We start from the raw sequence: 230,686 nt of genomic DNA on the forward strand, positions 1-230,686 counted from the left end.
CGCTAAATAACAAAAGCTCTCGGTTATATCAGTTGCTCTAGATGAATTAGAATGCACTCCTCTTTTGGTAGCATCAAACTCGAAAAGTCCGTTAATGCCACGTTGACATTTTTGGGCGTCGATGCGGCATTTACCCAGTAGTATTCTTGCCTTGGTTATCATTTCTTCCCGTAAATATTTCCTACCAATAGCAAAAGGCGAGAAGCCTACTTTCTCTGCTACCTCATTAGCTTGTTGTAATCTTGTATCCAAAGTTGGCATTTGTCTGCGACTCATATCATGGGGCAATACGTTACGTCCATATTGATACGGTCTAGTCCTTAAATGGGTCAAGTAAAACTCTAAATCTTTACCTCGATTCATGTAAAAGTCGATAATATCTATATAGTCTTGTTTCTCTTGGACAAACCAAATTACCGTATAATCAACAATCCCTATATCCCAGTAAGTATGAACCTGATAGGCTGGGTCATATGGCACATAGCCTATACGTCCTTCTTCTTCAGCTAGCCGTAACTGTTCAACAAAAGTACCACCTTGATCAGCTCTCTTATAACGATAGGCTTCAAAGTCACAATAAAACTCTCGACGAATTTCCTCTTTAGTCATATCGACAGAACCAAGCTTGTCTTTGTCAACTAAAGGCTTCCCGTCATTGTCGGTAGTATCTTCGATAGTTTTTATTTGGCAAAATACTTCCGGACTATCTTGGTATTTCCGGTATAATTCTTCACCATGTACAAGTTTTGGATTATCAGAAGGGGTATACAAATAAAGCAACCAGCCATTATTACGAATTACCATCGGCTCTATAACGCAACTCATAGCTCGTGGATCATGATAAGAATACTCTGAGATAACTGCTCCTTTAATACCACTACCCCTGATAGTGGCATAACGATCGCTACCAACAAACTGAATCACTGAACCATTTTTAAATAATATCCGTTGCTTATATTGCTGACTACGAGCAATAATCCCTTTAGGAATAAATGACATATAAGGACGCCCCGATAATGTCATACCATCCCATATGCTCATTTTAGCTTGATTATAGGTAGGATAGACATACCAATAAATGCCAACTTCTCGAATAGCACTAGCAGTGATCCAGTTAATACCCATAATATCCTTACCAGCTCTTCTATGCCAAATGGCTATAGCTTTCTTACCACCCGAGTATAAATATCTCCACAAAGGCAACTGAAATGGATAGGGTGACCAATCCACCGGAAATTTAAGACTTTTAGAAGCAGAGCTAGAAACCTCTTTGCTGGCTTTAGCTTTACTAATAGTTTTCATCACTTTGGTCTTACTGTCCTTTGGCAAGTGCATATTCTGCTTCATACGATTCTATTTCAAAATTAGTTACATCTATCATCTTTGCTATTTCTCAGGCTTTTGCTGCCTGTTCAGCTTCATCACTATTTTTCCTATGGTAACTAGCATCATGCTTCCTTGTTTGATATTTCTCCGAATTAGCTTTAAGATATTCCAGCAACGACTTAGAACAATATTTTTTCTTAGTAGCAATTGCCTGATTATCCTTGTTATAAGTCACTTCCTCATAACCGTTAATTGCCCTATCATATAACACCCCTTCTGCTCTATCTACCGCAATGGCTAAAGCTAAATTGACGCATTTTGTTAAATATTTATCGCTATTAATAACTCGGTGCAACCTAAGTGGTGAAATACAACCAGCCTTCTTAGCTGCAATAACGATGTTACCATGTTCACAAAGATATAATAGGAAATTAGAGATATCATCTATTGAGCCAAACTTACTAATGGTACTAGATGATATCTTTGCTAAATATTTTTCAAACAAACCATAATTTTTGTTCATGTACATCTCTTTAAAAATTCCTTATAATTCCCTTTATTATAGCTGATTTTCAGGTTTTTTGCCAATTAATTAATTGAAAATATCCCCCTTATATTTTGCAGTGTATCTCAACTAAAGATTACTGTCAACACTTTATTTTCTATTTTTTTGTCAATTTTTTTAAAGATATAAAAAATTGACAAAAGTGAAAATTTTTAATAACAAGTGATTAATTACCTCAAAAAAATTTTTCGCGTGACGCCCCCTATACCCCATTTTGCATAGCTACCACCCCCCGGGTGATTCCGCGAACAATTTTTGCCAAAAAATGTAAAAAAGTGACAAAATTTGCTAAAAATCTTGGCAAAATAGCTATAGATGGTGAATTTAGTATAACCCCACCTTCTTCATAGGAAGATAGTGATGTATCCACAAGGTGCATTACTCTCATCTTCTCTAAGTTCAAATAACCTTCTGTAGTGTTTTTATAGTGTTTTCAACCCTAATTAAATAATTCTTGATTATTATTAACTTATTTGTAATCATTTTTTTCTCGCTTAATACAATTAGTTTCATCAACTTAACTACCAATTCAAACTTTCGTTTGTTATTGCAATAATACCTTAAAATTTCACAAATACAGACTCGTATAATAGCGTTATTTGTTTTTAACATCTTTCTTTAGCTAAAAATTAAAATCCTCTTATAAACATATTTAAAATAGCTTTAAGTGCTATTTGCCATAGCTTACAGCCCAGCCATTCTATCGACTTTCATAAACTCAAAAGTATAATTCAGTTTACTGCAAGCATATTCCAAATCTTTGCTGTACTTATTCTTAATCCAATCCCCAATAAAGGCAGTAGCTGGTTTGAGAATAAGCTTATTGCAAGTCGTATCTTCTTCAATTGCTTCTAACTTGCTAAACCAAGCTTTGTCCAAGTGTTCACCGTATAATTTTAACAAATATTTCCTTACTTTGTACCACACGGACTCTGGATTTAGTCCACTTAGCTCTAAATCATAATCCGATACCTCTCTTTTGTTGGTAATACGCAATTGCTGAACATCTTTGCCATATACCTCTGCTACTATCTTGAGCAATGTGCATTTGTCAGTTTCTGACAAAGAGATATCCGCTAGATCAATCTTGTATTCATCGTCACATACTCCAAAAAAACTGCACCTCTTCAGCAATTGATAAGCAGTGCTAGGCTGATGCTCAAAAGCTTCAACAATCTTACGTTGCAACTGATTCAGTGGTTTAACGCCCTTACTATCTTTTATTTTTTGCAAATAAGCTTTTCTTGTCTTAGTCTTAGTAGCATTGTTCAGATCGAAGTTAAAGTTTGGGTTATTTGCTACAGATGGTGGACGCCTTTCATGAATCAAAGTTATCTTCATGTAATTCAGTACTGCTTACTTGCAGGCAAAGAGATTATTAGGAGAGTCCACGCTATGTTTAATCAACAGCTTGTTGACAAAACTCAATTCGTAATTACGGCCTGTTGTCCTTCTAACAAACTGTTCTAATAGTTTGTTTATGTTTTTACATAATACGTAGCATTTTGTTTGCTGCTCTTAACCAAGCAGCATCTTCTTCGGTCAATGGGTAAAACATCTCTAGCTTCCTAGGTGAATACCAGCCTTTAGCCTGTTTGGTAATATCACTGAACCACCTAGGCAATTTCCCACTAGCTTCTTGCTCAGACCTGCTACCTCCTGAATAGCCATCTGTTGAATCGGAATCTGAATCGCAGTCTGACTCGTCATCAGTTGGAGTTGCCTCAGAGGAATTGCAGTTTGTGGAATTGCAGGGTAACGTTTCATTTACTGAGTTTACCGTTGTCTCCATAGGTAAATTAAAACTTTTTTCTTCAGTTGACTCAAGCTTTGGTAAACTTTTTTCACCTGAACTTACCGTTATCTCCGGCGATGAATCAAAGCTTTGCTCCGTAGTTGACTCAACTTCTGACAGATTTTGTTCACCTCTTTTTGTCGTTACCTCAAGTGGTAAATTAACGTTTTGTTCCTCAGTTGATTCAGGCTCTGACACATTTTGTCCACAGACTTGTCCACAATTTTCTTGATTTTTTCCATATCTAGATATTATAGATATATATATAGATGCGTTTTTTTGAAAATTTTTTCCAGTTGAGTGGTAATTTTTTTCCGGTTGACCGGAAATTTTTTGCTGGTTAAGTAGAATATTTTGCCATAAGCTGTAATTTATTTCAGGTTGCTTTGAAGATTTTTGTTGGTTAGAGTCGTCACTAGTTTTACGGAAACTGACAAAATTTTTAAGAAGTTTGATACATTGAATATGAGGACATCTCATATTATGTATAATCAGAGTGGTTGAATAAAAATCAATCAAACCACTGTCTTTCAGTTCTAACAGACATTGTTTTACCCGTTTTTGACCAACTCCTAGCTCTTGTTGGAAGAAAAGAAAGCCTTCCCGTAATTCTTCTACTGGTCTATCCCTCTTGTTATCAAATTGTAGACGAGAAACTATTAACGACAAAAGTTGACGAGCGGTTATACTTAATCGCTTACCACAATTATTGGTAAGATTTCGCCACTCAGGCGGGACAAAATCACCGACTATGTTATAAAAGATAATATCTTGATTCTCAACTACAGGTAGAGAAAAAGTTAGCGATTCTGTCATATTTCCTCCCCGTGAAAAACGGTTAAAAATAGACTATTTTGTAGGTCAAATTTGGGGAATTTTGCTAAAAAAACACTACAAAAACAGTATAGAATTTTTTTAATGAAATTATCAAATAGTTGGAACGGTAATATATATACTGGTTGGAAGGAAATTTTTAAAACACACCCTACGTTCCTGGCTAGAATATCAGAAAAATGCATTCTTGAAGCGGCTGGTACGAATGCATTTTAATCTATTATCGCTAATAATCTTAGCTAATGAAAATGGCAACTCATCGCAGCTACCTTAACACTGGTCTAGATAATGCTTTAAATATTGTCCAGTATAACTCTCACTACAAGCAGCGATATCCTTTGGAGTGCCGGTAGCTACTATTCTACCGCCTTTATCTCCACCTTCAGGACCAACATCTATAATATAATCCGCTGTTTTGATAACATCTAGGTTATGCTCAATAACTATAACAGTATTACCCATATCAACTAACTTATGCAGCACTTTAAGCAATTTATTAATATCATCTATGTGCAACCCTGTTGTTGGTTCATCAAGTATATATAAAGTTTTACCGGTTGAGCGTTTTGATAACTCTTTAGCTAACTTTATTCTTTGTGCTTCGCCTCCAGACAAAGTGGTAGCAGATTGTCCAATTTTTATATAACCAAGTCCTACCTCATTTAAAGTAACAAGTTTTTCGTAAATTAGTGGTACTTTAGCAAAGAAACTCATTGCATCCTCAACTGTCATCCTAAGAACGTCAGCTATAGATTTATCCTTATATTTAACTTCAAGGGTTTCTCTATTATATCTGTCTCCATTACAAACATCACATTTTACATAAATATCAGGTAAAAAATGCATTTCTATTTTAATCAGACCATCACCTTGACATAATTCACATCTTCCACCTTTAACATTGAATGAAAACCTACCAACTTTATAACCCCGTGCTTTTGCAGTTGGTAGTTCAGCAAACCAGTCTCTAATATGGGTAAACGCACCAGTATAAGTTGCTGGATTTGATCTTGGTGTGCGACCTATTGGTGATTGGTTTATATCAATAACCTTATCAATATATTCAAGACCTTTAATTGACTTATATTCTCCTGGAAAATTTTTTGAAGAGGGTTCTAAAAATTTTAAAGCTGCTTTATATAAAGTGTGAATTATTAAACTTGATTTACCGCTACCTGATACCCCCGTTATTGCTGTAAAACTGCTCAGAGGAATTGTAATATTAACATCCTGTAAATTATTAGAAATAGCCCCAGTTAATGCTATTACCTTACCCGCAGGTGATACTCTAGTATTTGTTGGCACTTCAATAGATTGTTTACCGCTTAAATAGCTACCCGTTATACTATTGGGACATTGTTTAATTTCCTCAATTGTTCCTTGTGCTATTATATGCCCACCGTGAATACCGGCGCCTAGTCCGACATCTATAATGTGATCCGATTCGTACATTGTCTCTTCATCATGCTCAACAACAAGCACTGTATTACCAAGGTCTCGAAGACTCTTGAGAGTTTCTATTAATCTAGCATTATCACGTTGATGTAAACCAATTGAGGGTTCATCAAGTACATACAACACACCACTAAGCCCTGAACCAATTTGTGATGCCAAGCGAATACGCTGACTTTCTCCACCAGACAGAGTTCCTGATTCTCTAGACAAAGCAAGATAATCAAGACCAACATTCATAAGAAATTGTAATCTTTCCTTGATTTCCTTTAATATGCGTTCGGCGATAGTCATTTGTCTTTTATTGAGCTGTTTGTCTAATTGATTAAACCATTTCTGTAGTTGCAAAATACTCATGGTAGATACTTGTCCAATATGCATATCAGCGATTTTAATACAAAGAGACTCCATTTTTAGTCTATAACCTTCACAAGATGTGCATTTGTACTCTGCTTTGTATTTTAATAATTCTTCTTTTACTAAAGAAGAATCAGCCTTACGCTCCTTTTCTTGTAAGCTAGGTATTATTCCAGCAAAAGGTTGCTGTACCACCTGAGATTTAGAACCATCATGATACTGAAATTTTATAACATCGTCACCTGATCCATGGAATAATACTTGCTGTACAGTATTTGGTAGTTCTATAAAAGGAGTGTCTAATGAAAACTCGTAATGACTTGCTAAAGCTTTTAATGTTTCTAAAAAAAACTTTGAGGATATTTTTCCCCAAGGTGCTATAGCTCCATCTTTAATACTAATTCTGCTATTTGGAACAATTAATTCTTTATCAAGACACAATTCTGTGCCGATACCCTCACATTTAGGACAAGCACCAAATGGGCTATTAAAGGAAAAAATTCTTGGTTCTATTTCAGTAATTTGAAAACCAGAAACTGGACAAGAATATTTTTCTGAGAAAATGATTTTCGAGCCTTTAGTAAGGTTGGTTTCTAATCCGTTTGGTAGGTCAACAATTTCAACATATACTATACCATCTGCTAACTTAAGAGAGATTTCTAAACTATCTGCAAGCCTGTTACCTAAATCATCTTCTAGAGAAATCCTATCAACAATTACTTCAATATTATGTTTTTTATTCTTATCAAATTTTGGAAGATTATCTATCTCATAAATTTCATTGTTAATGAATAATCGCCCAAAACCCTGTTTTTTAAGATCAAGCATTTCACGTCTGAATTCACCTTTTTGTCCTCTGATAATTGGAGCTAATATGTATAATTTAGTACCCTTAGGAAAATTATGAATGGCATCTATCATCTCTGATATGGTCTGATTCTTGATTGGTAGACCTGTTGCTGGAGAGTAAGGTACTCCTACCCTTGCATATAATAATCTTAAATAATCATAAATTTCAGTTATAGTACCCACTGTAGAACGAGGATTTTTAGATGTGGTTTTTTGATCAATAGCTATTGCAGGTGACAAACCAGAGACCGATTCAACATTAGGCTTATCCTGAAGGTGTAAGAATTGCCTAGCATATGAAGATAAACTTTCAACATATCTACGTTGTCCTTCTGCATAAATAGTATCAAAAGCTAGTGAAGATTTTCCAGAACCACTAAGCCCTGTAATTACTACAAACTTATTTCTTGGAATATCAACATTTACATTTTTTAAATTATGCTCCTTAGCACCACGAACTTTAATATATTCTTGTATCATAATTTGTTATAAATTTTTAAGGAACTTATCAAAAAACTTGTAGCATTATAGGTTGTTTTGAATTACTATTGCAATAGTAATTTTTAAATAGGTAATGATCTGTGGCTGGTAGTTTAAATAAGGCAGTATTAATAGGTAATTTAGGGCGTGATCCAGAAATTAGGCACACGGCTGATGGTAAAGAGATAGCAAATTTCAGTATCGCTACTTCTGAAACTTGGAAAGACCGTGTTACTGGAGAGAAGAAAGAAAAAACTGAATGGCATAGAATAGTAGTATTTAACGAAGGTTTGGTGTCTGTTGTAAAGAATTATGCCAAGAAAGGCACTAAAGTTTATTTAGAAGGTAATTTACAAACTAGAAAATGGGTGGATAACCTTGGTCAAGAAAAATATACAACAGAAATAGTACTACAAAATTTTAACTCACAATTTATATTATTAGATTCTAAAGGTAGTGGGACTAACTCCCTAGATTCTATTGTACCAAAAAGCACAGTTGGTAATAGTAACTTTGACCATAGTGATCTAGATGATGAGATACCTTTTTAAAATTGTTCTACTTTCTATATCCCTGTTATTTTCTGCGTGTGTTTCATCTATAGATACTAGGATTAAGGAGGCAGATAAGGTAGCCTCAATAAACAACTTTGAGAAAAAACTAGTTAAGGCTGGCGATTTTGTTATTACAACTTACCAACGTGTTTCAGATAAAGATAGCCCTTACGTATTTTATATTGAAGGTGATGGTAGCATTAGTATAGGGCGTTACGCAATTTCTAGCAATCCAACCCCTTCCAAGGTTATGTTGCTTAAGCTTGCAGCTCTTGATACTAGACCTAATATAGTTTATATAGCTCGTCCGTGCCAATATACGCCAGTAGAACTTAACCCCAATTGCAGTCAAATCTATTGGACAGACAAAAGACTTGCCAAGGAGGTTATAGAATCAACAAATATAGTAATAAATAGTATAAGTAATGGTAAACCAGCTAGTTTGGTTGGTTTTTCCGGAGGTGGTGGAGTTGCTGTCTTGGTTGCAGCAAGAAATAAGCATATTAAAGATATAATAACTATAGCTGGTAATCTTGATATTGAGAATTTCAGTAAACATCATGGGATATATGCGTTAAAGGAGTCATTAAATCCCATAGATTATGCCATAAAAATTAGCAATATTCCGCAATTACATCTTTCGGGAGCTAAGGATGCAATAGTACCAAGTAAAATTATGCAGGGCTATATAAAAGCTAGTTCTTCAGATTGTATACAGCAAAAGATTTTCCCTAATATTACTCATACCAAAGGTTGGGATAAGGTGTGGCAGGATGTGCTAAAAATTAATCTTACCTGTGGTATAACAAACCCCAATTCGGGATAATAATTAACTAATTCTTATCCCGAATTAGCTTTAATATAAGGAAAAATGCATTCTTAAAGCGGTTTTGCGAATGCATTTTAAACCTTTCTAAAGCTAAAAACATGATTTTAATCTTTTAAAATCATGTTTTTAGCAAAATGGATTGCCACGCTCACGTACGTTCGCTCGCAATGACATATACGCCTATAAAACGTCATTGCGAGGAGACCATAGGTCGACGAAGCAATCTATAATTTCACCGAATTTGGGATAAGAATTGACAAATTCTTATATCGAATTAATGGTTAATCATGGGAGATTTTTATGCAGAAGGCAGTAGCTTTAGTTAGTGGCGGTGCAGATTCAGCCACAGTACTAGCAATGATAGAAAAAATGAATTACGAAATTCATGCCATAAGTTTTAACTATTCTCAACATAATAATATTGAACTTGAGAAAGTTAAAGAGTTAGTTAAGAACTATAATATCAAACAACATAAAATTGTAAATATTGATTTACGTAGCTTTGGCGGATCAGCTCTTACTGATGATGCTATAGAAGTACCAAAATATAAAGATCATAGTGATTTAGGGGATAATATACCAATCACTTATGTACCAGCACGTAATACTATATTTTTAAGTTATGCTTTGGGATTTAGTGAAATAATAGGAGCCTTTGATATTTTTATGGGGGTACACGCAACTGATTATGCTAATTACCCAGATTGCCGTCCAGAGTACCTAGACGCTTTTGAAAAGCTTGCTAATCTTGCAACTGCGGTAGGAGTATTGGGTACACGAATTACCATTCATGCTCCCTTAATAAATATGACAAAAGGGCAAATTATCAAAACCGGTCTAGAATTAGGAGTAGATTACTCCAAAACAATTTCTTGTTATGACCCATTTAATGGGTTATCTTGTGGGACATGTCATTCCTGCTTACTTAGACTTAGGGCCTTTGAAGAAAATAATACAATTGACCCAATTAATTATAAAATCGCTTCTACACATGCTTAATCATTCTATATATCACCAATTTCCTATGTTAGACCTAGACAACATAGTGCTGAGAGAATTAACTAGTGATGATTCAGAAGACTATTTTGGTTATATGAGTAAATTAGAGATGCGTCCTTTCTTGACAGATAACAACATTCCATCAACTATCCCACAAGCTGCTGATGAACTAAAATATTGGTCTAGCTTATTTCATCACCAAAGAGGATTTTACTGGGGTATTTCCCTTAAAGATAATAATAAACTTATAGGTACGGCTGGGTTTAATACTGTTTCTACAATGCACCTCAAAGCAGAAATAAGCTACGATCTTGATCCTACATTTTGGGGTAAAGGAATTATGCTAAAATCTATCAAAGCTATTTTAAGATTTATAGAATATGCTGGTATTGTTCGAACCCAAGCTACTGTAATAAATGACAATATACGTTCAATTAATGTTTTAGAACGATGTAATTTTGTCAAAGAGGGTTTGCTTAAGAAATATGAAATTGTTCAAGGAGTACATAGGGATTATTATATTTACGCTAGAGTGCTTTAGGTTTCTGTAAAAATTTTCAACCTAAAACAAATCAGTTTGATGTAAGACATCGGTTTAATAGCCTATGGTGTCGTCCTTGCAGGCGTTATGTCATTCCTGCGTAGGGAGGAATCTAGAAAAATGACCAAGATAGCTTGTGTTGAGTTATTTTAGCCCCCTGCCTACGTAGGGGTAACATCACCCCTAATGGCGATGATTACTTGAGTCTACTATTAATTTATTATATCAATATTTGAGGTTATAAATCAATATCAAAACGAAGTAAAGATAGGGAAATATCGACTATAAGCATAGAAATGAGGATTTTGGAAGTTCTTCTTTTGATAAACTAATTCATTTCCATCTATATCCACAATATTTCCACCACTAGCTTTAATTAACGCATGTCCCGCTGCAATATCCCATTCCATAGTTGGACCAAACTTGGGATAAATATCCGCCTTCCCTTCTGCTACCAAACATAATTTAATTGAACTTGGTATAGTAACTATTTCAGTAATTAGATGTTTCTTTAGGAATTTCTTGATATCTGAATTTGACGAACGTGAGCTAACAACAGCCCTATAATGAGTTTTAGGTAGGGCATCAAAGCTCGTTTCTACGCCATTTTGTTCAATTCTTAAAGCATTATTAGCATCTGTATAATGTAATTTTTGCACGGATGGTTGATAGATAAAACCAATAATAGGCATACCATTTTTTATCAATGCAATATTTACTGTATACGTATCCTCACCTTTGATATAACTTTTTGTACCATCAATCGGATCAATCAACCAAAATTGATTGCTATTCAAAGCAATTATATCTCTTTCTTCACAAACTACAGGAATATTAGGTGCTAGGTCCTTTAAACCATCATATATAAAGCTACTAATTTCCTTATCAGCATTTGTCACGGGAGAATTATCATCTTTATAAGAAACTATTAACCCTAAATCTCTTCTAATTAGAGCAATCCCACCAGCTTCAGTAATTAAACTTTTTAAAGACTTAATTAAATTAAGCATCATTTATTATTCATTATTTGCTATTTGTTATAAATTGTTTAGCCTCATCATCTTCTAACCACTTTCCTGTTTTTAATAATATTTCCTGTTGAAATTTCACTATATCCTCCTGTGGAGTACCTTGTAATTCTGTAACGGCTAAATATTCTACCCCATAACAATCTAGATCAATTGTTCTTAAAAAATTATCTATGTTATCTAATTCACTTTTTTTATTCTCAAAGAGAATAATGTTATTAGGTAAAATATTTGTGATACTCATAAACTCACGTAATGCCTGAGCTTTATTTAGATAGTCGGTAAATATTATACCCTTATGAAAAATTGGTGATCTTTTATCAGTTTCATCAAATTTTAATATTTCTTTATTATTAACTTTATCAGTAAATTTAATACCGAGTCTAGTTAGCTGCTCATATTGCCATTCCTCATAATTTTTAATTAGTCTACATGCTGGGTTAATTTTAGTAAACCCAAAAACCAAAGCCCCTGAACTTTTTAGTTTATCGATAAATTTTGGCCAACTAGCTTCTACTAACATAACTTGTCTTTGCAATAGCAACTTAGCAATTATCTCATCCATATTAGGATGATATTTTGCCAAACTTGCCAGCTCTTCAACAAACCCTCTATAAGGATTAGCATAACGAAACATCTTAGACTTAGGCGTAACTATTGTATCATCAATATTGATTAGCACTAAGCTAGATGCATCAATTTTTTCAAGTAAATTTTTTACCGTAACAGAATCTATAGAATAAGTGGGAATAATTATTGCATAACTTGTATATGGTAACATGATAAAAATTAACAATAATTTTAATAAAAAGTTATTTTTTATTATCATATGGATTTACACTCTCTTGATTCTTAACTTTGATTTTGTCATTGCTTCTCTTTACTGCATTTACCTTATTAACCAATTCATTAAGTGATTTTTTTAAATCACGAGAATTGAATATTGATTCTTTTTGGTCAGATAATTTATAATTATAGCCAATAAACATCACATTATCGTCATAATTTCTTAGTTGACTTTCCATTGCAGTCAACTCACTGGAATTCCCATCGACCATTATTAAAACTTTTGGCATAAACTTCACTTCTATTAAAAAATTTAATATCAACTGAAATGAGGCATTATTATTACTACTCAATATACCCTGATAAAATGTTGGATAAGTATTATCAAAAGGCTTCATATTATTAAAAATAAGATAATTATGTTGTGGGAAACTATTGGACAAATCAATATTAAATTTCTTTAAATACTCAGCTTCCCATATTTCTAGTTTCTTTATATTGTTAAAGTTACCAGTTAAACCATGATCACTCACAATTACTGGACTACCTTTATCCATTATATTTTTTATAAAATTAGGCAAATTGACATCTAATAACTCATTTTTGTATTCTGTAAGCAGTATTGTATCAAAATAAGTATCCTTTGAGGGTTTAACTGATTTGAATATTTCCTGTAGCTTAGATAATTCATTTTTATTCAATTGGATAATTGGGGGGAAGAATGATTTGAATATAACTTTTTCTCTACCCAAAACCATTAAGATATCTTTAGGGGAATAATTATTGCATAATTCTTCATAGTCCTTATTTATTTGGTCTAAACTATTAGTATCAACAATCTTGCTATTTGCTATTAAAGGTAATAGTAATATTATGTAAGAGATGAGTTTATATGTTTTAAATGTAATTCTTCTAATTAGCATAGAAATTGCTCTTATTTTTTGTTTATAACAAAAGTAGTTGTCCTACATCTTTTATGTCATACGCAGGTCATCTAACTCAATGTCATTCCCGCGTAGGTAGAGGAATCCATATTATCTAACGACCTTTGCAGGTTATTTTTTGGATTGTATCTTGAATATTAGCTCTTTATGGAGTTAATATGGTCAGGAAGGAGTGACACCGTTTAAATTAGATAGGTCTTTAAAGACCGAAGGGATATTGATGGCCTCCTCCCTTGAATCACAAAATATGATATACTCTTCTACTTTGAAGAATTGGTTTCGCAAATACTTGCGGGGTATTCGCGTACTCACGTACTTCATGTACGCCTAGTCCGCTCACCCCTTGTTTGTTGTCCCCATTCTCCAAATCATTTGAGTATACGAACGGTAGCAGAATCCTTTAGAGATCGAATTTATAATCATGTATCAAAACTTTGCAAAACAACCACTAATTATAGGTAAAGCAAATGACTGAAAAAAGCAAGATATTTATGGGAATAGATGTTTCAAAAAATACGCTTGATATATCTATGAATAATAGATATCTTTGGCAAACTTGCTTATGCTGAGGAATTTAAAGAAACCACAAAACCTCGACCCGCAGCGGACTATGATGTACGTGAGAAGCAGAGTACCGGTAGCACGAATAAATTACCAGCAGAAGTAGAATTTCGAAAGATATCTATTGAATATATTTGTAATATTGTGGTTAATTGCATTATAATGAGGTTTATGTATAATAACTTTACTTTTATTGACTTATTCGCTGGAATTGGTGGTGTAAGAAGATCATTTGAGTCTGTTGGTGGTAACTGCGTTTACACTAGCGAGATTGATACATCGGCATTAAAAACATATAGAGCTAATTTTAGCTGTGATCATAAAATTGATGGTGATATAACACAAGTACACGAACAAAATGTACCCCCTCACGATATTTTATGTGCAGGATTCCCGTGTCAACCATTTAGTATAGCTGGGGTTTCAAAGCGTTGCTCTTTAGGAATTCCACACGGGTTTTTATGCAATACTCAGGGAACTCTCTTCTTTGATGTTACAAGAATTATCAGCTACCATAAACCAAAAATCGTCTTTTTAGAGAATGTAAAAAATTTATTATCACACGATAAAGGTAAGACATTTGCAATTATTAAAAAAACACTCAGAGATTTAGGTTATACTGTTTCTGAAAGGGTTATTGATGCACGATATTACGTACCACAGCACAGGGAAAGGCTTTTTATAGTAGCAAATAGGATAGATGCAAAAATAAATTTACATAAAATAGATTTGCCCAATACAAAACATATAATTAAAACAATATTTCATTGCCAAAATAATTCAAATAAAGATGACATTACTAATGGCTATGTCGAAAAAAATGGTAAAATTAATAAGAAATATACCCTTACGGACAAACTGTGGCAATATCTACAAGATTACGCAAAGAAACACCGTGCAAAGGGCAATGGTTTTGGTTTTAGTCTTTGCATGGATGATGACATTAGCAGAACTCTGTCAGCAAGATATTATAAAGATGGGGCTGAAATATTAATACATCAAGAAAACTCAAATCCTAGAAGATTAACTCCTAGGGAATGTGCAAGATTGATGGGGTTTCCGGATGATTTTAAAATTGTTGTTAGTGACACGCAAGCATACAAACAGTTTGGTAATTCTGTGGTAATTCCAGTTGTTAAGGAAGTTGCAGAATATATAACAAAATTTCTATAATTCATGAGAACTAACGTGCTATATTCTGGATTATTATCAGACTATTTTGAAATAGTAGCATTTAAAACATTAAGTAAAGTTGATACGATACTCGGTTCTAATCAACATGAATTTAATGGTGACCATGCATTAAAAGAACTGTTTCGTTTGTGCAATAATAATACACTCGAAAAGAAGCAAATATACTCTATTTTTATTTACTTAAACGAAGATGAATCACAAAATATCTTGCAAGATGCTTTCCTGACTTGGTACGATGCTAGAGCAAAGAGTCATGATAAAACTGGGAGGAGTGAGTATCGACTATATTACCAAACAAATGATGCTACAAAACGAATGAAGAAAGGTGATTTCTTGGCTATTGCAAGAAAAAATGATGTATTTCATGTAATTATAGCACAGCATAACAGCACTGCAGAAAAACAAATTATGTGGCTCTTTGGAGTTGAAAAAATAGAAGATAATAATAAATTTCAGATTAAGAAAATTCAAAATACAAATAATAAAGTTACCTTTGCATCACGATTTATTTTGGATATTTTAGGCATAAAAGTCCAAGAATTGAATGAAAATTACTTAGAGATAATGCAGAAAAGATTTGACAATAAAATACCAAGTACGAGTGAACTTTCGCAATTCACACTAGAGTTAATGCAAAAAGAAATTGACCCAATTGAAGAGCCGGATGTTGCAATTGTGAGATTATTTGAAAAGGAAGAGGTTCTATACAAAACTCTTGAGAGGATCAAGATAGTTCATAAATTACAAAATGGCTTTATTGAAAATAACAATGTTGATGTTGACAGCTTCTTACAATTTTCATTATCTATACAAAATGCAAGAAAATCTCGTGCTGGTAAAGCTCTTGAGAATCATTTATCTTTTATTTTTAATGCAAACAAGGTGATGTATACACACAGCGGAATAACAGAAAATAAGTCAAAACCAGATTTTATTTTTCCAAATATTGCCAAATATCATGATATACATTTTGCAGATACTGGTTTATCAATGCTGGCAAGTAAAACAACTTGTAAAGATAGATGGAGGCAAATCTTGTCTGAAGCAAAACGAATCAAGAAGAAGCATTTATTTACTTTAGAGCCAAGTATTTCAGAAAATCAAACTCAAGAAATGAAGTCAAATGATTTAACGTTAGTTTTACCGAATGAAATAAAGGCAACTTATACGATAAATCAACAACAAGATATTATAAATTTAAAAGATTTCCTACTACTTGTTAAAACAAGACAAAATAAATATATTAATCTCAAGTATCGATGTAATAAATTAATAGTAGGCTCAAGTAATCATCGCCATTAAGGGTGATGTCAACCCCTTAACTGTTGAAAGTTAAAAAATCGCCTATTAGCGAAATGCCGTTAGGTGCTGTGGCAATCTTCATGATAGTCAAGACCTCCTTCACAAAATTACCATAACTCTTCTATTAATGCTATAGTATTAGCCCTTAGATCTAGGTCATAATCTATGGTGTTATTTATTATTCGCTTGATATTTGCAAATTTTGTTATCAAATAATCAGGGGAATTAGAACGCAATTGATTAAATATTTTATTCTCTAATTCATTGAATTCAATATTGATATTGAGAGATTTTTTAGTAATTCTATTAACTAGATATAGCATGCTACAAGCAAAATCTCCCCATAATTCCTTGTTTTTACTGGTAAACTCTTCGATAAGATCTAACCTCACTTTAGGATTTGCATAGTTAGCAATATACGTCGTAATTTTAACATATATATCACTTCCCACTAAGCGATTTTGTGATTTTATGTTAATTTTAGCACATCTAGATCTTATAGTACTTATTATTCCGGCAGCCCTTGAGGTAATCAAGAAAATAAAACTATCCTTTGGCGTATCTTCTAAAAGTTTAAGACAGGAATTTGCTGCATTGAGATTCATTAGATCTGCTTGATAAATAACAGCTACTCTATATTTAGAGATTGATGATGTTCTATAAAAAAATTGCTGTAAATCTCTAATTTGGTCAATAGATATGTCTTTGACACTGCTCGTCACAGAATTATCCCTAGCTACTAACCGATAATCCGGATGATTTGTTAATTGAATTTTATCTACAATCAAACTGCTTTCTATAAATATAAGCAAATCTTCTAAAGCTTTTGCGGTATCATCAACATCAATCAGCCAACTATTATAAAGCCTAGCCTGTTTGAATCTACATTCAAGATATTCTTTGATCATTCTACTAATGGCATAATAAAAAATAGGTTTCTAGGCTTTGCCAACATACGCGAACTCGGGATAAGAATTAACTAACTCTTATCCCTAACATGGGTTAGAAATGCCAACGTAAGTAATGATACTTGTATGGCAAAAGCAATGTCAACCCCTACGTAGGCAGGGATGACACTAGTTTTGTTGTATTGAACTCAGGTTACTTATTATTACAGGCTTCCTTCATTTTCTTACCGGCTCTAAAGACTGGTTGTTTATAGGCAGCAATATGCATTTTCTCACCAGTTTTTGGATTACGACCTTCACGTGCAGCTCTACTTTGTATATGGAAAGAACCAAACCCCACTAGGTTAACGTCCTCACCACGACTAAGTGCTTTAAGTACACTATCTACAACCCAAGTAAGGGCTTTTTCTGCATCACTTTTTGAATGACCTGCTTCAGCCATTAATGCTACTAATTCTCCTTTATTCATATGATCAACTCTCCAAATAAATTGTTAACATTTCAGACATTAATGTATTTAGTATACTCAAATGATTTAGAGAATGGGATTTAAAAATGAAGAACAAGCGGGGCGTACATAAGGTACGTTGTTACGTTTGTCCTTGATATTTTAAAAAACAATTCTTCAAAGCATTCGAGTATATACTAACATACCAGCAAGATTTGTTATATCTCGTTGGCTAGATTATAGCAAACACTAAATTGACTGCAACTGAGACTTCTTTAGAACTTTTGAATATATTATTTTATAATCTAATTTCAATAAAATTGTATCTATTTTACATCAAGTTAGTTTCTTATCCTGTAGTTAGGAGGATAGTATATTATTTTTGCTTAAATGAAATAATTAGTTAAAAATCATGATAATTTATATATTATAATTTTCTTATTTAATATATAAAAAGGTAACTTTTATGATCACTAGACTATTCTACATATTATTTATTTCAATTTTTAGTTTAAATACTAGTGCTAATCCAGCTCCATTGGGTTTTGAATTAAATAAAGCAAGTATAGCAGATGTAGAGCAAGTATATCAGATTACCAAAAAAGAGAGGAATCATTGGGATGGATATAATTATTATGTTAATGTTAGAGATGTCAAATTAGAAGGGCTGACTGAGTTATTAGTAATATGTAATGATGATAATATTATCCAAGCAATCATCTTAATGATAAATAACGATAAATTTACAGAGTTTTATGAGTTACTTTCAGAAAAATACAAACTCACCCATAGCCAAAACCCTAATTTAGGTAATAAGGAGATTAGATTTGCCGATGGTAGTTGTACTATTATATTAGATGCTCCATTCCTTAGCTTTAGTATGAGTCTTATATACATAACAGATGAGTTTCTAACAAAATTTAAAGGTAAGCAAAAAGAAGAAGAAAAAGTAAAAAAAGCAAAAGGTAAAGAATTGCTATAATTCAATTATGGGAGGTTTTGAAGTATAAGCCCAACAAACATAAGCCACTGCAAGGGCATCTGCTTCATCAAAGTTACTGATTGCAATTGCTCCTGGTAGTAAAAGTTTAATCATTTGCAGAACCTGATTTTTTTCAGCATGACCATAACCCACTACAGATTTTTTGATAACATTAGGTTTAAATTCTTGAAAAGCAATATCATATCCTCCTATAAGTGACATGACTGCTCCTCTAGCATATCCCAATTTTAAAGATGAAACATTATTTATATTAACAAATGTCTCCTCCATAGCAACAATAGCAGGTTTATATTGTACTATTATCTTTTGCAAGGACGAGCTAATGAAAGCTAACCTTTTATGCATTGCTTCGCTTGATTTAGTCTTTATGACCCCACTATCTAAATATTTCAGAGGCTTGGTATCAATTACCCCCCATCCCATACCAGCTAAAGATGGGTCAATTCCTAGTATAATCAAAATTATTCCCCCACTAATAGATTTTTGTAAAAAATTATCTAATTCTTCAATTCATTTATTTGAATATATTCCCTTTTAAAACTTTGATATAAAACTGGAATAACGAATATAGTGAAAAGAGTTCCTATACTCATTCCACCAACTATTACCAAACCAATAGAATTTTGAGCGGCTGCTCCTGCTCCAGAACTAATCACTAATGACATTGCCCCAAAAATAGTTGCTAGAGTAGTCATTAGAATAGGTCTAAGTCTTAAGCTAGAGGCCCTAGTTACAGCTTCTCTAACAGTTAGTCCTTGGTCTCTTAAGTTATTAGCAAATTCTACTATCATAATAGAATTTTTTGTTATCAAACCAATTAAAGTGATCAAACCAATATTACTATACATATTAAGCGTATTACCACATATTAAGAGCATTAATACCCCTCCAGTAATTGAGAATGGTACAGCAATAAGTATTAATATAGGATCAGTAAAACTTTCAAATTGAGCCGAAAGCACTAAATAAATAAACAACAAAGCAAATAAGAAAGTAACAATAAGATTACTTTGTGATTCTGTCATTCTTTTAATCTCTCCAATATATTCTAATGTAGTTGTGCTACTATCCAATAATTCATCAGCTATAGTATTTATCGAATTTATGGCATCGGTAATTTTTTGCTTTGGAGCTAAACCTGACGAAATCGTTACAGATCTAGAATTATTATAGTGGTTATAAGACTCAATAGACACTTTCTCAACCATATTAGCAACTACACTTAATGGCAGCAAATTATTAGTTGGTTTATTGGTTGGTATCAGTATCTTACTAAAATGATCGGTACTATTACGGTATTTTAGGTTATATTGCATAGTTATATCATACAGATTATTGCCCATTCTGAAATCACCAATTTTTCTTCCTGCCAGCAAATATTGCAATGTTATTCCTATATTTTCTAAACTCACACCAAGCAGATAAGCTTTATCTCGGTTAACAATTACGTCAATTGTCGGCATAGAAGAATTTAAATCACTACCCACATTGATAAAAACTGGATATTTCTTCATTCTATTAACAAATTTCTGTGATATTTGATCTAACTCGTCATATTCAAGTGAGGTCTGTAAAGTAAATTCGACAGCATTTCTAGCATCACCACTAACCAACGAACGTGGATTTTGAGCAAAAATCGACATTCCCGCTATTTGTTGAAATTGCTTATTAAGCATATTTTTTATAGCTTCTTGTGACATTAACCTTTCCTTCCAATCTTTAAGAGATACGAAGGCAAAAGCACTGTTACTATGTCCTCCACCACCAACTACGGTCAAATAACCTGCTATATCTTTATGAGGACTAAGTATTTTCTCAGCTTCCACCACTGTTTTTTCTGATTGTTTAATACTAGAACCTTGAGGACCAGAGAAGAAAACTTCTAAGAAACCATCATCTTCCTGAGGAATAAAAACTTTTTTGACAAAAATAAAACTAACAACTAGTACAACTAAAGATAGTGCAATAATAAGTGAGAATTTCTTTTTATGATCAAGAGCAATATCTAAATAGTACAAATACTTGCTTTGTACTAATTTAATGAACTGATCAAATTTAACTAAAAACCTTAAAGGAGGTTGAACATTTTTGTTAATCATTCGACTTGCCATCATTGGCGTTAAAGTAATCGCCACAAAACCGGAAAATAAAACGCAGAATGCTAAGGTCCAAGCAAATTCAATGAATATCTTACCAATAAATCCATCTATAAAACCTATTGGTAAGAATACTGAAACAAGTGTTATAGTCATCGCTACAATGGCAAAACCAATTTCCTTAGATGCAAGAAAGGCAGCTTCTATAGGAGAATGCCCCATTTCATTGTACCTAAAAATGTTTTCTAACATTACTATTGCATCATCTACTACCAAACCAATAGCTAATATCATTGCTAAAAGGGTAAATATATTGATAGAAAATCCTAAATAATACATAACAATAAACGTACCAATTAATGATATCGGAACAGTTACAAATGGTATGAGGGTGATTTTTACTGATGCCAAGAACAGGTATATTACTACCATAACCAAAACTAGTGCTTCCATGATAGTGAAGAATACTGATCTGATTGAAGCCCTAACTGGAATTGATGAATCATGGGCTATATCAATTGTTATAACTTTAGGTAGATTTTTTTTTATTTTATCTAGTGAAGATCTAACCTCTTTGGATAAATCAAGTATGTTTGCCTTCGATTGTTTTATAAGACCAAGTGCTATCGAGTTTTTTCCGTTATATCTAAAAATTACCTCAGTATCTGGAGGGGCTAAATATATTTTAGCAATATCTCGTAACTTTAATATATTAGCATCTTTCACTTTTAGTATAATTTTTTCAAACTCTTCCGGTTTACTTAAAGAGCCATCTAATCTTACAGTAAAATCACGTGCAGCTGTTTTAATAGTTCCTGCTGGATAATAGATATTTTGTTTTTTTACAGCACTCTCAATTTCTAACACTGACATTTTATGCTGATATAATTTTACCGGGTCTGGTTCTATACGCATAGAGTAATCTTTCGCACCATATATCTCAACCTGACCTATTGTTTCAAGTTTTTCTAAAATGGTTTTTACGCTATCTTGAACAATTTGGGTTAATTGTAAATCATCATATACATCACTACTGATACTTAAATACAAACTAGGGAAATTATCTGCATCCATCTTAGCAACATAAGGCATACTCATACCTTGGGGAAATATGTAACTTATATCAGAGATTTTAGACCGAACATCGTTTAAGGCTGTTTCTATATCAACCGATGATAGAAATCTTAAAACTATATAACTGCTACTTGTAGTACTTTGTGAAGTGATAGTATCAAGGTTCTTGACAGTTTTTAGTGCTTTCTCAATACGAGTTGTTATCTCTTTCTCCATATAAAGAGCATCTGCCCCAGGGTAATTTGCATATACTGTTATTACAGGAAAAGAAATATCGGGAATACCCCTAATTTGTAGTTTAGTAAAAAATACCGCCCCTAAAATAACAACCACTAGACTCAACACTGTTGCAAATACCGGACGTTTTATACATATTTCACTTAAGTACATATTATCAATAAATCCTACTCAGCTCCAATTACTAGTCTTTTCTCAATAATTTTAGCTAATTTACTGATAATTATTACCATAACATAGTAACAAAGTCCTGCTATTAACATAGGGGTAAAATAAGTATAACTTTCAAGCGATACTAATTGAGCTCTACGCATTAAATCCATTTCACCGATCATTGATATAATCGATGATTCTTTGATTAAATTAATAAGCTCATTAACCAGTGAAGGTAAGATATTTCTTATGGCTTGAGGCAAGATAATATCTTTCATCATTAATCTCTCGGGTATAGCTAATGCTTTAGCTGCCTCAATCTGTCCTTTATCAACACTATTAATTCCAGCTCTAATTATTTCCGAAACATATGCCCCGGAGTTTAATGAGAAAGCTATGCTACCAGCAACGAAGACACCAAGCTTAATATCAATTACACTAGGTAAACCAAAATAAATTATGCTAAGTTGTATAAGTAACGGAGTACCACGAAAAATAGATGTATAGAAATTAGCAAACAGTCTTAACGCACAACTTTTACTTACCTTACAAATTGCTAGTAAGATACCAATAATCAACCCTAATAACACTGAAACTATACTGTATTTCAGTGTTACTACCATCCCTTGCATAATAAAATATATAGAAGAAAAATCAAGTAATTGCTCAAACATCTAACACTCTTAAATAACCTCAATTTTGGAATTGTGCCAAACTTACTACCTATTCAAATTTTCGTATATTACGAGCAACCTCAATGGAAGAATTCATCATATTAGTACAATATATTTCAAACATTTTCCGCTGTAACAAAGCTAAATCTAGTAACCCATTACATTTCAACAAATCTTTAGTAAGTACAACATTATCCTGCATTCCTTTACTCATCGATGATAAGAGTTGACTAAATATATCTTCGGTTATTCTAATACGATTATTAACAACTGCTAAGTTTTTAGAAATTGCAGAATTTACTATATCAGTATACTCTTTTGATAATCTCGATAATTGACTAACCAAATTGTCTATTGTTTCAGATTTCATTTCAGAACTATCTGAATTGTCCTTTAATTGAACACCCGGAGGTAGTTTCTTATTCGAGTTTAACTTATTTTTGCCCATATTTTCTCCACTTTAACTCGATAATCAAGCTTTTCCTTAACCGTCCTTGCGAGCGAACGTATGTGAGCGTGGCAATCCATGAAGCTTGTCATATGGATTACTTCGTCGACCTACGGTCTCCTCGCAATGACGTATTTTTTAATAATTCTAAAAAACTTGATTATCGAGTTTAATATAAATATACTCTAAATTGATACTACCACTAAGCATTATTATTGACGAATATGTCTTATATTACTAAGTTTTGTAACCTCTAGGTTGCAATTGGAGCGTATAGGGTTAATATCTATGCCACCACGTCTTGTATATCTCGCATAAACAGTTAATTGATCGGGAGTACAAAACTTATTAATATCACAAAAAATACGCTCAACGCATTGTTCATGAAACTCATTATGATTACGAAATGATACCAAATATTTTAACAAAGAACTATGGTCAATTTTTTTGCCTCTATAACTAATTTGCACTGATGCCCAATCTGGCTGGTTAGTAACTAAACAATTCGATTTTAGCAAGTTAGAATATAGTACTTCATTTACTACTTGCATATCGTCTTCAGACAATTTTGGCAAATTTTGACTAGTCTCAAAACCAGTAATTGTCACCTCCAGCCTATCCAAATTTATGCCTGAAAAGGACTGCAGCTTTGTTCCCTCATATGATTCTAAATCTTTTATAAAAACAGTTACAGGTGCTTGAAATATCAAACTTAAGTCCTTGACAATTAATTCCTTTACTTGATCCCCACTGTCAAACTTAGTATTATTAAAAGAATTTAAATAAAGCTTTAGTGATTTTGATTCTATAATATTAGGCGAATCACAACTTACCATGAACTCCAATATTTTTACTTCAGGTTTACCACTTTGGCTTAGCCAAGAAACTTCATAACAATTCCAAATGTCAAATCCATAGAAAGGCAAACAGCCTACTATCTGTAGTTGACTTCTTGCAAATTCACGACTGATTGGGTACAGTAAACTATTGTCATACAAATCTGCATATTTAGTTTGCTTTCCAAGTACGGTTTCAATAAACATTATTTTATCCAGTAAGTCATATAGTTTGGGTGTTCTGTATCATTCAACAAATATTTGAGGCCTATAGCGATTCTTAATATAAACCAAACGAACAAGCATGCGTATAACACCGGACCAATTAGTATTATAGTGGTTATCATAGATATTATAATACCAATAAATCCTATGCAAAAAGTACGTAATATAAAAGTGTAATGGCTAGCTAAAAACCTATCTTTAATATCCTTATTAATATATGCAAAAACTGCTCCAATAATAGGTAATAATGGTGCAACTACTCCGCACAGAAATAATATATAAATTACTATAAGGTTTGTTTTCCCTGCATTTATGTATTTCTTAATCTCCTTATCCATGTTCATCTCTTTAAAATTAGCGTGTCTAAGGTCATTGCGAGACCACGCAGTGGTCGTGGCAATCCATTTCTAATCACTTTTATGGATTGCTTTGTCGCCACTAAAGTGACTCCTCGCAATGACAACTAGGTAAGTCTATTAAAATTCTTAACCACTAAGTGCATTATACTACCATGTTTTATATAATCTATCTCATTATCTGTAAAAACTTGTAATATTACTTTGATAGTCTCAACTATACCACTTTTTCTCTTTATGATACAATTAAGTTGCTCATAAGGCATTATTTCATTACTCAAGCCGGTAATGGTGACATACTCAGAACCATCAAGTTTTAAGTCATTTACAGTAGAAGAAGCAAGAGCAAGCGGTAAAACACCCATACCCACTAAGTTTGACCTATGAATTCTTTCAAAACTTTCAGCAATTACTGCTTTTACTCCGAGTAAACTAGTACCTTTTGCTGCCCAGTCTCTTGATGAACCAGAGCCATATTCTTTACCTGCAAAAATTACTAAAGGCACAGAATGAGCTTTATAATCCATTGCAGCATCATAGATACTCTCTTGATTACCTAGTTGGTTTATAGTTACCCCTCCTTCAATTCCGGGACACATGGCGTTTTTTATCCTATTATTGGCAAAAGTGCCTCGCATCATTACTTCATGATTGCCACGCCGTGATCCATAAGAGTTAAAATCGAGAGGTAGAATGCCATGCTCAGTTAAATACTTAGCGGCAGGACTTGTTTTACTAATATTACCGGCTGGAGATATATGATCAGTCGTAATAGAATTGCCAAAAATAGCTAATATTCTAGCAGATTCTATATCGTGCAAGCTACTAGATATATGTTCAATACCTTCAAAATAAGGAGGATTGTTGATATAAGTACTATCTTTACTCCAATTATAAGTATCGGTTTTAGTTACCTTAATATCTTGCCACTCTTTATCACCTAAAAATACTTCACTATATTTGTCTTTGAACATTTTAGAGTTAATAGATTGATCTATTAATTCCTTTATCTCTTGGTGGGTTGACCAAATATCCTTAAGATATATATCCTTACCATTATGACCTTTACCTATCACGTCAGTTTCAAGATCAATGTTCATAGTACCTGCTAGGGCATAAGCAACGACTAAGGGAGGAGAAGCCAAATAACTAGCTATTGTCAAAGGGTGTATCCTTCCCTCAAAATTCCTGTTACCAGATAACACCGAAGCAACAACAAGATTGTTCCCGGCAATAGTCTCTTCTATTTCCTGCATAAGCGGACCAGAATTACCTATACAAGTAGTACAACCATAGCCGACAAGATTAAAACCTAAATGATTTAGGTACTGGTCAAGTCCACTTTTTTTCAGATATTCTGTTACTACTTTTGAACCAGGGGCTAACGAAGTTTTAACCCATGGTTTTTTAATAAGTCCAAGTTCTACTGCTTTCTTAGCAAGCAAGCCTGCCCCGATCATCACAGTAGGATTCGAAGTATTGGTACAGCTTGTGATTGCAGCTATTACTACATCACCATGCCCTATACTATATTGCTCATCAACAGGGTACTTTTTATCAATATCAACATCACCTCTAGTTAGAGAAGGTAGTTCAGTTTTAAAATTACTAGCAGCATTTTTTAGGTTAACCCTATCTTGTGGACGTCTTGGACCAGCTAGGGAAGATTGTAAAGTAGATAAATCCAACTCTAATATATCAGTATATTCTGGAGTAATTATTGGATCAAACCATAATGACTGTAGCTTGGCATATTGCTCTACTAGCTTTATTCTATTTTGATCTCTAGCTGTAAAATCAAGGTATTTTATAGTCTCATTATCAATTGGGAAGAACCCACAAGTAGCACCATACTCAGGAGCCATATTTGATATAGTCGCCCTATCTGCCAAGCTAAGTGATTCTAACCCATCTCCATAAAATTCAACAAATTTGCCTACTACATTGCTTTTTCTGAGCATTTGGGTAACTGTTAGCACCAAATCTGTAGCAGTAATCATACCATTTAAAGAACCACTTAACTTAAAGCCAATTACCTCTGGTAAAATCATTGATAAAGGTTGACCGAGCATGGCTGCCTCAGCTTCAATTCCCCCAACTCCCCAACCAAGAACTGCTAAACCATTAATCATCGTAGTATGACTATCTGTGCCAACTAATGTATCAGGATAAGCGAAAGTTACACCATTTTGTTGTTTGCTCCACACAACATTGGCTAAATATTCCAAATTAACTTGATGACAGATTCCTGTTCCTGGAGGTACTACTCTAAAATTATCAAATGCTTCTTGCCCCCATTTCAAAAATTCATAACGCTCTAGATTGCGTGCTACTTCCATTTTGACATTCTTAGCAAACGCATCACTTGTTCCATAATAATCAACTTGTACAGAATGATCTATGACAAGGTCAACTGGGATCAGAGGATTAATCTTTAATGGATTACCCCCTAGTTTTTTTATAGCATCACGCATAGCAGCCAAATCAACAATAGCAGGAACTCCGGTAAAATCCTGCATTAGCACCCTAGCCGGCATAAACGGTATTTCAGCGTTGGATTTTCTAGCCTTAAGCCATTCTTTAAATAGTAACAAGTTTTCTTTACTACCAGTTAGACGAAGGACATTTTCAAATAATATCCTTAAACTATAAGGTAGACGCTTTAACTCAAACCCAATATCATCTGCCGCTTTATTTATATCAAAAATTTTATAAAGAGTATCTCCTACAGATATTTCTTTAAGATAATCAGGATTCATTGCCATTTCTCCAATTTTTTAAAATTCAAGTATACACTAAAAATACCTACCACTAAGACCTTCATTTAACTTAACTTGAAAAAATAAATATTTGAAGTAAATTATATAAAAACTTTCTTAGAATCGTATAAATGCTGTCATTTGAACAACTAACTCTTATTATAGATGAAAAAACTATCTTCACTAATATTAGCATGACTTTTTTACCATCTTCTATAGTTTATTTACAGGGAGCAAATGGTTGCGGGAAGACCTCACTACTTAGAATTGTAGCTAATATACAAAATCCAACAAGTGGCAATGTTTTGTATAGATCATTGAACTGTAAATATTTAAAGAAACCTTATTGTAATTATATTGGACATAATCTTGGATTAAAATCCCAAATAACTGTATTAGAGCATCTAAAATTTTGGTCTACAATTTATGATTCCCTTGAAGCTTTAGAATCTTCGATATACTATTTCAAGTTATATAATATTTTGCATGAGAAATGTTACAAGCTGTCTGCTGGTAACCAAAAGAAAGTTGCCTTAGCAAAACTCATTGCTTGCCAATCAAATTTATGGCTATTAGATGAAGTAGAAGCAAACCTAGATCAAGAAAACAAAGAATTACTATATAACTTGATTATTTCGAAAGCAAATAACGGTGGAGTTATTGTGGCTACCTCCCACTCTAATATAGATATTAAGACAGCACAAATAATCAATTTTAAGGATTATAATTCTTAGACCTTAGTAAGTTTTTGTAATATCGATTTAAGACTTTTACAACCAAAATCCAAACTACACAAACAATAAGAAAAACAGCCATAAGAAAACCAGCAAGATCATTATGTACAGCATTTGGGAAAATACTGAAAGAGACAAATTGAATAATTGCTCCAGAAGATTTTCCTACTTTGTATCCAAGTACATCTACTGCTGCCTTTCCCTTAGTTTTCATTTCATTATCAAGAGGTATATATACCATTTCTTTAGTAGAATCAAACAATGAATATTTTACGCTTTTCCCTAAAACATGCCACAAACCACCTACAAAAACAATGATCATTAATGGAGAAAGATAACTAAGACCGGTCATAATTGCCAGCAAAGGTTTTTCTAGTACAACAAAGGTAAAAAACATCATACCTGATAACAGTGTTACGATAGGGGTGATCACTGCTCCCCAAAACCAACCACAGCTTCTAACTAAACTACTACCTAGAAAAGCACAAATTAAAGTAAGTACTCCCGTCCAAAAAAACACCTCACCAGTGTAAGATATAAATGCTTGGGTACTAGGGTATAATTGCTTGGTTTTAGACATCCATAATCCTTCAATTAGGTTGATTGTCATGGAATATGAAATCATTAATACACAAATAATTCCTAAATATTTAGATGTAAAAATTATTTTGCTGCTTTCAAGTAACCCTAGTTTTAGTATATCGGTTCTTTTATTTTTGAATCTAATATTTTTAGTAGTTTCTATAATTTTCAATTCAACAAATCTATGCAAGATTAAACAAATTAGACCGGAAATTATAATGATTAGCATAAACGATTTAAGGAGAATTTCTGTTTTGTCGTTAAGATGGGAAAATAGAGGTAACAAAAAATGTTCACCTTTGGCAAAATATATAATTATACTGCCAGATATTAGTAAGTTAGTTTGACCAAATAAGGAAAAAAACGTATAAAATCTTGGAGCTTCTTCAATACTGGTAATCTTATTAGCAAGTTGCCAGTATAATAGTGTAAATACAATTACTGGCCACAACTCCCCCATTATATAAAATAACACAATACTCCATTTTCCCCAAATGATGATAAACCATTTTAAATGTGGAAGTACGGTAACATAATATTCTATTACTTCAGGATCTGGATGAAAATATTCCCGGTATGGAAACAACACAAAAGCAAATAATATGAAAAATCCCAAGAAAAAAGATACTACTATCCTAAACACTTGCTCAGTTGTCATAATATTACAAAGTTTGGAGTAAAGAATGACAAATAAGACACCCATAGGCATCTCACCCCAAAGTTTTATAAAGCTTAAAACTTCTGTGCTAATTAATGTCACTACCAAGCTATCTTTGATACTACGTACTAGATTTTGGTTAAGGAGAATACAAAACATTAGTAAAGCCATAGGTATAAACTTTACTAACTCATTAGATCTAATAGGCCAAACAACGTGTCTAAATTTACTATTTCTAGCCCTATTCCACATATTGAAAGAAGAATTTACTGCATCCATTTAGTACTCATGCTCATTTCCAAGCAACCTAAACTATAAGAAAAACCATGTCAAGTGGTTTTATAATTTAATACTCGATAATCAAGTTTTTTTTAGATACCTGCCTTCGCAGGGATGACACCCACAACTGTTGAAAGTTTACAAATATCTATACCACAGCGTCTATTAGCGAGCGTAAGCAAAGCAATCTAGGAAATAATCTATAGATAAATGATGTTACTGGATCAACTATGTTCGCAATAAAAATTTAAATAAATTTGGTTTAAATTTTTATTGCTTGTGCAGAGCTAGTTAAATCACGTAACTTAGCGTTTGCAATCACAATGATTTTACGCATTAATGCTACCATCGCCACCATTTTCTTTTTTCCTCTATTGATCAATTTTTCATAAAATACCTTCAGTTCAGAGTTAGAATTTCTAGCAGCCATAGCAGCTACAAACAACATAGGTCTAACAAAATTTCGACCATGACCTGTATGTCTATATCCGCTATATCTACCGCTATCATTAGATATTGGTGCAACACCTACTAATGATGCTATTTGTTTGCGGTTCAATGTACCAAGTTCAGGTAACAAAGCTATAAGCTCATTAGATACTACTGCACCTATACCACTAATAGTTTGCAGAGTCTCTTTCTTAGCTTGCAAGAGCTTATCTTTTGCTATTAAGTCATCTATTTCTTTAGTAATAGATGCAATTTGTTCTTCTAGTACTTCGATCATTTTAACACAACTAGACTTGATTAAATCAGCTCTCGGGGACTGAAACCTATTTTTTTCTGCAATCAACATTTGTTTAAGATCGTTCCTACGTCCTACTAATTCATACAAGTTTAAAGCTTGCTTAGATTGTACTTTAAATAGCTCTAATCTTTCTGATCGTTCAAAACCATAAAGTGCTAGAGCTTTAGCGTCAAGACTGTCAGTTTTAGCTGCATTACCAAAAGACCTAATAAAGTTTTTAACTTTACGAGTATTGGCTCTATGTACAGCAAAACCCTGATTGCAAAGCGTTAGTAATAGTTCCATTTCATATCCACCAGTAGTTTCTAAAACACACAATGCAGAACTAATCTCTTTTTTGTAATCCTTGATAAAATCAGCTATTCCATTAGAGTTGTTATTATATTCTTTAGTTTCTTTTTTTCCATGAATAGCAACAACAAAATTGAATTTTCCTATATCAAGACCGATAAAATTATTATATAATAGCATAATACCTCGAAGACTTTTAATGTTGTTTACGATTGTAAGCGGGCGTGCAAAGGCATCCCAATCAACTATTCAAACGTCTCGGGGATTTGGGCTAGAGTACCAATATCCATTCGGTCTTAAAACCAATTGCTTCACGGTCGCTCACGCCTGCACAGCGATAGTCATTTATATTATTAATGACTATCGCTGTAATACCCCCTTATAAGTCAGTATAAATCATTATTTACATTGACTTCAATATCTATTATATCATACTTTTAACTTACAATTGCTTCGTCGACCTACGGTCTCCTCGCAATGACGATTTAGGGCTTACAAAGCTCATCGCGAGACGATTTTTAACTTTCAACAGTTGTGGAATGACACCCTAGGCTATTAAACCGATGTCTTACATCGATACTTGAGATTATATTACGCTTCCAGTAATTGTTGTTTGTTTAGACTTGGGAGATGGCAAATGTTTTATATCGCTGTTAGATGTCCCATTTGGCACAACATGTTTAGATACACTATTCTTTATATCATTAATGGCCATTTTACCATTCTTGCTTTTAGTACTCTTTGCCACATAACTGGTTGCTTCTTTACCTATTTTTCTAGCCTCACTTTGAACATCTTTTTTATGTTCAGGTAATTTCGTTTTCTCGTCAAAACTAACCTGATCAAACGTAGCTTTACTAATTGCCTTGCTCTTAGACTTAGAGTCTTCTGAAGTAAATTGTGCCTCAGTCAAATCCGTGCCTTTCATAGAAATATCTTTAAATGTTAGCCCACTTATATCGCCAACAATTTTAACATTATCTAAAGTTATTTTATTATTTGCATGATTTTTATTATATTTATTAATTGCAGGCAGAAGAGTTTTTAAAGATTTTGCATCAATAGTTGCCCCTTCAAAACTAATTTTATCTTTAAAAATAGCTCCTTTAAAAGAGCAATTGCTAATTTCACTATTTTGAAAAGAACGTTCTTTAAATATCGCCTTATCAAAATTAAACCCATTAATTATAACATTTTCAGTAGGTATCGGATTTTCTTTGTCAAAAACCAAACCTCTGAAATCTTTACTTATTAGAGAATATTCTACAGTTTTTGAGATTGTACCAATATTGGTGGCATCAGCTTGTTGTTGCAGTAACTCACTTAAATCAACTTTCCCTTCATCTATTTGCTGAGAACTTTGCTGTACACTCTGCTGAGAATCTTTATCAGAAAAACTAAAACGAACTTTGCCTAAAGATTCACTCCATTTTTGTCTACGTGTTCTCAGTGAGGTAAAACTTCTTTGTATTAGGAATCTAGCCCCTTCAACTAATGTTTCTGATACTATCCCTATTAATTTCTTGTCAGATAACAATTTGAATATCCCGAACATAACCATGTTATAATTACCAGTCTTAAATTGTTCGGCTATCTTTGTTAAATCTGGTATCTTTTTGCTGGCTAATTCAATAATTTCCTGACCTTTTACTTTTAAATTTCTACCTACAACTGTTGTATTGAGAAATTCATCAACTACAGCACCAAATCGTTCAGCATTCTCGCCAAGAAACTTTGGAATATCTTTATCAATTATTTTCCTCACATCTGCATTTTTTGGTTTATTTATAAAATCTAAAATAGAATCTGCTACTGTAACAGCTTGAGCAATTTTCTCTTGTTCAGGACTATTTACTAGGTCTTGAATTTTAGTAATAATAGTTGTTACCCCCTCTTTATCTTTTAAAGTAGCATTAACCAAATCAGTTGCTATTGGTAATATTTGTGGGACAATATCAATAGCTAACTCAGCCATCTTTAACACTAGATCAGGTTTAACTCCAGCGGTATCTAGGCTAGCTTTAACCTCTTTTTGCTCAGTTACATTCTTTGTAACTGCTAAAATAGTACCTTGATTTTGTTGTAAATAAGCAGGGATGCTCTTAGTTAATAGAGGAGTAATATTTTGAGCAATCCTACCTACATCATCAATTATATTAGACAAAATTCCTGGCTTAGCTTCATTACTAGCTTCATTTTGGTACTTAGCTAAATTACTATTAATTCTAACTAGCTCTGACACTGTACTAAGACCATCTGACACTATATCAACAATTAATGGTACTGTAGCATCTATCAATTCTTGTGGTACACCATATCTTGCAATTTGGGGATTATTATTGCTAATATTATTAACTATAGCCTTGATAGTTTCTGTATTTGCTCTAAGTAAATTTGGCAAATCTTCCTTTATATTTTGCTGGACATCTGCATTTTCAAGTAATCCTATAAATTGTTTAATTACTCTTTCTGTAGCTTGATCTTTTAACTCAATATCACCAGTTTCCTGAGTTATTGTTTGTATATCTTGATAGAGTTCCTTTATTTGCTCTAGACTTAGTGCTTTCATGGTATTTTGTAGCACATCAATAGCTATAGGAATTACCTTCCCATAAAATTCAGGGTTCACATTAGCTAGCATTGGAACAATAGGTGATACTACTACTTTATAAATATCCTCCTTTTTTAAATTTTCAGTATTGCTTTGAGCTAAAGATTCAGCATTATTCTTTAGTGTTTCAAGCAATTTTGGCAAAACTTGAACAGCAATATTGGCAATCTCTGTTTTATTTTTTGCTAAAACATCCGGCAATCTCTCTTTTAGTGTTGTTAAGGTTGCATCTTGTAACAAAATATTAGGTAACTGTTTAACAATAGCAAGTTTTTTAGCTCCAGCTTGTTTATCTAGATGACTTACTTCCGAAATAGTTTTAGCCTCTCGTATTTTATCATCAGTATCATCCAATATAACTGGCTTTAAAGCTTCATATATATTACTAACCCCTTCATGGTTTGCTAAAACGTTACCAATAAGTTCTGAAAGTACAGGTACTACTTTTGGTAATAATTCTTTTTCCATTCCCAAGCTACTAAGCGTTCCCTGCAGTTCTGTATTTGATCCAATGATTATTTGCAATGCTTTGGCTATATTTTCTCCATCATTAATTAAGAATTTAGATAGTATATCATTTTTTATAAGTACACTAAGATCTATTTTATCTAATATTGTACCAAGTAAATCTTTTTTTACTTGAGGGTCGTCAGATAAAGCTCTATCAGCAGTTAGCTGCACAATTTCTATAATATTTTCAGGATTTTTAAGTATCTCAACAACAGTATTTTTAACAATAGGTAACAATTGACTGTTTATATATTTTTCATCAAAACCAGCTTTCTTTAATTCTTGTAATAAAATAGCCCTATCATACTTGGCTTGTAGAGACTTTAAAGAATCAATTTGTTCTTCTAATTCTTTAATTTTAGATTCTTTTCTTGTTGTAGACGATTTTAGCTCTTGTAATTCTTTGTCTAGTTCCGGTAATTTCTGTATATCATCTTTTTTAGAGTTAAAATCTTTTTGTATCTCATCTATTTTCCCCAACTCTTTTAATGCAATCTTGGTAAGAATTGGAGCAAGATTTTCCACTAATCCATTAATTATTTCAACATTTTGAGCAAGAAATGTTTTTGTATCAGGATCTTGCAATAATTTTATAAAGAAAGGAGCGTTAGATGGATCATATTTTTCTTCACCATTTAATATTTTCTGTAATTTCTCTATTTCTTTAGCATAAAACCCTCCTGAAGTTATAACACCAACAGTTGTTTTAGCATGACTTACTGCAAATTGTATACCCTCTATGGCAGCTTTAAATGCCTGACCTTTACCAATACCTTTTTCTTTTGTTCTTGCCTCTGCTAAAGGAGATAATATTTTCTCTAAACGAGTTTGATCTTTTAAAATATCGCTACATATTTTAAAAAATTTTTCTTTTTCTTCTTGATAGGAAAGTTCTCGCTTTTGCTGTTGCTTTATCTCCTTTTTTTCTTGCTTTTCCTGTTGTTCTTGTTGCTTTTGCTGTTGTTTTATCTCCTTTCCTGCTTGCTGTTTGTCATGTGAGTTAACTAACTTGTTATAATCCTCTATCTCTTTGTTGCATGCATTAAGTTTTGCTTCCCATGACTTCAGTTGTTCTTTTGTCTTTTTTTCTTGAGGTTTTTGCTGAGGTTCTTGCCTTGCTAATGCAATTAACTCTTTATAGTTAGTAATTTCTGCTAATAAATCCGCTTGCCTTTGCTCAACTAATTTTTTATATTCCTCTATTTTTGCTGATTGTTTGGCAATTTTTTCTTTATCTTGAAGGTTATTTATATCTAATATTGCTTTTTCTTTTTTATAAATATTTTCTTGTAGATTTTTCAAAGTATGATTAGACGATTTAAAAGCTTGCTTGACGACTTTAGTCAAAATTGACACCTTATCATTTGTTTTACTCATATCTAATTCTCCTTTATTATATTATAGTTAACCTAAGAAGGTTTTAGCCGTATACTCGATGAAAATCAAGAATTGCGTCGTCGTCTTCATGGCATAACTGTTGAAAGTTAAAAAATCGTCTATTAGCGAAACGCTGTTGTAAGGCTTAAACCGTCATTGCGAGCGAACGTACGTGAGCGTGGCAATCCATGAAGCTTGTCATATAGACAATTGCTTCGTCGACCTACGGTCTCCTCGCTAATAGACAGTTTTTTAACTTTCAACAGTTATGGGATAACACCCTAGGCTATTAAACCGATGTCTTACATCAATAGTTGAGGTTAGCTAAAAGAATCAATTCGCAATACTCCCATTATCCGAACGAAAAGTTAAGTTTGGAATATTATAGTAGTGAACTAAAAACCTACTGACAAAAGCACCTGCAATTACCGTAATAATAGAGTATTTTATTATACTATAATTAGGATTATAAGCATAAGAATCTAATAATATACTAAATATCCCACCCCATAATATGAATATTTCAAAATTAACTTCTCTAGGTATATACTCCATATTCTTGTCATGCTTACAAATTAAATTCCGCAGTATTATACCAGCACTAGAAGTCAAACACGCAAAACATGGCCCCCAAAACTCTAACGGTTCAATTCTTTGTACAATTACAGTTACAACACCAATTATCATAAAGGATGCTTGCCCTAAAGAATCACAAATAACAAGAGTATTACTCCATATTTTTTGGATAAAACTATCCTCATATAACTGCTTATTATAATAAGCTAGGAGTTTAACGGTAAAGAAGCCAACAAGTACCGTTATAAAAACACGGAAAGTATAATATGGAGTCAAAACAAGATTTATATTATCACCATGGTGTACTATTATAATATCGAGTAAAATACATCCTAATATAGATGGTAACATTGCTAATACAAAAGTACCAAACAACGTAGCATTTGTTTTAGAGGATATAGTGATAGCAGAAATCGCGAATGCTATACTCCCTATAACTCCAATAATATAACACCATTCTGAATCAATAGATTTTGGCAATACAATATGATATATATAGCTTTTAACGATTTTTTTATATTCATCGCTATTGACAAAGTATTTAATTGAATCGTTAAACCGTGCGACTACGTTAAGAGATACAGTTTTCTTACTGAACATTAAATGTACAGGGGTTTTAATACCAGTAGGGATTTCTTCTATTTGATCTTTTTTAATACCGTTTAATGAAAGAGCTACCCCTGAAATTCTGTCAGCAAGAAACCCATCAATTTCATTACGTAGCAGCCCATTAAATAACTCTAGATTACTTCCATATTTAATGATAATATCATTATTATTCACCTGATTTAGGTAATCAGTCGTTCTTGCATCACCATAAACAGCTTTTTTAATTATACCAAGACGGAAATTTAGTAAACGTATCTGAGCTAAAAATTCATTTATATTACTAAAACTCAATTGTTTTTTTGCTGAACGTAAAGTAAATAAGGAAATTTCTTCAAATCGATATGGAAGAGAAAAATTGGCAAAGACTGCTCTCTCAGCAGTATAAGTAGCTCCCGCCACCATATCACTGTCACCATGCTCTATATTTGATATTGCTCGCTCCCACACAGAATCAGCATATTGTATGCCAACGCTAATTTTGCTACTAATACTATTGATTAATTCAATATCTAAGCCAGTAACACAATAGTGACCATTTTTAGCTATATGACTAAATTGGTAGGGTTCTAGTGGATACCAATCAACAAGCAGATTATCTTTATCAGACATTTCTTCAGTACATTGAGTAAAATATTTGTCCTGAATACTAGATAGTTGATTACTACTATCCTCAGGATTAGCAAAGGTAAAAAAGTTTTGCACAATAATAATAATCGGGATGATACTTTTAAGTACTTGCATTTTGCATTAGTTCTCCTAAATTAAGGTCTATTCCAAGTTTTTGCAGCATACATTAATATCACCGTCAAAGAACTTAATATTAAATTCTTGTTTTTTGCTTGCAACAACTTTTGATGTTATAAATTCTCCATTTTCTGATTTAATTACCGCAAAGCCACGTTTTAGTACAGTTTTATAATCTAGACTTGTAAGTAGCAAATTATTTAAATTTAATTGATGCTCATAATTTTTTAACTTAGTGCTAATAGATTTTAGCATATAATTAGATTGATGCACTAATTCTAACGACTGATAATTAACTATTTTTAGAGGATTTAATATTTCTATATTAAGTGAGTCAAGTTTTGCCACTTTAAATCTGAGTAAGTTAGGCAAAGAATCTGTTAATCTAAAACTGAGTTCATCAAGAAGTTGTTGATTATAGTCTATATAAGTAGTTATACTCCTAAAAATGTCAGTATTAGAGTTAACTGCTTGCTGTTCATATTTAACTAGCTGATTAATACGACTGCATAATGCATCATAATACGAACTGATTGTATAATGTAAATTAGAAAGCACAGGTACAGCAAATTCAGCTGCAGCAGTTGGTGTGGGGGCTCGCTTGTCAGCTACTAAATCGATTAAAGTATTATCTACTTCATGTCCAACTGCAGAAATAATAGGAATAGCTGAATTAAATACGCTCCGTACTACTACCTCTTCATTGAAAGCCCACAGATCTTCTATAGACCCCCCTCCCCTTGCAACAATTATAACATCAGGTTTTATATCTTTATCTAATTCATTAAATCCTGAAATAGCACTAGCAATTTCACTTGCAGCATTTTCGCCTTGAACAGCAACTGGCCATATTAGTATATGAGATGGACAGCGGTCATTAATACGGTGTATAATGTCCTTAATTACTGCCCCAGTCATTGATGTAACCACCCCAATCTTATTAGGCAGAAAAGGTAGTGGCTTTTTTTGTTTATTGAATATACCTTCTTTTTCTAATCTCTCTTGCCGCTCCTTGAGAATTTGCATAATAGCACCAAGACCTGCGGGTTCGAGGACTTCTACCGATAGCTGATATCGTGAATTTCCTGCATACCCAGAAAGCTTACCTCTAGCTACCACTTCCATACCATCAATTGGTACAAACTTAATTTTTGCAAGTACAGGACGCCAACAAGTACAGGCTAGAATAGCTGTATTTTCTTTAAGATTAAAGTAACCATGACCAGAAGTTGCTATCTTAAGACCAGAAATTTCCCCCTTTACTCTAATATAACCAAAATTATTCTCTAGCAACTCCTTGATCTTACTAGAAATTTCAGTAACTGAAAATTCCTGATCTACTAGATTAGTAATAAAACTATCTTCTTCTAACATAATGACACTGCTTTAGATAGTGGATTTTGAAAATGATTTTATATAAGCATTTTAAACTAATAAATTCAAGAACAAATAGACAATTAGTAGTATTACCAAGTTTAGTAGTATCACCAGGTGTTAGTAGTATTACCAAGTGTGCAAGTTTAAGTAGGTATAATAGTCCTCAATATTTTAAGGGTGATGTCCACAACTGTTGAAAGTTAAAAAATCGTCATCACGATGAGCTTTGTAAGCCCTAAACCGTCTATTAGCGAGCGAACGTACGTGAGCGTGGCAATCCATGAAGCTCTTGTCAATTGCTTCGTCGACCTACGGTCTCCTCGCAATGACGCCGGGCTATTTTCTTCATAAATCTCTCCTTGCCAAATGTGCATAGTCGTCATACTTTAGTAAATCAATATCATATGGAAAGTTTTTATTCGTTACATAATATTCTAGTACTCGCATCATCCCCTGTTTATGACGATCTAAGTCTTCTTTCGTTAAGTCTATTTCCAAAGTTTGGATTATTGGTTTCGAGCTAGAAATTTTTACATAAGTAACCTGTTTAACGCTATGAACTTTTATAGCAAAACCACCTTCCTGTAACATTAAACCTCCAATGATTAGCTGCGGAGATAATCCGGCTTCTACATCTTTTTTACTCGGTAAACTACCAGTCTTATAATCGATAATGACAGCTGCCCCAAGCTCATCCACCTCAATTCTATCAGCAACTCCAATTATTGTTAATTCTTGCCCTCCAATATTTAACGAAATTGCTCCTCTGCATTCTGAGTAAATATATTGAAAATCACTTCTGCGTTTTTCATCAAACTCAATAAAAGACTCAGCAATAGGAATAAATTTTATTTGCCAAATTTTTTGTGTATAGGTCGGCAGAATAGTATTCTGTAAAATATTATTACTAATTTCCAATATTAATCCAACTTTGTTATTTTCTAACTTATCATAATTTTTAGAATATTGTTCTAAGACCTTATGAACAAAACTACCAAATTCAGATATTTTAGGCTCCTGCCCTATCATATCCTTGCTTCTTAAATTCAAAATCTTCTTAGCATAGAAACTATAAGGATTCCGTACCAACATTTCTATATCAGTAACTGAGATTATCTCAGGAAAAATTGGACTATATACATAACCACTATGATTATGGCTAACCCAATTAGTATTTTTGACGTCATTGCAAGGAGGAGCAAAACCATAATTGTTGAAAGTTAAAAAACCGTCATTGCTAAGCACTGTTGTAAGGCTTAAATCGTCATTGCGAGCGAACGTACGTGAGCGTGGCAATCCATGAAGCTTGTCATATGGATTGCTTCGTCGATCTACGGTCTCCTCGCTAATAGACGATTTTTTAATTTTCAACAGTTGTGGATCGAAGCCTGAACAAAGCAATTCATTTCTATTCACTTCCTTGGATTGCTTTGTCGCTACTAAAGTAGCTCCTCGCAATGACGAACTAATGTTAGTCGGATTAGCTATAACCATATTAACATTATTTGGTACATCCACTAAGTCACTTTCTGATAAATATGTTAAATAATTTTCTGAAATCAAACTTTTCTGTAAAATAAATTGCAATTTTAGTAATAAATTTGATGGTAATAAACCTGATTTACCATTTTGTCTTTTTGCTCTAGTAATTATCACTTGAGCATTATGCAGAAATAAATAGAAATAATATTGATGTATGGTATATCCAGTAGCAATATGTAATTTTTTAAGTGTCTGCTCATTAATCCACTGATTCACAGCTGATGACGAAGCTAAGCTCCCTTGATTAAAGTCGGCTAAAATTACTAGGTCAAATTTAAGTAACATTAAATCTTCAGCTTTACCAATAATTATATTTTTAGAATAATTATCATGTGCAAAATACTTACAACTAAACATTAAAGATTTAAGTAACTCTGGAAACCATTTTTTATTATTTAATGTTAGATTACAATTATTTTTTATTAAGCTAGATAAAAAAGTTGATAGTTTAGAAGCCGGCTGTTCATACCAAATATTTGGATAAAGTTTTTCAGCAATCTTAATCGAGGATTTTAATATTTTAACAAAACTACTGCCACCAAAACTACTACTATTTGTATAAAGTAAGTCTATTAGTTTTTTACACCACTTTATTAATGCATCATCATTGGTTTTTTCTACTAAAGACAGCATCTGACTAGATTGCCGTATAAAACGGTTTTTGCTGCTCATTAATAGCTCTAATTTTGGGACTAATTTACAATTAATAAAAGGATTCTTTAATAGTAAGAATAACTTTTTTATATCAAAATCATTACATAATATTTCACTAACAGAAATTATTAGAGAACTAACTAGCGTTTTTGTTAAATGATCACCCAGTAAATCTTGAAATTCTAAGGAATATTTGGTCAAAGAATTACAGTAAAAACTCTTGGTTGTTTGATTATTAACAATAATAGCTATCTTCTTATCACTATACTGTTTGCAGATCAGGCTTATTTGTTCTGCTTCTTGAAAAATATCCTCAAGCTCAAAATATTTTATGCAATCTATAGACTCGCTAGTTTTTAAATCTTTATAGTCAATTGATGAGAATTTTGTAACGTCGTCTTCGATCACTCGCCTATTATCTATAGGCTTCGCTCCATCGTACCTGCTATCTAATTCTCCTGAATTGACTATATCCTCAAAAATTATCTGATCTAGAATAGAATGATGTTGTTGCTCATTACCTAAAGGCTGAAAATCTGATAAATCTTTATTTAGAGTTGTCAGTAATTTTTTTAGGCTATATAAATAATCTTCTTCAGGCTTATCATATTCTAATAGAGACCTATTACTAATAGGCGGTAAAATTATAAAACCACACGGTGAATTAGCAACATTCTTTAAGAAATTCCATGATATAAGATTGTGACCTATGATGCCCGCTACTATTAAATTGGTATCAGCTCTTTTCAACCTTGCTATCTCTGCTTCCATCATAGTTATTTGATAATTTACACGATCTAGCAATCCTAACAATTCTATCTGTTTTTTCCATTGATGATGGGTATATTTAAGAAATTCATAAATAACATTCCAATGTTTTGATGGATTCATTTTTTCTATTTCATTTACAGAATCTATCGATAAATTATTACAAGCTAGCTGATAAAATAACTCAGCTATTGTTGAACAAAACTGTAAAGATTGTGTTATACTGAATTGTAGCTTAGGGTAATTATGGATGATTTCTGCTAATATAATTCTCTCTTGCAAGAACGTTATAGGTTCTAGAGTTATAGGTTCTAGATTTTCTGATGTAATACCAAATATTTCCTCACCTTCAGCCATAATATTGGAAAAAGGGATAATATTCGGTAAAATCGCAATATTTTGCTTCTTAATCAAAATATTTTGTAAATTTAAACAAGCAAAGCCACTCGGTAATATAATTTTAAGATTGCTAATAGATTCTTTACCAAAATTATCTAGAATAAAATCAGCTACTATATCCAAAAACGATGAAGACGGGTTGACTCTATAAAGGTTCATTAAATTCTCTAATTATATCATACAAATATAATAACATAACTTGACAGCACCACTAATAGCTAAAACTCTTAAAAATTTTGTTTTAGTAAAACCGGCAATTAAAGGAATAAATTTGCCCCATAACGGTATTATCATAAACCAAAGTATAAATATGTTATATTTTAAAAAAAATTGGGAAAATGATTGGTGGTTAGTATGAACCTGTTCATTTTTAGAATAATAAAAAATTTTCAATAAGATCAAACCAAAGAAATAATTTATACTAGTAGCAAATAATGAAGCAATGGTGGCAACAGTAACTATTATTAAATTATTATAAACACCAAATATCCTCATAGAGTGAACGATTAATTCACTATCTAAACTTATAACTAAATTACCTACTAAACTATCAATAAATAATAACGAATATGCCTCAAACTGGTCCATAATTCAAACTGGTTTATAAAAATAATAGGTTTGACAAAATATACCCAATACTATAATTTGCTACCTATAAAATACAATATATTATAATTTAAATTTTCCTGTGAACAAAGCTTTATCTTTAAAAAAACCACTTTTACTATGGTCTCTTGCCACCCTGTTTTTTGCTTTTCAATTTATATTAAGACTCTCAACTGGAATTCTTAGAGAAGAAATTATACAAAAATTTGCCATTGATACCATAGCATTTGGTACGTTTGCTGGATATTATTATCTAGGTTATGCAGGAATGCAATTACCAATCGGCATAATGCTAGATAAATTTAATTTTAGGATTGTCACATTCTTATCTATCTTAGTTACCTCTCTTGGTACTCTAACTTTTGTTGCTAGCACTGATTTTAATTACTTACTCATTGGTAGATTTATGATTGGAGCTGGTTCTGCTGTAGGTTTTTTATCAGTAGCTAAGATTACTAGAAGCTCTTTCCCGGCTAAATACCATTCCTTAATGCTTGGATTCTCCTTTACCTTTGGCTTACTTGGAGCAGTATTTGGCATTACTCCAATGAAGCTATTATTTACACATTTTGGTTATGACGTAACTTTTAATAGTCTAGCTCTAGTTGGATTTATTATTGGACTAATGATTTTATTAGTAAAAACCGATGATATAAGAAGTAATTCTAATACTAGCGACTCCAAATCTTCAATATTGAAGCTCTTATTAAATCCTACTATTTTATTTATTGGAGTTTGTGGTGGTCTAATGGTAGGAGCATTAGAAGGTTTTGCTGATGTATGGGCTATTCCATTCTTCAAACAAGTTTATCAAATGAATGATATGGAAAGTAACTTGGTTACCTCATTCGTTTATATAGGCATGTGTTTTGGTGGTCCAATACTTGCACTTATTGCTAATTTATCAAAATCATCTAATTTTATAATAATAATGACTGGATTGCTAACGGTAGCAATTTTTACTATTCTATTATATTGTCCTTCATTAAATTTCTTTACTAGTAGTTCTTTAATGTTTTTATTAGGAATTTTTTGTTGTTATCAAGTTCTAATTTTTACTGTTGTAGGTAACCTTGTTACAGATAAATCTGCTGGACTTGCTATTGCGATAGTCAATTGCATTAATATGTCATTCGGACATTTTTTCCATAAAATTATGAGTAATTTAATATCTTACAACTGGGATGGTCTACTAAGTGAATCAGCTGTACCTATTTATAGTCGCTTTGATTTTATTATAGCAATTTCTATAGTTCCAATTTGTTGCCTTATTGGAATCACCGGCTTTTACTGCTTGTCCAAAAAGTCAAAAACTCAAATATCAATCAATAGGCTTGTGGAAAAGACTGTTTCAGCTTAAATAGTAATATTTTATAAAATATTACTAATAAAGCTTAGTGCAAATTATAATTGTTGTATACTACATAAACATAACCATTTGTCCTAATAACAAAATGACCAACGAAACAATTAACAAAAATACTTTATTAATAATTGATGGTTATGGATTTGTCTTTAGAGCATACCATGTTCAACCACCATTAACTTCTCCGAGTGGCTTAGCTGTTGGAGCATTGTATGGTTTTACCTCCATGTTGTTAAAACTATTGAACGATTTTAAGCCAGAGCATGCTGTCATTATTTTTGATTCTGGTGGTAAGAATTTTCGTCACCAAATTTATGAGCAATATAAAGCAAATAGACCGCCTACACCAAAGGATTTGAATGATCAATTACCACTTATTCGTCTAGCAGCAAGTAGCCTAAATTTTCCAATAATTGAGAAAGCTGGTTGTGAGGCAGACGATATAATTGCCACTCTAGCCAATAAAGCAACTGCATTACAAGAAAATACTATCATTATTTCTTCTGATAAAGATTTAATGCAATTAATTAATTCGCATACTAAAATGTATGACCCAATAAAAGCAAAATACATATCTGAAGATGACGTGATAGAGAAATTTGGTGTAGAACCAAGTAAGCTCCGGGAAGTAATGGCTTTGATCGGTGATAAGTCAGATAATATACCAGGTGTTCCAAGCATTGGTCCTAAAACTGCTGCAACACTTATAAAACAGTTTGGTTCGTTAGCAGAACTTTTAAACTCTCTCGATCAAATCAGTAATGATCGTCAAAGGGAAATCATTAGCTCCTCAAAGGATCTAGCATTAATTTCCTGGCAGCTAGTTGGTTTAGATTATAATGTTAATATAGACTTGGATTTTAGTTTATTGCAATATAGCCCCCCTGATAGTAGACAAATCTCTGACTTTCTAGCAGAATATGGTTTTAAATCTCTAAACAAACGCGTGGAAAATTTATTCCAAATACAAATTACCAATGAATCTTTGCCTATTAAGCAAGTCATAGTTCAGGAGATATCTTCTAAACAACAGCTTGATTCTGTGATGATTAAAGCTGAAGAGCATGGGGTCGTCAGTATTTATCTATCAGATCATCTAGGACAAAATCCTTCTATAATTTTATCGATTGATGATAAGTGCCACAACATTAAGTTTATAGCTAGAACCCCTAGCAATATGTCTGATTTACTGTCTGATGATTTTCGCCAAAATTATCTGCATCAATGGTTTATACCTGATATTCTCAAATTGCTAAAAAATAAGTCTATTAAGAAAATCACTTATAAACTAAAATCATTATTAAAATTCTTTGTCGATAGTGAAATATACTCATGCGAAGATCTAGAACTAATGCAATATCTGATATCTGCTGGTAAACCTCAAAGAAACCCGTTTGATTCGGTGAAAAAGGATAATTTAGAAGCCATGGCAGAAATAATTACTAGCTTTAGCACTGACTATCAAAAACTATTGTTAGAGTTAAAGGATCATCATGCCTTAGCACTATACAAAGAAACTGATTTACCTTTATGTTATATAATAGATAAAATGGAGAAAGCTGGGATTAAAATCGATTCACAGTATCTTAAACAGCTATCAAGTGAATTTGGTAATGAAATTACTAAATTAGAGCAGGAAATTTTTACCATTACTGGTACAAAGTTTAACATTGCCTCGCCAAAGCAACTGGGAGAAATTTTGTTTGAGAAAATGCAACTACCCTTTGGTAAATTATCATCAAAAGCTAAGTCTTATTCTACTAGTGCAGAAATACTTGAAAAAATTAGCGAGAGTGGTTTTGCTATTGCCGATTTATTATTAAAATGGCGTCATTTAACTAAATTAAAAAATACTTATACGGATAGCTTACCCCTGCAAGTAAATCCAATAACTAATAGGGTACATACCACATTTTTACAAACTTCAACTAGCACTGGTAGGCTTAGTTCTCAAGATCCGAACTTACAGAATGTGCCAATTCGCTCGAAAGAAGGCAACAGAATCAGAGCAGCTTTTATTGCAGAATATGGGCATAAATTAATTTCAGCTGACTATTCACAAATTGAACTCCGAATCTTAAGTAGCATGGCAGATATACCCTCCTTAAAGCAAGCTTTTGTTAATGGTGAGGATATACATAGTAAAACAGCTTGTAATATATTTAAAATTACCGAAAAAGATTTAACACTAGAACATAGGCGTAAAGCAAAAGCTATAAATTTTGGTATTATTTATGGTATCAGTAGCTTTGGACTAGCAAAACAGTTAAATATTAGCTCTTCACAAGCAGCAGAATACATAAAAAAATATTTTGAAGAATACCCGGAAATTCAAAAATATATGGAATATATAAAAAACTATGCCAAGGAACATGGTTATGTCCTAAACCTATTCGGACGGAAATGTTTTATTCCCTTAATCCATGATAAAAAACACTCCCTACAGCAATTTGCCGAAAGGGCAGCAATCAACGCTCCAATTCAAGGAACTAGTGCAGACATCATAAAAGTGGCAATGATTGATCTTGACCGTAAGATACGGAAATTAAAATTAAGAACCAAACTAATTCTACAAATCCATGACGAGTTACTTTTTGAGTCTCCTATTGATGAAATAGAAGTAGCCAGTCAGCTAATCAAAACCACTATGGAGAACTCACCCAAATTAGCTATTCCACTTATTGTTGAAACCAAGGTAGGAGATGATTGGCTAAATACACATATTCTCAACTAACTGCACAAATTGTTAAAACAACTTTTGAGTTTGAAGGAAACTAAGGAAACACAAGAAGTACGGACGGTCAAGTAGCCTAGGATGAATCCTAGACTACTCTTTTTTGTCCTATTTCTTCCTGACTTCCGCAGATTTTTTGATATTAGTTGTTATAAGTGGCATTAGTAAGGAGGTGAAGTGGTACTCTCGTTCTGTTGTGCCTAGTAGATATTTTATTATTGACTTTAACTGCGATGTTGTTTATTATTTAATTAATTGAATATAGCCCCATATTTTATAGCCCTAATATGTACATACGTCGTAAAAAAACTCCTAATAGTCCAAGGCAATCTATTCAAATAGTGGAAGGTTATCGTGATAGTAAAGGTAACGTCAAACAGCGTATAGTACGTCATTTAGGAGTCTTCATAGATGAAGTAGAAGAAGCTAAATTAGTTGCCCTAGCACAAGATTTGATTGCCAAGATTAAAGCTGAGAGAGAAGCTGCAATTGGGCAGAGGAATTTGTTTACTGATGATACTAACGAGGTTAAAAGAGGTCGTCCAACTAACAAGTTGTTAAAAGATATTCTACCTGTTAACGAAGTAAAACTAAATGAGGTTGTAGAAGTCAAGCGAGTTGTTGAAGGAGTGCATCAAATAGGGGGGCATGTTTATGATCAAATGCATTTTAACCAGTTACTAGCAAGGAAACGTGACGCTGGGATGCTGAAGGATTTAGTGTTAGCCCGTATGGTAAGACCAAATAGTAAAAAAGGGATAGTTGAGTATTTAAGCGATCAATTTGACAGGCATCATGATCTAGATGCTACTTATCGGATGATGGACAAATTACATGAGCAAATACCTAAAATTAAAGAATTATGCTTTAAAAACACCCTAACCCTGATTCCTAATAAAGAGATTAGCCTAGTATTTTTTGATGTCACTACACTATACTTTGAATCAGTAGAAATAGATGAGCTAAGAGCCTTTGGCTATAGTAAAGATCATCGCTTTAATACTACCCAACTAGTTCTTGCCCTAGCAACTAATGAGGATGGATTACCACTTGGCTATGAGCTGTTTAGTGGTAATACCGCAGAAGTTAGCACCTTAATTAAATCAATTAACAGCTGGCAAGCGTATCTTAAAGTTAAAGATGTCTGTTTTATTGCTGATCGTGCAATGTTTAGTAAAGCTAACTTGCAAGCTCTCGATGAAGGTGGTTATCGTTATATTGTGGCAGCAAAGCTTAAAACACTCAAGAAAGAAAAGAAAGAAGAAATATTATCAGAGGAAAACTATAAGCCTACTGTTATAGGCAATGATCTTACTTGGATTGCCGATCTAGAGCATGATGGTAAACGTCTAATTACCAGTTATAAATCTAAAAGGGCTATTAATGATGCACAGGAGCGACAAAAAATTTTAGATAAAATTAATAAGACTATTGGTGAGTCTGGTAGTACTAAAAAACTTATATCTAATAGTGGAGTAAAAAAATATACTTCTAGTGAAAATGGCAAGAGCTATATTGACGCAGAGAAGATAGAGCAGGATGCGTTGTGGGATGGCATACATGGGGTAATCACCAATGACCAAACTATAACTCCACATGAAGCAATAGCAAAATATGCTAGATTATGGGTAATTGAAGAGCAATTTAGAATCAATAAACATAATTTACAAATGCGTCCAATTTTTCACTGGACTAAACAAAGGATAGAAGCACACATAGCTGTGTGTTATATGAGTTTTGCAGTGCTTAAAACTATAGAATACAAGGTTGCTCTGACCCAAAAGATCAGTGTAACTAACATCGTTGAATTATTAATATCAGTACAGGCTTCAATCTTAAGACATACAAAGACTGGTGATCTTTATAGACTACCAAGTGCAATAAAAAACGAAGCTAGAAAAATCTATAAAACCTTTAACATCAAGCGTTCAGACCATGCTGAAATATATTTAAAATAACAAAATAATGTTGTGCCTAAATTTTAAAAATCCTAGCACTATGAGCCTTCTAAGCTTATGCCTTATTAAAAAATGCGGAAGTCGGGGGCAACACAAGAAGTACGGACGGTCAAGTAGCCTAGGATGAATCCTAGACTACTCTTTTTTGTCCTATTTCTTCTTTTTCTTAGCAGTCTCACACTCACAGGCGATGTTAAAAGCAACAGAATTCATATGTGATTTAACATCTTGAGAACCAGCGATTACCCCTCCTAATGCCCAACTCATTTTATTAGCATCTATGCTACCTAACAATTTTTTTGTCTCGTTATCTTTTATATTAATTTTTGCGTTAAAGTAAGAGCTACCAGCACCAAAACCAATTAGTGTACGCATAACAGCATTACCCTCAGAATACTTAGTTATTTTTCCATCAATAAGTATAGCCCTATCTGTAGAGTCAACATTCCGTTGAACTTTGTCGAATAATTTTTTAGATTTAATTGAACTTGCTATCATATCGGCAAATCTCTTACCTTCTGATATAACATGTGGATCATTAGAAGATTTGCTAGTACCATCCTTAAAATCATTAATAATTATGTAATCATAATTACTAAAATCCACCCGACTCTCTGATGTTTGTGCGTTACGTATACTTGATGTACTACCACAAGATGATAGCATTATTGTTAAAATTAAAAAGATAATATTTTTCATAACTCCTCAATGTAACTTAATATATAAAGTGTATATTGACAAGAGATATTTAACAAAGAAAAATATTATCAGTTGGAATATGGTTTAGATAATTGATATTACTGCAGAAGAAATATTATACCCCCCCCCTTTTTTCAACTGGCTCTATTCCATATAGTGATACCATTCGCTCAAGGACTCTTCCAACAGTAGGAGCTGCAGTCCAGCCAGCAGTAGCAAAGCCAAAAGATTCTTTTGTTCCTTTTGGTTCATCAAACATTATAAAAATAATATATTGGGGATCAATGGCTGGTAATAAACCTAAAAATGATGACATTCTGCTATTCTTAAGATATTTTTTCTTGCCATGCCCATCTGAAGTTAATTTTTCAGCAGTACCAGTTTTACCACCGACAAGATATCCTTTAACATCGGCTCTACGTCCTGTCCCTTCTTTTACCACCAAACGAAATAACTCACTCATTTGTTTAGAGGTTTTTTCACTAAAAACACGCGTGCCAACAAGACGATCATCGTGCCTTTTGATTAGAGTCAGATCATATAATATCCCTCCATTTACTATTGGCAATACTGCTTGCATAAAGTGTAAAGGGCTAATTGAAATGCCATAACCATAGGCCATGACAGCAGTAGTAAGATCACTCCACCTCTTGTCAGATGGAAACAAAGGAGTACCTCTCTCTGGTAACTCAATTTTAAGCTGATCTAGTAAACCTAATTTCTTTAAATAGTTTTTAAAATCATTCTTCCCAACTTCAAGCATAATTTGGCTAACACCAATATTTGATGAATGCAAGAAAATTTCTGGAACACTGTGCCACCCTTGCCTTGGATGATAATCTTTGATATTAAACCCCCCTACCTTCATATAACTAATATCATAAGCATCGTTCATTGCTATAGAATCAGTATCAAAAGCTACGGCCATAGTCAAAGTTTTAAATACAGACCCCATCTCATAGATACCAAGACTTGCCATATTAAACAGTTCTTCTGGCTTTGCTCTACTAGGATAATGTGGATTAAAATCCGGCTTACTAACAATAGCTAAAATCTCACCATTATTAGGATTGACAATTATTCCCACCGCTCCTATTGCACTAAACTCCTTTAATGTCCTATCTATTTCTTCACTTAGGATATTTTGTAATCTTACGTCTATAGATAGTTCAAGAGGTTTTTTAAGTTGATCCGGCTGTATAAAGTCAGAATTAGTTAGAAACTTATCATAGGTTCTTTCTAATCCAGCAAGACCAACCAAATCCCTACCCACATATCCTATAATATGTGACAATAAATTGGAAAAAGTATAGATTCTTTTTTGTTCTTGTTCAAAACTAAAACCTGGCATTCCCAAATTTGATATCGCCTCTTGCTCTTTTGGCAATAAATCCCTTTTGATCCATACGAAACTTTTATTACTTTGTAGCTCTGCAAGTAACTTCATTTTATCAATCTCAGGCAATATCTTGGATAATCTTTCTAAACATTGCGAAGGATTAATTACTTTCTGTGGATTGACAAACAATGAGGAGGAAGGTAAATTTACTGCTAATAAGTTACCATTACGATCTACTATCTCTTTCCTAAAGTCACTATTTTTTACTTGATATTCTGGCTTAACATAGCCATTGGTCGCAACAATTATTAAGCGATATGATAAACCACAAAAAAACATAGCAAAACAACAGCTAACTATTAATAATCTGATTTTGGTATTGTTAGCACCTACATCCCATAAAATAATACTACCAAAATTTTTCTTCATCTTAGTTAGAGTATTTTTTAGAAATACCAATAAAAATATATCGTTACCCATCTACATACTGCTGCTAATGGCTTATTAGTATGTTATTCTGCGAAAGTAGCGTATCTATAATAGACCTCTTGTGCAATTCTACTTCTGCTGGTAATTTGGACGTCGATCCGATACTCGAATCCTCACGTACATTTGAGTACGCTGCGGTTCTGCGTTCCGTGTCTCCTACAAATTCCCTAGCACAAGCGAATTTCACAAGAGGTCTAATACTGAATAGTCTTTCAAGGTGTTTTTTTAGATTCCGCACCGAAACAGGATAACATCTTTTTTTCCATGTAAGTACCATACTAATGTTGATTTTCATCGAATATATTCTGTTTTTTTAGTTGAAACAGTTTGTATGTATTTATTATTAGCAATTGTTTTATAACGCCATTTAGTGTTGGTTTTACTAGAATACGAGCCACTTACTTCATTAGCCTTTGCATATTTTTTACTCTCATTAAGTGCTAAAGGGTCACTAATCATTTGCTTAACCTTAATAGTATCTAATTGTAAATAAAGTGATGATAATTTTCTTAGTCTAGCTGGAGAAATAAGGTATGATTGTTCGACTTTTAACACGTGAATCATGTTTTTCTCATCAGTTAGTTGTTTTGAAACTTCCCCAAGCTGATAATGCAAACTAATGACCTTATCTTTGACTCTAAATAAGCCATAAATAGAAAGAATTATAGTACCTACAACTATATAACTAAATACTCTAACTACCATATATATTACCTATTTTCTGTCCAGCCCTCAACTTTGCAGACCTTGCTCTTGGATTAAGTGCAACTTCTTTAGGCGATGGACATAATGGTTTTTTTGTAAGAATTTTAAGCCATTCTTTAGAACTTTCTTCAGGCGAAATCTTTACACTGTATTTAGACCTAGCAACTACCTTAGCAGAATTTGCTTTTAAAAAATTCTTAACAATTCGATCTTCTAATGAATGAAATGAAACAATTACTAGCCGACCATTTGGTGCTAAAATATTCTTGCAATTATCTAAAAATCTTGCTAATTGACCTAGTTCATCATTGATATGAATACGAATTGCTTGAAAAGTCTTAGTAGCAGAATCAATTTTACCTTTTCTAAAACCTATACTACTACGAACAATATGGGCAAATTTTGCTGTATTGGTAATAGGCTCTAATAACCTGTGTTCTATAATCTTTTTAGCGATTCTTCGAGAATAAGATTCATCACCATATTTATAAATTACATCTGCTATTTCTTGTTCATCAGCCTCATTTATAAAATCTGCAGCACTATATCCCGTATTGCTCATCCTCATATCAAGTGGACCATCATGGGTAAATGAAAAACCCCTATCTCTAGAATCAAGTTGCATAGAAGAAACCCCTAAATCCATAACTATCCCATCAAATTTCAACGAACCTAATTTTGAAAAACTTTCAGCGAAACCTGTCTGAATAAAGTTCACTCTGCTAGGATAATCGTTTACCAATTGATTAGCATAAGTTCTAACATTTGGATCACAATCAATTGCTACTAACTGACAATTACAAGAATCTAATATCATCCTGCTATAACCACCAAAACCAAAAGTGCAATCTAAATAACTTCCTCCATCTTTAGGACATAAGACTTCTTTAACTTCATTCAACATAACCGGCGTATGAGATGATGCGAACTCTTGTATCATACTACTATATCCTTAATGTTTTTCAGTGTTAAACGGTTACTTTGAGCAATTTGCCGAGCTGAAGAAAGATACGTTTCAAAATTTTGTGGCTGCCAAATTTCAAAGACCAATCCCTTCCCTACAAAGCAAGCTTGATCTGATATACCAGCGTGATCTATTAAAGATTTAGGTAGAATCACCCTCCCCTCACTATCAAAGCTAAGCTGGATAGCTTCACCAAGAATGATTGTTTCAAAAGCATCTCGCTCCTCAGAATAGGGATCTAAGGTTTGGATTATTTGACTTAGCTCCTCAAGCCTCTTCAAACTACAACCTTCAATGCACTTATTTCTAAAAGAAGGATAGGCAATAATCCCATTAAACGACTGACTAGACAAAGCTAATCTATAGCTGGCAGGTATCGAAACCCGACCTTTCTTATCAATATTGTTTATATATTTTGATAAAAAAATATTCATTTACCCTTTACCTTTCAATAATTACCACATGGGGTATCAGATCCCAGCCTACGCTGGGATGACAGCAAAATTGCTTAAATATTATCCCATAATTAAGTTATAACTAATTTTTGGTTATAATTGGGATAATTTGGGATTATATGGAATTTTCAGGATATTGTACTATAATTATAGAGTCAAGAAGGTTTTAAACAGTTGATAAACAAATTATAAATTTTTATCTATTGTGACTTATTTGACGTATATATGTGATTCAAAGAATTAATAAAAAAATATTAAAAAAAAGTGGATGACGAGTATTAGTGCAAAGAAAAACTTTGCTATAATTATATTATACTAAAACTTAATGAGCATTTTATGATTACACTACTTGCTTCAATAACGGGCTTTATTAGCTCAATTATTCCGGAGATTTTAAAAATTCTAAAGGATCAAAATGATAAAAAACATGCACTTAATCTTTTAGATCGACAAATTGAAATCAATAAACTAGGACATACAAAGCTACTGACAGAGCTTGATGCTTCAAAAGACATTGCTGAAAATAATACTTTATATTCAACATATAAATCAGGCGTTAATTGGGTTGACGCGTTGAATGGGTCAGTTCGCCCTGTCCTTGCCTATAGTTTTTTTATTATGTATGCCTACATCAAATATGTACAATATAGAACCATACAGAGTACGGCGATCCTTGTAGAATATCTTGATGTTTTATGGAATATAGACGATCAGGCTATTTTTGCCGGTATTATTAGTTTCTATTTCGGACAACGGATGTTTAACAAATTATGGAAACGTAAAATGTAATATTGCAATATGTTGCAATATGTTATATTGTAACTATGGAGTTAAGAACATTTAATTTATTTAAAGATTAGATATATGCTAAAAAGAATTTCGTGGCTTACTTTTTTTGTGCTTATCATATACCCAATTTTACTTGCATTTTTGGTTATAAAATATCACATTAACCACAAGATAGGTATATTCGAAATAGGTTTGCTGATAGCCGGTTATTATGGTTCTAATATTACTGTTGGTGTTGGTTTACATAGGCTTTGGTCACATCATGCCTTTAAAACAAATACAGCGGTGGAGTTTATTCTTGTTATAATGTCAGCTGCTACTTTACAAGGACCAGCCTTGTCTTGGGCCTCAAATCATTACACACACCATACTTATACTGACAAAGACCAAGATCCTCATAGCCCACTAAAGTTTGACAATAAAATCTTGGGATTCATATGGTCACATATTGGATGGATGATAATTGATGGAAGTTATAAATCAATTGACCGGGTTACTATGGTTAAACTTGGTAAAAATAAATTGCTAAGATGGCAATTAAAATATTATTGGCAAATTGCTGCGTTTATGAATATTGTATTTCCAGCATTAATAGGTTACTTAATAGGTGGTACTATCAATTCTGCATATGCTGGTTTCCTGTTTATTGGTATGGGGAGAGCATTGCAACAACAGGCAACTTTTTGCGTCAATTCTCTATGCCATTTCGTTGGTAGTAAACAATATTATAAAGGTACTGCAGGAGATATTTGGTGGATGGCTTTATTCTTATTAGGTGAAAACTGGCATAATTTCCACCATGCCTTCCCATCAGATTATCGTAATGGTGCTAAGTGGTATCATTTTGATGTCCATAAATGGATAATATACGTAATGAGCAAACTTGGATTAGCCTGGAATTTAGAAGTTACTTCCAAAATCAGAATACAAGCCAAGATAAATGAGACTAGTAAATACCTAATAGAGGGACGCAAACAACAATTAAATTTACTGCAAGATAAAATTAATCAACTAGTAGAACATGTGTATGTAAAGCTTAATGAGCTTGAAAATTCTTCTGTATCTATTAAATCTCAATTAAAAAAATCTTTTATGGAAATTCAGGAATCACTGAAGAAGCTTGCTGAACAACTACATTCATCAATTCAGTTAACTGAAAAGTCATCAGAAAGATTACTAAAAATTGCTAGTAAAAAGATTAAAGATCGAGAAATGGCAATTTATAGATTATATAACAAACTAGATAGAAAGTATATTAGGAACTAATATATATACTCAAATGATTCGGAGAATGGGGACAATAAACAAGAGGTGAGCAGGAGTACCACTAGAATCTTGGATAATGACGACGCAATTCTTGATTTTCTATTCTAGAGTATATAAAAAATTATAGCAATTTTGGGTATCCAGCCTTCAACTGTTGAAAGTTAAAATCGTCTATTAGCGAAGTGCTGTTGTAAGGCTTAAACCATCTATTAGCGAGCGAACGTATGTGAGCGTGGCAATCCCCATGAAGCTTGTCATATAGATTGCTTCGTCGACCTACGGTCTCCTCGCTAATAAACGATTTTTTAACTTTCAACAGTTGTGGCATCCAGCCTTTAACATATGGATTAAAATTTACAGACGAAGCAGCCATTCATTTTGGAAATACGATAAAAATACTTAAGGGTACTTATGCTGCACAATTAGGCAAGGCTGAGGACATACTTCACAGCATAAGTAAATTTGAAGGAGGTAAATTATTATGCTAGACTTAAAATCTATTGAAAATATGAGCTTTGAAGCTGCCTTAGCTGAACTAAAAGAAATTGTAAAAAAAATTGATACGGGTGAGGAAAGTTTAGATTCATCAATTAATAGTTTTGAAAGAGGAGTCTTACTAAAAGATCACTGTGAAAAGAAACTACAAGCCGCTCGCTTAAAGATTGAAAAAATCACTAAGCTGCCAAATTCAACCATCGCTATAGAAAAGGTAGAGTCCTAATTTAAAAACAAATTAATAATTTTATGTCTTTTGCATTACTAAATTTCGATGAATTGGAATCAGCTCTAGTATCTAATTCTCCTTATACTTATATGGTTGCTAAAAATGTAATTAATATAGATAAAAAAGATATCATTTCTATCGATTATCCCCAAATAAAAAGTGCTGGTTTTTTTCCTCTTGAAAGTATAAAGTATGAGGGAGTTTTTAAAAATTTAATCCAAGAATTGCAAGCTCCTAAACTTGCTGATATCTTGACTAAAAAACTAAAGATTGAGCTTAAAGATAAGCCTTTTATGATAACTATAAGGAGGTGGTCAACAAAATCTGATGGCAGAATCCATAATGACAGTAAATCTAAAATTGTTACGGCTTTATTATATTTAAATGACAATTGGTTACAAGGTAAGGATGGAGGGAGTTTTCGGGTATTAAAGGATAAAAAAACTTTTGAAAGTGCAGCAGCTATTATTCCTCCGGAATTTGGTTCTTTTGTAGTATTTGTTCGCTCTGAGAATTCGTGGCATGGTCATATGCCGTTTGAAGGGGAGAGGCGAGTCATTCAAATAACTTGGCTTAATAGTATAGAAGATCTTGAGCGTAAGAATAAAAGAGGAGAATTAACATTGTTTTTAAAAAATATATTTAGTCGTTCTGTAAATGTTGGTATCACTAACTGATAAGGTTTATTGGACATTAAATGCTACAGGGCAATTTAAAAATTACAGCCATTAGTTGTTATAGATGTAAGTTTAACCACCACCGATGTTATCCTTGCGAAGGCAGGAACATCACCACAACTGTTGAAAGTTAAAAACCCGTCATTGCGATGAGCTTTGCAAGCCCTAAACCGTCTATTAGCGAGCGAACGTATGTGAGCGTGGCAATCCATGAAGCTTGTCATATGGATTGCTTCGTCGACCTACGGCCTCCTCGCAATGACGTTTGTTGAACTTTCGACAGTTGTGCTACGGTCTCCTCGCTAATAGACGATTTTTTAACTTTCAACAGTTGTGCTACGATCCCTGAAGACGACAACGCAATTCTTGATTTTCATCGAGTATATTAAAGCCAGTTCGATATAAGAATTATTAATTCTTATCCTGAATTGGGGTAGTTATCAATAAAGGTACAGTCTCTAATATCTTTACCTTATCTTCTAGTTCTACTAATCCACCTATTACTTCACCCAATTTTGCATCAAACTCATCTATTTCATCTTGTAAAAATTTAATGTGTTTTTCTATACTATCTTTATCTATACCATCAATGCTATGATGCAATCTCTCTTTTTCATTGTTAAGTATTAGTACTAAATCTTCTAGCCTTTGTTGATATCTCTTCAAAGTCTCTGATTCAGTTTGATATAGATAATTTGCTGTAATATGCATCTTAATATAATTGCCTTCATCTTATTTGTGCAAGACTGTTTTTACTGTTTCTTCCAGTATCTTCTGTAATGCATTATTCTCTTTGGGTGTGCTAATTCTCCTAAACTCATCAAGTAACATTTTTACGCCCATTTCTACTTCATCTAAATGAATGGTCATGTGCAAAATATGCTGTTCTTTCTTGGTAGTTAGAGTGGTTATCTCTTTTAATTCTTTATGTAACAAAATTACTTCTTCTTTGGCTGTAATGAAACTATTCGAGAAATCCTGACTCATAAGCCAAATATTGGTACATGCCAGCCTAATACTATATAACCACTTAATACAAATTACTATCAATAGCATTTCAATAATGATTAAAATACTTGAAGAAATTGCTAATAGTTGAATCATTTCATTCCTCCTTTTATTGCCTTCTACGAGATAAGCTATACATTCGAATGCTCGATTGGTATACTCAAATGCTTTGGAGAATGAAGACACAAACAAGGGATGAACAAACGCAAGCAGTACGTGAGTACGCGAATTACCCGATAGTATTTGCAAGAACCAATTCTTCAAAGCAGAAGAGCATATTCAAGTATACTTTTTTGATTGTTTATTACTTAGTAATGCCACTTTTACCTCTAATGTCTTTATACTTTCTCTTTGCTGTAATAAAATTTTTATCTTTTTTATTATTGTTATTTTATCCTACTATTCTTGGATATAACATTTTCTTGGTCTAATTTTATGGGTACATAGGAATTCTCTTTAATTTTAGAGCTGTATATTTTTATATGATACAATAGATATTATGATGTGTAAAGTGCTTTTAATAAAAAAATTTGTGAGAATATTAAGTTTATTGAGAATTTTGCTAGTTCGCCACCATAGTACCCTTGTATCTTAAATATTGTCTTTAGTGAATAACTATAAGATACAAGGGTACTATGCATCTTCTAGCAGAGATAATTTTTGGAATTCATTGGAAGATATAGTATTGTATAGTAAACTTTGTTCTAAAAACCAAAAATCTTTTTAGGGTTTTTAGCAAGTTCTAAAAATATCTCTCGTTCAAATTGCAATAATTTTTGCTCATCAATTTGTTGCATGGAAATGATATCTTGAAACTTTGACAATAGCCATCCTTGAAGATTATCATACTCAGCTATACTCTTCTGCTTTGAAAAATTGGTTTCTGCAAATTCTTCAGCTAAAGTAACTTTAGATAAAATAACTTGCTTGCTTACTTTCTTTATTTTTTCTGGCAAATCCAAGGCAAAAGCCTCTTGCAGTATTAAATGTTTATTCATATTTACTTGCACGTTAGTAATATCATAATCAGCTATAAAATAATCAGCAGAACTTGATTTATTTGGTAATAGGATATTTCTTAAATTTTTTACTAGCTTACTTTTATCATTACTTGCACGATAAAACATTTCCTTAATGCCTCCCCAACTTGGAACTAAGCCAACCGATACCTCAACAAGACCAGCATTTAACTCCTGATTAGCTACAATAAAATCAGAATGTAACAATATTTCACAGCCCCCACCTAACGCAGCACCTAAAGCACAGCTAACAATATTAATATGCGAGTATTTTAACCTTATCATGGTTTTTTGACCAAGTTTTAAGAAATCTTCTAATTTAGCAAAATCTTGATTTTTTATACAGGAAGCAATGAATTTTAAGTCAGCACCAGCTGAAAAATTATTGGTTAATGGCATAATATATAATGTTTGCTTCTCATTTTCTGCAAAATCAACAGATTCTAACAAAAGTTTAAAAACATTTTCATTGAGGCAATTCATTTTAGTATTAATAGTAAAAACTAACCTATTTTTATACAGAACTAGTTGAGCCGAATCATTCTTCAATAAAATCTTACTTTCTTCTAATCTGACTTTAGGCAAATGAAACCGACTCAGTTCAATAGTTTCATAGGAACTATTAGCGATATATTCCGGTAATGTTAAATTCATTAGCATTGCTTGTTTTTTAATCCACTCAAATCCTCCTCCTATGTGATTAATTAACAACTCAAAAGGACCAATCTTCCAACTATAACCAAGCCTCATAGCTGTATCTATATCGTAAATATTATCAGTAACCGATGGAATTAAAGATGTTATATATAAGTAAAACTTCACTAGTATCTCATGAAAAAATTTACCATAGCTAGAGTTGCTATTTAACAACTGATCAATAGAACTATATTCAATCTTGGTATCTTCAAATGCTGCATAAGTTAAAGTTGTAAAATCTATGACTTCTTTAGTTTTTATGCCATTTATCTTTGATATACGGTAAAAACCTCCTAAAGCTTTACGACCAATCAAGTTATTCTCTATCATCTTATCAAGGATAGAAGATGCTGAGTAAACTTGGTGATAATCATCATTATTCGGTAGGGAATTAACTAGTGATGTAGAAATTAATCTTATTACGTCGTGACCTATCAAATCATATAAGCCAAAGATTCCTGTACTTGGTAATTTAAATAAATCAGTAAAAATTTTATCGATAATTACTGGACTTAAATTTTCATCTATGCTACTACGAACAACCAGCTCAAGTAGATAACAACCAACTCGATTTGCTATAAAACCTGGAGTATCGTGACATTTAATAATAGTTTTCCCTAAATCTCGTATTAGAAAATCTGATATCCTCTCTATAACCCCTGAGCTAACCTCTGAATCTACAATAAGTTCAAGCAATTCCATATATCTTGGAGGATTAAAAAAATGACTAATGACAAATCTAGACCTGATGGTAGATTTTATAGAATCAGGCATTTGCTCCTTTAATTTCCTTAAAGGTAAGGTTGAAGTATTAGAAGCTAGAATAGCATCTTCTTTTAGATATGGTAGAATCTTCTCATACAGAAGATGTTTTATTGCAATTTTTTCAATAATAACTTCAATGATTAAATCACATTCTGTAATCAGCTTTAGATCATCTTCTAAATTACCAATGGTAATAAACGCTAATTTACTTGGATGTGATAAAGGAGGTGGTCGTTGTTTCTCTATATTTTCTAGAGCCTTGGTAAGTATGGCATTCCTATCATTAGGGTCGTTGCTTACTACATCTAGTAAAACAACTCGGTTAGAGGAATTGGCTACCAAGGCTGTTATTGCTAGACCCATTACTCCAGAACCAATAACACATATTTTTTCTATTTTATTTTCCATCTTATTCACCAAACCTTTGTAACGAGCATCGCAACTATTATATCATGAATTTCTTGTACACTAAGAGTTGAAGCATTTATTTTTACTATTCTATTTGGAAATTTGGCTGATATATATTGAAATCCGTCATAGACTTTTTGATGAAATTCAATATTTTTGCTTTCAAATTTGTTATTATTCCCTCGCACTAATGCCCTTGGTAAGGCAATATTTGGTTCTATATCAATAAAAAATGTAATATCAGGCATCACATCAGATATTAAAGACTTATGAAGATCATAAACTAAATCACGACCTATATCTTGCCCCTGATAACAAGCAGTAGAATCTACAAACCTATCACAAATAACTGAGATACCACAATCTAGTTTAGGAATAATCCTTTTATGAACATGTTCGTAACGTGCCGCCATGATTTGCAGCAATTCTGACATAGGTAGTAAATCTTGATTAACTAAAATGTCACGCATCTTCTCCGCAGAAATAGTTCCCCCTACTTCACGTGTTAAATCTACGGGAATATTCTGTGATAGTAAATACTGGTATAACATATTACTTTGGGTGGATTTACCGCACCCTTCCCCACCCTCAAACGTAATAAATTTACCCTTTTTAATTGCCATAGCTATCACTATTCATCTCATACAATCTTGAAATAGTTCTGTTAAATTCACCTTTGCGAAAACCATTCTGATATATTTTTATAGGTTCATCTTGTAGTGTCATGAATAATACAACCTTATAAAAATAAGCATTATCAACAAAATTAATAAACCTAACCGCTAAATCTGTGTTATCAGAATCTATTATACGAATATTTTCTACTATTATGATAGAAAATTTTTGGCAAATATTTACATAATCAATATAACCTAATTCTCTTACAAATAGCTCTTCAAAATCTGTTACTAATACTTTTTCACTAGCCATTTTAAAAGATATTTTACGTCCAAAAACTAGGATATCCTTAGAAACTAATCGGTTATTACTATTTAACTTGCTAATAAGGTTCTGTATCTCAAGCTTATTATCTTCATTAATGGGGTATATTATGCGTCTATTAGTCATGTGTATAATTTTATCTAATCGATAATCATGATCACTATCTAAATGCATAACTTCAAACTTTTGATAAATCTCTTTAATTATTGGCAAAAAGGAATTCCTTTGTAAACCATCTTTATACAAATCTTTTGGCTCGATATTACTAGTAATGAAGATAAACACCTTATGTCTTATGAGTTCAAGGAGCAGCTGCCCTATTATCATAGCATCAGTTATGTCTTTAATTTCAAACTCATCTATGCATATTACTTCCGCCTGCTTTGCATAATTTGCAGCAATTATTTTGATAATATTATTTTTAGATTGTGATTTATCTTGCAACTGATAAATATCTTTATGTACCGATTGCATAAAGCTTTGATAATGTACCATTAATTTCTTAATTTGCAATATTTGGAAAAAATATTGCATTAATACAGTTTTGCCATTACCTACATTACCATATAAATATATAGCTTTTTTTGCTAATAAGCTGCTATTAAAGAATCTAAAAAACGATTTATCTTCAATTTGTTTAGCAAACTCTTTAATTCTGCTGAGTAAAAGCAACTGCTTTTCGTCAAATTTTAATTCAGGCAATATATTACATTCTCATTTTAGATTTAGTATAACCTAGTTTGATATAAGAATAATTATTCCCCATGCAAAAGTGATGTCATTCCTAACTAAAAGCAGGAATCCATGATACTTAATAGCCTTCCAGGCTATTTTTAGTCCCAGCCGTAGCAACACCGAGGCTATTAAACTGATCTCCTATATCGAACTCAGGTGTATAGGTAAAATTAGAAAATAAACTAAAAATACTCTGAAATAAATAATAAATATATAACAATTTACACCAAGGCAACCTCATTAAAATATTATTCTAGTTTTTTCTAGCAAGAGTTCTATAACAATATAAATTTTACTGGTACTTTTTTGTCTAGTCATTTACAGTTTACACAACGATTTATAGGATATGTGAATATAAAGGAAGTAGCTGTCTATTTATACAACAACAAAATGCATATTCCAACAAAATACAAAAATATTCATCTTTTGTAAAAATAGATAAAAAATCCTTGGTAATAATTTATATTTTAGTTTAATCTATAAATTGAATATAAAAATATTTAGGGTTTTTTATGAAAGAAGAAGATATTAATTATCGGGACAATTCAAAGTATGCACCTTGTCAATATGCTACTAGGTTACTGGACAAACTCTGTAAGATGAATGAGGAAGTAAATAGACCAATAGATATTAACGAAGTCAAAAAAGCAATATATTACGCCAAGAAATATCATGGTAGCCAAATGCGGCAGTCAGGCGAGCCTTATTACTCCCATCCACTAGAGGTGGCGTATATGATTTCTGATTATCTTTTTCGCACTGACATTATTGTTACCAGCATACTGCATGATACCATTGAGGATACAAAACTTACTAAAAAGATGATTGCTTATATTTTTGGGGAGCAGGTTGCTAGTCAAGTAGAAGACTTAAGCAGGAACAAGCCTCACGGAAAGATTAGCTCGGCGGAAACATTAGATATATTACTTCAACAAGAAAAATATGATGTGGCATTGATTAAATTATTTGATCGAACTCATAATATACAAACTCTAGAAACTAAATCACCGGAGAAAGCAAAAAAAATTATAATAGAAACCCTTAGTAGGTTTATGAGCCTTAGTATGTATTTTAATACACCAACAATTGAGCAAAATTTTGCAGAATTATGTTCTAAATTAATACATACTTATTATAAAACTAATAACTATTAGTTACAGTTATATTCTCCAACTTTGCAAAGTAAAATATCCCAAATCCATAACTTATTACTATAGGCAACATAATACATAGTATTCCTATCTGCCCCATATATTTTGTACAATATATAAAACCAAAAGATGTAACAATAGAAATTGTGGCATGTGCTAAGGCGTATACAATACTACTATAAGTAAAGCGTTTAAAAATAGGGAAATATTTATAAAAAATTGCACTAGCTGGAGCTGAATCAGGTGCAAATAACACAATCAATAGTTGCATTATAAATAAATGTATAGGAGTGCTGACCCTATAAAGAAAATAAGGGCAAAATATTATAAAAGTAGAGAAAATTACCCACCTAACTTTAATAATCTTTAAAGGGTATATTCTATAACTTAAATACGCTAATAATAGCGTAGTGAATAGCTGTATTATCGAAATAAGAAAGTTATGATAAATAATATCTCCAATGCCATAACCAAAAGAATTCCTGAGTATATTACCACAATAAAAATACACAAAATATGTTGGTACTGGACCAGCACATTGAATTAAAAAATAATAGAATACTGTTTTTTTCTGCACTTTTTCTTCTAAAATCGGATCACCTTTTAATATTTTTCTATCAATAAAGTGGTTATCAAAAAATGTTTTTAATCGCAATTTTGCATTAGCAAATTCTTGTGCTTCTCTTAAGTTAGTTCTAGCAACTGTACCTATAGTGGCAATTATCATTCCAAACCAAAAAAGATAACGCCAATTAAATCCATAGTTAGTAATCAAAAAACCAAAACCTAATGCAACCATTGACCCCAAGGAGGCACAAACCGTAATCAACGTTACAACTGGATATTGTATTGGTGGTTTTATTATTTCCATTAAATATAACTCTGCTCCCACCCTCTCACCTAAGGAAGATATACCTTGTACTGCACGACATATACTAATAATCCATGAAGCCGTAATTCCAATTTGTTCATAAGTTGGTAAGGTAGCCATAACAAAACACGAGGCTGCCATCATAAAGGTTGTAACAATGATAGTTATTTTTCGACCAATAGTGTCTCCTATCCAACCAAACAGCAATGCTCCAAATGGTCTAAAAACAAAAGTAATACTATATGCAATTGCAGTAAAAAAAGCGGCAGAGTCTAGATCATTTTGGGGAAAAAACAGACTATTAAGTAAAACTGCCATATGAACATAAAGCATCAGATCAAAATACTCAAGGAATGTTCCTATTGACAGTAACCCGACGGCTTCTTTTTGTTCTCTCGTTAGATTAGTTTGGGGATGGATAACCCTACCATCGGCTTGTACAAATTTACTCATAGTTGTTTAAATCTTACTTATATATTATCTAGAATTATAATTATATATAACTGTTTTAAAAACCCCCCATGTCAATTTGACATATGGGACTATAATTTTAGGGTTTGATGCTACATAATTTCACAACACATATGGAGTTTCCAGCTAGTGCTATATCTTCTTCCGAGTCAGATGTATCAAGACAAGTGTCGTACGAAGCATTAGACTTCTTTCGAAACTCGCTTATGCTGAGGGATTTGAAGGAGACGCGGAACGCAGAACCGCAGCGTACTCTAATGTACGTGAGGATTCGAGTACCGCATCGACGTACAAATCACCAGCAGAAGTAGAGTTTCGAAAGAAGTCTATTATGCTGGGAAGAAGATGCCCTCTGATATGAGAGGAATTGTTGACAACGCGATTCTAATTGTCTATCAGCCTAAACTGCAGCAGACACAGAAATTTCTACATCCTTATTAGGATATTTTGTACTGATTACCTTAATAGCCTCAACCCCTTACCCTGCCTCTAAAAAAACATCAGTATAGACTCGTGTAGCATCCTTCTTAAATATTCCTAAACTGCTTAAACAGATCGAGACTTACCTTGTCTTTTTCCTTCCCGTTACCTTTATCCCTATCATCAAAATCATCAGCCATTTTATATTTTGCCATGCTATTTAGGTTGATTTATGTTGCCATATTTTAATTAGAATCAATTCTAAAATAATAGTCAACTTATTTTAATAAAAAAATTAATTATTTTTCATAATATAAACAATATCTAATATTCTACTCGTATGCGATACGATTTTGATAATCAACATCTCTTTGATCTCAGGCTATATTTTTACCAAATATCTCTTTTCCCCCTTCTAATTCTAATTTGTTTATAGAACCGTGATATTGTTACAACCAAGATTTATTATTTCAATTTTCGATATTATAATTTTCTTGCTATCGTTCAACCAAATCTTCAATATTTATAAACACTATAATAAATATAAGGTTACTAAATGATAGGATATCAGCAGGAACAAAGAAGCCTAAAGAATAAATCTCCTACATTAATTAAACCGAGCTAATGTAAAGTTGGAGTATTGAATGCAAAAATTAATCTCTTAAACAAGGTCTCTTATATATTATAAACACATAATGCCATCAATGATTTTACCAACAGCTGCCGAGTAGAAATCATAGAACCTTAATGCTTAATTGTTCTTGCCCCACAAATCCATGTTATATTGTTTGCAATATTCAAACATATCAACTGTATTAGGGTGGTGTATGCCAAACTCCTTAATTTGTGGCTTGCCAAAGAATTTGTAATTATATAAATCTTTGCTTTTACAAGAGGCTCTTGCTCCATGATTATACAGATCACTTATTCGGGCAACATTTTTACTTCTATCTCCATATAAATAATGATATATAACAAACGCTTTTTTATAGGATTCTATAGCTTGCTTAAAGTTATCTTGAGCAAACAAAACATCACCTTGTACTCTATAACTATCTGCTAAATCAACATTTTTAGAATAATTTGCGCTTTCAGAATCGTTGTTTTCATCTGCTAAAAATATGGAAATAGTTTTATTAATGTATTCAGAAGCTTTATCTATTTTACCTAAACCTAATTCACTTTTTGCCATTTCTGTATAAATATCTGCAAATATTTTATTAGGCTTATGTTTAAGGGGTTTATATACGTCATATATCTGTTGAACTTGAGTATAAGCTTCTTGATATCTACCAAGAGAATTTAATATACTTGCTCTATATAATCGGTGTTCACTAAGGGCTAGGGCATTAATATCAAATCCATTTTTTATAAATATTTCAGTAGCTTTATCTACATACTCTAAACTTTCCTTATATTTGCCTTGTATCTCACATAATGTACTTTTTAAATGATACATTGTAGATATATCAATTTCTTGTATTACTCCTTGTTTTGCTAGTTCTTCTATCTTTTTAAGCAATTCTTCAGCAAGTGTTATATTACCTAAAAATATCTGAGATTCAGATATATTTGACATAATACTAAATTTAAGAGAATAATTGGCTTCATCATCATCAAACTTATCTACAATATTTAATGATTTATTCAGATAAGAACTCGCTGTGTCAAAATTCCTTAATATCATTTCATGATACACTCCTATTGCTCCTAAGTACCTAGCATAATAAAATTTTTGAGATTCAGACATTTGCCACAATTTAAATTCCTTATTTTTATCTTTTTGATTAAACCAATCAAACATTTGTTTGGCTTTGTCGTTATAAATGTTTAGATATAGAGAGAATAACTCAGACCTTAAGGTAAGTATTGCGTATAAATTAATATTATATTTTTCAGAGTTTTTTAGAAGAATCTCTAAATTTTCTGGTATAGTTTTGGCACTTCTCCACAAATATGCTGAATAAATTCCTTTTGGTTTAGGTAATTTGCTAATCATATTTTCTAAATATATTTTATTATTATTGCCATTTAGTTCTATTATTTTATTGCTGATTATATCATGCATTTCAAAAATAGGGTTCTCCTCGCTAGCATTAATATTACTGATTAGCACAAATTTAGATAATTGATATATATCATCCTCTAAAGTATCTTTATTATCAGTAATGATGGTAAGAAGCTGTTTTGAAAAGCTTTGGTTTTAATAAAGCTATTTTATTAAGTAACTTTACTGCATTAGGGTTTAGTTGTTGAATAGCCATACTAATATTTGTTGCTATTTTATTAGTCGATTGATAGATTTTCTTTTTATATTCCTCTTTATCTAAACCTTTAATTTTGTTAAGTAATTGTGCCCCTTGCACGATAAGTATTGGATAACCACTAAAAGATTGCACTAAAAATTCGATACTATTATTATCCTTATTGTTCAATAAGTTATTAGCTAAAGCTACAATAGTAGGGTGATCGAGTAGCGGCATGGCTATAATGTTATGTAACTTTTCATTATCTTGCGAGCAAAACACTACATGACCATTATGTTCCCAATCAATTAAATCTTGTACTTTTTTATTTTCATTAACTTTTAAATTATCAAACACCAATAACCATTTAGTAGTAGTAGTTAAATATGACATTACTTCTTTTTTGGATAGAGTTATTGCTTCAGATATATTAGCTTGTTTAACCATATTGAGTTGTTGGGCTAATTTAACAAATTGTTCATTAAGGTCTAGGTTACAATCAAAAAACCAAATTAGATCATAATTATTTTTATTCTCATAACTATACATCCTAATCAGTTGAGTTTTACCTATACCACTAGTACCAACTATACTTGCTTGTCTATATTTATTTAAATGCTCATCAAGGATTTTAAGTTGTTGCTCATGATTGACAAAATAACTAACTGGAGTGATTAAATTAGATACTTGTTCTTGAGCAAAAGTATTACTATAAATAATTAGTAATATGAATAATGTTAGAAATTTTTTCATATAATGAAACTGTTGAAAAATAAATTATGCCTTAACGGTACGTATAAAACATATTATTACGAACAATTATAAAGAATAAGCAAAAATAACTCAACTTAAGTTTGAATATTAATAATAAAAATCATTAAAAAAAAATAGGAAAGTTTGTTTGCTAATTCTGAACCTAAATTTCACTAACCTAGTATCAGTAGGGCATCTTTACAATCTCAAAGTTCGTATAATCCCTTATGGTGATTTTTGACATGTATAACGCCGATAGACCTCTAAATTATAACCTTATCCCAACGTAACTAGTGATTAGCAGTATTATTTATCAGGAGTGTAAATGACATCGTCAAACTCCTCACTTAACGAAGGCATTCTGATTTGCAAACTTGCTGTACAATTTATCACATTGAAATTGATGGAATATATTTACAACATATATGATACAATTAATAGCTCTTTAACCAACTCGGCTAACTGCAACTTTAACACAGGATAGCCGTAAATACTATACAATGAGGTTGATAGCTCACCAACAACAGTTTGTTTATGTTATTACATTATGCACTGCATTTTGTTTGGTGCTTACATCGAACTTAGCTTAATTATAGGTCTAGTTAATTTATAATATCTCCAAATCAATAATCAACTCTTCAAATTGCTGATTATTAGAATATTCTAGAGTTACCTTGTCCTTTATTTGGTTTTTGAACCAAGTAATTTGCCTTTTTGCATATTGCCTAGTCTTAATTTGTGCTAGATTTATGGCATTTTGCAAAGTAATTTCATTATTTAAATAGCATAATATTTCCCGTAGACCAATGGTTTTTATTGCAGAAGAATATATATCAGGAAAATCTTTTTTAATTTGAGCTACTTCTTCAATTGCTCCTTCATTAAATAATTTTTCTAACCTAGTATTACATGTTTGATAAAGAAATTCCCTCTTTGGATGTAGAAAAATTACCTTAAAATCAAATGCTGGAAGAATAGATTTATTTTGTAAGCTTTGGAAAGCAAATATAGATTGCCCGGTTTCCATAAATACTTCATAGGCTCTTATAACCCTTTGAGTGTCGTGTTCATTTAACTTCTGAACAGCTAGGTTATCTAGCTCTTTTAGTTTATAAAAAAACTGGGTCGAACCAATCTTAGAGTGTAGCTCTCTAACATATTGCCTAATTTTAGGAGATATTGATGGTATTTCATTATAACCAAAAAGTAATGAATTAATATATAACCCCGTACCGCCAACAATTATTGGTAACTTGCCTCTACTACGAATGTTTGTAATTTTTTCAAGAGCATAATTTATATATTGTATTACCGAAAATTCTTGTTCTATAGATAAAAAATTATAAAGATGATAAGGAATCTCATTACGGTATATTTGTGATGGCGAGGCAGTAATAATGGGAATCTGCCTATATATCTGCATAGAATCACAGTTAACTATCTCAGCATTATATATTTTAGCTAAATAATGTGCCAAATAAGACTTGCCACTAGCGGTAGGTCCACATATAACTAACATCGAGTCAATAATTTTTTTTGTGTAAGTTAGCTTGATTTTTATATATATTACATTGATCAACTCAAGCTTTTATCAAAGCATTATATTGCAAATCTGTATTCTATATTTCATTTTCAGACGAAACTCTCATATATCCAACCAACATTCGTAAAACCAATGACAAAAGTTGACGAGAGGTTTTACTTAATTGCTTACCACAATTATTGGTAAGATTCCGCCACTCAGGTGGGACAAAATTACCGACTATATTATAAAAGATGGTATCAGGATTATCTACAAGACTGTTAGGAGAAGTTAATATTTGTGTCATATTCCCTCCCCCTGAAAATTAATTAGAGAGAAAATTTGTCTAATATTTTTGCGACTATAAATTGGTTGCAAAGTTGCATAAAATCGCCTGACTATAATTAGAACCCCCCTGAACCCCTGATAAGTCTTTGGTGGAGACAGGGGGAATCGAACCCCCGACCTTTTGAATGCCATTCAAACGCTCTACCAACTGAGCTATGACCCCTAGAAATACTTTATATCATTAGTTCAGCTTTATACTATAGTTACAGAGCTGAATCCATAAATTTTTTGAATATTTCATTATTTTCTAATATCTCGAACTCTTCGATGCACCAAGGGGAAAATTTTGTTGGGTATTTTTCCATATATAACTTAAAGTCTACCCATTTAAGTAATTTTACTTCTGCTATTTCTTGTTCATTTATTTTTATGATATCATCTGATAAAGCCAAATATATCGGGCATATTTCATTTTCTACAATATTATTTATAGCAAATTTATATCGATAATTAGCAATAATATCTACTTTCTGTAGGTTTACTAAACCTAATTCAAACTTTGCATGCCTATAAATTGCTTGTTCATAAGTTTCGTTAATTTGTGGATGTCCACAAAAACTATTTGACCAAAATCCACCCCAAGTTTTTTTGAGTAAACTTCTTTTTTGTATCAAAAATTCTTTTTTGCTATTGAAAAGAAATACAGAAAATCCCCGATGCAATGGAGTATTAGAATTATGAGCTTTTAACTTATCCTCTATTCCAAGGATATTATCTTGTTCATCAACTAATACCACATGTTCTGAGTATAACATAACATTAATTTCCCACTAAGTGTTTTTCTATAATATTTAAATAATTACCTAAAATTTGTTGGTTTTTATTGACAAATTCCAAAGCATTAGCCTGATAAACTTTAGCTTCCTGAGTACCAGCCTCAGATAAAAGATACTCAATTTTATTCAGTAAATCGTTTTCATCACGAATTTGAGTAGCAGCTTTATTAGTAAGCATTTCATTAGCAATATTAGCAGAATTACTCATATCTGGCCCAAATATAATATAATTAGCAAAATATGCTGGTTCAAGTACGTTATGTCCTCCTTGTTTAAATGAACCGCCAACAAATGAGATATAGGCTATGCTAAAAAACAATCCAAGTTCGCCAAATTTATCAACAATGTAAAGATCATCAGTTAGAATAGGTATATTTTGTTTGGACTTGATACTATAAGTTAAATTTAATTGAGTACACGCTTTTCCTATATCATTCTTACGCTCAGGATGACGTGGAATTAGAATAAAATAGCAATCTGGGTATCGTTGTTTTATTGGTTTTATAATATTAAGTACTACTACCTCATCGTCTAAGTGGGTGCTAGCAAATACAATAACTCTTTTACCACTCATATGTTGTGTTAAAATTGTTAACTCTTGTGCATTTACAGGTAATTTTTTGTTGGCAAATTTAATGTTACCTAAATTAACTATATTGGTCACACCAAGTTGCGTAAATTTTTGGAAATCACGGTTACTTTGCACAATAATCTCACTAAAGTTAGCGGTAACTAATCTAAAAAATGAACTTATTTTTTTCCATGATTCAAATGATTTATCAGAAATACGTGCATTCAATAATAATAGTTCACAATGTTTTGCCCCTTCGCTAATGAGACATGGCCATAACTCTGATTCAACAAGAATTCCTAGGTTTGGTTGCCAATTTCTAAAAAACTTTTTAACAAAAATAATATTGTCTATAGGAATGAATTGATGAATGGCATTTTGCGGTAGTTTTTGTTGTAATATTTTTCCAGAAGATCTAGTTCCCGAAGTAACCAAAAACTTTAAGGAGGTTTTTGGCATAGTTCTTTTTAACCAAAGATTATTGATATTTTCAACTAAGGTAAAAGCTATAAGAGATTCCCCTACACTGGCTGCATGTATCCAAACTAAAGTTTCATTTCGTTTAGCATGTGCATGGGAAATAGCAAAACGTTCCTTAATACGTTTTACATCTTCTTTGCCAATAATAACTCTTAATACTAATAAAAAGAAATACACTGGAAGAAGTAGAAAACTTAAGACATAGTATAAATAGATCATAGATAGATTTACTTCAACCCCGTTAATGCTTGTGCTAAATTAATATTGTCTTGGTTTTCATTTCCTACAAAAGCTAGTGGTAAGCCTATAAAAGCTGTTATTTTACCAAAAGGTAGAGGCATAATCAGTTTATCCCAACTTTTGAGTAAAAAATATCTAGAAGCACTACAAGAAACTGGTATCAATTTTATATTATATTTTTGAGCAACTTTGTTAATATTACTATTTATTTTATAAATAGGTCCACGTGGACCATCTGGTGTAATCACTATATTACTACCATTATGTAACTTTTGGATAATTATTTTTAAAGCTGATACAGGATTCTTATTACTAGAACCATTTATTACCCCAAAGCCAAATTTACCTACTATATCACTAATTATTCTGCCGTCTCGATGAGGGGAAATAAGAGCATAAATATCTTTATGACCAGCAAATATTCCTGGACCTAAAGCCAATCTGTTATGCCAAAAAGCAAAAATCACCCCTTTTTGTGCTAAAAATTCCTGTTTATTGTAATTATCTGAAAAGACAAATTGCCAGCGACAGGTAAAATAAACCACTCTCAAATAAGTATACAGCATCTTAGTAACTACACTAAGTACAAAATTGTTTTTCTTAATGTTTTTTTTTATCACGTTAATTGATTACAAGCATTCTTTATACGCGAGCATGCTTGCTCCAAATTGTTTATCGAAGTTGCGTATGAAATTCTAAAATAACCTTCTAGACCAAATGCAATACCAGGAATAACCGCAACGTTACATTCTTCAAGCAGATATTCTCCAAAATCGTTACTATCTTTGATAATTTTACTAGTGGGAGTTTTCAAACCAAATAATTCATTGCATTTAGGAAATAGATAAAATGCCCCTGCTGGTTTATCGCAACTAATACCCTTAGTATCACTTAGAATTGATAAGGTTAGATCACGTTTTTCTTGAAAGTTTTTTGCATTAGGTTTAATAAAATCTTGAGTGCCAGTTAAAGCTTCAATAGCTGCCATTTGGCTTATAGAGCAAGGGTTAGAAGTACTTTGTGACTGAATAATAGTCATTGCCTTAATTAATGATTTAGAACCAGCCCCATATCCTATACGCCATCCTGTCATAGAATAAGCTTTTGATACACCATTAACAGTAAATATTCGATCTTTTAAATCCGGTGCTACTTGGGCAAAAGTATAAAATTTAAAATCATCAAAAATAATATGCTCGTAAATATCATCTGACATAATATTTACATTGGGATATTTGCGTAGTAATTCAGCAATATCTGCTAGCTCTTGGTAAGAGTATGCAGCTCCTGTTGGATTACTTGGTGAGTTAATAATTAACCATTTAGTTTTTTGGGTAATTACTTGCTCTAGAGCTTCAGCTGTAAGCTTAAAATTGCTATCAATGCTACAGTTAACAAATACTGGAATCCCTTCAGCTAACATTACCATATCTGGATATGAGACCCAGTAAGGACTGGGAATAATTACTTCGTCCCCTTGGTTAAGGGAAGCCATAAATAAATTATAGATTACTTGTTTACCGCCGCTTGATACTATTATCTCATCTAACTCATAATCTAAATTATTTTCATACTTGAATTTAGTCTGTACTGCTTGTTTCAGATCCAAAATGCCATCAACATTAGTATATTTTGTGAAACCATCTCGCAGTGCTTTAATTGCAGCCTCTTTGATATTATTGGGTGTGTCAAAGTCAGGTTCACCAGCCCCAAGAGAGATTATATCTCTACCCAGCTTTTTTAGTTCAAATGTTTTTTTAACTAAAGCTAAAGTTGGAGATGGTTTTATTAGATCTAAGCGTTTAGCAATAAGTGACATGATTCTGTAGAACCTTATAATTATTTTCGTATTACGCGAATTCTAGATAATAATTAACTAATTCTTATCCCAAATGGGGGGTATTATACTATATTGTTAAAAAAAAACAATTCTTGAAAGCAGAATTTAGTACAAATAATTTAGTACAATATGATTTATTTTCAGGGTAATTTAAAAGTCGGGCTGCAAGCCTAATAGATAAAGGAGAAAGTGCTTAATATGCACTCGATGTCATTCTCAGCAACGGCGGGAATCTAAAAAAATAAGTCTGAAAGACTATTAAGTAATATAGATCCCGCACCGAAGCAGGGATGACATCGGTAGTAGTTAAGCTTGCATCTATAGCAACTAATGATTGTGACTTTTAAATTACCCTGTTTATTTTATATAATTTATTACTATTAAGTATTAGTGTCATTTGATATATATGTTATCATATGATGAATATATGTTTACAAAATCAAATTTATAGCAATTTATGTTCGGCAACAAAATTATTCGTAACAGTTACGGTTCAATAAAAGACAAAATAAAATTATACTATAATTGTATTAAGAATTTTCCATCTTGGTATAGGGAGAAAATATTTACGTGTATCAATTATTTTGTCGATGTAAAATATAAGGTAACACACTTAAAAGAAACTAATTTTAATCTTGGTATAGAACATTTGTATAAAAATAACTTAAATGACGCTATACTAAGGCTTAAATTGGTTGATAAAATTCTTTCTCCTAATGACCATCAAGCTAATTATTGGCTTGGTTGGACATATTTCTTAAAAAATAATTATGAAAAAGCTTTGTATCATCTACAAAAAGCTTTTGAAGCTGATCAAGTAAGGTTAGGATCTTTTCTACAAAATTATAATAATTTGTCAGAGATTCCACCGCAAATTTGGCATCAGCTACGAAATCTTACCGCTGAATATTATGGCAATAAATTTCGTAGTAATAATAAACTATACCTACCTTACAGTTTTGTAAGCATAACTATGAATAACATAACAGACTTACCTGATAATTACCATATTTTGGAGCTAGGTAGTAATATAGGCTTAGTGGGTTATGAAGTAAAAAAGCGTTTTCCTGATGGCTTTACTTTTACCGGTATTGAAAATTCAGAAATTATGAATAAGCTTGTTATTATATATGGTAATATTTATGATCAGTTATTAGAAATTTCAATATCGGATTTTATTAAACACGACTCTAATAAATATGATGTAGTACTGAGTTTTAACTCTCTTTCTTTTACTAAAAACCTATTAGATTACTTTAATTCTATTTATTCTATAGTCAATGCATTAGGGTATTTTGCATTTTGTTTACCAATAGATAACGTCACAAACCTTTCATTAAAGAAAAAAGGATTTGTTTTTACTATAGCAGATATTAAGAAAGCTTTAGGTCAAACTAAGTTTACCATATTAAATAGTGAAGAATTATCTCTAGAAAAAAATGATAAATACTATATGGTGATTTGTAAGAAAAACCATTAATGAAGCCATGAAGCAATTTATATTACTGTTGTTAGTTAATTTTTCTAGTATAACTGCAATAGCGAGTACTCAAAATACTCAAGATGATGAAGATTTTAGGTATGTTTATAATGAAGGTAAGGGATGTACTCAAGTCTATGACCCTTATGAGAAACTAAATCGTAAAATTTTTGCCTTTAATTCTGTTTTAGACTATCTGTTCTTACGCCCTATTACTATAGGCTATAAACGAATTAGTAATAATTATACTAGGGCTAGAGTGAGCAGTTTTCTAGATAACATTAGTGTGCCTTTGACTGCCGTCAATTATGGTCTACAGATGAATTATGACCAAACTATGAAAAGTCTATGGAGATTTTTAATCAATGCCACGTTTGGTATAGGTGGGTTATTTGATGTGGCAGATAAAATTGGATTGAGAGTTACCAAACAAACTTTGGGTAGTACTTTCGCCCACTATGGAGTTGGTCCTGGACCATATTTAGTCATGCCATTTTTTGGTGGTACTAATGCAAGAGATAGTACAGATGCTATATTTACAAATAGTTACTTAAATCCTATAATGTACGCGGTACATAGAGATTTTGAAATCATAGTTTCTGGTGTACAAGTTATAAATACTAGATTAGGATTATTACCGTTTACTGACTATATAGGATGTAGTTCTACTGATCCTTACATAGCTGTAAGATCAGCTACACATCAAAATCGTGAATCAGTAATTGTCTATCCTAATCAATTTAAATGCCCTAAACCTAATTAAGAGTAGTTACTTATGAAAAAAATTATTGTTTGCTTAATTTTAAGTTGTCTGTCTTTGTCAGCCTATTCTGCTACTGATGACAAAATGGTGGTTGATAATTATGTTAATCAGCTAATAAGAGATGGGCTAGATGTATGTAATGATGAGAGTTTAGATCAAGATGCCAAAATAGCTAAAACTAAAAAGCTAATTTTAGCTAACTTAGATCTGAATTGGATGGCTAAATTCACCCTTGGTGTTTACAGAAAAACTCTAACTCCTGAACAAATTAAACAATTCACAGAAGTTTACAGTAATTATGTAAGCAAGGCCTATGCTGATTTAGTAAAGAATTACCATGGTCAAGAACCTAAAGTTCAACAAGTGCGTGTTCTTGATGAAGGAGAGTTTATGGTAGAAATGTTAATAGGAACTGCTAAAGTAAATTACTTAGTACGTCAAGTAAAGGGTACAAGCGATAAAACTAATTTAAAAGTCTCAGATGTTATTACAGAAGGTGTTAGTCTTATCAATTCTCAACAGTCAGAGTTCATGAATATTCTCAGTAATAGTGGTTTTGATAAGTTAATAGATGAATTGGGAAAGAGGTCGTGATTTTTTAAAAGGCGTATACTTAATATGTCATTGCGAGCGAACGTATGTGAGCGTGGCGATCCATAAAGCTTGTCAATAGATTGCTTCGCTTACGCTTGCAATGACGCTGTGGTATAGGTATTTGTAAACTTTCAACAGTTGTGCTACGGTCTCCTCGCTAATAGACGGTTTGGGAGCTTTACTTTGTCGCAGCAATGCCACTACTCGTTAATAGACGACAACTTGAATAAAAATAATAAAAATATTTTTCATAAAACACTTAGTGCAAATTATAATTATTGTATACTACAGAAACTTAAACCAATTATTATAATTAGCATGAAAATTCTTACAGGTCTTAGTCATAAAAAATTAGCTAGATATTTAGCTGAGGAACTAAATTGTAAATATGTCGAAACTTATATTACAACTTTCGATGATGCTGAAACAAGGGTGGAAATCCTTGAAGATATGTATAGGTGTGATGTTGTTATAGTACAATCTACTTCTAGACCAGCCAATAACCACTTGATGGAACTTTTATTATTAGTTGATACGGTAAAAAGAGCGGGAGCTTCACAACTAACTGCGGTTATACCGTATTTTGGTTATAGCCGCCAAGATCGTAGATCTTGTAGTTTTACTCCAGTATCGAGCCGTCTTGTAGCGAATATGTTGGAAGTTGCTGGTGTTGATCATGTAATAACTGTCGATTTGCATTCACAACAATTAGAGGGCTTTTTTAAAATTCCAGTACAAAATCTTGATCCAATAAGTTTATTTGCTCCGATTATTGAAACTTATAATAATTCTATTATTGTATCTCCAGATGTTGGTGGTTTTGTACGTGTACGTGATGTAAATAGGCTCTTTAACATGAATATAGCTGTTATTAATAAAAGTAGAGAGGTCAAAAGGTCTAATGATAAATGCCAAATGTCAGAAATAATAGGTAACGTTTCCGGCAAGCATTGTATACTAATTGATGATATTGTTGATAGTGGCGAAACCCTTTGTAAGGGAGCTAAGCTATTAATGGAAGTAGGAGCTTTATCTGTCAATGCTTTTATAACTCACCCAGTGCTTTCTAGAATGTCTAAAGAAAATATTCAGAATTCTGATATAATGAACGTATATATAACTGATACAATAGAAACTACTGATTTACCATCTAAGTTCCATGTAATATCAGTTGCTCCAATTATTATAGCAGCATTACAAAAATCTGCAAAATTATGAGAATTTAAAACTTTATGCATACTGATAAATGTACACTTGAAATAGACTTAGCAAAAATTCGTGCTAATTATCGTATTATTTCTAAAATTTGTAAAACTTCAGAGATTGCTTCCGTGGTAAAGGCTAACAGCTATGGACTTGGTGCTAATGCTATCGCACCAGCCTTACAGATGGAGAATTGTCAGAGTTTTTTTGTAACCTCAGTTGATGAAGGAATATCATTGCGTAAAGTATTGGGGCAGAAATCTAATAAAAAACCTAATATTTTTGTGTTTAATGGTGTATTTAGCAATGATGTTGAGGAATTTAGAAATAGTAATTTAATTCCCGTGCTTAATAGTTTAGAGCAAGTTGAAATTTGGCAAAAGTTTGCCTCTCTTAAAAAAGAAGTATTACCTTGTACAATCCATGTTGATACTGGTATGAATCGCTTAGGAATGCTCGATACAGCAATGCAACATATAATAGACAAACCTGATCTATTAGTTGGTCTTGAATTGCAGTATATTGTAAGTCATTTATCTGCATCTGAAGTAGTTGATAATCCTTATAATTTACAACAATTAAAAAAGTTTAAGCATTATTTAAAATATTTCCCAAAAGTCAAAGCTAGTCTAGCTAACTCTAGTAGTATATTTCTAGGGAAAGAATATCATTTTGACTTAATACGCCCTGGTGCTGCATTGTATGGTATTAATCCTTTGGGTAATACATTTAAAAATCCAATGCATAATCCGATAAGACTGACTGCTCCAATAGTACAATTGCAAGAATTACCACCGGAAAGTTACATTGGTTACAATATGACCTTTAAAACAAATAGTAATAGGCTAATTGCTACCTTGCCTCTTGGTTATGCTGATGGCTATCCCCGGGCTTTTAGTAATTGTGGGGTAGTAGTTATTGATTCGCATTCAGCTCCTGTAGTTGGTAGGGTGTCAATGGATTCAATTACTATTGATGTTACTGAACTACCATCAGATAAAATTTTTCTAGGACAACAAGCTGAAATTATAGGGAATGATTGTACTTTAGATAAAATAGCGAATATAATAAATACCATTGGTTATGAAATTCTCACTCTACTAGGCAGCAGATATAAGAGAGTATACAAAAATGATGCTTGATACCGTTAATTTATTAGGTAAACATACTATTGGTTTTGCAAGGACTATAGGGGCTTTTTCGCTATTTACTATTGCGGGAGTCACTAGTATTTTTAAGAGACCTTTATACTACAGCTTAGTGTTAAAGCAGTTATTGTCTATAGGTTTTTATTCCCTACCAGTTGTAGCTATGACTACCTTTTTTTCCGGTGCTGTGCTGGCATTACAAAGTTATACAGGTTTTTCTCGTTTCTCGGCTGAAAGTTCAATAGCTACGGTGGTAGTCCTTTCAATAACTAGAGAGCTTGGACCAGTTCTTGCTGGTCTTATGGTTGCTGGTAGAGTTGGTGCATCAATTGCTGCTGAAATAGCTACTATGAGAGTGACTGAACAAATAGATGCACTTTATACTTTGTCAACTGATCCCATAAAATATTTAGTTTTTCCAAGAGTACTAGCCGCAGTTATTACGTTACCATGTTTAGTATTAATAGGTGATATATTAGGAGTAATGGGTGGTTATTTGGTAAGTGTTTATAAGCTTGATTTTAATAGCTTTAATTATATAACGAATAGCTTTAAGTTTTTAGAACCAATAGATGTCATTTCTGGTTTGGTAAAAGCAGCAGTGTTTGGTTTTATTATCTCAATAGTAAGTTGTTATAGTGGTTACTATTCAGGTACAGGAGCAAAAGGAGTTGGCACTGCCACAACTTCCGCGGTAGTAAATTCTTCAGTTCTTATTTTAATCAGTAATTACTTGATAACAGAGTTGTTTTTTAAAGTATAAGACTCGATGACGTGTATATTAGAATAGATTATGGATGAATCAAAAATAAAAATACGCTCATTATATAAATCTTTTGGCGATCATAAGGTACTTGATGGTATAGACTTAGATATAAAGCGGAATAGTTCAATAGTAATTCTTGGGGGATCAGGAACTGGTAAATCAGTGTTAATAAAGACTATAGTTGGTTTAATGCAGGCTGATGAAGGTAGTATAGTTATTGATGAAGTGGAGACTGTAAATATTTCAAGTAAAGATAGATTTAAAATGATGGAAACCATGGGGTTTCTATTTCAGGGGGGAGCTCTTTTTGATTCTTTAACTGTTCAAGATAATATTACATTCTTTACTGAAAAACTGTATAAACTATCTCCAAAAAATAAAAAGGAGTTAGCTGCATCTAAACTTAATTCTGTAGGTTTGTCTACAAAAATACTGGGTCTTTATCCATCTGAGCTTTCCGGAGGTATGCAAAAGCGAGTATCTTTAGCTAGGGCTATTTGTGGCAATCCGCTGATTCTTTTCCTTGATGAACCAACTACCGGTCTTGACCCTATAATGGCTAATGTTATCAATGAATTAATAATTAAAGTTCAAGAGGAGCTAAAGGCTACTACCATCACCATAACTCATGATATGAATAGTGCTTATATGATAGCTAAAGAGGTTGCTATGATTTATAAAGGGAAGATTTTATGGTTTGGTAAAAAAGATGAGATAAAAAATAGTGATAATCCTTACTTGCAACAATTTGTTAATGGTTTAACTACTGGACCAATTGAGATTTAGTATGGTGTATTCAATAATAAAAAGTCAACTAAATCTACAAAATTAAATAACAACCTCCATAGAACCTCATGTGTACTAGTTACGACTTAATCTGACAATAAGTAATAATCAGGCAGCTTGATAAGTAATAGCCAAGTTGTCTGATATTCTCTCTATATTACTAATATTTTTGTCTTTAGCAATATAAAGTGAATCTCTAAAAGTTTGCATTAGACTTCTTTCGAAACTCTACTTCTGCTGGTGATTTGTACGTCGATGCGGTACTCGAATCCTCACGTACATTAGAGTACGCTGCGGTTCTGCGTTCCGCGTCTCCTTCAAATCCCTCAGTATAAGCGAGTTTCGAAAGAAGTCTAATAAAACATTACCTATTTCAAGTAACCAAATAGTAGGAACAATTGCACCTTCTTTCACAGTTTTTTTTAATAAATCTAAAGAGGCTGTCTCGTTAGGCATAAACCACGAAAGGGTAGTTGAAGAATCTAAAACAAAAGATGTCATAGTTACTTTTTTCCTACATCTCTATATTTTTTCCATTCTTCTAAGTCAGATGGTTGTAAATTAATTTCTTTAGCAAGTTTTCTAAGTCTTACAGCTGCCATTTCTGCAATTTCAATATCTTGTATAGTATTAACTGGAACAATTTTTGCAGCAGCTTTTCCTCTTCTTGTAACCAATATTTCTTCACCCTTGCTAGCTCGGTCTAATATTTTAGAAAAATGAGTTTTAGCATCAAAAGCTGTAATTGAATTTTGCATAAAAGGAATTACCTAGTTTATTGTCTAGTTTTATTATAATTAGTACTTTAAAAAAATGCTATAATACATGTACGAAATTAGAGAATATTATTTTTATAGTCAGCAAAGTACATCAATATGAAAAGCTGCTATATCATTTTCACTTAGCTTAGTATTAATAATATCGGCTATTTTACGTAAATCGTTAGTATCTTGAGATTGCATATTTGCTATTTTAGTTCAGTTGTAATGGATTTGTTTTTTAAACAATATTATGGTAGTCTTTAATGCTAACAAATAAAAATAAGCTTGTCAATTGCTAGTAAATCATATATTGAATAAGTAATAGGCAATTATACCTACTGAGAGTAAACATATACAACCTAATTTGTTTGGTACTCAAACATAGCAAACAAAAAAACTAATAATAAATTATCATAATGGTCACAAAGAAGTCCAAAAAATCAAAGAAGCCGAAGCATGATGAAATTGTTAAAGTAGCAATAGAAAATCCTAGAGTAGCTTATGATTTTCTTAAAACTCATTTGCCTAAGGATGTGCTAGCTATAATTGATACTTCTTCTTTAAAAGTAGAAAACGCAAGCTTTATTGAACCAAAGCTTACTCGCAATGACGGTTTTTTGGCTGAAACCTTTCCAGTTTAGCTATATGACAAGCTTCATGGATTGCCACGCTCACGTACGTTCGCTCGCAATGACGTGTAGATTAAGGTGTATTTACTAATATTAAAGCCAATTAGGGATAAGAATTAACTAATTCTTATCCCTAACTCGGTGAAATTCAGGTTAATTTTAAAAGTTACCGTATATTAAACCTATCATAAGTAATCTTATTCTCTACCGATTCAATCAATGTATCAGAGAATTCTTGCACGAAATCTTGCCTTACCATACCCAATCTCTTCTTAAGCCACGATTGTTTAGCAGATATATATTTAATAGTTACATCACCATATTTCTGTTTTATGAAACTATACATATCATCTATACCATCAATTAAACCAAAATCAATAGCAGTTTCCCCGGACCAAAATGCTCCATTAAATAAAATATCATCTTCTTGTGTTAACTTACCAATACGACGCTCTTTAACATAATCTATAAAATGCCCGTGAATCTGTTTTTGTATATGCTTAATAATTTTAATATCCTCCTCTTGCACTGGTTGAAATGGATCGAGAATAGATTTATTTTTACCTTCTGCATAAACCCTCCTTTCTACTCCAAGCTTATTGATAGCAACAGGAAAACCAAAACCAGCCGAAACTACCCCTATACTACCAATAATTGAACTCTTAGATGCATATATTTGGTCACCAATGCAAGCAAGCCAATATCCACCAGATGCTGCTACATCTTCTACAAAACTATAAATTGGTATTTTCTTTTCCCCAGCTAATGACCTTATACGTTTGCTAATCAGTTCAGATTGTACAGGTGAACCACCTGGAGAATTAATAGTTAAACACAAAGCTTTAAGATTTTTGATCTCAAAAGCTTTGTCAATTAACTCATGTAGCGATTCTATGCTAAGCCCTGATTTTACTGAGCTTACTTTACCTATAACCCCACTAAGACGAAGAACAGCAATTACCGGCTTTGATGCCTTAGAACCTACTCCAGGTAGCAATGAAAGTAATTGCTCTAACTTACCTATTTGACGTTTAGCAATTACCTGATCAAATTTTGCCTCAGCAATTGAATTTTTATTATGTTCTATGTGCATTAGTTACTCCTTATTATCGTTTTTAGAAGCATTATTAGAAACATTATTTGCCTCATTATTCTGTTGTATTTTTGGTTTTTCATCTTTGTTTTCCTGCTCTTCAGGCTTTAACTGTTTATTAACCGGTTGATTAAGCGTTTGTTCCCGGTAACTATTTTTAGGTTCTGGGTGGTTTCCAGGAATATTTGACAAAATAATATTGCGAATTTCTTCATCATACCAATTAATAGTACCAACAAAACTTACTAACATTTTTCCATCTGGATTAATTAGAATAGCAGTTGGTAAACCAACTATTGAAAAAGCTTTAAATAGTTGATTCTTAAAATCATGGTAAATTGGCAGATATCTTATATCATAATCTTTATAATATTTTTGTATAATTTCTATTCCTTGGTAGTCTTGTGATACAGGAATTATCGCAAATGGCAGCTTTCTAAAATCTTTTTGCAATACATCTAAATCCGGCATTTCTTTAATACAAGATGCACACCATGTCGCCCAAAATACCAATAATATCGTTTTTCCTTCAAAATTATCAAGAGAATATTTTTCTCCTTTATCATCAAAGAAAACTACCGTATCAGGAACACTAGATAAATCAAGCATTTTAACACCTGATTTGATCTGATCTAATGCAAAACTATTAGTGCTGATCAACAAGTATGTTACAATCAAAAAAAATCGTTTACTATATTTTTTAATATGCATATAAATAACAAATATATTTCCAATTAATTTATTGATCATCATGAAAAACAATATTTTTTTATCTCTAATATTACTAAGCTGCTTAATCTTAACTTCTTGTGGATTAAAAAAACCATTAGAAAACCCACCTTCAGGAAATCCAGTTGCAGAAGATTGTTGCGGAGGGTGTGAAAACTCAAAACATTAATATCTTTTGAAAGTTCGTCCCGACATTACTACGTCAAATTCATACGTTTTAATGCCATCTAGTGCAGTGGACAAAGCATGACTAACTTCTCCGCAATTTTCTAAATTAACCCTTGAATTAGATAAATATAGCTTTGTTTGTAGCTGTCCAAGATATAGGTGGTCAACTCTAATGTTTACATTAGGCGTTTCACGCGAAACTCTACTAGGATATATAGTAATAAAATAAAATTCTCCTTTATTATTAGTAGTAGCGATGCCAGATCCGGTAAAACTTGATTTACTTACAAGGTTTAGCATTTTTTTATTGATACGAGTACGAAGTGGTATGTATGGATATTTTCCGTCACTTCCAACCTGCCATAAATATATTTTTGCATCTGCTACTGGAACGCAATCTTGGTCTAATAATCTACCCTTTACTATAATTTTTGTACCACGATAGACTGCTTGTTGTCCTGTCTTTCTAAGTAAGTTATTGGATAATTGGAATTCTTCCGGTTCGTAATCATTCATTGCACTCTTACTGATCTTACAACAATTAAGCTTATTAGGGTAAAACTTAGATTCACTGGCTATAGCAATAGTGGAATACAAACAGATTAAAAATAACAAATTTTTCATTTTTTACCATTTTATGTTTAATAACTTCTATTAGAAGATGGATATTCCACATTTTCTTATAGAGATTTAAATTATCGTATCCTTTATTCTTTTACAACTATATTATATTTATTTTATTAATTAAAGAACGGGGCTATCCTTTACATCACGTGGTTCTTATGGTACACTAAAGCTAAACTACTTGAAATAGTAAAAAAATAAAATCATTTATGAAAACACACTTAAAAAAAACTATTATTGGCACAATGTTAGCTTTATTTCTTTTTCCAACTTCCACAATTGCAAGGAATGGAGACTATCCCAAAACTGTGCAAGAAAAAAAGATGGATGAAATGGGGTCGATAGTTGGAGGAGAAGGTTTGGTGTTTAGACCAAGTAGAATCAAAAATGAATCTACCAAAACTGTAGGCTGTAACGTTAATAAATATTTATGGCAAGCTTCTATAGAAACTTTAAGTTTTGTACCTCTTGCTTCAACCGATTCAGTCGGTGGAGTCATTATTACTGAATGGTATAGTCCAAAAGGACAAACAAATTTTCGATTTAAAATAAATATTTTTATTAAAGATAACGTTATTAGCCCGGATGCAATCCAAGTAAAAATATTTGAACAAACACTTAAAAATGGTAATTGGCTAGACAATCATACTACTTCGGACCTAGCTAATAGCATAGAAGATAAAATTTTAAGAAAATCTAGAGAATTATATATTAGTGCTGAAAGAAAAGAATGATATACTTGCTACAATAAGGATAGTTTACGATACAAATTATGAGAGATATTGAAAAGAAATGGCAAAAAATTTGGCTTGAAGAAAAAGCTTTTGCTGCAACAAACGATAGCGACAAGCCTAAATATTACGTACTTGAAATGTTACCCTACCCTTCTGGGAAAATTCATGTCGGACATTTACGTAACTATTCTATCGGAGATTGCATAGCCCGTTTTATGAAATCACAGGGCTATAACGTATTACACCCTATGGGTTGGGATGCTTTCGGCTTGCCAGCAGAGAATGCTGCCATCAATAATAACTCTAACCCTAAGGACTGGACTTACTCAAATATCACAACTATGCGAGATCAGCTAAAATTAATTGGTTTTTCATATGATTGGTCGAGAGAAATAACAACTTGTGATCCGGATTATTATAAGCATGAACAGAAATTTTTTTTAGAACTTTATGAGAGAGGTTTAGTATATCAAAAAGAATCTTTAGTCAATTGGGATCCTGTAGATAACACTGTTTTAGCTAACGAACAAGTAGTAGATGGTCGTGGATGGCGTTCGGGTGCTTTAATCGAAAAACGACAGCTAAAACAATGGTTTTTAAAAATCACTAATTATGCTGAAGAATTGTTAAATGAAATTGCAAAACTAGGCTCTTGGCCTGATTCTGTTAAATCTATGCAGGAAGAATGGATAGGCAAATCGGAAGGAGTAAATTTTAGTTTTAAAATACAGGATCATGATGCCAATATTGAAGTGTTTTCTACTAGACCAGAAACTATCTTTGGAGCAAACTTTGTTGCGATAGCCTATAACCACCCAATAATTGAGCAATTAGTAGATAAAAATGACGCTATAATATCTTTCATTGAGAAATGTTCGCAATTAGACAGTAATGTTGTAGTAGATAAAGCTGAAAAAGAAGGGGTATGTACTAACCTTTTGGCCATTCATCCATTTGATCCTAGCATTATTATCCCTGTTATAATAACAAATTTCGTACTAATGGATTACGGTACTGGAGCGGTCTTTGGATGCCCAGCACATGATGAAAGAGATCATGAATTAGCCAAACAAATGGCATTACCAATAAAGCAGGTAGTAATTAATGAGGATGTTCAGGTGAACGTATATTTAGAACCTTATACAGGTGATGGTATCATGATCAATTCAGACTTTCTGAATGGTCTTGCTGTCCAAGATGCTAAGCAAAAATCTATAAAAGAACTTGAGAAACGTGGTTTAGGCAAACGTACCATTAACTACCGACTAAAAGACTGGGGAGTGTCTAGGCAAAGATTTTGGGGCTGTCCTATTCCAATAATCTATTGTTTGACTTGTGGAATTACACCAGTACCTAAAGAACAATTGCCGATAATCCTACCAAACGATGTTACATTTGATGGGCATGGCAATCCTCTTGATTCACACCCTACTTGGAAACATACTAATTGCCCAAAATGTCAGAAACCAGCTATTCGTGAAACTGACACGTTAGATACATTTTTTGAGTCTTCTTGGTATTTCACCCGCTATTGTAATGTAGATGCAAAAGATATGACTGACAAACAAGCCTGTGATTATTGGTTACCTGTTGATCAGTATATTGGTGGAATTGAACATGCAGTAATGCATCTTCTTTATGCAAGGTTTTTCACTAAAGTAATGAACGAACAAGGCTATCTTAGTATTCGTGAACCCTTTACTAGTTTGCTGACTCAAGGTATGGTATTACATGCTACCTATAAAGATACCAATAATAATTGGTTGTACCCAAATGAGATAACAAAACAATCTAATAAGTGGGTTCATAAAAATACAGGGGAAGAAGTATTTCAAGGACGAATAGAAAAAATGAGTAAATCCAAAAAGAATGTCGTGGATTTAGAATCAATATTAGCAAACCATGGTGCAGATGCTATCCGGCTATTTGTACTCTCTGATAGCCCACCGGAGAAAGATTGTGAATGGTCGGCAAATGGTCTTGAAGGGTGCAGCCGTTTTATTAGTAAGTTAGAAAATATGGCTGAGATACTAATTAATAGTAGACCTCTTTTGAAAATCGCTTATGCGCAAGGGTGTGAAGGAGACGCGGAAACTCGACCCGCAGCGTACTCTAATGTACGTGAGGATTCGAGTACCGCATCGACGTACAAATCACCAGCAGAAGTAGAGTTTCAAAAGAGGTCTAGTGAAATAACAGAGACTCCTAGAAATAGACTAACAAAGCTTACTCATCAAACTATTAAGCATGTTACCAATGAGATAAGGGAATTTAAGCTAAATAAAGCCATAGCAAGGATGCGGGAACTATTTAATGCGTTGTCAGATGAAATATCTAAGGGCAAGGAAGGTGATATTGATAGCATTAAAGAGGGTTTCAGCATCTTGATTATATTACTTAACCCATTTATTCCACATATTACAGAGGAAATTTGGCAAAAATTAGGTAAAAAGCAAAGATTATATCAAACCCCTTGGCCTTCTTTCAACGAATCATTCTTAGAACTAGAATCTTATACTATGGCCATCCAAGTTAATGGTAGGCTGAGAGCTACGCATGAATTTGCTGTTGTGGCTAGCAATATTGAAATTCAGAACACAGTAATGCAATTACCCGAGGTGCAAAAATACCTAAGTGGCAAAGAACCCAAAAGAATTATCATAATACCCTCAAAAATAGTAAATATTGTGGTATGAATAAGGATGGAAGACAATGTCAATAAAAATGCTACAGTTAAAACAGCAAAACAAAAAGAATCTGCCTCAAACATTACTCTTATTTCATTATTTGCCGGTGCAGGTGGTATGGATATTGGTTTTGAACAAGCTGGATTCAAGACAATTTGGGCAAACGAGTATGATAAAACAATTGCCCCTTCTTATCAAAACTACTTTCCTGAATCAAAGTTTGATGGGCGTTCTATTTTGGATATTCCAAATGAAGATATTCCACTTGGTGCAACAGGTGTTATTGACCGCCATGTCAATCATGGTCAGAAGCTGGTGCTAGGCGTGGACTTGATGACTTAAGAGGTCAATTATTCCACGAATATATCAGGGTTATTAGGCATGTACAGCCAAAGTTTTGTGTTGCAGAAAATGTTCATGGAATAATCCATTCAAGAAATATTGAATCCTTTATGAATATCATAGATATGTTCAAAAAAGAAGACTATGAGGTTAGTTGGAAGTTGTTAAAAGCAAGTGACTACGGTGTAGCCCAAGATCGCGAGCGAGTTTTTATAATTGGTTATCACAAATCTTTGAACAAAAAATTTGAATTTCCTAAACCTTTGAGAACCAAAATCACTTTAAAACAAGTGATAGGTGACCTAGCTAATCTAAAAGTTGGAACAACTAGAAAAGTTAAAAATCATGAGCTAATTGATTCAGGCTATTCCCCAATTTTTATGTCGAGAAATCGAGTGCGAGGTTGGGATGAACAATCATTTACTATTTTGGCAACAGATAGACATATTCCATTTCATCCACAAGCTCCTAAAATGATAAAAGTTGATGGACAAGAGTTAAGAAAATTCGCTCCTGGTCATGAAAACAAATATCGAAGATTAACAGTCCGAGAATGTGCAAGAATTCAGACGTTTCCAGATGATTATGAGTTCATTTATACCAATATCAGAAACGGCTATAAAATGATTGGTAATGCTGTACCAGTAAATTTGGCGTACTGGGTAGCCAAATCAATTAGAAAGGACTTGGGGGTATAAATGGCTACGCAAACAAATAATGGCAGAGCTTTTGAGTGGGCGGTAGGCTTAGCACTTAAACTACAAACAAATATGTCAATTGAAGAAAATGCTTATTCAGAAATTAATGAGAAAGCATTTTTTGAAATAGCAGATAGGGACAAATCTGATTTCCTGAATGCAGCTACTATCGCCATCGAACATATTATGTTGAAAGAAAAGGTCTTCTTTGAATCAGGTAACAATGGATTAATTTCATTTAATAGTGATACTGCAGGTAAGCAGGGTGATGTACGAGATGTGTTGATAACAATAAATGGCAAAACATTCGGCATATCTTGTAAAAATAATCACAAAGCCTTAAAACACCCAAGGTTATCAAGAACAGCTAACTTTATTAAAGAATGGAATATTGATGACTCTGGCTGTAGTGATGAATATTGGCTCATTGTCACAACAATCTTTGATGAGTTAACTAAAATTAAAAACGATTCTAATGGAACTGCATTATGGAGGGATGTTATTGATAAACCATCTCGCTTTTATTAACCGATATTGGATGCGTGGCGCAATGAAATAAGTAGAGTGTGTGCCATCAGCGAGATAAAAGAGATTGAACTTTGCAAGACAATTATATCTTTTATCGTTGGACGTTTTGATTTTTACAAAATCATTAGAGAAGGAAAAAACCGGGTTATTGTACAAGGGTTTAATTTAAATAATACCTTATCTATCAAACGTACAAAGCACCCAACATGTATTAATGCAATAAACAATAAGAATGGTGGTCAATATTCAAAAACCATCATATTTAACCGTGGTTATAGCATCAACTTTAGAATCCACAATGCAGAAAGCAAAGTAACTCCATCTCTTAAATTTGATATAACTGCTATAGGTTTACCAGCAAATGAAATTTACCAGCAAACCTTTGATTTATAATTATATTACAGGAGAACTTTGGCAAAAAGGAAAGATTATCATAATACCCTCAAAAATAGTAAATATTGTAGTATAATGCTTAGTGCAGGTAAAATTTATGTTATAGTTAGAGCTTATATAAGAGAGGGAGATTATGTATTAGTAGCAAATAGTGGTAGCCATCTCTTTCTCCTAGGAGGACATGTTAGATATCAGGAAACGGTTTATCAAGCATTACTACGGGAAATAGCAGAAGAGATTGGCACAATTGATCCTATAATTAATGATTTTATAGGAGTGGTAGAAAATCTTTGGGATAATAATGGGAAACCATTTCATGAACAGTCTTTTGTATTTAAAGTACATTCACATAGCCTATCTAAAAATAAAGAAGTAATATCAAAGGAACAACATTTAACTTTCCATTGGGAGAAATTTAGCAACCTAGCACATAAAAATTTTCTGCCAATCGGTATGTATGATTTCTTAAAGGAATACGAGGAACAAAAACAACCAAAGTTTTTTTCCCTTATAAAGGATCAATTTACTACCAAATTATTAAGCAATTTGTAATTGAGACTATTTTGTAACAAAAAAAGCTCTCCTTAACGTTTTCTACTAATATTCCTCCCAAAAACTTGAAAAATAACTTAGTGATCTCAGGTTTTAGTAATACACTAAGAATGGACTGTGTAATAAAGTTATGTAAGAAGTTTAATACAGAAACTTGGAAAGCGATTAGAGAGATGAGTGAAAAAGTTCAAGAAATTGTAAATGCTGCTTTCCAGTATATCTTATTTTTCATATTTGAAGTGTGGCAAGTAGTCAAATATTTTATACGACGACTATATATTTGGCATATATTTTCCGTACGCAATAGGTGGTATCTTAGTAGAAATGGAAATTACTATAACCCAATACTAGAAGCTACCGTTTATCCATGGTCACTAGGATGGAATATAGCAAGATTTGGTATCCACTACCAAGGATATACCTCTAAAATACATGCTCAAGAATCTGCATTTAAAATGTGGATGAAAGAACGATTTCATAAAAACAACTCAACAAACTTCTTAGAACATTAAATTGCTAATAAAATGAAAAAATTAACTACGCAAGAAGCATGTAACGTATTATCCGCTTGGACTGTCTTGGAAATATTAACGCCCCAAACATTTAAAAAACCAGAGGATTTAGTAGGAGGAAATCAAAAGTTAATCGCTTCTTTGGATTCCACTCTACCCTGGGAAAATGGTGGAGAAAAGGTTTCATCTGATTTTACACTATTTTACCAAATAGTATTAGGTTCAATTAATGTAACAAATGCCTTTTCTGCTTTAAATACAAAATATACTGATAGTGGTGTAGAGGCAAAAGTTACATCAGGAGAAGCTATAATTGCTATAATTATTGTCGACCAAAAGGGGTGTGTTATTAGTGGATATAATCCAATTAATCTTGCAAGTTTTGCTTGGGGTACTCCAAAAGCTTTAAAGGGCAATATTAAGGAGTTAAATAGATGGTCAATAACTGAAAGTACTGTTAAGATAGAACTTGGAGCAATTATCCGTAAAATAAATAACAACGGTGAGATTCTTCCTTTAAACAAACTAACAATACAGGAAGCTTATAATTACCTTGTTAATGCATTTGATATACCAACTGAAATGCTTATAAACAAACAATTTGCTATTCGAAGTTATGAACCACATAAAGAAGGCTCTCCTGCTAACTTTCCTAGTAAAATTCCGCTGCTCAATAGTTTTTATTTAAAGGATATAGAGAAAGCCATTAAGGTAATTAAAGGCTCAAAGGATAACACTAATTTATTACAATATCTAGGTGTAAATGTTCCATCAAATCGTTATGATATTTTAGATGATACGGTTTTAGCTGATACCCTTGCTCCCAAAAATATTCCTGCAGCAAGATGGCCTGGATCAGGAAGACATCCTCTAGTATTATTACAACAAGCAGCAGTTAATTTAGCTATGACGAAACTAAACGATGGTGGAATCTTGGCAATTAATGGTCCCCCAGGTACTGGTAAAACTACTTTGTTACGTGACATTGTTGCTGAATTAGTCTCAAAACGAGCTGAAGCATTATTGAAGTTTGATGACCCTGAAAAAGCCTTTACTAATTCAGGCAATACAGTAAAATCTAGCTCTAGTCAGTTTGATATTTATACATTAGATGAGAGTATAAAGGGTTTTGAAATACTAATTGCTTCATCTAATAATAAGGCTGTAGAAAATATTAGTGCTGAATTACCTAATTTAAAAGCCATAGCAAGTGATGCAGATGACTTACGCTATTTTACACCCCTATCCGATGCTTTATTGGGATATAGTAGTTGGGGGTTGATTTCAGCAATGCTTGGCAATAGCAGTAATCGTATTAATTTTAGTAAAAAATTTTGGCGAAATCAAGATTTTGGAATTGATACATATTTAGCAGAAGTAAATGGTTCTCCACAAACATTTGACGAAAAAGATACAGTTACTAAAAAAATTACTAAAACTCGGAAACCACAAATTATTCAAGACAGTAATCCACCATGTAATCGCAGCGAAGCCTTAATACGCTGGCGACAAGTGTGCAACCATTTTAAACATGTATTACAAGCAAGCCGAACTAGACTTGCTGAATTACAGGAAATAAAGAATTTGTTGCAATATTTAGCAGATATAGCAATTCAATTAGAGCCAGGAGAGGGGTTAAATGATCTTTTATCCAAACATAATAAGCATAAACCTTGTATTATTTCCTCTATTCTAAAAACTTCTGCATTTCGTAGTTGGCAAAAGAAAAATCAAAAGCTTACTAATTTTCAGTATACACAAAAAAATATTTATGAGTTATTTAGTCAGCTTGCTCCTCATATTGTTGATAAGAATTTGTTTTTAAAATCTCCTAAAGAAAAGTATGTAGTTTCCCCATGGTGTGATGCACAAACACACTCCTTACGTGATGAAGTATTTATTGCTGCTATAAAAATACATAAAGCTTTCATAAATGCAGCAGCTAAACCTTTACTTCATAATCTCGGAGCTTGGATGGAAAATTTTACTAATTCTATTACTGTTATGGAGTGTTTAGCAGATTTATGGTCATCTTTCTTTCTAGTAGTTCCTACTATATCAACAACTTTTGCTTCCGTAGAGAGAATGTTACAGGGTCTTCCATTAAACTATCTTGGATGGTTGCTCATTGATGAAGCTGGCCAAGCCTTACCTCAAGCAGCTGTTGGAGCTATAATGAGAACAAAACGAATTATAATTACTGGCGACCCTATACAAATAGAACCAATTGTTACCTTACCTGATAGTTTAACAAAAAATATATGCAAACAATTTGAGGTAAATCCTGATAATTTTAATGCCCCAGAAGCGTCAGTTCAAACCTTAGCAAATGCTGTAAGTCCATATATTACTAAATTTACTACTAAATATGGGAATCGGGAAACTGGAGTACCTTTACTAGTACATAGGCGTTGTGCAGATCCTATGTTTAGTATTTCCAATATTATTGCTTATGAAAATTTAATGATACAAATAAAGAAAGATAATAGCGATTCATTAATACGCAACTGTCTTGGTTCTTCTAAATGGTTTGATGTTAAAGGTGATATTATGGACAAATGGTGCTTAGAAGAAGGAAAAGAGGTAATTAGACTATTAAATCAATTAAAAACTGCTAGAATATTTCCAGACCTATATATTATAAGCCCGTTTAAGCTCGTTGCCTATAATTTACGTAAGTTGATTAAAGAGCATAAAGTTTTAGATTCTTGGATAGAAACCGATACGCAACTTTGGCTTAATGAGAGAATTGGCACAGTACATACTGTACAAGGACGAGAAGCTGAAGCAGTAATCTTAGTGTTAGGAGCTCAGGGGTCCACTCAAGGTCATAGTCGACAATGGGCAGGTAAATCTCCTAACATCTTAAATGTGGCAGTTACTAGGGCTAAAGAAGTTATTTATGTTATAGGACATAAAGACTCATGGGAAAATATTGGGGTATTCAGAGAACTATACTCTAGACTAGAAGATGATTTCAGCATAGATTGATGTGTTCAGCCCATCAGCTCCAACTTGTTGCTAATTGATAGTTGTTTTTAACGTTTGACTTTAGATTTTTAGATTTAAATGTTGTATAATGAACTTTGTGCAAAATCCGTTTCAAACGGATTTATATTAATTTATAATAACCTCAAGTATCTATGTAATAAATTAATAGTAGGCTCAAGTAATCATCACCATTAGGGGTGATGTCACCACAACTGTCGAAAGTTAGAAGAGGAAGCGGTTTTAGAACTCATTATGGCAGTTTAAAAGTTGTAGAAAAATAACCAAGGTCATTGCGAGAAGGCATAAGCCGACGAAGCAATCCATTTTTGGTTACTTTTATTGCTTCGCTTACGCTCGCTAATAGACACTGTGGTATAGGTATTTGTAAACTTTCAACAGTTGTGGGGTAACATCGAAGATGCAGAAAGTCTAATAAAGAATTTATTAATTCATTTCCTAATTAACAGTTGATATTATTTGTATAATGTGTATAATGTGCTTCTTAAAAATTAATAAAGGACAATTATATATGATGAATCCCCCGTACAACGAGAATTTGAATTACCCCGATATTAAGAATAATAATTTTAATCTTAACAATTACACTACTAATGATAGCAAAAGTATACAGCTTACTACCACTGATAATGCCTTACAGTTTTGTGTATCATCTAAAACTGATAATACCTTACAGCCTTCCTTAACGTCTAATTCAAATGCTACCTTACGGTTCACTGATGAGCAGGATGATCGAGCAATATTAGGAGACAACAACGAAGGCTCTCAAGAATAAAGCACAAACCTACCATTTCAAAAGCTGTTTTTACAGCTTTTGAAGTTAGCTATAAATGTCAAATTAGTTAAAAAAGTTTTACTGATTTGTCATGAAGCAACATAATTCCCGTAGTGAAAAACGGAGCAAATATGTTCTTTACTTCCAATAACAAGGTTTCATTACTAATTTCTTGTTGTAAATCTTCTCTGATTAAATCAAAGATTTCCTGTAAACTTTTACCACCATCTATCATTTGTTTAAAAACATATTTGGTATAATTAGAAATTGGTATAGTAATATTGATATCCTTTAATAATGAATTATTTAATGTAAAGTTAACAATATTGCCAGCTACTAAAGCATTAGTTTCTATATGATCATAAATTTGTTTAGAAATAGCCCCAGTAATACCATAAAAATATGCTATATTATCCAAATTATCAAGACTAGCAATAGTATCTTTTTGATTAGAAACAAAAAAACTGTGTTTAATAATATTTCCAACAATTAATTCACAAATTGCTTGCTGTGTTATGATATCCATCCTCTTAATTTTCTGTAGAAGAGAAAAATCACTAATATAATTTTCGATCCTTAGAGCTAATTTTTCGCTAACATCAGAAAATTCCACAAAATTTAAAGCTGCATTATGAATAAATTCGTATAATTCGGGAATAGAATAAGCCCTATCCTGTTTATGCAAAAACATGTCATATAAACCTACATCACCGAAAACAACATGGTCACCTAGCAGTTCTTGCCCACGTATATACCAATTAGTTGCAGGGAAACCAGCCATAACAGACTTGGTATTCATTATTTCTTCTACCCTATTGCTAACACCTTGGTTTACCATTTTCATGATATCTTGTACCTGATACAATCCAGTACGACCATATTTAGCATAAACCATTATGTTAATTGCTCCCTGATCAGAGAGAGAATCCTTTAATATCTTTAAACCATCTGGAGGGCTTTTCAAATGGTGTAATACTCCTATACAATTAATATAATCAAACTTACCTAAATTAAGCTTTGGAATATTTAAAATAGAATCATATACCCATTTAATATTGGTAAGACCACGTTTTTCAGCACGTTTTTGGGCAATTTCCATGCTTGGCTTGCTAAAATCTAAATACACCACTTCAGCATTTTTATCTTTTAGTTGCTCTGCCATATATATAGTAGAATCACCAGTACCACCACCGGCAATTAGCACCCGAAAACCTGAATTAAAATCTTCTTTACCTCTATATAAATAATGATTTAACTCACCCAAAAATTCACCGCTAATTACCAGTAATCTTTTTGTTTCATCTTCAGGATCTCTATAAGGATAGGGGTAATCTTGATAATGCTCTTGCACTACAGCCAAATCACCAGTTCCCTCAATGGGAACATGGCTATTTGTTTTAACTTGTTTAGATTTTGACATAGGAAATTTACATTATACTTGGAGTTGATAAAAAATTTATAATCATAGCAAAATAGCTAACAAATATCATATTATCAAGTCCTTTATTTGTAATTGTATAGTATGACGTTCTTGCCAACTATTCACTTTTAATGAACCAATTACAGAAATATTATGTGACTTAATATTAAGTAAAATATTTTCTATAGGACTAGATACACTATTAAACGCAATAGCATGAAGCGGTTTAGAACCAAAAGCTTCCTTAGAAGGAGCAAGCAAACATCTTATATGTTTACCACCGACTATGTCAGCTTTTAACACAAAAAGATTAGAGAATTTAAATATTGGCTCATAATTGCCTTGGCCAAATGGTTCGAGTTTACTCAGCTCATCCATTAGCGGCAAATTTACACTACTTGTAGTAAGTTCCGCATCATATTCTTCATAGGCAATGTCATTTTGATTACTAATATCAATCTTAAAGGCGTGATTTAAGAATTCTTGTAACTCTTGTAATTTCTCTTCCAATACTGTAAATCCAGCTGCCATTGCATGTCCCCCGCCAGCTATGATTAAATCTTTAGCCTTGGCATTGATAATTTTACTACCAAAATCAACATTTTTGACAGAACGGCAAGAAGCCTTACCGATTGCATCATTTAAAGCTATAACTGCAACTGGTTTATTAAATTTTTCCTTTAATCTGCCAGCGACAATGCCGATAACACCAGGATGCCACCCTTTACCAACTATAAATAATGAACTATCATTTTCTTGAGTTAAAGCTATTTTAGTAGCTTCCTCTATCATTATCAGTTCTATTACTTTTCGCTCATTATTATGTTTCTCCAACTCTTGTGCAAGTAGATTTGCTTCTATTGCACACTCGGTAGATAAAAGACTAGCCCCCAAGGATGATTTACCAACTCTTCCACCGGCATTGATCCTAGAACCCAACACAAATCCCAAATGATAACAGTTTGGTTTTTCATTTAAACCAGCAACATCACATAAAGTCTTCATACCTAAATTTTTTCTTTGACCAAGGATTTTTAATCCTTGAGCAACAAAAGCACGATTTAAGTGAATAAGTTTCATTACATCGCATACTGTTCCAAGTGCGACTAAGTCTAAATATTGCATTAAATTTGGTAGAGTCCGTAGCAAACTGGCGTCATTGCGAGGAGATTCTTCAGCAGCGACGAAGCAATCCAAATGCTTTCTTTTATCACCATTTTTCTTGATTGCTTCGTCGCAGCGAAGCTGCTCCTCGCAATGACGATCGGCAAAGAAATTTTGTTTTTTTAAGTCGGATAATAAGGCGGTAGCAAATAAAAATGATACTCCTACAGCCGCTAGGTACTTATATCTACTGGTCTCATCGATACGATTCGGGTTAACAACAGCAACAGCGTCAGGCAATATATCACTACTAATGTGATGATCGATAACTATTACATCAAGCTTTACTTGTGATGCATATTTTAGAGCCTCATGTGCCATTGCTCCACAATCAACAGTAATCAGTAGCTCAGTAGCATTATCCTTAATTTTCTGCATAGCAGCTGGAGTTGGTCCATACCCTTCAGCAATTCGGTCTGGAACATAAATATCAGCTTTTTGCCCCAAATCTCTAAATAGATTCTTAAGTAGTGATGAAGATGTAGCACCGTCAACGTCATAATCAGCAAATATACAGATTTTCTGTTTATTTATAATAGCTTCTATAGTCCTATCTACTGCTTTTTGCATATCAAGTAAATGAAAAGGATCTGGCAGTAAATTCTTGAGCTTAGGTGATAAAAAATCTATAGCTTGTGACAAGTTCTCTAAGCGAGGAAATAGAACCCGTGCTAGAAAATCACTGATTCCTACAGAACGACAAAGTTCTGAAACATCATCCTCGTTTACTGATCGCTGTTGCCAAATTTTTCCATTTACTGAACGTTTGGGTTCTAGTGGTATTATCATGTAAGGCAACCCTATTTAAAAAATTAGTTCCTTTAACTTATAAATCAACTCTAAGGCTTGTTTAGGGGAGAGCTGATCAGGATCAATTTTAATAAGTTCTTCTTCTAACTTATTAAATTTTATTTCTTTTTTACTTTCTACTGGCAGACTAAATAAACTTAAGTTGTTTGATTCAGTGTTTAATATATTTTTGCTTTTGTACGTTGCGGTTTTTTCTAATTTTGTTAAAATGTCATTCGCCCTAATTATAACAGATTTTGGTAGGCCCGCTAAGTAGGCTACATGAATTCCATAAGATTTATCAGCTATACCTGCTATAATATTATGCAAAAATAATATTTCTTTCCCTAATTCCTCAATAGCCACCGTATAATTTTGCAAGGCTGGCAAAAAATTACTCATGCTGGTTAATTCGTGATAATGCGATGCAAATAAACATCGACATTTGAGATTATCATGAATATATTCCAGCACCGCAAAAGCAATTGATACACCATCATAGGTAGAAGTTCCGCGACCAACCTCATCTAATATGACTAAAGAATTTTTAGTAGATTGTGCTAAAATAGCTGATGTTTCAAGCATTTCCACCATAAAAGTCGATTGTCCTGCTTGTAAATCGTCCCCTGCCCCTATCCTACTAAATATCTTGTCTACAATACCTATTTTGGCACTTTTAGCCGGCACAAAACTACCAATTTGAGCTAATATGGCTATTAGGGCATTTTGCCGTAAAAAAGTACTTTTACCTGACATATTAGGTCCAGTAATTAACCAAATTCTATGAGCTTCCGATAAAGTACAGTTATTGTGAATAAAGCTTTTTTTATCATTTGATAAACTTTGCTCAACGACGGGGTGACGCCCTTCAATAATCTCAAAACTCAAATCATTGCTTAAGCTAGGCTTGACATAATGATATTCATCAGCAATATAAGCAAAATTACAAAATACATCAAGCTGACTCAAGGAACAGCTAAGTAATCGTAAGAATATAGCTTTATCAATAACCTGCTGGCATATTTTATTATATAATTCTAGTTCAAGACTAACCGCTAAACTCCTGCTATTAACCATATCGCTTTCTAACTTTTGTAATTCAATAGTAGTATAGCGACTGGCATTAGAAGTTGTTTGTCGGTGAATAAATTTTGAGGCGTACATTTTATCACTATGTCTTAGGGTAACTTCAATAAATAACCCAAGTACATTATTATGAGATATTTTTAGGGTGTCGATGCCAGTATCAAGGCGATATACATTTTTTAATTTTTCTACATGGGCTTTGCCATTGTTAATTAAGTCATATAATTCTTGTATTTTAGGATGATAATGATGATTTATTATCCCACCTTCATTGATAGTATTAGGTGCATCCTCTCTAATTGCTTGATCTATTAAGGAATATAACTGTTCATCTCCGGATAGCGGTTTAATTAAGTTCTCTATATAATCTAGCAAATTTAGCCCATAATGGGAAATAAACTCTCCTTTTATTTCCAGTGCAGCATTTAACGTATATTTAATATTTAGCAGATCTCGCCCGCAGCCACGATTCATGGTAATTCTAGCCAAGCAACGTTCTAAATCCCCAGTTTTCTTGAGTAACTTTTTAATATTCCCTACTAGTTCAATATTTGAATAAAAAAATTCTGTGATATTTTGTCGATAATTTATTTCATCAATATCTATTAGTGGTGTAGATAAAAAGTGATATAGTAAACGACTACCAGCCTTAGTAACTGTATGATCAATAGTAGCCAGTAAACTACCCTTGGTTTTTCCTAATAAATTATTAGTAATTTCCAAATTCCGCCGAGTCGCAGAATCAATAATCATAAAATTATGGTAATTGACCAACAAGGGCAAAGGTAGCGAGGGTATATTTTGCTTTTGCGTTAGCGATAAATATTCTAAGATACTACCAATACTACTTGTTTGACATTCAGATATTTCCCCTATGGCTTTTAGATCATTGATTTTGTAAAAATCTAAAATAATTTTATGGCATTTTTTAGGAGCAAAAAAACTATCAACTTGATACGAGACACGGAAATGTAATTGCTGTTGAATACTACTAGCTAATTGCTCTCCCTGCAAATTTTCGCTAAGTAAAATCTCTTTAGGCTTAAGACGTGATAGTTCATTTAGAATCTCATCCTGCGGAATCTCTATAACTGAAATTTCTGAAGTGGAAAGATCAACATAACAAATTGACGCCCTGTTTTTTAGCAAAACTAAGCTTGCCAGATAATTAGGTTCGCATGACGAAATTAAAGATTCCTCGATAATAGTACCTGGGGTGATAATACGCGTTACATCCCTATTTACTACAGCTTTATAGCCACCACGTTTCTTTGCCTCTTCCGGTGTTTCTAGTTGATCACAAATAGCAACTTTGTAATTTTCTTCAATTAATTTATTTAAATATGTCTCAAGAGCATGATGGGGTACGCCGCACATAGCAATCTCAGAGTCTCCATTAGATCCTCTTTTGGTAAGAGCAATACCTAAAACTTGGCTGGCAAGAATTGCATCATCAAAAAACATTTCATAAAAATCGCCCATCCTAAATAATAGAAGACAATCAAGATTGGCAAATTTGATGTCTAAATATTGTTGCATCATCTTTGTTGATTGATCATAATTATATTTATGGCGAAATTCTTCTAAAGTCATGGATATATTTAGTTGTTTGAATTAGATTTGAGTATATACTCAGGTAGAGCTTCAAGAATTAAGGTCATTGTATACTCTTCTGCTCCTACGAATTGTTGTTTGAAAATATCATGGATTCGCAGGCTCATGTACTATATGTACACCTAGCATGCTCACCATTCATTTTCAAATCCAATTCTTCAAATCATTTGAGTATACCATAAAGATCACAACTGTTGAAAGTTAAAAAATCGTCTATTAGCGAAGTGCTGTTGTAAGGTTTAAGCCGTCTATTAGCGAGCGAACGTATGTGAGCGTGGCAATCCATGAAGCTTGTCATATGGATCAACTATGTTCGCAATAAAAATTTAAATAAATTTGGTTTAAATTTTTATTGCTTGTGCAGAGCTAGTTAAATCACGTAACTTAGCGTTTGCAATCACAATGATTTTACGCATTAATGCTACCATCGCCACCATTTTCTTTTTTCCTCTATTGATCAATTTCTCATAAAATACCTTCAGTTCAGAGTTAGAATTTCTAGCAGCCATAGCAGCTACAAACAACATAGGTCTAACAAAATTTCGACCATGACCTGTATGTCTATATCCACTATATCTACCGCTATCATTAGATATTGGTGCAACACCTACTAATGATGCTATTTGTTTGCGGTTCAATGTACCAAGTTCAGGTAACAAAGCTATAAGCTCATTAGATACTACTGTGCCTATACCACTAATAGTTTGCAGAGTCTCTTTCTTAGCTTGCAAGAGCTTATCTTTTGCTATTAAGTCATCTATTTCTTTAGTAATAGATGCAATTTGCTCTTCTAGTACTTCGATCATTTTAACGCAACTAGACTTGATTAAATCAGCTCTCGGGGACTGAAACCTATTTTTTTCTGCAATCAACATTTGTTTAAGATCGTTCCTACGTCCTACTAATTCATACAAGTTTAAAGCTTGCTTAGATTGTACTTTAAATAGCTCTAATCTTTCTGATCGTTCAAAAGCATAAAGTGCCAAAGCTTTAGCGTCAAGACTGTCAGTTTTAGCTGCATTACCAAAAGACCTAATAAAGTTTTTAACTTTACGAGTATTGGCTCTATGTACAGCAAAACCCTGATTGCAAAGCGTTAGTAATAGTTCCATTTCATATCCACCAGTAGTTTCTAAAACACACAATGCAGAACTAATCTCTTTTTTGTAATCCTTGATAAAATCAGCTATTCCATTAGAGTTGTTATTATATTCTTTAGTTTCTTTTTTTCCATGAATAGCAACAACAAAATTGAATTTTCCTATATCAAGACCGATAAAATTATTATATAATAGCATAATACCTCGAAGACTTTTAATGTTGTTTACGATTGTAAGCGGGCGTGCAAAGGCATCCCAATCAACTATTCAAACGTCTCGGGGATTTGGGCTAGAGTACCAATATCCATTCGGTCTTAAAACCAATTGCTTCACGGTCGCTCACGCCTGCACAGCGATAGTCATTTAGTATTATTAATGACTATCGCTGTAATACCCCCTTATAAGTCAGTATAAATCATTATTTACATTGACTTCAATATCTATTATATCATACTTTTAACTTACAATTGCTTCGTCGACCTATGGTCTCCACAACTGTCGAAAGTTTACAAATACCTATACCACAGCGTCTATTAGCGAGCGTAAGCGAAGCAATCTAGGAAACAATCTATAGATAAATGATGTTACTGGATTGCTTCGTCGGCTTTACAGCCTCCTCGCAATGACGTGTAGGGAAGCTGTATTTACTAACTTTCGACAGTTATGCTATGGTCTCCTCGCTAATAGACGATTTTGGCTAAAATTTTTTCAATTTAGCTATAATTGGGTTGATTCGGTTTTTCTCTCACTATTTCAAATAAGTTATGCATAATATTTACCTACAAAAATTAAAATTACTAAATTATCGTAATTTTCAGAATTTAGATATTAGTGCTGGTAATAATCCTGTTATACTAATAGGGGGGAATGGTAGTGGAAAAACTAACATTTTAGAATCAATATCACTATTTTCACCTGGTAAAGGCTTGAGATCAGCCAAATTAGATGATATTTGTCAAAGGGGAGCAGATCATTGCTTAGCTTATACATTATTACACAGTAAACTTGGCTTAGTTGAAATTTCAACGAATTTAAAGCGTGAATCTAATAGACGTTTTACGGAATTTAATGGTGTTAAAATACAAAATAATGAACTAAGTAAGTTCACTGCTATGATTTGGCTTACACCCCAAATGGAAGGTATTTTTTCTTCCAGTATTAGCGATAGGCGTAAATTCTTTGACAGGATTGTTTATAACTTTAATCCATCGCATGCAGGAATAGTTAGTAAATACGAATATTACATGTATGAACGTAGCAAAATACTAGCACAAGACCAAGTGGATACAAATTGGCTAAGAGTGGTTGAAGAAAAAATGGCGGAATTATCAATTGAGATCGCTATTAATAGGCTAAAAATTTTAGAACATATGCAAAAAGCTATCTCAGATTTGGATAATGATTTTCCTAAAGCTATTTTATCAATTAATGGGGTTATAGAAGATATAATATTAAGAAATTCTGAAATAGATATTGATTTTATAAAAAATGAGTTAGTGGTGTCTCGTGTTCATGATAAGATATCTAATAGAACTAATTTTGGAGTGCATAAAAGTGATTTTGTAGTTATTCATAAAGAAAGAAACGCCTTAGTTAAACACTGTTCCACCGGTGAACAGAAGGCTATGCTCATTGCCATAATACTTGCCCAAGTTAATTATTCTATTAAAGAAAACATTGCTATGCCTATTTTACTGTTAGATGAGGTTTTTGTACATCTTGATAACAAAAGGAGGCAGTACTTAATTGATTTTTTCCTAGAATTAGGATTACAGCTATGGGTGACTGCAACTGACTTAAATGGCATAGAATCTTTAACAAAAAAAGCAGAATTAATAAAATTATAGGATGAAATTTCTCTTATTTAATTTTAAGGCAATACCTTAAAACTTGATCACGGCGTTCTAATATAGAATTAAGGTAAGAATTATTTAAAAAATCAGAACCTTTTGCTGCTATAAAAATCTTTCTAAGAAGAGGTAAGTCTAATTTTTTTATAGCTTTTATAGTGTCGTCATAACATTGTGTTGGATAAGATATTATAAAACTCTTATCAAATGCATGATACTGAATCCATAGGCTATTTTGATAAATAACAAACCGAAAAGGGTGGTTATAAGACTGAAAATTTTTGTAAAAGGTAGGAGGTATTTGTTTTTTAAATCTTTGTTTTAGCTTTTCTTCATTAGGGAGATCAATAACCTCTGCTTTATCAAAAGGAAATGGTTTATCCCAATCATTGGTATTTAATTTATCACTATACAGTACTCTAACAAAAGGAAGTTCACCAAGCTTAACATATTGGCGATTACGAATGCCTGAATTATCTATTGCAATAAAATATGTTTTATTAATATCTTTAAATATTAATAAATTATGTGATCCAGAGTCCCACTGCCCAAAAATAAAGTAAAAAGTTCGTAGGTTCATTTGATCTTTTATGGAAACCTCTTGAAGAGCTTTTTCATACTCTTCAGGTACTAAAGGATCAATTTTAGTATCAATGTAGAGTTGCAATGTTCCTGTCATTCCATTAATTTTACGCATTACTGTTGGAGGAATATGAGGGAAACCTAGAATTAGAGAAGCTTGATATGCTGCTACTTCAGCTTGTGCATCTCCTAAATCATCTGCAGGTAATTTTTTAAAGACAGCTTTTACCTGATCATCTAAAGTAACTAAAAAAACTTCTCCATTGAATTCCGCTTTTTTACCTTTTTCCGCAAGAAACTTTCTCATAGGTTCTATATGGTGTATTGTAGATGTTTTAAGCAATTTTGAGATCTCAACTTTTTTCCATGTTTCTGGATGGTTAAATGGGCTGGCATATGCAAAATGTATAGTTAATAAGGATGGTAGAATTATATAGAAGGAGACTAAGAATATTCTAGAAACTTGCATATAATTTTATTATTAGTTGATATTTTTTAATTCAAAATCTTTTTCTACTTTGTAGAGCTTCTTTGGCTATATCGAAGTCGCTAAATGGTAGTTTTTTATTACCGATTATTTGATAATTCTCGTGACCTTTGCCGGCAATCAGCAAAATATCATCTTCTTGTAAATTATTTATTGTTTCAGTAATTGCAATTTTTCTATTATTTATTTCTATATATCTATTAGTGATAGATATAATACCTTGTATAATTTGCTGCCGTATGAATTTTGGGTCTTCATTCCTCGGATTATCGTCAGTGATAATAACTCTATCTGCAATTTTTGCAGCAACTTGCCCCATTAATGCTCTTTTACCACTATCTCTATTCCCCCCACAGCCAAAAATTACTTTTAATGATCCCCTATTTGAGTATATTTCTGATTTTATTTTTTTTAGTTCTAGCAAGCTTTTTTCTAAGGCATCTGGAGTGTGAGCGTAGTCAATAAAAATATTGCTATTAGCTACTCTCTCTAAACGTCCTTTAACTGCTTTAATTTGTGGTAATTTCGATATGACTTGTTCAAAAGGAAAGCCAGTCAAATGCACCATCATAACGGCAATTAGTAAATTGGTTGCTTGAAAACTACCAACTATATCGGTAGTAAAATTATATTTCTGCCCGTTATAAGTACAAATTGTGCTGTCGATAATTTTCAGATCACCATTCATACCAACGGTTAAAAATTTTATATTACGATCCTGTAAATAACTTTTGATATAATCTAATTGTTCTATTTCCGAGTTTAATACAGCAACTCCTGCCTGCGATAAATTATCTGTAAATACTTTTAGCTTAGCTAAAAGATAATTATCCATATTTTTATGATAGTCAAGATGATCTTGACTAAAACTAGTAAAGCAGGCAGCATCTACTTTTAGACCATGTAATCTTTCTTGATCTAGACCATGGCTGGAAGCCTCAAAAGCTACATATCTTATATTATTCTCAGCTAGATTATGTAAAATATGTCTGAAAGTTACAGGATCAAGGGTAGTGAGAGCAGGAAACTTATCTGAAATCTCTTGGATGGTTGTTAAATCCAAATTCTCAGGACATTCTATACCGATAGTACCAATAGAACAGCTGGGTACTCCTAGCAATGTGTATAGCTGTCTGCAATAGGATACTACCGAGGTTTTACCGTTAGTACCAGTAGCAGCTACCATATATTGTGGTAATAAAGGGTAAAGAATATTAGCAGCTTGGCTCAGTGCCACCCGTGCATCACTCACAAGCGTTATATGTACACCATTAGCGATAATGTTAGGGTTTTTCAAACTTGCAGCATCATCGGTAACAATGAATTTCACTCCTTTGTTTATTACATCATCAATAAACTTATTACCATCCGAACTTGCTCCTTTAATGGCGAAGAATAGACTAGTTGATTTAACTAGTCTAGAGTCGCAACATAAAATTTTAGGTTCAATCTGAGAGGTAATTTTTAAATAGTCAAATAATTTTTGCAATTTAAATATAGCCTAATTAGTTTTTATGTGTATGTTTACCCATAGTACATTTTTTGTGTAATCATCATCGCGATGCACCTACAGACACCACAATCGTCATTGCGAGGAGCTGCGACGTGGCAATCTTTTGAAGTAATACTTGTCCCTACTTCACAAGATTGCCGCGTCGGCGATTCCATCGCCTCCTCGCAATGACGGTTAAGAAAAAACTTGATTATCGAGTACCAACTCTTGAAATCATAGTAGTATAAAGTAGTAGCCCATGTAAAGCTAGTAGATAGTTTGTTAACAAGAAATTTAGGGGGTCTTATGCAAAAAAAAGATATATCAATTCTAATAGGTAATGCTCTAGATCATTTTGATACGGCTATTTATAGTTTTCTTGCTCCAGTTTTATCAATGATCTTTTTTCCCAAAGATGATCCTATAGTTGCTTTAATCTTAACCTATAGTGTGCTAACAACTTCAATCGTTACTAGACCAGTTGGCTCGATAATTTTCAGTATAATTGTCAAAAAACGAGGCCCAACTCTGGCTCTATCCTATTCATTAATAGGTGTTGCTATTACTACTATGTCAATAGGATTTATACCAACTTATCAAATGATTGGCTGGTTTTCACCATTGATGTTGCTCATTATTCGAATGATGTTAGCAATTTTTGGCGAAGGAGAACACTGTATTGCCAAATTATATATTGTAGAAAATAAGACGCAGATTCAAGGAGTGAAAGCATCTTATCTATACGAGTTATCAACAATGTTTGGCATTATTATTGCCTCTTTTATAAGTAACATTCTAATTAGTTCTAATCACCATGAATATTGGCGTTTATGTTTTATATTAGGAGGGAGTACAGGGATTGTCGGGATTTATCTTAGACGTTATTCTAATACGTCTCAAAGAGCAATAGAACAGAAATCCTCTACATCAAATGTGATATTGAATAATAAGTGCAATATTCTACGTGTATCTATAGTTAGTGGTTTTTCCTATATGACATATGTCATACCTTTTGTCGTGATGAATAGTTTTGTCCCTCTTATCACTTCTATATCTTTGGAGGCGATGATGAGTGTTAATACTATTTTATTAATCATAGATGTAGCAATGATTCCATTAGTAGGGCATTTTATTAAAAAATATCGCCCTGTGGATGTAATGATCGTAAGCACTAGCATTCTATTTATTAGCATAGTACCATTATGGTTATATATTACTGATGCTTCTGTATGGTATATTAATTTTGTTCGTTTATGGATTATTACCTTAGGGGTAACTTTTGCATGTCCACTAAATTATTGGCTTAATAGCTTATTCCGTAGTTCAGATAAATATATGCTAGTTAGTATTGGTGATGCTTTAGGTACTTCAATATTTGGACGATCTACCCCTACAGTGTGCATAGCTATTTGGCATTTTACTGGCTCTTCTATAGCCATAGGAGTTTATATTGCAATGATTACTTTAGTTACCATATGGGCGGTGAAGAGTATACCATGAAAAACATAATAGATATAGATGTATGACAAGACCGGCATTCCTAATTGCTTTTTTTACGACAATCGTGCGTTATTATGATTATGCTCTTTTTGGTCTCTCGGCAGCAGCTCTATCCAAGAATTTTTTACCTCTAGGATCAAATGATAGGCAGATATTATTATTTTTTGCTATATTCAGCATAGCTGTAATAGCTCGTCCCATAGGCTCGATCATTTTTGGTTTTATCAGTGATAAATATGGTAGAGTTGTATCAGTTAAAATCTCAGTATTTTTGGCTACTATCTCTACAATTCTTATAGGATTAACCCCTAATTTTGATAAAATTGGTATGTATGCTACAATAATTTTAATATTTTGTCGTATGACATTTTTAATGAGTTTGGCAGGGGAGAGCGATGCAATAAAAATTTATGTTGTAGAAAAGGTGGGTATGAGGCACAAAAATTATACTTATGGTATCGTGTCATTTTGTACTCAGGTTGGGGCATTGCTTGCTGCAACAATTTATCATTTTTCGACAAAGTTTGAACAAATGTCTCATTTATGGCGGGTCAATTTTATTATTGGTGGAATTTTTGGTTTATTTATCATAAGTCTAAGGCACTATTTTCGTGAAAGTGAAGAGTTTTTAAAGTCTAAAAAGGATCATAAATCTATATATTACAACTTTTTTGATTTAGGAAAGATTATAAAAAATTCATTTGGCAGATTTATCATAGCAATATTAATAAGTGGTTGCATAGGAGGTATTTACCATTTTTTAATTATTTTTTGGGGAGTCTTTGCAGCAAAAAGTGCGTTACTTATGAATAGCAATCAAGCTCAAATTATCAATATAGTCTTAATAACCATTTACGCTATTATGTCAGTGTTTTCTGGTTTTTTAGCCGATAGGATTTATCCTAAAAAACAAATTATTACATCGTTATCATTAAGTTTGTTAGTTATAATTATTGTACAGTTTCTATTATATAAAGAAATCTTTGTGATTTACTTCCCCATCATTCTTATAGCCCTTGCTCCATTTTATGTAGTACCATTACAAGTTATTGTCCAATCTCTATTCATTACTAATATTAGAGCTAGAATGTGTAGCATATCGCATTCACTTGGTGGCATGATATTTTCGTCAACAACACCATTTTTTTGTATGTTATTGTGGCAATATTTTAATTCAATATTCTTAGTGCTAGGATTTTTTCTGATATTGTTATTAATATTGTTCAGTACAGTAATTTATCTGTATAGTACAAACGTTATAACAAATTATAGCTAACCCGAATAGTATTACTCCGTCATTGCGAGGAGGCGATGAAATCGCCGACGTAGCAATCTCATGAAATAATATCTGCCTTTGTTAGGCGGCTTCGAGATAATTTAAGCTCTTCTTCACAAGATTGCCACGTCGGCACTTTGTGCCTCCTCGCTAATAGACGGTTTTAACTTTCAACAGTTGTGTACCTCGACCCTTCGACTCCTGCTACTATCATAATTTTGATTCTATCAACTCTTCATTTACTAGTGTTATATTTATACTCTTCATTTATGCTCTTCTGTTTCTAGATTCTTCCAAATTCTATTTTTAGAGATATAGAAGAAAATTATAAAAATTACTAAGAACATCATCACTTTTAAACCCATGGATTTACGGTTTTCCATTTCAGGTTCAGCAGCCCATTGTAAAAATATCGTAACATCCATAGCCATTTGTTCGACTGATGAGTTTGTTCCGTCTATATACTTTACTTGTCCATCTGACAAGGGAGCTGGCATGGCAATCTGACTATGTGGAAAATATGGGTTGTAATTTAATCCTGGCATTAGTTTAAAATTCTCAGGAGGATCACTATAACCAGTAAGTATAGAATATAAATAATTTGCTCCATCAGGTCTTGCTTTGATAATCAACGATAAATCAGGCGGGTCTGCTCCATTATTGGCAGCTCTTGCTGCTTGTTCATTAGGATAGGGACGAACAAATGGATCAGAGGGTAGAGCCGGTCTTTCAAACATTTCTCCTGCATCATTTGGACCATCTTGTACAGTATAATTTTTGGCTATTTCTTTAATTTCTTCATCTGAAAATCCTAGATCTTTAAGATTACGATAATATAAATTATAAAGACCATGACAGCTACTGCATACTTCTTTATATACTTGGAAGCCACGTTGTGCAGCTTTCCTATCAACAGTTGCAAAAACTCCATCAAATGGCCAAGCAATCTTTTTTGTAGGTAGTGCTTCGTTTGCGATAGAGATGTTTGATAGTAATAATATGAATAGACAAATAATAGAGTTTCTCCATGACAGAAAAAACGTCATCCAAGCTACAGCGGGAATCCAAGAAAGATATCCTGAAAGACCATTAAATATTGGTTTAAATATCATATGCCCCTGTATAAAATACCTTTGTATAACTTTGTTGTCTTTCATATAGAATCCGGTAATGGCAGAGTTTTTTCATATTTGCTAATTAGGGGTACTGCAATTAAAAAATGAAAGAAATAATAAGTAGCAGCAAACCGGCTTAAGGTAATGTAAGGTTCTTCTGCTGGTTGTCCTCCAAGATACCCAAGTGTCAAGCAGTCAAATATGAACAGCCAAAAAGCTATGCGGAACATTGGTCTATAATTGCTACTCCTAACTTTTGAACTGTCAAGCCAAGGTAAAACAAATAATAACAAAATACTAGAGAACATTAATATTACGCCACCTAGCTTTGACGGTACTGCACGTAAAATGGCATAAAATGGCAGAAAATACCATTCGGGAACTATATGAGCTGGAGTAACCAAAGGATTAGCTGGTATGTAATTGTCAGGATGCCCTAGATAATTTGGTTGGTAAAAGACAAAAAAGGCAAATATTAAAAAGTAAACACCGAATCCAACAAAGTCTTTTACCGTATAATACGGGTGAAAAGGGATGGTATCTTTAGATGACTTAACATCGATCCCTTTAGGGTTATTTGATCCATGAATATGTAGTGCTACTAAATGGAGTAGTACTAAAGCTACTATAATAAACGGCAATAAATAATGTAAAGCAAAAAATCTGTTAAGTGTAGGGTTATCAACTGAAAATCCTCCCCAAAGCCAAGTAACTATCGATTTGCCAATAATAGGTATAGCTGAAAATAAATTGGTGATTACAGTTGCTCCCCAGTAACTCATTTGTCCCCAAGGTAGTACATATCCCATGAAAGCAGTAGCCATCATAGTAAGAAAAATTATTATGCCTATATGCCACAACAACTCTCTAGGTTTTTTGTATGAGCCATAATATAATCCTCTACAGATATGTAGATAAACTGCAGCAAAAAACATTGATGCTCCAACTGAGTGTATATAACGTATTAACCAGCCGTAATTGACATTACGCATAATTTTTTCAACACTCTCAAAGGCGTAATCAACATGAGGAGTGTAATGCATAGCTAAAATAATGCCAGTGATTATCTGAATTACTAAAGCGATACCAGCTATTGACCCTAAGTTCCATAGGTAACTTAAATTTTTGGGTGTTTGGTATTCTCCCAAATGTTTAAGGAACGAGAAAACAGGTAGTCTATAGTCTATCCATTCTATAACGGGGTTTGATTTTTTAGGATCATTAGTTTCATTCATAAATAACTATCCGATTTTAATTTTTGTATCGGAAATAAACTCATATGGTGGGACAGCCAAATTTAAAGGAGCTGGTCCTTTACGAACGCGACCAGATGAGTCGTATTGAGAGCCGTGGCATGGACAAAACCAACCATCATAATCTCCTTGGTTTGCAAGTGGTACACAACCTAAATGTGTACAAATGCCGATAGTTACTAACCATTTATCATGTCCATCTTTAACTCGTACTTGATCAAGTTCGGGATCTATTAGCTCGGAAAGGTTTACATTTCTTGCTTCAGCAATTTTTTCGGGAGTCCTGTTAGTAATAAAAACCGGTTTACCTTGCCATTTAACAGTAAGAGTTTGACCTGGTTGTATGTGAGATAAATCTACTTCTATTGAAGATAGGGCAAGAACATCCGCTGAAGGGTTGAATGAATCAACAAGAGGGTAGGTAGCACATGCAGCTCCAACCACAACCATACTGTTGGCAGTTAAGGTTATAAAATCCCTACGAGTTGCCTTATCATAATCATTAGTATTTGACATAAACTGACTAGTATACCTCTCCTACTTCAATAGTTGTTTTCACAACTCTTGAAGTAGGGAATTATTTTACAATGAGTGCAACTATAGAACCTAGGTTCTATAGTAGTGGCTTTCACTTTTTGCACAAACTTGATATTTATTATTATATTTAATATAATAGACTACTGGAAAAGTAACAAAAAATCAAGGGTAGCTTCAGCAATTCAACAATTAACAGTGAAGTATTACCCTAATTTTGCTTATAAGGAAAAATGCATTCTTAAAGCGGCTAACGCGAATGCATTTTAAACCTTTCTAAAGCTAAAAACATGATTTTAAAGGATTAAAATCATGTTTTTAGTAAAATATTAATTTAACAATCACTCGATAATCAAGTTTTTTAGAATTATTAAAAAATACGTCATTGCAAGGAGCCGTGAAAAAGCGGCAACGCGGCAATCTAGGATACACGAAGTGTTACTCTAAAAAAACAGCTTCGCTGTTTACCTAGATCGCCACGGCATCTAAAGATGCCTCGCGATGACGATTATAAAGAAATGTACTATCTGTATACTAGCTTTCTTACTTAAGTTTTCTTAAGTATCTTATAGTTATTCACTAAAAACAATATTTAAGATACAAGGGTACTATGCTTAAACCTTCTCGGATTAGCTTTATCTATATAGGATTTTACTATAATTATCTTTTATCAAAAGGAATAAATTCTCTTTGTACATACCCAGTATATAATTGCCGAGGTCTGCTAATTTTTTGTTCGGGATCTTCATGCATCTCTTTCCATTGTCCCATCCAACCAACAGTTCTTGCTATAGCAAAAAGCACTGTAAACATCTGTGATGGTATCCCCATAGCTTGATAAATAATACCAGAATAAAAATCAACGTTTGGATAAAGCTTACGATCTATAAAATATTGATCATTGAGAGCAATTTTTTCAAGCTCAGTAGCAATTTGTAGTAATGGGTTATTATTTTCTCCTAATTCATCTAATACTTCTTTGCAGGTCTCTCTAAGTACAACTGCTCTTGGATCATAACTTTTATAGATTCGGTGACCAAAACCCATTAAGCGGAAAGAATCATTTTTATCTTTTGCTCTTGCAATATATTGTGGAATACGGTCTATTGTCCCAATCTCTTTCAGCATATTAATTACTGCCTCATTTGCTCCGCCATGTGCTGGTCCCCATAAAGACGCTATGCCAGTACTGATACAGGCAAACGGGTTAGCACCGGATGATCCGGCCAAACGTACTGTTGAAGTGGAGGCATTTTGCTCATGGTCAGCATGGAGAATAAATATTTTATCTAAGGCATTCTTTACTACTTGGTTTACCTTATATTTTTCACAAGGCGTCGCAAACATCATATGGAGAAAATTTTCAGTAAAATCTAAACTATTATCAGGATATATAAAAGGCTGACCTATTGAATATTTATATGCCATTGCTGCAATAGTTGGCATTTTTGCAATCATTCTAATAGCAGCTAACTCGCGTTCATTTTCTTCTACATTTAAAAAATTTGGATAAAATGCAGATAAAGATCCTACCACAGCCAACATAATTGCCATAGGATGAGCTGAGTGACGGAAAGCCATAAATAAACTTCTAAGCTGCTCATTAACCAACGAGTGATTAGTAATTTTCTGAGAAAAAGATTTATACTGATTAGTGGTTGGTAATTCACCATTTAACAGTAAATAGGCGACTTCTAAGAAATTACTTTTTTCTGCTAACGTTTTAATATCATATCCCCGATGTCTTAATATCCCTTGATCCCCATCTATGTACGTCATTGCAGATTTACAAGCTGCTGTAGACATAAAGCCAGGGTCATAAGTGAAATAGCCTGTTAATGAATATATACCGCTAACATCAATAACATCTTGACCAATCGATGCTTTTTTTATTGGTAAATTAAAAGACTTATCACCTATTTTTAATTCAATATTTTCCAAAGTTTTAATTCCATTATTTGTCATATGTTCTCTTTTATCATATTTTATGTTGCCCACTAATACAAAAAATGTATTTTTTTATTAATTTTTAGCATCTTTTGATAAGCTAATATTTAGCATTACTCCTCTAATATCTTACTTAAAAATTCTTCTGTTTTCTTTTGTGTCAACATACCATTTTTCTTAGCTTGCTCAGCTTGTATACTCGATGAACTTCAAGAATTGGCGTCGTCGTGTCTAAAGATCTCCGCTGCTCACGTACTAATGTACGCTCCGCTGCTCACGTACTAATGTACGCTCCGCTGCTCGACTTTGACACTCCTAGCTCTTCTTGAAGTTGACCTTCGTCTACCAACTCTTCATTTACGAACAGTATACTACCCAGTAAAAATCTTCTAATTTACTAAGATACTCATATGCTTCATAAGACATCAATATCGAAAATAGCTTACCATGTTAATAACTACTGGAGCTTTTATTGCACTATTCATCAAATTACCAAAATTATTCTGTGCTTCTTTCACATTAATAACTTTCATATAAACCTCATAACTAACTTAAATCAATATCTATATCTAATGCTTGAGATATTTTTTTATATAAATCTATATTACCCTCGCGTTTTCTATTTTCGACCTGCGACAAGTATGCTGCACTTATATTTAACTTTTCAGCAAGTTGAGTTAGAGTATGTGTGCGGTACTCTCTAAATATTTTAATTTTTGATTCTTTACCTACAATTAATCTTTCTGCAATAGTAATAGGAAAATTTTCTTGTATATTACTTTTAACCTGCTGGTAAGCATTGATATCTTCTAATTCATCTAATCTTTCTTTAATTTCTTCATAAGCTTTTATAGACAAAATCACTGCCTTCTTACCATGTGAATCTTCAATAAAACTTATATTATCCAAATTAACCATATACATTGCCTCTACTTTGAATTTTAATTAATTACCTAAACTGAATTATATATTTCTTTGTTTAAAGTACCTTCACTGTTATCAATAATCAAGGTAATTGTTGCATCACCTGTAATATTAATGGTGGTACGTAACATATCTAATATCCTATCAATTCCAGCAATTATAGCAACACCTTCAATCGGTAAATGGATTGAAGATAGAACCATAGGTAGCATTATTAAAGAGGCTCCTGGAATACCAGCACCACCTATAGATCCAAGAGTTGAGGTAATAATAATGACTAAATAATCATGCACCGCTAAATCTATACCCATCATTTGAGCAAAGAATATGGTGGTAAGAGCCAAATTTATAGCAAACCCATCCATGTTTATCGATGCCCCAAGTGGCAATATGAAAGAAGTACTAGATTCAGAGATGCCTAGCCGTTCACGACAAACTTGCATAGTTGTAGCAAGCGTTGCTTTACTACTAGAAGTAGAAAAGGCAAGTATTTGGTATTCCAAACTCTTTTTATAAAAAGGTAATGGTGACATTCGACAAAATACATAAATTAGCATGCCAAAAATACCATATTGACATATCATGGCAATCACTACGGCAGCAACTAATTTTGATAAACTAATCATTACATCAAAGCCTTGCGTACCGACTACCCAAGCCGTTAAAGCAAATGCACCATATGGAGAAAGTTGAATGATCATTGAGATCATTTTTAACACCATTTTTGATAATCTATGAAATAAATCTTTAACAGGTGCAGCACTAGTTCCCATTTTATTTAGTATAAGTCCAGAAAATATTGCAAAGAATACAATTTGTAAAACATTAGAATTGGCAAAAGCCCCTATGACATTATCAGGCACAATATTCACAAAAAAATCAATCATATTAAAGGATTTCTCTTGTGAAATATTTGAGGCAACATCAAAGTTAATATGAACACCATGACCTGGCTTTAATACAAGAGCAACTGTAAGACCAAAAACTACGGCAAAAAAAGTAGTTCCTAAAAAAGCAGCAACAGCCTTTATTCCTACTCTGCCAAGAGAAGTAGGGTCACTCATACTAGTTATGCCTGCTACTAAACTAAAAAATATTAAAGGAGCAATAATCATTTTGATCAAACGCAAAAAAATATCTCCTACCGGTTTTATATAAGATACATATTCAGGAAAATATATACCAAACATTATACCTAGGATTAATCCCAAGGTAACTTTTTTCCATAATTTCATTGTTTTCCTTAATTAATTTAAAGAGTGTTTTGATCCGACGTCATCCTGAAATAAATTCAAGATAATGTCCACTTGTGTTCAGGATGACACCAACTTTGGAATTCTAGATATACTCAAATGATTTGAAGAATTGGATTTGAAAATGAATGGTGAGAAGGCGTAGCGTACATATAGTATAGTTACGCATGCGAATCCATGATATTTTCAAAAAACAATTCTTCAAAGCAGAAGAGTATAACATCGCTGACTTAAACTCAGGAAGCAGTGGATTATATAGTTTGGGTAAATCTTAGTTCTAATAAACACTCTCTTAAATTAGATACTTTGAGTTACCCAATTTAAATAGCTAGACAGCCCTTCTTGAATGTCGAGCTTTATTATTTGCGGAAGATCATAATTATGTATATCAGTAATCACCTTTTCTATTGTATTGTAGTTATCAGATTTAGCCTTTATCACAATACGATATTCTAGCACAGAAGATATCTTGCCTTCCCATTTAAAATAGCTGACTATATTATCTACTTGTATGCAAGCAGCTAGATTTTCTTCCAATAAGCTAGTTGTTATTTTGTCTACCACCTGCTGGTCATTGGTTGTAGTTAAAATCATACAACATCTTTGTACCACTTATACCTCCACAAAGCAATTAGGTGTTTCAAATAATTTGACTTTTGTAATAATAAAAGAACTATTAGCAAACAATTTTGGTAAAATATTCAATTTTAAGTATAATACTATATTTTCTGCAGTTGGATTTTGTTGCATATAATATATTTTTTGACCAGTCCAGTCACATATTCTATCTCCCATTTCTCTATCATTTTGGTGTAATATAAGATTATGATCAAAATTATCATTTATCCACTTTTGTATTATTGACTTCATGTGACCAAAATCTACAATCATACCAAGATTATCGGTAACACTTGATCCCGCTGTAACTTCAAGGACATAACGATGACCATGTAGAAATTGACACTTATTCTCATGTCCAACAACTCTATGACCTGCATCAAATTCAATTCTACGAGTACACTTTATCATAATTAACCTCAAGTATCGATGTAAGACATCGGTTTAATAGCCTAGGATATCATCCATGCACTTTTGATGTCATCTCAGGCGTAGGCGGCTGGTATCTAAGAAAATAGCCTAGAAGGATGTTATATCTATAGTATCTACATTTTTTATATAACCACTATTAAAATGGCTGCTGATCGTCTATTAGCGAGGAGTCGCGAAAAAGCGGCAACGCAGCAATCTAGGATACGCGAAGCGTACTAGAAAAAAAAACAGCTTCGCTGTTTACCTAGATCGCCACGGCATCTAAAGATGCCTCGCGATGACGATTATAGAAAAATGTGTACTATGATGTTATATACTCTTCTGCTTTGAAAAATTGTTTAATTCTTTAAATATGAGCTAGCAAAGATTCATATCTAGCAATATCCAATTTAATAATATCAATTTTTGTATCATCAATTTCTTCGTCTATTTCTTTTGTTAAAGAGTCTATTTTCCTAATTATCTCATATAGTTGCAAACTACTAGTATCAACAGCAAATTCTGTTACTATATTTACATTTGTCCACGTGACCTCAGCTAACCCTGAGTAGATAAAATACTTAAATACAGAATTATCTACTGTAATTTTTGTCAATCCATCTTTTAAATTTGCAATTAATAACTCATGACCTGGTAAAACCTCAAATTCTCCTAATTCTCCCGGCATTGTTACCATCTGAGCTTCCATGTCAAACACAACATTCGCTGGCGTTACAATTTTAACCCTAATTGTTTTATTCATTATGCCACTTTTTCTTTAAGTGTTTCGCCTTTCTCTACTGCTTCATCAATGCTACCAACCATATAAAAAGCAGCCTCTGGTAAATAGTCATATTTGCCGGAAACCAACCCATGAAACCCTTCAATAGTATCAGCTAAACTGACAAATTTTCCAGCTATACCTGTAAATACTTCGGCAACATGGAAAGGTTGAGATAAAAAGCGTTGAATTTTCCTTGCCCTAGTAACGGTTAATTTATCTGATTCCGACAACTCATCCATTCCTAGAATGGCAATTATATCTTGCAGAGACTTATATGTCTGTAAAACTTTTTGTACCTCACGAGCAACCGAGTAATGTTTCTCTCCAATAATTGCCGGATTTAGTAATTGTGAACTACTATCAAGTGGATCTACTGCCGGGTAAATACCAAGCTCAGCAATTTGTCGACTAAGTACGGTAGTCGCATCCAAATGAGTAAAAGAAGCAGCAGGAGCAGGATCAGTTAGGTCATCTGCTGGCACATAAATAGCCTGCACAGAGGTAATTGATCCAAGCTTTGTTGAAGTAATACGCTCTTGCAGCTCTCCCATATCTGTTGCCAATGTTGGTTGATAACCAACTGCTGAAGGTATTCTACCTAATAGGGCTGATACCTCAGAACCAGCTTGAGTAAAGCGAAAAATATTATCGACAAAAAACAAGACATCCTGTCCTCCATCTAAATCCCTGAAACTTTCGGCTATAGTAAGACCAGTTAAAGCAACTCTAGCTCTTGCACCGGGTGGTTCGTTCATTTGTCCATAAACAAGAGCTACTTTAGATTTTTTGGGATTTTTTAAATCAATTACCCCAGAGTCAATCATTTCGTGATAAAGGTCGTTACCTTCTCTAGTCCTTTCCCCAACCCCTGCAAAAACTGTATATCCTCCATGTGCTTTTGCTATATTATTAATAAGTTCCATAATTAACACTGTCTTTCCTACCCCAGCACCACCAAATAACCCAATTTTTCCTCCTTTTGAATAAGGGGCTAAAAGATCAATGACTTTAATCCCTGTAACCAAAATGTTTCTTTCAGTTGATTGATCAACAAAATTTGGAGCTGGTTTGTAAATTGAAGCAAAGTCAGTTGAATCAATCTTACCTCTTTCATCAATTGGTACACCAACCACATTTATTATGCGTCCGAGTGTGCCAATACCGACAGGTATCTTAATAGTCTCACCTGTATCTATTACTTCTTGCCCTCTTACTAACCCTTCTGTTGGACCCATAGATATACATCTAGCAATATCGTCTCCTATATGCTGTGATACTTCTAGTATCACTTTCTCTCCATTATTATCGCACTCAAGTGCATTGAGAATTTTTGGCAATTTACCATCACTACTAAACTGCACATCGACTACAGCTGAAATAATCTGCACAATCTTGCCAATAGTTTTTGTCATATTTTACCTTAATTTATTTTTTATACGGCTTCTGCCCCTGCAATAATCTCTATCAAGTCCTTAGTAATCATATCTTGTCTAGATCTATTAAGTTTTAGTGTTAACTTATTAATAAGCTCCTTAGCATTTTTGGTTGCATTATCCATTGCTGTCATTCTAGCTCCTTCTTCGCTAGCTCTATTTTGTAGTAGAGCATAATTAATTTGAGCCGATACATAAAGATTAATCATATGCAAAATAAGCCCTTCACCTTCATAGCTCAAATATTTCTCATTTGAACATAGCTGTTTTTCAATTGGCAATATTTGCTTTTTAGTTGGAATCTGTATCATAGCATTTTTACAATTGTTAAAATATATTTGACAATTGCTAATTCTAGAATCCTCTACCATCTCCATCAGTTTTTTTTTGATTTGAAATGACAAATTATTATTATGAGCTTTTGGAAACTCATAATAATCATCAATATAATGGGAATATTGTCCCTTAAATGCATCATAACCCTTTTTGCCAATAATAATAAGCCTTACTTGTTTACCAGCATTTTCCAAATTTGCAATATCAGATTTTACCTGCTTGGACAGTAAAAAATTAAAAGCTCCGCATAAACCTCGTTCGGAGGTGACTACTATTAGTAAATGTGACTTATTTATATTCAAGTCACCTTGGTCTAATAATCCTTCCGAGAAAAATTTTTTCTGCTCGATAGGCATATCCTGTAAATTATTGCTAGATGCCACGCTAGACATTATACCCTGCAGAATCCCCATATAATCCTCTGAGTCCTTAACTTGGTTTTTGGCTTTTGTAAACTTAGTAGCCGAAACTATCTGCATAGCCTTAGTGATTTTTTGCGTTGTTGTAATGCTCTTAATACGAGATCTTAACTGTTTTAAACCTGACATAGCTACCTAATTAATCTTAATCTGAAGTCGATTTAACTTACTGAACACTCGATAATCAAGTTTTTTAGAATTATTAAAAAATACGTCTATTAGCGAGAAGTCGCGAAAAAGCGACTACGCGGCAATCTAGGATACGCGAAGCGTTACTCTAAAAAAACAGCTTCGCTGTTTACTTGGATCGCCACGGCATCTAAAGAGCCTTGCTATGACGGTTAAGGAAAAACTTGATTATCGAGTGAACAAGCATTAAAGTTTTGCACAAAATGTTCTAAGAAAATTTTTAACTTTTGTTCCATTTCTTCAGTAATTCGTCCTTGCTCTCTAATAGATACTAAAATATCGTTTTCACTCAGTTTTATTTCTTGTAGCATTCTATGCTCAAATTCTTTTATTCGTTCAATAGGAATACTATCAAGATAATTTTTTACCCCAGCATAAAGACTAACCACTTGTTCTTCAACAGGGAAAGGGCTATATTGATCCTGCTTCAATATTTCGCTAAGCTTTGTACCATGTGAAATAAGTTGTTTAGTTGCAACGTCTAAGTCTGAACTAAACTGAGAAAAAGCTGCTAATTCCCTAAATTGTGCTAACTCAAGTTTCACACTTCCTGCCACTTGCTTCATAGATTTTACTTGTGCTGCTGACCCTACCCTACTCACTGATATACCAATATTTACTGCCGGTCTGATACCTTTATAGAACAGCTCATTTTCTAAAAAAATCTGTCCATCAGTAATTGATATAATATTGGTTGGAATATATGCGGAAACATCACCTGCTTGAGTTTCAATAATTGGCAAAGCTGTAAGAGATCCACCACCAGCTTTATCTGACATTTTTGCGGCTCGTTCAAGTAACCTAGAATGTAGATAAAATACATCTCCTGGATAAGCTTCACGTCCCGGCGGTCTTCTAAGTAATAGTGAGATTTGTCTATAAGCAACAGCATGTTTACTTAAATCATCGTAAATAACTAGTGCATGCATACCATTATCACGAAAATACTCACCAATACTACAACCAGTGTAAGGGGCAACATATTGTAACGCAACAGGATCAGAGGCAGTAGCTGCTACAACTGTGGTATATTCCATTGCCCCTGAGTCTTCTAATCTTTTTACTACCTGTGCAACAGTTGATCTTTTTTGACCAATAGCTACATAAATACAATAAATTTTATTTTTTTCATCGCCGTCAAGATGAGCTTGTTTTTGGTTAATAATAGTATCGATAACAATAGCGGTTTTACCTATTTGCCTGTCACCAATAATTAACTCCCTCTGACCTCTACCAATAGGAATTAGGGCATCAATCACTTTGATACCCGTTTGCACCGGCTCTTTAACACTTTTTCTAACAATTATCCCCGGAGCTTTTTCCTCTATATTCCTATATGTATCAGTTATAATCTCGCCTTTACCATCAATAGGATTTGCCATACCATCAACGACCCTACCAAGCAATGACTTACCAACTGGTACTTGTAAAATCTTTCCAGTTCTTTTTACCGCATCACCTTGTTTGACTTCTCGATCACTACCAATTAATACAATACTTACAGAGTCTGTTTCAAGATTAAGAGCAAGACCTTTCACTCCTGACGCAAACTCAACGACCTCGCCAGCTTCCACATTATCGATACCATATACCCTAGCTATACCATCACCAACCGTTACAACCTGCCCTACTTCTCGTAAATCGCTAAGCTGATCAATGTTAGCAATTTCTTTTTTTAATATTTCAGCAAGTTCGACAGCCTTTAATTGTTGGGTAGACCCCATAGTTATTCCTCATATAAAATTTATTTAACCTATCTTTGTACCTCAATTCGATATAAGAATTGTTAATTCTTATCCCGAATTCGCGTTATATATATCCCGGAAGTTCAATGTAACAAGTTACATCGAACTTCCGGTTATCTTTGTAGCTTTCAAGGTTTTCGTTATTTTTTCTAACATTCCAGCAATAGAATAGTCCCTAACTATGCTATCATATTGTACCACAATACCACCAATAATTGACTGACTTTGGCGAAAATTTATAGCAACCTTCTGCTGAAAGTCATCTGCTAAATATTTTGTTAACCATTCTTTCTCTCTAGTCTGCAAAGATTTAGAAGAAGTTACTTTTACCATTTTAATATTTCTGCTGTTATTAAGTAGTTGTTGGTATAATACTATTATGTTTGATAAAATAGGCATACGTGAATGCCTTAGTAATATTAACAAAAACCGCTTAACTATAGATTCGATATTAAAGGTTTTTGTAATTAACTCAATTATTTTACATTTGTCAATATCCTTTACTATAGGAGAAAATATAACAGCCTTGATTTGCGGATTATCCTCGATAAATTGATTAATAATGGTAATCTGCTGTAATATTTTATCTTCCAAGCTACTTGCCAATGCATTATCAAATAAAGCAGAAGTATAGTTACGTACTAATTTATTGTTAATCATTATGTTTTTATATCCATTAAAATTCTATAACTATTACTATGGCTTAAACTCGATAATCAAGTTTTTCCTTAACCGTCTATTAGCGAGAAGCCGCGAAAAGCGTCATCGTAGCAATTTTTTGAAGTAATACTTGTCCCTACTTCACAAGATTGCCGCGTCACCGCTTCCAGCGACTCCTCGCTAATAGACGTATCTTTTAATAATTCTAAAAAACTTGATTATCGAGTTATAGAATATATTAAACACATAACCGATGCAACGCAAAGTCCAACGCCAATTTCAATGATAAAGATACCAATATGTTGAGCTAATAATTTATCATTTGCAAGAGAATAGTAGTTTAAATAATTATCGTCAAATAATATTGATACCATACCGGTCATGGCATAGATAAGTACCCCGATAGTAGCCATACCAACTAGTAAATCAGTAGAAAAATATTGTTTTAATTTGAACTGACCATGAACTAAATCAAAACCAATTATCATAGAAGCAAATATAGCTCCAGCTTGGAATCCCCCTCCTGGTGATGCATCACCATTAATTTGAATATATAGACCATATAAAAATATATAAGGTAAGATAAAAAGAGTAGAATGTTTTATAATGATAAAATCTTTAAGCATGTTCATTACTTTTTTGTGAAAATAGCAATAATACCGATATTCCAGCAATTAAAATGACTGCCGTTTCTCCAAGAGTATCATAACCTCTGTAGCTAGCTAGTAGTGCTGCTACAAAAGAGGGAATACCAATATCATTTTTAGTATTTTCAATATAATATTTGGTTAGGTGACTTTGTATAGGAGAATCTATAGATCCATATTCTAGTAAATCAAGTCCTGCAAAGCTAAATGTTACTATGAACATTAAACATATAATTGATGAACTTATTACTCGTGTTGGTTTAAGATCACATTTCTGTATGTCTTGCAATTTAGTGAGAAAGCTTAGGAAGACACAACTAGACAAACAGCTACCTAGAGCCACCTCAGTCATTGCCACGTCTGGAGCGTCCATAAGAAGATAAGATAAACCAATAAGTAAGCTAAAAATAGAATTTATTACTACTGTTTCTAATAAAGAATTACAAAATATAATCTTAATTGATACGATGGCAAGCATTATAAGGATTACCATAAGCAACCAGCTAGCTAGTTGGAAATTTATTATTTCTGGTATCATAAATAAACGATCAATCATTTTAGGTTAGTTTTTCCTAATAAAGCAGCCTTGCCAATTGCATGAGTAGATATCGGGTTTAATATTAAAATCAATATAGAGGCAAAAACTAATTTAAAAGAGCTGGTAAAATCATGTTGTAAAAATGCAAGACCAACAAGTGATAAAGGTACACCGCAACATTCAATTACACTAGCAGCATGAATTTTTGTATAGAAATCAGGAAATTTAAAGAGTCCAACAATCCCGGAAAATATTGCTATAATTCCAAGTAAGATTAATCCATAACCGATAACAAAAAACATAAATATTCTATTCTCCTTGAGCAAGCGAATATCCAGTTTTCCTATCAAATTCAAATAGATTTTCAATTTTAATAAAGTCTACTTTTGCCTCGCTTAGAGCTTCAAGTAAATGGGCTATAGATAAATGCGTTACTCTTTCCCCATCTTTCTTTGCCATAAAGCGGCAGCACCAATGATCAGACAGTAGTTCAAATCTCTCATCTCTTGGCCATAATTTAAGTCCCATTGAAGCTATGGTTTTTAATTCTAAGTCACCTAAATTGATAGTTTGAATTTTTGCTGCTACATCATGGGCAGTCAAAGCCTCCATCTGTATGAATATATCACTACCTACCAATTCTTTAGCTTCTTTAGTATTAATCGAATATATCTTGTCAATAGTTTCTTGGGCAGTTGACGATGAATATGCAGCTGCTGCGAGCTTAGAAGGTTTGGAACCTAGTCTTTTCACTACTTCATCAGCAAATTCCTTAGTTCCAACTTTTTTGCTAGATATTTTCTCATCATAGATATCCCCAGTATGAACTCCATCCTCAATGGTTTTTTTCCAAGCATTTTCTATTAATGCAGCAATATCCTTTTGCTTGATATGAACTAGCATCATAATTGCTGCGTTAAGTAAACCAGAAGGATTCGCCAAGTTACGATCTGCAATATCCGGGGCAGAGCCATGTACAGCTTCAAATAAAGCATAATTTTGACCTATATTGGCAGAACCGCTAAGTCCTACTGATCCAGAGATTTCTGCCACTACGTCAGATATAATATCCCCATACAGATTTGAGGTTACAACGACGTCAAATAATCCTGGCTGTGTTGCCAGTCTTGCAGTGCCTATGTCTATTATATAATAGTCACTTTGAATCTGCTTATATTCACCAGCAATTTCATCAAAAACTTTATGAAAAATTCCGTCAGAAAGTTTCATAATATTATCTTTACTAAAACATGTGACTTTTTTACGGTTATTTTTTATCGCATATTCAAAGGCATATCTAATAATTCTTTCACTACCAACTCTGCTGATTAGTTTAAGAGATTCATAAACATTGTGAGTCTGGCGATATTCGATTCCTGCATATAAATCTTCAACATTTTCCCGTACTATAACCACGTTTAGATTTGGATGGAGTGTTTTAACAAAAGGGGCATAAGAGACAGAAGGGCGAACATTGGCATAAAGAGATAGGGCTTTTCTAAGAGTTACATTTAAACTTTTATACCCACCACCTAAAGGAGTGGTAATAGGGGCTTTTAGAAGAATCTTAGTTCTTGCCAATGATTCCCAAGTATCTTGTGCTATCCCTGAAGTATAATGCTTTTGGTATAATTTCTCTCCTACTTCCACCATTTCTATACGTATTCTTGCTTCAGCTTCTTTTAAAATATACAGTACTGCTTGCATTATTTCTGGACCTATACCATCACCATAAGCTACTGTAATGGGAGTAAATTCTGTCATTGATAAACCTCTATAACAAATTATTCGTATTTAATTGTAACATGTTTTAATTTATTATTTAGTTCTGCTATCACTTCTTGCGTAATATTCAGACTATTTTTAGCAAATAAAATTTGAGTACTAGGTATAACTAGATCAAGATTATACTTTTCTGCTAAAGCACTTATAATCTTTGTGATCACTTCTTGTACTTTCCCTATACCCTCAGCATGGGCTTGTTCAAGACGTACTTTCCTATCTCGTATTTCTTTTTGGGCTATATTTATTTTATTTTCAAAAACACTAAATTCTTGTTCAAAAGCTGATTCGCTTAAAGAATTACGTTTTTCCATTAATAGATTCTCTATTTCTTTTAGCTCTCCATCCTTCTTTGATAGATCTTGTCGAATTTTTTCGCTTATTTGGTCTACAGATTTTCTTATAGACTGGATTGCTACAGAATATTCTAGAATAGAGTGTATATCTACAATAGCAATTCTTGTCGCAAATCTATTTTCAATATTTGTATTAGAAGCATAAATAGTTGAATAGCTGTTAATTATTAAACAAAATATTATTGTTAACCAGCTATGACATCGTTTTGACCACATAACTATCATACTAATGTTAGTGTTTTTGATCCACATAGAATTTTCTCTTCTAAATTCTTCAATTTTTTGCAGTATATACCAAAAATTTCTTCCACTAATATGTTTTTACAAAAATAATATCTTTTTTAACTTTCAACAGTTATGAACAACGGTCGTTCTATTTTTCCAATACAGCAATTCAATACCCTTCCTATTTAATTTTCGTCAAGTACAGTAGTTGTGTCTTCAGCCAAATTCTCACGTAGCACTTCTATTTCTTCTATGGATAGTTCTATTATTCTACTTATAGTTTCTATAGAAAAATTTTCTTTTAGCATTTTTTTTGCCATTGCTATTTTTTCTTCAGCTCTACCTTCAGTTCTAGCTGCAACTATATAATCACGTTCTTTTAGCGATTCATTGACATAATTCTGATAGTGCTGACGTTCTTCTGGAGTCATTTTTAGAACACTCAGACATTCTGCTACTTTCTTCATATAAGGCGACTTAAAATCATCTTTAACCTCAGAATGTTTGGCAAAATATAACCACTCATCCAACTCATCTTTTATAATACCATCAAAAAGTGGTACGGAAATAACAAAATATTCAGGAAATACATTGTGAACATCAAAAAACCTACAACCCATATCAGCAAGATGTAAGTCTACTGGATGTTCCCTGTCCATTTTTCTAAATATAGTCTGACCGTGATATAATGGAGAGCTTATATCGCTCAACACAAAATATATTAAGTTGATATGAAATATTTTTTTGATATCACTATAATCCTGATCTGAGCTGATATTATCAACAATCAACCGACAACTATTAAAGCAAGCTTTGTGGAGAAAAGTGTGGGTAGTTGAACGATCTATTTCCACAATATATTTATGACCTTGCTGGTCTTCAACGATAACGTCAGCTACGCTTTTCTTTAAGTCTTTACGTTCTTTATTACTCTCACTCTCTAGTAAAGCGGTGATTTTTACTGGTAAGTAACCAGCATCTTTAAGGATAGCCGAAATAAAGCCTTCGATTATTTCATAATCACCTTTATCTTTGAGTAGATATTTAATCGCATAATCTAACGATACCAGTGTTTTACTATTCGTACTCATAAGCTATCCTCATTATAAATTTCCTTCAATATTATCCACTCCATCATCTTTTGACGCTTGCGAGCATATGTACAAAAACAAAGCTCGCATGCTTTCATTGAAAGCGGTGTAGTTGCTTTCTTGCCGCATGAAATTGCTGCGATACACACCACTTATGTAGGCTAAATCTTCTAAGACTATTCTAGCATTTTCTCCACTGAAAAGCTGCAAATAAATTGATTTTAATTGCTCTTTTGAGAGTAAAGTAGGTGGAGATTGGGTTGCTGAAGAATTACTTTAATCCTAATTTAATGCTTGTCTTCTAACAAACTGTTCTAATAGTTTGTTTATGTTTTTACATAATACGTAGCATTTTGTTTGCTGCTCTTAAAACAGTATCAAAACCATCATTGGAGTATACCTAGTTTCCTACAAATTTTATTCCACGTTATTCTAAAACCATCTACACGTAGTGATCTTACGATCATCAAAATTAATTGTACTATTATATTAGGTTTGTAACTCTTAAATAATACAGTAGGTACGTCATTAAATTTTATTAATTTACTTGATGAAAAGCTAGGTATCTTTGTTGCGGATAATAGTAAAGGTTTAACTTGCTTATCAAATTGACTTAAATATTCATCATTCATAACAAATAAGGAAATATTAATTAACCTTATTGTCATTTTTTTATTATTGAAACAATTACTAATTCCATAATTAACTCTAACACATGATAAGGCCAAATCAATTGCTTCTATATCATGTTTGCTTGCTATAGATATCCACAAGCATATATCTTCACCAATCTTTATATTTTCAGGGAATTTGTTTGACATAAAAAGGGAGGTTTTTCCCATTACACTAGACATTGCTATTGGACATTTAGTAATAATATTTGGAAAAACTTGCTTGCTAAAAGTACCAGAGCTTATATATTTTATCAAATTTCCAACCCAATCTATTCTATGGTAAGAAGTATGCGAGAATAACAAACTATTATCCTCCATAAACTTCAATTGAACCTCAAGTTTATTGTCATAAAACAAATCATCAGAATCAATGAACGCTATGTACTGCCCAGATGCATGTTTAATACCTAGATTACGTGCCGCTGCTGGTCCTGCATTTTCCTTACGAATATATTTAATTCTACTATCTTTATTGCACTCCTCAATCAACCTAGATACATCATCTTCAGAACCATCATCTACTATAATCAATTCAAAACACTTATGAGTTTGTGCAATAACACTCTTTATAGACTCAATTGCCAAATCAATTCTATTATAAATTGGCATAATTACACTAATCTTAATATCGGTTAAGATATCCTTAGCCATTGAATCAGCTAGTTCAGATGCTTGATAACAAGAAGCATTTGCAAGAAAAACACTAGTACGATGCAGGAATAAATAAGGCGATCCTTCCATTATAGTCATTTCTTCTAAAGTTAACCTTCTGAGAAACCCAGACCATAATTCACTACATTCATTCATATGGCTAGTAATTTTATGTGTTCCTTGGTCTAGATGAGTACGACTTTTAATTAAAATACGATCATCAAAATGAATAGGTGCTATCCGTAGAAACTCAAACCAAAGTGCATAATCCTGGGTAGTTAATAATGTTTCATTAAAAGTACCAATTTCACGGAAATATTTTATGGGTATTAAAAGAGTACATCCATGAATTAATCCTCGCATAAGAGGGAATAATGGGATATTACATTTTTCCACTGATAATATTTTATCTGGTCTTGTAAAAGACAGTGATTTGGATTTATGATCTATAACTTCATATCCACCGTAAATAATCGTATTACGATTGGGAAGAGTATTAAGTATATTAATTTGATGTTCAATTTTATTTGGATTGTAAACATCATCATGACTAAGCCACGAAAAATACTCTCCTGTCATTTCCTTAATTGCCAAATTTAAGGCTGAAGCTACCCCACCGTTTGGTTTGGAAAAATAACGAATCTTGTTACCATAAGATAAAGCTATACGTTCCGTTTCACCATTATCATTTGATCCATCATTAACAACTAAAATTTCTAAATTTTTATAAGTCTGAACAACTGTACTATCTATTGCTTTACGCATATAATTAGCACCGTTGTAAACGGGAATAACGATTGAAACTTTTGGATAAAAGAGGCTATTGCTCATTGAAATACCTCACATAACTTGTCTAAATGATAATGAGATATCCTTTAATAACCAAAGTCCTAAGCTTTTATCAGAATATAACCCCCCATCTTCTGTACAACCCTCATTCACTAATAAAATTGGTTTTGGAAAATTAAACGGTGGTTGTTGCAAGTTTAAAACACGCCAAAAAGTTTCTTTAAGCTCCTCATTTAACCCTCTATTTACAAATGTTGTTGTTAATAGATAAGTAGCACCTGATTTTTTAAAATTAGCTATTACTTTAAATGCATCTTCAAAATTTAGGTGTACTAGTAAATCTCGTGAAAAAATAAGATCAGTTATTGGTAAAGTGTCTTTAGTTAGATTCAAAACTTTAAATATTCTTGTAGTATTACCAAATTCTTCTTTATTTTTTTCTATCAAAGCATCTACAATATCAACTCCAATATATTGTTCTATTTCAAGCTCTGTCTTTTGCATCCAATACCAATCACCACATGGAGCATCAAGAAAGGTTTTAATTTTAAATTCTCTAATAATCTTTGGTATCTCGTTTCTAACAATTTCCGTCTGTAATAGATCAGACCCTTCGCCAGAACGTGATACAGAGCCTCCAAAAATATTCTTATCATATACTTCAGAGAATTTATTCTTTAAGTTATTTTTTGATGCACTATCTAATCCTAAAAACTCAAAAAATGTTTTTTGCATATGCTCTAAAGTAAAGTCCATTAAAAAACAAGCAGTAGCATTTTTTGTCACTATTGCATATGAAGTTATATTTAGGATAGCATGTTCTAGTTTTTGCAAAACAACTAGAGAATCCATAGATGTACACAAAATCCCTGCATTATGCTTGGCTATATATCTAGTAGGTGATGCATAATATGGTGCATGACAAAAAACAGGACGACCAGCGGCAAAATAGGAGACCAATTTTCCAGGAAAACTATTGGTAGCCTCAAGACGATACTCTTCTGAAAACCAGTACGGCATGTACAGGAGATCTGAATCTTCTAAGAAATTGATGGTTTCTTCTTGTGACTGCCATCCTAGATATTCGAAATTAGTTGGCGTCTGAGTATATACCTGAAAGTGAGCCCCAAGGACTCTAAGACGAATTCGCCTTCCTGCTATAGACCAATTAACTTGATTTAGAGTATTAATAAGGCATTGCCATGCATCTTGTGCATATAATTGTCCTGCTATAGCAATGATAAATTCATTTCTATTCTCATGTGCTCTTGTTGCAGGTATCTTGGCAAATTTATTAGGTAAACTAGCAATTACAGGTATACTACGCACACCGTATTTATGCGAATAAGTCTTTGACATTGCCCATGAAGCAGATGCACATGACTTACTATGTTTTATGACCTCATCGAACTCTGCTAGAAGTCGTCGCCTAGTATATACATCAATATTATTCTCACGCAACCACCACTCGAAAGGATCCCATACTTGAGTAAATAATGGTAATGCTAACTTACAAGAAAGAGGTCTAGCTAAACGTACAATAGTTTGACCTTCCAACACCACCCATAATGCATCAACTTGCTGTTGTTTTGCAAAATTAACAATTTGCGGTAATATTGAGTATTTTACCCGCATTGCTTGAATTAACTCAAAGACAAGTGCTAGTAATCTACCTGCTTTGCCCCATAATCTCCTCGGAGCCATTTCCCGAGGTTTTATCAATTTAAGGTGAGGAATTATCTCTAATTCTTTAGGTATGATTGGTTTAAGGTGGGGGTGTACAATTGAGCAAATTGCAATTTGTTCAATTGGTAAAAACCGTATTAAACGGTCTAGCACTAATCCTGCAGTAAAATTATGACAAGGAGGCATATCTGTTAAAAGTAAAATTTTCATCTAGCAACAACCCTATTATAAATATCAGCTAACTTTTTAGCTTGGGCTTCATCTCCATAATGCAATTCAGCCATCATTCTACCTTTTTGTCCTCGCCGTTTACATTCATCCGGATTATCAATTAAGTGTTGTAGTGCTAAGTACAAAGCTTCTCCATCACGCATAGGTACTGCCAAACCAATATCTGGAGCAAAAGTAACGTCAGGCAATGAAGTACCTTCAAAAACAATTACAGGTTTACCGCAGGCCATTGCTTCAATTGCCATCATGCCAAATGCTTCTGCAACTGATGGCATTAAAAAAATATCTGCAGCTACCAATGCCTCCCGCACTAATTCTTCATCATTAGTCCAACCAAGATTTACTATCTGGAATCGGTCGGCAAATTGCTGTAATAATGCTCCTCCACTACTCAAAGTCAATAAGCAAATTGGCTGCTTTGACTTAATACGTTCGAGTGCCTGAATAATATAAGGTACTCCTTTAAACTCATTTTGCTCTACCCGAAAGCATATTACCAAAGCATTTTCAGGAATATCAAATAGCTTTCGTGCATTTGGACAAGCAGCAGCAGAAAAGAAGTTTAAATCTAACCCAAATGGCACTAAATGAACTAGTTTATTCTCAAACATTGGTGAATTATTAACCATATCTTGCATCCATTTTGAGGCTACAATGATATCGAAATCAGATCTCTTGTAAGCTGCACGCTTATAATTAAATAAAAATCTAGTATTATCCTTAGCAAGTGGTATATGGCTAGTCAGGTCAGGACAATTACCACAACCAGTCATCCAACGTTTACAATCAAACGGATGAATACAATGTCCTGTCATAGCCCAAGGATCATGTAAAGTCCAAACCGTTGGCTTTAGCTTGGTAATCTTTGATAAATCTGATATAGAAAAATATCCTGAACTTATAATATGAAGGTGAATAAGATCAGCTTCTTTAAAGGCCGGCATTTTGATCATTCGCGAAGCGTTCAAATGCAGTACTGACTGTAAAGAAGTAATTCGTTCTATTTTATTAATTACCCGATTAATTTTTCGAGCTATTGCTCCTTCAAAAGTTAGTATTTCTGGATTTTGAGTATCCTTCTCCCAAATTAAATGACGAGATTCAATACCATATTTTTTGAGAAGTGGTGTTATAGATAATCCACTAAATCTACGACCTGGTGATTCGTATCCATTCACTTGCAGTATCTTCATTAAACTACTACTCATAAAATCTCAGCTATATTCTCTAATAATATTACCATCCTTATCAGTAAAATTACGTTTTTTCCACAGAGCTCTATGAGGTTTGTCAATAATATTATTAATAGATTCCCGAGGGGCTTTTGTATAGTAATATAAAATGATCGATTTACGATATTCACCTTCTGGAAATTTACATGGATCTGGTAAACCATGATAGCTTTTATCGTGCGTATCAAATGCAACAAGACGATTAAATAATGGAGCAAGCTTTTTTAAACAATTCTCGCCATTATTATTATAGATTCCAAATTCTCCTCCCCATCCTTCTTGCCATTTTGGGTTCAAATATATAATAACATTCATACGACGATTAAGTCCCGTTGCATCATGATAATTACCATCAACATGTACATCTAATAAACCATTTGGCATTGTGACATTAAGCCCTCCACCAGTAAAATATGGATCAGGCACAAGTTTTCTAATATTAAAAGTCTCTGATAAGGCTAAAAGAAATATAGACGAATTGAGCAAACGAATAGTATCAACAATAGCTTCCGGTATATCAAATTCTGATTTCCATATAGTCCTTTGTTTTATCTCAATATTTTCATCATAGCTTCTATCCCATATATCTTCATTAGGGGAAGGAAAATTATCTAAACAACTTTGAGCTAAATCAGCATGTAAAAAATTATCGATTACTAGGTGTTTAAATGGCTCAAGATAATACATACCATTATTTTTTGCATCAATAATCTTATTGCTTGCAAGTAGTGCAAACTCTTTCATTTGAGATTGAGAGAACCGACAAGGCAAATTAGCCTGAGATATTCTAGTCATACAAACCTTTATGTACATTTAGGTGGTACTAATTCACTTAAACCACACAACTCTATTAATATAATCCACGTAGCTCAAAACGATACGGAGTATTTTTTGAGATACTAAGCCAGCATTATAATCTGAAACGATTGTTTGTAAATGACTATATTTACTATGTTGTTTGGTTACAATACGCACAGCATCTAGAACCTTTTCTACTTTAAGACCACTCATTATCAAAACACCTTCATCCATCCCCTCAGGTCTTTCGTGAGTATTACGAATGGTAATTGCTGGTAATTTAAGAAGAGAAGCTTCCTCAGTAATTGTACCACTATCAGATAAAATACAAAAAGCCTCCATTTGCAATTTTATGTAATCTAGAAAACCGAATGGTTTTAAAAACCGAATTTGTTTATCCAAACCTTTAATACCTAATTTTTCTAACAGCTGACGTGTACGAGGATGTGTTGATACAATCACGGGCATATCATATTCTTTAACCAACATCTGTAAAGTATTAAGTAAGTCCTGTAAATTGGCTGACACATCTACATTCTCTTCACGATGAATACTGACTAAAAAATATTGATGAGCTTGAAGTTCTAGCCTATCTAGCACATTTGATAGATGCACTTTAGGCATAAAATAACCTAACACTTCTTGCATATGCGAACCAGACTTGATAATTCGCTCTGGCGATACACCTTCGGCAATAAGGTAACGACGGGCATGTTCAGTTAGAACTATATTGATGTCGCTTAAATGGTCAACTACTTTACGATTTAGCTCTTCTGGTACTCTTTGATCAAAACAACGGTTGCCAGCTTCCATGTGAAAAACTGGTATCTTTTGCCTTTTGGCTGCGATAACTGAAAGGCAGGAGTTCGTATCACCATAAAGCAACAATGCATTTGGTTGTTCTTTTCCTAAAACCTCATCAGTTTTCTCAATAATGCGTGCAATGGTTTGTGTTGCATTACCACTAACAGCAGCTTCTAAAAAATAATCTGGTTTACGAATGTTAAGATCGTCAAAGAAAACCTGATTTAGTTCATAATCAAAATTTTGCCCTGTATGAACCAAAATATGATTAGTATACTCATCAAACTCAGAAATTACTCTAGACATTTTAATAAGTTCTGGGCGAGTACCAATAATGGTCATTACTTTAAGCATTAAGTTGCTCTTTAATGAAGTCAAGTGTTAGTAAAAGTTTTTTAACTTGTTCTATATTCAATCTTTCTGTATTAGATGATGTATAGTCAGTTAGAGAAGCAACGTTTAGATCTCCTTCTACAAAAAACTTTGAATAATTGAGATCACGATTATCAGCAGGAATCTTGTAATAATTTCCTAAATCTTCAGCTTTAACCATCTCCTCACAAGAAATCAAAGATTCATAGATCTTTTCTCCATGACGCACACCAATTAAACGAATCTCATTATTAGCATTAAATAATCCTTTTATAGCATGAGCTAATACTTCAATCGTTGAAGCTGGAGATTTCTGCACAAAAATATCACCTTGTTGACCATGTTCAAAAGCATATAACACTAAATTTACAGAATCTTCAAGTGACATTAAGAAACGTGTCATATTTGGGTCGGTAATAGTTAGCGGTTTCCCCTCTTTAATTTGATTAACAAAAAGAGGTATTACTGAACCCCGGGAAGCCATTACATTACCATAACGAGTACAACACAGGATAGTATCTCCTTTAGAACTCATTCGAGCTTTAGCTATCAACAATTTTTCCATCATTGCTTTTGATAAACCCATGGCATTGATAGGATATACTGCCTTATCAGTACTGAGTACCACAACCCGCTCAACACCATTGGCAATAGCTGCATTCATCATATTTTCAGCTCCCAGTACATTAGTTCGTACTGCTTCCATCGGATAAAATTCACATGATGGAACTTGCTTCAAGGCTGCAGCATGAAACACATAATTAACATTTTTCATAGCATAGTAAATACTATCATAATTTCTTACGTCCCCAATATAAAACTTAAGCTTTGGATTATTGAAAGCAATCCTCATATCTTCTTGTTTTTTTTCATCCCGACTGAATATGCGAATTTCTTTAATATCACTTTCTAGTAATCGTTTCATCACTGTGTTACCAAATGACCCCGTACCTCCAGTAATCATTAAAATTTTATTAACAAACATTCTTACCTTTTATTTAAATTTATACATACGTTGAATTAACTCTGACCACTCAGGCGGTGCATATCCCGTTGCCTTATTAAAAAGCTCGGCATTAAGTGAGCGATCAATGACCAGTTCATTAGATGGAATTATTTCGATTGTTTTTTTATAAGTACTAGCCACAAGTTTTAACAAATCATATTTATTGATCGGTTTTGCTGCGACATGATAAAGTCCACACATATCGGGTCGCGGTATAACGATGTCACGAACTATTCTTGCTAATTCAATAGTTGGAAGTCCAGAGAACACGGCTTGGACAAACCCTCTAACTTGTTTTTTTTGTGCAAGAAACCAGCCAATGAGACTCTTACCTCCCGATAACTCATGTCCGATAATTGAAGTACGAAGTGTTATAGTGTTAGGATAACTTACTTCCCCTAAAAACTTTGAACGACCATAGAGATCATTAGCATCCGCAAAATCACTCTCTGTATAGTTACCCTTAGACCCAGAAAATACACAATCTGTACTAACATGTATAAAACGAGAGCCTATAGCTTGACATATTATACTAAGTCTATGAGGAAGCAAAGCATTAATTGATAGTGCTTGTAGGTAATCATTTGCATCCTCTAGTTGTTTAATTAGCCCAATACAATTTACTACCACATCAGGTCGAATTGTTGCAAATAATTTAATAAGAGAATCATGATTTTCTATATTTACTGGGGCAATGAGTTGTTTAGATGACTCTTCAGAAAAATAACGGCAAGCACCATTATTCCTAGCTGTCCCGTAAACGTTAAGGTTATGATCTTCAGCCATAAACCTAAACATGGCATTACCAAGCATGCCTGTTATACCAAGGATTAATATTTTCATAGATTATTCTTCAAGCTTTTATTCAGTTTTTGCTAGGATTCATGAGGTTACGTTATTATATCACCAAACTCATTCTTTAAAATAGATAACTTTTCCAAATCTTGTCATATTGTCGCCATCCGGTAATTTTAATTGTCACTATACAAGCCATTGGAACAGTTGGAGAATGGATGAAGCAACGGTTATTGAGTAGTTATACTGATTATCTTTCAAAATAGAATTAACATGGTATCATGGTATAATTTAGTATTAGGTCTATCATTAGTTGGAATTAAATTATTAATTCTATTTTGAAAGATAATCAGTATGAGGACAAAACCTTCTTCCTTAATCTCAAAAGTTGCAGCTTGCTTACCAAAATCCTTGGCAATTGCCACATGGCTAAACGCTAAACAAATAATCAATAACAAATCATTTTTTCTCTGCATTGATCTTCTCTTCTAACAATTTAGCCTTACATAACTTCCTTTTCTCAGCCCATCTCCTCAAACTATTTAATTCATAAATCCTAATATCATAAAATTCTACAATCTGTTTGTCGCTCATACTCTCTACATCATAGCGCAACGAATGATTCATAAACACATCTCCAGCACCAATACTGCTAATTTCATGATCATCAAAACCAGCAAGTATCATGCGAATCACTATTTGTTTCATCTTATCAGCTTTATTATCTCTCCTATCTAGCTGCTTGATATCCAAAACTTCATTATTTATTCTAGCAGGAGGCATGACTCTTGGAATAACTACACTAAAAATAATTGCTACAAATATTAGTATTATGACAGTTTGGAATATATATGCCTTCTTCACCTCTCCCCAAGCTTTGCTCTTATCAAATCTATCCATTATTTTTACCTCTTTTTGCTTTTAAATTTTCTTCAACCTTGTCATCTCCATAATCAATTTAATTACTTTTTGCTCATTAATTATCAGCATAATAACTCCACATGCGTAAGATTTTTATTCTGCTACCTACTTCATCCACTTCATAAAATAATCTATGCTTTAAGTTAATACGCTTTGGAACGATTAATTTGACTTTACAAGAAGTATATACTATAATTCAATAGTATATAAATGTATTAAAAGTATACCTATGCATACAATCACATCAAAGCTACCAAATGATCTTTATAATAGACTAGACCAACTTGAAAAAATTATAGAGAGAAAGAAAAGTTATCTTATCAGAAAAGCAGTAGAGGGCTTTTTGGAAGAAAGGGAAGATTATTTTATAGCTTTAAACAGGTTAGAGCAAAAAAATCCTAGAATATCTTTAGAGCAGTTGGAAGATAATAATGACTTGGAAAGTCGAATTTGATCTCAAGGCTGTTAAAGAATTTAGAAAGCTAGATAAAACATCGCAAGGGTTAATCAGTAATTATTTTAAAAATAAGGTACTAAGATGTAGCCATCCTAAAGATTTAGGCAAGTCAATGCAATATGATTATATTGGATTATGGAGATATAGAATAGGAAAGTTATAGAGTGATTTGTAGCATAGAAGAAGAGCTATCAATAGTGCTTGTTTTAAGAGTAGCGATAAGGGATGAGGTTTATACTCAATGACCACAAGGAATATTTATAAAAAACCAAAACTGCAATCAGAAAAAAAGAAAAGAGAACCAGGATTATCAAAACTTTCCGATATTTTTGAAAGTCAGCTTTCTTTTGATAATATGTACTAGTTACGACTTAATCTGACAATAAGTAATAATCAGGCAGCTTGATAAGTAATAGCCAAGTTGTCTGATATTCTCTCTATATTACTAATATTTTTATCTTTAGCAATATAAAGTGAATCTCTAAAAGTTTGCATTGGTGTTTTACCAAAACAATGTTTACCATTTTAGACCTTGATCTGCATACAATTCAATCCAAGTTAACTGACTTATTTTTTTTAACACCTTAATTAATGCTAATTGGTCATTTTTCTCAAGAGCAAATAAGTCATTTTGAAACTCTAGGTTATTCATGTCTATTTTTATTTTAGACATGTTCAATTTTCTCAATAATTTCTTTAAAATTATCTTTTGGTTTATTTCTTTCTGTCCACGACAATGCTTTGTCTAACTTAACTAAAGTATCTCCTCCCGACTTCCGCATTTTTTAATAAGGCATAAGCTTAGAAGGCTCATAGTGCTAGGATTTTTAAAATTTAGGCACAACATTATTTTGTTATTTTAAATATATTTCAGCATGGTCTGAACGCTTGATGTTAAAGGTTTTATAGATTTTTCTAGCTTCGTTTTTTATTGCACTTGGTAGTCTATAAAGATCACCAGTCTTTGTATGTCTTAAGATTGAAGCCTGTACTGATATTAATAATTCAACGATGTTAGTTACACTGATCTTTTGGGTCAGAGCAACCTTGTATTCTATAGTTTTAAGCACTGCAAAACTCATATAACACACAGCTATGTGTGCTTCTATCCTCCTGACTTCCGCAGATTTTTTGATATTAGTTGTTATAAGTGGCATTAGTAAGGAGGTGAAGTGGTACTCTCGTTCTGTTGTGCCTAGTAGATATTTTATTATTGACTTTAACTGCGATGTTGTTTATTATTTAATTAATTGAATATAGCCCCATATTTTATAGCCCTAATATGTACATACGTCGTAAAAAAACTCCTAATAGTCCAAGGCAATCTATTCAAATAGTGGAAGGTTATCGTGATAGTAAAGGTAACGTCAAACAGCGTATAGTACGTCATTTAGGAGTCTTCATAGATGAAGTAGAAGAAGCTAAATTAGTTGCCCTAGCACAAGATTTGATTGCCAAGATTAAAGCTGAGAGAGAAGCTGCAATTGGGCAGAGGAATTTGTTTACTGATGATACTAACGAGGTTAAAAGAGGTCGTCCAACTAACAAGTTGTTAAAAGATATTCTACCTGTTAACGAAGTAAAACTAAATGAGGTTGTAGAAGTCAAGCGAGTTGTTGAAGGAGTGCATCAAATAGGGGGGCATGTTTATGATCAAATGCATTTTAACCAGTTACTAGCAAGGAAACGTGACGCTGGGATGCTGAAGGATTTAGTGTTAGCCCGTATGGTAAGACCAAATAGTAAAAAAGGGATAGTTGAGTATTTAAGCGATCAATTTGACAGGCATCATGATCTAGATGCTACTTATCGGATGATGGACAAATTACATGAGCAAATACCTAAAATTAAAGAATTATGCTTTAAAAACACCCTAACCCTGATTCCTAATAAAGAGATTAGCCTAGTATTTTTTGATGTCACTACACTATACTTTGAATCAGTAGAAATAGATGAGCTAAGAGCCTTTGGCTATAGTAAAGATCATCGCTTTAATACTACCCAACTAGTTCTTGCCCTAGCAACTAATGAGGATGGATTACCACTTGGCTATGAGCTGTTTAGTGGTAATACCGCAGAAGTTAGCACCTTAATTAAATCAATTAACAGCTGGCAAGCGTATCTTAAAGTTAAAGATGTCTGTTTTATTGCTGATCGTGCAATGTTTAGTAAAGCTAACTTGCAAGCTCTCGATGAAGGTGGTTATCGTTATATTGTGGCAGCAAAGCTTAAAACACTCAAGAAAGAAAAGAAAGAAGAAATATTATCAGAGGAAAACTATAAGCCTACTGTTATAGGCAATGATCTTACTTGGATTGCCGATCTAGAGCATGATGGTAAACGTCTAATTACCAGTTATAAATCTAAAAGGGCTATTAATGATGCACAGGAGCGACAAAAAATTTTAGATAAAATTAATAAGACTATTGGTGAGTCTGGTAGTACTAAAAAACTTATATCTAATAGTGGAGTAAAAAAATATACTTCTAGTGAAAATGGCAAGAGCTATATTGACGCAGAGAAGATAGAGCAGGATGCGTTGTGGGATGGCATACATGGGGTAATCACCAATGACCAAACTATAACTCCACATGAAGCAATAGCAAAATATGCTAGATTATGGGTAATTGAAGAGCAATTTAGAATCAATAAACATAATTTACAAATGCGTCCAATTTTTCACTGGACTAAACAAAGGATAGAAGCACACATAGCTGTGTGTTATATGAGTTTTGCAGTGCTTAAAACTATAGAATACAAGGTTGCTCTGACCCAAAAGATCAGTGTAACTAACATCGTTGAATTATTAATATCAGTACAGGCTTCAATCTTAAGACATACAAAGACTGGTGATCTTTATAGACTACCAAGTGCAATAAAAAACGAAGCTAGAAAAATCTATAAAACCTTTAACATCAAGCGTTCAGACCATGCTGAAATATATTTAAAATAACAAAATAATGTTGTGCCTAAATTTTAAAAATCCTAGCACTATGAGCCTTCTAAGCTTATGCCTTATTAAAAAATGCGGAAGTCGGGTGTGCTTCTATCCTTTGTTTAGTCCAGTGAAAAATTGGACGCATTTGTAAATTATGTTTATTGATTCTAAATTGCTCTTCAATTACCCATAATCTAGCATATTTTGCTATTGCTTCATGTGGAGTTATAGTTTGGTCATTGGTGATTACCCCATGTATGCCATCCCACAACGCATCCTGCTCTATCTTCTCTGCGTCAATATAGCTCTTGCCATTTTCACTAGAAGTATATTTTTTTACTCCACTATTAGATATAAGTTTTTTAGTACTACCAGACTCACCAATAGTCTTATTAATTTTATCTAAAATTTTTTGTCGCTCCTGTGCATCATTAATAGCCCTTTTAGATTTATAACTGGTAATTAGACGTTTACCATCATGCTCTAGATCGGCAATCCAAGTAAGATCATTGCCTATAACAGTAGGCTTATAGTTTTCCTCTGATAATATTTCTTCTTTCTTTTCTTTCTTGAGTGTTTTAAGCTTTGCTGCCACAATATAACGATAACCACCTTCATCGAGAGCTTGCAAGTTAGCTTTACTAAACATTGCACGATCAGCAATAAAACAGACATCTTTAACTTTAAGATACGCTTGCCAGCTGTTAATTGATTTAATTAAGGTGCTAACTTCTGCGGTATTACCACTAAACAGCTCATAGCCAAGTGGTAATCCATCCTCATTAGTTGCTAGGGCAAGAACTAGTTGGGTAGTATTAAAGCGATGATCTTTACTATAGCCAAAGGCTCTTAGCTCATCTATTTCTACTGATTCAAAGTATAGTGTAGTGACATCAAAAAATACTAGGCTAATCTCTTTATTAGGAATCAGGGTTAGGGTGTTTTTAAAGCATAATTCTTTAATTTTAGGTATTTGCTCATGTAATTTGTCCATCATCCGATAAGTAGCATCTAGATCATGATGCCTGTCAAATTGATCGCTTAAATACTCAACTATCCCTTTTTTACTATTTGGTCTTACCATACGGGCTAACACTAAATCCTTCAGCATCCCAGCGTCACGTTTCCTTGCTAGTAACTGGTTAAAATGCATTTGATCATAAACATGCCCCCCTATTTGATGCACTCCTTCAACAACTCGCTTGACTTCTACAACCTCATTTAGTTTTACTTCGTTAACAGGTAGAATATCTTTTAACAACTTGTTAGTTGGACGACCTCTTTTAACCTCGTTAGTATCATCAGTAAACAAATTCCTCTGCCCAATTGCAGCTTCTCTCTCAGCTTTAATCTTGGCAATCAAATCTTGTGCTAGGGCAACTAATTTAGCTTCTTCTACTTCATCTATGAAGACTCCTAAATGACGTACTATACGCTGTTTGACGTTACCTTTACTATCACGATAACCTTCCACTATTTGAATAGATTGCCTTGGACTATTAGGAGTTTTTTTACGACGTATGTACATATTAGGGCTATAAAATATGGGGCTATATTCAATTAATTAAATAATAAACAACATCGCAGTTAAAGTCAATAATAAAATATCTACTAGGCACAACAGAACGAGAGTACCACTTCACCTCCTTACTAATGCCACTTATAACAACTAATATCAAAAAATCTGCGGAAGTCAGGGGATAGAATAATAGACTTCTTTCGAAACTCTACTTCTGCTGGTGATTTGTACGTCGATGCGGTACTCGAATCCTCACGTACATTAGAGTCACACTACTGGACAAAAGAGATGGGGTGGTTGCAAGAGCTAGTAAATAGAGTATTTTAGATTGAACACAAAAAAATCTGTGGTACTCTATGTTACTAGCCGAATTACTATATAATCATTTTGAGATGAAAGATACAAGACTAAACACGTTCAAGGGCATAATAAAATCATTAATGTTGTGCCTAAATTTTAAAAATCCTAGCACTATGAGCCTTCTAAGCTTATGCCTTATTAAAAAATGCGGAAGTCGGGAGATAAAAATATTAGTAATATAGAGAGAATATCAGACAACTTGGCTATTACTTATCAAGCTGCCTGATTATTACTTATTGTCAGATTAAGTCGTAACTAGTATACCCGGGACTAAACATCTAATATCTTTCTCTTACTTTCCATCATTAACATCTCTGATTTTATACTCCTATTATTTATTCTAAAAATAATAGAAGTATATGTTGATAATAATGGATTAATAACGTACTATTCTTTCCACTTCTTAGGTGGGGCATTTTTCAACGCACATTAACCCATTTACGGGTCATTATTGCATGCTTTTTAACAAAAGTAGAAGAGTATACTATTCGGGTTAGCTATAGACTATCTCCGACAAGAACAACAGTAAAAATATCAGGATTAGAAAAATCAACTGGTCTAGGAGGTGGAAGGTAATCATAAATACCACTATCGCTGCCCTCTACAGTAGGACTACCCCCTATTTCTACAATGCTACTATTTTCCTCTTGGACAGTATAATTATTCCCCTCTTTTACAGTATTACTACTTCCATCCTGCACACTTTTAGGACGATACCCACCTAAATATTGGATAGTATTATGAAAATAGTCTGATAAAAATTCACTAAGCGGTCTACATTCCTTTGAAGATACCATTACACATACTTTCTTAGCGTTATCTCCATCTATGATGACGGGTTTACCCATAAATTCAATTAAATTAGATTCAGGATTTTGATAATTATAATAAGAGCTATCATTACTTGTTGCTTCATTCTTGTGTTGCTTTTTATTTAATAAATAACATGCTACCCCACCCCCAAAAGTAATAACACTAGCTACCCCAGCAGCAAGATAATAATACAGAGAAGTTAATGCATTATTGTCTTGGTTTTGGGAATCTTTAACAAATGTTTTATTATAGGTATCTATACTATCTGCTATACTATCTGCAACCATAGTAGACTCTATATCTGACTCTTCTGGATATTTATCAGTAGCACTATCAACATGCTCTTGTTTTATAGTGTTGTCTTTACCATGCTCATCTTGTTCATTGATATTAGCACCTTTCTCAATAGGCAATTTAATAGTATCGTTTTGTTTGAACCAAGCTGCATTGTGTACTTGAGCAGTAAGCAATTCAGCACTATCAGTATGGTTTTCACTTATTGCAATGTCTAAAGGAGTATTACCATAATTATCCTGCACATTGATATTAGCGCCTTCCTCTATAAGCAATTTAATAATATCGTTTTGCCCAAACCTAGCTGCATCGTGTAAAGGAGTATTGCCATAACTATCCTGCATATTGATATCAGCCCCCAATTGAATAAGCAACTTAGCACTATCATCATGTCCTTTTCTTATTGCAATGTGTAAGGGAGTATTACCATAATTATCCTGTGCATTGATATTAGCACCTTTCTCTATAAGCAATTTAACATTATTAGCATATTCTTGTGCATAATGTAAAGGAGTACTACCATGCTTATCCTGTGCATTGATATTAGCACCTTCCTTAACAAGGAATTCAACATTATCAGCATGTTTTTGTCTTGTTGCATAATGTAAAGGAGTAGTACCATACTTATCCTGTGCATTGATATCAGCACCTTCCTTAACAAGGAATTTTATAGTACTTACTGCTACATTTCGCTGAGCCGCAATATGTAAAACGGAAAGACCTTCCTTATTTTTTATTGTTACATCAGCACCTTTCTCAACAAGAAATTTCATAACCTTTAAATTACCTGTCAGTGCTGCTATAAGTAAAGGAGTATCACCGTTATCACTTTTAACATCTATATCAATACCTTGTTCAAGAAGAAATTCCATAATATCAAGGTAACCATAATAAGCTGCTGCATGCAAAGGATTATAGGAGTTAGGTATATTGTCTATTAATTGATGGATTATCTTCTGAGTTTCGTAGCCACGATAAGGTAGGGAGTTAATGTACCCGCTTAAAGTTAGAGGCTCTGTAATCGTATTATCCTTATAATTGTTTTTTTCCTCAAATTGCTTAATATTAGCATTAAATACATTAGTTGCTATATTTATATCATTATTAGAATTTATATTATCATAAGCCTTGGGAACACTTAACGTATTTATTACATTACTATTATAAGCACCAACGCTATTAATGCTTAATCCGGTATTAGTCATATCTCCTCCCATGAGATTAATTAAAAAAAATCTATCTATTTTTTAAGGTTATCTGATACATCCCAAGTGTAAATACCCACTTAATTAAGGTGGGCATTATTGGTAATGTAAAATGTATATGCTCAAATGATTTGAAGAATTGGATTTGAAAACAAAGGGCAAGCTAGCACAGTGTACATGAGGTACATGAATTTCAAAAAACAATCCTCCAAATCACTTGGGTATATAACAAGAACATTAAGTTCTGTTAATGAATACCTTAAAGCGGGAGAACATATAGAAAATTTTTATATAATGCAAGAACTTATTATATAATTCGACTAGGGTAATTTAAAAGTCAGTGTGCCAAGAATCAATAACTTCATCGTAGTAAGTTATTGAATGCTAAGTAATAGATGGTGGTATGTCCACCGATATCGGCTAGCACGAGCAGATATCAAACGACCCCACGGTGCTATTTCTGTCAAGGAGATGGTATTGATGTAAATTGTAATCATCTTTTGACCCCCTATTGTAATAAACTATTGACCCCTCTAACCACATAAAAAAATTAGTTAATTTTGGTTAAAATTCAGATAGAATTTTCTAAAATCATTGTAATTTTTAATTCATACCATAGTCTATTATTTTAATCTTTAATCTACATCTTTGCCTCCTCTAAAACTTTTATTACCAGTTTCTATGATTTGACAATGATGCGTTATCCTATCAATAATTGCCTTTGTTGCCTTAGGATTACCAAATATATCCCCCCATTCTTCAAACCTTAAATGGGTCGTTACAATGAACGAAGATTGTTCATATAATTTAGCAAACAGCTCAAATAATAAGAATCTAGCCTCGGCTTTTATTGGTACATAGCTCAGTTCATCTATCACAATAACATTTACAAGATTCAACAAATAAGGTTTTGTCGTATGTTGTAAATGGTAAAAGAATTAGGTATAATAAAATAAAAAATATAGCTATTAGAAATAGACCTATTAATTAACGTACTTATTTTTATATGATGAAAATTAACCAAATAATACCATTAATTAAAAACTTAGAAGAAGATTACACATTACTATTTCATGACGTTATTGGCAGTTTTATTAGCGAGATAACCGATCCGGATAATTTTGATGAAAACTCAGCAGAAGTTAATCTTCTAGAGTTAAGCAGTAAATTAGGCGAGAATATCACTAATTATATGATTTATGGTGCAACAGAGTTTTTTCTGAGTAACGAATATCCACATAGGATTACTAGAATACATTGGAATTGTATTGATCACTTGTTAAAAACTCAAGGGGATTCTTTTACTGATATGGACAAAAAGTATTTGCTGGGGTTACGAGATTCTTACATGTGTATTTATAAAGTGGCAGATGTATACAGAGGAAAGAATCTGACTTTGACTAATATGATTGAGAGCAAGCACAAACCAATTACCATAAAAGGCATAGACAGTAACCAAGATATAGAGATAGGAGATATTATAGGGTGTCGTGTAGTGAAGGTAAATCAGGAATATTTACTATCATCAGTTTGTTTAGTATTAACTTCTAAAGCAGCGAGCAACGCTATCAAGATGATAAAACAAATATCTAAGATGGCGTTAACCAAAAAAAGCCTTAAATTATACATGAAAATTTATAAAGACCCTGAATTAATGTTTAAAAAGATATGGGCTAAAGAAATCATGGAACAATGGTTCTTATATGCTAGAGAACCTTACACATTAAATTGATTAATACCATAAAGGTTTCGTTATAAAAACTAAACCTTCATACAACCAAGTAAATTATCAAATAATAAAAAAAATATGACCTTTAACCCTTTGAGCAATACAACAACTGAAAGCATTAGTAAGATTTTATATGAGCATAAACTACCTAGCATGAGGGTAGGTACTGATGACTTTAAAACGTTATTGTTAAATAGTGATGTATTTGTTGATAAAAGCTTAATGATCAAAGAATTACTAGAAGACAGTGGAGAAGTAATTCTAATTACCCGACCAAGACGTTGGGGTAAAAGCCTTAATATGGATATGATTAGGAGATTCTTTGAAATAGAAATAGATGAGCATGGCAATCCCTCATCATTAGAGCATCAGAACAATATCAAATTATTTACAGGTGGAGAAATAGATTTAGGACTTGCAACTGGTAGAAAAAAATTACTTCAAAAGCTCAAAGTAGCTGAGTATCCACATATTATTTTGGAATATCAAGGTCAATTCCCCATAATATTCATCACATTTAAAAGCGTGGAAGGTTCAAGCTATCACGATATTGAACAAGGAGTAAAAAGCCAGTTACGGAAATTATTTCAGTCACATAGATATTTAGCTAATAGTGATAAGCTTGCATCAGATGAACGAGCAGATTTCAACCAATATTTATTTGGCGAGGTAACTCTAGACAATATCAAAAATAGTTTGGCTATTTTAAGCCATTTGCTTTACAAACATTATAATAGAAAACCTTGGGTGTTGATTGATGAATATGATACGCCCATTAATAGTGCTTACAGGTGGTTTGGTACTAATGAGACAGAATTTCAGAAAGTGTTAGAAATTTTTCGTGGAATCATGAAATCTACCTTTAAAAAGGAAACTGGCGATCAAGAATTACCAGTCGAACGAGGAGTTATTACAGGAATTTTGCGGATTGCTAAAGCTGAATTATTTTCCGGTTTGAATAATGTTAAAGAATATAGTTTATTAGATAAAAAATTTGCGAGTGTTTATGGATTTACTCAAACAGAAGTGAATGAGTTATTAACTAAAGTACCACTTACTACTAGCTCAGAAGAAATTAAAGATTGGTATAATGGCTATAATTTTGGGGAAGAACTCATCTATAATCCTTGGTCAATTATGATGTGTTTATCAAGTGAAGGTAAGCTTGATCATTACTGGCTTGATAGTGGTGGGACAGGTTTGATAGATAAAGTATTATTATCAGATGAAATGCAGGAAGATTTACAGAGCTTAGCTGCTGGCAAGAGTATCACTTCACCTATTACCAAACAAATTAGTTTTGCTGACATCAATAAGCCAATAGGACTGTTTAGTTTGTTATTATTTAGTGGATATTTAAACCCTACAGTTCAAAATTCAGAAGAAAATATATATGAATTGTCAGCACCTAATAGAGAAGTACGGTACATATATAAAGTAAGAATGCTCCAATGGGTAACTGATCAATTAAAAATTGATAGTTCTAGATATTACTCGTTTGTTAGCTTGTTACCAGTAGGTAAAATAGAAGAATTTAAAGCACGGTTACAAGAATTGCTACAAAATTCTACCAGTTTTTATCAAACAGGAAATAAAAAAGCTGAATTATTTTATAGTGGCTTTATGCTAGGGATTGTTAATATGCTAGCACCTAGCTATACAACATCAAGTGAGCAAGAATCAGGCGATGGACGAGCTGATTTAATCATGATCCCTAAAGCTAGTAAAGGTGATAAAGCCATGATTATCGAGTATAAAATCGCTAAACCTTCTGAAGATTTAGCCTTGGTAGCCCAAATGGGATTAAAGCAAATTATAGATAAGCAATATGATGTAAAGGTTAAAGAACATTCTCACGTCAAAAAAATCATTAAACTTTCAATAGCTTTTTGTGGTAAAAATATGGATTTACAATATCAGGTTACAGAGCTTTAGTAAGAGACTGTAAGCGTTTGAATAATCAGTAATTTTATGTGTAAAAGTAAAGACTTGATCTGACAGTTTGGAGTTGTTGGGTACGAAAATATGGAATAAAATCGTACCCAGCAAATTTTAACAACCTCTTATTAAGGAGACTGTTAGATGACAACATATCAAGAAAAAATCATAAAACCAAGAATTGGTTTATTACAATTAGCAGAACAACTAGGAAACGTATCGCAAGCTTGTAAAGTAATGGGCTATAGCAGAGATACATTTTACCGCTATAAGGAACTGCATGAGCAAGGTGGAGCAGAATCTTTGTTTGAGATGACTAGAAAGAAGCCATGTTTGAAGAATCGTGTTCCATCTAATATCGAGGATGCAGTAGTTAATATAGCTGTTGAATTTCCTGCTTATGGTCAGGAACGTACTGCTAATGAATTACGTAGGAGAGGTATCGTTATCTCTGGAGGTGGAGTAAGGTCTGTTTGGCTACGTCATGATCTAGAGAATTTCAAAAAACGTCTAAAAGCATTGGATGCTAAAGTTGCAAATGATGGTATTATTTTGAGTGATGCACAACTTGCTGCACTTGAGAAAATCAAGAATAAACGTGAAGCAACTGGTGAGATTGAAACCATGCATCCTAGTTACCTTGGCTCTCAAGATACCTATTATGTTGGAAACATTAAAGGCATAGGACGTATCTACCAACAAACCTTTGTAGACACTTATTCTAGGGTAGCTATTTGTAAGCTTTATACCGAGAAAACAGCTATTACTACAGCAGACCATTTGAATGATAGGGTTATTCCATTTTTTGAAAAGTATAATATCCCTTTGCTTCGAATACTTACAGATAGAGGCACGGAATATTGTGGTAAACCTGAGAATCATGCTTATCAACTATATCTTGGTATTGAGAATATAGATCATTAGACTTCTTTCGAAACTCTACTTCTGCTGGTGATTTGTACGTCGATGCGGTACTCGAATCCTCACGTACATTAGAGTACGCTGCGGTTCTGCGTTCCGCGTCTCCTTCAAATCCCTCAGCATAAGCGAGTTTCGAAAGAAGTCTATTCTAGAACTAAAGCATATAGTCCTCAAACTAATGGTATATGTGAGCGTTTTCACAAAACTATGCAGGAAGAGTGCTATCACATTCTATTTCGTAAAAAGCTCTATAATACATTAGATGAGTTACAAGCTGATATAGATACTTGGCTTACAAATTATAATAACGAAAGGTCTCATTCAGGTAAACATTGTTTTGGTAAAACACCAATGCAAACTTTTAGAGATTCACTTTATATTGCTAAAGATAAAAATATTAGTAATATAGAGAGAATATCAGACAACTTGGTCTAATAAAAATGATCAAGCTGATGCAGAAGCTATATGTGAAGCGGTAACAAGACCAAATATGAGGTTTGTACCAATTAGAACTGTAGAACAACAAGATATTTTATCAATTCATCGAGTAAGAGAGAGATTGGTAAAAAATCGTACTGCCCTTGCTAATGAAATTAGGGGTCTACTACATGAATTTGGTTTTATTATTCCTCAAGGGATCAATAAGGTTATGACAAAATTAACCGAGATTTTAGATGAAGGGAATTTAAGCCAGCTGGGTTATCAAACATTTAGTGAACTGAAAGAGGAATTTTTGGATAATGACAAAAAAATAAAAGAGATAGAAAAAAGATTAAAAATAATAGCTAGCAACTTAACTCAATATCAACGATTAACAGCTATACCTGGTCTTGGTTTAATTACTGCTACTGCTTTAATAGCATCAATAGGTAATGCTACAAGTTTTGAGAATGGTAGGCAATTATCGGCATGGTTTGGATTAGTGCCAAGGCAGCATTCCAGTGGAGGGAAAGATAAGTTGCTTGGAATTAGCAAGCGAGGTGATGTTTACTTGCGTACTTTATTGATCCAAGGAGCTAGAGCTGTACTAAATGCCAAGATAAGATTTACATCGGAAGAACAAAAATCTAAAAAAGATTTTAGCAAATTTACGCAGTGGATGTTTAATTTATCTGAGCGAAATGGACATAATAAAACAGTAGTTGCTGTAGCTAATAAACTGGCAAGAGTGGTGTTTGCAGTACTAAGGTCAGGGGATGATTAGAGAGTAAAGTTTGTAGCACAGAGCTATTATAATTAACATAAAATAAATAGTGGTTTATTAATTAATAGGTAAACAAAGAATATGTAAGAGATTCCAACCCGGAATATGCGTGAGATAATAATATTGATGGTAAATAAGACAAACCTTAGCTTACAAAAAAACTGATGACTACAATGGCTCTTTGAAGCCGATAAAATGATAAGTATATAGTAAATTTGTAAGCCAGCGAATTCCATCAGGGCTGTAGGATAAATTACACATAATTTATTAACTATAAGCCGGATACATGTATGCATTTGCATTTTTGCTATTAGATATTATTTTTTTCTTGCATTTTACAGGAGGTTCATACATGTAGTCAGTAACGAGAATTTAATTCTACACTCCACTCGTCGCATAATACTCACGTTCTATAGCATAATTTCTGCTCATATTTATCTCGAAGATGAGAAGGGTACTATCTGTATACTAGCTTTCTTACTTAAGTTTTCTTAAGTATCTTATAGTTATTCACTAAAGACAATATTTAAGATACAAGGGTACTATGTAGGTAAGGCTGGAGAATAATTCTCATCATGCTTAGTTAATAATTCACGAGCTATGAGTATATTACCTGATAATTTACCTACAGCTACTATCCCTTGATTCTCACGAAATAAAGCGGGTAAAACCCCTTGGTAAGATATCTCTAGATCTTTAATGTCATCTGTAATGACAAAATGCACTTTATCAGCAGTAATTTTTCTGATTGAACCTACTTTAACTAAGCCCCCTACCCTCAATTCTTTGCCAAGTTTTGACTCGTTAATTTTTGACGGAGGGTAAAAAAATACTATACTATCTTCAAGATTGTATAATATCATATATATTCCCCCAGCACTGCATAAAAGGTAAAATAATATAAACTTTAATCTATTTTTTACCTTTTTTTGCATTACTTGATCTAACTTTAATTTTATTATAATCTAGCCAACTTGTTATTAACAATAAGGCAAGAGTAGCAAGAGCAAACAGGTATGAGGCTAGTAGATAATTAAACATCTTATTATCTTTTTTGATTTTGCTGCTTCACTCTAATAAAATCTATAATCTCTTGAGCAGAACTATTTAAGTAAAAATGCTTTATATATTCCCCTTGTTGATCTATTAAATAACTAAAAGAAGAATGATCAATCATATAATTTTCACCATCATTTGCTCTAGCATAATACACTTTAAACTTATCAGCAACCTCTTTAATTTGTTGTTCATTACCCGTTAAACCAATAAATTTAGGATTAAAATGCTTTAAATATTCTTTAAGCACTGTTGGAGTATCACGCTGAGGATCTACAGTAATAAAAATAAATTCAACATCAATTTTATATTTATCAAGAGTATTAATGACCTCTGTTAATTTTTGTAAAGAAGTAGGACAAATATCAGGACAATAAGTAAAACCAAAATAAATTAAACTTAATTTTCCTTTCAAACTATCACTATTGAAAGTCTTACCGTCTTGATCAGTTAGCTCAAAGTTTCCACCAATTTGCACGTCAATATTATCCCCTCCTCCCTTTCCAGCAAGGGGTTTTTGCGGTATGTCAAAAGATAACCAAAGATACAATGACGTAATAGTTATCAATAAACCTACTGCTAAAATAATTTTTATAATAATATTATCCTGACATTTTTCTTGCATTGTATTCTTCACCTCATAGTACCCTATATTTTTCTATAATCGTCATAGCAAGGCTCTTTAGATGCCGTGGCGATCCAAGTAAACAGCGAAGCTATTTTTTTAGAGTAACGCTTCGCGTATCCTAGATTGCCGCGTCGCCGCTTTTTCGCGACTCCTCGCAATGACGTTTTATAGACGTATATGTCTATTAGCGAGCGAACGTACGTGAGCGTGGCAATCCCATAACTGTTGAAAGTTTACAAATACCTATACCACAGCGTCATTGCGAGCGTAAGCGAAGCAATCTATCTATATGACAAGCTTCATGGATTGCCACGTCGCCGCTTGCAGCGGCTTCTCGCAATGACGACTTTTTAACTTTCAACAGTTGTGCCACTTTGTGGCTCGCAATGACGGTTTAAGCCTTACAACAGCACTCCGCTAACAGACGATTTTTAACTTTCAACAATTGTACCCTGCTTCCCATTTATTGATCATTCAATATTTGTGCTACTTCTAATGCAGCGTATGTAACAATGCTACTAGCACCAGCACGCTTAAAACATACCAATGATTCTATTATGCTTGCTTGCCAATTTAAGGCATTGGCATCTGCCGCAAATCTTAACATAGAATATTCACCACTTACCTGATAGGCAAATATAGTAGTATTAAAGTTATTGGCCGCTTGTGCTATGACGTCCAAAAACATCATACCAGGTTTAATCATAATCATATCTGCGCCTTCAGCAAGATCATGTTCTATCTCTAACATAGCTTCTCTGCTATTACGTACATCCATTTGATAGGTCGCTTTATTTAGATAAGCTGTCTTATTATTGTTCAATGCATCTCTGAATGGGGCATAAAAACTTGAAGCATATTTTGCCGCATAAGATAGTATATTAACGTTAATAAACCCTTCTGAATCTAGTATTTGACGTATGCCCATAATCCTACCATCCATCATATCAGATGGGGCTACAATATCTACCCCAGCTTTTGCTAAAACTAAAGCTTGGTTGCACAAAGCTTCAACAGTTCTATCATTATCTACATCCCCATTATGTAGAATACCATCATGTGCATGGGTAGTGTAGGGATCTAGGGCAACATCGCATATTATACCAATATCGATATTGGCATTTTTTATACTTCGTATAGTTCTACACATTAAATTGTCTAGATTATATGCTTCATCAGCATTATCGCTTTTTAATTTTGCATCTATACAAGGGAAGAGTATTATAGCATTTATGCCATTTTCATAAGCCTGCCTAGCCGTCAATACTACTTGATCAATAGATAATCTATATACGCCAGGCATAGTTTTGATCTCTTGACGCTGGTTCTTGCCCTCAACCACAAATAATGCTAGCACCAAATCATTTACGCTAAGCCTATTCTCTGCTACTAATTCTCTTAGCCACCGCGTTTTTCTATTTCTTCTTAATCTTATTGTTGGGTACATATCTATGTTCTTACCTTTGTGCAGAGTTGTTTTTACCTTTTGTTTGTGGGTGTGCTATTATACCTGGTTTTAAATCATCTATAGTACTAGAACTCACCTTTACCATTTTGCTAAATTTACTAAATAATTTAGAGCTTTCTTGATCCAAATTTATATTTCGTTTAATTTTTTGCTGTAATTTTAATTGCTTATCTATATCCTTATCAATTAGTTTAGAACTATTTTTAACGTCCAATAGTTCTTTCATGTTATCCTTAAATGTTTTTTTGCTTTCATTAGCATCCTTGTTAGTTATCACATCTGATATAAAAGCCAAAGCGGATTTAATTGTTGTCCCAAATTTTGCAAAAGCCAACTGTTTCAATCTTTGACTTTCTTTTTTTTGCCCAATTATTGTTTGTTCTATTTCTTTCTCTTGTTTTTGCTCTAATTTTAATTGATTTTCTAATTCTTGTTGTTTCTGATTGCTCCACTTGCTTATATTCATTAATGTTCCTTCAACACCTTTAATATTATCCTTATTAAATTGTTCTGCCATTAATTTCACATGTTTTTGTAACTCTTTTGCATTATCTTGTCCAATAGTTTTAGCTATATTATTACTATTAGCGACCTTAATCAATGGATCAACTATCTCTTTAATTGCAATCAATTCATCCTTAAAAATTCCCTGTAATATTTCTTTGTTGACATCTTCTAGCCAAAATTTTCTTTCTTCTAGCATATTATCAGGACATTCTTGCAGCACAAATTCAGCTATATCTGCAATTACTGGCTTTAGCTCAGGACTAGTATTTAATATTTCTTGTAAACTTACTTCATATATCTTTCTAGCTGAGCTTTCTTTATAAAAATAAAAAGCACTCGTTAATGCTGAAATTATATGTTGTTTTACTTCCTTTCTTTCTTTACTATTACTAAACTTGTTAGGATCATTAAAAATATGATCAATTTTTGTTATAATATCATCTGCTTTTTGTTGAATTTCATCTTTTTTTTGCAGAATTTCTTCTTTTTTCTCCCGAATTTTCTCTTGTTTTGTCATTTAGTACCTCATATAATACTATTATATATCACAATTATTAATCTCCACTAAGTATTATTAGCATAAAATTTTATTATAGTTAAACCGGAAAGGTTTTAGCAAAAAAAAACGTCATTGCGAGGAGACGATGAAATCGCCGACGTGGCAATCTCACAACTGTTGAAAATTAAAAAACCGTCATTGCGAGGAGCCACTTTAGTGGCGACGCGGCAATCCAAATTACTTATTATATTTTTTGTGGATTGCTTCGTCGGCTCATGCCTCCTCGCAATGACGTTGAAGAATTTTGTGTGCATCACCTAGGTTCTAAGGGTGATGTCCACAACTGTTGAAAGTTAAAAAATCGTCATTGCGAAGCACCGTTAGGCACTGTGGCAATCTTCATGATTAAGCCAAATCACGTTACTTCTTTTCCATTAATCCTTTCCAAGCAAATTTTTTCCGTCACTGTTTTTAATTTTTTAACTCGATCAATAAGGTAAAGTAGCTGTTCTTTAGTTATCTTATAATCTTTGTTATAGCGAGCTTCAATATAAGCCTGTTCAAGTAATCTAAAACATTGCCTTTGCTCAACGCTAGAATTAGGAAATATCTGCCATAATTCTTCATTGTAATTTCCGGCTATACTACCTAATTTTCTTATATCGTGTAGTTTCGGTTTATAACCGGAAAAAACTAACAGGATAGCATTATAAAAACTTTCGGTAGTTTGGTGAAGGTAAAAAGCTGATAAAGCATAATCTTCCCTTTTTAATGGATATTTACAATCAATGAAAAAACCTGTGCCTCTTACAAACCAGTATTCATAATCCTCTTTAGCTATTTGTCTTCTTTCTTCCCATGGTAAGTTTTTAGCTTCCGCTAGCTGAAACTCACCACTATCATATAAAAGAATTCCTTCTTTTTTTATATCAGAAAAGAAATAATGCCCCTTCTCTAACTGACTATTTACCGTCTTGATTGATTCTAGCACTAAAGTTACCCATAACTCAAAAGGACTTCTTAATGATTTTTTTTCCAACCTTTTTTCTATTTTATCTTCTATGGATAAGCCGGCAAGACCGGCATGTTTGCCTTTCTTCATCACCAACATAAGATCGAGATCACTTTGATAACTATAAGTAATGTGTCCTTTTTTATACTCATCTTGTACCCAATCTCCTCTAGCGTAAGAGCCAAATAAAATAATCATCGCAATCTTATCTTTTCCAACTGCTAAGATTTCTTTTACAATCTTATCAAGCTTTTCTTGAATTATCATAGAACGGCTAGGTAAGGTAGTTTTCATATAGATTTATCGTCATATTTTGAGAATATATTATATAATTTTACTTATTTTCTTGGCAATGTAACTAAAAGATTACTTAAAAATTTGCTTTATGCATAATTATCTCTAATTAGTATGTTTTAACATAAACTTGTTGATATATATCAAAGCCGGCTGGATTTAGCTTATAATCAATTTCTGCTTGCTCTAAATGTTTCAATGTTTTAATGCAATCTTCTAAGTTAACCTTATTTAGAGCTTGCTTAAAACTTGGCACATATTTATAGAAAATTGGTGGAGATAGTGATTTTATAGCCATATCTATATTAACACCCATTGCTAATTTATTCAATACGGTGTATAGATTTAGATAATACCTAATTAATGCTCTGATAATTAGCACTTCATTAATATTTTGTTGTTTTAGTTTGGTGAATTCTTGTAAAAAATTATCAAGATTTCCTGAGGAGAAATAAACGCATAAATCATCCCCATTCCCTGTAAAATCATCACTAACTACAGCTAGTGCATCATCCAGGGTGATTTGATCTTTATCAAATGTAAAATATATTAACTTATTGATTTCATTAACTAGTGTTTGATGGTCACCTTTTAAACGATCTGTTAAATAGTTAACAGTATCTTCACTTATAACCTTACCAACACTGTTACATTTTTGTAAAATTATCTTAGTAATTTTGTGTTCATCATCGTGATAGCAAGCTAGAGAAGCTAGATAAGTTTCAGTTTCAAAAAACTTACGTATACTAGAAGCAGCTGATAATTCATCAGCAATAAAAACTAAGAAATGCAATGAGTCTTTACTAAGAGCCAGTTTTAAAGATTTATCTATAGACTCGCCAACTGACCTTACTATAATCAATTGTTTTTGCATAAAGAAATTTTGGGTATTAACTAACGTCTCGAGCGATCGATTTTTAATTTCAGAATATTCTATAGAGGTTTTTAGTAAGTCAAATTTCTTCACTAAAGTCTTACAAATTTTATCAATGTACCCTTTATCTGGACCATAAAGCAACAGAGCCTTAATTTGTCCATTTTCTACCTTATCAAGTAGCTGAATGATTTGTGATAGATAAAGCTTCATCTTTAATTCTATTTTTGTTAAAACAAACTGATTCTTTTTGGTAATTTTGTCGTCAAAATTTGCTTCCGTTCCTCACGTACATTTGCGTACTGCTTGCGGTACTAAGCTACATTTTTCCTAAAAATTCCTCAAAAATTATTCAGTTCGTAGGCACTCTCTTAAAATATAAAATTAATCTTGCTAGGATTTCATCTGCTCCTCGTTTTGTAAGGTCTTTCAATGCTACCTCTTCATCTATATAGCTATGATATGGTAAAGCAGCTGTACTATAAGAGGTTATATGACTAAATGTTCCTGTTGTCACTTCTCGATTAGTAACAATATCAACTAACCTATATTGAATAGTTTGACTGATTGCTTCTCTTAACACATCAGAATTCTTTTGAAGAATAAGTGGTAAATGTTTGTTGGTAAATTTTACCTTTAATAAATACTTTGTTGTGGCTGTTGTAGAGCTTGGTAAAATACTCGACAAATAGTAACAAAATTCTGCACCTTCAATAGATGCTATTGGTTCAATTTCAATGCTACTTAATTGGCTTAATTCCTGCGTGCTATATTTATTACTATATATAGGTTTTAAACTACAAGAGGTAAATAAAAATAAGTAAGCAAGAGCTACTAATAAATTTGAACGCACCATATTGTATTTACCATTTTCAACTATTAGCTACCTCCTGAGATTGTCCACTATCATTGTCATCTACCTTACGTTTATTATAGTTACGTACTCTAGAGGGGCGAGAATAATTTGATTTTTTCTCAATATATTTACGGTTTGACTTATTGGTGTCAAGGTCATTGACTCCGTTAACCGATTCATTTACCACTACTGGTTTATTAGTTTCTTGAATAGAATCAATTACCTCTTTATCAATTTTTTCCATACCCTTATTTGATTCACTACTAGATTCTAATTTATCAGGCATTTTCCATTTTTGCTTCTTCTTGTTATGAGCAGGAGTCTCTTTAATACTCTTTTCTTCTTGATAATTAGAGGACTGATTCTGAATTAATGGCTTATTACCAGCTTCTGTATGGCTAGATTTCTTTGATAATTTTATTTTTTCAATTGAATAATTATCAGAAGTGGCAGAAGGATCAACGTGGAATTTTAACTTTAAATTATATTTTTCTTCAATTAGAGATATTTCTGAACGTTTATTATTCAGTAAATAGATAACTGAATGAATATTAGCAAAAATATTTACCAAATCAATATTTTCATTAAAAATTTCATTTTCTACCGTACGTAGAATCAACATAGCATTTGACTCATCTGCCCTAACAAGACCCTTACCATTACAATATGAACAAATCGATGAATTTGATTCCAAAAATGAGGGGCTTAATCTTTGACGAGACATCTCAAGCAAACCAAATTGACTAATATGAGCAGTTTGAATTCTTGCACGATCTCTACTTAGAAATTCCTTAAAAGACCTCTCGACAATCCTACGATTTCTAGCCTCATACATATCGATAAAATCAATAACCACTAAGCCTGATAAATCTCTTAATTTAATTTGCCTAGCAATTTCTCTAGCAGCTTCTAAGTTGGTTTTTAATGCCGTTTCTTCAATATTTTTTTCAGAAGTTGCTTTTCCTGAATTAACATCAATTGAAATAAGTGCTTCTGTTGGATTTATCACTATATAACCACCAGAAGCTAAAGCAACAACTGGTTGGTATAGTTTTGCTAGTTGTTCCTCAACAGCAAATTTTGTAAAAATTGGCATCTTATTTTTGTATTCTTTGAGCTTAGCCAAATCAATAGGTAATATATCCTTCATGAATTTCACAGCATTTTGATAAGCCCCACTACCTTGTATTATCAACTCTTTAACAGTAGGATCACACATATCTCTTATGACTTTTTGAATTAGACCATCTTCTTCATGTATAAAACAGGGAGCTACAGATTTAAGAGTATTCTCCCTAATTTTATTCCATAATCTTGCTAAATAATCATAATCTCTTTTTATGTCTAAAGTAGTACAGCCAGCACCAGCTGTACGAATTATGATACTTGACCCACTACTGTTATTATTTGCAGTTATTTTACTGACTATATTCTTAAGCCTTTTTCGCTCATCAGCATTGGATATCTTCCGCGATACACCATTCTGCAATGGAGTATTAGCCATCAGAACGCAATACTTTCCCGCAAGAGATATAAAGGTTGTAAATGATGCACCTTTATTAGCTCTTTCCTCTTTTGTAACTTGAACAAGCATAACTTGTCCTTTTTTTATTACTTCTTGAATTTTGTATTGCTTTTGTTTATTGTCTTCCTCTCTATCACTTTTGTCTACACTTATTGTTTCAATATCATTATCTAAGACATCCAAATTAAATTCTACCTGAATTTTTTCGTCCACTAATCTTTCTATGGCATTTAAATCAATTTCTTCACTATCTATTATCGGATTATAATCCCTCTTTGCTTCAGATTCTACAAAATCATCTTGGATAATATCTAAAAGAGAAATTTCTTGTAATTTATTTATAGAAGTCAAAGATTTAAGATCAGATACTGGTACATTATAATAATATGGATGAATTTCATTGAAAGGCAAGAATCCGCTTTTGTCCGGACCATAATCTATAAAGGCAGCCTGCAACGCTGGTTCAACTCTTATAACTTTTGCAAGATATATATTACCTTTGATTTGTTGTTTTATGGCTGTTTCATATTCAATATCCTCGATATTGTTACTATGATTCAGTAAAACCACCCTTGTTTCATTAGGGAAGTTAGCATCAACTATAATTTTTTTACTCATTAATTTTTTACTCGTAAATTTCTAGGTATATCTCTAAACTCTGTAACATTTAGCAATATTAGAGAATATTATAACAAATTTAAAACTTAATATTAAGTTTTTATGAGAAAACATTTAACAAGTACATTAACCTAACAAATAACTCTACTTAACCTAAATTCGATATAACATTACTATGCCATTGATCATTCCTAGCTAAAAGCGGGAATCCATGATACCTAACAGTCATTCAGGCTGTTTTTTGGATTCTGCAATGAAGCGGGGATGACATCGAGAACTATTATACCTACTTGGTTATATAATAGACTTCTTGCATAATTCTACTTCTGTTGGTAATTTATACGTCAATCCGGTACTCAAATCCTCACGTACACTAGAGTACGCTGCGGTTTTCCGTTCCGTGTCTCCTATAAATTCCGGAGCAGCAGCGAATTCTGCAAGAAGTCTAATATTTTATTAATGGTCAAAATAACAAATTAATTAGACAAATCATAATGAGTGATATAATGTACTTTTAGTTATATCAAAATCTCTTAAACGCCTCTCAACTAATAAAATTTATATACGATGTAATCTAGTTTAGCAAACAATTATTTATGACCCAAAATAATCATTTAAAAACAGTTTTGCTATTGTTTCTTAGCGTATTTCTTTTTGCATGCATCACTTACATCAATGCACTTATAATGCCAAGTTTTCTGCTAAGTAAAGGCTTATCTGGGGAACAACTAGACCATATTGAATCAATCGAAATGTTAGGTTATATAATAGCTGGTTTATTCTTAACCCCATTAATTAACAAAATCAGCGATAACAAAACTACTATTATTAGCTTAATCTTACTTATAATAGGCATATTAAACCTAATTATGATTAAGGATTACACCATTCTTAAAATCAATTTTATTGTAATGGCATCTGCCTACTACACTTACATAACCACAACTATCATCAAAATAGTAGAGTTAACCAATAACTATAAATATTATAAATATTTTGCTCTTATTATCTTTTCTTTGTTATGGATAGCTGGACAGTTTACCGTTGATTTACTAACTGTATTTCTAGAATCAGCTATAAATGGGTTATTATTATGCACGTTACTTTATAGCTTCATTATTATAACTTGCTTACAAAGAGAGAATATTAATAAAAATACAACTTTAGTTTCTAGATTTTCATTCTTAATTGAGAATATAGAATTACAGATACTAACAGGCTTTATGGTATCTTATATTACTTTTGATATATTGTGGTATTATGAAGAATTTGCCTTAGAGAAACACTTTCCTGTATCAAAGATAGACTCTATTACTCATTATACTCTTATAAGTATATTTTTCTTGATATCACCTGTTATTTTATCATTAAAAATAATCAATAAATATCTTGCGAACTTAATATTGATAATTATCCTCCTAGCCAGTTTTATTCTTTTACCATATTATGGAGTCACTTTAATAGGTAACATCTATCTCCTTTCTATAATTGGTGTATGTTTATGTGCTATTTTTATTTGTAATATATTAATATTATCCGGTAAATTTGAAGCACAAGATTTGAGAACCGCACTGGCAATATATTTCACCATGTGTGCTATTGGCATTTATTCTGGAGCTTTATCTTCTTATATATCCCATGGACTCTATGATGGGCAGGGTTTTCTATTTTCTACATATAGTGTTGTTGGAACTTTTGTACTTTATTATTCTTGGTATTTTTTTAAACGGAAATTGTACAGATGGTAGGGGTATAATCTAAACAGTTTCCCAAAACTAAATTGCTACTCGGAGTACGAGTGTCGGCTACCTTCACGTACAACTAGTACGTGAGCAGCACAGATATTTGGTCGCGAGAACGCCAATTCTTGCAGTTCACCGAGTATACTAGTGATCCACACGGGTAAAGCCTGTACGGGGATGACATCAAACCTATTACATTGAACTCAGGTTTAAGTTGCTATGAAGATTTATGAAAAAAATAAGACTTGACCAATATCTAGTAGAATCCAAATTAGTTGATGATATTAACATTGCACGAAGCTTAATAGTACAAGGCAAAGTATATATCAACCAGTACCAAAATACCAAACCAGGTACAAGAATATTGACTAATACTCCTGATATTACTATAAAACACCCAGTACATGATTATGTATCACGAGGGGCTTTGAAATTAATTGCTGCTCTAGACTATTTCAATATTGATCCACAAGATTTAGTTTGTTTAGATATAGGTTCTAGCACTGGTGGTTTTACTGAGGTTTTACTCCGTAGAAATGCCAAAAAGATTTTTGCAGTAGATGTAGGATATGGTGAACTACATTATAAATTGCGTAATAATCCTAAAATTGCAGTAATTGAAAGAACTAATGCCCGCTATCTAACAGTTGAGCAAATTAGCTTACCACTAGACCTTATCGTTTGTGATGCCAGCTTCATTAGTCTTACCACTATATTACCCACTTCATTTAGCTTAGCAAAAGATAATTGTAGTCTAGTTGCCCTAATTAAACCGCAATTCGAAGTAGCAAGGGATGAAGTCGGGAGCGGTGGAATTGTCAGAAGCCAACTCTTACACCAAAGAGTATGTGACCATATTCAACAATGGCTAGAATCAAACCATAACTTTAATATACACGGGATAATACCCAGCCCTATTTTAGGGGCAAAAGGCAATCAGGAGTTTTTAATTTATGGACAGCGTATAGTCAATTGATGAGAATTTGGTAACATCGTTTTCGATCGCTCGCCTATTATCTATAGGCGTTGCTCCATCGTTCCTAGCATCAAATTCTCATAAATTGACTATAACACCTATGAACCTTTGGCAAAAAAATATAAAACTCGATAATCAAGTTTTTTAGAATTATTAAAAAATATGTCATTGCAAAGAGACCGTAGGTCGACGAAGCAATTGTAACATCATTTATCTATATATTGTTTCCTAGATTGCTTCGCTTACGCTCGCTAATAGACGTTGTGGTATTCTGTGTTTATATCGCACGAGGCGATAACTGGAATTTCTCTTGTTCATTAACAATAGTACTATTCACTCTATTATTAGTGTCGTTTTTACCAACTTTCCCATTAGGATCATTTACCTTCATATCATCATAATCTTCACTAAGAAATTTTCTTTTCATTTCTGATTTATTGAGTACACTCTTAGTTTTATTAGTTTCTAATTTTTTAATGTTTTTATGACTATCTGTTTCTATTGGTAACATATCAGCACTTTGTGTTTTAACATTTTTCCCCGCAGGACAACTATACTTTTCTAAATCTTTTTTAGTTTCATGCAGCATAGCTTTAATTTGCTCTAACTCTTTGTGCAACTTACTGTTTTCCTCATCACTATTTCGCTTTTTTACTCTATCACTTGCTAAGTTCAATGAAGGATAATCTTTATCTTGATTTAACTTCTGCCTTCTTTTGCGATCTGCATCCTGTTTTACCATCTTAAGATACATCTGACGATTTCTTAAAGTTGGATTAATTGTTTCCGTATCAGATTCACTAAGTAAATCTTCCTCATCGTCATCAAAATTTTCTTCCGTGACGTTCCTTTTTGCCATTGATATATACTTCTTATTATAAAGAGGCGGACGCTTACCACCTTCAAAACCTTTGGTATCTATAATTTTATTATTAGCAGATTTTTTAAAATATCCTTTAAAACCATCAGTACAACCTGAAAGTAGGAACAATCCCAAAACTGTAATAATAACTTTCCCTAACATAAAGCAATCCGATAATTTTTTACTAAACCATAATTAATGACACAGAATTATTAAAGTTGCAAGAAGCAATTCCCTCAACTGAATTAAAAAGTCAGCTTATTATTTTTTCTACCGCATCAGCTAAAAGCCTACTACCATCATTTTTCTTTTTTAATAACTGATGAGAGGTTTTTTTTAATATATCACGATTTTTTACTAGCACTAAGAGTTTATTAGCTAATTTTTCTGCTGTGATTGTACTTTGTTCAAAACACCACCCTGCCCCTCTATCTTCTAGAGCCTTGGCATTATAGAATTGATGATTTTCGCTAGCTGAAGGTAGTGGAATAAAAATCGCCGGCAATCCTACATAGCAAAGCTCAGAAATAGTTGATGCCCCAGCTCTTGATATTACTAATTCTTGACTCTCATATTGCTTATCCATGTCATAAAAAAAATCTGCTAATTTATATGGGATTTTTAACTGAGCATAAATTTTAGCAATATTATCATGATCTTCTAAGGAGGCTTGTTGGGTAATATGCAGTTTAATATCAGGATTTGATTGCACTAATATCTGAATAGCTTCAGGTACTAAAGTAGAAAAAATCTTTGCTCCTTGGCTTCCTCCAAAAATAAATATTCGGAAAGTATCATTATTAAAATTTTCCCTAACTTTCAGGTTTTTAACATTCTCCCGTACTATATTTCCTATAACCAACTTCTTATTCTTATCAAGAATATTATAATTTTTAGTTTCATCATATGTAAGAGCAACTTTCCTAGCATATTTTAAGAAGAATCTATTAGCTTTACCAATAAAGCAATTTTGTTCATAAACTATGATAGGAATACATAAAAAGACTGCAGCGAGCAATGGAGGAAAAGTCGGATAGCCACCAAACCCAATTATAGCATATGGTTTAATCTTCACTAATAGCAATAACATCTTAAAAGTTATAATTAATAAAGAAATCAATAATTTAAACTTATTAAATAAACCTTTAGGTGGCAATCTAAAATTTATTATATGTGGTATAAGTTTTAAATCTTCAGTTAAATATTTTTGGCATCTAACATCGGTAATAAGGTGCGACTCATACCCACGCTTCATTAATTCTTCACCTAAAGCAATAGCGGGAAACAAATGCCCAGCTGTACCACCACCAGCAACAATTATATTCTTCATATGTCAATATCTTGAATTTTATATTTACCAAGAGAGGTTTTATGTTTGGTAAAACCAAGCAGCATCCCCATAGCAATGGCTATAGCAAGAGTTGAAGAACCACCATAACTAATAAAGGGTAACGTCATACCTTTGGTTGGCAATAAATTCAAGGTTACACCAATATTAATGATTGCTTGTAACCCTATTTGGCAAATAATACCACTTGCTGCTAATTGAACAAATTTATCTTCTTCATTAATAAGTTTAAGTAAACTACGAATAACTATAAAAGCAAAGATCCCTACAATGATTAAACAAATAATTGCCCCAAATTCTTCACCAGCAACAGCAAAGATAAAATCAGTATGCGAATCCGGCAATACTTGTTTTACCGCCCCTTCACCAGGACCACGACCGTATAAACCTCCATGCTCAAACGCCCTGATTGACTTACCAACTTGGTAATTACTACTACTATCAGGATCCAAGAAACTATTAATCCTTTTTGTTACATGAGGAAGCCAAAAGTAAGCTGCTGTAACCCCAAATACCAACATAAAAGCAGCAAGTATAATCCAAAATATCGGCATACCAGCAATAAAAAGTTGAATACCAAAAACAGCAGTAACCATCACTAACATACCAAAATCTGGCTGGATAATTAATAATAAAGCAACGATACTATAAAGACTTATGCAGATAGAAAAACTTGGAAATTCACCTTCAAATTTCAGCGATAATATCCAGCCTGCCACCACTGCAAAAAATGGTTTTACAAATTCTGAAGGTTGCATAGAGAGACCTAGAATATTAATCCAACGAGTAGCCCCCTTAACTTCATAACCATAAAATTTAACTAAAATTAGCAATAATATACTGCCAATAAATCCTAGAATTGAGAATCTCTTTAACCATTTTCTTGAAAAAAAAGAAAAAAAAATGATTAGTAACAAAGCACTAGCCAGGTAGAATAATTGTCTAGATGCAAAATAATACTCATTAAGTCCAATTCTATTTGCTACTGCTGATCCTGATGTGGTAACCAACATCATACTAAACACAAATAGGATTACTAAAGCAATAATCATTTGCTGGTCAATACTACGCCACCACCATTTTATATAGTTGTTAGACAATTCATTACTCACCTTACGCATAACCTCCATGGCAATTTAAAAGTCATAGGAAAAACAGCCTAGCGTCATTGCGAAGAGTTGCGATAGCGACGAAGCAATCTAATGAATGTGGATTGCCACTACACTCACGTGGTCTTCTAATAACGTCTTGTACTTTTCTGCAATTTTTAAATGCTATATGTAAGATGAACTCATTATTATGATTATCTTTGATCATGGTTAGCAATAATATTATATAATTTAATAAATAATTCTCCGCGTTCCTCAAAATTTTTAAATTGATCATAGGAAGCACAAGCTGGAGCTAGCAGAACATTCTTTATACCCCCCATATCCTCCATTGCATCTTTAAAGGCAGAATTAAAAGCCTCCGTTAAATCTTGACAAATTTGGTAATCTACCTTGCCATTAAGAAATGATGCAAAAATATCTTTGTCTTGACCAAAAAGATAAGCCTTACGAATTTTATAAAACCATGGCTCTAGCTCTGTTATTCCTCCTTCTTTTGCTATCCCCCCAGCTAACCAATATATATTATCAAGCGATGAGATAGATTTAGAGGCAGCCATGCTATTGGTAGCTTTGCTATCGTTATAAAAACTTATTCCTTGTATTGTACCAACATATTGCATTCTATGTGGTAACCCCTTAAATAGCCCGATAGCGGCAATTATTTGTTCTGGCCTTGCCTCTATAATTCGACAAGCTGCATAACTAGCGGCAATATTTTCTTGATTATGTATACCTTGTAGATAGTTATTATTATGGAGATTAATAGTAATCGGTTCAAAAATATTGTCATAAATAATATTATTACAAATTGATATTCCTTTATTAAGAATTTCATAAGTAGAGATTGGTACTACATTTGTTCTATTTTCCTTTTGTAATTCTAGAAAAATATTCTTGGTAATTTCATGATCAACACTAATTATAGCAAATGAATCCTTATCCATTCGATCAAAGATCTTTTTTTTAGCAGCAATATAGCCCTGCATATTATTATGTCGGTCTAAATGATCTTGCGTGATATTAAGAAGCACCACAATTTTGGCTTTAAAACTGTTTAATAAATCTAATTGGAATGAGGATAGCTCCAATACATATCCTTTACTATCTAAGCTCATAGCCAAAACAGGAAAACCAATATTTCCTCCAACTTGATAATCAAAACCACAAGATTGTAAAATATGACCGGTTAAAGCACTGGTAGTACTCTTACCATTAGTACCAGTTATACCAATGAAATTAACTGCATCAGGCTCTCTTAAGCTAACTTCCTCAAATAACAGATCTATATCTGAAGTTACCGGTATATTATGGGAATTAGCCATTGTAACAATGTCATGAGACAAAGGAATACCTGGACTCAGTAGAATCTTATCAAGATTTTGCCACTGCAGATCAGATAAGCTAACAAGACTATCACTCCCATAGATTTTGGTAAAAGCATCCCGACTGCTACTTACTTGATCATAGCAAATTACTTTAGCTACTTTATTCAGTACTTCCCAAGCAGCTATACCAGTCTTACCTAAACCAACTATACCTATATTCTTATGTTTTTGCGAAAGAAATGATGACATAATTTTTAGGCTCACCTTGTTTTACTTATGTTTACTATTTGCAGTACTTAGCTGCTTTTCTCGGCTTATTGCTGCTAATGAACTAGCAAACTCTTCAACATAAACTAATTGAACCATTAATTCGATGTAAGACATCGGTTTAATAGCCACTATGTCACCCCTGCGAAAGCAGGGGTCTAAAGAAAATAGCCAAGAAGGGTGCTTTAGACATTCTAGATTCCGCTACCTACGCGGGAATGACATAAAGGGAAGCAGGGGTGATATAAGATTTCAAAAGAATTTTGTTGCTGAATTTTCAGCAATCTCTGACTTATTATCAAGCTCACTACTTAAAGACCTTACATTACTTTTAAATTGTTTAAATTTTGCTAATTGCTTGCCAGCAAGCTCTATGCCTGGACTAGATTTAACGTGCATAGGGTTTATGTTCTTACCACCTATTTTAACCTCATAATGTAAATGTGGCCCCGTAGTTCTACCAGTACTGCCAACATACGCAATAACTTGACCTTGTTTAACTATACTTCCTAGCTTAAGATTTTTAGCAAAATTAGAAGCATGAGCATAAGCAGTTGATAGATTTTGACTATGTTTGATCTGTATAAATTTTCCGTAGCCAGATTTCCATCCTATTTCAGTTATCACCCCATTACCTGCAGCATAAATCGGCGTACCAGTTGGAGCGGCAAAATCAACACCTTTGTGCATTTTGGTATATCCTAAAGTAGGATGATGTCTATTACCATAATGAGAAGAAACTCTAACTAATTTAACAGGGGTTCTAAGCAAACTTCTTTTTACACTTTTACCATCTTCAGAAAAGAAATCATGATTATTGGGTGTATTGTCTAGAGAATACCGAAAAATATTATATTCTTTACCGGACAAATTAAGCGATACATATAAAACCTTACCTTGATGAGAAAATTTACCCTCCTTGGTAACAAATTTTTCGGTTATAACAGTTACCGTATCACCATTTTTAATTTGACGTTGAAAATCAATCTGATAACTATACGAGTTAATCAGCTCAATTATACTATTACTTGATAATCCCAACGATTTTAAGGCCGACATAAAACTTGAATTAATAACCACAGAAGATTTGGTTATTAATTTATTTAGAACTTTGGTCACATCTTTCGCATAAAAACTTTCCTCTTCTCTAATAATTTCTAAAGATTTAACATTATCATACGCTATGGTTATTTTATTCAATATACGTGATTCAGAAGCAAGATCTTCATTATCTTGTTCAGTAATGTTTATCTCATAATCAAAAACAAGTTGCTGTCCTATCTTCAGGGAAGATTCAATATTCTTGTCTTTTACTAGTTTTACGATTTGCTTTATTTCATTATTTGGAATTTGTTGCCGTAAAAGTATTGCCTTTAATGTATCACCTTTTTTGACTGTTATAACTTGAGAGATTTCATTTGATAGTTCTTCTGAAGATTCAAGCTCTGGCTCTGCTATGGTAATTGACATAGTATCACTAACGAACTTATTGATCGATAAAGATACAAAAGTAGCAAACCCCATAAAAAGGAATATAGAAAAGTATGAAAAAATGACCCTAAATTTATACTTAATCTGCGGGTTTGTTAATATAAGGCGGATAATAGCTTGCATTAATGCTCATTTAAGTGATATTGATTCATGAAAAAACAAATAACTAACCAAAAATTTAAATATTTTTAGTTTTCATTTGATCTTTATGTTAGTGATCCTACCAATATGGAGTATAGAAAAATAAATTACAATAAAAATATTACTAAAGTTTTACTTATTTTAAACTAACCTCAAGTATTGATGTAAGACATCGGTTTAATAGCCTAGGGTGTCGCTGCCCCTTCGAATGTCACCCCTGCGAAAACAGGGGTCTAAAAAAATAGCATAGAAGGTATGTTATATAGTTTTAGATTCCGCACCGAAGCGGGAATGACATACTAGTGATCCACGTATAGCTAAACTGGAAAGGTTTTAGCCAAAAAACCGTCTATTAGCGAGGAGGAGATGAAATCGCCGACGTGGCAATCTCATGAAGTAATATCTGCCTTTGTTAGGCGACCTCGAGGTGATTTGAGTACTACTTCACAAGATTGCCACGTCGGCACTTTGTGCCTCCTCGCTAATAAACGGTTTTTGGCTAAAAATTTTTCGGTCTAGCTATAGGCAAAGCCTATGCGGGGATAACATTTTCCATCTTCAGCTATGATTTTTAAACCATCCTTGTTACATTCCAGAGTAATTTAAAAGTCACAATCACTAGTTGCTATAGATGCAAGTTTAACCACTACCGATGTCATCCCTGCGAAGGCAGGGATCTATATTACTTAATAGTCTTTCAGGCTTATTTTTTTAGATTCCCGCCGTTGCTGAGAATGACATCGAGTGCATATTAAGCACTTTTTCCTTTATCTATTAGGCTTGCAGCCCGACTTTTAAATTACCCTGTACATTCTTGCAAAATTTTATATATACAATTTTGCTACATGCTAGTATAATTCAGCATAGTCCAAATTATAACTTAAAGAATTGTTATTTTCGCATGTTGCAGAAATTGATGAAGCACCTTATATTTGCTAGTATAATGGGGTTTTTATGCATTCTTTCTTCTTATGGACAAGCTGAAGATATAGTCAATTCAGGAGAATTGGATAGTAGGAACGATGGAGCGAAGCCTATAGATAATAGGCAAGCGATCGAAGACGACATCACCAAATTCTCGTCAATTGACTATACTGCTCAAAATATGGAATTCCTTGATACTACAGATGAAAGTAATGAATTAGAAAAAGATAATAATTTTACTAAGCATGTTGCTGATTCTAATAACTTGCCTAATATACAAAATAATGTTGAACATTCAGAATTAAAAACTTGCAGTCTTGGTAAGATTATTGCTTTAAATAAAATCACAGCAACATCAAAGGAGCTGGTATTAAAACCTAATGAACCACAATATTTTAGTAATATTCAAATTAAACTTCATAAATGTATTAAAAATCTTGATCCTTTTAATGAAGATAATTACATGCTATTAACCATTACAGAGCATAAAATTGATGAGGATGCTATGTTAATTTTCCAAGGATGGCTTATCTCGTCAAGTATTTCAGTCTCCACCTTTGAACATCCTATTTATGAAATCTTTGCTAAAAATTGTTTATAGGATATTTTAAGTAATGATATACTCAAATGATTTGAAGAATGGGAACAATAAACAAGGGGAGAGTAAGCGGAGCGTACATTTAGTACGTGAACACACGAATGCCCTGCAAGTATTTGCAAAAGCCAATTCTTTGATATGCCTATTAGTCATGTTATTCCCAGTAGTTGGATTGATTTCTGGTTTCTCTGCTGCAGTAACAGTTCCTATGTTGTTATTAACTATATTAATTGCTTTGCGAGATAAAATCTTTATTCATTTTAAATACGCTACTATTAAAAAAACTTTGTTATCCAATTGGAAACTGGAATTACTATTTTGTCTTTGGTGTCTTATAACAAATTTTTATTCACCTAACTACCCCTCCTCTTTATTTAACTATCTACAGGTTTGTTTGATTGTTCTAATAGGGTTTATCGTAAATAGCAATATTGACAAATTATCCATAAATATAACTAAAATAAAAATATACTTTATTATAGGAATAACAGCAGCAATTGCCTTGTTTTTTATAGAATACACATCTCACGGTATTATAACAAGGGCTTTCCGTACTGTTTTTCAGCCAAAATCTTCATGTCAATTCTTTTTATTCATTCTTGACCGTGGGTGTTCTTTATTATCAGTTCTTTCATGGGTAGCGATAGTTATAATTATATCATATCATAGGTATTTATTAGCACTAATATATTACCTGATAATTTTTTATTTGCTCTATATCTCAGATAGCCTTGCAAGCTTTTTAGCATTTACCGTAGCTGGATTAGTATTTTTAACAAATAGGTTGTTAGTAACCAAATCACTGCAATCTGTTTTTTTGAGATTATTTACCCTTGCTATGATATCTGGTTCAATATTGATGCCGATAATTGCATATAAAATACAACCACATTATGCCTCAGATCACTATGCCAAGTTTCTACCGGACTCTGCTAAGCATCGTGTATTTATTTGGCACTTTGTTGCCGAACAAATTATCAAAAAACCAATTTTGGGTCATGGATTTGCTTCATCAAGAAATTTTAAAATTGATGAGAAACAAATGATTAGATATAACCAGTGGACGTGGTCTCCCCTTCCTCTACACCCACATAATAATATAATGCAAATTTTATTGGAAACGGGCTTAATAGGTTTGATACTATTTTTATCTTTAATTTACAAATATATTCAAAAAATTAGTAATATATCCTTAGTGCAATCCTCTAAAAGTGGTAAGATAAATCGAACGACTGAAAATAACAAAATAGATGTATTAAATTACAAGTCAGTTGCCTATGCTTGCTTTATAAATTATTATATAATAGGTATGATTTCATTTAACATTTGGCAAATATGGTGGGTTTGCAGCTCTTTTGGAGCGATGATTTTGTTTAAGTTACTTCTTTCAAAATCACAGGAGTATAATTACTAATGCTGGAAACATCTAATGGAAGCATCTAATATTTTACAAGAATACTTGCCTATAGCTGTGTTTTTTGGTATAGCATCAGTTTTATCATTGGTAATAGTTACATTGCCAAGGCTTTTAGCTCCTCGAAAATATAATAAGGCTAAGTTGGATAGTTATGAATGCGGATTTGAAGCTTTTGGTGATGCTAGAAGCAAATTTGATGTACGTTTTTATCTAGTAGCTATTTTATTTATTATTTTTGATCTAGAAATAACTTTTTTGGTGCCATGGGCTATTATGCTTGGACAAATTGGTAAATTTGGTTTCTTCTCAATGATGTTTTTCTTATTGGTACTTACCATCGGTTTTGTATATGAATGGAAAAAAGGAGCTTTAGACTGGGAGTAATGACATGCAAGCAAAGATAGATCTATATGAATATGATCAAGATAAGCTCCTTGAAGAAGAAATTTCAAACCGAGGATTTCTTATAACTAAACTCGATGATTTGATAGGCTGGGCTAGATCTAATTCACTTTGGCCTATGAGTTTCGGTCTTGCATGTTGTGCAGTAGAAATGATGCAAGCTGCTTCTAGCCGCTATGATATGGATCGTTTTGGCATGTTGTTTAGACCAAGCCCACGTCAATCTGATTTAATGATAGTTGCAGGAACATTAACAAATAAGATGGCTCCGGCTCTTAGAAAAGTTTATGACCAAATGACTGAACCTAAGTGGGTTCTGTCAATGGGAAGCTGTGCCAATGGTGGTGGTTATTATCACTATTCATACTCAGTAGTACGCGGCTGTGATCAGATTGTTCCAGTAGACGTATACGTGCCAGGCTGCCCTCCAACTGCCGAAGCTTTGATTTATGGTTTAATGCAGTTACAAAAGAAGATTAAAAGAACTACTAGATTTAGAGAAGGTGACAATGGAAAATATCATTGACGACTTAATAAAAAATCAGGAGCTTGAGATAACTGCTTTGCCTGTAAATGATTTAAATATACATTTTACTAGCTATAAAGCTGGTATAGAAAGTTTGTTACCATTTTTATCGGCAATTAAGGAATCTGAGGATTTGCGTTTTACTGTGCTAACAGATCTATTTGCTGCTGATTTCCTAAACCGCTCTAATCGGTTTGAGATAGTGTATAATTTACTGAGTCTTAAATTAAATAAACGTATATTAGTAAAAATTGAGGCTGGAGAACATGACATAATCCCCTCAGTTACCAAAATATTTAGTGCTGCTTGCTGGTATGAACGCGAAGCATATGATATGTTTGGAGTAATTTTTGGTGGTAGTCATGATAATCGTCGTATTCTAACAGATTATGATTTTGTCGGCCATCCTCTCAGAAAAGACTTCCCATTAACGGGTTACGTGCAGGTTAAATATGATGAGACTCTTGCAAAAGTAGTATATGAGCCAGTGAAACTCGAGCAACCATATAGAGAATTTGATTTTTCATCAAGTTGGCAAGGACCAAGTTATGTATTACCTGGAGATGAAAAGGCGAAGTGAAATAACTGTCATATTTACCTTTTTGATTATGGCATATATATAACAACCATTAATTATAATTTTTAATTATTTATCAATTTATAATTAAATTAGTCTTAGGATTAAGAAACATTAAATCAAAGATATGATTAATTTTAAATAAAAGAAGATAATTTAATGAAAAATGTAATTAAGTGCAATAACTTTTATTGTTTTGTTTAGCTGTTATATGCAATTTATAATTGGTAGTAAAATAGAACCCGTGTTGTATTCCACAAAGTCACCGAGTACAAAAGAATACAATGTAAATGAATCTAGACAAAAAAGTTTAAAACTTATCAGTCTTAACATATGGGGAGGACATATACGACAACTACTTTTAGAATTTATAAAATTACATAGAGATATTGATATTTTTTGTCTTCAAGAAGTATATAATAATGCTCTACATAAAGTATCAACTGATGATAACGAAGTTAGCCTTAATATTTTCTCAGAAATGAGTGCATTACTCCCAAAGCATAATGCATTTTTTACACCAGTTGTAGGGGAAGGGTATGGTATTGGGATATTTATAAAAAAGGAAATTGATATACTAAGCAAAGGGGAGACTAACATACATGATAATCACAATTACATAGGTTGCGGTCCGACTCATTCTAGAAAAATGCAATGGCTTAAATATCGTTTTAATGACCGAATCTATACTCTCTTTAATGTACATGGTTTATGGAATGGGATGGGGAAAACGGATACACAAGAAAGAATAAATCAATCTCAAAGGATTAAAAATTTTGTAGATACTATTAATACACCTAAAATATTATGTGGTGATTTCAATTTAACTCTAGATACCAAAAGTATAAAAATACTTGAAAATAGCATGCATAATCTTATAAAAATCTATAATATTAAATCTACACGTACTAATATATATACAAAAGAAGAAAAATTCGCTGATTATATTTTTACTTCTCCTGATATTATTATAAGTAATTTTGAAATATTAAAAGATGAAATATCCGATCACTCACCACTATTGTTAGAGATTAATACACCTTAAAAGAAGATGCCTTATCTATATCAACAGCTTCCTATCTAGGAGCATTTTAGCTAGTAGAGCGATCGTTACCTAAATACGCGAATTCAGGATAAGAATTGACAAATTCTTATCCCGGATTCGCGTATATGTATTACCACCACTTACCATAACTAAAATTACCAATCCCTCCTATTTCGCCAACCCCCAAGCCACTAACAGTAAAAGTGCCAGTACCAGCAAACCACGTGTCAGCAGGATCATTATGATAAAGATTAACATGAGTCCCACCTACGCCAATAGGAACGCCATAACCACATTCAAACCGAACACAATTACCCTTATCCACTAATGACAAAAGGTAAATATCAGAATTTAACCAATTGTGCCACTTTGTGGCTCGCAATGACAACTATTTGTTTCTATAATTTAACATTTTCTATCATTAGTCGTGACTTTTAAACTGCCCTGACCTTCACAACCTAAAAATTAAGTTGAATATAAACTATTAACAAGCTAATATGAAGGGGCTAAAATTAGATAAAATAAAATGATAAATATTACTTTTCCAGATAGAACACAAAAACAATTTGAAAAAAATATTACGGGATTGGAGATAGCTAGTAAAATCTCTACTTCTCTAGCAAAAGATGCCTTGGTTATTGAAATAAATAATGAACTAAAGGATTTAAGTTTACCTATAGAATCTGATTGTAATGTAAGGATTCTGACCCATAAAGATACTGAATGTTTAGAGATAATACGTCATGATGCCGCTCATATAATAGCAGAGGCAGCTAAAGAATTATTCCCAGATATCCAAGTAACCATAGGTCCTGCTATTGAAAATGGCTTTTTTTATGATTTTGCTAAGGATAAACCTTTCTCATCTGAGGATTTGCTTAAGATAGAAGCCAAGATGCATGAGATTGTCAAAAGAAATGAAAAAATTACTAGAGAGCTATGGAATCGTGATAAAGCCATAGAATTTTTTAAATCAATTGGTGAGCATTATAAAGCCGAGATAATCTCGGAAATTCCAGCAAGTGAGGAAATTACATTATACCGCCAAGGTAACTTTGTTGATCTCTGCCGTGGTCCGCATAGCCCGTCAACTGGCTTCATCAAACATTTTAAATTAATGAAAGTGGCTGGGGCGTATTGGCGTGGTGATAGTAAAAATCCTATGCTACAAAGAATCTATGGGACAGCTTGGGCAACAAAAGAACAGTTAGATAACTACCTTTATATGATTGAAGAGGCAGAAAAGCGTGATCACAGAAAATTAGGTCGGGAGCTTGGATTGTTTCACTTTCAGGAAGAAGCTCAAGGTATGGTATTTTGGCATGATAAAGGTTGGAGTATATATCGCATTATCGAACAATATATCAGAAATAAAATTAGAAAAACTGGATATATCGAGGTAAAAACTCCTGTGCTTGTTGATAAAAGCCTGTGGGAGGCTTCTGGTCACTGGGAAAAATTTAGGGATGATATGTTTGCCCTAAATCTCGCTGATGATAAAACACTAGCTATGAAGCCAATGAACTGCCCATGTCATGTGCAAATTTTTAAACAAGGTATCAAGAGTTACCGAGACTTACCGTTACGTATGTCTGAATTTGGTTTATGTCATAGAAACGAGGCATCTGGTGCATTGCATGGTCTGATGAGAGTAAAGGCTTTTAGGCAAGATGATGCACATATTTTTTGTACTGAGGAACAAATTAATAGCGAGACGGTAAAATTTTGTAGCCTCTTAACCGAGGTTTATAAAGATTTTGGTTTTTCTGATATTAAAATTAAATTCTCAGATCGTCCTAAAATACGAGCTGGCAGCGATGAAGTTTGGGATAAAGCAGAAAATGCTCTAAAAGAAGCAGTAAAAGAAGCCGGTTATTCTTACATATTAAATCCCGGTGATGGTGCGTTTTATGGACCAAAACTAGACTTTTGTCTTAAAGATTCAATAGGTAGAGAATGGCAATGTGGTACTCTGCAAGTTGATTTTGTTTTACCGGAACGTCTAGACGCTCATTATATTGCTGTAAGCGGTGAGAAAAAAAGACCAGTAATGTTGCATAGAGCTGTAATTGGTTCTTTTGAACGGTTTATTGGCATATTAATTGAAGAATATGCTGGACGTTTTCCTTTATGGTTAGCCCCTGTGCAAGTAGCTATTGCCACCATTACAAGTGACTTAAATGACTATGCACTGGAAATACACAAATTGTTGATTAGTGAAGGAATACGGTCAGATGTCGATATTTCACCTGAAAAGATTAATTATAAAATACGCTATTTTTCTAATAATAAAGTACCTATAATAGCCGTTGTTGGTAAACAAGAAATGCTAAATAATACTGTGACTATAAGACAACTAGGATCAAATCAGCAGGAAATTATTTCTCTACAAAATCTAGTAAAGCTTGTAAAAGATCATAATAACCGCTATTTAATGTAAGTAGGGGAAGGAAGGCAATTTAAAAAAGCAGAAACCTAGTACTACAGTTGTAGTACTAACGTTGAAATGATGTCATCCCCGTGAAAGTTTTGTTGCGTGGATCAAAAAGCCAACGTAAGTAATGGTGCTTACAGAACCAAAAACGATGTCATTCCTGCGAAAGCAGGAATCCAAAAAATAACCTGTAAAGGCTATTAGATATTATGGATTCCGCACCGAAGCGGGAATGACAGTTCTGTGTAGTAACTACAACTGTAGTACTAGGAAAGGTTATGCTAAAGATGATTTTTATTTAAACAATAATTATGGAGAAGTTTTATTTCTGGAATTAAGAATAGTAATTTTCCGAAGGCTAATAGGGAAATTAGGGCTAGTCAAGTTCGTTTAGTCGATGAAAATGGTCAGATGCTTGGCATTGTTAATATTAGGGAAGCTTTGGAACGTGCAGAAAAAGCTGCTTTAGATTTGGTAGAAATTTCACCAAATGCCGAACCACCTGTTTGTAAGATTTTGGATTTTGGTAAATTTAAATATGAGAGTAAAAAGCGTATCCAAGACAGTAGGAAAAAACAAAGGGTTGTTGTCCTTAAAGAAATGAAGTTTAAGTCAAACATTAGTCAAGGTGATTTTAATGTAAAACTTCGCAAGATCAAAGATTTTTTGAAGGAAGGTGACAAAGTAAAAATTTCTCTATGGTTTAAAGGCAGAGAGATTATCCATAATGATATTGGTATGAAGTTGTTTGACCGCATATCGTTAGAACTAGAGGGCTTAGCTAAGATTGATTCTGCTCCTAAAATGGAAGGTAAACAGATTATTATGTTAGTCAGCCCTGATCCAACCAAAATACCAACTAATTAGAACTATTTATGCCAATTAAAATTCTAATGCCTGCTCTATCTCCAACTATGACTGAAGGGAATATTGCAAAATGGCTTAAAAAAGAAGGGGATAAAGTTGTTCCAGGAGATGTTATAGCGGAAATAGAAACAGATAAAGCTACTATGGAAGTGGAAGCTGTAGAAGAAGGAATTTTTGCTAAAATAATTGTGCCGCAAGGTATAGACAATGTGCCGGTGGGTTCGCTTATCGCTGTATTACTTGAAGATGGTGAAGATGCAAGCTTATTGGATAGTTTTATAGCAAGTAGTGATAATTCTGCTAAACCATCTACGGAATCAGTAATATCTATAGAAGAAACTAAGGCGGTTAAGTATGATCAGCAACCGCAAACAATGAATGTAAAAGCTTTAGGTAGGATATATGCTTCGCCTTTGGCTAAAAGACTAGCTGCTATTGATAATATTGATCTGTCAAATATTCAAGGTAGTGGACCTCATGGAAGAATAATAAAAAAAGATGTGTTATCATACTTAGTGCTACCCACAAATAGTGGTAAGATTAGAGCGGTGAACAGAAATAAAGAGGAGTACAAGTGCGTCCCCAATAATAATATTCGTAAAATTATTGCTAAACGTTTGCTTGAATCTAAACAAACCATACCCCATTTCTATCTCTCAATAGAATGTAACATGGATAAGTTATTGGATATTAGAGAAGATATAAATAAATCACTTGTAGAAGAGAGTAAAATTAAAATTACAGTTAATGATTTTGTTATTTTAGCAGTGGCAAAAGCTTTAAAAGCTGTACCGGAAGCAAATGTTAGCTGGGATGAGTCTGCTATTCGGTATTATAATAATGTTGATGTATCGGTTGCTGTGGCAATTGATAATGGTCTTATAACGCCTATAGTCAGAAATGCCGATCAAAAAGATATAATTACATTATCGCAAGAATTACAAACTCTTATAAAAAAGGCTCGAGATAATAAACTAACTCCTGAAGAATTTCAGGGAGGAAGTTTTTCCGTCTCTAACTTAGGTATGTACGGTATTAAGAACTTTAGTGCTATAATAAATCCGCCACAAAGCTGTATTCTAGCAATAGGAGCAAGCTCAAAACGTGCAATAATTGAAAATAATCAGATAAAAGTCGCTACTATCATGGATATTACTCTTTCTTCTGATCACAGAGTTGTTGATGGTGCTGTTGGAGCTAAATTTTTAGCTTCATTTAAAAAATTTATGGAGAGTCCTGCGTTAATGCTTATATAACTAACACGAAAAGGTTTTAGCCAAAACCGTCTATTAGCGAGTAGACACAAAGTGCCGACGTGGCAATCTTGTGAAGAAGAGCTTAAACTCGATAATCAAGCTTTTCCTTAACCGTCATCGCGAGGCATCTTTAGATGCCGTGGCGATCCAGGTAAACAGCGAAGCTGTTTTTTTAGAGTAACGCTTCGCGTATCCTAGATTGCCGCGTCGCCGCTTGCAGCGGCTTCTCGCAATGACGTTTAGGTTTGATTTACTTATACATGCTCAATCATTACGCTCTTAAGTTGACACCTATGCACGTAGGCAGGAATCTAAAAAAATAAGCCTGAAAGACTATTAAGTAATATAGATCCCGCACCGAAGCAGGGATGACATCGATAGTGGTTAGATTTGCATCTATAGCAACTAATGATTGTGACTTTTAAATTACCCTGAGTTTAGCTATAATTTCAATTCTTTAAATCATAGAAGTATACTCCTCATTCCATTATAAATATAGAATAAATTATGAGTTTTTCCGATAATCTAGCAAAAATCTTGAATAAACATGAAGAATTATCGAAAAAGTTGGCCACTGGTATAGTCGGAGATGATTTTATAAAAGCATCGAAGGAATATGCCGAACTAGAACCTATTGTTCAAACAATTAATGAATATAATAAATCTCTATCTGAATTGCACGACATCAAAGAGATGGCTCAAGAAGCAAATTTGGACAATGATACACAAACGATGATATATGATGAAGTACATCGTTTAGAGGTTCTGATGCCTAAATTAGAAAGGGCAGTAAAACTCTCTTTGTTGCCAAAAGATGAAGCTGATACAAAAAATGCTATTATTGAGGTAAGAGCTGGTAGCGGAGGAGAAGAAGCGGCGTTATTTGCTGCAGATTTATTTAATATGTATCACCGATATGCAGAATTAAAGAACTGGCGTTTTGAAATATTATCAATCTCTGATACTGGTATTGGCGGATATAAAGAAGCATCAGCACTAATTAAAGGACGAGATGTGTTCTCTAAACTTAAGTTCGAATCAGGCGTCCACCGGGTGCAAAGAGTCCCTGAGACTGAGTCAAGTGGTAGGATACATACTTCTGCAGCTACTGTTGCTGTCTTGGCTGAAGCAGAAGATGTAGATGTTAAGATCGATGACAAAGATTTACGAATTGATACATATCGTGCATCGGGAGCCGGCGGACAACACGTAAATACCACAGAATCAGCGGTAAGGATTACCCATTTACCAACTGGTATTGTCGTTGCATTACAAGATGAAAAATCACAGCATAAAAACAAAGCTAAAGCTATGAAAATTCTTCGTTCTAGAATTTATGAAGCAGAGCGATATAAAAAGGATATGGAAAGAGCCGAGGTACGCAAAGGGCAAGTTGGTTCTGGTGATAGATCAGAAAGAATTCGTACCTATAACTTTCCACAAGGTCGAGTTTCTGACCATAGAATTAATCTAACCCTCTATAAAATAGAGGATATCGTAAAAAACGGGCAACTAGATGACTTTATTGAAGCTTTGATATCGGCTGATGAAGCAAGAAAACTTTCAGAAGTTTAGGTTATATACAATGCAAATCATATATTTTTTAAAGGCTACACCATTTTGGGTATACTTATTATTTGGTTACTTAATTTTTAGAGGGATTAAAGCAACTAAGCAAACAGTTATATTGCCATCAAGATTATTTATTGCTCCTGTTATTTTCTTGTTACTTTATATAAACGGATTTTCTAATAATGTACAAGACTTAACATTATTTTGTATATTGCTAATTATCTCAATTATTATTAATTGGCGATTTTTTGACAAACCTCTTATACAGGTTAATAATAATTTAATAATTATTCCAGGTTCATGGCAACCTCTTATATTGATACTTATCATTTTTTCAATAAAATATTTTTTTGGATATATGAGAGCTGTAAATCTAGAACTAGCCCAAAAATATAAAATAATGGAATTAATAATATCAAGTTTGGTGTTGGGGGGCATGTTTTTTAAAGCAATATATTGTTATAGCTATGCAAAAAAAATAAATAATCAGAAAAATTGCCCCAAAAAGTCCTAAATTAATTAAAACATTAATTAAAATTTTTTCAAGTGTTATAAAAATTTTACTAGACTTAGAAAGCTAATAATTATATAAACCTTAACGATCACTATAAAAGGGCCTGTAGTTCAGTTGGTTAGAACCCACCGCTCATAACGGTGTTGTCGCAGGTTCAAGTCCTGCCGGGCCCACCATTATTCAATAGACTTCTTTCGAAACTCGCTTATGCGCAAGGGTGTGAAGGAGACGCGGAACCTCGACCCGCAGCGTACTCTAATGTACGTGAGGATTCGAGTACCGCATCGACGTACAAATCACCAGCAGAAGTAGAGTTTCGAAAGAAGTCTAATAAACAAAGTACCCATTTCTTGACACGACCATAATAGCTTAAAGATATCTGCTTCTCTGTCACCAATAGTTATAACTTTAGTATCTTCAGGTATAATATGTATAGTCTCTTTAAGTCGAAGCTATTTCTATGTTTCTTGTCACCTAATTCAATGTATTATACTATATTAATTTAACAATCAGATACAGAATCGTCTCAAATCTGATTGTTTCGATAATTTCACCGAATTTGGAATAAGAATTGACAAATTCTTATCCCGAATTCGCGTAATTAATGTGACATTAATGTTGACAAAAGAATTAATATGATATGGAATAACACGAATTTGGATAGGTTAAATAATGAAAAAAATATTTTATATTATTTCAATAATATGTCCAATAGTTGTTGGCATATTATTAATTAACAACAAAGATGAGATGGTAATTAATCTATACAATAATAGTTTTGTTATTAATTTTAGTAGTGAAAATAAGTTAATAGCACTTGCTTTTATTGTTGTAACGCTGGCTACTAACTTATATGCCATAAGTAAAAACAGAAAATTTGAGGTACTTATAGGTAGCCTATATTCAGCTAGTTCTTTGGTCTGTTTATTTGCTGGGGATTTTGTTTCGATGTTTGCTTCTCTAGAAATGATGATGATATTTGCTGCTTTGTTGATTTTTTATGGCAATTACAAAAATAGTGTTAGAGCAGCAAGACAATATTTGCTTACCCATCTTATAAGTGGTAGTCTTATTTTAATAGGGATTAGTTATATAATTACTCACACCTCTAGTTCACAAATTGTTTCTCTTACCTCATTGACAGAAAATCAAGAGGCTGGTTTTATATTTTATGCTCTAATACTTTGTGGTTGTTTGATTAATGTAGCTAGCATACCTTTCTCTGGATGGATTGTTAATTGCTATCCATTTGCTTCAAGCTCAGGGATAATATATTTAACTAGCTTTACTAGTAAAATATCGATAATTATACTCCTTAAACTATTTAGTGGCTTAGAAATACTTAAATTCTTTGGATTATTAATGATTATATATGGCGGGGGTTATGCTTGCCTAGAAGATAACATCAAAAGATTAGTATGTTATCTTACCATTTCTCAGCTTGGATTCATGCTGATTGCTATTGGCACAAAATCTCAACAAGCAAATTTAGGAATCATAGTTTTTCTTTTTGTCCATATACTGTATAAAGCTTTATTTGGTTTATATGTTGCTATATTAATAGACAAAGAAAATATAGAAAATTGTTCTGAAATAAAAGGAATTTACTCGCCCAAAAGTCATTTGTTGTTTGTTAGTTTAATAGTTAGTGTATTGTTCATTATAGCTTTGCCTCCTTTTGCTAGTTTTGTTACCAAAATTGTTGTGATCAATGCTTTGAACCAAGATATTAATTATTATGCTATTTTCTTACTCAAGATTGTCACATGCATCGCTTTATTTTCTACAGTTAAATACAAATCTTTAGTTAGTGGTTTTTACCCTAAGTTAAATATTCTAACTAAAGTTAGTTTATTTGTCATGTTATCGTTTCTATTAGCAACTAGCTTTTGTTTAGAAGAAGGTTTGAAACTAGTATGGTCATCTTATCCTATTGAAATAATTGATACAAATTGGTTGGATTTAGTAAAACAAATGGTAATAATAGTAATAGGTATAATATTTGCCTTAGTTCTTAGTAAAACGATTTCTAGGCGTTCAACTGCCAACATAAATTTAGACTTATTTCAGTTTATTGAAAATAATATTCGTCATATTTATTTTAAATATAACTTAGTGGTGCAAGAGTTTTATGATAAAATAGGAGCGGACTGCCCTACTTTTGACAAAATAGAAAAAAATACTTTACGTAAAATGAAATCTTGGCATAATCAGTCAACCGGTTTGTTGGTAGTAATGATACTATTAATTATTTTTACCATATCATTGATTACAAGTAGTAGAGGAGAGTAAAATGAAGCCACCCATAGCCGATAAGATTGATTATAATTTTGTATTACATGGTCAAAAAATTACAGATGAGTATGCTTGGCTTAGGGATAGTGAGTGGCCTAATGTTATTAATAAAAAAATTATAGAATATTTACAGGCAGAAAATAAATATTCCGAACAATTTTTTGCACAATTACAACAAGAAAAAGATAAAATATTTGAAGAGCTAAAAGGTAGGATTAAGCTCGAGGATCAGTCAACTTACGTAAAGAAGGATAATTATTACTATTATACTAGAACTGAAGAAACTACAGAATATCCTATATACTGTCGAAAAATGGGGTCAGTAGATGCTGCTGAAGAAATTATATTAGATGTTAATAGCATCTCTAAAGGTAATAAATTTACTGATGTAGGGCAAGTAGCAGTCTCTCCTGATCACACGTTAATGGCTTATAGTGTTGATTTTTCCGGTGATGAAAAATATATAATTAGGGTTTATAACCTAAAGACTAAAGAATATTTACTAGATGAAATAAATAACGTTAGTGGTAATATAATTTGGCATGAAGATCTCAAGGGATTTTTTTATATGCCTATTAATGAAAATTTTCGTCATGATAAATTAATGTTCCACTCTTTAGGTGATGTAGTTTCAAATGATAAGTTAGTACTGCATATAACAGACCCATTATATCAGCTGAACGCTACAAAGTCAGCTAGTCGACAATATATTTTTGTTAATAGTTTTGGTCATAATGAAAATGAAATATATGCGGTGCAAATGCATGATCATAGCTTTCAGCCTAAACTGATTAGAGCGTCAAAAGAAGAGATTTTTTATGATGTTGAGCATAATGGTGATAATTTTGGTGATAATTTTTATATTAAGACCAATGAAGGGGCAAAAAACTTTCGTATAGTACTAGTAAATATAAATAATTTCCAAAATGATTTATGGAAGAATGATTATATACCGGAAGATTCGGATAGATATTTGTCAAGCTTTGCCATCACTAGAAATTATTTAATACTTAATTATCGTGACCAAGGATTGCCTGTTATTAAAATAAAATATCTTAAAGAACGGGATGAGAAAGCTATTCACTTTCCGGATACTTCTTTTACTGCCTACGCTTTGTCTACTAATTTTGAGGAAGATGATATTAGAGTAAATTATTCTTCACTTGCTAGACCAAACACCACTTATAGTTATGATTTTGATAGTGACCAATTGTCAATATTGAAGGTGCAAGAAATACCAAGTGGCTTTAACCCTGAAGAATATATGGTAGAAAGGATATTTGCTGATAATGAGGGGGTAAAAGTGCCAATTACCTTATTATATAAAAAAGCATTGTTTAAAAAAGATGGGAAAAATCCTTTATATTTGTATGGCTATGGCTCATATGGCATTAGCATACCAGTATCTTTTCGGAATAGCGCTATTTCTCTTGTAGATCGTGGGTTTGTCTATGCTCTTGCCCATATTAGAGGTGGAGATGATCTTGGACATGATTGGTATGAGGCTGCCAAATTCCTCAATAAAAAAAGAACTTTTGACGACTTTATTGCGGTTAGTAAAGAGCTAATTAAAGAAAAATATACTAGCCAAGGTAATATAGTAATCTGTGGCGGAAGTGCAGGAGGGTTATTAATTGGAGCGGTAATTAATGAGCAACCACAATTATTTAAAGCAGCACTTGCCCATGTACCTTTTGTTGATGTATTAAATACCATGCTTGACGAACAATTGCCATTAACCCCCAGTGAGTTTAAAGAGTGGGGGAATCCTAAAGAATTAGACTATTTTAACTATATTAAGTCTTATTCTCCGTACGATAATATAAAGCCACAAAATTATCCAAGTCTATTTATTACTGCTGGAATCTCTGACCCAAGAGTTGGGTATTGGGAGGCGGCTAAATGGGCAGCAAGGATTCGTGCAACAAAACTCGACGATAATATATTATTGCTAAAAACTAATATGGATTCAGGACATAAAGGAGCTTCTAGTCGTTTCGATTATCTAAAAGAAGCAGCCGATGATATAGTATTTGTATTTAGGGTTTTTGGTATAATCAATTGACTATATTAAGATTATTATTAACCAGCTATTGACTCGTATTTTTATAAATGGTAACATGAAGTTTATGATTTACACAATAAATAGAATCACTTAATTTAGAGGATTTACAATGACTAATAGTACTGCCCAATTTGTAGATTTTATGAAATCTTTTATGAATCCAGAAGTTTACATAAATTCCGTAAAAAACTTACCTGTTATGGATTTTTCTGCTATGTCAGATACTATCAAGAAAAGTACTAAAATATTTACTACAACAAATCAGATTGTTACTGAATCACTGCAGTCTATGATCCAAAAAAATTCAGAAGATTTTCAAAACAATGCTATGAATATGCTGAATTCTACAAAAGATGCAATAACTTTTGGAGATTTTAACCAAATAGCCGAATGTCAGCAAAAATACCTTAAGTCGACTTGCGAAACTTCAATCAATAACATTAAAGAGTTTGTCAGTATGGCATCTGATACTTCAATGAAAATGTTTGATGCCATAAATAGTATGACAGGAGAGATGACTAAGGCTTGTGACAACATAAAAAACAAAGCTTAAGATAAATTCAGGAGAATTGGATAGCAGGAACGATGGAGCGAAGCCTGTAGATAATAGGCAAGCGACTAGTCATGGATTGCCACCACAACTGTTGAAAGTTAAAAAACCGTCATCGCGAGGCGTCGATAGACGCCGTGGCGATCTCATGAAGTAAGCTCTTCTTCACAAGATTGCCACGTCGTCGCTTACAGCGACTCCTCGCAATGACGGTTTAGGGCTTACAAAGCTCATCGCGATGACAATTTTTTAACTTTCAACAGTTGTGCCTCTCTCACATAGTTTGAAATCATAGCAGTATACAGAAGTGCGAATAATAGACTTCCTGCAGAATTCGCTTTTGCTGAGGAATTTGTAGGAGACACGGAACGCAGAACCGCAGCGTACTCAAATGTACGTGAGGATTCGAGTACCGGATCGACGCACAAATTACCAGCAAAAGTAGAATTATGCAGGAAGTCTAATGGTTAATTCAAAAGCTACCCCCTATTCTTCTATAGTTTAGTGCTTCAGCAATGTGTATCCTGTAGACGTTGGAAGAAGCGTCTAGATCCGCTATGGTTCTTGCAACCCGTAAGATACGGTTGTAGGCACGCATGGATATACGAAATTTTGTCGCGGCTTCATTAAGTAAATCCTTACCGTCATCTACTGGCAATGCATATTCGATAAGCAACTGCCCGTCCAAACGGTTATTTGTTTTGATATTATATCCTTCATATCTAGTTTGTTGAATATTACGAGCCATTTCTACCCTATTTGCTATCTGCCCCGACTCTTCTTCTGTATCATCTTCTATTAAATTATAATTATATGAGTCGATAGATCCTACCTCTATATGCAGATCAAATCGATCCATGATAGGACCAGAAATTCGCATCTGATAATCGCTCCCACATTTTGGAGCTTTAGAACATGCTTTGTGAGGATCACTTAAATAACCACATTTACAAGGATTCATTGCTGCTATTAGCTGAAAGTTGGCCGGATATTTTATATGTGAATTTGCTCTAGCAATTAGTATTTCTCCGGTTTCAATTGGCTGCCTTAAAGATTCGATAACGTTAGGTGGAAATTCTGGTAATTCGTCTAAAAACAACACTCCATTATGTGCTAACGATATCTCTCCAGGTTTTACTCTTTTACCAACCCCACCGCCAACCATCGCTGCTATCGAACATGAGTGGTGGGGGGTACGAAAAGGCCTAGCTCTTGATAGTTTCCCGTTTGCTAGCTTGCCTGCAACACTTGCTATAGTACTGCACTCTAATATTTCTTCAGGTTGCATTTTGGGTAATATACCAGGTATACATTGTGCCAACATAGATTTGCCAGTACCAGGTGGACCAAGCATTAATAGATTGTGACCACCAGAGGCTGCTATTTCTAAAGCTCGCTTGGCTACTTTTTGTCCTTTGATATCTTTAAAATCAGGGTAATTTATTATAGTAGTATCAATTTCTAATTCAGGTGATGATAATATTTGTGAACCTTTAAAATGGTTAACTAACTCTATTAAATTTCCTGCTACCAAAATATTATTATTGCCAGACCATGCAGCTTCCTGACCATTAAATTTTGAACAAATTAGCCCTTTATTTCTAGCCGAAGCTCCAATAGCAGCAGGTAAAGCCCCACTGACAGGCAGAATAGAACCATCTAGAGATAATTCTCCTATTACTAGATATTCTTGTATTTCCTCAGCTGGTAAAATTTTCATGCTGCTAAGTATAGCACAAGCAATAGCAAGGTCAAAATGACTACCTTCTTTAACCAAATCAGCTGGAGCTAAATTTATCAGTATTTTTTGAGCAGGCAAGGCAAGACCTATTGAAGAAAGTGCTGCTCTAACTCGTTCTTTAGACTCGCCAATAGTTTTATCAGCAAGCCCTACTATAGTAAAATTAGGTATCCCTGGTGATATCTGTACTTGCACATCAACATCGATAATATCTATACCGCTAAAAGTTAAACTACCAAGGTGAACTATCATTTTTATAAAATAAATTTTACTAGATCAAGATTTTTGATAATTTTTGATAATTGCTGGTCAACAAAATGTTCGTCAATAACTATCTCTTTTTCTTTCGTATCACTTGCATTGAAGCTTATCTCCTCCAATAAATTTTCTAGAATAGTATGTAATCTTCTTGCTCCAATATCTTCAACTTCTAAATTAACATTTGCTGCATAAGTAGCAATTTTATCTATTGCATTATCAGTAAATTTTAATTTTACCCCTTCGGTTGCGATTAAGGCTGAATATTGTTTTATTAAACTTGATTCTGGTTCAATTAAAATTTTTATCATATCGTCCTTAGTGAGCGAGCTTAACTCTACTCTAATAGGTAGCCTTCCTTGCAATTCAGGTAATAAATCAGATGGTTTTGATAAATGAAAAGCCCCTGATGCTATAAATAATATATGAGCAGTTTCTATAGGACCATGTTTTGTATTAACTGTTGTACCCTCAATAATAGGTAATAAATCTCTCTGCACTCCTTCTCTACTAATTTCTGAACTTTTTCCCTCAGCTCTTGAGGTGATTTTATCTATTTCATCCAAAAATACTATACCATCATTTTGTACTAGCACTAAGGCATCTTGAGTAATTTTTTCTTGATCGATCAATTTTTCTGACTCTTCAGCAGAAATAATTAAACGAGCATCTTTAACCAGCATTTTCTTAGTTTTTGTTTTATTAGTACCGATAGCCTTGCCGATCATATCAGAAATATTTAATACGCCCATGGCAGCTCCTGGCATACCAGGAATCTCAAAATTACTACTACCAAATAAGCCCCCTGAATCTGTTATACTTATTTCAATTTCAGTATTGTCGAGTTCACCTTTTTCAAGCTTGCGGCAGAATTTTTCTCTAGTTTCAGTTGATGCTGATTTACCGACTAAAGCATCCAAAATCCTTTCTACAGTTTTTAAATGTGCATTAGCAATCACTGCTTTTTTAGCATTAGCTTTTTGTGTGTTAACAGCTATTTCCACTAAGTCTCGTATTATTGACTCAACATCTCGTCCAACATATCCTACTTCAGTGAATTTTGTTGCTTCTACTTTAAGAAATGGTGAGCCGCTAAGCTTAGCAAGTCGCCTAGCGATTTCAGTCTTACCTACGCCAGTTGGTCCTATCATTAAAATATTTTTTGGCACGATTTCTTGACGAAGTGGTTCGTCTACATTTCTACGTCTGCAGCGATTCCGCAACGCTATCGCAACAGCTTTTTTAGCTTTATATTGCCCAACAATGAATCTATCAAGTTCAGCTACGATTTTAGCGGGAGTTAATCCCATAGATTTTTTTTTAAGATTAATACTCATATAACTTTAACTTTTTCTAGAATAATATTATGATTAGAGAAAACACAGATATCAGCTGCAATATTCATTGATTTTAAAGCAATCTCTTCTGCAGTTAGGTCATTGTCAAAAGACATTAAACCTCTAGCAGCAGACAGTGCATATAATCCACCAGAGCCAATAGCAGCAGCATCACCATCAGGTTCAACTACATCGCCATTACCAGTTAAAATTAATATATTTTTTTGATCTGCAACGATCATCATTGCTTCAAGTTTACGTAAATATTTATCGCTACGCCAATCTTTTGCCAGTTCTACAGCACTTCTCAGTAACTGATACGAATATTTTTCCAACTTTAATTCTAATTTTTCAAATAAAGTTAGAGCATCTGCAGTAGATCCAGCGAAGCCAGCAATAATACTATTATTGAACATGACTCTTAATTTTCTTGCTGTAGATTTTAAAATTGTATTACCATGGGAGACCTGACCATCCGCTGCGATTACAACATTCCCACCTTTTCTTAAGCAAAGTATAGTAGTCCCGTGTAATGTAACAGAGCCGGGCGAATTATCTGACATAAAGAATCTTTTAAATATTGATGTTTGGCTATTTGTTTATTATTATGGTATTTAAGTAATCATTTAATATCGTAATTACAAGACTTTTCTATGAATATTTATTCAATATATGTTAATCCTCAAAAAAAAGATAATGATTTTATTCTTATTAAGCAAGGTTTTTCATTATTTGCTGCGTTTTTAAGCGTGTTTTGGGCATTATATCATAGAATGTGGTTACCACTAATAACTACTTTGATATTAAGTATTGTTATATCAAATTTAGGTTGTACTAATTTTACTTCTGTAAGTCAATTCGCCATTATGTTGATATTTGGTTTTTTCAGCGATGATATGAGAGAATATGATTTGCAAAAAAAGAAATACCAGCTTACAGACATAATATTAGCAAAATCTGAGATAGAAGCTGAATTAAAATTCTTAGGACGCTTAGTGGATGAAAAAAATGTGTTATAGTAATCTCAGTTTGACATTTGGGAATATAAAATGAGAGTATAATATGTATGACAAGAATAATGTTTTTGTAAAAATTATTGGTAAAGATATTCCAGCAGAGATAATATATGAAGATGATAATCTAATAGCATTTAATGATATAAATCCTGTAGCTCCAGTACATATAATAATTATACCAAAAAAGGAGTATATTGACTATAGTGATTTTATCCTTAAAGCTTCTAGCGATGAAATTAAAGATTATTTCACCAAACTAGCCTATATTGCATCGCTAGTTGGTTTAGATCAAGATGGCTATCGTTTGATTACTAATAAAGGGATAAAATCTGGACAAAGTGTGTTCCATTTTCATTTCCATATTGTAGGGGGAAAAACTATTTCTAAGCTGATATAGTCAATTAATTTGGTTTGCTATATTCTCATTCCAAATTCGGTGAAATTATAGATTGCTTCGTCGACCTACGGTCTCCTCGCAATGACGTTTTATAGACGTATATGTCATTGCGAGCGAACGTACGTGAGCGTGGCAATCCATGAAGCTTGTAAGAATAATAAAAAAATAAATGTAAATGACAAAACAATATAATATTGCGGTAATTGGTGCGTCGGGTAATGTTGGGCGTGAGACTTTAGAGATTTTGTTTGAGAGGGGTTTTCCAATTAATAAACTCTATGCTGTAGCCTCGAGTGAATCTACAGGTAAAGAGGTTAGTTTTGGGGAAGATAGTATAAAAATATTTGATATAGATAGTGTAGATTTTAGCAAAATAGATATTGCTTTTTTCGCAGCTAGATCAGAAATATCAATGAAATATATACCCAAAATTGTCGAGCAAGGTTGCATAGTTATCGATAAATCGTCATTTTTTAGACTTGATCCTGATGTTCCTTTGATAGTTCCAGAAGCCAATTTAGCGAGCCTAAAAGATTATACTATTAAAAATATTATAGCTAATCCGAATTGTTGTACTGCTCCTATAGCTACTGTATTAAAGCCTTTGGATAATGCAGTAAAGATTAAGAGAATGCTGATATCGACTTATCAGTCGACTTCAGGAGCAGGGAAGAGAGGAATGGATGAGCTTTACGAACAAACTAAAGCAAAATATGTTTTTAGTGACATCACTCCTAAAATTTTCCCTAGGCAAATAGCTTTTAATTTATTTCCTTATATAGGTAGTTTTAATGAAGATGGTTCTACTAGTGAAGAATCTAAGATTTCCTTGGAATTAGAAAAAATTATAGGATCACATGCTAAATCTAGTGTAACTTGCGTGAGAGTGCCGGTGTTTGTTGGTCATTCTATTTCAGTAAATGTTGAGTTTAGTGGAGAGATAGATGCTAAAGAAATAGAAGAAATACTAAAAGAATCAGACTCTATTGTAGTTAATTCTCATTTGGATAAAACACAATATGTTTCTCCCATAGATGTTGTTGGTAAAGATATTGTTTATGTTTCGCGAATTAGAAATGATCATAGTCAAAAAAATACCATTAATTTATGGATTACAGCAGATAATTTACGTAAAGGAGCAGCTTTAAACGCTGTGCAAATTGCTGAGGAGTTGATAAAAGGATATTTGTCGAAAAAGTAATTAGGTTATACTTCTAGGCTCTAAGTTAATAAAGAGGTTGCCATATTATTTATTTTGCGTATAGTGTAGAGTCAAATAAAAATATTACAAATAGTATAATTTTTATTGATTAGCAGTAAAAAATATAATAGAGCCGGGAAGCCATCAGGTTCAGATAACTACTATTATCAGAACAGGCTAATTTAATTTGTGTTAGACGATATAGATTATAATTCAGAAAAATATAATATAACAACGGTAATATGAGAAATAATAGTGCATTAGTATCTCAAGTAGTAATAAATCCCCTAACTACTGCTCTTGAGAAGTGCAAAATTGCGTTTTGGATAGTTTTTAGTTTTGCGTTTGTTATTAACTTGTTAATGTTGATAACGCCTCTTTATTCCTTGCAAGTGCTTGATCGGGTTATAGGAAGTGGTAACTTATTTACATTAATGTGGTTGTCTATTATTATTGGTACGATCTATTTTATTTATGGGTTATTGCAAGTTGCTAGATCATTCACCCTAATTAAAGTTGGTGAATGGTTGGATAAAACAGTTGCTCCTGTAATTTTTGGTCACTCTATTTCAGCCTCTGCAACTCGTACTAATATGGGTGCTAGTCAGTTACTTCGTGATTTTCAAACAGTAAAAACCTTTCTAACTAGTACTGGTATTAATACTTTATTTGATGCTCCTTGGAGTATTGTCTATATAATAGTAATTTTCTTAATTCATCCATATATTGGAATCCTTACATTAGTTGGGGCTATTATTATTGTATCTACGGCTTTCTTTAATGCGGCTGCAACTAATAAAACTCTCGGTGAAGCTACTGAATTTTCTATAAAGGGTATGACGCAAGCTGACATCGCCAACAGAAATTCAGAAGTTGTAGAAGCTATGGGCATGATGAAAAATGTCACGGCAAATTGGCATCAATTTAATATTGCTTCTTTGGAGAAGCAATCAATTGCTAGCTACCGTAATGGTGCTATTTCTAATTTTTCAAGATTTATCCGTAATGTCATGCAAATGCTGGTAACTGGTATTGGTGCTTTTGTTGTTGTTTATACTTCAGGCAGAGATATGACTACTGGTGGTATGATTATGAGTTCCATTATAGTTGGTAGAGCTTTAGCCCCTTTTGATAACGCTATTGAGTTATGGAAAAGTATGAGCGGGGCTATAAAATCTTATAAAAATATCAATCAATTATTTGCTTCGTATAAATCAAGAGAAGAAGCAATGCCAATTCCAAATGTCGAAGGACATTTAACTGTGGAAAATATTTATTATTCGATACCAATTCCTCCACATATACCACAGCCACCAGTACCAAGATATATTTTAAAGGGAGTATCCTTTGCGGTGCAACCTGGTGAAATATTAGCAATTATAGGACCTTCTGCAGCAGGTAAGTCAACTTTGGCAAAAGTTTTAGTTGGGGTATGGAAAGCATCGTCAGGAACTGTTAGGCTTGATAGTGGAGAAATTTATCGTTGGAACAGGGAAGACTTTGGTAAACATGTAGGGTATTTGCCGCAAGGAATAGAGTTATTTAGTGGTAGTATAAAGCAGAATATAGCTAGGATGGCTGAAAATGCTGATCCAGAAAAAGTAATTGAGGCAGCTAAAATTGCTGGGGCTCATGAAATGATCTTAAGATTACCGGATGGCTATGATTCAGATATTGGAACAGCAGGCTCTAATCTTTCTGGTGGACAAAAACAACGGGTTGGTCTTGCTAGAGCATTTTATGGTAATCCTAAACTACTTATTTTAGATGAACCTAATGCAAATCTTGACGAAGCGGGTGAAATAGCCCTATCAAATTGCTTAAAGCAAGCAAAATCTAGGGGTATTGCTGTAGTTGTTATCTCTCATAGACCTTCTGTATTATCGGTGGTAGATAAGATTTTGGTATTACAAGATGGGGCGGTAGCTCTTTATGGCACTCAAGAAGAAATGCAAAATCGAGTTAAACTGTTACAAAATGGTGTAATCCACATTAATGAATAAGTTCTAAATATGCAAGAAAAGTCAAATAACAATAAGCCGGCATTTACAGCGGAGCAACTTAAACAGCTTTTGTCGCTACAAAATGATTTAACACACACGAAAAAAACAAAGGGAGCTATTGTATCACAAAAGGTAATAGTAAAGATTTCTAATGCCATTAAAAATACATTATATTATCTTGATCGCTTCGTCAATTTTGTTACTAAAAATAATGATGTTGATCGCAATGATGTAGTGCAGATTGCTAGATCCCCTATTCTTTTTGGAGTGTATGTAATAATCTTTTTTGTATTAGTTGGAGGGGTATGGGGCAGTTTTGCTCCTCTTGATAGTGCTGCTACAGCATTGGGTGTTGTTATAACGAGTGGTAATAAGAAGACAATTAATCACCAAGAAGGTGGAATTATAGCTAATATTTTTGTTAAACAAGGTGATCAAGTTAAAGAAGGTGATAAATTAATAGAGCTAGAAGATACAAGAATTAAGTCAGCATATGAAAGTAATTTAAGCCAATATAGACATGCTTTAGCAACGGAAAGTCGTTTAATTGCTGAGAGAGATAATCAAGATAAGATTGAATTCCCAGAATTATTAACCAAAAATATCAATTTACCTGAAGTAGCAAGGATTATACATACCCAAGAAAATTTATTTCAGTCTAAAAAAGAAGTATATAAAAGTGAAAAAAATGCCTTACATCAAAGGATCGAGCAATTAAATAAAAGAATCGAAGGTACGCAGGCTAAAAAAGTTGCAAATGTAAAAACTCTAGAGGTTGTTAAGGATCGTTTAAAGGCAATGGATACATTGCATGGAAAAGGTTTTGCCAATAAAGCCGCTTTATTAGACTTAGAAGCTAAGGAAGCACAGTACAAAAGTGAGATAGCTATGGCAGAAGCTGAGATTGCATCTATTAAGCATTCGATTACAGAGTGTGAGATTAGCATTATTAACTTACAGAATAAATATACAGAGAAAACTCTGACTGAACTAAAAGAGACACAAGAGCTAGTAGCTCGTTTTAAAGAGGCATTTAATGCACATCAGGACTCTTTAAATCGAGTGGTTATTAAATCACCAGTTGATGGTATTATAAATGTATTGAACTATCATACAATAGGACAGGTGATTTCACCAAGTTATCCGATTCTAGAGATTTCTCCAACTGATGATAGTTTGATAATAGAAGCAAAAGTTCCAAGCAAGAATATAGATTCAGTGCATGAAGGCTTGGTAGCAAAAATTCGCTTCAGTGCTTTTAAATCTAGAACAACGCCGTTATTTACTGGCAAAGTTGTTAAAATATCTCCTGATATTGTACAAGACAGAAATACTCCAAGCCAAGATCCCACCACTTATTATATCGCTAGAATTGAGATTGATATGGATGAGTTTAATAAGATTGCAAAAGCTAAAAAGTTAGAGTTACATCCTGGTATGCAAGCGGAAGTTCAAATTGTCACTGGCACAAGGACTCTCCTGAGATATTTACTTGATCCTATTACTGATACGATGTTTAGAGCATTTAAAGAGAAATGATATAGCTAACCAAAGAAGGTTTTAGCCAAAAATGCCTAGTACTACAAATAGTACTAACGTTAAAACGCTGTCATTCCCGCGTAGGCGGGAATCTAAAAAAATAACATAGAAGGTCTGTTATACTGCTCGTAAATGAAGAGTTGGTAGACGAAGATCAAAATCAACAAGTGCTAGGAGTGTTCAAGCCGAGGAGCGCAGCGTACATTTTAGTACGTGGCTACCTGCGGTCTTGGACAACGACAACGCAATTGTTGATTTTCATCGAGTATATCATAATACCCTACTTTTTTTATATAACCACCATTAAAATGGCTGCTGATCGTCTATTAGCAAGGAGTCGCGAAAAAGCGGCAACGCAACAATCCAGGATACACGAAGCGTTACTCTAAAAAAACAGCTTCGCTGTTTACCTAGATCGCCATGGCATCTAAAGAGTCTTGCTATGACGATTATAGAAAAATGTACTATGATTAGCTTGTTACATCGATAGTTGAGATTAAGTAAGTGTATTAATTTTCGGATTTGATATACTCTTCTGCTTTAAAGAATTGTTTTTTGAAAATATCATGGATTCGCATGCGTAACTATACTATATGTACACCTAGCATGCTCACCATTCATTTTCAAATCCAATTCTTCAAATCATTTGAGTATACTAGAGTTTTCTAACGTTTTATCAATTACCCTAGAAAGGATTTCTAAACTATATCCATTTGTTAGTATGCCATTAACAAAAAATGCGGGTGTACCAACAAAACCTTGTGAACTAGCAGCAAGGTTAGTATTAGCAAGTAATGTTTCGACAATTTGATTATCATTAAGACATTTAGCATAAGTTTCTGCGGATACTCCACCAATTTGAGCTATATTTGTTAATAATTCACGATATCTGTTACTACTGCCCCATTTATCTTGTTGTGCTAGTATTACACTTTGGAATTTAAGAAAACTCTCTAGATCATTTGGACAACGTGCCAAAATTGCTGCATCTAAATCTTGCTTATTACCGACAAATTCACGAATTATATAAGCAATTTTATTGGTATCAATATATTTCTTTTTAAGCTCAGGTAGAATTTTTTCATGATAATAAGCACAATGTGGGCAAGTTGGAGAAAAATACTCAACTACCACTACAGTTGCCTTAACATTACCAAGAACTATATCATTTTGGCTAACATTGAAAGTTGGTTTATAAGGCATCTGTTTCAAGCTAACATTATCAGTAGAGTTAGTAGCAGAATCCTCTACCGTATCTAAAGGTTCTTCCGTATTAGTTGAAACCGTACTATCTTGAGGATTTACTATTGTATTCCATTTATCATTGGCAAGGTCGTCATTATTTTCTTCTTGTGGAGCTTTTTCCTGAGTCACTTCAGCCTTATTATCAGGTTGCTCGTTTTTATTATTAGATTTATCACTTTCTTCCGAACATGATATTAACAATAATGAAATTATAATGATAAGGATATTATGCATAAGTTTTGATATAGTTTTAAGTTAAATTAAATACTTTACTCTTCAGGATTTTATATTCCTTATGAGAAGTCCTTATAAAAATAAGGTTTTACTGGTATTTAAGCAATAAAAATTTTTACTTATTCGTAACAAAATAATTAATTTATATACTATAAATATTTTTTCTAATAAATGCAAAAATACTATTAGTTAAAATAAAAATATTGTTATAATGATTTGAACCCCCGCGTAACTTTCGTGATAATTAAGTCTTATTTGTAAATAAGGTAACACAACCCAAGAAGAAGTGAAAAATATATTGGGATACCATGATGATACTGATATAATGCTTGATGGTAGCATGAAATGGGTATACATCCGTATAACTTATGTTCCGATTAGTTAATTGATTCTCCTCCCTAGATACTGAATAACACGATAAGAAAATTAATTATGAAAGATTTTAATACTAAGGTCATTAGTAAGTATACAGAAAGATTAAAAGGCTGTTTTGTCTCTTTAAGCTCTGAATGTATCGTGTCTTGTAAGTATCCTAGTACTTTAAAAAGGTCTTTGCGTACTTTTAATATTATAAAGATTCTACAACAGAATAGTGACTTGCTTGATTATCTTAGTCTAGATAGTCAAAAGAACTTGCTTTCTGTTCTTGAGCATTACGGACCTCTCTCCATTGAAACGTTAAAGCAACAAAAATATCAAATGGAAGAGGTAACAAATTTTGTTACCTCTCTTAATCAATTGGTTGATTGCTTAAAAAGTTCTTCCACTTTACATCATGAAGAAAATAATAAGGCACTAAAACCTGTAATGGATTTAGCTAGAAACTTTGTACAACATTGTTGTATATTAATAATTGAAGATGTTAAAAATCAAGATGTTATAAATAATTTACAGGCAACTGCCATTGTTTTGAATTTAGATAATTTATCGCTTGAGCAACAAAATCTACTTTTAGATCAATTGTTGCTCATTAAAGAATTATGGCAGATTGATTCTACTATTGACATAAAGAAAGAATCTGTTCCTTTGTTATTTCATGCTAATATATTATTAACACTGAAAGAAGAGAACACAGTAGATTACGAATACATTTTTAAAAAAATTACTAATTTTTTAATAGATGATCACAATGTATTGATGGAGTTAACCAATGCTAAGTTAATTTGCTTATATAATAGGCTAAAAGATTTATGTATTAAATCTCAGACCATAAACCATATTTTGCTAAGAATACATGACGAGTCAAAATTTAGGAAGAGTTTCAGTAAACTTAATAATTCAGGGTATGAGCTTTCAGTATTATTTGAAAATTATAATGCAATAATACATCAGATAGAAAATGCAGAGTTCGCTATAATAGAAAGATTCTTACTTCGGCAAAATGTCTTTATGCATGAAATTTTAATTAATATTACAAAGCATATAGATGCTATCAGGATGCTCAATATAACAGAAGATTCTGATCTGAATTATATATTAGCTCAGATTAGAAAAAGGTTAACTCAAAATATCCAAAGTGGTCATACTATTTCTTTAATGATTTCTTCTATTGAGTCTAAATTTTCTGCAAAACTTGAAGTTAAAATTATCAAACGATATACTTCTTTAGATAGTTTTACTAAAAATGCTTTAAAAACTAGGTATCAGTTGTTATTTAAAAATATTACTTCATTATTAAAAAAAGAGCTAAATTATGCAGAGTTTGTACAACAGGTAATAACATGTAGAATCGCAGCTGATTATAAGATAAATAGTAATGTTACTTCAGTTAGAACGTTAAGACTAATTGAACAAGAAAGGTTAGAAGTAAAAAAACAATTATGTGAAATAAATTTTGTAGAAACTTTTAGTGACAAATATTTAAATAAAACATCTAGTTTAAGTTTTAAAAAACATGTCAGGAGAACTAGTATAACAACTCCTGCAGGTTATGTTACGGTAATTATTAGAATATTACTAACAAATTTTAGTGTTGAACAGCTTCAACTTTTATCACAATTTTTAATGAATGGTAATCTAACTACAATTCAAACAATCGTTCAACAAGAGTTGGTTGTGCAAGTTAAAAAACGCACCACTATAAGTAAAGTAATATATTATGTATTTACTAGAAAGAAAAATGAACTTACCATGCTCAATAATATCAAGAGAATTCTAAATGAATATACTAACCTCAATTAGATATAAGAACCCTTTTTTAGGGGTGTATTAATAAGCAGATTATAGTCAATTCAGGAGAATTTGATGCTAGGAACGATGGAGCGAAGCCTATAGATAACAGACGAGTGACGACATCACCAAATTCTCATCAATTGACTATATCAAAAATTTTTGTAAGATTTGCTAACATACGCACGTCAGAACCATCTTCTAAAGCCCAAACCCAAGAAAGTACAGATTGGACAAAACACCAATCGCTAATTCGCTCCGTATCTAAATCCAAGAGAGTTGTAAACTTAATGATGCGATTTGCAATAATACTCTTAACATCTTCTAAAGCAAGGAGTTCAGGGAGAGGATTACGAATAAATGCTGCTACCTCATATGCTTTTTCACCGATAACTCCTTTAGGATCAATAACCACCCAATTATCACCACTTTGTAGAATATTATCATGATGTAAATCACCATGAAGTAAAACTAACATTGACGATGTGCCTAGTAATTTATCTCGCAATTGTCTAGCTTTTTCTAAGTAGTAAGTTGGCACATCCCATTCTTTATCTAATACTGCCAACCAATCTGTGACATAAGGAAAACCTTCTGATGGCAAAGGTGCATAGTGTAATCTTTTCATTACATTACATGCTATTTTAATAGCCTCGTAATCTTTTACAGGGAAATCTCAGTACACGACATAAAGGTTAACAAAAAATTAATGTCTTGCAAAACGTAATAATTATAATACAAAAATAGAAAATTGCTGAGTAATATTTAACTATTAAGTTGCGATAGCTCAATTAATGATATATTTTATACTACATATTTCCTACTATCATATACTTTTTTGGCTATTAATTTTTTGTTAACCTTTATGTCATGTACTGAGAATTTTTAATTGATTTTCAAAATCTTCTTGTGCACTACTCACTAATGGTGTTAAATGATTAAATCAACCTGATCACTAAATCTGTAAGCAACATAATGTTCACTACTAAGACACTATTAATATATTGATACGAGGAACTATGAAGAGTGAAGAGAGGAATCCCGAGCGGATAATAACTATTGAGCATGCTAAGCATGTTCTAGAACAATCTAGTACTGCCCTATTTATAAAAAGAAGCATGAAAAGTGCAAATGAAAAAGCAGGAAAAACATTGATAAAGCAAGCTATAGAAAGATCTAGTTCTGATAGTTACACTGAGAATGGGTCATCTAAAGATGAATTTGTACATTTTGAACCAATTAAAGATTTTCTTGCGTCTCATAAAAAGGGATGGTGTTATATTAACAGCGAATCTAAACATGGGTTATGTTCAGAAAATGCAACACCTAATATTAGAATGTTAGAGTCAGTACTAGCAAAAGAAGTAGAGCTAAAATCTAAACCAAAAAGTTGGTCTAATTATATCAAGGAGCATAGTAATGCTTACCTATTGCCCCCTCCTAGCCCTGAAAAATCTCAGAGTATAGGGCTGGATTCTGTTGACGTGCTTAACAAAATACCGTTAATTGATACAGTACTGCCTGGAGCTTCTACTGTGTCTACTGTGAGTAAAATATTGCCCAAAACAATTAATCCTTATTATTTTAGTGTTCTCTATTGCTCAGGTATACTTAGTAAGAGCGAAAAAATATTACACCAACAAGTCTTCCATTTTTATGAAAAACCTGAGTATCAGGCTTTTCCTGTGACCGCAAAATTTTATGACCAGATAGAAACAGTAGAAATAACAGGAAGTACTTACGATGATTTAGGGGGATAGTATAAGAATTCCCTCAGTACACGACATAAAGATTAACAAAAAATTAATGTCTTACAAAACGTAATAATTATAATACAAAAATAGAAAATAACTGAGTAATATTTAACTATTAAGTTGCGATAGTTTAATTAATGATATGTTTTATACTACGTATTTTCTACTATTATACACTTTTTCTTGGCTATTAATTTTTTGTTAATCTTTATGTCGTGTACTGAGCAGGAAAATAGGATTTTAATGATATATTAGAAATAGCCTGCTCAACTAGCAGTAAGCCGGTGCTTTCAACTAAAACCTTCACACCCCCAAATTTAGAAAAAACTTTTAAAGCTGTTGATTCTCTCTTAAGATCATCAATGTCTAGCCCTAACTTTAAGATAATTGGCTGATAACCTTGGAAGCCTGCTAGGACATAATGGTAACTCAAGTTCTTAACTGGATTTAAGCTAGACAAACCGTACTCCTTGGACAATTTTTGGCAAATCATCTAACCAAACCTTACCTTGAACACCATAGATATTAGTAATGTTAGTTTCAAATGTTTTCATAATGACCTCAGAAAAATGCATTCTTGAAGCGGCTGGCACAAATGCATTTTAATCTATTATCGCTAATAATCTTAGCTAATAATATTATTAGCAAATGAAATATTTAACAATCAGGCATCAAACCGCTTTAAGCCTGATTGTTTATATTCTCATTCCAATTTCGGATTAATGAAATTAATCCGAAATTGAGGTTGATAATAAATTTGTATTTTTTTATGCTAGATCAAATTAACTATTTGCTATAATATTATAGGTAATTCTAACTTAAAACTTATAAAATTGATATTATGGGAATGAGCTTCAGCCACTTATTAGTGATCTTATTAATCATCTTAGTGTTGTTTGGAGCTGGTAAGTTGCCTCAAGTGATGTCAGATCTTGCAAAAGGTCTTAAAGCTTTCAAGGAAGGAATGAAAGACATTGATAAGAAAAAAGATGAATAACCTGTTTTGCTAGGTGATGTGAAGATTTCTATCTAATGGTCTTATCGATCGTTATTTTCGTTCTCAAATCCGTAATACCATTTCCCAAAACTAAATTGCTACTCGGAGTACGAGTGTCAGCTACCTTCGCGTCTCATCTTCGAGATAAATATGAGCAGAAATTATGCTATAGAACGTGAGTATTATGCGACGAGTGGAGTGTAGAATTAAATTCTCGTTACTGACTACATGTATGAACCTCCTGTAAAATGCAAGAAAAAAATAATATCTAATAGCAAAAATGCAAATGCATACATGTATCCGGCTTATAGTTAATAAATTATGTGTAATTTATCCTACAGCCCTGATGGAATTCGCTGGCTTACAAATTTACTATATACTTATCATTTTATCGGCTTCAAAGAGCCATTGTAGTCATCAGTTTTTTTGTAAGCTAAGGTTTGTCTTATTTACCATCAATATTATTATCTCACGCATATTCCGGGTTGGAATCTCTTACATATTCTTTGTTTACCTATTAATTAATAAACCACTATTTATTTTATGTTAATTATAATAGCTCTGTGCTACAAACTTTACTCTCTACATAATCATCCCCTGACCTTAGTACTGCAAACACCACTCTTGCCAGTTTATTAGCTACAGCAACTACTGTTTTATTATGTCCATTTCGCTCAGATAAATTAAACATCCACTGCGTAAATTTGCTAAAATCTTTTTTAGATTTTTGTTCTTCCGATGTAAATCTTATCTTGGCATTTAGTACAGCTCTAGCTCCTTGGATCAATAAAGTACGCAAGTAAACATCACCTCGCTTGCTAATTCCAAGCAACTTATCTTTCCCTCCACTGGAATGCTGCCTTGGCACTAATCCAAACCATGCCGATAATTGCCTACCATTCTCAAAACTTGTAGCATTACCTATTGATGCTATTAAAGCAGTAGCAGTAATTAAACCAAGACCAGGTATAGCTGTTAATCGTTGATATTGAGTTAAGTTGCTAGCTATTATTTTTAATCTTTTTTCTATCTCTTTTATTTTTTTGTCATTATCCAAAAATTCCTCTTTCAGTTCACTAAATGTTTGATAACCCAGCTGGCTTAAATTCCCTTCATCTAAAATCTCGGTTAATTTTGTCATAACCTTATTGATCCCTTGAGGAATAATAAAACCAAATTCATGTAGTAGACCCCTAATTTCATTAGCAAGGGCAGTACGATTTTTTACCAATCTCTCTCTTACTCGATGAATTGATAAAATATCTTGTTGTTCTACAGTTCTAATTGGTACAAACCTCATATTTGGTCTTGTTACCGCTTCACATATAGCTTCTGCATCAGCTTGATCATTTTTATTAGTTTTAACATACGGTTTGACAAATTGTGCTGCCATTAGTTTTACTGTATGCCCCAATTTAGTTATTTCTCTTGCCCAGTAACTAGCTCCTCATCTTCTAGACGAAAAAGTGCTTAAAACACCTAAAGAATCAGGTTTGCAGTGGTTTTGGCATGAAGTTTGTAGTCATGTAAATGATATTTTTTATTTGACAATGCTGGAATTTAGAGATATAATCTCTTTCATGTATATTACAACTGTTCCAAATAGAAATTCTCGTCCTGCAATATTGCTTCGTACCTCTTATCGCGAAGACGGGAAAGTATTAAATAAAACCATAGCTAATCTAACTAATTGGGATGAGTTACGTATTGAAGCTTTTAAGAAGATGCTTAAAGGTGAATTTGATGGTTTAGATGGTGTTCCTGAGGTTGGTGAAAGTTTTGGGACTATTTTTCTACTAAAAAGAATTGCTGATGAAATTGGTATTACTAAGGCTCTTGGTACTAGAAGCAAAGAAGCTTTATTGAGTCTATTTTTGGTTTTAGCACGCTTTGCTCACCAAGGGTCTAGACTTTCCAGCGTGAAATGGGCGAAATCGCATGCGATATCTGATGTATTATCTGTCGATTCATTTGATGAAAACCATTTATATCAGGCTCTAGAATGGTTAGAAGAGAACCAAGAAAAGATCGAATTAAAATTATTTAAAACTTATCAAAAGAAAAATAACAAGCCGCCTGTTATGCTTTTATATGACGTCACTTCCAGCTATTTCGAAGGAACAGAGAATGAACTTGCGGAATATGGGTACAATCGGGATAAAAAGAAGGGTAAAAAGCAAATAGTGATTGGTCTATTAACTGATGATCATGGCGAACCTTTGGCTGTTAGAGTTTTTAAGGGTAATAGTGCTGATCCTTCTACCATTTATGAGCAGATTGAGCTAGTAAAATCTAATTTTGGTATTAAGAATATCGTCTTTGTTGGTGATAAAGGAATGATTAAGAGGACAGGCAAAGAAGCCCTGAGCAAAGAAGGATGGGACTATATTACAACCTTAAGTAAAGTTGAGATTGAAAGCTTAAAGAAAAGCGGAGTTTTGCAATATAGTTTTTTTGAAGAACAGCTATGCGAAGTAACCAATAATGGCAAAAGATATATTTTAAGGAAAAATGGTTCTATAGCCCGAAAAGTTGAGTTTGATAGGAATAACCGAGTTGAAAAATTGGTTGCAAAGATTGAAGAACGTAATATATATGTATCAACCCATAAGAAAGCAAAGCTAGAACTTGGTTTAAATAATATTCAAAAAATTGCCAAAGAATGGCGGATAGATAAATTTATCAACCTAAAATTAGATGGCAACCAAATAGTGGTTGAAATTGATCAAGATAAGAAAAAAGAGTTGTTTGCTCTTGATGGTTGTTATGCGATTGAAACACAGATTGAAATTAAACTGATGAGTAAAGAATTGGTTGATAAAGCTTACCATAATTTACATGAAGTAGAATCGAATTTTAGCAGTATGAAGACAGGATTACTCGAAGTAAGACCGATCTTTTTAAGGAAAAGCAACAGAACGAAGGGACATGTATTTGTTTGTATGTTGGCATTAAAAATATGGCACTATATGAAAAATAAGTTGAAACAAGGTTGTGGCGTAACCAAGGATGGTAAATATAATGTGACCATTGAGGAAGCATTAAGAGAGCTGGATAAAGTATGTTTTTTATATTACACAATCAAGGGTTGCAAAGTTGCAAGATTACCAAAATTAAGCGAGTTTCAACAAAATTTATTCAATTTATTTGATTTAACGATGCCCCAAATGACAAAATCTGCAAAATGATAAAATAATGGTATGGACCTCCTGATATACAGAATGAAAAGCAGTTGCTAATCTTCTAAAGTTAATATTAAATATTAAAATAACAATCAGGAGGCTAAGATGGAAGTTACCACAATTGGTATAGATATTGCAAAAAGAATTTTCTAAATTCATGGTGTAGATAAAAATGGTAAGACGGTATTAAAGAAAAAATTAATGAGAGATCAAGTTTTAACATTTATGGCTAATTTACCAAAATGTTTGGTAGGGATGGAAGCTTGCGGCGGAGCTACTCATCTTCGAGATAAATATGAGCAGAAATTATGCTATAGAACGTGAGTATTATGCGACGAGTGGAGTGTAGAATTAAATTCTCGTTACTGACTACATGTATGAACCTCCTGTAAAATGCAAGAAAAAAATAACATCTAATAGCAAAAATGCAAATGCATACATGTATCCGGCTTATAGTTAATAAATTATGTGTAATTTATCCTACAGCCCTGATGGAATTCGCTGGCTTACAAATTTACTATATACTTATCATTTTATCGGCTTCAAAGAGCCATTGTAGTCATCAGTTTTTTTGTAAGCTAAGGTTTGTCTTATTTACCATCAATATTATTATCTCACGCATATTCCGGGTTGGAATCTCTTACATATTCTTTGTTTACCTATTAATTAATAAACCACTATTTATTTTATGTTAATTATAATAGCTTTGTGCTACAAACTTTACTCTCTACATAATCATCCCCTGACCTTAGTACTGCAAACACCACTCTTGCCAGTTTATTAGCTACAGCAACTACTATTTTATTATGTCCATTTCGCTCAGATAAATTAAACATCCACTGCGTAAATTTGCTAAAATCTTTTTTAGATTTTTGTTCTTCCGATGTAAATCTTATCTTGGCATTTAGTACAGCTCTAGCTCCTTGGATCAATAAAGTACGCAAGTAAACATCACCTCGCTTGCTAATTCCAAGCAACTTATCTTTCCCTCCACTGGAATGCTGCCTTGGCACTAATCCAAACCATGCCGATAATTGCCTACCATTCTCAAAACTTGTAGCATTACCTATTGATGCTATTAAAGCAGTAGCAGTAATTAAACCAAGACCAGGTATAGCTGTTAATCGTTGATATTGAGTTAAGTTGCTAGCTATTATTTTTAATCTTTTTTCTATCTCTTTTATTTTTTTGTCATTATCCAAAAATTCCTCTTTCAGTTCACTAAATGTTTGATAACCCAGCTGGCTTAAATTCCCTTCATCTAAAATCTCGGTTAATTTTGTCATAACCTTATTGATCCCTTGAGGAATAATAAAACCAAATTCATGTAGTAGACCCCTAATTTCATTAGCAAGGGCAGTACGATTTTTTACCAATCTCTCTCTTACTCGATGAATTGATAAAATATCTTGTTGTTCTACAGTTCTAATTGGTACAAACCTCATATTTGGTCTTGTTACCGCTTCACATATAGCTTCTGCATCAGCTTGATCATTTTTATTAGTTTTAACATACGGTTTGACAAATTGTGCTGCCATTAGTTTTACTGTATGCCCCAATTTAGTTATTTCTCTTGCCCAGTAACTAGCTCCGCCGCAAGCTTCCATCCCTACCAAACATTTTGGTAAATTAGCCATAAATGTTAAAACTTGATCTCTCATTAATTTTTTCTTTAATACCGTCTTACCATTTTTATCTACACCATGAATTTAGAAAATTCTTTTTGCAATATCTATACCAATTGTGGTAACTTCCATCTTAGCCTCCTGATTGTTATTTTAATATTTAATATTAACTTTAGAAGATTAGCCACTGCTTTTCATTCTGTATATCAGGAGGTCCATACCATTATTTTATCATTTTGCAGATTTTGTCATTTGGGGCATCGTTAAATCAAATAAATTGAATAAATTTTGTTGAAACTCGCTTAATTTTGGTAATCTTGCAACTTTGCAACCCTTGATTGTGTAATATAAAAAACATACTTTATCCAGCTCTCTTAATGCTTCCTCAATGGTCACATTATATTTACCATCCTTGGTTACGCCACAACCTTGTTTCAACTTATTTTTCATATAGTGCCATATTTTTAATGCCAACATACAAACAAATACATGTCCCTTCGTTCTGTTGCTTTTCCTTAAAAAGATCGGTCTTACTTCGAGTAATCCTGTCTTCATACTGCTAAAATTCGATTCTACTTCATGTAAATTATGGTAAGCTTTATCAACCAATTCTTTACTCATCAGTTTAATTTCAATCTGTGTTTCAATCGCATAACAACCATCAAGAGCAAACAACTCTTTTTTCTTATCTTGATCAATTTCAACCACTATTTGGTTGCCATCTAATTTTAGGTTGATAAATTTATCTATCCGCCATTCTTTGGCAATTTTTTGAATATTATTTAAACCAAGTTCTAGCTTTGCTTTCTTATGGGTTGATACATATATATTACGTTCTTCAATCTTTGCAACCAATTTTTCAACTCGGTTATTCCTATCAAACTCAACTTTTCGGGCTATAGAACCATTTTTCCTTAAAATATATCTTTTGCCATTATTGGTTACTTCGCATAGCTGTTCTTCAAAAAAACTATATTGCAAAACTCCGCTTTTCTTTAAGCTTTCAATCTCAACTTTACTTAAGGTTGTAATATAGTCCCATCCTTCTTTGCTCAGGGCTTCTTTGCCTGTCCTCTTAATCATTCCTTTATCACCAACAAAGACGATATTCTTAATACCAAAATTAGATTTTACTAGCTCAATCTGCTCATAAATGGTAGAAGGATCAGCACTATTACCCTTAAAAACTCTAACAGCCAAAGGTTCGCCATGATCATCAGTTAATAGACCAATCACTATTTGCTTTTTACCCTTCTTTTTATCCCGATTGTACCCATATTCCGCAAGTTCATTCTCTGTTCCTTCGAAATAGCTGGAAGTGACGTCATATAAAAGCATAACAGGCGGCTTGTTATTTTTCTTTTGATAAGTTTTAAATAATTTTAATTCGATCTTTTCTTGGTTCTCTTCTAACCATTCTAGAGCCTGATATAAATGGTTTTCATCAAATGAATCGACAGATAATACATCAGATATCGCATGCGATTTCGCCCATTTCACGCTGGAAAGTCTAGACCCTTGGTGAGCAAAGCGTGCTAAAACCAAAAATAGACTCAATAAAGCTTCTTTGCTTCTAGTACCAAGAGCCTTAGTAATACCAATTTCATCAGCAATTCTTTTTAGTAGAAAAATAGTCCCAAAACTTTCACCAACCTCAGGAACACCATCTAAACCATCAAATTCACCTTTAAGCATCTTCTTAAAAGCTTCAATACGTAACTCATCCCAATTAGTTAGATTAGCTATGGTTTTATTTAATACTTTCCCGTCTTCGCGATAAGAGGTACGAAGCAATATTGCAGGACGAGAATTTCTATTTGGAACAGTTGTAATATACATGAAAGAGATTATATCTCTAAATTCCAGCATTGTCAAATAAAAAATATCATTTACATGACTACAAACTTCATGCCAAAACCACTGCAAACCTGATTCTTTAGGTGTTTTAAGCACTTTTTCGTCTAGAAGATGAGTCGCGATGAGCTTTGTAAGCCCTAAACCGTCATCGCGAGGCATCGATAGACGCCGTGGCGATCTAGGTAAACAGCGAAGCTGTTTTTTAGAGTAACGCTTCGCGTATTCTAGATTGCCGCGTCGCTGTGCTTTGCACAGCTCCTCGCAATGACTCCTATGCACGATGACGATTTTTTAACTTTCAACAATTGCGGGGTTTATTGATAAAAATACGTTGCAACTTATACATTAATTTATTAACTAGAAATAAATTATAATATTTATTTTTATATACTCTAGCACAAAAAAATAATTGAAATTAATCACTTTTTTACTTAGTGGGAGAGAATTTTGGAATATAATATTTAAAGACTTAAAGAATTACTTTATTAATTAATAGGTTTTTTATATACTTCCATTATTCAGATTATTACGCTTACAAAAAGAATATATAAAATTAGCCTCTCAAAAATAGGAATTTATGCTCAATAACATTAACTTTATAAGTAAAGAATTATCAAATAATCAAGCAACTGTAGTTTTTATTAACGAACAACTAAAATTAGACAATGAGTTATTACTACTTGACCAACAACATCATGGTTTAATTTCTAAAACTATTCAGAATAAATTAGTATTTGCTGGAAAATTTGGACAAATTAAAATTGTTAATTCTATCGGTAAGGATGGAGAGATAAGATATTTAATTATAGTTGGCATTGGTGATGAAACAAAACTAAAGACCTCTTGTATTGAGGAGATCGGGGGAAAAATTCTATCCAGTAGTACTTGCTGTAAAATTAGAACTATTGGTATAAAAATCTCTCATAATATTGGACAATATGAGCCAGCTATTGTAGCGATGCTTATAGCTAGCGGCTGTTTGCTTGCTTCATATAAATTTGACAAATACAAAACTAAACAAAGCGAAATAGAAAAATTCGTCGTAGAATCTCTTGAAATTTCTACAAACAACAACTCTAAGGCAGAAGAATTATTTAATGATAAGAGATTATTAGCCAAAGCTGTATTTTTTGCTAGAGATATAATTAATGAACCAGCCAATATCAAAACTCCTTTATCTTACTCAGAAAAGATATTAAAGCATCTTGAACCATTAGGAGTTGAAATTACCATTATCGGTGAAAGAGAAATGAAAAATCTTGGTATGGGGGCTTTGCTTGGCGTTGGACAAGGTTCACAAAATGAATCTAAACTGGTAGTAATGCAGTATAATGGTTTGGATGATGATACTCCTCCCGTGGCTTTTGTTGGTAAAGGAGTTACTTTTGATAGTGGTGGTATTTCACTTAAACCAGCAGCAAATATGGGAGACATGAAATATGATATGGCTGGCTCAGCAGCAGTAGTTGGAGCAATCATGGCTTTGGCTAGTCGCGCAGCAAAAGTTAATGTTGTTGGCGTAGTCGGTCTTGTAGAAAACATGCCTTCAGGTAATGCTCAAAGACCAGGAGATGTGGTAACCACTATGTCCAAACAAACAGTAGTGGTGGATAATACTGATGCAGAAGGCAGGTTAGTCTTGGCTGATGCAATTTGGTATACTCAAGAAAAATTTAATCCTCAATGTGTAATTGATCTTGCTACCCTTACCGGGGCTATTGTTGTAGCTCTTGGCAAAACTTACGGTGGATGCTTTTCCAATAATGATGAGCTAGCTGATAAACTAATAAATGTTGGTAATAAAGTTAATGAGAAATTATGGCGTATGCCTCTACATAAAGATTTTGATGAAATGATTAAATCTGACATTGCTGATCTTGCAAATATTGGTAACGTCCCTGGAACAGCTGGCAGCTCTACAGCAGCTCAGTTCATCGGACATTTTATTAAGGAAAATGTAGCTTGGGCTCATCTTGATATTGCTGGTGTTGCCTATAATAAAACAGGTAATCCTCTTGGTCCTAAAGGAGCAGTAGGTTACGGCGTAAGGCTTCTTAACCAATTTATCCAAGACAGTTATGAAAAATAATCAACCAAATCGCATATTTGTAGTTGGTAATGAAAAAGGTGGAGCGGGTAAAACTACCTGCTCCATGCATCTTATCACAGCCTTACTTTATAATGGTCATACGGTAGCTAGTATTGATACTGATTCACGTCAGGGTTCTTTAACAAATTATTTAAAGAATAGGGATGAGTATAACCTAAATAATCCGGGTAAAACGGTTTCTATTCCTCAGCATGTTCATTTAACTGAAAGTCAAGAACAAGTCATTAACCTTAAAGAAGAGGACGAGAGAACTAGGTTTGAACAAATATTTGAACAGGCAAAAAAAGCGGATTATGTAGTAATCGACACACCAGGAAGCTACTCTTTCTTATCAAGGCTAGCTCACTCTTATGCTGATACTATAATTACGCCAATTAATGATAGTTTCCTTGATTTTGATGTACTAGGTAAAGTTAATGCTAACAATTTGTCAATTATTACCCCGTCAATCTATAGCCAAATGGTTTGGGAACAAAAAATGCAGAAGGCTAACCGTAATGGCGAAACAATTAATTGGATTGTAATGCGTAATAGATTAAGCAACTTGGATGCAGTAAACAAAAGGAATGTTGCTACTTCTCTTGAACAATTAGCAAAAAGAATTAGCTTTAAAATTGCCCCAGGCTTTAGTGAAAGAGTAATTTTTCGGGAATTATTTTTGCAAGGATTAACATTACTCGACTTAACAACAGCTAATCATGGTAAAACACTTAGTATATCTCACGTAGCTGCTCGACAAGAATTACGAAATTTCTTAAACTTTCTTGAAATTATTTGAGTGTATAATCAATATAACCATTAGTTCGATATCAAAGTAAATATTTTTATATCGAACTAACGGTAAAAAAATCCAAGAGGATAATATGGCAACAATACCACTAATATCACAATTTGTCGGTTGGAAATATTTGGCAAAGAAGTCACTTGGAGCTAATGATGGTGGAGAATTAGGAGGCATATACAAAAGTTCCGATGACCTTCTATCCATGATTAAAAGCGAAGGGGATTCTCGAAAAAATATATCAGAGTTTTTGGGCTCGCAAATTTTTCAAGCAACAAATCCAAATCATGGAGCTAAAGTCTCTCTCACTGTACCTGATCATCTTACCGAAAAAGTACATCAGGAAGGAGGCCTTCAAAGTGATGGCTCTGAGGTATATGTACGGTCTGAATTTTTTAAGAATTATAGTGGTGACATGTATGTAGATATGGATGAACACATGTCTACGAAAACTAAACCAAGTGGTTGGCTTCGAAAAGATGGGGGAAGACCGATTTTCATGGGGACAAGAGAATTATTATCTAATACTTTAAGCAAAGCTTTTGAAGAACTTCATTATAGTTCTTTTAATAAAATAGCTCCAACTAGCTTATTAATAGGTGACTTTGATATTCATACAGGTAACATAGGAGTTATAAGAGACCCAGAAGATTCTACCATTCCTCCCAAACTAGTTCGTATAGATTTTGCTGGAAGTCTTGACAAATTAGAGGATAACATACATCCATATTCTTGGTCTAGACATCTACCATTACTAGGCCCAACTAACCATTTTAGGGAATTCCCAAGTAAATTAAGTCATAATGATTCATTTGTAAAAGGTTTACTTGATACTGCACAGGTCGATTTAAATAAGACTATCGATGACAGTTTTGCAGAATTATCAAAATATTATAGTGACAAGCTTCTAGCAAATTGGGCAAAAATGGCAATGAGTCAAAAATTTAAGAATATCCCCCTAGAAAACATAAAGGTTGCCGATATTAAAGATGCCTTTAAGGAAACTATGCAAAAAAGACAACAATCATTAAAAGAGTATGGATTGCAAATTAAATTGGGTCTTTTAGTAACAAAAGGAAAAATTAACACACCAAAATTACGAGAATTAGTCCAAGAACATCCCGATTATTTTAACAATATAATCAACCAAACCAAAAAATTAAAATTAAGAAAAGAAACTAAAATAGAGTATATTTTAGGCTATAAAGCCCGAGAAATATTATTAATTAAAGAAATAGCAAAAATATTACAAGAAGAAAAACAGCTACTGACCAAAAAAATAAGCGATCTCGAACCATCTATGCAAAGTTCTAGAAAAGCACTAGACGTTATGCATACTAGCAAAACAACAACCACTAATGTTCAATCCTCAACCTCCAAAGTGGATTCTATAACATTAGCCTTTAGACAAGAAATTATTGCCAAACAACAGGCAATATTACAAAAAGTCCTTGCTGAAGCAAATATTAAGACAGATAAAGGAGTTGCAGTTGCAGGGCTTGCTACTAATTCTCAGGAGTTTAAAGAGTTTGTAGAAAATAACAACGAATTAATACAAAAGGCTTGGGCTGCCCCTAGTGTAAAAGCAAATATAGCACAAGCCATGCATGATGAAGTACAAAATTACGCTAAAGTCCTGCAGGCTAATCATTTTGAACCTTTAACTTGGAATGAACAAGAAACAGTAACAAACACAACCTCTACTAGGTCAAGGGTTATTAAAGTCAAAGATGAAGAATTATTTAAATTAATAGAAAATAATATAAAGACCTCTACGAAAGTAATGTTAGAAGATGGCGTAACAGAGAGAGAGATTAGTAATTATCGAAATATTAATCTACCATTAACAATCAAGCCATCTAATACAACTGTCCATCTTTCGTTTCCGGTACAAAACGAGAAAGGTGAAAATATTGCAAGCTCGAAAGCACTTTATTTTACTACTCACTATAACGAGCAAGGAAAACTAGTGGAAATAACCAACCCATTATCACTAAAGTTTGCTGGGGATGGTAAAGATGCTATAGGATATATACAAAGAGGGAATAATATCTACACTATCCCTGTAACCAAATGTCAATATGAAGCAATGGTACAAGAAGTAGCAAAAAATAAAGAATATAATATCAATATGTCACAAGCTATTATTCTCCCTAAGGCAAGCGACTCTATAGGTGAATTAACGCAGATTCAGAGTAGCTTAAAACGTCATGTGAACAACACTCCACCTGAAACAGAAACAGTAGTATCAAAAACACAAAAGACATTATCCCGACACCAACAACGTGATAGAACTCATGGTTACATTTAATACTTCATTTTTGCTTTTAGTAATGAACTGATTTTTAGTAGCAGAAGTAGAGAAGGAATTGTGATTATAATAATAAATGTAAAAAAGCTTTTCCATCCGAATTGTACGACAATATATCCTGAAAGAGCTGGAAAAATCGATCTTGAAAATCCCATCATAGAAGAGAAAAATGAATATTGAGTGGCACGAAATTTGCCTGTGCATATTGAAGCTATAAAAGCAATGTAAGCTGTCATAGCCATCCCACAAGTTATACCTTCACAGGCTGCGGTAATAAAGAATAATGGTAAATTCTTGCCATAAATCTCATGCACAATTAATAAGGTGTGTGCAATTGCATGAATTACGCCAAATATCAGCAGGCTATCTAAGATATTCTTTTTTTTCATCACTAAGCTGGCTATTAGTCCGCCAATTATTGTAGATATTATACCAAAAAATTTCCCTGCACTAGCTATTTCAAATTCGTTATAACCAAGATGTATTAAGAAGGGGTTCATCATCATAGTAATAAAATCATCTGGTAATCTATATAAAATAAGGAAAATTATTATTAAAAAGACTAAGGAGAAAGACCCTACAGGTCTTAAGATATTTTGTACAAAGTTTGAAATATTTATTTTATGATTTGGATAAGTTTTTGAGGCTAAGTCGTGTTTTAACCGCAAGATGCTCACAACTAAAATAGCAGAACAAACAAGTACAGAAATGGCAAAAATTTTATATATATTATTCCATCCTAAATAGCTTGATAGATAGATAGCTCCGGAACTTGAAATTAGCATACCGATACGCCAACCAAAAATATAAATTCCAGAAGCTGCTCCTTGAGATTCTTTTGCAATAATTTCGGTTCTGAAAGCCCCTAGTATACTATCTTTAGCTGAACTTAAAAATGATATTATCAAACCTACTAATGCAAACAATATTAGATTGTGGTGAGGATTCATGGTACTTAAAAGAAAAATAGCAAATGCCAACAAAATCTGGATCAGACAAATCCAAGATAATCTGTGACCAAGTAGTTTACTTAACCAACCTAACTGTATCGTATCAAAAATAGGAGCCCATAAAAAACTGATAGAATAAGGTATTGAGATAATAGCAAACATACCAATAGATTGTACATCAATATTTTCTTTGGCAAGCCAATAGTTTAAGGTATTACATGTAATCATTAAGGTAAATCCGCTAGTTAGACCAAACAACCAAATAACGAATAATTTTAAAGGAGTTAACATAAAATTAATATTGGAAAAAAGTTAGAATATAGTAATAATTTTTTTTATACAAGCTAGATTTCTCTACATCTATGCTAAGGCAGTTTAAAAATCACACTTTAAGGTTGAAAATCATGTAAACACAACTGCAGATGTCATTGCAAGAAGGCTTCCTAAAGCCGACGAAGCAATCCATAACATGGTTTGTTTATAGATTATTTTTCTAGATTGCTTCGCTATGCTCGCAATGACGTTTGTGATGTTGAATTTATACTTACTCAAGAATTATTTGAGTTTTTTACAATTTTAGGATGCGACTTTTAAATTACTCTAAAGAAGTTTTTAGGTTGACTGAATTGATAAAAAATATTATTATTGCTTTTTTAAACTTAAGCTAGCGAAAGTTTTAAGGTTGATTTATCACTTTTTAGGTTTTTGCAAGTAATACCAAGGATAGTTTTATATGAAAGTTGTAAGCTCGTTAAAATCTTTAAAGAAAAGAGATAAAGATTGTCAGGTTGTAAAAAGAAAAGGTAAAATCCTTGTAATAAACAAGAAAATCAAAAGATTTAAAGCTAAGCAAGGCTAAACATAGTACCCTACATTTTTTGTGTAATCGTCATCGCGATGCACCTATAGACACCACAATCGTCATTGCGAGGAGCTGCAACAGCAGCGACGTGGCAATCTTTATGCAGTATTACGCCTCACTTTTCACTAGGTTATACAAAAAATGTAGGGTACTATAGTATTAACTACGAACGATGATATTAACGTCCAATATGTTGAGTTGTTTTCTTTGTATCTTCTATTCTTTGTACAAATTTGGCAGTTGCAGTAGGAGTTTTCTTTTGTGTTTTTTCCTTAATTTCTTTAGTATTAAGTGTAATAGGTTTGCTGTCTACGTGTTCTGAAAGGCCGTATTGTCCAACATTCTTGCCAGTTAATACATAAGTCACATAATCTATCATATGTTTTACAAAATTGCTAAGCCCCCCTATAGAATGAGCTTCTAATTGAAACCATGTTTTCCCGTCTTTCGTTTTTCCAACTAGAAATTCCCTAAATATTTCTCCAGCTTGTACTGATGCATCTGACTCAACCTTGTTACCTCTATGATGTGAAGAAATTCGTTCTTTAACTAATCCCAAATCTTTTAAGGTATCATACATATCTCCATTGTCTTCAACCATTATATGAGCACCTTTTAGAAAATCACCCGCATGCTGCAATACAACTTTTTCCATTATATCTATTATTACACCAGCTTTTTCAAGGCTACCCTTTGGATCTATAGAATCTTCAGGTGTTTTGATTATATTATCTATAAGTTTTTCTTTACTGTCTGCTGGATCTATATCAAGACCCAAAACACGATCAACTAAAAGACTTGTTAAATCTTCAATACTTAATTCTGAATATGCAGTAAATATAGTCATAAACATTCCATGTAAAAATATTAAATTGAGCTATTTAATAATATTTGGTTTTGTAGCTTGAATAGATCAGAGGCGGCAGACCTCGCCAATTTTAGCATATCATAAAATTGCTCTTCGGAAAAGGGGTTTTTTTCTGCTGTGCTTTGAATTTCTATTATATTTCCATTGCCTGAGAAAACAAAATTGGCATCTACTTCCGCGTTACTATCCTCTAAATAATCAAGATCGACTATGGGCTGCCCTTTATATATACCGCATGAAATAGCGGCTACTTGGCTAATTAAAGGATTAGTTTTAAGTATTTTTCTAGCAATTAACGATCTAATCGCTAAATGAAGTGCAATATAGCTACCAGTAATTGCCGCTGTTCTAGTTCCACCATCGGCATTAATTACATCACAATCAATGATAATTTGTTTTTCTCCTAAGGCTTTTAGATCAATTGCGGCACGCATCGATCTACCAATTAATCTTTGAATTTCTTGCGTCCTACCTGACTGCTTTCCTTGCGTCGATTCACGCTTTATACGCTGGTGGGTTGAATTTGGTAACATACCATATTCGGCAGTTATCCAGCCCTGATTTTGCCCGCGTAGAAATGGCGGTAAACTTGCCTCATAGGTTGCACTACATATTACATGGGTATTGCCAAACTTAATAAGGCACGAACCACCAGCATTAAGTAGAACTGATGGTTCAATTGAAATATTGCGTAATTGATTATTCTTTCTATTAAAAGCTCTCATGGATTATTACTTAATTAAAATTGACTTGAAAATACAAAGATTTACACTATATGTTAAGAAAATAGATTTTTGCAAGAAAAAAGGCTGTAAATATGGAAAAACAACAGGAGAAGAATAATGATAACCAAGAAATTAAAGTTGATAATGATGCTCAGCTAGTAAATGAAATAGAGGAAGATACTACAGATACCCTGATTTTGCAAAATAGTTTGCAAGAGATTGCTAGCTTGAAAAGTCAAATTGAAATTTTACAGGATAAACTGTTAAGGACAATAGCTGAATCTGACAATACTAGGAAACGTTTAGAAAAATTAATTGAAGAAGCAAAAGACTATGCAATTTTCTCTTTTGCTAAAGATATGCTCAGTGTTAATGATAATCTTTCTAGAGCTTTGGAGCATAAACCACAAAATACGGAAGGTGATCTAGCTAGTATTATTACCGGGGTAGAAATGACTAAAAATGAGTTGACTAGCATACTAAAAAAGCACGGTTTAGAATCAATAGAACCATTATTAGGGGAAAAGTTTGATTACAATATACATCACGCGATTTCACAAGTAGTATCAGATGAATATGATCAAGATAGTATTATAGGTATTATGCAATCAGGCTACAAGATAAAAGATAGGTTAATTAGACCTGCTATAGTGCAAGTGTCAAAAAAAACATGAAGGTTTCTATCTAAGATATTGCCAGCGTAAATCAACCTCAGTTTGATGTAAGACATCGGTTTAATAGCCTAGGGTGTCATCCCACAACTGTTGAAAGTTTACAAATACCTATACCACAGCGTCATTGCGAGCGTAAGCGAAGCAATCCAAGAAACAATCTAATAGATAAATGATGTTACTGGATCAACTATGTTCGCAATAAAAATTTAAATAAATTTGGTTTAAATTTTTATTGCTTGTGCAGAGCTAGTTAAATCACGTAACTTAGCGTTTGCAATCACAATGATTTTACGCATTAATGCTACCATCGCCACCATTTTCTTTTTTCCTCTATTGATCAATTTCTCATAAAATACCTTCAGTTCAGAGTTAGAATTTCTAGCAGCCATAGCAGCTACAAACAACATAGGTCTAACAAAATTTCGACCATGACCTGTATGTCTATATCCGCTATATCTACCGCTATCATTAGATATTGGTGCAACACCTACTAATGATGCTATTTGTTTGCGGTTCAATGTACCAAGTTCAGGTAACAAAGCTATAAGCTCATTAGATACTACTGCGCCTATACCACTAATAGTTTGCAGAGTCTCTTTCTTAGCTTGCAAGAGCTTATCTTTTGCTATTAAGTCATCTATTTCTTTAGTAATAGATGCAATTTGTTCTTCTAGTACTTCGATCATTTTAACACAACTAGACTTGATTAAATCAGCTCTCGGGGACTGAAACCTATTTTTTTCTGCAATCAACATTTGTTTAAGATCGTTCCTACGTCCTACTAATTCATACAAGTTTAAAGCTTGCTTAGATTGTACTTTAAATAGCTCTAATCTTTCTGATCGTTCAAAACCATAAAGTGCTAGAGCTTTAGCGTCAAGACTGTCAGTTTTAGCTGCATTACCAAAAGACCTAATAAAGTTTTTAACTTTACGAGTATTGGCTCTATGTACAGCAAAACCCTGATTGCAAAGCGTTAGTAATAGTTCCATTTCATATCCACCAGTAGTTTCTAAAACACACAATGCAGAACTAATCTCTTTTTTGTAATCCTTGATAAAATCAGCTATTCCATTAGAGTTGTTATTATATTCTTTAGTTTCTTTTTTTCCATGAATAGCAACAACAAAATTGAATTTTCCTATATCAAGACCGATAAAATTATTATATAATAGCATAATACCTCGAAGACTTTTAATGTTTACGATTGTAAGCGGGCGTGCAAAGGCATCCCAATCAACTATTCAAACGTCTCGGGGATTTGGGCTAGAGTACCAATATCCATTCGGTCTTAAAACCAATTGCTTCACGGTCGCTCACGCCTGCACAGCGATAGTCATTTATATTATTAATGACTATCGCTGTAATACCCCCTTATAAGTCAGTATAAATCATTATTTACATTGACTTCAATATCTATTATATCATACTTTTAACTTACAATTGCTTCGTCGACCTACGGTCTCCTCGCTAATAGACGTTTTATAGACGTATATGTCATTGCGAAGCGTTGTTGTCTATAATTTCACCGAATTTAGAATAAGAATTGACAAATTCTTATCCCGAATTCGCGTACTTTGGGATAATTTATAAAAGAAGAGGAATCATCTTGGATAAAGTTATTTTTTGGGTTATTGTTATTGGGACTGTTATAGTAACTTTGACTTTGATCTCTGATATATTGACGCCATTTCTTATAGCTGGGGTAATATCATATATATTACATCCTATAATTGATAATTTCTCATTACGATATAAACTATCTAGAACTATAATAGTTTCTGTAATTTCTTTGCTGTTTTTCAGTATTTTTACTATAGTGGTTGTGGTAGTGTTGCCTATTATATATCAACAAACAACTCTACTTATTAGTAAGATTCCTGCTTATAAAGATTACTTACAAACTGAATTAATACCGGTTATTACGGCAAAAGTTTACTCAATAGATCCAAATATTGCCGATAAGATAAAAGATTCTATTAGTAATTTTGTTAATGGCATATTTTTGCTTATCACAGGTCTTGCTAATAATATTTGGCATGTGACAAAGATAACAATCAATTTATTTATGTTAATTTTATTAATACCGCTTATATTGTTTTATTTTTTACGGGATTGGCTAATAATGGCAAAGAATATAGACCTCTTGCTACCTTTAAAAGGTAAAAAGAGAATTCAAGAAATATTATCAGCAATTAATTGTTCCTTATCTGCTTATATAAGAGGACAACTAAATGTTTGTTTATTATTATCAGTTTATTATGGAATCTCTTTATCGATTCTTGGCGTAGATCTAGGGGTATTATTAGGTATTTTATCTGGTTTCTCAATAATTATACCATTCGTTGGAGTTTTTATATCCTTTTCTCTTACCATGATTATTAGTTATTTTGCTTTTGGTATGGTCAATAAATTATTTTATATAATAATTATCTATTTGATTGGTCTAATAGTTGAGGGGTATATTTTATCACCGAAAATCATAGGTGATAAGATAGGATTACATCCTCTTTGGATAATATTTGCGGTTCTAGCACTGGGTAACCTATTTGGCTTTATTGGTATATTTTTTGCTGTGCCAATTGCTAGTATAATAAAAGTTTTGTTTTTAGCCGCTATCGATTTTTATAAATCCAGTAAGTTTTATAAGACTTAAACATTAATTATGCCAAACTCCCAACAATATATATTACCATTATTTAGTAATGATCTATATGCTCTAGATAATTTTATTAATTCACTTTCTAATCAAGTTGCATACAATTCAATCAAAAACTGGTCTGTATCTTGGGGAAGTAAACCGTATGAGTTTACAGTTTTGATTTACGGACCACCATCCTCTGGTAAGACCTATCTTAGTAAAATATGGCAAAATTTGTCGAATGCATTTTTTATAAAAAAAGATTTAGATATACTTAGTGCAGAAGATATAATGCAGTATAATGCTTTTATTATGGAAGATATAGAATTTTGGAATGAAAGGAAAGTTCTCCATTGTTTTAATTTAATAAGTGAGTGCCGTAAATATTTGTTGATGACTACAGGAAGTTTAGCTAGTAATTTTGTGTTACAGGATTTATCCTCAAGAATTAATGCTGTTGTAAGATTAGAAATAAACCAACCTGATGATGAATTAATGACCAAGTTAATCTTTAAGTATTTTTCTGATCAATCGCTTAAGGTATCTGACTGTGTAATTGAATATTTATTAATTAATTTGCCGAGGCAATTTGATCAAATGATAAAATTATTAGGGGTAATAACGCATTTTGCATTAGTTCATAAGCGAGCTATTACTGTTCCTCTTATAAAACGAGTTCTTAAATAGTATCGCCTTAGTGTGGACTTAATATACATAATTTTGATTATGTGGTAAAAATGTTATAAAAATTAGTTGATTTCTTTTATGTAAGCTATTAACGTATAATTTCAATAATTAGTTTTAGGAAAAATCAATGTCTATAGATGTTCTTGTTGTTGATGATGAAGCAGATATTAGAGATTTAGTCTCAGATATTTTAAAAGAAGAAGGATTTACTACCAAGACTGCTGCTAATAGTATTCAAACTTTTAAAATACTCCAAGAAAGAACCCCATCGGCAATTATTCTAGATATTTGGCTTCAGGGTAGCGAACTTGATGGGCTTGGGATTTTGGAAATAGTAAAAAAACGCTATCCACTAATGCCTGTGATAGTTATTAGTGGACATGGTACTATTGAAACTGCCGTAAACGCTATCAAAATGGGTGCATATGACTATCTAGAAAAGCCATTTAGTCATGATAAGTTAGTAATTTTATTAAAAAGAGCCTGTGAAGCAGCTAAGTTAAAGCGTGAAAATCTTGATCTGAAATCAAAGGTTATTGATAAAACTGAGCTTATAGGTAACTCTCACATTACAACTAAGCTTAAGTCTGATATTGAAAAAGCTGCTTTAGCTACTAGTAGAGTATTGATTCAAGGTAAGATTGGTAGTGGTAAAGAACTAGCTGCTCGGTTAATTCATAAAAAATCAAAAAGGGCTAATGCTCCTTTCGTAATCTTTAGTCCAGTATGCATGAATCCTGACCGGATCCATCAAGAATTATTTGAAGGAATAGAGAACCAAGGCGTTATACGTCCTTCGATATTAGAAATAGTAAATAATGGTACTTTATACATAGATGAAATTAGTGGTTTGCCAGTTTCGGTACAAGTAAAATTGCTTAAATTTGTGCAAGATCAAATGTTTCATAAGGTAGGGGGAAGCAAAGCAATAAAATTAGATATAAGGATTATTGCTGCAACTTCTAAGGTTATACAAGAAGAAATAAGTAAAGGTGAACTATTGGAAGATTTATATCATCGCCTAAATGTTATTTCCTTAAAAGTACCATCTTTATATGATAGAAAAGATGACATGTCTGTATTAGTCAAATATTTTGTTAAGCAACTTGCTAAGTTTTCTGGTTTAAAAGCACGTGAATTTTCTGATGAAACTATTGCAGCTCTGCAAGTTTATAATTGGCCAAGTAATATAAGGCAATTACGCAATGTGATAGAATGGACTTTAATTATGAATCCACTATCTTCAAATAATAATGAAGTAATAAAACCATCTATGATACCACCAGAAATTCTAGTTAATAGTGCTAGTTCTGCAAAGCAGGAAGATAATGTTGATATGATGACCATGCCACTTCGAGAGGCAAGAGAGATTTTTGAAAGGCAATATTTAGCTGCTCAAATGTATAGGTTTAATAATAATATTTCTAAGACCTCATCCTTTGTAGGTATGGAACGTTCGGCTTTACATCGTAAATTGAAATTGCTCAATTTACATATTCCTAATAATAAATTTAACGAGGAGGAAATTTATGACAGTTACGAATAAGAAAACTCTAGCAAATTTTATAGCTAATAAGCATGCTGTAGTTGTTATTAAAGTGATGATGGGGGTAATAGCTCTCTTTGCTGGAGCTCAGATTATTATTCCTACCCAGCCAGTACCAGTATCTATGCAAACTGTGGTACTTAGTATTATTGCTTTTACTTATAGCCCGCAACTGAGTTTTGCTACAGTTTTAACTTATCTTACAGCCGGAATAGTAGGGCTGCCAATGTTTACAAAATTATCCAGTGGTTTATACTTTCTTCTTGGTACAACAGGTGGTTACCTGATAGGATATTTAATTGCAACCCCTGTGATGAGTATACTTAAAAGTAGGTTGTCTGAAAAATTTACTAAGAGATTTTTAGCAGGGTTTTTTAGCTGTCTTATTGGTCACGTTATAATTTACTTTTTGGGAGTTAGCTGGTTGGCAACAATTATAGGAATTAAACAAGCTATTTATAGTGGGTTTATAGTATTTATACCAACTGGTTTAGTGAAGATATTAATATTTTCTTCTTTATATCATTATATAACAGGTGTAAACAGAAAGAATGCTCTGTAATATCTTTAAGCAGCCTCGGTGTCATTCGAGCTACGACGGAAATGACGTTAAAGGAAGCAAGAGTAACATCTCTTTTGTTGGCGAGTATTTTAAACTAAAATTCTTTATTCTAGCTTTACTTTTATTCCTTACCGGATGTTCGGATCCTCCGAGAGATGCAGATGGTTTGTTATCTAATAGTCAAAGTCTTGTTATTAGGAATTATATAATAGAGCAGAATAAAAATAAGGTACGAGTAAATATTAAAAGTAAATTTGGTTCAAATTTAAGGGGATTAAAATTATTAGGTGTTAAACTGATAGATGAAGATCTTTCTAGTGTTGATTTAAGTTTCTGTGAAATATCACGTGTGGATTTCTCAGGAGCAAATTTTGAGAATGCAGTTCTAACAAAATCTGTAATTCAAGAAAGTGATTTCTCTAATACTATATTAAAAAATATATCAGCTTATGGCTCAGATTTTCAAGCATCTATATTTGAAAATGCCAATTTAGAAAATAGTAATTTTATTCAATCAAATTTTGAGGACACTGATTTTATCAAAGCTAATTTAGAAAATGTTAATTTTGAAAATGCCAATCTTATTAAAGTTGTATTTGATGATAGTATTATAAGTAAATCTAATTTTCAGAAAAGCAATTTAGGAAAAAGTAGTTTTAAAAAGGCAGTTATATCAAACTCTATTTTTTATGGTACAGATTTGCGGCAAATATTAGCTAATTACGCTAGTATCACTGATTGTTATTGTGAATCTGTAGATCTAACAGGGGTGGATTTTACTGGAGCGATTATTAATAATTCAGATTTTACTCATGGTATTATTAATCAGGCTCAATTAAAAAATATAAAGCTTACTAACTCGTTATTCTCTTTTTCTTCTTTTCAGTCTGCGAATTTTACCAATGCAATTATTGAAAGTTGTAATTTTGAAAATACCAATTTTAATAATGCACAATTGCAGCAAGTGCAAATTCAAAAGAGTATTATGGATAATACTCACTTTAATAACACTAGCATAAAGGACCTATCAATAAAGAATTGCAGTAGCATTTTGCTTAAGTTAAATAAAATTAATATTGTTAATAGCGATATTGAGAATAGTAATCTTACTGGTATATTACTGAATAATAGCTATGTCAAACAAGCAACTGTTATTAATTCTGATTTGACTAATAGTGAGTTAATAAACTCTAATTTCTCTAGTACTCAATTTAATAAGGTGAATTTTACTAAAGTGCTTATGCAGAATACTGTTTTAAATAGTACCAAATTTGTTGATAGTCATCTTTATCAAATGGCTATCATAAATTCAGATTTGTCAAAAGTGACCTTTGATAATTCATCAATTATAAATTCTCAACTAAATAATGTGAGCTATAAAGATGATAATTTTGTTAATTCAGATTTTAATAGAAATATTGTATTAAATAGTCCAGACTTTGATAAGCTTAAGTCAGCAAATATTATATATTCTGTAAAAGATTTAGAGCAGGTAAAAGACTTATCAAATATGAATTTACAAGATTTAAATTTACTAGATCTTGTATTTAATCAAACTATTTTTTCAGGTTCTGTTCTTAAAAGGGTAGATTTATCTAATTCTAAGCTTCAGAGTTGTATATTACAAAATACTGACTTAACTATGGCAAATTTAAATAACACAGATTTTAGTAAATCATCGCTTATCGGTAGCAAATTAGAATCTGCCAAACTTTATAATACAAATTTTAATGATACTGATTTAACAAATGTTAATTTCATTAAAGCCTTTGTTAGTAAAATATCTTTAGTTAATGCAAAGCTGGATGGAACTAAAGGCCTTGATGGTCAGGGCAGTAAAAATATAGAATAATATAACCTACGCGAATTTAGGATAAGAATTTGTCAATTCTTATCCTAAATTCGGTGAAATTATCGAAACAATCAGATTTGAGACGGCTCTGCATCTGATTGTTAAATTAATATTTTGCTAAAAACATGATTTTAATCTTTTAAAATCATGTTTTTAGCTTTAGAAAGGTTTAAAATGCATTCGCGTTAGCCGCTTTAAGAATGCATTTTTCCTTATATTAAAGCTAATTTGTGATAAGAATTAACTAATTCTTATCACAAATTGGGGTAAATCAATTAAATATTCTTAGGTTATTATGAAAAATGTCATAGTATTTTTACTTATATTAGTAGTATTTACTGCTTGTACTTCTAGAAAACAGATGCAATATAGCAAAAAAGGCTCTCCTTTAATTTCTGCCAACTTATGTCCTTTAGTAACAAAAAATATATCTATTCTTAAAAATAAGAAGAAAGCTGTTAGAATACTATCAATAGATGGCGGTGGGGTTAAGGGTATTATACCAGCACGTATTGTTGCAGAGTTTGAAAATCGAAGTGGTAAACCTGCCAGTGAGTTATTCGACCTTATGGTAGGTACTTCTACAGGTGGACTTGTGGTGTTAGCTCTTGCTACACCTAATGAATCAGGACAGCCAAAATATAAAGCTTCTGACATTTTAGATCTATATATGCAAAAGTCTAAAGATATTTTTTACGCTTCCATGTTTAGAAAAATATATACTGGTTTTGGTCTTTGGGGATCAAAATACGATCGGAGTCAATATGACAAGATATTAATAGGGCTTTTTGGTAATACTAGGATGAGCCAACTAATAAACCCTACGGCTGTTACTTCCTATAATTTGGATACTGATTTACCACAGGTGTGGACTAGAAAGCAGGCACTTAAAGACCCTAATAATGATTTTCTGATAAGTGATATTGCAGTAGCTAGCAGTGCTGCCCCTATATTCTTTGCACCAAAGCTTCTAACTAATGCGTATAATAACAGCAGTTATCAAGTAGATGGGGGTATGTTTGCCAGTAATCCTGAGTTGATAGCTGCTAATTTAGCTTATGAGCTAGATGATACACTAACTCAAAAAGATATCGTACTTATATCACTTGGTACAGGATTGACAAAACTAGGCATAGAGTCGAAAGATTTATGTAAATCAGGGGTTATTGGTTGGGTACTAAAAGCTAATTTGATTAGTGGAATGATGCAAGCTCAAGGTTTGTATAATTCTGAATTAGGGGAAATTTATGGTAATTCCTGCCGCCTACAATTTGAGCTTGATAAGAAGACAAGTGCTATGGATAATGCTTCTAAAGCCAATCTACTTGCGTTATTAAAGTTAACTGAAGATTACATTAATGCTAACTCTGATCTTATCGACCAAATTATTAGTATATTACTAAATACATCACCAAACTATTAAATGGCAGAGAGATACCATTCCTAGCTAAAAGCGGGAATCCAAAAAATAGCCTGCAAAGGCTATTAGATATTATGGATTTCCGCTACGCGGGAATGACATCGGTAGTGGTTAAACTGACGACCTTAACTCTTGAAGTCTACCTAGTATAACACACTTTCTTCACAGCACTAATAACATCTTCTATAGTTGGCAGTGCTAATTTCTCTAGATTAATAGCATATGGTAGAGGAACATCCTTACCTGAGATAATCTCTATAGGAGCATCTAGATAATCAAATGCTTGGTTCATTACCATACTAGCTATAGTTGCACCAACACCTGCAAAAAACCAGCCTTCTTCTATAACAACCAACCGATTAGTTTTTTTAACCGACTCTAATATAGTTTCTATATCTAAGGGCTTGATAGTTCTTAGGTCGATTACCTCACAATTAATACCACTATCATACAAGCTATTTGCTGCATCTAAGACCAACTTAACTTGCAAAGAAAATGTTACTATTGTGACATCATCACCTTCAATAAGTTTCTTAGCCTGACCAAATGGAATTGGTTCTATTATTTCTGGGACTTCAAAACTATGACCATAGAGAATTTCATTTTCTAGGAAAATAACCGGGTTATCGTCACGAATAGCAGTCATTAGAAGCCCTTTGTGATCTTCTGCACTATAGGGAGCTACTACCTTAAGCCCCGGAATATGACTATAACAAGCTGTATAATTGTGACTATGTTGGGCAGCGACTCGACTTGCTGCCCCATTTGGTCCACGAAATACTATTGGACATTTAATAGTTCCACCAGACATATAATGAGTTTTAGCTGCAGAGTTAACTATTTGATCCATTGCTTGCATGGCAAAATTAAATGTCATGAATTCAACAATGGGACGAAGCCCAGCAAATGCCGCTCCAATAGCCACGCCAGTAAAACCATGTTCTGTTATTGGCGTATCAATTACCCTTTTTGAACCAAACTGCTCTAATAACCCTTGGGTTATCTTATACGCTCCTTGGTACTGAGCAACTTCTTCTCCCATAATAAAGATACTATCATCTCTTAACATTTCTTCTTGCATTGCTGCACGTAAGGCTTCCCGTACCGTCGTTTGTAACATGTTTCTACTCATTCAACGTAAATATTCGTATATAGCTCTTTTTCATCCGGTAAGGCTGATCTTTCTGAGAACTCAACTGCTTCTGCAATGACCTCTTTAACCTCTTTCTCAATTTCTTTTAACTGCTCTTCACTAGCATATTTATTAGCCAAAATTATATTTTTCACTTGTGATAATGGGTCTTGTTCTTTATAGTTTTCCACTTCTTCCTTACTACGGTATTTACCTGGATCAGACATTGAATGTCCTCTGTAACGATAAGCATCCATTTCTAATATTATTGGTTCACCATCATTTCTAACAAACTCCGCAGCCTGCCGAACATAATCATAAACTGACTCTAACAACATACCATTTAGTCTAAATCCCGTAATACCACATGACTCCCCTTTCTTGTACAGGTCAGTCATAAAGGTAGAACGAGCTACTGAAGTACCCATTGAATATTGATTATTTTCAATAATATAAACTACAGGTAAGTGCCATAACGCCGCTAAATTAAAAGCTTCATATACTTGACCTTGATTAACTGCCCCATCTCCCAAGAAAGTAAAACATATATTATTAGTATTTCGATATTTCTCAGCAAAAGCTAGACCAGTACCTATAGGCACTTGAGCCCCTACAATACCATGTCCACCGTAAAATTTGTTTTCTACGTCAAACAGATGCATTGAACCACCCTTGCCTTTCGAGCAACCAGTCTCTTTACCCATCAGCTCTGCTAATACGTATTTTGCTTCAGTCCCTGCTGAAATAATATGAGCATGATCCCTGTAACTGGTAATAGTACTATCACCAACCTGTTTTACTAAATCCACACCAGCAATTATTGCTTCTTGCCCAATATATAAGTGACAAAACCCACCTATTAGACCCATACCATAAAACTGCCCACATTTTTCTTCAAATCTTCTAAGCAACAACATCTTCCTATAAGACTCAAGATACTGTGGTCCATTTAATTTATATTTTCCAAAAACAATCATGTATACTCCTATAAAAGCTTGAAGAATTGGTTTTCCAATTTGGGCATACACTATAATACAAAAATCATCAAGGGTTAACTGCTAATTTATGTTTTAGATTTACTAATTTAATATGACAATTAACGCTACATTTAGGATTGGCTACTTTCTTTTTTGCAATACAATTTTCCTTAGGCTTTAAAGCAATATTATTCAAAAATTCTTTACTCTCCTTATGCATATATTGTACTCTAACCTTTGCTATACCTTGTTTTTTAAATCCTAAAATTTCAGCAGATTTTTCCGAAACATCTATAATACGGTTCTTTTTAAAAGGACCGCGATCATTAACCATAAGAATAAGAGATTTATTATTACTTAAGTTAGTCACTTTAACCAAACTAGGTAATGGCAAACTAGGATGGGCTGCACTTAGCATATGTTTATTATATGTATCACCATTTGCTGTTTTTTTTCCATGAAATTTATGCTTAGAACCATACCAAGATGCTATACCTACTTGGTTGCAATTAATATCTTCCTTAGGTTTATAAGTCTTACCTTTGATAGTATATTTATTGCCTATCTTATAGTGTCCCTTATAATGAACATTTTTAGGATCTTCCTGCGATAATTTACGATATAGACTAGGCTTAGTAGAACAAGAGCTAAGCCCTATACAATAAACTAGCAACAAAATAATATATCTAAGTTTCACTTTCATTTATATCATATTTAACCTGAACTTGATATGACAAGTTATATCGAATTGAGATTATTTATTATCATTTTCAGTTTCAGTTTCTTTTATTTTAACATGACAGACAACCCTTGCCACACCATTAATCTGGGAAGCAATAGAAGTAACTTTTTCTAATTCTTCCTCAGACCTTGCTATACCAAATATATATACTATATCATTCACTGTAACAATGGTATAATTTACCCATTTTATATCTCGGTTAACAAAAGTTCTAGCCTTGATCTGACTAGTAATCATAGCATCTTTAGTATATTGCACTAAGTCAAAATGATCACTTTTTTTATCTATTATTAGTTCGTTAATAACTTCACGAACTCCTTTTTCACCCCACACAATTTCTACAGCTTTTAATGCATCTTCTTTTTTGTCTATGATTCCAGTCAGTAGTACCCTACCCTGATTTACCTCAACCTTAATCTTAGTATATAATTCCCTGAAATTATTTTTTATAAAAGAAGCTTTGATTTTTGTAGCTATTTTTACGTCATCAATTGTCTCCGCAATTGATTGATCTTTTGCAACTGCAAGAGTAGAGGTAGTTGCTGCAGTAAAAACAGCTGGCAGACAACCTGTAAGCATGAAAGATAAGATTATAATAATAAAGTTAATTCT

General features: G+C 32.8%; 192 protein-coding genes, 2 tRNA genes and 12 pseudogenes (2 of these 206 running past the window's edge). 84 read left to right on the top strand and 122 right to left on the bottom strand.

Translation table 11 applies throughout. The annotated features are described in order from the left end of the window. The 6 genes from AAGD45_RS06825 to uvrA form a co-directional block, all read right to left on the bottom strand. Window positions 1–1,347: the 5' portion of a hypothetical protein gene (locus AAGD45_RS06825; RefSeq protein WP_341761167.1), read on the bottom strand. 96 nt of this gene lie to the left of the window's left edge; the window shows 1,347 of its 1,443 coding nt (coding positions 1–1,347); the start codon lies at window positions 1,345–1,347; the stop codon falls past the left edge of the window. Between the two features lie 46 nt (window positions 1,348–1,393). After that, the gene (locus tag AAGD45_RS06830; RefSeq protein WP_341761168.1) at window positions 1,394–1,849 is read right to left on the bottom strand and encodes a hypothetical protein; all 456 of its coding nucleotides are present in this window, start codon (window positions 1,847–1,849) and stop codon (window positions 1,394–1,396) included. A 244-nt stretch (window positions 1,850–2,093) separates the two neighbouring features. Continuing rightward, the gene (locus AAGD45_RS06835; protein WP_341761169.1) at window positions 2,094–2,294 is read right to left on the bottom strand and encodes a hypothetical protein; all 201 of its coding nucleotides are present in this window, start codon (window positions 2,292–2,294) and stop codon (window positions 2,094–2,096) included. A gap of 281 nt (window positions 2,295–2,575) precedes the next feature. Further along, the gene (locus AAGD45_RS06840) at window positions 2,576–3,232 is read right to left on the bottom strand and encodes a DnaA N-terminal domain-containing protein (RefSeq protein ID WP_341761170.1); all 657 of its coding nucleotides are present in this window, start codon (window positions 3,230–3,232) and stop codon (window positions 2,576–2,578) included. 145 nt (window positions 3,233–3,377) lie between these two features. Next, complete coding sequence (locus AAGD45_RS06845) at window positions 3,378–4,502, bottom strand: hypothetical protein (RefSeq protein WP_341761171.1); 1,125 nt, start codon at window positions 4,500–4,502, stop codon at window positions 3,378–3,380. A 288-nt stretch (window positions 4,503–4,790) separates the two neighbouring features. After that, window positions 4,791–7,658 carry an excinuclease ABC subunit UvrA gene (gene uvrA, locus AAGD45_RS06850; protein ID WP_341761172.1) on the bottom strand — a complete coding sequence of 956 codons (2,868 nt, stop codon included), beginning with the start codon at window positions 7,656–7,658 and terminating at the stop codon, window positions 4,791–4,793. 101 nt (window positions 7,659–7,759) lie between these two features. Here uvrA and ssb point away from each other — a divergent pair, with 101 nt between their 5' ends. From ssb to AAGD45_RS06870, 4 genes are all read left to right on the top strand, one after another. After that, window positions 7,760–8,209: a single-stranded DNA-binding protein gene (ssb, locus tag AAGD45_RS06855; protein ID WP_341761173.1), complete on the top strand. Its 450-nt coding sequence runs from the start codon at window positions 7,760–7,762 to the stop codon at window positions 8,207–8,209. Then, window positions 8,190–9,038 carry an alpha/beta hydrolase gene (locus tag AAGD45_RS06860; RefSeq protein WP_341761174.1) on the top strand — a complete coding sequence of 283 codons (849 nt, stop codon included), beginning with the start codon at window positions 8,190–8,192 and terminating at the stop codon, window positions 9,036–9,038. The genes ssb and AAGD45_RS06860 overlap by 20 nt, the downstream gene beginning before the upstream one ends. 303 nt (window positions 9,039–9,341) lie before the next feature. Beyond that, a complete protein-coding gene (queC, locus tag AAGD45_RS06865; protein WP_341761175.1) occupies window positions 9,342–10,040 on the top strand; it encodes a 7-cyano-7-deazaguanine synthase QueC in 699 nt (232 codons plus the stop codon). After that, the gene (locus tag AAGD45_RS06870; RefSeq protein ID WP_341761176.1) at window positions 10,033–10,581 is read left to right on the top strand and encodes a GNAT family protein; all 549 of its coding nucleotides are present in this window, start codon (window positions 10,033–10,035) and stop codon (window positions 10,579–10,581) included. The genes queC and AAGD45_RS06870 overlap by 8 nt, the downstream gene beginning before the upstream one ends. A gap of 251 nt (window positions 10,582–10,832) precedes the next feature. On the opposite strand, the gene AAGD45_RS06875 is transcribed toward AAGD45_RS06870, so the two are convergent. From AAGD45_RS06875 to AAGD45_RS06885, 3 genes are read right to left on the bottom strand one after another with little or no spacing between them, the layout of a single operon-like run. Further along, window positions 10,833–11,594 carry a 3'(2'),5'-bisphosphate nucleotidase CysQ gene (locus tag AAGD45_RS06875; RefSeq protein WP_341761177.1) on the bottom strand — a complete coding sequence of 254 codons (762 nt, stop codon included), beginning with the start codon at window positions 11,592–11,594 and terminating at the stop codon, window positions 10,833–10,835. A 10-nt stretch (window positions 11,595–11,604) separates the two neighbouring features. Beyond that, a complete protein-coding gene (locus tag AAGD45_RS06880) occupies window positions 11,605–12,438 on the bottom strand; it encodes a DUF2608 domain-containing protein (RefSeq protein ID WP_341761178.1) in 834 nt (277 codons plus the stop codon). Continuing rightward, entirely contained in the window at window positions 12,422–13,318 is an 897-nt protein-coding gene (locus AAGD45_RS06885) for a DUF2608 domain-containing protein (protein WP_341761179.1), read from the bottom strand. The genes AAGD45_RS06880 and AAGD45_RS06885 overlap by 17 nt, the downstream gene beginning before the upstream one ends. A gap of 753 nt (window positions 13,319–14,071) precedes the next feature. On the opposite strand from AAGD45_RS06885, the gene dcm (AAGD45_RS06895) reads away from it, so the two are divergent. Together dcm (AAGD45_RS06895) and AAGD45_RS06900 are read left to right on the top strand one after the other, a co-directional pair. After that, window positions 14,072–15,073 carry a DNA (cytosine-5-)-methyltransferase gene (gene dcm, locus AAGD45_RS06895; RefSeq protein ID WP_341761180.1) on the top strand — a complete coding sequence of 334 codons (1,002 nt, stop codon included), beginning with the start codon at window positions 14,072–14,074 and terminating at the stop codon, window positions 15,071–15,073. Window positions 15,074–15,088: 15 nt separating this feature from the next. After that, the gene (locus AAGD45_RS06900; RefSeq protein ID WP_341761181.1) at window positions 15,089–16,396 is read left to right on the top strand and encodes a type II restriction endonuclease; all 1,308 of its coding nucleotides are present in this window, start codon (window positions 15,089–15,091) and stop codon (window positions 16,394–16,396) included. 107 nt (window positions 16,397–16,503) lie between these two features. On the opposite strand, the gene AAGD45_RS06905 is transcribed toward AAGD45_RS06900, so the two are convergent. Both AAGD45_RS06905 and AAGD45_RS06910 read right to left on the bottom strand, forming a co-directional pair. Next, complete coding sequence (locus AAGD45_RS06905; protein WP_341761182.1) at window positions 16,504–17,304, bottom strand: DNA polymerase III subunit delta'; 801 nt, start codon at window positions 17,302–17,304, stop codon at window positions 16,504–16,506. Window positions 17,305–17,497: 193 nt separating this feature from the next. Then, window positions 17,498–17,773 carry an HU family DNA-binding protein gene (locus tag AAGD45_RS06910; RefSeq protein ID WP_341761183.1) on the bottom strand — a complete coding sequence of 92 codons (276 nt, stop codon included), beginning with the start codon at window positions 17,771–17,773 and terminating at the stop codon, window positions 17,498–17,500. 445 nt (window positions 17,774–18,218) lie between these two features. Between AAGD45_RS06910 and AAGD45_RS06915 the strand changes: the two genes are divergently transcribed. After that, entirely contained in the window at window positions 18,219–18,734 is a 516-nt protein-coding gene (locus AAGD45_RS06915) for a hypothetical protein (RefSeq protein ID WP_341761184.1), read from the top strand. Here the strand turns inward: AAGD45_RS06915 and ruvC are convergent. The 7 genes from ruvC to acnA all read right to left on the bottom strand — a co-directional run bounded on the left by ruvC (window position 18,729) and on the right by acnA (window position 27,619). Next, complete coding sequence (gene ruvC, locus AAGD45_RS06920) at window positions 18,729–19,214, bottom strand: crossover junction endodeoxyribonuclease RuvC (protein WP_341761185.1); 486 nt, start codon at window positions 19,212–19,214, stop codon at window positions 18,729–18,731. The two genes, AAGD45_RS06915 and ruvC, sit on opposite strands and share 6 nt — an antisense overlap. Before the next feature lie 38 nt (window positions 19,215–19,252). Beyond that, a complete protein-coding gene (locus AAGD45_RS06925; RefSeq protein ID WP_341761186.1) occupies window positions 19,253–22,315 on the bottom strand; it encodes an efflux RND transporter permease subunit in 3,063 nt (1,020 codons plus the stop codon). Between the two features lie 14 nt (window positions 22,316–22,329). Then, a complete protein-coding gene (locus AAGD45_RS06930) occupies window positions 22,330–22,989 on the bottom strand; it encodes an amino acid ABC transporter permease (protein WP_341761187.1) in 660 nt (219 codons plus the stop codon). A gap of 49 nt (window positions 22,990–23,038) precedes the next feature. Further along, window positions 23,039–23,437 (bottom strand): hypothetical protein, encoded by a 399-nt coding sequence (locus AAGD45_RS06935; protein ID WP_341761188.1) that lies wholly within the window; start codon window positions 23,435–23,437, stop codon window positions 23,039–23,041. A 212-nt stretch (window positions 23,438–23,649) separates the two neighbouring features. Then, window positions 23,650–24,483 (bottom strand): NADPH-dependent 7-cyano-7-deazaguanine reductase QueF, encoded by an 834-nt coding sequence (queF, locus tag AAGD45_RS06940; protein WP_410521088.1) that lies wholly within the window; start codon window positions 24,481–24,483, stop codon window positions 23,650–23,652. Next, window positions 24,480–24,836: a hypothetical protein gene (locus tag AAGD45_RS06945; protein WP_341761190.1), complete on the bottom strand. Its 357-nt coding sequence runs from the start codon at window positions 24,834–24,836 to the stop codon at window positions 24,480–24,482. Before AAGD45_RS06945 ends, queF begins: the two co-directional genes overlap by 4 nt. 125 nt (window positions 24,837–24,961) lie before the next feature. After that, window positions 24,962–27,619 carry an aconitate hydratase AcnA gene (gene acnA, locus AAGD45_RS06950; RefSeq protein WP_341761191.1) on the bottom strand — a complete coding sequence of 886 codons (2,658 nt, stop codon included), beginning with the start codon at window positions 27,617–27,619 and terminating at the stop codon, window positions 24,962–24,964. Between the two features lie 125 nt (window positions 27,620–27,744). Here acnA and ccmA point away from each other — a divergent pair, with 125 nt between their 5' ends. Beyond that, window positions 27,745–28,347, top strand: a complete 603-nt coding sequence (ccmA, locus tag AAGD45_RS06955; protein WP_341761192.1) for a heme ABC exporter ATP-binding protein CcmA — start codon at window positions 27,745–27,747, stop codon at window positions 28,345–28,347. Here ccmA and AAGD45_RS06960 read toward each other — a convergent pair. From AAGD45_RS06960 to xseA, 5 genes are all read right to left on the bottom strand, one after another. Further along, the gene (locus AAGD45_RS06960) at window positions 28,328–29,866 is read right to left on the bottom strand and encodes an NTP/NDP exchange transporter (RefSeq protein WP_341761193.1); all 1,539 of its coding nucleotides are present in this window, start codon (window positions 29,864–29,866) and stop codon (window positions 28,328–28,330) included. The two genes, ccmA and AAGD45_RS06960, sit on opposite strands and share 20 nt — an antisense overlap. 262 nt (window positions 29,867–30,128) lie before the next feature. Next, entirely contained in the window at window positions 30,129–31,085 is a 957-nt protein-coding gene (locus AAGD45_RS06965; protein ID WP_341760848.1) for a transposase, read from the bottom strand. A 406-nt stretch (window positions 31,086–31,491) separates the two neighbouring features. Continuing rightward, entirely contained in the window at window positions 31,492–35,403 is a 3,912-nt protein-coding gene (locus tag AAGD45_RS06970; RefSeq protein ID WP_341761194.1) for a hypothetical protein, read from the bottom strand. Window positions 35,404–35,736: 333 nt separating this feature from the next. Further along, window positions 35,737–37,329 (bottom strand): transporter substrate-binding domain-containing protein, encoded by a 1,593-nt coding sequence (locus AAGD45_RS06975; RefSeq protein WP_341761195.1) that lies wholly within the window; start codon window positions 37,327–37,329, stop codon window positions 35,737–35,739. 27 nt (window positions 37,330–37,356) lie between these two features. Continuing rightward, on the bottom strand, window positions 37,357–38,706 hold the full coding sequence (gene xseA / locus AAGD45_RS06980) for an exodeoxyribonuclease VII large subunit (RefSeq protein WP_341761196.1): 1,350 nt from the start codon (window positions 38,704–38,706) through the stop codon (window positions 37,357–37,359). Between the two features lie 32 nt (window positions 38,707–38,738). Between xseA and AAGD45_RS06985 the strand changes: the two genes are divergently transcribed. Continuing rightward, complete coding sequence (locus AAGD45_RS06985; RefSeq protein ID WP_341761197.1) at window positions 38,739–38,906, top strand: hypothetical protein; 168 nt, start codon at window positions 38,739–38,741, stop codon at window positions 38,904–38,906. Between the two features lie 148 nt (window positions 38,907–39,054). Here AAGD45_RS06985 and AAGD45_RS06990 read toward each other — a convergent pair whose 3' ends face one another. Both AAGD45_RS06990 and AAGD45_RS06995 read right to left on the bottom strand, forming a co-directional pair. Beyond that, window positions 39,055–42,231, bottom strand: coding sequence for a PD-(D/E)XK nuclease family protein (locus tag AAGD45_RS06990; protein ID WP_341761198.1), 3,177 nt, complete (start codon window positions 42,229–42,231; stop codon window positions 39,055–39,057). A 12-nt stretch (window positions 42,232–42,243) separates the two neighbouring features. Further along, on the bottom strand, window positions 42,244–42,660 hold the full coding sequence (locus AAGD45_RS06995) for a DedA family protein (protein WP_341761199.1): 417 nt from the start codon (window positions 42,658–42,660) through the stop codon (window positions 42,244–42,246). Window positions 42,661–42,760: 100 nt separating this feature from the next. Between AAGD45_RS06995 and AAGD45_RS07000 the strand changes: the two genes are divergently transcribed. The 3 genes from AAGD45_RS07000 to AAGD45_RS07010 all read left to right on the top strand — a co-directional run bounded on the left by AAGD45_RS07000 (window position 42,761) and on the right by AAGD45_RS07010 (window position 48,736). After that, window positions 42,761–44,038, top strand: a complete 1,278-nt coding sequence (locus AAGD45_RS07000; RefSeq protein WP_341761200.1) for an MFS transporter — start codon at window positions 42,761–42,763, stop codon at window positions 44,036–44,038. 94 nt (window positions 44,039–44,132) lie between these two features. Beyond that, entirely contained in the window at window positions 44,133–46,778 is a 2,646-nt protein-coding gene (polA, locus tag AAGD45_RS07005; protein WP_341761201.1) for a DNA polymerase I, read from the top strand. 287 nt (window positions 46,779–47,065) lie between these two features. Next, window positions 47,066–48,736 (top strand): IS1634 family transposase, encoded by a 1,671-nt coding sequence (locus AAGD45_RS07010; protein WP_341760830.1) that lies wholly within the window; start codon window positions 47,066–47,068, stop codon window positions 48,734–48,736. Window positions 48,737–48,886: 150 nt separating this feature from the next. On the opposite strand, the gene AAGD45_RS07015 is transcribed toward AAGD45_RS07010, so the two are convergent. From AAGD45_RS07015 to AAGD45_RS07040, 6 genes and pseudogenes are all read right to left on the bottom strand, one after another. Continuing rightward, window positions 48,887–49,435 carry a DUF4410 domain-containing protein gene (locus AAGD45_RS07015; protein ID WP_341761202.1) on the bottom strand — a complete coding sequence of 183 codons (549 nt, stop codon included), beginning with the start codon at window positions 49,433–49,435 and terminating at the stop codon, window positions 48,887–48,889. Window positions 49,436–49,550: 115 nt separating this feature from the next. Continuing rightward, window positions 49,551–51,254: a peptidoglycan D,D-transpeptidase FtsI family protein gene (locus AAGD45_RS07020; RefSeq protein WP_410521065.1), complete on the bottom strand. Its 1,704-nt coding sequence runs from the start codon at window positions 51,252–51,254 to the stop codon at window positions 49,551–49,553. Between the two features lie 61 nt (window positions 51,255–51,315). After that, a pseudogene (locus tag AAGD45_RS07025) lies at window positions 51,316–51,459 on the bottom strand (palindromic element RPE1 domain-containing protein); the annotation flags it as partial. Between the two features lie 95 nt (window positions 51,460–51,554). Further along, a complete protein-coding gene (locus AAGD45_RS07030; RefSeq protein WP_341761203.1) occupies window positions 51,555–51,968 on the bottom strand; it encodes a hypothetical protein in 414 nt (137 codons plus the stop codon). Continuing rightward, window positions 51,958–52,908, bottom strand: coding sequence for a 16S rRNA (cytosine(1402)-N(4))-methyltransferase RsmH (gene rsmH / locus AAGD45_RS07035; RefSeq protein ID WP_341761204.1), 951 nt, complete (start codon window positions 52,906–52,908; stop codon window positions 51,958–51,960). Before rsmH ends, AAGD45_RS07030 begins: the two co-directional genes overlap by 11 nt. Next, the gene (locus AAGD45_RS07040) at window positions 52,905–53,366 is read right to left on the bottom strand and encodes a division/cell wall cluster transcriptional repressor MraZ (protein WP_341761205.1); all 462 of its coding nucleotides are present in this window, start codon (window positions 53,364–53,366) and stop codon (window positions 52,905–52,907) included. Before AAGD45_RS07040 ends, rsmH begins: the two co-directional genes overlap by 4 nt. A 357-nt stretch (window positions 53,367–53,723) precedes the next feature. On the opposite strand from AAGD45_RS07040, the gene AAGD45_RS07045 reads away from it, so the two are divergent. The 4 genes from AAGD45_RS07045 (at window position 53,724) to AAGD45_RS07060 (ending at window position 56,843) form a co-directional block, all read left to right on the top strand. Then, entirely contained in the window at window positions 53,724–54,176 is a 453-nt protein-coding gene (locus AAGD45_RS07045) for a hypothetical protein (RefSeq protein ID WP_341755037.1), read from the top strand. Window positions 54,177–54,251: 75 nt separating this feature from the next. Continuing rightward, window positions 54,252–55,442, top strand: a complete 1,191-nt coding sequence (locus tag AAGD45_RS07050) for a fatty acid desaturase (protein ID WP_341761206.1) — start codon at window positions 54,252–54,254, stop codon at window positions 55,440–55,442. A 481-nt stretch (window positions 55,443–55,923) separates the two neighbouring features. Continuing rightward, on the top strand, window positions 55,924–56,163 hold the full coding sequence (locus AAGD45_RS07055) for an exodeoxyribonuclease VII small subunit (RefSeq protein WP_341761207.1): 240 nt from the start codon (window positions 55,924–55,926) through the stop codon (window positions 56,161–56,163). 23 nt (window positions 56,164–56,186) lie between these two features. Further along, window positions 56,187–56,843: a 2OG-Fe(II) oxygenase gene (locus AAGD45_RS07060; RefSeq protein WP_341761208.1), complete on the top strand. Its 657-nt coding sequence runs from the start codon at window positions 56,187–56,189 to the stop codon at window positions 56,841–56,843. Window positions 56,844–57,254: 411 nt separating this feature from the next. On the opposite strand, the gene AAGD45_RS07065 is transcribed toward AAGD45_RS07060, so the two are convergent. The 5 genes from AAGD45_RS07065 to zapE all read right to left on the bottom strand — a co-directional run bounded on the left by AAGD45_RS07065 (window position 57,255) and on the right by zapE (window position 62,383). Then, on the bottom strand, window positions 57,255–57,554 hold the full coding sequence (locus tag AAGD45_RS07065; protein WP_341761209.1) for a hypothetical protein: 300 nt from the start codon (window positions 57,552–57,554) through the stop codon (window positions 57,255–57,257). A 21-nt stretch (window positions 57,555–57,575) separates the two neighbouring features. Then, a complete protein-coding gene (locus AAGD45_RS07070; RefSeq protein ID WP_341761210.1) occupies window positions 57,576–57,947 on the bottom strand; it encodes a hypothetical protein in 372 nt (123 codons plus the stop codon). A gap of 608 nt (window positions 57,948–58,555) precedes the next feature. Then, window positions 58,556–60,739, bottom strand: coding sequence for a 3-hydroxyacyl-CoA dehydrogenase/enoyl-CoA hydratase family protein (locus tag AAGD45_RS07075; RefSeq protein ID WP_341761211.1), 2,184 nt, complete (start codon window positions 60,737–60,739; stop codon window positions 58,556–58,558). A 5-nt stretch (window positions 60,740–60,744) separates the two neighbouring features. Continuing rightward, window positions 60,745–61,362, bottom strand: coding sequence for a dTMP kinase (gene tmk, locus AAGD45_RS07080; protein ID WP_341761212.1), 618 nt, complete (start codon window positions 61,360–61,362; stop codon window positions 60,745–60,747). Beyond that, a complete protein-coding gene (gene zapE, locus AAGD45_RS07085; protein ID WP_341761213.1) occupies window positions 61,352–62,383 on the bottom strand; it encodes a cell division protein ZapE in 1,032 nt (343 codons plus the stop codon). Before zapE ends, tmk begins: the two co-directional genes overlap by 11 nt. A gap of 545 nt (window positions 62,384–62,928) precedes the next feature. Here zapE and AAGD45_RS07090 point away from each other — a divergent pair. Continuing rightward, entirely contained in the window at window positions 62,929–63,570 is a 642-nt protein-coding gene (locus tag AAGD45_RS07090; RefSeq protein WP_341761214.1) for an HD domain-containing protein, read from the top strand. On the opposite strand, the gene AAGD45_RS07095 is transcribed toward AAGD45_RS07090, so the two are convergent. The 10 genes from AAGD45_RS07095 to AAGD45_RS07145 all read right to left on the bottom strand — a co-directional run bounded on the left by AAGD45_RS07095 (window position 63,557) and on the right by AAGD45_RS07145 (window position 74,084). Next, window positions 63,557–64,891, bottom strand: a complete 1,335-nt coding sequence (locus tag AAGD45_RS07095; protein WP_341761215.1) for an MFS transporter — start codon at window positions 64,889–64,891, stop codon at window positions 63,557–63,559. The two genes, AAGD45_RS07090 and AAGD45_RS07095, sit on opposite strands and share 14 nt — an antisense overlap. Window positions 64,892–66,080: 1,189 nt before the next feature. Beyond that, entirely contained in the window at window positions 66,081–67,445 is a 1,365-nt protein-coding gene (locus AAGD45_RS07105) for a tetratricopeptide repeat protein (RefSeq protein ID WP_341761216.1), read from the bottom strand. A 46-nt stretch (window positions 67,446–67,491) separates the two neighbouring features. Next, window positions 67,492–68,328: a hypothetical protein gene (locus AAGD45_RS07110; RefSeq protein WP_341761217.1), complete on the bottom strand. Its 837-nt coding sequence runs from the start codon at window positions 68,326–68,328 to the stop codon at window positions 67,492–67,494. Window positions 68,329–68,935: 607 nt separating this feature from the next. Beyond that, window positions 68,936–69,847, bottom strand: coding sequence for a tRNA (adenosine(37)-N6)-dimethylallyltransferase MiaA (gene miaA, locus AAGD45_RS07115; RefSeq protein ID WP_341761218.1), 912 nt, complete (start codon window positions 69,845–69,847; stop codon window positions 68,936–68,938). Window positions 69,848–69,947: 100 nt separating this feature from the next. Beyond that, window positions 69,948–70,157: a hypothetical protein gene (locus AAGD45_RS07120; protein ID WP_341761219.1), complete on the bottom strand. Its 210-nt coding sequence runs from the start codon at window positions 70,155–70,157 to the stop codon at window positions 69,948–69,950. Between the two features lie 128 nt (window positions 70,158–70,285). Continuing rightward, window positions 70,286–70,361: transfer RNA gene (locus AAGD45_RS07125), tRNA-Ala, on the bottom strand. A 40-nt stretch (window positions 70,362–70,401) separates the two neighbouring features. Continuing rightward, entirely contained in the window at window positions 70,402–70,953 is a 552-nt protein-coding gene (gene idi / locus AAGD45_RS07130; RefSeq protein WP_341761220.1) for an isopentenyl-diphosphate Delta-isomerase, read from the bottom strand. Window positions 70,954–70,957: 4 nt separating this feature from the next. Next, complete coding sequence (gene waaA / locus AAGD45_RS07135) at window positions 70,958–72,244, bottom strand: lipid IV(A) 3-deoxy-D-manno-octulosonic acid transferase (protein WP_341761221.1); 1,287 nt, start codon at window positions 72,242–72,244, stop codon at window positions 70,958–70,960. Window positions 72,245–72,252: 8 nt separating this feature from the next. After that, window positions 72,253–72,831: a lysophospholipid acyltransferase family protein gene (locus tag AAGD45_RS07140; protein WP_341761222.1), complete on the bottom strand. Its 579-nt coding sequence runs from the start codon at window positions 72,829–72,831 to the stop codon at window positions 72,253–72,255. A 50-nt stretch (window positions 72,832–72,881) separates the two neighbouring features. Continuing rightward, window positions 72,882–74,084, bottom strand: coding sequence for a pyridoxal phosphate-dependent aminotransferase (locus tag AAGD45_RS07145; RefSeq protein ID WP_341761223.1), 1,203 nt, complete (start codon window positions 74,082–74,084; stop codon window positions 72,882–72,884). A 478-nt stretch (window positions 74,085–74,562) separates the two neighbouring features. Here AAGD45_RS07145 and AAGD45_RS07150 point away from each other — a divergent pair, with 478 nt between their 5' ends. The 7 genes from AAGD45_RS07150 to AAGD45_RS07180 all read left to right on the top strand — a co-directional run bounded on the left by AAGD45_RS07150 (window position 74,563) and on the right by AAGD45_RS07180 (window position 80,845). After that, window positions 74,563–75,585, top strand: a complete 1,023-nt coding sequence (locus tag AAGD45_RS07150; protein ID WP_341761224.1) for an SAM-dependent methyltransferase — start codon at window positions 74,563–74,565, stop codon at window positions 75,583–75,585. Between the two features lie 7 nt (window positions 75,586–75,592). Next, on the top strand, window positions 75,593–76,348 hold the full coding sequence (locus AAGD45_RS07155) for a VacJ family lipoprotein (RefSeq protein ID WP_341761225.1): 756 nt from the start codon (window positions 75,593–75,595) through the stop codon (window positions 76,346–76,348). Between the two features lie 12 nt (window positions 76,349–76,360). Beyond that, window positions 76,361–76,942: a phospholipid-binding protein MlaC gene (locus tag AAGD45_RS07160; protein WP_341761226.1), complete on the top strand. Its 582-nt coding sequence runs from the start codon at window positions 76,361–76,363 to the stop codon at window positions 76,940–76,942. A gap of 222 nt (window positions 76,943–77,164) precedes the next feature. Beyond that, window positions 77,165–78,160, top strand: coding sequence for a ribose-phosphate diphosphokinase (locus tag AAGD45_RS07165; RefSeq protein ID WP_341761227.1), 996 nt, complete (start codon window positions 77,165–77,167; stop codon window positions 78,158–78,160). A 14-nt stretch (window positions 78,161–78,174) separates the two neighbouring features. After that, window positions 78,175–79,287: an alanine racemase gene (locus AAGD45_RS07170; protein WP_341761228.1), complete on the top strand. Its 1,113-nt coding sequence runs from the start codon at window positions 78,175–78,177 to the stop codon at window positions 79,285–79,287. Next, window positions 79,277–80,056: an ABC transporter permease gene (locus AAGD45_RS07175; protein ID WP_341761229.1), complete on the top strand. Its 780-nt coding sequence runs from the start codon at window positions 79,277–79,279 to the stop codon at window positions 80,054–80,056. The genes AAGD45_RS07170 and AAGD45_RS07175 overlap by 11 nt, the downstream gene beginning before the upstream one ends. Before the next feature lie 30 nt (window positions 80,057–80,086). After that, on the top strand, window positions 80,087–80,845 hold the full coding sequence (locus tag AAGD45_RS07180; protein ID WP_341761230.1) for an ABC transporter ATP-binding protein: 759 nt from the start codon (window positions 80,087–80,089) through the stop codon (window positions 80,843–80,845). 503 nt (window positions 80,846–81,348) lie between these two features. Here the strand turns inward: AAGD45_RS07180 and AAGD45_RS07195 are convergent. Continuing rightward, complete coding sequence (locus AAGD45_RS07195; RefSeq protein WP_341761231.1) at window positions 81,349–81,603, bottom strand: type II toxin-antitoxin system Phd/YefM family antitoxin; 255 nt, start codon at window positions 81,601–81,603, stop codon at window positions 81,349–81,351. Between the two features lie 419 nt (window positions 81,604–82,022). Here AAGD45_RS07195 and AAGD45_RS07200 point away from each other — a divergent pair, with 419 nt between their 5' ends. Further along, window positions 82,023–82,247 carry an Rpn family recombination-promoting nuclease/putative transposase gene (locus tag AAGD45_RS07200; RefSeq protein ID WP_341761232.1) on the top strand — a complete coding sequence of 75 codons (225 nt, stop codon included), beginning with the start codon at window positions 82,023–82,025 and terminating at the stop codon, window positions 82,245–82,247. Window positions 82,248–82,401: 154 nt separating this feature from the next. Here AAGD45_RS07200 and AAGD45_RS07205 read toward each other — a convergent pair whose 3' ends face one another. From AAGD45_RS07205 to AAGD45_RS07215, 3 genes are all read right to left on the bottom strand, one after another. Beyond that, window positions 82,402–83,328 (bottom strand): S49 family peptidase, encoded by a 927-nt coding sequence (locus AAGD45_RS07205; RefSeq protein ID WP_341761233.1) that lies wholly within the window; start codon window positions 83,326–83,328, stop codon window positions 82,402–82,404. A gap of 3 nt (window positions 83,329–83,331) precedes the next feature. Then, window positions 83,332–84,039 (bottom strand): TlpA disulfide reductase family protein, encoded by a 708-nt coding sequence (locus tag AAGD45_RS07210; RefSeq protein WP_341761234.1) that lies wholly within the window; start codon window positions 84,037–84,039, stop codon window positions 83,332–83,334. Window positions 84,040–84,222: 183 nt separating this feature from the next. Continuing rightward, on the bottom strand, window positions 84,223–84,849 hold the full coding sequence (locus AAGD45_RS07215; RefSeq protein WP_341761235.1) for a dioxygenase: 627 nt from the start codon (window positions 84,847–84,849) through the stop codon (window positions 84,223–84,225). Between the two features lie 209 nt (window positions 84,850–85,058). On the opposite strand from AAGD45_RS07215, the gene AAGD45_RS07220 reads away from it, so the two are divergent. From AAGD45_RS07220 to AAGD45_RS07260, 9 genes and pseudogenes are all read left to right on the top strand, one after another. After that, the gene (locus AAGD45_RS07220; RefSeq protein WP_410521066.1) at window positions 85,059–85,583 is read left to right on the top strand and encodes a DUF3576 domain-containing protein; all 525 of its coding nucleotides are present in this window, start codon (window positions 85,059–85,061) and stop codon (window positions 85,581–85,583) included. Window positions 85,584–85,621: 38 nt separating this feature from the next. Further along, window positions 85,622–88,279 (top strand): leucine--tRNA ligase, encoded by a 2,658-nt coding sequence (gene leuS / locus AAGD45_RS07225; protein WP_341761236.1) that lies wholly within the window; start codon window positions 85,622–85,624, stop codon window positions 88,277–88,279. A 6-nt stretch (window positions 88,280–88,285) separates the two neighbouring features. Beyond that, the gene (locus AAGD45_RS07230; protein WP_341761237.1) at window positions 88,286–88,612 is read left to right on the top strand and encodes a DNA cytosine methyltransferase; all 327 of its coding nucleotides are present in this window, start codon (window positions 88,286–88,288) and stop codon (window positions 88,610–88,612) included. 5 nt (window positions 88,613–88,617) lie between these two features. Beyond that, window positions 88,618–89,310 (top strand): annotated as a pseudogene (gene dcm, locus AAGD45_RS07235) (DNA (cytosine-5-)-methyltransferase); the annotation flags it as partial. A gap of 72 nt (window positions 89,311–89,382) precedes the next feature. Then, window positions 89,383–90,231, top strand: a pseudogene (locus tag AAGD45_RS07240) (HaeIII family restriction endonuclease). A gap of 18 nt (window positions 90,232–90,249) precedes the next feature. After that, window positions 90,250–90,783: an NUDIX domain-containing protein gene (locus AAGD45_RS07245; protein ID WP_341761238.1), complete on the top strand. Its 534-nt coding sequence runs from the start codon at window positions 90,250–90,252 to the stop codon at window positions 90,781–90,783. A 110-nt stretch (window positions 90,784–90,893) separates the two neighbouring features. Next, a complete protein-coding gene (locus tag AAGD45_RS07250; RefSeq protein ID WP_341761239.1) occupies window positions 90,894–91,295 on the top strand; it encodes a hypothetical protein in 402 nt (133 codons plus the stop codon). 12 nt (window positions 91,296–91,307) lie between these two features. Then, on the top strand, window positions 91,308–94,286 hold the full coding sequence (locus tag AAGD45_RS07255) for a DEAD/DEAH box helicase (RefSeq protein WP_341761240.1): 2,979 nt from the start codon (window positions 91,308–91,310) through the stop codon (window positions 94,284–94,286). Between the two features lie 529 nt (window positions 94,287–94,815). Then, the gene (locus AAGD45_RS07260; protein WP_341761241.1) at window positions 94,816–95,079 is read left to right on the top strand and encodes a hypothetical protein; all 264 of its coding nucleotides are present in this window, start codon (window positions 94,816–94,818) and stop codon (window positions 95,077–95,079) included. Between the two features lie 67 nt (window positions 95,080–95,146). Here AAGD45_RS07260 and AAGD45_RS07265 read toward each other — a convergent pair whose 3' ends face one another. From AAGD45_RS07265 to AAGD45_RS07280, 4 genes and pseudogenes are all read right to left on the bottom strand, one after another. After that, complete coding sequence (locus AAGD45_RS07265) at window positions 95,147–96,499, bottom strand: class I SAM-dependent methyltransferase (RefSeq protein WP_341761242.1); 1,353 nt, start codon at window positions 96,497–96,499, stop codon at window positions 95,147–95,149. A 66-nt stretch (window positions 96,500–96,565) separates the two neighbouring features. Then, a pseudogene (gene recJ, locus AAGD45_RS07270) lies at window positions 96,566–98,440 on the bottom strand (single-stranded-DNA-specific exonuclease RecJ); the annotation flags it as partial. Window positions 98,441–98,467: 27 nt separating this feature from the next. Continuing rightward, window positions 98,468–101,131 carry a DNA mismatch repair protein MutS gene (gene mutS / locus AAGD45_RS07275; protein WP_341761243.1) on the bottom strand — a complete coding sequence of 888 codons (2,664 nt, stop codon included), beginning with the start codon at window positions 101,129–101,131 and terminating at the stop codon, window positions 98,468–98,470. A 362-nt stretch (window positions 101,132–101,493) separates the two neighbouring features. Further along, the gene (locus AAGD45_RS07280; RefSeq protein WP_341760795.1) at window positions 101,494–102,450 is read right to left on the bottom strand and encodes a transposase; all 957 of its coding nucleotides are present in this window, start codon (window positions 102,448–102,450) and stop codon (window positions 101,494–101,496) included. Between the two features lie 566 nt (window positions 102,451–103,016). On the opposite strand from AAGD45_RS07280, the gene recF reads away from it, so the two are divergent. Next, entirely contained in the window at window positions 103,017–104,099 is a 1,083-nt protein-coding gene (recF, locus tag AAGD45_RS07285; RefSeq protein WP_341761244.1) for a DNA replication/repair protein RecF, read from the top strand. A 13-nt stretch (window positions 104,100–104,112) separates the two neighbouring features. Here the strand turns inward: recF and AAGD45_RS07290 are convergent, their stop codons facing one another. Together AAGD45_RS07290 and AAGD45_RS07295 are read right to left on the bottom strand one after the other, a co-directional pair. Continuing rightward, window positions 104,113–105,153 carry a hypothetical protein gene (locus AAGD45_RS07290; protein WP_341761245.1) on the bottom strand — a complete coding sequence of 347 codons (1,041 nt, stop codon included), beginning with the start codon at window positions 105,151–105,153 and terminating at the stop codon, window positions 104,113–104,115. Window positions 105,154–105,184: 31 nt separating this feature from the next. Beyond that, complete coding sequence (locus AAGD45_RS07295) at window positions 105,185–106,660, bottom strand: UDP-N-acetylmuramoyl-L-alanyl-D-glutamate--2,6-diaminopimelate ligase (protein WP_410521067.1); 1,476 nt, start codon at window positions 106,658–106,660, stop codon at window positions 105,185–105,187. 309 nt (window positions 106,661–106,969) lie between these two features. Here AAGD45_RS07295 and AAGD45_RS07300 point away from each other — a divergent pair, with 309 nt between their 5' ends. Both AAGD45_RS07300 and AAGD45_RS07305 read left to right on the top strand, forming a co-directional pair. Further along, window positions 106,970–108,163, top strand: coding sequence for an MFS transporter (locus tag AAGD45_RS07300; RefSeq protein ID WP_341761246.1), 1,194 nt, complete (start codon window positions 106,970–106,972; stop codon window positions 108,161–108,163). A 22-nt stretch (window positions 108,164–108,185) separates the two neighbouring features. Then, window positions 108,186–109,439, top strand: a complete 1,254-nt coding sequence (locus AAGD45_RS07305; RefSeq protein ID WP_341761247.1) for an MFS transporter — start codon at window positions 108,186–108,188, stop codon at window positions 109,437–109,439. Between the two features lie 263 nt (window positions 109,440–109,702). Here AAGD45_RS07305 and AAGD45_RS07310 read toward each other — a convergent pair whose 3' ends face one another. The 27 genes and pseudogenes from AAGD45_RS07310 to AAGD45_RS07440 form a co-directional block, all read right to left on the bottom strand. Then, window positions 109,703–110,485: a cytochrome c1 gene (locus AAGD45_RS07310; RefSeq protein WP_341762242.1), complete on the bottom strand. Its 783-nt coding sequence runs from the start codon at window positions 110,483–110,485 to the stop codon at window positions 109,703–109,705. Between the two features lie 107 nt (window positions 110,486–110,592). Then, complete coding sequence (locus AAGD45_RS07315; protein ID WP_341761248.1) at window positions 110,593–111,789, bottom strand: cytochrome b; 1,197 nt, start codon at window positions 111,787–111,789, stop codon at window positions 110,593–110,595. A gap of 6 nt (window positions 111,790–111,795) precedes the next feature. Then, window positions 111,796–112,323 (bottom strand): ubiquinol-cytochrome c reductase iron-sulfur subunit, encoded by a 528-nt coding sequence (petA, locus tag AAGD45_RS07320; RefSeq protein ID WP_341761249.1) that lies wholly within the window; start codon window positions 112,321–112,323, stop codon window positions 111,796–111,798. Between the two features lie 678 nt (window positions 112,324–113,001). Next, on the bottom strand, window positions 113,002–114,306 hold the full coding sequence (locus AAGD45_RS07325; RefSeq protein WP_341761250.1) for a citrate synthase: 1,305 nt from the start codon (window positions 114,304–114,306) through the stop codon (window positions 113,002–113,004). Window positions 114,307–114,834: 528 nt separating this feature from the next. Then, window positions 114,835–115,206: a helix-turn-helix transcriptional regulator gene (locus AAGD45_RS07330; RefSeq protein ID WP_341761251.1), complete on the bottom strand. Its 372-nt coding sequence runs from the start codon at window positions 115,204–115,206 to the stop codon at window positions 114,835–114,837. A 35-nt stretch (window positions 115,207–115,241) separates the two neighbouring features. Beyond that, window positions 115,242–116,447 carry a dicarboxylate/amino acid:cation symporter gene (locus AAGD45_RS07335; RefSeq protein WP_341761252.1) on the bottom strand — a complete coding sequence of 402 codons (1,206 nt, stop codon included), beginning with the start codon at window positions 116,445–116,447 and terminating at the stop codon, window positions 115,242–115,244. Window positions 116,448–116,762: 315 nt separating this feature from the next. Further along, window positions 116,763–117,059 (bottom strand): divalent-cation tolerance protein CutA, encoded by a 297-nt coding sequence (cutA, locus tag AAGD45_RS07340; RefSeq protein WP_341762243.1) that lies wholly within the window; start codon window positions 117,057–117,059, stop codon window positions 116,763–116,765. An 18-nt stretch (window positions 117,060–117,077) separates the two neighbouring features. Continuing rightward, entirely contained in the window at window positions 117,078–117,494 is a 417-nt protein-coding gene (locus AAGD45_RS07345; RefSeq protein ID WP_341761253.1) for a 6-pyruvoyl tetrahydropterin synthase family protein, read from the bottom strand. Between the two features lie 367 nt (window positions 117,495–117,861). Beyond that, on the bottom strand, window positions 117,862–118,257 hold the full coding sequence (atpC, locus tag AAGD45_RS07350; RefSeq protein WP_341761254.1) for an ATP synthase F1 subunit epsilon: 396 nt from the start codon (window positions 118,255–118,257) through the stop codon (window positions 117,862–117,864). Then, the gene (gene atpD / locus AAGD45_RS07355; RefSeq protein ID WP_341761255.1) at window positions 118,257–119,690 is read right to left on the bottom strand and encodes a F0F1 ATP synthase subunit beta; all 1,434 of its coding nucleotides are present in this window, start codon (window positions 119,688–119,690) and stop codon (window positions 118,257–118,259) included. Before atpD ends, atpC begins: the two co-directional genes overlap by 1 nt. A gap of 20 nt (window positions 119,691–119,710) precedes the next feature. Continuing rightward, window positions 119,711–120,595 carry an ATP synthase F1 subunit gamma gene (atpG, locus tag AAGD45_RS07360; protein ID WP_341761256.1) on the bottom strand — a complete coding sequence of 295 codons (885 nt, stop codon included), beginning with the start codon at window positions 120,593–120,595 and terminating at the stop codon, window positions 119,711–119,713. Between the two features lie 212 nt (window positions 120,596–120,807). Next, a complete protein-coding gene (gene atpA / locus AAGD45_RS07365) occupies window positions 120,808–122,379 on the bottom strand; it encodes a F0F1 ATP synthase subunit alpha (protein WP_341761257.1) in 1,572 nt (523 codons plus the stop codon). Between the two features lie 117 nt (window positions 122,380–122,496). Next, window positions 122,497–123,060, bottom strand: a complete 564-nt coding sequence (atpH, locus tag AAGD45_RS07370; RefSeq protein WP_341761258.1) for an ATP synthase F1 subunit delta — start codon at window positions 123,058–123,060, stop codon at window positions 122,497–122,499. A gap of 218 nt (window positions 123,061–123,278) precedes the next feature. Then, window positions 123,279–124,263, bottom strand: a pseudogene (locus AAGD45_RS07375) (DUF4040 domain-containing protein). Next, window positions 124,260–124,547, bottom strand: a complete 288-nt coding sequence (locus AAGD45_RS07380) for a Na+/H+ antiporter subunit G (RefSeq protein WP_341761259.1) — start codon at window positions 124,545–124,547, stop codon at window positions 124,260–124,262. Before AAGD45_RS07380 ends, AAGD45_RS07375 begins: the two are co-directional and overlap by 4 nt. 7 nt (window positions 124,548–124,554) lie before the next feature. Then, on the bottom strand, window positions 124,555–126,009 hold the full coding sequence (locus tag AAGD45_RS07385; protein WP_341761260.1) for an NADP-dependent isocitrate dehydrogenase: 1,455 nt from the start codon (window positions 126,007–126,009) through the stop codon (window positions 124,555–124,557). 20 nt (window positions 126,010–126,029) lie between these two features. Further along, entirely contained in the window at window positions 126,030–126,599 is a 570-nt protein-coding gene (locus tag AAGD45_RS07390) for an OmpH family outer membrane protein (RefSeq protein ID WP_341761261.1), read from the bottom strand. Between the two features lie 194 nt (window positions 126,600–126,793). Next, complete coding sequence (locus AAGD45_RS07395) at window positions 126,794–127,699, bottom strand: Rpn family recombination-promoting nuclease/putative transposase (RefSeq protein WP_341761262.1); 906 nt, start codon at window positions 127,697–127,699, stop codon at window positions 126,794–126,796. 386 nt (window positions 127,700–128,085) lie between these two features. Then, window positions 128,086–129,855 carry a glycosyltransferase family 2 protein gene (locus tag AAGD45_RS07400; protein ID WP_341761263.1) on the bottom strand — a complete coding sequence of 590 codons (1,770 nt, stop codon included), beginning with the start codon at window positions 129,853–129,855 and terminating at the stop codon, window positions 128,086–128,088. A 9-nt stretch (window positions 129,856–129,864) separates the two neighbouring features. Further along, on the bottom strand, window positions 129,865–131,709 hold the full coding sequence (locus AAGD45_RS07405; protein WP_341761264.1) for a hypothetical protein: 1,845 nt from the start codon (window positions 131,707–131,709) through the stop codon (window positions 129,865–129,867). Then, complete coding sequence (locus AAGD45_RS07410; protein WP_341761265.1) at window positions 131,706–132,938, bottom strand: glycosyltransferase family 4 protein; 1,233 nt, start codon at window positions 132,936–132,938, stop codon at window positions 131,706–131,708. The genes AAGD45_RS07405 and AAGD45_RS07410 overlap by 4 nt, the downstream gene beginning before the upstream one ends. Before the next feature lie 6 nt (window positions 132,939–132,944). Further along, the gene (locus AAGD45_RS07415) at window positions 132,945–133,757 is read right to left on the bottom strand and encodes a 2OG-Fe(II) oxygenase (protein ID WP_341761266.1); all 813 of its coding nucleotides are present in this window, start codon (window positions 133,755–133,757) and stop codon (window positions 132,945–132,947) included. A gap of 33 nt (window positions 133,758–133,790) precedes the next feature. Next, complete coding sequence (gene wecB, locus AAGD45_RS07420) at window positions 133,791–134,918, bottom strand: non-hydrolyzing UDP-N-acetylglucosamine 2-epimerase (protein WP_341761267.1); 1,128 nt, start codon at window positions 134,916–134,918, stop codon at window positions 133,791–133,793. Then, window positions 134,911–135,921: a polysaccharide biosynthesis protein gene (locus AAGD45_RS07425; protein WP_341761268.1), complete on the bottom strand. Its 1,011-nt coding sequence runs from the start codon at window positions 135,919–135,921 to the stop codon at window positions 134,911–134,913. The genes wecB and AAGD45_RS07425 overlap by 8 nt, the downstream gene beginning before the upstream one ends. 9 nt (window positions 135,922–135,930) lie before the next feature. After that, window positions 135,931–136,785 carry an SDR family oxidoreductase gene (locus AAGD45_RS07430; RefSeq protein ID WP_341761269.1) on the bottom strand — a complete coding sequence of 285 codons (855 nt, stop codon included), beginning with the start codon at window positions 136,783–136,785 and terminating at the stop codon, window positions 135,931–135,933. A 209-nt stretch (window positions 136,786–136,994) separates the two neighbouring features. Continuing rightward, window positions 136,995–137,213, bottom strand: coding sequence for a hypothetical protein (locus AAGD45_RS07435; protein ID WP_341761270.1), 219 nt, complete (start codon window positions 137,211–137,213; stop codon window positions 136,995–136,997). Beyond that, complete coding sequence (locus tag AAGD45_RS07440) at window positions 137,197–137,637, bottom strand: hypothetical protein (protein ID WP_341761271.1); 441 nt, start codon at window positions 137,635–137,637, stop codon at window positions 137,197–137,199. Before AAGD45_RS07440 ends, AAGD45_RS07435 begins: the two co-directional genes overlap by 17 nt. 250 nt (window positions 137,638–137,887) lie before the next feature. Between AAGD45_RS07440 and AAGD45_RS07445 the strand changes: the two genes are divergently transcribed. The 3 genes from AAGD45_RS07445 (at window position 137,888) to AAGD45_RS07455 (ending at window position 138,479) form a co-directional block, all read left to right on the top strand. Beyond that, window positions 137,888–138,112 carry a ribbon-helix-helix domain-containing protein gene (locus AAGD45_RS07445; RefSeq protein ID WP_341761272.1) on the top strand — a complete coding sequence of 75 codons (225 nt, stop codon included), beginning with the start codon at window positions 137,888–137,890 and terminating at the stop codon, window positions 138,110–138,112. Next, window positions 138,090–138,278, top strand: coding sequence for a hypothetical protein (locus tag AAGD45_RS07450; protein ID WP_341761273.1), 189 nt, complete (start codon window positions 138,090–138,092; stop codon window positions 138,276–138,278). The genes AAGD45_RS07445 and AAGD45_RS07450 overlap by 23 nt, the downstream gene beginning before the upstream one ends. Before the next feature lie 78 nt (window positions 138,279–138,356). Continuing rightward, window positions 138,357–138,479: a hypothetical protein gene (locus AAGD45_RS07455; RefSeq protein ID WP_341761274.1), complete on the top strand. Its 123-nt coding sequence runs from the start codon at window positions 138,357–138,359 to the stop codon at window positions 138,477–138,479. A gap of 29 nt (window positions 138,480–138,508) precedes the next feature. Here AAGD45_RS07455 and AAGD45_RS07460 read toward each other — a convergent pair. The 3 genes and pseudogenes from AAGD45_RS07460 to AAGD45_RS07470 form a co-directional block, all read right to left on the bottom strand. Further along, window positions 138,509–138,640: pseudogene (locus tag AAGD45_RS07460) on the bottom strand (IS481 family transposase); the annotation flags it as partial. Further along, on the bottom strand, window positions 138,633–138,788 hold the full coding sequence (locus AAGD45_RS07465; RefSeq protein WP_341761275.1) for a hypothetical protein: 156 nt from the start codon (window positions 138,786–138,788) through the stop codon (window positions 138,633–138,635). The pseudogene AAGD45_RS07460 and the gene AAGD45_RS07465, both read right to left, overlap by 8 nt. A 181-nt stretch (window positions 138,789–138,969) precedes the next feature. Further along, window positions 138,970–139,272, bottom strand: coding sequence for a hypothetical protein (locus AAGD45_RS07470; RefSeq protein WP_341761276.1), 303 nt, complete (start codon window positions 139,270–139,272; stop codon window positions 138,970–138,972). Between the two features lie 125 nt (window positions 139,273–139,397). Here AAGD45_RS07470 and AAGD45_RS07475 point away from each other — a divergent pair, with 125 nt between their 5' ends. Next, window positions 139,398–141,068 (top strand): IS1634 family transposase, encoded by a 1,671-nt coding sequence (locus tag AAGD45_RS07475; RefSeq protein WP_341760830.1) that lies wholly within the window; start codon window positions 139,398–139,400, stop codon window positions 141,066–141,068. 55 nt (window positions 141,069–141,123) lie between these two features. On the opposite strand, the gene AAGD45_RS07480 is transcribed toward AAGD45_RS07475, so the two are convergent. The 3 genes from AAGD45_RS07480 to AAGD45_RS07490 all read right to left on the bottom strand — a co-directional run bounded on the left by AAGD45_RS07480 (window position 141,124) and on the right by AAGD45_RS07490 (window position 146,146). After that, a complete protein-coding gene (locus AAGD45_RS07480; RefSeq protein WP_341761277.1) occupies window positions 141,124–142,581 on the bottom strand; it encodes an IS1634 family transposase in 1,458 nt (485 codons plus the stop codon). 848 nt (window positions 142,582–143,429) lie between these two features. Beyond that, window positions 143,430–145,244 (bottom strand): ankyrin repeat domain-containing protein, encoded by a 1,815-nt coding sequence (locus AAGD45_RS07485; protein ID WP_341761278.1) that lies wholly within the window; start codon window positions 145,242–145,244, stop codon window positions 143,430–143,432. Window positions 145,245–145,879: 635 nt separating this feature from the next. Next, window positions 145,880–146,146 (bottom strand): ATP-binding protein, encoded by a 267-nt coding sequence (locus AAGD45_RS07490; protein WP_341761279.1) that lies wholly within the window; start codon window positions 146,144–146,146, stop codon window positions 145,880–145,882. Window positions 146,147–146,250: 104 nt separating this feature from the next. Between AAGD45_RS07490 and AAGD45_RS07495 the strand changes: the two genes are divergently transcribed. From AAGD45_RS07495 to AAGD45_RS07515, 5 genes and pseudogenes are all read left to right on the top strand, one after another. Then, window positions 146,251–146,976, top strand: coding sequence for a hypothetical protein (locus AAGD45_RS07495; RefSeq protein WP_341761280.1), 726 nt, complete (start codon window positions 146,251–146,253; stop codon window positions 146,974–146,976). 75 nt (window positions 146,977–147,051) lie between these two features. After that, a complete protein-coding gene (locus AAGD45_RS07500) occupies window positions 147,052–148,908 on the top strand; it encodes an AAA family ATPase (RefSeq protein ID WP_341761281.1) in 1,857 nt (618 codons plus the stop codon). Window positions 148,909–149,055: 147 nt separating this feature from the next. After that, window positions 149,056–149,832, top strand: a pseudogene (locus AAGD45_RS07505) (helix-turn-helix domain-containing protein); the annotation flags it as partial. Window positions 149,833–149,979: 147 nt separating this feature from the next. After that, window positions 149,980–150,267: pseudogene (locus AAGD45_RS07510) on the top strand (integrase core domain-containing protein); the annotation flags it as partial. After that, window positions 150,263–151,036 (top strand): annotated as a pseudogene (locus tag AAGD45_RS07515) (IS110 family transposase); the annotation flags it as partial. The pseudogenes AAGD45_RS07510 and AAGD45_RS07515, both read left to right, overlap by 5 nt. A 542-nt stretch (window positions 151,037–151,578) precedes the next feature. On the opposite strand, the gene ccmE reads toward AAGD45_RS07515, so the two are convergent. The 9 genes from ccmE to AAGD45_RS07560 form a co-directional block, all read right to left on the bottom strand. Then, complete coding sequence (gene ccmE / locus AAGD45_RS07520; protein ID WP_341761283.1) at window positions 151,579–151,971, bottom strand: cytochrome c maturation protein CcmE; 393 nt, start codon at window positions 151,969–151,971, stop codon at window positions 151,579–151,581. Beyond that, window positions 151,949–152,077, bottom strand: a complete 129-nt coding sequence (locus AAGD45_RS07525) for a hypothetical protein (protein WP_341761284.1) — start codon at window positions 152,075–152,077, stop codon at window positions 151,949–151,951. The genes ccmE and AAGD45_RS07525 overlap by 23 nt, the downstream gene beginning before the upstream one ends. A 4-nt stretch (window positions 152,078–152,081) precedes the next feature. After that, window positions 152,082–152,717, bottom strand: a complete 636-nt coding sequence (locus AAGD45_RS07530; protein WP_341761285.1) for an SCO family protein — start codon at window positions 152,715–152,717, stop codon at window positions 152,082–152,084. A gap of 466 nt (window positions 152,718–153,183) precedes the next feature. Then, the gene (gene hemB, locus AAGD45_RS07535) at window positions 153,184–154,167 is read right to left on the bottom strand and encodes a porphobilinogen synthase (RefSeq protein WP_341761286.1); all 984 of its coding nucleotides are present in this window, start codon (window positions 154,165–154,167) and stop codon (window positions 153,184–153,186) included. 10 nt (window positions 154,168–154,177) lie between these two features. Beyond that, window positions 154,178–155,212, bottom strand: coding sequence for a hypothetical protein (locus AAGD45_RS07540; protein WP_341761287.1), 1,035 nt, complete (start codon window positions 155,210–155,212; stop codon window positions 154,178–154,180). Window positions 155,213–155,609: 397 nt separating this feature from the next. After that, window positions 155,610–156,500: a HEPN domain-containing protein gene (locus AAGD45_RS07545; RefSeq protein WP_341761288.1), complete on the bottom strand. Its 891-nt coding sequence runs from the start codon at window positions 156,498–156,500 to the stop codon at window positions 155,610–155,612. Window positions 156,501–156,609: 109 nt separating this feature from the next. Further along, window positions 156,610–157,587, bottom strand: a complete 978-nt coding sequence (gene holA / locus AAGD45_RS07550; protein ID WP_341761289.1) for a DNA polymerase III subunit delta — start codon at window positions 157,585–157,587, stop codon at window positions 156,610–156,612. Window positions 157,588–157,726: 139 nt separating this feature from the next. Beyond that, the gene (locus AAGD45_RS07555) at window positions 157,727–158,230 is read right to left on the bottom strand and encodes a hypothetical protein (protein WP_341761290.1); all 504 of its coding nucleotides are present in this window, start codon (window positions 158,228–158,230) and stop codon (window positions 157,727–157,729) included. A gap of 16 nt (window positions 158,231–158,246) precedes the next feature. Continuing rightward, window positions 158,247–160,373 carry an Rne/Rng family ribonuclease gene (locus tag AAGD45_RS07560; protein WP_341761291.1) on the bottom strand — a complete coding sequence of 709 codons (2,127 nt, stop codon included), beginning with the start codon at window positions 160,371–160,373 and terminating at the stop codon, window positions 158,247–158,249. Between the two features lie 596 nt (window positions 160,374–160,969). Here AAGD45_RS07560 and AAGD45_RS07570 point away from each other — a divergent pair. Continuing rightward, complete coding sequence (locus AAGD45_RS07570; RefSeq protein WP_341761292.1) at window positions 160,970–162,121, top strand: hypothetical protein; 1,152 nt, start codon at window positions 160,970–160,972, stop codon at window positions 162,119–162,121. Window positions 162,122–162,344: 223 nt separating this feature from the next. Further along, on the top strand, window positions 162,345–163,091 hold the full coding sequence (locus AAGD45_RS07575; protein WP_341761293.1) for a TlyA family RNA methyltransferase: 747 nt from the start codon (window positions 162,345–162,347) through the stop codon (window positions 163,089–163,091). A 277-nt stretch (window positions 163,092–163,368) separates the two neighbouring features. On the opposite strand, the gene AAGD45_RS07580 is transcribed toward AAGD45_RS07575, so the two are convergent. From AAGD45_RS07580 to AAGD45_RS07605, 6 genes are all read right to left on the bottom strand, one after another. Beyond that, complete coding sequence (locus tag AAGD45_RS07580; RefSeq protein WP_341761294.1) at window positions 163,369–164,115, bottom strand: hypothetical protein; 747 nt, start codon at window positions 164,113–164,115, stop codon at window positions 163,369–163,371. A 91-nt stretch (window positions 164,116–164,206) separates the two neighbouring features. Then, on the bottom strand, window positions 164,207–165,283 hold the full coding sequence (gene murG / locus AAGD45_RS07585; protein ID WP_341761295.1) for an undecaprenyldiphospho-muramoylpentapeptide beta-N-acetylglucosaminyltransferase: 1,077 nt from the start codon (window positions 165,281–165,283) through the stop codon (window positions 164,207–164,209). After that, a complete protein-coding gene (ftsW, locus tag AAGD45_RS07590; RefSeq protein WP_341761296.1) occupies window positions 165,280–166,413 on the bottom strand; it encodes a putative lipid II flippase FtsW in 1,134 nt (377 codons plus the stop codon). The genes murG and ftsW overlap by 4 nt, the downstream gene beginning before the upstream one ends. A gap of 191 nt (window positions 166,414–166,604) precedes the next feature. After that, window positions 166,605–167,987, bottom strand: coding sequence for a UDP-N-acetylmuramoyl-L-alanine--D-glutamate ligase (gene murD / locus AAGD45_RS07595; RefSeq protein ID WP_341761297.1), 1,383 nt, complete (start codon window positions 167,985–167,987; stop codon window positions 166,605–166,607). Between the two features lie 21 nt (window positions 167,988–168,008). Beyond that, window positions 168,009–168,137, bottom strand: a complete 129-nt coding sequence (locus tag AAGD45_RS07600; RefSeq protein WP_341761298.1) for a hypothetical protein — start codon at window positions 168,135–168,137, stop codon at window positions 168,009–168,011. A 120-nt stretch (window positions 168,138–168,257) separates the two neighbouring features. Further along, a complete protein-coding gene (locus tag AAGD45_RS07605; RefSeq protein WP_341761299.1) occupies window positions 168,258–169,619 on the bottom strand; it encodes a M23 family metallopeptidase in 1,362 nt (453 codons plus the stop codon). Between the two features lie 1,255 nt (window positions 169,620–170,874). Here AAGD45_RS07605 and AAGD45_RS07610 point away from each other — a divergent pair. The 6 genes and pseudogenes from AAGD45_RS07610 to AAGD45_RS07635 form a co-directional block, all read left to right on the top strand. After that, window positions 170,875–171,162 (top strand): annotated as a pseudogene (locus AAGD45_RS07610) (DUF2155 domain-containing protein); the annotation flags it as partial. Between the two features lie 13 nt (window positions 171,163–171,175). After that, window positions 171,176–172,573: an O-antigen ligase family protein gene (locus AAGD45_RS07615; protein WP_341761300.1), complete on the top strand. Its 1,398-nt coding sequence runs from the start codon at window positions 171,176–171,178 to the stop codon at window positions 172,571–172,573. 15 nt (window positions 172,574–172,588) lie between these two features. Next, window positions 172,589–172,960 carry an NADH-quinone oxidoreductase subunit A gene (locus AAGD45_RS07620; RefSeq protein ID WP_341761301.1) on the top strand — a complete coding sequence of 124 codons (372 nt, stop codon included), beginning with the start codon at window positions 172,589–172,591 and terminating at the stop codon, window positions 172,958–172,960. Window positions 172,961–172,964: 4 nt separating this feature from the next. After that, on the top strand, window positions 172,965–173,504 hold the full coding sequence (locus AAGD45_RS07625; RefSeq protein WP_341761302.1) for an NADH-quinone oxidoreductase subunit B family protein: 540 nt from the start codon (window positions 172,965–172,967) through the stop codon (window positions 173,502–173,504). Beyond that, entirely contained in the window at window positions 173,482–174,084 is a 603-nt protein-coding gene (locus AAGD45_RS07630; protein WP_375333093.1) for an NADH-quinone oxidoreductase subunit C, read from the top strand. The genes AAGD45_RS07625 and AAGD45_RS07630 overlap by 23 nt, the downstream gene beginning before the upstream one ends. Window positions 174,085–174,292: 208 nt before the next feature. Beyond that, window positions 174,293–175,126 carry an endonuclease/exonuclease/phosphatase family protein gene (locus tag AAGD45_RS07635; RefSeq protein ID WP_341761303.1) on the top strand — a complete coding sequence of 278 codons (834 nt, stop codon included), beginning with the start codon at window positions 174,293–174,295 and terminating at the stop codon, window positions 175,124–175,126. Window positions 175,127–175,256: 130 nt separating this feature from the next. Here AAGD45_RS07635 and AAGD45_RS07640 read toward each other — a convergent pair whose 3' ends face one another. Beyond that, window positions 175,257–175,508 carry a hypothetical protein gene (locus AAGD45_RS07640; RefSeq protein ID WP_341761304.1) on the bottom strand — a complete coding sequence of 84 codons (252 nt, stop codon included), beginning with the start codon at window positions 175,506–175,508 and terminating at the stop codon, window positions 175,257–175,259. Window positions 175,509–175,652: 144 nt separating this feature from the next. Between AAGD45_RS07640 and thrS the strand changes: the two genes are divergently transcribed. The 9 genes from thrS to AAGD45_RS07690 all read left to right on the top strand — a co-directional run bounded on the left by thrS (window position 175,653) and on the right by AAGD45_RS07690 (window position 186,682). Beyond that, a complete protein-coding gene (thrS, locus tag AAGD45_RS07645; protein WP_341761305.1) occupies window positions 175,653–177,566 on the top strand; it encodes a threonine--tRNA ligase in 1,914 nt (637 codons plus the stop codon). A gap of 405 nt (window positions 177,567–177,971) precedes the next feature. Further along, window positions 177,972–178,427 (top strand): translation initiation factor IF-3, encoded by a 456-nt coding sequence (infC, locus tag AAGD45_RS07650; RefSeq protein ID WP_341761306.1) that lies wholly within the window; start codon window positions 177,972–177,974, stop codon window positions 178,425–178,427. Window positions 178,428–178,435: 8 nt separating this feature from the next. Beyond that, window positions 178,436–179,683, top strand: a complete 1,248-nt coding sequence (locus AAGD45_RS07655) for a pyruvate dehydrogenase complex dihydrolipoamide acetyltransferase (RefSeq protein ID WP_341761307.1) — start codon at window positions 178,436–178,438, stop codon at window positions 179,681–179,683. Window positions 179,684–180,190: 507 nt separating this feature from the next. Then, the gene (gene prfA / locus AAGD45_RS07660; RefSeq protein ID WP_341761308.1) at window positions 180,191–181,258 is read left to right on the top strand and encodes a peptide chain release factor 1; all 1,068 of its coding nucleotides are present in this window, start codon (window positions 180,191–180,193) and stop codon (window positions 181,256–181,258) included. 10 nt (window positions 181,259–181,268) lie between these two features. Then, entirely contained in the window at window positions 181,269–181,769 is a 501-nt protein-coding gene (locus tag AAGD45_RS07665) for a hypothetical protein (RefSeq protein ID WP_341761309.1), read from the top strand. A 99-nt stretch (window positions 181,770–181,868) separates the two neighbouring features. Beyond that, window positions 181,869–181,945: transfer RNA gene (locus tag AAGD45_RS07670), tRNA-Ile, on the top strand. Window positions 181,946–182,441: 496 nt separating this feature from the next. Continuing rightward, the gene (locus AAGD45_RS07680) at window positions 182,442–184,061 is read left to right on the top strand and encodes a proton-conducting transporter membrane subunit (protein WP_341761311.1); all 1,620 of its coding nucleotides are present in this window, start codon (window positions 182,442–182,444) and stop codon (window positions 184,059–184,061) included. A gap of 1 nt (window position 184,062) precedes the next feature. Further along, entirely contained in the window at window positions 184,063–186,129 is a 2,067-nt protein-coding gene (locus AAGD45_RS07685; protein WP_341761312.1) for a S9 family peptidase, read from the top strand. Window positions 186,130–186,238: 109 nt separating this feature from the next. Further along, window positions 186,239–186,682 (top strand): phasin family protein, encoded by a 444-nt coding sequence (locus AAGD45_RS07690; protein ID WP_341761313.1) that lies wholly within the window; start codon window positions 186,239–186,241, stop codon window positions 186,680–186,682. A gap of 469 nt (window positions 186,683–187,151) precedes the next feature. Here AAGD45_RS07690 and AAGD45_RS07700 read toward each other — a convergent pair whose 3' ends face one another. From AAGD45_RS07700 to hslV, 3 genes are read right to left on the bottom strand one after another with little or no spacing between them, the layout of a single operon-like run. Next, window positions 187,152–188,672: a YifB family Mg chelatase-like AAA ATPase gene (locus tag AAGD45_RS07700; protein WP_341761314.1), complete on the bottom strand. Its 1,521-nt coding sequence runs from the start codon at window positions 188,670–188,672 to the stop codon at window positions 187,152–187,154. Window positions 188,673–188,674: 2 nt separating this feature from the next. Further along, complete coding sequence (gene hslU, locus AAGD45_RS07705; RefSeq protein ID WP_341761315.1) at window positions 188,675–190,015, bottom strand: ATP-dependent protease ATPase subunit HslU; 1,341 nt, start codon at window positions 190,013–190,015, stop codon at window positions 188,675–188,677. Next, a complete protein-coding gene (hslV, locus tag AAGD45_RS07710) occupies window positions 190,012–190,578 on the bottom strand; it encodes an ATP-dependent protease subunit HslV (protein WP_341761316.1) in 567 nt (188 codons plus the stop codon). Before hslV ends, hslU begins: the two co-directional genes overlap by 4 nt. 90 nt (window positions 190,579–190,668) lie before the next feature. Here hslV and AAGD45_RS07715 point away from each other — a divergent pair, with 90 nt between their 5' ends. The 5 genes from AAGD45_RS07715 to AAGD45_RS07735 all read left to right on the top strand — a co-directional run bounded on the left by AAGD45_RS07715 (window position 190,669) and on the right by AAGD45_RS07735 (window position 196,171). Next, a complete protein-coding gene (locus tag AAGD45_RS07715) occupies window positions 190,669–191,034 on the top strand; it encodes a DUF2628 domain-containing protein (RefSeq protein ID WP_341761317.1) in 366 nt (121 codons plus the stop codon). A 43-nt stretch (window positions 191,035–191,077) separates the two neighbouring features. Then, window positions 191,078–191,428: an HIT domain-containing protein gene (locus AAGD45_RS07720; RefSeq protein ID WP_341761318.1), complete on the top strand. Its 351-nt coding sequence runs from the start codon at window positions 191,078–191,080 to the stop codon at window positions 191,426–191,428. A 175-nt stretch (window positions 191,429–191,603) separates the two neighbouring features. Further along, the gene (asd, locus tag AAGD45_RS07725) at window positions 191,604–192,629 is read left to right on the top strand and encodes an aspartate-semialdehyde dehydrogenase (RefSeq protein ID WP_341761319.1); all 1,026 of its coding nucleotides are present in this window, start codon (window positions 191,604–191,606) and stop codon (window positions 192,627–192,629) included. Between the two features lie 242 nt (window positions 192,630–192,871). Then, complete coding sequence (locus AAGD45_RS07730) at window positions 192,872–194,632, top strand: type I secretion system permease/ATPase (RefSeq protein WP_341761320.1); 1,761 nt, start codon at window positions 192,872–192,874, stop codon at window positions 194,630–194,632. Between the two features lie 9 nt (window positions 194,633–194,641). After that, window positions 194,642–196,171, top strand: coding sequence for an HlyD family type I secretion periplasmic adaptor subunit (locus AAGD45_RS07735; RefSeq protein WP_341761321.1), 1,530 nt, complete (start codon window positions 194,642–194,644; stop codon window positions 196,169–196,171). Window positions 196,172–196,813: 642 nt separating this feature from the next. Here AAGD45_RS07735 and AAGD45_RS07740 read toward each other — a convergent pair. Further along, window positions 196,814–197,650, bottom strand: coding sequence for a DsbA family protein (locus AAGD45_RS07740; protein WP_341761322.1), 837 nt, complete (start codon window positions 197,648–197,650; stop codon window positions 196,814–196,816). Between the two features lie 432 nt (window positions 197,651–198,082). On the opposite strand from AAGD45_RS07740, the gene AAGD45_RS07745 reads away from it, so the two are divergent. Beyond that, window positions 198,083–199,831 (top strand): hypothetical protein, encoded by a 1,749-nt coding sequence (locus AAGD45_RS07745; RefSeq protein WP_341761323.1) that lies wholly within the window; start codon window positions 198,083–198,085, stop codon window positions 199,829–199,831. A 127-nt stretch (window positions 199,832–199,958) separates the two neighbouring features. On the opposite strand, the gene AAGD45_RS07750 is transcribed toward AAGD45_RS07745, so the two are convergent. Next, window positions 199,959–200,447: an aminoglycoside phosphotransferase family protein gene (locus AAGD45_RS07750; protein ID WP_341761324.1), complete on the bottom strand. Its 489-nt coding sequence runs from the start codon at window positions 200,445–200,447 to the stop codon at window positions 199,959–199,961. 391 nt (window positions 200,448–200,838) lie between these two features. On the opposite strand from AAGD45_RS07750, the gene AAGD45_RS07755 reads away from it, so the two are divergent. Beyond that, window positions 200,839–201,579, top strand: a complete 741-nt coding sequence (locus AAGD45_RS07755; RefSeq protein ID WP_341761325.1) for a hypothetical protein — start codon at window positions 200,839–200,841, stop codon at window positions 201,577–201,579. 202 nt (window positions 201,580–201,781) lie between these two features. On the opposite strand, the gene AAGD45_RS07760 is transcribed toward AAGD45_RS07755, so the two are convergent. Then, entirely contained in the window at window positions 201,782–202,033 is a 252-nt protein-coding gene (locus AAGD45_RS07760) for a hypothetical protein (protein WP_341761326.1), read from the bottom strand. Between the two features lie 381 nt (window positions 202,034–202,414). On the opposite strand from AAGD45_RS07760, the gene AAGD45_RS07765 reads away from it, so the two are divergent. Then, window positions 202,415–202,570 carry a Sec-independent protein translocase subunit TatA gene (locus AAGD45_RS07765; protein ID WP_341747719.1) on the top strand — a complete coding sequence of 52 codons (156 nt, stop codon included), beginning with the start codon at window positions 202,415–202,417 and terminating at the stop codon, window positions 202,568–202,570. A gap of 550 nt (window positions 202,571–203,120) precedes the next feature. On the opposite strand, the gene AAGD45_RS07770 is transcribed toward AAGD45_RS07765, so the two are convergent. Beyond that, the gene (locus AAGD45_RS07770; protein ID WP_410521089.1) at window positions 203,121–203,963 is read right to left on the bottom strand and encodes an IS110 family transposase; all 843 of its coding nucleotides are present in this window, start codon (window positions 203,961–203,963) and stop codon (window positions 203,121–203,123) included. 73 nt (window positions 203,964–204,036) lie between these two features. On the opposite strand from AAGD45_RS07770, the gene AAGD45_RS07775 reads away from it, so the two are divergent. Continuing rightward, window positions 204,037–205,758 carry an IS1634 family transposase gene (locus AAGD45_RS07775; protein WP_341760804.1) on the top strand — a complete coding sequence of 574 codons (1,722 nt, stop codon included), beginning with the start codon at window positions 204,037–204,039 and terminating at the stop codon, window positions 205,756–205,758. A 147-nt stretch (window positions 205,759–205,905) separates the two neighbouring features. Then, window positions 205,906–206,034 (top strand): annotated as a pseudogene (locus tag AAGD45_RS07780) (IS110 family transposase); the annotation flags it as partial. A gap of 413 nt (window positions 206,035–206,447) precedes the next feature. Here the strand turns inward: AAGD45_RS07780 and AAGD45_RS07785 are convergent. Next, window positions 206,448–207,461 carry an IS110 family transposase gene (locus AAGD45_RS07785; protein ID WP_341762176.1) on the bottom strand — a complete coding sequence of 338 codons (1,014 nt, stop codon included), beginning with the start codon at window positions 207,459–207,461 and terminating at the stop codon, window positions 206,448–206,450. 147 nt (window positions 207,462–207,608) lie between these two features. Next, the gene (locus tag AAGD45_RS07790) at window positions 207,609–209,330 is read right to left on the bottom strand and encodes an IS1634 family transposase (RefSeq protein WP_341760804.1); all 1,722 of its coding nucleotides are present in this window, start codon (window positions 209,328–209,330) and stop codon (window positions 207,609–207,611) included. A 481-nt stretch (window positions 209,331–209,811) separates the two neighbouring features. Here AAGD45_RS07790 and AAGD45_RS07795 point away from each other — a divergent pair, with 481 nt between their 5' ends. From AAGD45_RS07795 to AAGD45_RS07805, 3 genes are all read left to right on the top strand, one after another. Then, window positions 209,812–211,323, top strand: coding sequence for a leucyl aminopeptidase (locus AAGD45_RS07795; protein ID WP_341761328.1), 1,512 nt, complete (start codon window positions 209,812–209,814; stop codon window positions 211,321–211,323). After that, complete coding sequence (locus AAGD45_RS07800; protein WP_341761329.1) at window positions 211,313–212,122, top strand: division plane positioning ATPase MipZ; 810 nt, start codon at window positions 211,313–211,315, stop codon at window positions 212,120–212,122. The genes AAGD45_RS07795 and AAGD45_RS07800 overlap by 11 nt, the downstream gene beginning before the upstream one ends. An 85-nt stretch (window positions 212,123–212,207) precedes the next feature. Further along, window positions 212,208–214,436, top strand: coding sequence for a Sca4 family protein (locus tag AAGD45_RS07805; protein WP_341761330.1), 2,229 nt, complete (start codon window positions 212,208–212,210; stop codon window positions 214,434–214,436). Here the strand turns inward: AAGD45_RS07805 and AAGD45_RS07810 are convergent. After that, entirely contained in the window at window positions 214,433–215,677 is a 1,245-nt protein-coding gene (locus AAGD45_RS07810; protein ID WP_341761331.1) for an AmpG family muropeptide MFS transporter, read from the bottom strand. The genes AAGD45_RS07805 and AAGD45_RS07810 overlap by 4 nt on opposite strands. A 442-nt stretch (window positions 215,678–216,119) precedes the next feature. Between AAGD45_RS07810 and ykgO the strand changes: the two genes are divergently transcribed. Beyond that, on the top strand, window positions 216,120–216,245 hold the full coding sequence (gene ykgO / locus AAGD45_RS07815; protein ID WP_094648811.1) for a type B 50S ribosomal protein L36: 126 nt from the start codon (window positions 216,120–216,122) through the stop codon (window positions 216,243–216,245). Window positions 216,246–216,426: 181 nt separating this feature from the next. Here the strand turns inward: ykgO and AAGD45_RS07820 are convergent, their stop codons facing one another. Together AAGD45_RS07820 and rph are read right to left on the bottom strand one after the other, a co-directional pair. Beyond that, entirely contained in the window at window positions 216,427–217,095 is a 669-nt protein-coding gene (locus AAGD45_RS07820; RefSeq protein WP_341761332.1) for a hypothetical protein, read from the bottom strand. A gap of 20 nt (window positions 217,096–217,115) precedes the next feature. Next, window positions 217,116–217,841: a ribonuclease PH gene (gene rph, locus AAGD45_RS07825; protein ID WP_341761333.1), complete on the bottom strand. Its 726-nt coding sequence runs from the start codon at window positions 217,839–217,841 to the stop codon at window positions 217,116–217,118. A 92-nt stretch (window positions 217,842–217,933) separates the two neighbouring features. Between rph and grpE the strand changes: the two genes are divergently transcribed. Next, complete coding sequence (grpE, locus tag AAGD45_RS07830) at window positions 217,934–218,515, top strand: nucleotide exchange factor GrpE (protein WP_341761334.1); 582 nt, start codon at window positions 217,934–217,936, stop codon at window positions 218,513–218,515. Window positions 218,516–218,736: 221 nt separating this feature from the next. Here the strand turns inward: grpE and AAGD45_RS07835 are convergent, their stop codons facing one another. Then, on the bottom strand, window positions 218,737–219,693 hold the full coding sequence (locus AAGD45_RS07835; protein ID WP_341760848.1) for a transposase: 957 nt from the start codon (window positions 219,691–219,693) through the stop codon (window positions 218,737–218,739). A 431-nt stretch (window positions 219,694–220,124) separates the two neighbouring features. On the opposite strand from AAGD45_RS07835, the gene AAGD45_RS07840 reads away from it, so the two are divergent. The 6 genes from AAGD45_RS07840 (at window position 220,125) to AAGD45_RS07865 (ending at window position 227,226) form a co-directional block, all read left to right on the top strand. After that, window positions 220,125–221,171: an AI-2E family transporter gene (locus AAGD45_RS07840; protein WP_375332444.1), complete on the top strand. Its 1,047-nt coding sequence runs from the start codon at window positions 220,125–220,127 to the stop codon at window positions 221,169–221,171. Window positions 221,172–221,180: 9 nt separating this feature from the next. Beyond that, on the top strand, window positions 221,181–221,843 hold the full coding sequence (locus AAGD45_RS07845) for an HdaA/DnaA family protein (protein WP_341761335.1): 663 nt from the start codon (window positions 221,181–221,183) through the stop codon (window positions 221,841–221,843). A gap of 127 nt (window positions 221,844–221,970) precedes the next feature. Then, complete coding sequence (locus tag AAGD45_RS07850; protein WP_341761336.1) at window positions 221,971–223,389, top strand: sigma-54-dependent transcriptional regulator; 1,419 nt, start codon at window positions 221,971–221,973, stop codon at window positions 223,387–223,389. Then, the gene (locus AAGD45_RS07855) at window positions 223,373–223,951 is read left to right on the top strand and encodes a biotin transporter BioY (RefSeq protein WP_341761337.1); all 579 of its coding nucleotides are present in this window, start codon (window positions 223,373–223,375) and stop codon (window positions 223,949–223,951) included. The genes AAGD45_RS07850 and AAGD45_RS07855 overlap by 17 nt, the downstream gene beginning before the upstream one ends. Continuing rightward, the gene (locus tag AAGD45_RS07860; RefSeq protein ID WP_341761338.1) at window positions 223,941–225,803 is read left to right on the top strand and encodes a pentapeptide repeat-containing protein; all 1,863 of its coding nucleotides are present in this window, start codon (window positions 223,941–223,943) and stop codon (window positions 225,801–225,803) included. The genes AAGD45_RS07855 and AAGD45_RS07860 overlap by 11 nt, the downstream gene beginning before the upstream one ends. Before the next feature lie 295 nt (window positions 225,804–226,098). Beyond that, window positions 226,099–227,226 (top strand): patatin-like phospholipase family protein, encoded by a 1,128-nt coding sequence (locus AAGD45_RS07865; RefSeq protein WP_341761339.1) that lies wholly within the window; start codon window positions 226,099–226,101, stop codon window positions 227,224–227,226. A 136-nt stretch (window positions 227,227–227,362) separates the two neighbouring features. Here AAGD45_RS07865 and AAGD45_RS07870 read toward each other — a convergent pair whose 3' ends face one another. From AAGD45_RS07870 to AAGD45_RS07885, 4 genes and pseudogenes are all read right to left on the bottom strand, one after another. Further along, entirely contained in the window at window positions 227,363–228,343 is a 981-nt protein-coding gene (locus AAGD45_RS07870; RefSeq protein WP_341761340.1) for a pyruvate dehydrogenase complex E1 component subunit beta, read from the bottom strand. A gap of 8 nt (window positions 228,344–228,351) precedes the next feature. Continuing rightward, window positions 228,352–229,332 (bottom strand): pyruvate dehydrogenase (acetyl-transferring) E1 component subunit alpha, encoded by a 981-nt coding sequence (pdhA, locus tag AAGD45_RS07875; protein WP_341761341.1) that lies wholly within the window; start codon window positions 229,330–229,332, stop codon window positions 228,352–228,354. Window positions 229,333–229,399: 67 nt separating this feature from the next. Then, window positions 229,400–230,014 (bottom strand): annotated as a pseudogene (locus AAGD45_RS07880) (septal ring lytic transglycosylase RlpA family protein); the annotation flags it as partial. A gap of 72 nt (window positions 230,015–230,086) precedes the next feature. Further along, a protein-coding gene (locus AAGD45_RS07885) for a BON domain-containing protein (RefSeq protein WP_341761342.1) crosses the window boundary here: on the bottom strand, window positions 230,087–230,686 show its 3' portion. The gene runs 6 nt beyond the window's last position; 600 of the gene's 606 nt are visible here — the last part of the coding sequence; its start codon lies off the right edge, out of view; it ends in the stop codon at window positions 230,087–230,089.

It is taken from the genome of Candidatus Tisiphia endosymbiont of Thecophora atra, from assembly GCF_964026395.1.
GTDB lineage: Bacteria > Pseudomonadota > Alphaproteobacteria > Rickettsiales > Rickettsiaceae > Tisiphia.

Bases quoted from the DNA above. Each gene is read 5' to 3' on its own strand.
- AAGD45_RS06830 (WP_341761168.1), bottom strand. From the start codon at position 1,849: ATGAACAAAAATTATGGTTTGTTTGAAAAATATTTAGCAAAGATATCA.
- AAGD45_RS06840 (WP_341761170.1), bottom strand. From the start codon at position 3,232: ATGAAGATAACTTTGATTCATGAAAGGCGTCCACCATCTGTAGCAAAT.
- AAGD45_RS06845 (WP_341761171.1), bottom strand. From the start codon at position 4,502: ATGACAGAATCGCTAACTTTTTCTCTACCTGTAGTTGAGAATCAAGAT.
- uvrA (WP_341761172.1), bottom strand. From the start codon at position 7,658: ATGATACAAGAATATATTAAAGTTCGTGGTGCTAAGGAGCATAATTTA.
- AAGD45_RS06860 (WP_341761174.1), top strand. From the start codon at position 8,190: ATGATGAGATACCTTTTTAAAATTGTTCTACTTTCTATATCCCTGTTA.
- queC (WP_341761175.1), top strand. From the start codon at position 9,342: ATGCAGAAGGCAGTAGCTTTAGTTAGTGGCGGTGCAGATTCAGCCACA.
- AAGD45_RS06870 (WP_341761176.1), top strand. From the start codon at position 10,033: ATGCTTAATCATTCTATATATCACCAATTTCCTATGTTAGACCTAGAC.
- AAGD45_RS06875 (WP_341761177.1), bottom strand. From the start codon at position 11,594: ATGATGCTTAATTTAATTAAGTCTTTAAAAAGTTTAATTACTGAAGCT.
- AAGD45_RS06880 (WP_341761178.1), bottom strand. From the start codon at position 12,438: ATGATAATAAAAAATAACTTTTTATTAAAATTATTGTTAATTTTTATC.
- AAGD45_RS06885 (WP_341761179.1), bottom strand. From the start codon at position 13,318: ATGCTAATTAGAAGAATTACATTTAAAACATATAAACTCATCTCTTAC.
- dcm (WP_341761180.1), top strand. From the start codon at position 14,072: ATGTATAATAACTTTACTTTTATTGACTTATTCGCTGGAATTGGTGGT.
- AAGD45_RS06905 (WP_341761182.1), bottom strand. From the start codon at position 17,304: ATGATCAAAGAATATCTTGAATGTAGATTCAAACAGGCTAGGCTTTAT.
- AAGD45_RS06910 (WP_341761183.1), bottom strand. From the start codon at position 17,773: ATGAATAAAGGAGAATTAGTAGCATTAATGGCTGAAGCAGGTCATTCA.
- AAGD45_RS06915 (WP_341761184.1), top strand. From the start codon at position 18,219: ATGATCACTAGACTATTCTACATATTATTTATTTCAATTTTTAGTTTA.
- AAGD45_RS06925 (WP_341761186.1), bottom strand. From the start codon at position 22,315: ATGTACTTAAGTGAAATATGTATAAAACGTCCGGTATTTGCAACAGTG.
- AAGD45_RS06930 (WP_341761187.1), bottom strand. From the start codon at position 22,989: ATGTTTGAGCAATTACTTGATTTTTCTTCTATATATTTTATTATGCAA.
- AAGD45_RS06935 (WP_341761188.1), bottom strand. From the start codon at position 23,437: ATGGGCAAAAATAAGTTAAACTCGAATAAGAAACTACCTCCGGGTGTT.
- AAGD45_RS06945 (WP_341761190.1), bottom strand. From the start codon at position 24,836: ATGGATAAGGAGATTAAGAAATACATAAATGCAGGGAAAACAAACCTT.
- acnA (WP_341761191.1), bottom strand. From the start codon at position 27,619: ATGGCAATGAATCCTGATTATCTTAAAGAAATATCTGTAGGAGATACT.
- ccmA (WP_341761192.1), top strand. From the start codon at position 27,745: ATGCTGTCATTTGAACAACTAACTCTTATTATAGATGAAAAAACTATC.
- AAGD45_RS06960 (WP_341761193.1), bottom strand. From the start codon at position 29,866: ATGGATGCAGTAAATTCTTCTTTCAATATGTGGAATAGGGCTAGAAAT.
- AAGD45_RS06965 (WP_341760848.1), bottom strand. From the start codon at position 31,085: ATGCTATTATATAATAATTTTATCGGTCTTGATATAGGAAAATTCAAT.
- AAGD45_RS06970 (WP_341761194.1), bottom strand. From the start codon at position 35,403: ATGAGTAAAACAAATGATAAGGTGTCAATTTTGACTAAAGTCGTCAAG.
- AAGD45_RS06975 (WP_341761195.1), bottom strand. From the start codon at position 37,329: ATGCAAGTACTTAAAAGTATCATCCCGATTATTATTATTGTGCAAAAC.
- xseA (WP_341761196.1), bottom strand. From the start codon at position 38,706: ATGTTAGAAGAAGATAGTTTTATTACTAATCTAGTAGATCAGGAATTT.
- AAGD45_RS06985 (WP_341761197.1), top strand. From the start codon at position 38,739: ATGATTTTATATAAGCATTTTAAACTAATAAATTCAAGAACAAATAGA.
- AAGD45_RS06990 (WP_341761198.1), bottom strand. From the start codon at position 42,231: ATGAACCTTTATAGAGTCAACCCGTCTTCATCGTTTTTGGATATAGTA.
- AAGD45_RS06995 (WP_341761199.1), bottom strand. From the start codon at position 42,660: ATGGACCAGTTTGAGGCATATTCGTTATTATTTATTGATAGTTTAGTA.
- polA (WP_341761201.1), top strand. From the start codon at position 44,133: ATGACCAACGAAACAATTAACAAAAATACTTTATTAATAATTGATGGT.
- AAGD45_RS07010 (WP_341760830.1), top strand. From the start codon at position 47,066: ATGTACATACGTCGTAAAAAAACTCCTAATAGTCCAAGGCAATCTATT.
- AAGD45_RS07015 (WP_341761202.1), bottom strand. From the start codon at position 49,435: ATGAAAAATATTATCTTTTTAATTTTAACAATAATGCTATCATCTTGT.
- AAGD45_RS07020 (WP_410521065.1), bottom strand. From the start codon at position 51,254: ATGGGTAACGATATATTTTTATTGGTATTTCTAAAAAATACTCTAACT.
- AAGD45_RS07030 (WP_341761203.1), bottom strand. From the start codon at position 51,968: ATGGTAGTTAGAGTATTTAGTTATATAGTTGTAGGTACTATAATTCTT.
- rsmH (WP_341761204.1), bottom strand. From the start codon at position 52,908: ATGATACAAGAGTTCGCATCATCTCATACGCCGGTTATGTTGAATGAA.
- AAGD45_RS07040 (WP_341761205.1), bottom strand. From the start codon at position 53,366: ATGAATATTTTTTTATCAAAATATATAAACAATATTGATAAGAAAGGT.
- AAGD45_RS07045 (WP_341755037.1), top strand. From the start codon at position 53,724: ATGATTACACTACTTGCTTCAATAACGGGCTTTATTAGCTCAATTATT.
- AAGD45_RS07050 (WP_341761206.1), top strand. From the start codon at position 54,252: ATGCTAAAAAGAATTTCGTGGCTTACTTTTTTTGTGCTTATCATATAC.
- AAGD45_RS07055 (WP_341761207.1), top strand. From the start codon at position 55,924: ATGCTAGACTTAAAATCTATTGAAAATATGAGCTTTGAAGCTGCCTTA.
- AAGD45_RS07060 (WP_341761208.1), top strand. From the start codon at position 56,187: ATGTCTTTTGCATTACTAAATTTCGATGAATTGGAATCAGCTCTAGTA.
- AAGD45_RS07065 (WP_341761209.1), bottom strand. From the start codon at position 57,554: ATGCATATTACAGCAAATTATCTATATCAAACTGAATCAGAGACTTTG.
- AAGD45_RS07070 (WP_341761210.1), bottom strand. From the start codon at position 57,947: ATGATTCAACTATTAGCAATTTCTTCAAGTATTTTAATCATTATTGAA.
- AAGD45_RS07075 (WP_341761211.1), bottom strand. From the start codon at position 60,739: ATGGAAAATAAAATAGAAAAAATATGTGTTATTGGTTCTGGAGTAATG.
- tmk (WP_341761212.1), bottom strand. From the start codon at position 61,362: ATGGCAATTAAAAAGGGTAAATTTATTACGTTTGAGGGTGGGGAAGGG.
- AAGD45_RS07090 (WP_341761214.1), top strand. From the start codon at position 62,929: ATGAAAGAAGAAGATATTAATTATCGGGACAATTCAAAGTATGCACCT.
- AAGD45_RS07095 (WP_341761215.1), bottom strand. From the start codon at position 64,891: ATGAGTAAATTTGTACAAGCCGATGGTAGGGTTATCCATCCCCAAACT.
- AAGD45_RS07110 (WP_341761217.1), bottom strand. From the start codon at position 68,328: ATGAAAAAATTTCTAACATTATTCATATTACTAATTATTTATAGTAAT.
- miaA (WP_341761218.1), bottom strand. From the start codon at position 69,847: ATGTTAGTTATATGTGGACCTACCGCTAGTGGCAAGTCTTATTTGGCA.
- AAGD45_RS07120 (WP_341761219.1), bottom strand. From the start codon at position 70,157: ATGACACAAATATTAACTTCTCCTAACAGTCTTGTAGATAATCCTGAT.
- idi (WP_341761220.1), bottom strand. From the start codon at position 70,953: ATGTTATACTCAGAACATGTGGTATTAGTTGATGAACAAGATAATATC.
- waaA (WP_341761221.1), bottom strand. From the start codon at position 72,244: ATGATCTATTTATACTATGTCTTAAGTTTTCTACTTCTTCCAGTGTAT.
- AAGD45_RS07140 (WP_341761222.1), bottom strand. From the start codon at position 72,831: ATGCTGTATACTTATTTGAGAGTGGTTTATTTTACCTGTCGCTGGCAA.
- AAGD45_RS07145 (WP_341761223.1), bottom strand. From the start codon at position 74,084: ATGTCACTTATTGCTAAACGCTTAGATCTAATAAAACCATCTCCAACT.
- AAGD45_RS07150 (WP_341761224.1), top strand. From the start codon at position 74,563: ATGTTCGGCAACAAAATTATTCGTAACAGTTACGGTTCAATAAAAGAC.
- AAGD45_RS07155 (WP_341761225.1), top strand. From the start codon at position 75,593: ATGAAGCAATTTATATTACTGTTGTTAGTTAATTTTTCTAGTATAACT.
- AAGD45_RS07160 (WP_341761226.1), top strand. From the start codon at position 76,361: ATGAAAAAAATTATTGTTTGCTTAATTTTAAGTTGTCTGTCTTTGTCA.
- AAGD45_RS07170 (WP_341761228.1), top strand. From the start codon at position 78,175: ATGCATACTGATAAATGTACACTTGAAATAGACTTAGCAAAAATTCGT.
- AAGD45_RS07175 (WP_341761229.1), top strand. From the start codon at position 79,277: ATGATGCTTGATACCGTTAATTTATTAGGTAAACATACTATTGGTTTT.
- AAGD45_RS07180 (WP_341761230.1), top strand. From the start codon at position 80,087: ATGGATGAATCAAAAATAAAAATACGCTCATTATATAAATCTTTTGGC.
- AAGD45_RS07195 (WP_341761231.1), bottom strand. From the start codon at position 81,603: ATGCAAAATTCAATTACAGCTTTTGATGCTAAAACTCATTTTTCTAAA.
- AAGD45_RS07200 (WP_341761232.1), top strand. From the start codon at position 82,023: ATGGTCACAAAGAAGTCCAAAAAATCAAAGAAGCCGAAGCATGATGAA.
- AAGD45_RS07205 (WP_341761233.1), bottom strand. From the start codon at position 83,328: ATGCACATAGAACATAATAAAAATTCAATTGCTGAGGCAAAATTTGAT.
- AAGD45_RS07210 (WP_341761234.1), bottom strand. From the start codon at position 84,039: ATGCATATTAAAAAATATAGTAAACGATTTTTTTTGATTGTAACATAC.
- AAGD45_RS07215 (WP_341761235.1), bottom strand. From the start codon at position 84,849: ATGAAAAATTTGTTATTTTTAATCTGTTTGTATTCCACTATTGCTATA.
- AAGD45_RS07220 (WP_410521066.1), top strand. From the start codon at position 85,059: ATGAAAACACACTTAAAAAAAACTATTATTGGCACAATGTTAGCTTTA.
- leuS (WP_341761236.1), top strand. From the start codon at position 85,622: ATGAGAGATATTGAAAAGAAATGGCAAAAAATTTGGCTTGAAGAAAAA.
- AAGD45_RS07230 (WP_341761237.1), top strand. From the start codon at position 88,286: ATGGAAGACAATGTCAATAAAAATGCTACAGTTAAAACAGCAAAACAA.
- AAGD45_RS07250 (WP_341761239.1), top strand. From the start codon at position 90,894: ATGGACTGTGTAATAAAGTTATGTAAGAAGTTTAATACAGAAACTTGG.
- AAGD45_RS07255 (WP_341761240.1), top strand. From the start codon at position 91,308: ATGAAAAAATTAACTACGCAAGAAGCATGTAACGTATTATCCGCTTGG.
- AAGD45_RS07260 (WP_341761241.1), top strand. From the start codon at position 94,816: ATGATGAATCCCCCGTACAACGAGAATTTGAATTACCCCGATATTAAG.
- AAGD45_RS07265 (WP_341761242.1), bottom strand. From the start codon at position 96,499: ATGTCAAAATCTAAACAAGTTAAAACAAATAGCCATGTTCCCATTGAG.
- mutS (WP_341761243.1), bottom strand. From the start codon at position 101,131: ATGACTTTAGAAGAATTTCGCCATAAATATAATTATGATCAATCAACA.
- AAGD45_RS07280 (WP_341760795.1), bottom strand. From the start codon at position 102,450: ATGCTATTATATAATAATTTTATCGGTCTTGATATAGGAAAATTCAAT.
- recF (WP_341761244.1), top strand. From the start codon at position 103,017: ATGCATAATATTTACCTACAAAAATTAAAATTACTAAATTATCGTAAT.
- AAGD45_RS07290 (WP_341761245.1), bottom strand. From the start codon at position 105,153: ATGCAAGTTTCTAGAATATTCTTAGTCTCCTTCTATATAATTCTACCA.
- AAGD45_RS07300 (WP_341761246.1), top strand. From the start codon at position 106,970: ATGCAAAAAAAAGATATATCAATTCTAATAGGTAATGCTCTAGATCAT.
- AAGD45_RS07305 (WP_341761247.1), top strand. From the start codon at position 108,186: ATGACAAGACCGGCATTCCTAATTGCTTTTTTTACGACAATCGTGCGT.
- AAGD45_RS07310 (WP_341762242.1), bottom strand. From the start codon at position 110,485: ATGACGTTTTTTCTGTCATGGAGAAACTCTATTATTTGTCTATTCATA.
- AAGD45_RS07315 (WP_341761248.1), bottom strand. From the start codon at position 111,789: ATGAATGAAACTAATGATCCTAAAAAATCAAACCCCGTTATAGAATGG.
- petA (WP_341761249.1), bottom strand. From the start codon at position 112,323: ATGTCAAATACTAATGATTATGATAAGGCAACTCGTAGGGATTTTATA.
- AAGD45_RS07325 (WP_341761250.1), bottom strand. From the start codon at position 114,306: ATGACAAATAATGGAATTAAAACTTTGGAAAATATTGAATTAAAAATA.
- AAGD45_RS07330 (WP_341761251.1), bottom strand. From the start codon at position 115,206: ATGGTTAATTTGGATAATATAAGTTTTATTGAAGATTCACATGGTAAG.
- AAGD45_RS07335 (WP_341761252.1), bottom strand. From the start codon at position 116,447: ATGAAATTATGGAAAAAAGTTACCTTGGGATTAATCCTAGGTATAATG.
- cutA (WP_341762243.1), bottom strand. From the start codon at position 117,059: ATGATTTTAACTACAACCAATGACCAGCAGGTGGTAGACAAAATAACA.
- AAGD45_RS07345 (WP_341761253.1), bottom strand. From the start codon at position 117,494: ATGATAAAGTGTACTCGTAGAATTGAATTTGATGCAGGTCATAGAGTT.
- atpC (WP_341761254.1), bottom strand. From the start codon at position 118,257: ATGAATAAAACAATTAGGGTTAAAATTGTAACGCCAGCGAATGTTGTG.
- atpD (WP_341761255.1), bottom strand. From the start codon at position 119,690: ATGACAAAAACTATTGGCAAGATTGTGCAGATTATTTCAGCTGTAGTC.
- atpG (WP_341761256.1), bottom strand. From the start codon at position 120,595: ATGTCAGGTTTAAAACAGTTAAGATCTCGTATTAAGAGCATTACAACA.
- atpA (WP_341761257.1), bottom strand. From the start codon at position 122,379: ATGGGGTCTACCCAACAATTAAAGGCTGTCGAACTTGCTGAAATATTA.
- atpH (WP_341761258.1), bottom strand. From the start codon at position 123,060: ATGATTAACAATAAATTAGTACGTAACTATACTTCTGCTTTATTTGAT.
- AAGD45_RS07380 (WP_341761259.1), bottom strand. From the start codon at position 124,547: ATGTTTTTTGTTATCGGTTATGGATTAATCTTACTTGGAATTATAGCA.
- AAGD45_RS07385 (WP_341761260.1), bottom strand. From the start codon at position 126,009: ATGACAGAATTTACTCCCATTACAGTAGCTTATGGTGATGGTATAGGT.
- AAGD45_RS07390 (WP_341761261.1), bottom strand. From the start codon at position 126,599: ATGTGGTCAAAACGATGTCATAGCTGGTTAACAATAATATTTTGTTTA.
- AAGD45_RS07395 (WP_341761262.1), bottom strand. From the start codon at position 127,699: ATGAGTACGAATAGTAAAACACTGGTATCGTTAGATTATGCGATTAAA.
- AAGD45_RS07400 (WP_341761263.1), bottom strand. From the start codon at position 129,855: ATGAGCAATAGCCTCTTTTATCCAAAAGTTTCAATCGTTATTCCCGTT.
- AAGD45_RS07405 (WP_341761264.1), bottom strand. From the start codon at position 131,709: ATGAAAATTTTACTTTTAACAGATATGCCTCCTTGTCATAATTTTACT.
- AAGD45_RS07410 (WP_341761265.1), bottom strand. From the start codon at position 132,938: ATGAGTAGTAGTTTAATGAAGATACTGCAAGTGAATGGATACGAATCA.
- AAGD45_RS07415 (WP_341761266.1), bottom strand. From the start codon at position 133,757: ATGACTAGAATATCTCAGGCTAATTTGCCTTGTCGGTTCTCTCAATCT.
- wecB (WP_341761267.1), bottom strand. From the start codon at position 134,918: ATGCTTAAAGTAATGACCATTATTGGTACTCGCCCAGAACTTATTAAA.
- AAGD45_RS07425 (WP_341761268.1), bottom strand. From the start codon at position 135,921: ATGTTTGTTAATAAAATTTTAATGATTACTGGAGGTACGGGGTCATTT.
- AAGD45_RS07430 (WP_341761269.1), bottom strand. From the start codon at position 136,785: ATGAAAATATTAATCCTTGGTATAACAGGCATGCTTGGTAATGCCATG.
- AAGD45_RS07435 (WP_341761270.1), bottom strand. From the start codon at position 137,213: ATGCAGAGAAAAAATGATTTGTTATTGATTATTTGTTTAGCGTTTAGC.
- AAGD45_RS07440 (WP_341761271.1), bottom strand. From the start codon at position 137,637: ATGGATAGATTTGATAAGAGCAAAGCTTGGGGAGAGGTGAAGAAGGCA.
- AAGD45_RS07445 (WP_341761272.1), top strand. From the start codon at position 137,888: ATGCATACAATCACATCAAAGCTACCAAATGATCTTTATAATAGACTA.
- AAGD45_RS07450 (WP_341761273.1), top strand. From the start codon at position 138,090: ATGACTTGGAAAGTCGAATTTGATCTCAAGGCTGTTAAAGAATTTAGA.
- AAGD45_RS07455 (WP_341761274.1), top strand. From the start codon at position 138,357: ATGACCACAAGGAATATTTATAAAAAACCAAAACTGCAATCAGAAAAA.
- AAGD45_RS07465 (WP_341761275.1), bottom strand. From the start codon at position 138,788: ATGTCTAAAATAAAAATAGACATGAATAACCTAGAGTTTCAAAATGAC.
- AAGD45_RS07470 (WP_341761276.1), bottom strand. From the start codon at position 139,272: ATGCCACTTATAACAACTAATATCAAAAAATCTGCGGAAGTCAGGAGG.
- AAGD45_RS07475 (WP_341760830.1), top strand. From the start codon at position 139,398: ATGTACATACGTCGTAAAAAAACTCCTAATAGTCCAAGGCAATCTATT.
- AAGD45_RS07480 (WP_341761277.1), bottom strand. From the start codon at position 142,581: ATGTACATACGTCGTAAAAAAACTCCTAATAGTCCAAGGCAATCTATT.
- AAGD45_RS07485 (WP_341761278.1), bottom strand. From the start codon at position 145,244: ATGACTAATACCGGATTAAGCATTAATAGCGTTGGTGCTTATAATAGT.
- AAGD45_RS07495 (WP_341761280.1), top strand. From the start codon at position 146,251: ATGATGAAAATTAACCAAATAATACCATTAATTAAAAACTTAGAAGAA.
- AAGD45_RS07500 (WP_341761281.1), top strand. From the start codon at position 147,052: ATGACCTTTAACCCTTTGAGCAATACAACAACTGAAAGCATTAGTAAG.
- ccmE (WP_341761283.1), bottom strand. From the start codon at position 151,971: ATGCAAAAAAAGGTAAAAAATAGATTAAAGTTTATATTATTTTACCTT.
- AAGD45_RS07525 (WP_341761284.1), bottom strand. From the start codon at position 152,077: ATGTTTAATTATCTACTAGCCTCATACCTGTTTGCTCTTGCTACTCTT.
- AAGD45_RS07530 (WP_341761285.1), bottom strand. From the start codon at position 152,717: ATGCAAGAAAAATGTCAGGATAATATTATTATAAAAATTATTTTAGCA.
- hemB (WP_341761286.1), bottom strand. From the start codon at position 154,167: ATGTACCCAACAATAAGATTAAGAAGAAATAGAAAAACGCGGTGGCTA.
- AAGD45_RS07540 (WP_341761287.1), bottom strand. From the start codon at position 155,212: ATGACAAAACAAGAGAAAATTCGGGAGAAAAAAGAAGAAATTCTGCAA.
- AAGD45_RS07545 (WP_341761288.1), bottom strand. From the start codon at position 156,500: ATGAAAACTACCTTACCTAGCCGTTCTATGATAATTCAAGAAAAGCTT.
- holA (WP_341761289.1), bottom strand. From the start codon at position 157,587: ATGAAGCTTTATCTATCACAAATCATTCAGCTACTTGATAAGGTAGAA.
- AAGD45_RS07555 (WP_341761290.1), bottom strand. From the start codon at position 158,230: ATGGTGCGTTCAAATTTATTAGTAGCTCTTGCTTACTTATTTTTATTT.
- AAGD45_RS07560 (WP_341761291.1), bottom strand. From the start codon at position 160,373: ATGAGTAAAAAAATTATAGTTGATGCTAACTTCCCTAATGAAACAAGG.
- AAGD45_RS07570 (WP_341761292.1), top strand. From the start codon at position 160,970: ATGACCCAAAATAATCATTTAAAAACAGTTTTGCTATTGTTTCTTAGC.
- AAGD45_RS07575 (WP_341761293.1), top strand. From the start codon at position 162,345: ATGAAAAAAATAAGACTTGACCAATATCTAGTAGAATCCAAATTAGTT.
- AAGD45_RS07580 (WP_341761294.1), bottom strand. From the start codon at position 164,115: ATGTTAGGGAAAGTTATTATTACAGTTTTGGGATTGTTCCTACTTTCA.
- murG (WP_341761295.1), bottom strand. From the start codon at position 165,283: ATGAAGAATATAATTGTTGCTGGTGGTGGTACAGCTGGGCATTTGTTT.
- murD (WP_341761297.1), bottom strand. From the start codon at position 167,987: ATGTCATCATTTCTTTCGCAAAAACATAAGAATATAGGTATAGTTGGT.
- AAGD45_RS07605 (WP_341761299.1), bottom strand. From the start codon at position 169,619: ATGCAAGCTATTATCCGCCTTATATTAACAAACCCGCAGATTAAGTAT.
- AAGD45_RS07615 (WP_341761300.1), top strand. From the start codon at position 171,176: ATGATATACTCAAATGATTTGAAGAATGGGAACAATAAACAAGGGGAG.
- AAGD45_RS07620 (WP_341761301.1), top strand. From the start codon at position 172,589: ATGGAAGCATCTAATATTTTACAAGAATACTTGCCTATAGCTGTGTTT.
- AAGD45_RS07625 (WP_341761302.1), top strand. From the start codon at position 172,965: ATGCAAGCAAAGATAGATCTATATGAATATGATCAAGATAAGCTCCTT.
- AAGD45_RS07635 (WP_341761303.1), top strand. From the start codon at position 174,293: ATGCAATTTATAATTGGTAGTAAAATAGAACCCGTGTTGTATTCCACA.
- thrS (WP_341761305.1), top strand. From the start codon at position 175,653: ATGATAAATATTACTTTTCCAGATAGAACACAAAAACAATTTGAAAAA.
- infC (WP_341761306.1), top strand. From the start codon at position 177,972: ATGCTTGGCATTGTTAATATTAGGGAAGCTTTGGAACGTGCAGAAAAA.
- AAGD45_RS07655 (WP_341761307.1), top strand. From the start codon at position 178,436: ATGCCAATTAAAATTCTAATGCCTGCTCTATCTCCAACTATGACTGAA.
- prfA (WP_341761308.1), top strand. From the start codon at position 180,191: ATGAGTTTTTCCGATAATCTAGCAAAAATCTTGAATAAACATGAAGAA.
- AAGD45_RS07665 (WP_341761309.1), top strand. From the start codon at position 181,269: ATGCAAATCATATATTTTTTAAAGGCTACACCATTTTGGGTATACTTA.
- AAGD45_RS07680 (WP_341761311.1), top strand. From the start codon at position 182,442: ATGAAAAAAATATTTTATATTATTTCAATAATATGTCCAATAGTTGTT.
- AAGD45_RS07685 (WP_341761312.1), top strand. From the start codon at position 184,063: ATGAAGCCACCCATAGCCGATAAGATTGATTATAATTTTGTATTACAT.
- AAGD45_RS07690 (WP_341761313.1), top strand. From the start codon at position 186,239: ATGACTAATAGTACTGCCCAATTTGTAGATTTTATGAAATCTTTTATG.
- AAGD45_RS07700 (WP_341761314.1), bottom strand. From the start codon at position 188,672: ATGATAGTTCACCTTGGTAGTTTAACTTTTAGCGGTATAGATATTATC.
- hslU (WP_341761315.1), bottom strand. From the start codon at position 190,015: ATGAGTATTAATCTTAAAAAAAAATCTATGGGATTAACTCCCGCTAAA.
- hslV (WP_341761316.1), bottom strand. From the start codon at position 190,578: ATGTCAGATAATTCGCCCGGCTCTGTTACATTACACGGGACTACTATA.
- AAGD45_RS07715 (WP_341761317.1), top strand. From the start codon at position 190,669: ATGAATATTTATTCAATATATGTTAATCCTCAAAAAAAAGATAATGAT.
- AAGD45_RS07720 (WP_341761318.1), top strand. From the start codon at position 191,078: ATGTATGACAAGAATAATGTTTTTGTAAAAATTATTGGTAAAGATATT.
- asd (WP_341761319.1), top strand. From the start codon at position 191,604: ATGACAAAACAATATAATATTGCGGTAATTGGTGCGTCGGGTAATGTT.
- AAGD45_RS07730 (WP_341761320.1), top strand. From the start codon at position 192,872: ATGAGAAATAATAGTGCATTAGTATCTCAAGTAGTAATAAATCCCCTA.
- AAGD45_RS07735 (WP_341761321.1), top strand. From the start codon at position 194,642: ATGCAAGAAAAGTCAAATAACAATAAGCCGGCATTTACAGCGGAGCAA.
- AAGD45_RS07740 (WP_341761322.1), bottom strand. From the start codon at position 197,650: ATGCATAATATCCTTATCATTATAATTTCATTATTGTTAATATCATGT.
- AAGD45_RS07745 (WP_341761323.1), top strand. From the start codon at position 198,083: ATGAAAGATTTTAATACTAAGGTCATTAGTAAGTATACAGAAAGATTA.
- AAGD45_RS07750 (WP_341761324.1), bottom strand. From the start codon at position 200,447: ATGAAAAGATTACACTATGCACCTTTGCCATCAGAAGGTTTTCCTTAT.
- AAGD45_RS07755 (WP_341761325.1), top strand. From the start codon at position 200,839: ATGAAGAGTGAAGAGAGGAATCCCGAGCGGATAATAACTATTGAGCAT.
- AAGD45_RS07765 (WP_341747719.1), top strand. From the start codon at position 202,415: ATGGGAATGAGCTTCAGCCACTTATTAGTGATCTTATTAATCATCTTA.
- AAGD45_RS07770 (WP_410521089.1), bottom strand. From the start codon at position 203,963: ATGGCAGCACAATTTGTCAAACCGTATGTTAAAACTAATAAAAATGAT.
- AAGD45_RS07795 (WP_341761328.1), top strand. From the start codon at position 209,812: ATGCTCAATAACATTAACTTTATAAGTAAAGAATTATCAAATAATCAA.
- AAGD45_RS07800 (WP_341761329.1), top strand. From the start codon at position 211,313: ATGAAAAATAATCAACCAAATCGCATATTTGTAGTTGGTAATGAAAAA.
- AAGD45_RS07805 (WP_341761330.1), top strand. From the start codon at position 212,208: ATGGCAACAATACCACTAATATCACAATTTGTCGGTTGGAAATATTTG.
- AAGD45_RS07810 (WP_341761331.1), bottom strand. From the start codon at position 215,677: ATGTTAACTCCTTTAAAATTATTCGTTATTTGGTTGTTTGGTCTAACT.
- ykgO (WP_094648811.1), top strand. From the start codon at position 216,120: ATGAAAGTTGTAAGCTCGTTAAAATCTTTAAAGAAAAGAGATAAAGAT.
- AAGD45_RS07820 (WP_341761332.1), bottom strand. From the start codon at position 217,095: ATGACTATATTTACTGCATATTCAGAATTAAGTATTGAAGATTTAACA.
- rph (WP_341761333.1), bottom strand. From the start codon at position 217,841: ATGAGAGCTTTTAATAGAAAGAATAATCAATTACGCAATATTTCAATT.
- grpE (WP_341761334.1), top strand. From the start codon at position 217,934: ATGGAAAAACAACAGGAGAAGAATAATGATAACCAAGAAATTAAAGTT.
- AAGD45_RS07835 (WP_341760848.1), bottom strand. From the start codon at position 219,693: ATGCTATTATATAATAATTTTATCGGTCTTGATATAGGAAAATTCAAT.
- AAGD45_RS07845 (WP_341761335.1), top strand. From the start codon at position 221,181: ATGCCAAACTCCCAACAATATATATTACCATTATTTAGTAATGATCTA.
- AAGD45_RS07850 (WP_341761336.1), top strand. From the start codon at position 221,971: ATGTCTATAGATGTTCTTGTTGTTGATGATGAAGCAGATATTAGAGAT.
- AAGD45_RS07855 (WP_341761337.1), top strand. From the start codon at position 223,373: ATGACAGTTACGAATAAGAAAACTCTAGCAAATTTTATAGCTAATAAG.
- AAGD45_RS07860 (WP_341761338.1), top strand. From the start codon at position 223,941: ATGCTCTGTAATATCTTTAAGCAGCCTCGGTGTCATTCGAGCTACGAC.
- AAGD45_RS07865 (WP_341761339.1), top strand. From the start codon at position 226,099: ATGAAAAATGTCATAGTATTTTTACTTATATTAGTAGTATTTACTGCT.
- AAGD45_RS07870 (WP_341761340.1), bottom strand. From the start codon at position 228,343: ATGTTACAAACGACGGTACGGGAAGCCTTACGTGCAGCAATGCAAGAA.
- pdhA (WP_341761341.1), bottom strand. From the start codon at position 229,332: ATGATTGTTTTTGGAAAATATAAATTAAATGGACCACAGTATCTTGAG.